This window comes from Empedobacter sedimenti (assembly GCF_030005555.1).
Lineage (GTDB): Bacteria > Bacteroidota > Bacteroidia > Flavobacteriales > Weeksellaceae > Empedobacter > Empedobacter sedimenti.
The window spans coordinates 1-230,686 of record NZ_JASCQG010000001.1 but is presented as its reverse complement, the minus strand read 5'-3'; the positions used below and the strand labels follow the sequence as shown (position 1 = coordinate 230,686).

Below are 230,686 nucleotides of genomic sequence, written 5' to 3'. Positions count from 1 at the left end.
ATTCTATTAAAGAAAGTTTACTTATTTATACCGCAATTCCACTTTCATCGATTGGTGGTGTTTTATTATTAGCTGCAAGAGGTTTACCTTTTAGCATTAGTGCTGGTGTTGGTTTTATTGCACTTTTCGGAATTGCAGTTTTAAACGGAATCGTATTAATTTCTGAATATAATCGTCTGAAAAAAGCTGGTATTACAAGTCCAGTTCATACGGTTCTTATAGGAACACGAACTCGTTTACGACCAGTATTAATGACTGCTGCAGTTGCATCTTTAGGCTTTTTACCAATGGCTTTGAGTAATGGATCTGGAGCCGAAGTTCAACGTCCGTTAGCTACCGTTGTAATTGGTGGTTTAATTGGCGCAACATTTTTAACCCTTTTTGTTTTACCAATTTTATACGTTATGTTCGAAAAAACTCATTTCTCGAAGCGCAAATCAAAGTCGCTTCCAACTCTAATTTGTATTGCACTATTTTTATCAGCTTCTGTTGTAAATGCGCAAGAACGCTTGACATTTGATGAAATGATACAAATGGCTGAAACAGCAAATTTGGAAATTAAGCAAGCTGAATTAAATACATTATATCATCAAAAAAATATCAATTCGAATCGATCATTAACGCCGATAGAAATTTCTTCAGAATTTGGGCAAGTTAATTCAGGCGAATTTGATAGTAAATTTTCGATTAATCAAACGTTTCAGTTTCCTATTGTTTTTAAACGTCAAAAGATGTTGAACGAACAATTAATAAATTCGTCTAAAGTTGCAGAAAGTTTGACAAAAACTGAGGTTAATCAACGCATTGCGTTGTTATATGTCGGTATGCAAAATATTGAGAATTCGCAAGATATTCTAAATGAAAGTTATTCTATTTATCAGCAATTTTTAGATAAAGCTAATCTGAGATTAAAGAAAGGCGAGTCAAATAAAAGTGAAGTCTCTACTGCGATTCTGCAATTAAAATCAATTGAAAATCAATTGCGATTAAGCAAAGTTGAGTTAGATAATTACGCAAGACAAATTCAGTATTTTACCAATTCTACAAGACTAATTTATCCAACAAAAAATGCTATTAATTGGCATTCTTTAGTCTTTTCAGACACTCATCCTTTGTTGAAATTAGCCAACGAAAATGTTCACACAGCGAATTTGGAAGTTGACTTAGAAAAATCAAAGAAAATTCCTTCGGTATCAGTAGGATATTCTAATCAAAGTTTTTCAGATTTAGATAAAAATCGTTACAACTCGTTTCAAGTTGGTTTACAATTACCATTGTTTAATCGTGGAATTAATTCTTCAATAGAAGCTTCAAAAGTAAAAGTTGATCTTGCTAAGCAAACTTTAGTTATACAATCTGCAAAAATGAAGCAAGAGTTTGATCTTATAAAAAATCAGATTATTGCTTATGATGAAATTACTAAAGATTTTGAAAAAAATCAATTGCCAGCTGCAAATGATTTACAAAAAACAATTAACAGACAGCTACTTGAAGGAGAAATTAATTTCTTGGATTGGGTTATTTTGAACAATCAAGTTATAGAAGTTAAAACGAAATACCTAGAAGCTAAAAATCAACGAGAACTAGCTTTTGCAACAATTTCTTATTACACAACAGAATAAAATGAAACATATAATCATATTAATATACGCAACATTATTCTTAATAAGTTGTAGTAAAAATGAACCAAATATTGAAGAAGTTAAAACAGAAACAACATCTACTTCAATTGTAAAATTGAGCGATATACAAACAAAAAATAGTGGAATTGATACGATTTCTTTTCAGAATAAATCGATGCCTACAATTATTCGTTTAAATGCCAAAGCTGAAGTTACACCACAAAATACGGTTTCTATTACTAATCCTTTTGGAGGTTATGTAAAACGAATTGCACTAATACCTGGAAATTATGTTAAGAAAGGTCAAGTTGTTGTGGTTTTGGAAGATCCGCAATATATACAAATGCAAGAGGATTATTTAACGACAAAAGCTTTGTTAGAACAAGCAAATTCAGATTTTGTGCGTCAAAGAGATTTGAATGCTGAAAAAGCTGCAAGTGATAAAGTAATGCAACAAGCAAAAGCTTCAAAACAAACTTTATTAGTAAGAAAGCGTTCTTTAGAAGAAAAATTACGCTTAATGAATATTAATCCATCAATGGTTTCATTAAATAATATTAGCAAAACAATTAATGTTTATGCGCCAATGAGTGGTATGGTTAGCGAGGTTTTTACAAATACAGGTCAATATGTTTCGCCAGCAAATGCAATGTTAGAAATTATTAATCCAAATAGTTCTTTACTAAATGTAAAAGTTTACGAGAAAGATTTAAGTAACATTCAGGTTGGACAATATTTGAAAGCTTTTACAAATGCAAAACCAGATCAAAAATTAGAGGCTCAAATTTCATCTATTTCAAATCAAGTAAATGAAGATGGAACAGTTGATGTTTATGCAAAAGTTACCAACGCAAATGGTTTGAAAATGACTGCAAATATGTATTTTAATGTAGAATTGGAAATCAATCAACTAAGAACAAATGTTTTACCACAAGAAGCTGTGGTTCATTACGAAGGTAAAGATTATGTTTTTGAAGTTTTGGGTAAAAATCAATTCAAAATAACACCTGTAATTCTAGGTATTTCTTCTAACAATTTCGTTGAGATTAAATCTCCAGTAAATTCAGGCAAAATTTATGTCAAAAAAGGAGCTTACAATCTTCTCAATGCACTAAAAAATAGTGGAGAAGAGGAATAAATAACACAAAAAGCGACTTGATTTCAAGTCGCTTTTTTATGTAAATAATTCAATTATTAAAATTACTTAATATATGTTTTATTTCCATTACTATTAATGTAATATTTACCACCTTGTGGACCTACATATACTTTATGACCATTGTAAGTGCCAGCAGTTGTCGTTTTAGCTACAGTCGTTTTAGTTTCTTTTTTCGTAGGAGTTGTTTTCTCCACTTTTTTTGCTGTAACCACCTTTTTTTCAGTAACAGCTTTAGGAGTAGTTTCAGTTTTTTTAGTTGTAGTCGTTTTTACTTCCTTTTTAGCATCTGTCCCTTTTTTATCAGTTGATGCTTTTGTTGTTTTTTTACAGTTTCTGTTTTTGTTGCTTTTGCTGGTGTTTTTGTTTGTGCAATTGCAGCACCTCCAGAAATTGCAAATAAGCTAAGCGCGATAGCTGTTTTTTTAATTAGATTCATTGTGTTTTGTTTTAATTATAATTTTTATTCAGTTAAAATTGATATTTAAAATTAACCAAATCTTTTACCAAATAATCAAATTAAAACTAAAGATTAGCTTAAGAAAATTATCTTAAATGATCTAATAACATTTCTGCTGTAGCAGGGTTTGTAGCTAACGGAATATTATGTACATCACATAATCTTAGCAACATATTTACATCAGGTTCGTGCGGATGTTTTCCCATTGGATCGCGGAAAAAGAAGACCATATTTGTTTTTCCTTCTACAACACGAGCAGCAATTTGTGCATCGCCTCCAAGTGGTCCAGATAAGTATTTAGTAACTGTTAATCCTGTTTGTTCAGCGTATTTACCCGTTGTTCCTGTTGCTACAAACGTAATGTTGTTTTTGTTCAAAGCGTCTTTGTGTTTCATTAAGAAATTCACCATTTCAGCTTTTTTTCCGTCATGTGCGATTAATGCTATTTCCATATATTTTTTCTATTAAACCGAAAATCTTACTTTTGTACAAATTTAATAGAACAATCTTACATTTTAAGAATTGTTTTTTCAAATTATAAACAGTCAAATACGATGAAATTTAATTTATTAACGGTAAAAGAGATTGTAAAGTTAACTGATGATGCAGTTCAGATTTCGTTTGAAGTTCCTGAAAATTTACATGCTGATTACACTTTTTTACCTGGTCAATATATTACGCTAAATATAAATGGAGAGCGAAGAGATTATTCTTTGTGTGTTTCTCCTAATGATAAAAAATGGAGTATAGGAGTTAAATCTCAACCAAATGGAAAAGTATCTTCTTATTTAGCAAATGAACTAAAAGTTGGAGATCAGTTAGAGGTATCAACACCAGCTGGACGTTTTTCTATTCCAACGAAACCAAATGAAAAACGAACTTTGTTGGCTTTTACTGCAGGAAGTGGAATTACGCCAATTATGAGTATGTTAGAATTTACGCTACAAACTGAGGAATGGGTTAATTTTCATATTTTCTATGTGAATAGAGATGAAAATTCAATTATGTTTAAAGAACGTTTGACAGAATTGAAACAACAATATCCAAACAATGTTTTTATTCATCATTTTTATACACGTCAAGATCAAGAAAACTTTATTTATAATGGACGAATTGATGAAAAGAAATTTGATTTAATATTGAACCAAATTATTGATATCAACGAAGTTGACGAAGCAATGATTTGTGGTCCAGAAGAAATGATTTTGACTTTAGCGAAAAAAATTAACGAAGCTGGAATCATTGAAAAACATATTCATTTCGAAATGTTCAATCCTTCAATTAAAACAGAAGATATTTTTACCAAACATGATGAAGGTCCACAAACAGTTCAGGTTACTGTAACGCTTGATGGCGAAACTTCTGAAGTGACTTGGGATAGAGGAAAAAATTTGATTGATACAATGCTTGATGCTGGTATTGATGCGCCTTATTCGTGTAAGGGAGGTGTTTGTTCGTCTTGTATGTGTAAAATTACAGAAGGAGAAGTGCATGTGGGCGACAACTATGTGTTAACAGATTCTGATTACGAAGAAGGAATGACATTAGCTTGTATTTCTCGTCCAAAAACAGCTACTTTAGCAATTGATTTTGACGATGTTTAATTTCAGTTTAGCTTGAAAATATAAAGAAATGCGAACCTTTTTAAGTTCGCATTTTTTTATGTTTATGATTATATTTATTCTTCGTCAAACATATCCTTAAAAGACACAAATTCTCGACCAGGAAGAACTAAATTTAATAATACTCCAATAATAGATGCTAAAGCCATCCCTTCTAAAGAAAATAAATCATCAACATGTATTGCCATTCCACCAATACCAATAATCAATATGACAGACGAAATAATTAGATTACGTTTGATCTTAAAATCTACTTTATTTTCTATTAACATTCTCAATCCACTTGAAGCTATAATTCCGAACAATAGGATTGAAACTCCACCCATAACAGGTGTTGGAATTGTGCTTAGTAAAACCGAAATTTTGCCACAAAAACCAAATAAAATTGCAAAGCAAGCTGCACCAATAAATACATAAATACTAAATGCTCTTGTTATAGCCAATACTCCAATATTTTCGCCATAAGTTGTACTTGGTGGTCCTCCTAAACAAGCCGCAATCATAGTTGCAATACCATCTCCAAACATAGAGCGGTCTAAACCTGGATCTTCAATCAAGTCTTTGTTTACAACTTTACTTAAAACTAACTGATGTCCAATATGTTCTGCGATCGGAACAATTGTTACCGGAATCATTAACACAATTACATACCAACTAAAAGTAGGAGTATAATGAACAAATGGAACTGTAAAATCCGGAATCATAAACCAATTAGCGTCTATAACTGGTTGTAAATCCACAACTCCCATTGCAATTGAAAATAAATATCCTCCAATAATCCCAACTAAAACGGGAATTACACTCAAAAAACCTTTACTAAAAATTGCTGTAATTATCGTTATAAATAAGGTAACAAAACCAATTGTAACATAGATTAAATCATAGTTTCCTGAAGGATTATTTGTTACCATTTTAACTGCTGTTGCCGCTAATCCTAAACCAATAACCATAATTACCGGACCTACAACAATAGGAGGTAAGAGTTTCATTAACCATTTAGTTCCTGCTTTTGCAATAAACAAGGCGACAAGTGAATAGGTAACACCAACTAAAAAACTTCCGACTAAGAAACTACCTACAGCAAGTCCGCTATCTGGTTTAGCTTCAAGAGCTTTCATAGCAATAATTGGATTGATAAATGCAAACGATGAACCTAAATAAGAAGGAACTTTACCTCGTGTAATTAAAATAAAGACTAATGTGCCGATTCCACTAGAAATTAATGCAATAGAAGGGCTCATCCCCGTAAGTGCTGGTACTAAAACTGTTGCACCAAACATCGCAAAAAGATGTTGAATACTTAACAATATACCTTGTCCTAACTTCGGTTTTTCGTTGATAGCTAAGACAATATTCTGGTCATTTTGAAGACTCATTGTATAAGAAATTGTAAAAATGTGTTTGTTGTGCAAAAGTAATCTAAAACATAGAGCGAATAAAAGATTTAATAAAATTTTGAAGGTTTAATTTATCAATCATATTATTTTAATAATTTCAGGTTTTTGTCATACAAACCAATTAGAATACTGTTTCCTTTGTTGTCTATTTTAATACCACCAGCAACAGCATTCTCAAAAACATTTGCTTTGCCTTCTTGGAAAAAGTAAGATTCAGCCCCAAGACTTATATTTCCAAATTCAGTCTGATAGTATTTGATTCGATATTCGCCTTTATTTAATGGTAATTCATTAGGTTGTAATCGAACAAATTCAGCAATATTTTTCGCGTCCAATTTCACAATACAATACCCACGTTTTTCATCTGTTGACGAATCAAAGTTAGAACTGATATCATAATTAAGTGTCATATAATCACCTTGCATCAATGATCTTGGGTCAACAGGAGCAAGTTTAAGATAGATTAATTTTCCATTTTCTAATGTTTTCTCTTTTGAGAATACGGAAAAATTAAAAAACAAGAGTAATGCTATTAAATTAAGTAAGATTATTGGCCATTTATATTTTTTCATTGCTTGATAATTTTTTGTGAATAAACAAATAGATTCCGATAAATAAAGTGCCAGAAACCATTAATATAATGGATTTGTTAAGTAAAGTCATCTCCAAACTATAATAATAATTGATGATAGATGCGACTAATGATAAAATACCAATGACTAAACCAGTTTTGTAGTTGGTGTAAAAACATAGTAATATGATGAGTAAAGAGCATGATATTTCTGGAGAAAATATAGTTGGTAGTAAAATTATTACAGCAAACGAACTGTACAGTAATTTGTGGTTTGGCAAAGTAACATCTAATACCTCGAATATAGAATTTAGACTATATACTATTAGTGCAATAATGACCAAACTTAACATCCAATTGTAAACATTCGCACCTTCTCCTGTATAAATACACAAGCCAGCAACAATAGATAATATTAAGACAATTTTGATGACATTGTATAGCTTATTCAGAATAGGTAAGTAGCTGATCACTTTACCTTCATTTAGTGATAAATAGGCAAGTATAGCCACTTGTAGACTAAGAAAAATGAGTATAAAAATACCATCTCCGCTTATCATAACTAATGTATATAAACTTGCGCTAATACAAAAAAGAGAGACAAAGGAATATATATAGTTTTGTGTTATGAATAGGACTAAAATGGACAAAATGATAACAGTAAGACAGATTGTTTCAGTATCTAAGTGTTGTTCTATCAAACCAAATACTAGAAGAGCTAATCCACTAATATAAATGGAGATGCTTGTTATAGTAAACACCAGCTTTTTTGTAAAATAACATCCGGCTATTGTCAAAATAATCAAAATTATTCCAGTTATAATAAGTGTGGTTTCTGATTGAATTAATTCAGAAACAAATAAAAAAGCAATAAGAGCTAAACTTGCAAAAAAGCCACCAATAATTGCTATGATTTTAATAGGCAAAAATAAGTTTTCACTTTTTGAAATCTCTTGTTCAATTGCTTGTTGATTGATTACTAAATCAGAATCGTTTTCTTCCGATATTATTTGTTCAATTGTTTTCTGAACTTCATTAATTCTTTTCATTTTTCCATTTTTTTTGAAGTTTTAACAAAATCATCGTGATAATTGTAATAGAAACAGTAATAAATAAACTTGCTATTAAAAACATTCCTCCTTCATTTGTATCCATCACCAACATACTTGAAATAATAATGACTATTGCAAATGGAATAATAGCAAGATAAAAGATGTTTTTAGTTCTATATCCATATAAAATCCCAGCTACAAAACTGAGTAAATACACCAAAAAAGTTATATTGTTAATTAAACTTACATAGAAATAAGAAAAATTAATCATGGTAATAATTGAAGCTGTTGCAAAAGTAACAGTTGCAATGGCTAAAATGTTGGTGTACCAATTTGGCGCTTTTATTTGTTTGAAATAATAATTTGATAAAATATTCATAATTAATACACTTCCATTTATGCAATATAGAATAAAAGGAGTGGTAATTTCATCCCAACCATTTGATACTTGGTCTGTGTACAAAATAAATGTTGTATTAATCAATAACATAAATATTAACCATAACGGATAAAAATTGGCTGCAATAACCCAAATACTGATACAAATAGTCCAGATTAGGAAAAAATCATAAGCATTTGCACCTGTCTGATAAATCTGTCCGAAAACTGCATAAAGAACACCAACTAAAAGTGCTGCACCAGTTAAGACAATATTTTTTAGGTTTTCTTTGATTTTCAGAAAATAAGCTAGACCTATTGTAAGTATAATCAGAAACTGAATTAAACCTAGTTTAACAAACTTGTTTAATTCGTCCCAATTGTAAGCAAAAAAGAAGATTAAACCTGCAACTAGAAAACTTACACCGAGTGAGATAAAGAGAATTTGCAAAAATTTGTACCATGAAACTTTATCATTGTACACATTTTTTATGAGTAAATTTTGAACGCTTTGCTTAGATAAATTACTGTGGCGACTTATAATATGAATTTCTTCTTGTTCTATTTTATTCATAGAAATTAAGTTATAGGGTAAAAGTACTTTAAATTATATAGTTTGATCTCACTAATAATAATGAAATTTTGTAAAAGTAAGTACTAATTGTATAAGATAATATTAGTCTTTTCAGACGAAATTTGTCTTATAAATATTAACAATATGGAAACAAGAGAAATAAAATTTAAAACAAATATAAATTGTAGTGGTTGTGTGAGTAAAGTAAAACCATTTTTAGACAATTTAGATGGAGTAGAGTCGTGGGAAGTTGATACAACTGTTGATGATAAAGTATTGACTGTAAAAACGACAAACGAAACGAATGAAGAAATAGTAGATGCAGTTGAAGAAGTTGGATTTATTGCAGATGAAATAGAGGAATAAATAGTTTTTTAGGTAAAGTTAGTAATCAATTTTTTGTGATAATTGATGAAGATTCCCTTCATAAACTCAGGTTTATGAGGGGTTTCAAATTTTATTTGATATTTTTTCGTAATCGATTTTTGTATTGAATAAAATAGATAACTACCAACAAAAATTGCGTGATAAATAATAAAATAATCCAAGTATTAATTCGAGCAGAGAATTCAGAAATTTGAACCATCAAATTACTTTCTTTTTCAATTAAATCCTCTGTAAATGATTTTAAATAATTAATATCGTTTGTTTTTTCTACAATCATGATCTGTTTTTCCTTTTGACTATTTTTAAAAGGAACTAAATCAATTTGTTTGGCACTTAAATAAAAGAGAAACCCACAAATTAGAATAGAAACTGAAAGTAGAAAGTATTGAATATAACGCATATTGTCTAAATAAATATTCGTCAAATATACTATTGAAATTGCTCTTGCAACAAATCTAATTTTGTTTAGCTTGTATCACATGAGCCAAATGATGTTGACAATGCCACGCATAAATGGCTAAATTTGTTTTAAGATCTACTAATTTATCCATTTCTGGATGTCTAAACTGCTTATTCCACTGCGTTTCTGTAAACGATTCAAGTAAAATAGTCCATCGATTATGTAAAGCGTCTAACAATTGTAAAGAAACCTCTATCGGAACATTTTTAGAATCATATAATTCTGCCCAAAGACTCTCATCATAAGGTTTTATTGCAGGTGTATCTTCAGTTAATGCTAACTTGAAACGACAATAACTGTTAAGATGACTATCCGCACAATGATGAACAACTTGTCTTATTGTCCAACCTTCTGGACGATAACGTTTCTCTAATTCTTCATCAGAAAGTAGTAATGTTTCTTGTCTTAATTTAGTAGGAAAATTTCTCAAAATTTCAATCCATTCTGCTTTTTTTTCTTCAGAAAAAGAAATTGGAGTTTGAAATCTTCCAACAGGATATTTTAGTTTTTCAATATTCTCCATAATCCGTTTATTTTAATGACGCCATTTTAAGCAAAGCGTTTGTTGTATTTGCATTTCTTGTTGTAGAAACTACATTTAGTATACTTTCTATTTTATTGTTATTTAATTTAGTTTTAGAATATCCATCAGGACAATAAAGGTAAACCATTCGATCTGTGAAATGAAATTCTTCATTTTCAGATAACAAACTTTCTAATTTAACACTATCAGCATTTTCAGGTGTTTTTGAAAGAAAAGTATAGTATAAATGTTCAGAACTTTTTGTCTCATCTTTCAAAAAAGGGTTTTCATCAATTAATTCCTGAAATTCATCTGTTGTAAATACAAGTGTTGGAACATCAAACTCAAAACTAGATTTTATTTTATCATAGATTTTACTTTCAATTTTCTTTGAGTTTTTTTGAGAAGTACAAAAGACAACATTTCCACTTTGTACGTAAGTTGTGACATTTTCATAACCCAATTCTTCGTACAAATTTACAAGTGCATCCATTTTGATTAGCTTTTTACCACTAACATTAATCCCTCTTAAAAGTGAAATAAATACTGACATATTATTATTTAGCAAGTTCTTTAATATCACTTATTTCTATGATATTCTTGTTGTAATCTATTTCAACACTATTTATCATAGCCTTTCCAACTTCACTTAATTTTAGAACAGATTTTGGACTAAAAAAATTAATCATTTTTGCAAGAAATATAAAAAATTTATTAACATTTTTCTGGTTTGGATAAGGTAACATTGCACCAGGGCGAAAGTTATATACTTTTTTGAATCCAATTTTAACCAAATCATTCTCAGTTTTACCTTTTACGCGCGCCCACATAACTTTACCTTTTTCGGAAGAATCTGTTCCTGCTCCGCTCACATATATAAAAGAAATATTAGGGGATACCTCATACAATGTCTTAGCAAAGGCTAAAGTTGTGTCATAAGTAATTTTGGTAAATTCGTCTTCTTTTTTACCAACAGAACTAATTCCAGCACAAAAAAAGCAAGCGTCATAGCCATTAATTTGTTCTTTATATTGATTTAGTTGTGTGAAATCTTTGACAATTAACTGTTTCAATTTTGGATGCTCATTATAGATTGGTTTTCTAGAAATACTTATAACTTCAGATACTTTAGCATTATTTAAACATTCTAATAATACAGCTTCGCCAACCATACCTGTTGTTCCTGTTATGATAATTTTCATAATTCGTCTTTTAAAATATCTACTTCTTGCGCTTTAATTCCTATAAAATAATTTAGTATACTACCTAAAAATAAAATAATAGAAACCATAGAAATAGCACCTATTATACCATATACTAGTGCGATATTTTTAAATTCCATATCAAAATTTTGAGAGAATATCATCGTGTATCTAGAAAGTAAAGCGATAATGTTTACAATAGCAGCAATAAGTAGTATGGGAGCTATTTTGAGATTTTTTCGGTAGGCAAATAAGACAATTGAAAAAATAATACCCATGTAAATTAAATCTAAAATGCCGAAAATAAAGCCTTGTATTATATTTAGTCCATCACTCATGGCTGATTTGTTTAGTTGAAATAAATATAATGCAGTTTTTAGATATATATTAATAATAAGATGAAATTATTATCAATTTTAAGCGAGTTTTTTTTATAAATTTGAAGATTAATAATCTATATTTTTAAACACTTATATGACAACCAGTCGATTAGAAGCTTTTAGTGATGGTGTATTAGCAATTATTATCACCATTATGGTTTTGGACTTAAAAGTACCAATTGGTGATGGATTGATGAGCCTAAAACCTTATATCCCAAAGTTTTTGAATTATTTAATCAGTTTTATTTACGTTGGTATTTATTGGAATAATCATCATCATCTATTTCAGGCAATTAATAAAGTTAATGGTGCAGTATTGTGGAGTAATTTACATTTATTATTTTGGCTGTCTTTATTACCAGTTTCAACAGGTTGGATGGGAGAAAACCATGATTCTTCTTGGCCAGTTGCATTGTACGGTTTTGTACTTTTTATGAGTAGTATTGCTTTTATGATTATAGAGAAAGTAGCAGTAAAAGGTGAAGGAAAAGAATCTGTAATTGGACAATCTGTTAAAAAGAATGCAAAAGAATTTATTTCGAGTATTGGTTATATAGTAGGTATTGTAGCCTCATTCTTTTATCCGCTTGTCGGAATTGTAATCTACTTTATAATTGCTATAATTTGGTTAATTCCAGATAGAAGGATTGAACGAGAAATGAATTAAAACCAAATAAAAAAGCAAACTAATCAGTTTGCTTTTTTATTATTTAGAAGTATCAACACCTTGATTCATTTCTTTGTATTTATCATTCAAAGCTTTTACTTCAGCCATAAACTCTTTGTCTGAAACAATTTTACCTTTTGTAGGCAAAGTAATCACAACATCTTTATCCAAAATTTCAATTTCCTTCATCGTGAAAATCGTTTTAAATTCATCTGTAATCATTTCCGCTTTCACTATCAAACCTGGGAGATTTGCATAACGATATGGTCCATCTTTGTACGGTAACGCAGTAGCATACCAAGCAATTACTTCCTTGCCTTCTTCATCAGTTCCAATAGCTTTTGTCGCTTTATAACCCGCAATATCAGCTTTCTCTTTGGTTATTTTCCATTTATAATCATAGATTTTATCTTTAATTAAAAATGATTTTGCTCCAAAATCTTTCTGATTATAAAACTCATTATTTTGATAATCTTTGAACTGAGGATTTGCCTCAGCAGCTATAATCATTTGTGCGATCGAATTATCATTGGATTGGTTATTATTGACTTTAATTTCAGGTTTGAAAGAAGACATTTTTCCATTACTAACCAATTCAAATTTAACTGAGATACCACGTTCTATCTCACTCTTAAAACTCGCTTGATAAGCCGCAGGAATATCATTCTTGATTTTTTCGTAATCAATGATAAAATCTGTATTATAGATGACTTTAATGTTTTCTTTTTTATCCTGAGCATTTGTTAAAGTAGCAAGCGCAGTAATACAAAATGTAAAAATAATTTTCTTCATATAGAATTTGTGGTTTTTTAATTAATCAAATATAAAAAACTGAATCATATGTTGTTGTTAAACTTTTGTTGCAGAAATACAAAAGTTATTTAACTTTTTGATAATATATTATAAGCGCAAAAAATAGAGAAAAAATCGATTTTTGTATCAACAAACACAATTCAATTAACCTTATATTATGAAATTACAAAAAGGAATTACAGGTTTTGATGCCAATCCGTCTTTTAATCAAGAAGAATTAATCACTATTCTAAAAAATGTAAAACAACCATTTTTAAAAGAAGGAGATTTAATAAAGCCAAATGAATCATCTAATTTTTATCAACAAAAAATAAAACATGAAAAAAGTAAAAAGGAGTTTTATTTATTAATCAATTCTACATATTTGATTTTTTCTTGTGTAGAAAATAGCCGTTGTTACGATTTACGTTTTATTGATTTTCCGATCGAATTAATCTCACAATTAAAGCAAGAAGTTAATTCATCAATTATTGTTTTAGACAGAAAAGAGTTGTTACAAAATGTAAGCAAAGAAGATTTAACAGAGTTAGGAGAATCTGAAGTAAAGCAAATTAAATACTGGAACACTAAATCGTTGGGAGAGATAGTATTTAATTGTTTTGATTAAACTTTACGTTTAAGTATCTTACGTCTTTTTCTTTTCTTAAAAATAATGCGAAGTAACCGATAACCATAGGTTACTTTTTTATTTTTTGTAATAATTGGGAAAGCCATTGTGCACATCAAAGCGATACAAGCTGTTGTTCCTAATGCTCCACCAAAACCATTGAAAACTTTGCTTGTATAATGTAGTAAAACGGCAAATAAAATTTGAGATAAAATAAGCGATATATAACTAATATTGACAGCTGAAGAAACCATACCGATGAAGGTTCCACCAATCACATACAGCGGAATGTTTTTCGTATAAAACTCGGGTAATAAGTTTGGGAAAAAGTAGAAAAAACCACCAACAAAAAGTGCTATTAAAGCTGATGCTCTGACAGGACCTTGTTTAAATCTGATATTGATTTCATAAGTAAGTAAGGTTGCTGTAACCGAACAAAGTAATAAAATGAAGAATTGTAACATTATCCAAAAATTAGTTTAAACAACAACATACTTAACAAAACACCTATAAAAGCTAACGTACCTAATTTTCCACCAACACCTACAAACAACGATTTTGTTGCAAAAAATAATAAAGCTGTAAAAACACCAGCTGTAAGAATCATATAATAAACATATTCAAACTTTAGTGATGTCATTCCAATAAAGGCACCGCAATAAATTGGTCCAGCAATTTGTTTGAGATACTCAGAGCGACGATTTAATAGTGTCAGAAATGATCCTATTGTTCCGATTATTCCAGCAGAAAAAACTCCTCCTAAACCAAATTGATTATTGATGATATACGTAATTATTGCTGCAATCGGAATCCAAAGCACTAATGTTTTTCGATCAAATGAATATTCGTGATGATGAAGTGGAAATTTACGGTAAACAACAATTAACATTACACATATAGCAACAATAATATATGGAACAGCATAATGTTTTATTCGCTCATTCAAGATCGCAAATAAAAAAAGAAACTGAATCACAAAAATGATTAGAATCGTAAAAAATTTAATTAGTCGTTTACTTTTCACTAAAATTATAATTGATGCAAATTTATAAAGTCTGAAAAAAATAAAAGGTAATCTTCTTTAGAAAATTACCTTTTTTGTATTTTGAAAATATTAATTTATTCTGCTATTAGTTTATCCAACAAAGTATTAATCTCTTTGTCGTTCCAATCTCTTGTTTTAGTTTCTTTCAACACAATTTCACCTTTTTTATTTAAGATATATGTTGTAGGAAAAACCTTTGGTAACATATTATTTGAAATTGGGCTATTTGGTTCAAAAACAGGCATTGTATAGTTGTTTTTTTTCAAAAAAGCATTAAAAACAGTTGGTTTATCCTGAATTGCAATTAATACAAACTTCACTTTTTGTCCTTTAGCTTCGTATAATTTCTGAATTGATGGCATTTCAGCTACACATGGAGGACACCAACTTCCCCAAAAGTTTAGAAAAACAACTTCACCACTTTTCTTGAAATCAATCAAATTTGTATTCTGAGCACCATTATGACCAACTAAGTCAATATCAAAATCACTTTCTGTAAGTTCGATATCACTTCCTGCCAAATGACTATTATCTTCCATTTTACTTTTAAAAAATGTACCAATTGGTGTAAACATAATCGCTACTAAAGCGATAACAACTACAATTGCGAAAATGATTTGTTTGTTTGCTTTCATCTCGTTTTTATATATTATTACAAAGATGCGAACAAAAAGCTATTTCTACAAATGATATAAAATAGTAAACAAGAAAAAAGCTTCAGAATTTCTGAAGCTTTTATACTATTTTTTATGCTAAATTTTCGTCAACTAAATCCAAGATTTCATCTACAATATCAGCACCTTTATTTGTGTTGTAATATTTTTGTAAATCTTCGTGAAAATCATCTGCCGAGTAAATATCAGGACTAGATTTGAATTTTGCCAACAATTCCATACCATAAGCAGGACGAGGACCAAAACGGAATAATTCGCTACCATCTTCAGCAACTCCAATAACAATCGGAATTGACAATGCATTATTTGTTCTGTAGTTTTCCATCAATTCTAAATTTTCATCACGTAAAATATATTTAGATTCAATGTTTAATGCATTCGCTAATTTTTCTATCACAGGTAAAATTTGTGAAGCATCTCCACACCAACCTTCTGTTATAGATAAAATTTTGAAGTTATTTGGTGTTTCTTTAACTCTATTTTCTTGTACAGAAGTTAACTGAAATGTTTTCGTAACACGATTCATACGTTGCAATCCCAAAGCATAATATTGTACATACTCTTTTGGATCATCATTTTCAACCTCGTTTTCTAAATCATCTTCAACTCGTGTAATATATTCGTCGTAAGTTAGACCTTTGTTGATGTATTCTGTTAAATTCATTTTTCTTAATTTTAGTACAAATATAATGTAATTCTACGAGCTTATTTTGTAACAACGATGACATTGTTTGTCGTTAAAAATTGGTAAATTGCGCCTTCCGAAAGTAGAAAAATGTATCAAAATCCATTAAAAAAAACAATAGAATATTTAAAAGGAGCTGGACCTGAGCGTGCTAAAACATTGCAAAGCGAGTTCAGAATTTTTAGATACGAAGATTTGATACAACATTTTCCTTTTCGTTATGTGGACAAATCAAAATTCTACAAAATTTCTGAAATTTCTTCAACAGCTGCCGAAATTCAATTAAAAGGTAAAATTGTTAGTTTAGAAGAAATTAACCAAGGAAAAGTAAAGCGTTTGGTTGGTAAATTTCAAGATGGAACGGGAACTTTGGAATTGGTTTGGTTTAAAGTTTCTTCTTGGCAAAAGGAGAAATTAAGAAATGATCTTTTCAAAGAAGTTGTCATTTACGGGAAACCTAATATGTTCAATAATAATTTCAGTATAACACATCCTGAAATTGAATTAGTTGAAGATGCTAAAAATATTCCGCTTGGCTTATTTCCCGTTTATCCGAGTACCGAAAAGTTAACGAAAAAAGGAATTACGAATCGTTTTCTTCAAAAAATGATGATGAATCTTTTTGCTGAAAATATCGATATTCCTGAAAATTTACCCTTAAATGTTCTGGATCATTATAAATTAATTGGAAGAAATGAAGCGTTAAAAGCAATTCACTTCCCGAAAGATGTAACTGAACTTAATGCAGCAATTCGTCGTCTAAAATTCGAAGAATTTTTCTTTCTTAATCTTGCTAATCTCTCTCAAAAAGCAGTCAATAAACAAAAGAATAGAAGTAACCCTTTTCCAGAAATTGGTCATTATTTCAATACTTTTTACAATGAATATTTACCTTTTGAACTGACAAATGCACAAAAAAGAGTAATTAAAGAAATTCGTTTTGATCTTCGTCAACCAGCTCAAATGAATCGTTTGTTGCAAGGTGATGTTGGTTCTGGAAAAACGATGGTTGCGTTATTAACGATGTTGATTGCGGTAGATAATGGTTTTCAAGCAGCTTTAATTGCACCAACCGAAATTCTTGCACAACAACATTATGAAAGCATTACAGAATTATTGAATGGTTTGGATGTTTCGGTTGAATTATTAACTGGTTCGGTGACAAAGAAAAAACGTCAGCCAATTTTAGAAAATCTTGAAAATGGAAACCTTAAAATCATCATCGGAACACACGCTTTGTTAGAAGATAATGTGATTTTTCAGAATTTAGGATTAGCTATTATTGACGAACAACATCGTTTTGGAGTTGCTCAACGTGCTAAATTTTGGAGAAAAGCTAAACTTCCACCACATATTTTAGTAATGACGGCAACACCTATTCCGCGTACACTTTCGATGACAATGTATGGAGATTTGGATGTTTCGGTGATTGATGAATTGCCAAAAGGAAGAAAACCAATTAAAACGCTTCATAAAATGGATGCACATCGTTTGAGTGTGTTCAAATTTATGAAAGATGAAATTGCGAAAGGTCGTCAAATTTATGTGGTTTATCCGTTAATTGAAGAATCAGCAAAGTTAGAATTGAAAGATTTGATGGACGGCTACGAGAGTATTTCTCGTGCTTTTCCGTTACCAGAATATGGAATAAGTATTGTACACGGTCGTCAAAAACCTGTGGATAAAGAATTTGAAATGAATCGTTTTAAGAATAATGAAACACAAATTTTAGTAGCAACAACTGTGATAGAAGTTGGAGTAAATGTACCAAATGCCTCGGTGATGATCATTGAAAATTCTGAACGTTTTGGACTTTCTCAATTGCATCAACTTCGTGGTCGTGTTGGTCGTGGCGCGGAACAATCGTATTGTATTTTGATGACAGGAGGAAAATTAAATGATGTTTCGAAACGTCGTATACAAACGATGTGTCAAACAAATGATGGTTTTCAGGTAGCTGAAGTAGATTTGGAATTACGCGGACCTGGAGATATGATGGGAACGCAACAAAGTGGAGTTTTAAATCTTAAAATCGCTGACTTAGCCAAAGACAAAGAAGTTTTGTATGCTGCAAGAAAATGTGTGGAAGCTATTCTTTTACAAGATCCGACACTTTCTTCACCAATTTATGAATCAACTAAAAAGTATTTCATTGATAATCATAAAGATAAAGTAGGTTGGAGTCAAATTTCTTAATATTTAACATTCACTAAATGTTCTGACTATTATTTGGTATAATTTATGATGTTTTTATTTTAATATTTCAAACATTGATTATTATTAGAAACTTTTAATTTTATTAGGTGTGTTAAATTATTTTAACGTAAATTATATTTTTTAACACAATATTAGCTCAACCATAAAAATATCGATTATGATGTACACAAATTTAGAACTTATCAGAACTCCGCAAGGAGTAGAGGTTGAAGGAAATTCACTTTGGATGTTCAACCAACATTTAAATGTGATGGTCTTAATTGCTAATGAATCTATAAAAATGAAACCGTCTATGTCCTTTCAGCGATTTAGAAAGAACTAAACAATATAAAACATAAAAACCGCTTATTAGCGGTTTTTTTATTCTATAGTAATTACTTAGCGATAAAAACAGGAATATTAACTTGATGTCGTAGTTTATTGATCGTTTCTCCAAAAATAAAATCCATCAAACCACGATGTCCATGTGAACCAACAATAATCAAATCAGCCTGATTTTTTTTGCAAATTTCTGCAATTGTTTTCACACGATTATTGTAACCTAATTCGATTTTAGTTTCATGAAAAAGTGGACGTAGAATTTCAGCATATTGTTCGAGTCGTTTCAGATCGGATTGTGATTCCTCATCATTTGTACGCTCTCCAGTATATTTTACAGAAGCACTTTCTACCACATGCACTAAAATTAAGGTAGACTCTGGTGTTGCTAATTGTGTCGCGTAATTGATGACTTTTTTATCAGTCTTAGAAAAATCTAATGCAACTACAATTTTTTTGAAATGTTGTTTTGAGATTTCTTCTAAAGTAAACTTTTCAAACGGTTCGTGAATTTCTTTCAGACTTTCTTGATTTTTCTTGATAAATAGTGGAATGAAAAAAGTCAAAAGTAATAACACTAAAAGTCCGATTTCTAATCCAACAAGAAAGATATTTAGTGTATAAGAATCACTATTTGTCATCCATTTATTGAACTCTTCATAAACCAATTTTGCATTAAGAAATGAAATGATGAAAGCTATTGTCCAAGCAAAAAACTTTGTTGTTGTATTAATTGCAAAGTTTCCCATTTTTTCTTTATCACTCACAAAATGAATCAACGGAATAACTGCAAATGCCAATTGCATACTTAGAATAACTTGACTAAAAATCAACAAAGATCCTACTTCTTTTTCTCCAAAAACGAGAATAACGACCACAGCAGGAACTACAGCTAAAAGTCGGGTAAGAATTCTTCTCAATACTGGATTTATACGCAAATGCAGATAACCTTCCATTACAATTTGTCCTGCCAGAGTTCCTGTTACAGTGGAACTTTGTCCTGCTAAAATTAATGCTACAGCAAATAGTTTTGGAGCTAAATCTGTTCCTAATGTTGTTCCCAATAATCTATAAGCATCACTTAATTCTGCAACATCATGATAGCCATTTTTATGGAAAACAGATGAAGCTAGAATTAAAATAGCTGCATTTACAAAAAATGCTAAATTAAGTGCGATTGCACTATCCCAAAAGTTATATTTTAATGCTTTTTTTATCGAAAAATCATCTCGTTTTATTTGCCGTGTTTGTACGAGGGCCGAATGTAAATAGAGATTATGAGGCATTACTGTTGCACCAATAATACCGATACTAATATACAAAGCTGCACTATTAGGAATAGAAGGAATAAAACCTTTTGCAACTTCTCCAAAATCTGGTTTAGCTAAAAACATTTCAGTCAAAAAACATAAACCAATCATTGTGATTAAACCAACAATGAAAAGTTCCATTTTTCGCATTCCAAGTTTTTGAAGATATAATAAGAGAAATGTATCTAAAAAACTAATTAAAACACCATACATCAAATCTATACCAAAAAGTAAATTAAGCCCAATAGCCATTCCTAATATTTCGGCTAAATCGCAAGCAGCAATCGCTATCTCAGCCAAAATATAAAGCACTAAATTCATTCCTTTTGGGTAAGTTTCTCTGTTACATTGCGCCAAATCTTTTCGTCGAACAATTCCTAATCTGGTACATAAACTTTGTAACAATAGTGCCATAATGTTACTCATCAATAATACCCAAATTAATGTATACCCAAATTGGCTACCTCCAGCCAAATCGGTTGCCCAGTTTCCAGGATCCATATATCCTACACTAATTAGATAAGCTGGTCCAAAAAAGCTTAGTATTTTACGGAATTTTCCTTTTTTTATTTGAACACTTTCGTGAACATCTTCCAGAGATTTTGAGTGCGATTGATTTGACATGAATGAATTTCTATATCAAATTTAACGTAAAAATGATTAAAAATATCAGGATTTTGAGAAAATATTATTCTATAATAGTGATCGATAATTCTTGATTTAAAGCATTGTTTAATAAGAAAATTATTTGATTAAAATTATTTAATCATACATATTGTGATTGAATTTTAATGAATTAGAATTTATACCAATTCTCAATTATAGAGTTGATGAATTATTTCAAATTTTTTCATGAAAACAAAAAAGAAAAACTCGTATATTTAGTTTTTGATTATGTTGTTTTAGCTGATTAATTCAACTTAACTATTACCCAAAACTTATAAAGATGGAAACTCCGCACGTTATTACAGAAGAACAATTAGAGCGAGAGAACGTTGAGATTACGCGACGTTATAAAGAGATGCTACAAAATACCTATATCACTTTGTCTGACGATGATAAAAAATTGATTCGTAAGGCTTTTGATTTAGCTGTAGATGCGCATAAAGATCAACGCAGAAAAACTGGCGAACCTTATATTTATCATCCGATTGCTGTAGCTAAAATAGTTGCAGATGAAATTGGACTTGGTGCTACATCAATCGCTGCAGCGTTAATGCATGATGTTGTAGAAGATACAGATTACACTGTAGAAGATATAGAAAAGCTATTTGGGAAAAAAATTGCTAAAATTATTGATGGGTTAACGAAGATTTCGGTTCTGAATCGTCAAGATTTATCCATACAATCAGAGAATTATAAAAAGCTATTATTAACGCTTTCTGAAGATGTTCGTGTTATTTTAATTAAAATTGCAGATCGTCTACACAATATGCGAACGCTTGATAGTATGCGAGAAGATAAACAAGTAAAAATTGCTTCCGAAACAATTTTTATTTATGCTCCTTTAGCGCATAGAATGGGGTTGTATAATATAAAATCTGAATTAGAAGATTTAAGTTTAAAATATACTCAACCAGAAGCTTATCACAATATTGAGCAAAAGTTAACAGAAACTAAAGCGGATAGAGAAAAGTATATCAATGACTTTTGCAAGTTAATCAATGAAAAATTAGAAGCTGAAGGATTAGAATTCGAAATTAAAGGTCGTTCTAAATCTATCAATTCTATTTATCGTAAAACTGTAACGCAAGGCATTCCATTCGAAGAAGTTTTCGATTTATTTGCTATTCGAGTGATTTATCGCTCAGATCGTAAAAACGAAAAGTTTATTGCTTGGAAAATTTACTCATTAATAACAGATTTATTTATACCAAACCCAAAACGAATGCGCGATTGGATTTCGCAACCGAAGACAACAGGTTACGAATCGCTACACGTTACAGTAATGGGACCGCAAGCGCGTTGGGTAGAAGTGCAAATCCGTTCCGAAAGAATGGATGAAGTTGCAGAAATGGGTATTGCAGCGCATTATAAATACAAAGAGAATGTCTCTGAAGATGACACGAAAGTTGATGAATGGATACATCAAGTTCGTGAGATGCTTGAGCAAGAAGATACCAAAGATGCAGTTGAATTTATGGATAATTTTAAATTCAATTTGTATTCAAAAGAGATTTATGTTTTTACGCCAAAAGGAGATTTACATTCGTTGCCAAAAGGTGCAAGTTCTTTAGATTTTGCGTACTCTATTCATAGTAATGTTGGAGACCATTGTTTGGGTGCAAAAGTAAACGGAAAATTATTCCCTTTATCACATCAGTTACAGAGTGGAGATCAAGTAGAAATTATTACTTCAACGCAACAAAAACCTAAATTAGAATGGTTAGATTATGTTGTTACAAGTAAAGCAAGAAGTAAAATTAAAGCTTCTTTAAACTCTGATAAACGTAAAGTTGCAGACGAAGGTAAAGAAATTATTCAACGAAAATTAAGACACTTAAAGGTTGATTTTAACGAGAGTACGGTAAATCAATTACAGCAATACTTTAAGTTAAGTTCAAGTATGGATGTATTTTATAATGTTGCAATGGGAATTATTGACAACAATGATTTACGCAAATTTGCCGAACGAAATACAGGTTTTACTGGATTAATTAATCGTTTCCGAAAATCAACTTTTAACACATCTAAAAAAGAAGATTTTGTACAACATAAAACGAAGTTAGATTCGCTTGTTTTTGGAAATGATGAAGAGCGTTTAGATTATGAATTAGCGAGTTGTTGTAACCCGATTGCAGGTGATAAAGTATTTGGATTTATAACAGTTTCGAAAGGAATAAAAGTACATAAAGTTGATTGTCCAAACTCTATTTCATTACAAGCTAATTATGCATATCGTATTATAAAAGCGAAATGGATTGATTCTTCTCAACGTGAATTTAAAGCGCTTATCGAGCTGCAAGGTTTGGATAGAGCAGGAATGGTAAGTGATATTACGTTGGTTATTTCAAAAAATAATTCTTTGAACATGCATAGTATTAATTTATCTGAAGATGCAGGTATTTTTGATGGAAAAATTACTGTTTCCGTTAAAAATAAGACCGAATTAGAAAAAATTATGATGGAGTTAAAAAATATTGAAGGAATACAATCTGTAAAACGAACTTATAAAAATTAATTGTGAAATTAAAAAGTAAACATTTTCTTATATCTAGTATTGTTATATTCATCATAAGTTTGATACTACCAGTACATTTGATTTTAGATAATTTTGCTGATTATTATACGAGTGATAATGAAACTGAATATTTAGGTTTTGCTTATCTGATTTTAGGGTATATGACGATTTTAGAATTACCAGTTGACTTTATTTGCTGGTTAGGAAATTTTACACTTTTATTAGGTTGGATTTTTTATAGAAAAAAAATAGGTATTATCCTTGGTATGTTTACTTTTTTTCAGATGTCATTATATAGTATTAATCATATATTTGAGCTTGATTTTATGGAAATCAAAGAATATAATACTCTTTTATTTGGTTATTGGTTTTGGTTGCTATCAGCCATATTATTAGTAATAACAACACTATCTCATTATAATACCAAAAAGTCCAACACGTAAGTTGGACTTTTTTATTCGCTGATGTTACTAACAAAGGCACAAAGTTACATAAATCTTTTTGATAATATCGCTTCATTTCTCTTGAATAATCTTGTTAATTTTACATCCCGAAAACAAACAAACTCACGATGAACAAACAAAACTATAATCCAATCGAGGAAGTACTTGAAAAAATCAAAGAAAAAGGAGGTTGGGTTAATACGCATTCACACTTAGACAGAGCTTATTCATTGACTTCGGACACTTTTGCATTATCTAATTCTTACTTAAAAGAGAAATGGCATTTAGTTGATGATATGAAGCGCAATTCATCAGTTGATGATATTTATTTCCGTATGGAAAAAGCGATTAACTATATGTTAGAGCAAGGTTGTCAAGCGATTGGTTCTTTTATTGATGCAGACGAAGTAATCGAAGATCGTAGTATACAAGCGGCTCAACGCCTAAAAGATAACTACGGAAAAGATATCGAAATGCGTTTTGCAAACCAAGTGTTGAAAGGAGTTATTGATCCTAAAGCGCGCGAATGGTTTGATATGTCTTCGGATTTTGTGGACATTATTGGAGGTTTACCTGCAAAAGATTTTGGTAGAGAAGAAGAGCATTTAGATATTTTATTATCTACTGCAAAAGCAAAAAATAAATTGGTTCACGTTCATGTTGATCAATTTAATACAGACGAAGAAAAAGAAACTGAACAGTTAGCATTGAAAACGATCGAACACGGAATGCAAGGAAAAGTTTCTGCGGTTCACTCAATTTCGGTTGCAGCACATCCAAGAAAATATCGTTACGAATTATACGATTTGATCAAAAAAGCAGATATGCACATTGTTTCTTGTCCAACTGCATGGATCGATCACAATCGTACAGAGCGTTTAGCGCCTTCTCACAATTCAGTAACACCAGTTGACGAAATGATCCCAAAAGGAATTAATGTAGCCTTCGGAACAGACAATATTAATGATATTTATAAACCTTTTTCTGATGGACATTTATTAACAGAATTACGTGTAATGCTAGAGTCTTGCCACTTTTATGATGTGGAACAACTTTCGAATATTGCCACAGTAAATGGCTTGAAAGCTTTAGGAATTCAAAAATAAAATGTATATTTATACAAAATTAAAATCTCGCTTCAGCGGGATTTTTTTTGGAACACAAAATTAAAACCACAATAAATTATGCGATTAAATGTACAGAACGAAACGGCTCAACTACAAACTGTAGTATTGGGACGAGCAGAATCGAACGGAGCAAATCCTACACTTGATCAAACTTTCGATGCAAAATCTTATGAAACCGTACAAAATAATGACTATCCAAAAGAAGAAGACTTAATTGAGGAAATGTCAGAATTTGAACAAGTTTTAAAGAAATATAATGTAGAAGTTTTACGTCCAACGATGATTGAAGATTGTAATCAAGTTTTTTCTCGTGATGTCGGTTTTGTAATTGAAGATCAATTTTTTATTTCTAATATTATACCAGATCGTTTAGAAGAATTACAAGCTTACAGAGAAATAAAGAAACAATTTAAAGGTAATAAAATCAATTCTTTACCAGAAGAAGTTTATGTAGAAGGTGGCGATGTGATTTTGTACAATGATTATATTTTTGTTGGAACATATAAACAAGCAGATTTCAAAAATTATAAAACTGGACGTACTAATGTTGAGTTTGTAGAATATATTAAAACTAAATTTCCAAACAAAAAAGTTTTGGATTTTGAACTGAAAAAGAATGATGAAAATCCTTACGAAGGAATTTTGCATTTAGATTGTACGTTCAATCCAGTTGGGAAAGACAAAGCGATTATCTACAAAGATGGCTTTTTATTTGAGCATGAGTATCAGCAAATTGTCGATATTTTTGGGAAAGAAAATCTATTCGAAGTGACAAAAGAAGAAATGTATTGGATGAATCCTAATGTGTTTTCAATTTCTCCTGAAGTTGTTGTTTCTGAGAAAAATTTTATGCGTTTAAATGATCATTTAGAAAATGTATGGAATATAAAAGTGGAGCGAATTAATTACCGCGAAGTCTCTAAAATGGGAGGTTTATTAAGATGTTCTACAATGCCTTTAATTAGAAAATAACATGAAACAAAAACAATATACATCAACTATTTTAATGGTTGAGCCAACAGCTTTTTATTACAATCCAGAAACGGCTGTTAATAATTATTTTCAAACAGAAACCACAGATTCTCAAGAAGATATTCAGCAAGAAGCTTTGGCAGAATTTCAAGGAATGGTTACTGCTTTGCGCTCAAAAGGAGTAAATGTTATCACGATCAAAGATACGGCTTCGCCACATACGCCAGATTCTATTTTTCCAAATAACTGGATTTCATTTCACGATAACGGAAACGTTGTTTTGTACCCAATGTTTGCTAAAAATAGAAGAGAAGAACGTCGCGAAGAAGATGTTTTGGGCTTGTTAGAAGAAAAAGGATTTCATGTTGAAGATGTAATTGATTTTACATCGGCAGAAGAGGACGAAATTTTCTTAGAAGGGACAGGAAGTATTATTCTTGATCGCGAAAATGAGTTAGCTTATGCATGTGTTTCTCAACGAACGGACGAAGATTTATTGATTGAATTTTGTGAAGAATTAGAGTATACACCTGTTATTTTTCATGCCAATCAAACGGTAAATGGTGAGCGAAAACCAATTTATCATACCAATGTAATGATGTGTGTTGCAGATAAATATGCGATTATCTGCTTAGATTCTATCGATGATAAAAAAGAAAAGAAAGCAGTTTGTGAGTATTTGTTAGAAGCAGAAAAAGAGATTATCGCTATTACAGAGGAGCAAATGCATCAATTTGCAGGAAATATGTTACAAGTTGGTGGTTTAGGACAATCGTATTTGGTAATGTCTCAAACCGCTTATAATTCTTTGACAGAAGAACAAATTTCTAAAATTGAAGTTTATAATCCAATCTTACCTGTTAAGATAGATTTGATTGAAAAATTAGGAGGAGGAAGCGCTCGCTGCATGATGGCAGAAGTTTTCTTACCAAAGAAATAAAAAAATAAAAAACGCTGAGCATTTTGTTCAGCGTTTTTTTATTAATCATATTCTAAATTTATTAGTAATTCGGTTTTAAGACGACTGATAAAATTGCAATCTAACTCAGCGAGAAGAATATCAATTAATTGTGATAAAAAATTTCGGTGAATATAATTGAAGATAAACGTATCGTTTTCAGTCATAAAGTAAAAATCGTGCAATTTAAAATAACCTGATGTCGATTCTAACTGAATTGTGCTCAAATTTTCAGTTGAAAAAAAATCAGCGAATTTAGCATGATAATTTGTTATTTTCTTATTTATTCTAGCATCTAAATCAAAATATTCTAAATGTAAATCTTCAACTTCATCATTAAAAAATCGTTGCATAAACTCATCTTTCGGAAAATCGTGTATATACAAATTGTATCGATCATCTTTTTGATAAAGCTGAAATAATTGATTGAATTTTTGTACATCCGTAATCATAAAAACAAAAGTTAAACGATTGATATCCTTAAATTTAATAACTTTTATTTAAATCATCAAAAAAAGAGTCATTTTTTTTGACTCTTTTAATTATTTAATAACGGATTGTTCTCGTTGTATTTGATATTGGCTGATCAAAATCCTTCACATATTGTGTTCGTTTTGTCCAATTCTTTTTGTTATCATATTGATACTTAATTGTAGAAACATTTCTTACTTTACCAGTTTCATCATACGTTGTTTCTTCTACAATATTATTAGTAGAATCAAATTTTCGTAAATATTTATTAATCAATTTATTATATTTATCGTAATAAAGTTCCTCTTGAGGATTTCCATTCGCATCATTTTTATATTCTAAACGATATGTTCCTTGGTTATATTTTACATCAACTTTAGTTAAAAATCCATTTTGAAAATGATAATTTTTTTCCGTAAAAATCTCTGTATCTTCTAATAAACTTACTTCTTTCTCATAAATTATATTCTGTTTATCGTCTAATTTATAGTCAGTTTTTGTTACATTAACGTCGTTTTCACTCTTCGTAACAGAATAACCATCAGCTGTATATTCATAATCAAAGTTGAAAATTAAACTCTCATCTTTACTTTTCATTTCTCGAGAAACAACTTTTCCATTCTCATTGTAAGTAAAAGTTTCAGAAAAAGTCAAATCACCTGCTTCATTAAAATAATCTCTTTTAGATGGATTTCCTTCTTTATTATAAGTAGATTTTGTGTAATATTCTAGTTCATAACCTTCTATTTGCTTTATTCTAATTCGTGCTTTTTGCATCGATTCTTCAATAAAAGTTGGATTTCCTACCACATCATTTTGTTGTAATTCTGACTTTTGCGCGAACACACAACTAGAAAATAGAAATGTAATTAGGGCTATATTTTTTAACATGTTGATATTTTTAGTTTAACTTTTCAATAATTTGACCAAAAATAAAAGAGATTTCATTTTTCTTGATCTATTTAAATGCGAACGTAAAAAGTTGCACTTATATTTGAAACAAATTAAAATAAATGAGTACAAAATTTAATCTTTTAGGAAATCAACCTGCTTTTATTGATGCTTCATTATTATTGGTACGTCTTGCAGCCGGTGGATTTATGTTTTCGCATGGTTTTGGTAAATTACAAAAATTAGTCAATGGTAATTTTGAGTTTGGTGATCCAATTGGACTTGGTCCTGAAATTTCATTAGGATTAACTGTTTTTGCAGAAATACTTTGTGCTTTTTTAGTTTTTGTTGGATTATTTACACGTTTAGCCTCAATTCCATTAATAATTACCATGTTAGTTGCAGTATTCATCGTACATGCAGATCATGATTTTGGCAAAAAAGAATTAGGATTATTCTTCTTAATTAATTATTTAGTTATATTTTTATCAGGTGCAGGAAAATATTCTTTAGATAAATTGATTCTTAAAAAGTGATAAAATTATTCGCATTCGGTTTATTAATTTGTTCTTCAGCATTAGTTGCTCAATCAAGAAATATGAAAAACACCACTTATAAACCGCTTTCAAAGTCAGAAATAGCTTTAGTAAAAGAAAAAAAATCGCACGATATATTTCGTGTTTTATTAACAACTTCTGAAGCTGATACAAAAATATTGAAAGCTCAGTCAATTGATATTGATCCAAAAGATCCATTGATTAAATTATTAGCTGATCGTATGTACGCAACTGTACAAGACGAAGCAAGTAAAGGAGTTGGAATAGCAGCTCCACAAATCGGGATCAATCGTAATGCAGTTTGGGTACAACGTTTTGACAAAGAGGATGAACCTTTTGAGTTTATTATTAATCCTAAAATTACATGGTATTCTGACATTGTACGTCATGGACGCGAAGGTTGTTTATCAATTCCTGATATTTTCGGAAAAGTTTATAGAAGTTTAATTCTTAGGTTAGAATATTACGATTTGGATGGTAAATTTCATGATGAAACCGTAGAAGGTTTTACAGCAGTTATTTTTCAGCACGAATATGATCATTTAATCGGAACCTTGTTTACTGATCGTATGAAAGAACAAGAAAAATTAAATTTTGTTAAAGCTGAAGTAATGAATGATGTTTTTTATTTGAAAAAAACAAATTCTATTTTGGATGAAGACGAAGATGATGAAGATTAAAAATTTCTTAAATTAATTAAAATGTTATGCTTTGCATAGTTTTTAGTTTAATTTTGCACAAACTTATTTAGAAAATTGTTAGCATACACCACATATACTCATCCAACAAGTACAGAATGGGTTACTTTTGTTCATGGAGCAGGAGGAAGTTCTACGATTTGGTTTAAACAAATTCGTGAGTTTCGTAAACATTTTAATGTTCTTTTATTAGATTTAAGAGGACATGGTCGATCTAAAACAAATTTGAAATCACTTTTTGAGAAAAGATATACTTTTAAATCTGTTGCCAAAGATGTTATAGATGTTTTAGATCATGTAAAGATAGAGAAAACACATTTTGTTGGGATGTCTTTAGGAACAATAGTGATTCGTCAATTGGCCGAAGATTATTCAGATCGTTTTAAATCAATGATAATGGGAGGAGCAATTATGAAGATGAATTATCAAAGTCGTTTCTTGATGACGGTTGGAAATATGTTTAAACACATGATTCCTTATCTGTTATTGTACCGCATTTTTGCTTTTGCGATTATGCCAAGAAGTGCCCACAAAGAATCTCGTAATTTGTTTATTAATGAAGCAAAGAAATTGTATCAAAAAGAATTTTTGAAATGGTTTAAATTAACAGCTGATATCAACCCATTACTAAAATGGTTTAGAGAGGTTGAACTAAATATACCAACACTTTATGTAATGGGATCAGAAGATCACATGTTTTTACCATCGATTCAGAAATTGATTAAAACGCATACCAATCATTCAGAATTAATTGTAATCGAAGATTGTGGACACGTTGTCAACGTAGATCAACCACAGATTTTTAATGATAAAGTAATTGAATATATTCAACGAATAAAATAAAAAATACTAAAAAAGCTTCAGAATTTCTGAAGCTTTTCTAATTATTTTAATCTTTTTTCTAATAAATCTGGACGACGTTCTTTTGTACGTTCAATAGCTTTTTCATGTAACCATTCTTCAATCTTAGGAAAGTTACCCGAAAGCAAAACATCAGGAACTTTTAGACCTTTATATTCGGCTGGACGTGTATAAATTGGAGGTGCCAACAAATCATCTTGAAACGAATCTGAAAGGGCAGAAGTCTCATCTCCAATTACGCCAGGCAACAATCGAATAATAGAATCAGCCAAAATAATTGCACCAAATTCTCCACCCGAAAGTACATAATCTCCAATCGAAATTTCACGCGTTACATACATATCACGAATACGTTGATCGATTCCCTTATAATGTCCACAAATCATCATAAGATTTCCTTTCAACGACAAATCATTCGCAATTGTTTGATTCAATGTTTCACCATCTGGCGTCAAATAAATAATTTCATCATATGTGCGTTCATCTTTCAATTTCGAAATCATTTTGTCCAAGGGCTCGCACATAATCACCATTCCAGAAGTTCCTCCATACGGATAATCATCTACATGACGATAACGTCCTTTTCCAAAATCTCTCAAATCGTGAACATGAATTTCAGCTAAACCTTTGTCTTGCGCACGTTTCATAATCGAGGCAGAGAATGGACTAACTAATAATTCGGGTAAAACAGTGATAATATCTATTCGCATGCTGCAAAGATATTTGTTTAGCTACGTTTGCGCAAGTTTAACAATCAAATTGATTATAAAATATAGCAGAATATTGTTGTATAATTTTATTCCAGTTGTAATCTTTTGATAAATAAATGAGATATTATTAGTATGAAAGATAATTATTTCAGTATAATATTTATATCATCAATATATCTTTAAAATTAATAAATATAATTGATATTATTCATTAGCCTTATTCAAATGAAATCGAGTAAATTTGCCTAAAATTTTAATCAAATGTTTTTATATAACAGACATAGACGACTACGCAAAAATGAATCAATTCGTAGTATGATTCGCGAAAATCATTTGTCACCAAACGATTTTATTTTACCAATTTTTGTGGCTGAAGGAGAAAGCGTGAAGGAAGAAATTGCTGCAATGCCAGGTATTTACCGTCAATCCATAGATAATACAGTAAAAGAAGTAAAAGAAATCTGGGATTTAGGTATAAAATCAGTTAACATATATTGTAAAGTTAGTGATAACTTAAAAGATAACACAGGTAAAGAGGCATGGAATCCGAATGGATTGATGCAAAATACAATCAAAGCAATTAAAGATGCTGTTCCAGAAATGATTGTGATGCCTGACGTTGCATTAGATCCGTTTTCTATCTATGGTCATGATGGTATTATCAAGAATGGAGAAGTTGTAAATGACGAAACAGTAGAAGCTTTAGTTAAAATGACGTTATCTCACGCAGAAGCTGGTGCCGATTTTGTTGCACCTTCTGATATGATGGATGGTCGAATAGGAGCGATGCGTGCTGCGTTAGAGGAAAATGGTTTTCATAATGTAGGAATCATGACGTATGCAGCAAAATATGCTTCATCTTTTTATGGACCTTTCCGCACAGCTTTAGATTCTGCGCCAGTAGACACACAAGATATTCCGAAAGATAAAAAAACCTATCAAATGGATTACCATAATTCGCAAGAAGCGTTGCGCGAAGCAATTGCTGATGTAGAAGAAGGTGCTGATATTTTGATGGTAAAGCCAGGTATGGCTTATTTGGATATTGTGAAATTAGTGAAAGATAATTTACAAGTTCCGGTTTCAGTTTATCAAGTTTCGGGAGAATATGCAATGATAAAAGCTGCTGTAGAAAAAGGATGGTTAGATAATGATAAAGTTATTTTAGAATCTTTAACTTGTTTTAAAAGAGCGGGAGCAGACCTTATTTCAACTTATTTTGCAAAAGAAGCTGCAAGATTATTAAACGATCAATAAGCAGACTATTTATAAATTAAAAAAGCCACTCATTTTGAGTGGCTTATCTGTTTTACTTTATTTGATAATCAACAACTTTAGGAATAAATTGTTGCTTTTCTAATGTTGACAACAAATGTTGTTGCTCTGTTAAAGCTTGTTCTTTGTTGTAATAATTCTTCTCGTATCCAGTCTGAATATCTTTCTTAGAAGAAACTTTTCCTTGTTTCACTAAATAATCTTGAAACTTTACATATCGTTCAGCCAATTTGCTGTAGATATCTTTGTTATCAATGTTTATTTCATAAACATCTGTTACATAAACTTCATTATTTTGTCCATAAGCTATGGAAAAAAAATAATGTGTTTTTTCGTTCTTTGTTTGACTGAAAACCACCCCAGTAACAAAGAATAAAAATAGTACTAAACCTTTTTTCATCCAACCAATAATTAATGCTGCAATTATACTATAATTTGCTTAAATATAAGGTCTGTTGTGTAATTTTATTTTAATCGATATAAATTTTTTATATTTGTGACCTAAAATTGACTCAAAATGTTTCAAAATCTTCAGGATAAATTAGATAAAGCATTACATACCTTAAAAGGAAAAGGACAAATTACAGAAATTAACGTTGCAGAAACAGTAAAAGAGGTTCGTAGAGCCTTAGTTGATGCCGATGTTAGTTATAAAGTTGCAAAAGATTTTACAAATACTGTAAAAGATAAAGCAATGGGTGAAAATGTAATTACATCATTGAATCCAGGACAATTAATGGTAAAAATTGTTCATGACGAATTAGCAAAATTAATGGGAGGTGAGGTTACCGAATTAAAAATCGATGCCAATCCAACAATTATTTTAATTGCTGGTTTACAAGGATCTGGTAAGACAACTTTTTCTGGAAAATTAGCTAACTATCTTAAAACTAAAAAGAACAAAAAAGTATTATTAGTTGCTGGTGACGTTTATCGTCCGGCTGCCATCAATCAGTTACAAGTTTTAGGAGAGCAAATTGGTGTTGATGTTTATGCTGATTTAGAAAATAAAAATCCTGTAGAAATTGCGCAAGCTGCAATTGCACAAGCAAAACAAAACGGAAATAATGTTATTATTGTCGATACAGCTGGTCGTTTAGCAATTGACACACAAATGATGGACGAGATTCGTCGTGTACATCAAACTGTAAATCCTACCGAAACGTTATTTGTTGTAGATTCTATGACAGGTCAAGATGCGGTGAATACAGCAAAAGCTTTTAACGATGTATTAGATTATAATGGTGTTGTTTTAACAAAATTAGATGGTGATACTCGTGGTGGTGCAGCTTTAACTATCAAAACGGTTGTAGATAAACCAATTAAATTTATTTCGACTGGAGAAAAAATGGAAGCGTTAGACGTTTTCTATCCAGAACGTATGGCCGATCGTATTTTGGGAATGGGTGACGTTGTGTCTTTAGTAGAGCGCGCTCAAGAACAATTTGACGAAGAAGAAGCGAAACGTTTACAGAAAAAAATTGCCAAAAATAGTTTCGATTTTGATGATTTCTTGAAACAAATTCAACAAATCAAGAAAATGGGTAACATGAAAGATTTAGTTGGAATGATACCTGGTGCTGGAAAAGCAATGAAAGATGTTGAAATTGACGATAACGCTTTCAAAGGTGTTGAAGCAATTATACATTCGATGACGAAAAAAGAACGTCAAAATCCAAATATTATCGATAATTCTCGTAAGAAAAGAATTGCAGCTGGTTCTGGAACAACATTACAAGAAGTGAATCAGTTATTGAAACAATTCTCTGAAATGGGTAAAATGATGAAATTTATGAATTCTGCTAACGGTAAAAAGATGATGGAAACAATGTCTAAAAATATGCCAGCAGGTGGATTCCCAGGAATGCCAAAAATGTAATTATTACAATAATTTATAGTATATTAAAACCTCCAACGTATTGGAGGTTTTTTTAGTCTTAAATTTTTACATTATGTTAAGTAGAAAAAGTAAATACATATTATATATAGCTATTTTAGGTCTTTTCACTAATTGTAATAAAGAAAAGGAAGAGATAAATGTGTATTACAATACTACAAAAGGTGATGGCTTATCTTGGAGCTTAAATGATGGAACATATACTTATTCAATTGGTTTTACTAGTAACAGCAAGATAAAAGAGAATAAAATTAGTGAATATAATATCGTTGTAGATTCTTTAGCCGCAGGAGATTTGGTAAATAAAGAGAAAAAAACGTATTACATCAAAAATAATTTAAAATCTTATGATTTGATTAAGAATAAAAATCAGATGAAATTAAACGATTTAGTTATAAGTGCTGTTTATCATTATTATTGCGTGAGTGAAGATTGTTTTAAAGCACCTTATGAATTAGAGATAGATAATCATAATAATGTTAAAATTAATATAGAAGTAACCCAATTTCAGAGATATACTGAAACTGAGTATGGTGGATCTTATAAATTTAAATTAGAACCAAAGGACATTGATTTGTATAATACAATACAAAATAAGTTATCAAAAAATATTTTTGTAACAGATACAACAAAAAATGGAATCAATGGACATATTATTGTTTTGAATAAAAAATTTATAAATAATAATTATGATATAATTTATGATGATATGCAATATTCGTCCTTATTGATGTTTGCAGATTATATTGTACTAAAGTATATCCCAAGTAAAAAACCTTCAAAGGCCATTCATAATATTGTTTCGTTTAGAAAACCATTATTTCCCGAATCAATAGTAGAATAATGGTTTTTATAAACTTATTTAACATAATATATATTATAATAGTATTATTTCTATTGAAATAATACTATTAATAATCTTTATTATGTTAAATTGAATATTTTGAAACCTCTATTTAATTGAAATAACATAAATATAACCTACAATAAAGAAAATATAAGTAACTTAGATAGTAATTTAAAATCAAGTTGATATGAATAAAATAATTTACTATATAATTATTTCTTTTCTAATTATTAGTTGTAATGATGACGATTCTACAAATAAATCTCCGATCGTTGGTAATTGGAAATTGTCGCAAGCTAAAATTTATGTTACAACCAAAACTGGTGAAATAAAATTGGAAACAGTTGATTATAGTTCCAAAAATATCAAATACGAGTTTAAACAAAATAATAATTTAATTGTTACAGGTGTCGATTCAGAAAGTCTAAGCTATTCTAACGGAAACTATAAATATGAATTTAAAACAGATTATGTCGAAATTGAGCAGTTAAAATGGAATTCTACTTATTCTCAGTCTACTCTAATTTTAGACCAAACCTATGTTGATGGTCCTCAACTTATTTTGACTAAACAGAATTAATTTCTTTTTTGTAGGACATTTTAATAGTTTAGTTTTTATAAAGTATATTTAAATTTAATTCTAAAATTATGAAAAATAGTCTATTCAAAGAATTTCACCTTATTATATGGGCAATTTTATTGACTGTAATAATATTTAGTTTTTTCTTTCAATTAGGGTTTGATTTTGCTGCTTTGTAAATAGAACACTAAAAATTATCCTTTCTACTTAACATAATATTATTCATTATAGATGAAGCGTATTCTAATTAAAACTTAACCTTTTATTAAAATATGATTTTTATTCTATTGCTATTTAGATTAATTTAAAATAAATTTGTAGTCCAATTTCTTATTCATGAAAAAAGGATTACTTGCGCTCTCTTTATTAGGTACTTTCAGTTTTGTTAACGCTCAACGAATTATTACAGGAAATGTTTTAGATGAAAATGGACATAAATTATCTAATGTTCAAATTCAAGATACACAAACCAAACGTTGGACAGAAACAAATGCAGATGGCTTTTTTACGATAGAATTATCTAATGAGTCAAATAATTTATCCTTTTCTCAGAAAGGAAAAGCTACACAAGATATAACAATCGAACTTGATGAATCTAATATCTCAGTTGTATTGTATAACCAGACTTTGAGATTAGAGCAAGTAAATATCTTTCCGAAAAAGAAAAAAGAATATTCTGAAATTACACTTGGTAAAGATGCAATAGAAAATGTACAAGCATTTTCCTTAAACGAAGTTTTACAGCAATTGCCTGGGCAAGTTACTTTGGATTTTAATAACAACGAGTTTAAAAATATCGTTTTCAGAACGGCTATTTCATCAACTAATCTAGGATTATCAGGAAGTTTATCAAGTAATACAAAGAATGATCGCAAAGATTATTTCCAGAACAAAGCTTTCGGAACTTCTATTGTTGTCAATGATATACCTATCTCTAACAACGAGAATATGCAAGCCTTTACCTCTTTAGATGGTGGCGGCTTCAATGACTTTAACAATCCGAGTTATGGTGTCGATTTACGTCAGATTACAACTGCAAATATCGATGAAGTCAATATTATACAAGGTATTGCACCTGCAAAATACGGTGATTTAACTTCGGGATTAATTTTAATTAAATCTAAAGTTGGCGCAACTCCCCTACGAGCTTCTGTTTCGATGTTAGACGCGACAACAGAATATAATCTATCAAAAGGTTTTAAACTTAATGATCAAAATTTTCTGAGTTTATCGGGAAATTATCTGGATTCAAACGCTGATGTTCGCGATAATCTGAAATCCTATAATCGTATTACGACAAATGCAGCGTGGAAATCATCTAACAAAATTAATACGCTTGTCAATACGTTAGAAGGAAGTTTTGCAATCAATACCGATAAAATAAAATATGATCCAGATGATATTTCGGATCCAAAAATAAAAAACGATAAGTTCTCTGTTCGATTATCAAATAATCTGAAATGGAACTTAAAAAAAGAGTGGATTGATGCTTTAAATGTTGATGCAAATATCAACTACGAAAAACAAAATTCGAAAGAAGAACGTTGGGTAAATCTTGCTTCGGCAGCGGTTACAACTTCTACTGTTAACGGAATTTCGGAAGCTTTATTTTTACCAAATCAATATACATTAGTCAAAAATGTAGAAGGTATTCCGATGTCTACTTTCTTGAATGTTGAGGGTGTTAAAAATTACGAATCTAAAAATAAATGGAACCATACTTTTTCTGTTGGTTTATCTTCTCGTTCAAGCTCAAACAAAGGTCGTGGAACTTATACAGACGAAGATTCTACACCTAATTTCTATACGTTAAGCGGTGCTAAAGGTGGTTTAGGTTACCGTGATTATAATTTTAAGAATACTAAAACACAATGGCAAGTGTCTGCTTATGCAGAAGATCGTATTGTAAAATATGGCGAAAATGATAATGTTTTCAAATTAGATTTAGGTTTTAGATACGACAATCAATATGGTTACAATTCATTTCAGCCTCGTGCAAATACATCTTATGCGTTCAATAAAGTGTTTAGAATTCGTGGTGGTTACGGAATTTCGTCTAAAGCACCTTCATTAAATCAACTATTTACAGGAGAACGAATTTACGATCGTTTGTTAGGTGACGGAATTTATTATGTCAACAATAAACAATATGGTTGGATTGAAACCTTTCTTTTGGAAGGAAATAATTTGAATTTAAAGCCAAGTAAATCTTACAATTCAGAAATTGGTTTTGATGTTAATTTACCTTTCGGTTCGCTAAACGTAACTGGATATTATAATCAATTAAAAGATGGAATATCTTCATTTTCTCATATCACAACTTTAGCAGGTTCTAAGATTTCTGTTGATACATCTACTTCCACTCCAACCTACTCTGTAATAGGAAAAGAAGCGTATCAAGTTAAATATTCAACATTAGAAAATAATTTAGAATCTACGGATAAAGGAATCGAAATGTTTATGAATTTTAACCGAATCAAACCTCTAAATTTAGATATTTCGGTGAACGGTTCGTACACAAAAACTACAAATTATACGTCAGTTTATGAATATTCGGCTTCTACAAATGTTTTAGCAAAAGAGAAATATGCTGTCTATTATAATCCAAAATCGAATGATGAAGCTTTAATGTTTGGAACAAATTTTAATTATCATTTGAAAAAAGTTGGATTGATTTTATCTCTTCGTACAGAACATATTTTTATTCAAAACCACGATAAATACAACAATAGAAATCCAATCGGATATTTGGATGAAAATTCTGTTTATCATGCAATTCCTGTCGAAAATCAAGGAAATACAGAATTGTACGGACATTTGATTAAAGCGCCACAAAAAACATTAGCAGAATTACAAAATTCATTGCATAATTTCCATTTACGTATTTCGAAAGATTTCTTGAATGGATTTAAAGTATCCGTTTACACAACAAATGTTTTAGGCTTAAAACCTACTTATATCAACGATTCTGGTGAAAGAATTGTTTCAAAAATCGCAAAATTTTCATTGGGAGGTAAAATTGAATATACTTTCTAATTCTAAACAATTTTAAAAAAGATTATTATGTTAAAAAAATATATACTTCTCACTCCTATTTTAGCAAGTTTATTATTCAATTCTTGTTCTGATGATGATTTTGGAAATTCAGCGGTTCAACCCGTTACATTTACAACAAAAGTTACTTTTGATAGTGATTTTGATGCTTCAAAATTACCTGTAAATGCGAAAACAATTCTTAAAAATACGCAAACAGGAATGACGTATGAAGAGGTTACGAACAGTAATGGTGAAGCGATTTTTCCTCAATTATTACCAGGAACATATTCAGCGAATGTTAGTTTTTCATTGACTCCAGCTGAGTTTGAAACTTTATTTGGATATGATGCAGGAACGGAAGATAATATTGAGTTTAATGGATCTGCGCAAAATGTGAGTGTAAATTCTTCAAATATTTCAATTGCTATCGAGCTAAACTCTGCTAAAACTATTGGAGGATTAATCTTGAAACAAATCTATTACGGAGGTTCTGATATCAAAGAAGGTGCTTTGTTTAGAGATCAATTTATCGAGATTTACAACAATTCGAATGAAGTAATTTATGCAGATGGTTTAATTTTTGGGCAATTATTTGGTGCAAATACAGTCGAATCTCAATCATATTCTCAAGCAAATGGGCAATTAGATTGGTCCAAAGGTGAAGGAAACACAAAAGGTGCTGAAGCGAATACAGGTTATGTGTATGTTGCGAATGCGGTTCGTATTCCTGGAAATGGAACAACTTATCCAGTTCAACCAGGGCAAAGTATAACAATTGCGCAAACGGCGATAAATCATAAAGGAAATTATACAGATGCAAATGGTAAAGTCATCGAAATTCTGAAACCAGAGTTAACGGTCGACTTATCAAATGTCGATTTTGAGGTAAATATGACGAGTTATTTAGGTTCTCAATATTCGTATGATATTCAAAATCCTGCTGTTCCCGATTTAGATATTGTATGGTGGGCAAATGGAAATAAAGATTTATTGTTAGACAATTTAGGTCGTCAAGCTTATATTCTTTTTAGAGCTGATGAAAATGATATAAATGGTTTTGGTAAGGTGAAAAATCCATCAAATAAAACAACATATCAATATTTACAATTGCCGAATGATTTTATTTTAGATGCTGTAGAAACAACGCAAGATATGGGAACTAAATTGGTTCCGAAAAAATTACAGAACAAACAAGATGCTGGTTACGCCTATTTAACAGCTGGTTCTTATACATCAACATCTATTATTCGTATAACTCAAAAAACAATTAATGGTCGTATAATTTTGAAGGACACAAACAATTCGACAAACGATTTTGTAAACATCAAAGCTGAACCAAAGATTTTTGCGCAATAGAAATTAAAAAACATGAAATCAATTGATTTAACAACATACGATAACAAATTATTGAAAATTATTTCTTTTGCGTGTTTACTTTTCGGAAGTACATCATTTGCACAAGAAAATGATTCGATAAAAGTAACTTCTAACGAAGCAGAACAAGTTATAAAAGATTTGAATTGGCAATTACCTGTTGCAACACATTCTTTACCGATTAAAGATTATACACATACTGGGATTTATTTCAGTCATAAAAACAATCAATTTGCGCGTAAACAAACAGCCGAAGAAACAAATCGTTATGGTTTTTTGAGCGAAGGTTTGTACACAACTGAAAATGGTTTTAGAATTTTCGGAATGATAGATTTGCAGAAATTCAATGAAAAAAATCTATCATGGAATCTTTCTGACGAACGTACTGATGAGCAACAAGTGCTTTCTCCGCAATATTTCTACGTTCCGCGCGCAGCAAATTGGGATAATCAACAATATTTGATTCGTGGTGGAGTTTCAAAAAACTTTGGAAATTTAACTTTAGCTGCTAAAGCTGAATTGAATGTCAATAAAATGGCACGTAAATTAGATCCTCGTCCAGAGATTAAAAACAATCAATTGGTTGGAGAAATTCAAGTTGGCTATCAAATTTTTGATGGACATCAGATTTTTGTTTTGGGTGCATATGGTCGAAAAGATAAAGATTATAGTCTAAAGTATAAAGGTAGAAATCAAGATGTAGAAGAAAATTCGAGTACCTATTTGCGTTACATGGCAGGTTATGGTCGCGAAATTAATAACCCATTGAGAAATAAAATAGATAACGAAAAAACAATTTACGAATATTTTACACGAAATATCATTTCTAAAATCGGTGGTGGATATCAATTTAGTTCAGATAACACAAGGTTGATTTTAGGTTACAATTACCAAGAAAATCAACAACGAATGTATGATAGCAAAACGAAAGAAGATAAGTTCTTTATCTACGTTTGGGATATCAATGAGCATTTTGCTTATGCAAATTACATGACAAAATTTGATAACAATACAATCAATGCACGTTTAGATTTTTCGAGAAAAGATGGTGAAAATTACGATGTTTCTATCGGTGGAATGAATTATCAAAATCGTTTACAAAATCTAAATTTTGATGTTAATTTAGCTAATCGTGATCTTACAAAAATGAATTATTTTCTTGGATTCAAAACATCCTATAATCAGAACAAGTATTACGATGCTTTAGCAATTTATACCATGAAAATTAAATCGTTGGATGTTGGTATTTATGGAAATAAAGATTTGATATTGAACAATAATTCGAAAGTAAATGTTGGTTTAGCTTTTAATTATTATGCTTTATTAGATTCTTATTTTGATTATAGAAAAATGACTGGAATCAACGAAGACACTTTCTACAATAATGTTGCGGCTTATGATTATGCGTATAATACAACTAATCATTTAGATGCAAGCACAACAATTCGTTACATTTTACCATTTAAAAAGAACAAAACAATCGAAATTTATACACAGCTAAAAGGTATATTTGCAACCAATAAAAGCAATTTTGCGATAATCAATACAGATAATACGTATTTAGCTAATTTCGGAATTCAATTAAATTACTAAGAAGGTTATGAAAAAAACGCTTCCTTTATTAGCCATAGGCGCTACTACTCTATTTTATGCATTCAAGTCTAATACAATTATCGACAAAGGATATACAATTACTGATTTACGTGCATTGTATAGCAGTGGAGATCAGTCAAAATGGCCAACTCCAACCGTTGATGCAAGTGTTTTGAATGATGGTTTTGAAGATATAGGTTCGTTAGGAGAAGTTCCTTTTCCTAAAGATAATCCATATACAAAAGAGAAAGCAGAATTAGGAAAAGCACTATTTTTTGATCCTCGTTTATCAAATTCTAATCAAATTTCTTGTGCAAATTGTCACGATCCTGAGTTAAATTGGGGAGATGGTCGTCGTGTTCCCTATGGCGAAGATCGTCAATTAGGTTCTCGTAATTCGCCAAGTTTGCTTAATGTTGCTTACTCAAAAGTGATGTTTTGGGATGGACGTGCAAAAACATTAGAAGAACAAGCAGAGTTCCCGTTTCGTGATAAAAAAGAAATGAATCATCACATCGATTTTGCAACAAAAAGAATCGCAGGAATTGTTGGTTATAAAGAGCTTTTTAAAGAAGCTTTTGGTGATGATAAAGTAACAAATGATCGTATAACTAAAGCAATCGCAACTTTTGAACGTACTATTTTAGGTCCAAAAAATCGTTTTGATAAATTTATTGCAGGAAAATCAGATGAATTAACTGATCAAGAAATTGAAGGTTTACATCTTTTCCGTACCAAAGCGCGTTGCATCAATTGTCACAATACAGCTTACTTTTCGGACAATAAATTTCATAATATTGGTTTGACTTATTATGGGCGAGAATACGAAGATTTAGGTTTATACAATACAACTAAATTAGCTAAAAATGTGGGTGAATTTAAAACGCCTTCATTACGAGAAGTTCCTCAAAATGCACCTTATATGCACAACGGACTTTTTCCTACAATTCGTGGCGTAATCAATATGTACAATGCTGGAATGTTTCATTTTCAACCAAATGAAAAACAGAAAAATGATTCATTGTTTCCGAAAACATCAGATTTAGTTCAGAAATTGAATTTAACTTCTTCAGAAATGGATGCTCTTGAATCTTTTTTAATGAGTTTAAAACAAAATCAATACAAAATGCGTCCGCCGCAGTTACCAAAATAAATATTAAATTTATATACTAAAACGATTCATATTTTTGAATCGTTTTTTGTTTATTATCAACAAGATAATTAGTTTTAAGTAACTTTGTATTAAAGTAAAATCATATAACTTAAATCCAAAATTATGTAAGGCAAAACAGTTCAGATTTCCTCAACTTTGCTTTATAAAATTACAAATATGAATACACAAGCACTTAACATCCCTATAATAAATCTAAATTCACAAAAAGACGTAGATAGTATCAAAAGTTTATTTTCTAATATTGAAAATATTGATGATTTTACGATTGATTTAAATACTAAAACTATTTCAGTTTTTGCAAAAAAATTATGGAAGGTTTCACCTAAAATTTTTGAAGCATTAAAACAAAATAACTATAAAATTGATTCTGTAGAAAAATCATATCCTGTTCTTAATATGACGTGTGCCTCGTGTGCAAGTAGTTCTCAAGCCAATCTTAATCGACAAATTGGTGTTGTAAATGCTGAAGTGAATTACGGAAATGGAATGGGAAAAATTGAATATATTCCTCAATTAACTTCTCCAGAAAATCTTAAAAAAGCGTTGGTTGATGTTGGTTATGATTTGGTTATTGATGAAACAAAAAATCAAGCCGAAGAATTAGAGCATTTACAAGAAGAAAAATATAAATCTTTAAAAAATAAAGTCATTTACTCTTTGATTTTAGGTGTGCCATTATTTATCATCGGAATGTTTTTCATGGAAATGCCTTATGCAAACTATATTATGTGGGCGTTGTCTACTCCTATTCTGTTTATTTTTGGTCAACAATTTTTTGTTGGCGCTTGGAAACAATTGAAAAATAAATCGGCTAATATGGATACTTTAGTAGCGCTAAGTACTGGAGTTGCTTATATTTTCAGTGTTTTTAATACATTATTTCCCGAATATTGGCACAGTAAAGGTTTACACGCTCACCCTTATTTTGAAGCCGCAGGTTTGATCATTGTTTTTATCTTAATTGGTAAATTAATGGAAGAACGCGCTAAAGGAAATACTTCGGAAGCAATTAAAAAATTAATTGGTTTACAACCAAATTCAGTCATCGTTTTGAAAGATGGAAATCAAATTGAGACAAAAATTGAAGACGTTCAGTTAAATGATTTAATCTTGGCTAAACCAGGAGATAAAATCGCCGTAGACGGAATTATCGTGAATGGTAATTCATTTATTGACGAAAGTACACTTACAGGAGAACCTATTCCTGTAGAAAAAGGAATTGATGCTAAAGTATTTTCTGGTACATTAAATCAGAATTCTCCAATCCAATATAAAGCGATCAAAGTCGGAAACGAAACATTGTTAGCTCAAATTATACAATCTGTAAAAAATGCACAAGGAAGTAAAGCTCCAGTTCAGAAATTAGTAGATAAAATTGCTGGTATTTTTGTTCCAATAGTTATCATTATCGCGCTTATTACTTTTATCACTTGGTTAATTCTTGGGCAAGAAAACGCTTTTACAATGGCACTTTTATCTTTAATCACAGTTTTGGTTATTGCTTGTCCTTGTGCTTTAGGTTTAGCAACACCAACCGCAATTATGGTCGGAATGGGTAAAGGAGCTGAACAAGGAATCTTAATCAAGAATGCTGAAAGTTTAGAATTAGCCAAAAAAATTGATACAATTATTTTAGATAAAACAGGTACAATTACAGAAGGAAAACCAAAAGTACAAGAATTAATTTGGTTTGATGATTCTGCTAAAAATGTACTTTATACAATCGAGAATAATTCGCAACATCCTTTAGCAAAAGCAATTACTGAACATATTGGTAAACAAGATATTTTATCTGATCTAAAAGTGGAAGATGTTTCAGGAAAAGGATTGAAAGCTACTATTTTAGATAAAACATATTACGTTGGTAAAACAAATTGGATCAACGAATTAAATATTCAAACGGATGATGATGTAAAACAAACGATTCAAGATTTTTCTAACAAAAATTATACAATTTCATTCTTTGGAGATGAAGAAAAAGTTTTAGGTTTAATCGGAATTTCGGATGGTATTAAAGCAACTTCTGTAGAAGCCATTAAAGCATTTCACGAAAAAGGAATTGAGGTTTGGATGGTTACTGGAGATAACGAATTTTCTGCAAACGCAATTGCAAAACAAGTCGGAATTGATCAAGTTGTAGCAAATGCTTTACCAAATGATAAAATGAATATTATTAAAGATTTACAACAAAAAGGTAAAACCGTTGCAATGGTTGGTGATGGTATAAATGATAGTGCAGCTTTGGCACAAGCTGATGTTTCTATCGCGATGGGAGATGGTTCTGATATCGCAATAGATGTTGCAGAGATAACTTTGATTGGAGGAGATTTAACAAAAATTGATCATGCAATAAATCTTTCTACACAAACGGTAAAAACGATTCATCAAAATTTATTCTGGGCATTTATTTACAACATTATTGGTATTCCGATTGCAGCCGGAGTGCTTTATCCAATCAACGGATTTTTGTTAGATCCTATGGTTGCAGGTGCTGCAATGGCGCTAAGCAGCGTAAGTGTGGTGACAAATAGTTTGTTATTAAAGTATAAAAAAATATAATTTACATTCTTTTAAATATTATTCGACGATATCATCGATATTTTGAGTAATTTAGTTTAAGATACTTCTATTTATGAAAGCTGTAATTAAAGGAATTATTTTAAACACTGAAGAAACTGATTCTGAAATCTGGTTAAAAAATCTTACCAATTTGTTTAAAACAATTGGTAAAGAGAATAAAGATTGGACATTTAGTCATCAAAATCAGTTTCTTTTAATTATTGATGCAATTCAAGCATTTGAATTTGGTCTTTTAATTAAATCAACTCTTCTATCTACAAAAGGGTTAAATGTAAAGATAGCGATAGGAATTGGTGAGCTTGATGTTACAAATGATCAAATTCTGGATTATACAGGTGAAGCTCTGAAAAATTGTACATCGCAATTTAACGAATTAAAGAAAAGTAGTTTTGCAATTAGAACAAGTAACGAAAAGATAAATCAACAAGTAAAAACGGTTGTAGATTTAGTTATGTTTATCACAAATCATTGGACAGATAAAATGGCAGAATATTATAAAATTGCTTTTAGTAATCAACAACTTAATCAAAAAGAACTTGCTAAATTACTGCATCTAAAAAGTCAAAGCACCATAAGTAGTATTCTGAAACGTGCTGCATACGAAGAAATATTACAAGCAATTGTATTTATTCGTATTAGAATAGAAAAACTACACAATGAAGAAAATTGATTACAATAATCGATTATCCCATTCGTAGTTTTCTAATTCCTTGATTTTTATTTTTTTCTTAAAATCCGGATGTCTTGTATTAAGCAGATAATTATACTCTTTCGGAATAATTGCAGAAGGTACTTTCATCACTAAATATTCAAAATTTTGATACCAATCCGAGCCAATTTCCTGTAATTTAGTATAGGCTTCTACAGATTGCCAATTTTTAGGCAAAAGACTTTCATTAATTTCTAATATATCCGATTCTTTACAATTTAATTCAATAACCAATAATTTGTATGAATTATCAATACTGATAGAACTTCTATGAACCACCAATTCTAAAGTTGATAAGGCTCTTGAACCTCCAGTATAGATAACAAATTCATCATTCTTATTCCATCTATTCGCTACACCAGAAGCACGTAAAGAATCTGTATATTTAGCCTTTCTAATATTATAAACAAACATATCTATACGTTTTCTCCGTACTCTATCGCTGTTAAACGATTGTCAATAAATTTTAGACCAGATACAGTGTCCAAAAAATCTGCTGGAGCTTTATTGTCCAATAAAAGATTTGTCGTAGTTAACCATTTCTCGAAATCATCTTTCGTATTAAAAACCTCTAAACCATGCTTGTATAAAGAAATCAATAAAACAATGTGCTCTTTTGTATTATCTTTTAAAGAGACATCTTTGGTTTTGTAATTTCTATAGGTACGTGTAGTGATATTAAGCCAACTTGAGATTATTTCATCTTTTAATGTTGATAATTCATCAAGATATTGAATGTATTTTTGATCAATATTATATCGATTAACATAAAAATACACATTCGTAAAATCTCTTACTTCTGGTATTTCATCTATAATTTGTTTATAGCTTTTTAGTTTTACTGTTGCCATAATTTTAAACTTTTACTAAAGTTACAATTTTTCCACTTACAAAAGGAATTTTTTCTTATTATTTTATAAATTTAACAATAAGTACAAAAAAAGAGGTTACAATTGCAACCTCTTTTACTATAATAATTTGAACTTTTTATTTTAAAGAACCTACCATATCTTCTGGCTTCACCCATTCGTCAAATTCTTCAGCAGTTACATATCCTAATGCAATTGCAGTTTCTTTTAACGTTGAGTTATTTTTGTGAGCTGTTTGAGCAATTTCTGCAGCTTTGTAGTAACCAATTTTCGTGTTAAGAGCTGTAACTAACATCAATGAGTTGTCTACTAATTCTTTGATACGAGAGTAATTTGGCTCAATACCTTGTGCACAATGCTCATCAAAAGACACACAAGCATCTCCTAATAAACGTGCTGACTGTAAGAAGTTAGCAGCCATAACTGGTTTGAAAACATTCAATTCATAATGACCTTGAGTTCCTCCAATTGTAATGGCAACATCGTTACCCATAACTTGAGCAGCAACCATTGTTAATGCCTCACATTGAGTAGGATTCACTTTACCTGGCATGATAGAAGATCCTGGTTCATTTTCTGGAATGATAATTTCTCCAATACCAGAACGAGGTCCAGAAGCTAACATACGAACGTCATTCGCAATTTTGTTTAAAGAAACAGCTAATTGTTTCAAAGCTCCATGAGTTTCTACGATTGCATCGTGAGCAGCTAAAGCTTCGAATTTATTTTCTGCTGTTACAAATGGATGACCTGTAAACTCAGCAATATATTTAGCAACAACTACATCGTATCCTTCTGGCGTGTTAAGACCTGTACCTACGGCTGTTCCACCTAAAGCAACTTCAGATAGATGCTCTAATGTATTTCTTAATGCTTTTAAACCGTGGTTTAATTGAGCTACATATCCAGAAATCTCTTGACCTAATGTTAATGGCGTTGCATCCATTAAGTGTGTACGACCAATTTTAACAACAGATTTAAACTCTTCTGCTTTTTTAGCTAAAGTATCACGTAATTGCTCTACACCTGGAATAGTTACTTCTACAACAGCTTTATACGCAGCAATGTGCATACCTGTTGGAAAAGTATCATTTGAAGATTGAGATTTGTTTACATCATCGTTTGCTTTAAGAACTGGCTCTCCTTCTCCGATTTTTCCTCCAGCTAAAACTTGAGCACGATTTGCAACAACCTCATTAACATTCATGTTAGATTGTGTTCCCGAACCTGTTTGCCAAATTACTAATGGAAACTGATCGTCTAACTTACCTGCTAAGATTTCATCACAAACGGCAGCAATTGCGTCACGTTTTTCTACTGGTAAAACACCTAATTCAGCATTTGCATAAGCAGCAGCTTTCTTAAGATAAGCAAAACCTTCTACAATTTCATGAGGCATAGAAGCCGCAGGGCCAATTTTAAAGTTGTTACGAGAACGTTCTGTTTGAGCACCCCAATATTTATCAGCAGGAACTTTTACTTCCCCCATGGTGTCTTTCTCAATTCTGTATTCCATTTTTGGTATATTTTTATTATTTATTATAAGTAATTCCTACAAATTTAAGAAATCGTTTCATGAAAGAAAAGTGATTAATGTTAGTATTTCTATAAATTTTATTTACTAAGTTTGTATCACATAAAAATAAAATCATGATTCAATTTTTAGGTTTCTTATTATTCTTAACAATCGCTTTATGCGGATTCTGGGGTATCATCTTTTTTTCAACGATGGCTATCTCTTGGATTCCATTTTGGGTTGCGAATTTAAGAAAAGAAAAAGCTGGAATAGTAACAGCAGAAGATCCTCGTCCGATTTTACCAAATCAAGAAGGAATCACAGTATTATTCAAAAAATAATAAACTGTTACCGAAAAAATAAAAGAGACTTGACGAAGTCTCTTTTTTATTTATTCAACTTTAGAATCTTCTTCAGAATTTCCTTCCAGATAATTTTTCAAACTAATTCGGATAATTTCTGTCCAACCAGCTTCAAAACTGTCTCTTGAGAAATTATGATCCTCTGGCGGAAATGTTTCAATTCCATCATGTGTCAACGTTAATTTTGTTTGCGGAACAATTTCATCTGTTAATTCTTCCAAAATAAACGTAACCACAGAATCACCTTCATAAAGGGGATATTTCCATGTATAAACTAATTTGTGATTAGGCTCTACTTCTACTATTTTACATTGATGCAAATATGATCCTCCATAAAATTTAAACTCAAAATCAACCTTTGGTTCAAAATTTTCTATATCAAAATACCATTTATCAAACGCTTTCTTGGTTGTCAAAGCATTCCAAACTTTATCGATTGAAACATCAAAGATTTCAATTATTTCTACTGGTGTTGCACTCATTTTATTGTTTTTTATGATTTTGATTAATTTACTAATTATTTTAATTATTATTTAAAATTGTGCCAATAATTTATCGTTACATTTGTTGTTGTAAAATTTTAAACATGAGATTTAATAAGACTTTTTTAAGTGTTTTAGGCTTATTTGCTAGTTTGTCAATCTATGCACAACAAGAGGTTAGCCGTCCAAAATTGGTGGTTGGTATTGTTGTCGATCAAATGCGTTGGGATTATCTATATCGTTATCAAGATCGTTATTCTACAGGAGGTTTCAATCGTATGTTAAACGAAGGATTTAGTAACGAAAATACCTATATTCCATACATTCCTACTTATACAGCGATTGGTCATAGTACTATTTATACGGGTTCTGTACCTGCTATTCATGGCATTGCGGGGAACGATTTTATCATTCAAGCAACAGGACAAGAAATGTATTGTACGCAAGATGATGCAGTAAATGGTGTTGGAACTACAACGAAAGCTGGAAAAATGTCGCCGAAAAACTTGTTGACTTCTACAGTTACAGATCAATTAAAATTAGCAACTAATTTTCGTTCAAAAGTATTTGGAGTTTCATTAAAAGACCGTGGAGGAATCTTACCTGCAGGACATTTTGCTGATGCTGCTTTTTGGTTTGACGGAGAATCTGGAAATTGGATATCGAGTACATTTTATATGAATGAGTTACCAAAATGGTTACAAAAATTCAATGATAAAAAGTTAACAGAAAAATATTTAGATAAATGGAATACACTTTATCCTATTGAAACTTATGTACAAAGTGAAAAAGATGGGAATCCATACCGCGAAAATTATAAAGGCTTAGACAAAATGCAATTTCCTTATGATTTGAAAGCGTTAAAAAAAGCAAATGGTTTAGGATTAATTCGCTCTACTCCTTTCGGAAATTCGCTAACAAAAGATATTGCAATCGAAATTATTGACAACGAAAAGTTAGGTCAAAACGAAAAAGGAATTACGGATTTCTTAGCGGTTAGTTTTTCTTCTACAGATTATGTTGGACATCAATTTTCTCCAAATACAATTGAAGCTGAAGACACTTATTTACGCTTAGATAAAGATTTGGAACAATTATTTAATCACTTAGATCAAAAAGTTGGTAAAGGCGAATATCTAGTTTTCTTAACTGCAGATCATGGTGGAGCGCATAATCCAAAATATTTCCAAGATAAGAAGGGAAATGCAGGATATTTCCCAACAGGTGATGTAAAAAAAGCATTGAACGCTAAATTACAAGAGGAATTTAAAGCTACTGATATTGTTCGTTCATTGTCAAATTATCAAGTACATCTAAATTATCAAACCATCGAGCAAAATAAACTAGACGAAGAAGATATCAAAGAAGAAATTGTCAAATTTATGCAAAAAGTAGACGGAGTTTCTTTTGCAGCAGACATGGATAAAATTGGTAATGCATCTGTACCAGCTATTATTAAAGAACGTATGATCAATGGTTTCAATCGTAAACGCAGTGGTGCTATTACATATATTTTAGATCCACAATGGTATGGTGGTAAGCAAAATTCAGGCGGTACAACTCACGGTACTTGGGGTTCTTATGATGCTCATATTCCTTTTGTATTAATGGGCTGGGGAATAAAACATGGAAAAAATAATAATCCAGTTTATATGACTGATATTGCACCTACTTTAGCTGCTATGTTACATATTGAAGAACCTAATGGAAATATAGGAAAACCAGTAACAGAAGTAATTAATCAAAAATAACTCTTCAATTATAATCTAAACGCTGCCAAATTGGTAGCGTTTTTTGTTTTAAATAAATATCAAATTAAACAATAATAGTAAATATAAAATTGCACTAAAAAATTTTAATCCTTAATTTTATACTGAATTACAAATATTATAATAATGAAAAAGAATTTTTTAAGTAAACTTACTTTGACATTATTCTCTACCAACCTACTTTTTATTCTTTCCCCAAAACTTGATGCATGTACAAGAGTTGTCTACAAAGGGCCTGAAAACACTGTTATTACAGCTCGCTCCATGGATTGGAAAGATGAAATTGATGCTAATATCTGGGCATTTCCAAGAGGTCTTGAACGTTCAGGAAATGTCGGAAATGCTTCTGAAAAATGGACTTCTAAATATGGAAGTGTAATTACAAGTGCTTGGGATATAGCAACAACAGATGGTATGAACGAAAAAGGACTTGTTGCGAATGTTTTGTGGTTAGTTGAAAGTCAGTACCCGCAATTTAACCCAAAAGGAACAAAGCCAGGTATTACAATAGCTGCTTGGGCACAATATGTTTTAGATAATTATGCTACAGTAAAAGAAGCTGTTGAAGATTTGAGAAAAGAAAAATTTGTAATTGTTTCAGATTATATTCCAGGAACTCAAAAATTTACTACTCTACATCTTTCCATTTCCGATGCAGTTGGTGACAATGCAATTTTTGAGTATGTAAATGGTAAATTAATTATTCATCATGATCCTTCTTACACTGTGATGACAAACTCACCTTTATTTGATCAACAATTAGCAATTAACCAATATTGGAAAGGTATTCCAGGAACAATTATGTTACCAGGAACTAACAGAGCTGCTGATCGTTATGTAAGAGCTTCATATTATATCAACGCAATTCCACAAACCACTGATACTCGAACTTCTATTGCAAGTGTTTTTAGTGTAATCAGAAATGTATCAGTACCATTAGGTATTTCATCAGAAACAGAACCTAACATTTCGTCTACAAGATGGCGATCAGTTTCAGATCATAAAAATCTTGTTTATTACTTTGAAACTACAAAAACACCAAATACATTTTGGGTTGATTTAAAGAAAATTGATTTTAGTAAAAATGCTAAAACAAAGCGATTGAGTGTTAGTAAAAATGAAGCATACGCTGGCGAAACTTCACAGCTTTTTAGTGATACAAAACCATTTACATTTGTTGGAATATAAAGAATAAAAAAAAAATCTACTACAATTTAAGAATCAATATAACAAAACTCTATGTTTAACTTTTTACAGAAAAGCACATTTTTAATTTTATTAGCAGCAAGTACTCATACATTTGCTCAAGATACAATTCAGTCAGATAATTCTTGGAATTTCAAAGTCGAGCCCAATATGATGTTACCACACATGAAAGGGAAAGCGAGTGTATCTCGACTACCAAACGTTCATGTCAGTCAATCTCCATCTGATTTTTTTAGCCATTTAAAATTTGCTGGAATGTTAACTTTCGAAGCTGAGAACAAAGATTGGGTGATTACATCTGATATTATTTATGCATCTTTAGCTGCAAATGTTAAAAAAGATCCTTTAGTTTTGGATGGTAGATTAACAGCAAAACAATTTTCTTTTGAAGCCGGTTTACTAAGAAAAATAACACCTTGGCTAGAAGCTGGTATTAGTATGAATCTTGTAAGCATCAAATCTGGATTTGATGTAAATCTAATCAATCCTATTTCTTTAAAACCAATGCATTTAGATCGTAGCGTCTCTAAAACTTGGGTAGATCCTATGCTGGTTGCCCGAACAAGAAATTTACCAAACAAAAAGTTTTTGTATAATGTTTCTGGTGAAATTGGCGGATTTGGAATTGGATCAAAATTGGCTTGGCAATTAGAAGGATTAGCTGGCTACAAATTCTCAGATTTATTTTATGCGATGGGCGGCTATCAAATCATAAGTATGGATTATGAAAAAGGAAGTTATAATTCTAACTTTGTTTATGATATGGATATGTTTGGACCAATGATAAAAGTTGGATTTAATTTTTAATAAATTCAGATCAAAAAATATATCATGAAACGCTATCATTTATTGGTAGCGTTTTTTTATTTTTATAGATAAATAAAACAGAAATGACTTTCAATTCACCAATTATATCAGTACAAGAATTACATAATAATTTACATCTTAATAATTTAATTATTTTAGATTGCACGATTGATAAAGTTGGACAATCAATAAAAGATCAAGAATTAAAATTAATTCCGAATTCTCTTTTCTTTGATTTGGAAGGAAAATTTTCTGATCATTTTTCGCAATTTCCTCATACACTTGTTGATGAAGAAACTTTTACAAAAGAAGCTCAAAATTTAGGTATTAATCAAGATTCTATCATTGTTTGTTATGATCGTTGGGGCGTTTATTCGAGTCCGAGAGTTTGGTGGATGTTCAAAGCAATGGGACACAAAGAAGTATATGTTTTAGATGGCGGATTACCTCTTTGGCAAGAAAATAATTTTGATACCACTTCTACTTATTTTCAACCTACTGTAAAAGGCAACTTTATTGCTGATTTTCAATCGAATTGGTTTGCTGATATACCAATTATGTTAAATGCAATAAATGATGATTCGAAAACGATTATAGATGCACGATCAGAAGGGCGTTTCAAGGGTACTTCTCCGGAGCCAAGACAGGGTTTACGAAGCGGTCATATTCCAACTTCTAAGAATTTATTCTTTGAAAATGTTTTGGCTGATACAAAATATAAAAGTAAAGAAGAACTAAAATCTATTTTCGAAAAATTGGCAGATTCATCTAAAGAAAATATTTTTTCGTGTGGATCAGGAATTACAGCTTCTATCCTAGCCTTAGCTTCGACAATTGCAGGTTTTGATAAGGTAAAAGTTTACGATGGTTCTTGGTCTGAATGGGGTGCTGACGAAAATTTACCTATTGAAAGATAATTTTCGACCTCTTTTTTTAACGAATTATAATCATTTAATTTTACAACTTTTACATTTTCACTTTCTTGTAAACCACAAGCGGTTGTTGTGATAATTGGAATTCCATATGAAACAGCTTTTATAAGTTGTCGTGGCTGATTTTCGATAATTGTTGGATAAATAATTAAGCCAATTTCATCATAATTTCCATTAAATTTTTCAATTTTGACATCATTCCAAAAATTATCCATTTCGAGATTTCGTCCGAGAATTACCAATTTTAAATTAAGTTCTTTTGCTAATTTTCGCATTTCATACGCTCCTTTTCTACCAACTGCAGAAGCAGGAAAAAGAATTTTATTTCCCGTTTTTTGATTCAAATTTTGTTCAATATCCCAATCAAGTTTCACAATTTTATGTTGAAACATTTTCTGAATATCTGTATGTGGACTAATAATTTTATCAGCTTTATTAAGTGCTAAATTTTCTAAATTTATTAATTCAACACTTGCTCTAAAATCTTTCAAAGTCTTACTTTCAGGATAAATAAAATGAGAATAATCTAATCTTTCGTGCAAAGTTTCAATAGGTAATCTTGTCATTAAAACATCAAAAGTTCTTCCGCCTAACATTCCGTTTTTAGATAGAAATGGTAATAAATTTTGACAAATAACCAAATGAGTACTTTCTATTGGAATTAATTTTGATGCAGAATTTGCTATTTTTTCATCTAGTTGTAATGATAGTTCGAATGGATTTTTGTTTTTAGAAAATCGTAATTTCAAAGCACGATAAATTCCAGATAATAAAGTTGTCCGACTATTTCTATGAGAAGAAAAACTCCAATTATATCTGTCGGTTTTAACGAAAAAATTCTTTTCCATCGAAAATAAAAAACGATCATTCGCCTTTATATTTTTCGAAATATATGTATCATATTCTGACCATTTTTCATCCAAAATATAAGTCGTCGTTTTGATTTGCTGATTTTTATGTGATTGATCTTCATGTTGATGACAACTATCGTTTCCACACGAATAACAATCGTTTAAAAAATTGAAAGCCAATTTACTATCAATATTTTCTGATAATTTTAAATCTTTATTTTGACTTTTATAACGAACAATTAAATGCGTAGAAGTTAATTCAGTTTCTATTCTAAAATCATAAGCCGAACGAAAACGTAAATCAATATAATTCCATTTTACAGTCGCATCACGATCTTTTTCTGCCAATGAACCTTGTATGATTTTGGTATGTTTATGACGCTCAATAATTTCAAAATTTGCATTCAAAGCCGCATCATACAACGCATTAGATAATTGACACAAACCTCCAGCAATAGTAGGTACAATACAACCTTCCTTTATTTCTCGACCAACCACATACCCTTGTCCATAATTAGGATTACCAATATGTTTCCAAAAACTAAACGTTTCGTTCGCTTTAATTTCTAAACCATTAATTTTTTGACAAGCAATTCGTAAATTCTGAATTTTACCAGCCGTTAAAATCCAATTTTCCTTTGTATCATTTGGATTCCAAAGTTCACTTTCAGAAAATGCAATAATTGGTTGATCAATTAATTTTGAGTCAAACTGAAATTTTGTTGGATTATGTTGAAGATTTTTAAGTCCACGAAGACCAATTAAAACTGAAGATTTTAATTTAAAAATAAGACTTTTTGTAAAACTATGTTGTTCTATAAGTTCTGTTTGATTCAAAATAGTAGATTTAGGTTATGCATTAAAAATAATAAAAAATAACCAAATCTATTTCACTAATTTTAGTGAATTATCTCCACTTATCCATCTCGAAACGAACAGAGAAAATATTAGAATATAATCCCAAACCGCTGTTACCAAAGTTAGTTAAGGCATAATCGATAGAAATTCCTTTGTATTTGAAACCTACACCAACATTTGGCTGAATTTGCGTTTTATCTTTTCCATCAAATTGCGAAATTTTCTGTAAATTATTCAATCCTCCACGTACAAAAACCATGTCATCATAACCTAATTCAAGACCAACTTGTGGCGAAATCGAAAATCCTTTTCCAGAAATTGCGGCATTCGTTTGTTGAAATTCGATATTCATATCAACCTCTCCTAATAACGAAACTCTTTCATTAAAATCAAATCGTTTTCCAACACCAAATTGCAATTTTGGCATTGTTAATTCGATATTTTCTTTTGGTAACTCATTCAATAAGGTTGGCTCTTCTGTATTATTAGGATCATCAACAGAAATCTCCTTCACTTTTTGCTTATTGATACTCCATGCATTGAAAGTTGTTGTAATATCGCGAGCCATCACTCCAAAATACATTTTATTATCGGTGCGATATTGCAAACCAAGATCAATTCCGAAACCAAATCCTTGCGCAAATTTCCCTATATGGCGATAAACCAATTTTGCATTTGCTCCAAACTGAATATCTTTATTGTTGAATACATTCCCTGCATAAGACATCGTCAAAGCATAATCTGCTGTAGAAAATTTAGAGATTTTATCGTAATTAATATTTCCTTGATTATCAATTAATTCTGTCGTATTCAAAATATCATCAACACCAAAACGCGTAAACGAAAATGCAATCGTAGAATTACTTTCTCTCAGTGGAATTGCAACCGCCGCATAATCAAATTTTGCAATTGACTGAAAATATTCAGCATGCATTGCAGAAGCTTCCCAATCGTATGCAATTTCAGTTAATCCTGCAGGATTCCAATAAGCCGCATTTGCATTACCAATATTCGCCACGACCGCATTACCCATTGCAAACGAGCGCGCATCTGCACCGATATTTAAAAACTCGTTCGAATATTTGCGTGTGGTTTGAGAAAAAGCAAATTGACTTGCCAGAACAGATAATATAAGGAATGTCTTTTTCAAAATTGATGAATTACAAATATAAAAACTCAAAAATAGTGGTTTTATTGTGTTTAAAAAGGATTCAGATTAATTTTTGTTTGTATTTTTGTGATGAAAAATTCATTTATGAAATTATTTACAATTCCAAATTTTCTAACACTACTTAATCTTTCGTGTGGTGTATTATCAGCCATTTTCATGATTTCGAGCAATGCTCAAATCACAACTACCACAGTTACAATTGTGATGGTTTTGATGTTGATTTCGTTGGTTGCCGATTTTTTGGACGGAATGGTTGCACGACTAATGAATATTGGTAGCCCGATTGGAAAAGAATTGGATTCTTTGGCAGATTGTATTTCGTTTGGTGTTGTACCAGGATTGATGTTATTTTCGATGTTTAATCATTTTTCAACTGATTTTATTTATGAAAATGAGAATTTAAAAATTGCTGCAATTTCTTTATTTGCCTTTTTAGTTCCCGCTTTTTCGGCGTTACGTTTGGCAAAATTTAATTTAGATGAAGATCAAGCAACGTATTTCAAAGGTTTGGCAACACCGTCAAATACCTTATTTATTTTCTCATTATTTTCTATCTACTACAATAATGGACAAATTATAAATCCTTCTGTTGATCCGTATTTATTAATTGCCGTTTCTATTGTATTTAGTATTTTATTAATTGCCGATTTACCATTATTTGCCTTAAAATTTAAAGGATTGAGCTGGGCAGAAAATTATTATAAATACATTTTCTTAATCATCACATTAGGTTTAGTGGCTTGGTTGCAAGTTGCAGCAATTCCGCTAATCATCTTATTGTACATCATCATCTCAATCATTTTCAGAAAAGAAATTACAAAATGAAATTAACTAAAAATATCTGTTTCTTTGATTTAGAAACAACAGGAACTAATGTTTCAAAAGACCGTATTGTCGAAATCGCAATTGTTAAAGCTTTTACAGATGGTACAAAAGAAGTAAAATCGTGGAAAGTTAATCCAGGTATTCCAATTCCACCAGAAACAACTTTAATTCACGGAATTTCTGATGAAGATGTTGCTGACGCACCTTCTTTTAAAGAATTAGCACCAACAATTATGGAGATGATTAAAGATTCAGATTTAGCTGGCTTTAACTCAAATCGTTTTGATATTCCACTTTTAGCAGAAGAATTATTGCGAAATGGTTTTGATTTTGATTTATCAAAACATCGCCCAATAGATGCGCAAGTCATTTATCATAAAATGGAACCTCGTAATTTAAGTGCTGCGTATAAATATTATTGTGGAAAAGATTTGATTGACGCGCATTCTGCTGAAGCTGATACTTTGGCTACTTATGAAGTTTTGATGGCGCAAATTGAGAAATATGATGAATTAGAAAATGACAACAAATTTTTGAGTGAATTTTCTTCTCAACGTAAAACAATTGATTTAGCAGGTTTTATTCAACAAGATGAAAAAGGAAATGCTGTCATTTCTTTTGGTAAATACAAGGGAGAAGTCGTTTCGGATGTTTTTGCAAAAGATCCAGGTTATTATACTTGGTTACAAAATGCAGATTTCCCTTTATATACAAAGAAAGTCTTTACAAAAATTAAATTATCTAACGGATTCTAAGCCATGAAAATTATTTGTGTCGGACGTAATTACGTCGAACATGCCATAGAATTAAACAATCCAATTCCAGAATCTCCGATGTTTTTCATGAAACCTGATTCTGCTATTTTGAGAAAAGGTTTTCCCTTTGTGATTCCAAGTTTTACAAAAGAAGTTCATTTTGAAACTGAAATTGTGATTAAAATTGATCGAGTTGGAAAAATGATTCAACCACAATTTGCAGATCGTTATTTCTCAGAAATCGGTTTAGGAATTGATTTTACTGCACGTGATGTACAACAAGAATTGAAAGAAAAACGTTTTCCTTGGGAAATTGCAAAAGCTTTTGATGGTTCTGCTTTTGCCTCAGATTTTTTTCCAAAAGAAAATTTTGATTTAGAGAATTTAGCGTTCAAATTAGATCGAAATGGAGAAAACGTACAAACAGGAAATTCTAAAGATATGATTTTTCATATCAACACGTTAATTGCTGAATGTTCTAAATATTTCACCTTGAAAAAAGGCGATTTAATTTTTACAGGAACGCCAGCAGGAGTTTCAAAAATCAATTCAAAAGACACTTTAGAAGGTTATTTCAATGATGAAAAAGTATTCGAAATAAAAGTATTATAAACAAAAAGCGTTACAAAAAGTAACGCTTTTATTATTTCAATTCCTTAATAAACGCTGTATCAATCGCATTAAAATCATCAACAATACAATTTGCTTTTGAAATATCTTGTTGTTTCGAATTTACACTTTTATATCCCAAACAATACAAATTAGCACGAACAGCCGCTTCTACTCCGTTTGTAGAGTCCTCAATCACGATGCATTCTTCATGGTTAGATTTTGCTAAATCAGCCGCATGTATAAAAATTGCTGGATCTGGTTTAGATTTCGGGAAGTTTTCTCCTGAAACTTTATGTGTAAAATATTGATTCAAATCAAAACGATTAAAAACACGATCAATTGTTGATTTCGAAGCTGATGATGCTAAAATCAATTCCATTCCATTTTCGTGCAAATTTTTGATTAATTTCTCTACTCCATCTATCAAATACAAATCTGGTTTTGTATCAAAAGCTTCATTAAAAATGGTACGTTTTCTCAGAACCAAATCATTTACATCAGCTTTCAAATCAAACTTATCTTTCAAAATTTGGTATACATTTTTAGTAGATTGTCCTGTAAATGTGGCAAATAATTCTTCCGTAACTGGAATATTAAGTTCTTTATAATGTTCAAAATAAGCGTATTTGTGTACTGGTTCTGTATCCACAATTACGCCGTCCATGTCAAAGATAACGGTCTTAATCATTGTTTTATTTGTTTGCGCAAATGTACTCTTTTTAAAAAAATATCTAACTCAAACAATCTTTAGAATTAATATAAATAACTTTTAAAAACACCTGTTTATCAGTGATTAATAAAATTATTAAATACTTTAAAATGTTAAAAATTAACAATCATCTAACGTTTTGCATGCTTTTTGTATTTCTTAACGAAAATATAATATAAACGAAAAAAGATTGATAATGAAAAAAGTATTATTAGTAGCTGTTATGGCTTTAGGAATTTCTCAGGTTAATGCTCAAAATTATAAAAACGCTTTAGGTGTTGTAGTTGATTTGGGAGATGGTGAAACTTTGGTAGGACCTCAGTTTAAACATTCTTTTGACGGAAAAAACGCTGGTAATGTACAAGTTATGTTCGGTGATAATGCTACAGTTTTAGGTGCTGATTATACTTACAACCAACCAATTGGTGGTACAAATGGATTAGGTTGGTATGTTGGTGTTGGACCTCAATTGACTTTCTTAGATAAACCATATAATAGTGATGGAGATAAAACAATGGTAGCTATTCGTCCACAAGCTGGTTTAGAATATAAAATTCCAGGGGCTCCTTTGGCAGCTCATTTTGATTGGAAACCTTGGTGGAATTTAACAAATGACTCAAATTTTGAGGCAGGAAGATTCTCATTAGGATTTAAATTTACATTTAACTAATTCAATTTATTATAAGAAAGCCACTCAATTGAGTGGCTTTTTTTATAAGTAAAATCATATAATATCGTTGCAATTAAATTTTATTCCTCTAAATTATTCGTTATTTTTGAAGTAGAATGTATTTTGAATTTATTTAAGACCAATTACAGATTAATCTTGTAATTTGATTATTCAAGATATAATTCCGAATTTTAACTTATTATTAGATTTAATAACATTTATAGAAGATGAAACAATTAATTGGGACAGGAGTTGCTTTGGTTACGCCTTTTCAACAAGATGGTGCAGTAGATTATGTTGCTTTAGAAAAATTAGTGAACTACAGTATCGATGGTGGTGTTGAGTATTTAGTTATTTTAGGAACTACTGCAGAAGCAGCTACACTTACAAAAGATGAAAAGAAACAGGTAATTGAAACAATAAAGAAGGCGAATGCTAACCGTGTTCCGATGGTTTTGGGTATTGGTGGTAACAATACTGCAGAAGTTATTAATGAATATAATGAAACTGATTTGAGTGATTATATGGCAATTCTTACTGTTTCTCCATATTATAACAAACCAAATCAAGAAGGAATTTACCAACATTATAAAGCGATTGCTGAAAATACAGATGCAAATATTATTTTGTACAATGTTCCTGGTAGAACAGGTTCTAATATTGCTCCGGAAACGACAATTCGTTTAGCAAACGAATTCAAAAATATTGTTGCGATTAAAGAAGCTTCTCCAAATTTCTTACAATCTACAGATATTATCAGAATGAATACGCGCGAAGATTTCAATATTATTTCGGGCGATGATGAATTTGCATTACCGATGACTTTAGCTGGTGGTTCTGGTGTTATTTCTGTTATAGGACAAGGTGTTCCTACTATTTTTACAAATATGATTCGTAAAGCAATTAACAAAGATGTTGATGCAGCATACGAAGCACATTATAAAGTTGTAGAAATTACTCGTGCAATTTTTGAGGAAGGAAATCCTTGTGGAATAAAAGCTGTTTTAAATAATAAAGGTGTTTGCGAACCATTTACAAGATTACCTTTAGTTCCTGCTTCTGAGAATTTAACATCTAAAATTAATCAATTATTAACCAAAATATAAAATAATCAACCATGATAAAAGATAACGTTTTAAACGCACTTAACAAGCAAGTAAAATTAGAAGGAGATTCTTCTCAATTATATTTAGCAATGGCATCTTGGGCTGAAGTAAAAGGATTAGAAGGTACAGCCGAATTTTTATATGCTCATGCAGACGAAGAAAGAATGCACATGTTAAAACTGATTAAGTTTATTAACGAAAGAGGTGGTAAAGCATTTGTTCCTCAAATCGAAGAACCAAAACAAGATTTTTCTACATTAAAAGATATTTTTACAGCGATATTAAATCATGAAATGTTTGTTTCAGAATCAATCAATGATATTGTAGGATTAACTTTAGAGGAAAGAGATTACTCAACACACAACTTTTTACAATGGTATGTGTCTGAACAAATTGAAGAAGAAAAACTTGCTCGCAATATTTTAGATAAATTAGAGATGATCGGATCTGATAAAGGAGGATTATATCTGTTTGATCGTGATATAGTTACGTTAAATGTTAGCGCAACGGGCGAATAAAAACAAAATTTGAGATTTTATTAAGAGGATTAGAAGAATATTTTTTATACTTTAGTCCTCAATTTTTATTAAATTTGCAGAATGTTTAAAAAACTAAGTTTAGTAGTTTTAATTGGCGCTTCGGTTATGTCTTGTAACAAGACGTATAACAAAGCGATGAAAAGTACAGATAAAGACGAGATTTTTACCTTAGCAACACAGTTGTACGAAAGTGGTAAATATGATTTAGCAAACGAGTTATACGAAAAAATATCAACTTCTTTCGTTGGAACAGAAAAAGCTGCTGATATTGCTTACAATATGGCGCAAGCTAACTTCAATGAAAAGAATTTTAGATTAGCAGGACACTTATTCAAAAGTTTTGCAGGATCGTATCCAATGGACACTCGTGCTGAAGATGCATTGTTTAAATCTGCTTTTTCTTATTACAAAGATTCACCAAAGTATGATTTAGATCAAACAAGTACTTATACAGCGATAAGTGAATTGCAAGGATTTATCAATGCTTATCCAGAATCTGCTAATGTAAATGATGCAAACAATTATATTACAGAACTTAGACAGAAATTAGAATTGAAATCATTCGAAATCTCAAAAGTTTATTACAAAACAATGAAATACAAAGCCGCAGGCGTTTCATTTGATAATATGATTGATGAGTATCCAGATTCTAAATTTCGTGAAGAAGCATTAATGTATTCGTTACGCTCTAAAGCCGAGTTAGCTATCAACTTTTCTCGTTTAGAATTTAAAGAATTACGTTTACAAGAAGCTAAAACTCAGTACTTATTGTTAACAAGATATTATCCAGAAACTAAATTTAAATCAGAAGCTGATAAAATTTTGGAGAAAATCGATAAGAATATAACTGAGACAAAGAAAGCTATGGCTGACTTTGAAGAAGAACGTAAAAAAGTAGAAGCTGAGAATGCGACTGCTGAAAAAGAGCAAAATAAAAATAATAATAAATAATAATTCTTTCATTATGAATTTCAAGGATATCGGTGCAGCACCAACAACACAGACTTATGATCGTAATAAAATCGATGAAAAAACAGGAAACTTGTACGAATCGATTGTTATTATGGGAAAAAGAGCAGAACAAATCAACCAAGAAATGAAAACTGAATTAATTCAGAAATTGGACGAGTTTGCTGCACATACAGATTCTTTAGAAGAAGTTTTTGAAAACAGAGAGCAAATCGAAGTTTCTAAATTTTACGAAAGATTACCAAAACCGACTTCTATTGCGGTTAAAGAATGGTTAGACAACGACGTTTATTACAGAAATCCAAATGAGGATAAATAATGTCTGTTTTACATAGTAAAAAAATTCTTTTGGCAGTTTCTGCCGGAATAGCGGCCTATAAAGCCGCTTTTCTTGTTAGAGGACTTATCAAAACAGGTGCAGAAGTTAAAGTTATTATGACTCCAGAAGCGCTTAATTTTGTTACTCCTCTTACACTTTCTACTCTTTCCAAAAATCCTGTTGAATGGGAATTTTTTGGAGACAAAGGAGATTGGAACAATCATGTAGAATATGCGCTTTGGGCAGACTATATGATTATTGCACCATGTACTGCAAATACTCTTTCGCATATGGCGGACGGAACGTGTGATAACTTGGTTTTAGCAACTTATCTTTCTGCAAAATATCCTGTTTATTTTGCTCCTGCAATGGATTTGGACATGTATAAACATCCTTCAACTATTGAGAATATTACTAAACTTGAATCTTTCGGAAATATTTGTATTCCTGCTGAATCAGGAGAGTTAGCAAGTGGCTTAGTTGGTGAAGGTAGAATGGCTGAGCCTGAAAACATTATCGCTTTTATAGAGAAATCTATTCAAGCCACTCTTCCACTCCACGGAAAAAATGTTGTAGTTTCTGCTGGTCCAACATACGAAAACTTAGATCCTGTTCGTTTTATAGGTAATTATTCTTCTGGAAAGATGGGATTTGAGATTGCGAAAGCTGCTGTTAATTTGGGTGCAAAAGTTACCTTGGTTAGTGGTCCAAGTCACGAATCAGTTTCTGGTTATCCAATTGAACGAATAAATGTTGTTTCAGCTCGTGATATGTACGATGCTATGCATGCAAATTTTGATAAAGCCGATATAGTTGTAATGTCTGCTGCAGTTGCGGATTATCGACCAAAAGATATGGCTACGCAAAAAATTAAAAAAGAAAACGATGATAATCTAATCATAGAATTGGTTAAAAATCCAGACATTCTGAAATCGTTAGGAGAAATCAAAACTCATCAATTATTGGTAGGTTTTGCATTAGAAACAAACAACGAAGAAGAATATGCTAAGAAAAAATTAGCCAAAAAGAATTTAGATTTTATTGTACTTAATTCGATGCAAGATAAAGAAGCAGGTTTCCAAAAGAATACAAATAAAATTACGATAATTGACAAAGATTTATCGATGCAACAATTTGATGCAAAATCAAAAGCTGATGTTGCGAAAGATATTTTGAATGTCATTTTAAATAAGATTTAATATTGATTATGAAGAAATTAGCTTCAGTTTTATTTTCAGTTTGTTTAGCAGCTTCAGTTTTTTCACAGAACTTAATTGCTGATGTAAAAGTAGATTATTCTCAAGTCCAGGGTTCTAACACTCAAATTTTTCAAACACTACAAAAGTCTTTGACAACGTTTGTTAATTCGACTAAATGGACAAATGATCGACTAAAAACTTATGAAAGAATTGAAGCTAGTTTTGTCATCAATATTAAAGAGAAAGATGGAAACAAGTTCAAAGCATCGATTTTAGTACAATCTCGCCGTCCTGTTTTCAACTCTACTTACTACACGCCTGTTCTTAATATGGCAGATGAAAATTTTACTTTTCAATACCAAGAATTTGAAGAATTAGTCTTTAATGATCGTAAGTTTAGTGGTAAAAATCTAACGGATGTTATTACATTCTACGTTTATTTAGTTTTAGGATATGATGCTGACACCTTTGCTAGAGAAGGCGGAACAGATTATTTCAAAACAGCTAAGAAAATTGCAGATTTCGGTCAAACCAATAATAATTTCTCTGGTTGGAGTGAATTAGATGGTTTAAAATCTCGTACTTCTTTAATTAATAATATTTTAAAAGCAGATAATTCAACATTGCGTAATATCAATTATCAATACCATAGAAATGGTTTGGATACTATGTTTGATGATCAAACACGTGCTAAAAACGCAATTGGAAACACATTATTGCAATTAGAATTTTATCAAGGTGGAAGTTTTTCACAATTTTATCCTCTAGAACTTTTCTTAACAGCAAAAAATGCTGAAATTAGTCAAATATTTTCTGGTGGACTGGCTTCAACAGCAAATATTGAAAAACTAAAAGAAATTTTAAATTCTATTGCTCCTAAATACAGCGATAGTTATTGGAATAAATTGAAAAAGTAAAATGCTAAAAACTCTTCGTGTTAATAATTTTGCAATTATAGATCAATTAGAAATTGATTTTCAGCAAGGAATGACAACTATTACTGGGGAAACTGGTGCTGGAAAATCAATCCTTTTGGGTGCATTAAAGCTAGTTTTAGGTGAACGCGCTGATCTTAAATCATTAAAAAATGTAGATGAAAAATGTATTATTGAGGCTGTTTTTAATATCAAAGATTTAGAATTAATCTCTTTCTTCGAAGAATATGATTTGGATTACGAAGACGATTCTATTTTAAGAAGAGAACTTTTACCTTCAGGTAAGTCAAGAGCTTTTATCAATGATACACCTGTTAAAGTCTCTATTTTACAAGAATTATCTGAATTATTGATTGATATTCACTCTCAATTTAATACTCCAAAAATATTTGAAGCCGATTTTCAGCTCTCAATGTTAGATGTTTATGGAGACAATAAAGAATTAATTAAAGTCTATAAAAACGATTTTGCTCAATATACTTCAATAAAAAAACAAATCAAGGATGCTCAAAATTCTTTAGAAAATCAATCACAAGATTTAGAGTATAAATTACATTTGTGGGAAGAATTGAATAACGCATCATTAAAAAATGATGAATTAGAAGAGTTGGAAGTCGAAATAAAATCTTTGTCAAACGTTGAAGAAATTATTTCTACTTTGAATGAAACTTATCAATTTTTGGAGCATTCGGAAATGGGAATCATTTCTCAATTAAATGAAGCAAGTAATAAGTTAAATAAAATTACAGATTTTAGTTCGCAATATAATTCGATTTACGATCGTTTAAATTCGTCTAAAATTGAGTTACAAGATATTTCTGGAGAAATGAGTAGCTTGATAGATTCTACAGAAGTGAATCCTGAACGCTTACTTGAAACAACTGAGCGTTATGATTTGATACATAAATTATTACGAAAACATAATGTAATTTCTGTAGAAGAATTAATTACAAAAAGAGATGAATTGGAGAGTCAAACTTCTGGTTTTGATAACTTAAGCGATTTAATTATTCATTTAAATAAAGAATTAAATACAGTTTCTGAAAAACTTGAAAAACAAGCACTTAAAATTAGAAAAAATAGAATTGCTTCTATTGAGATTATTCGTGCTAATATTCTAAATACTTTATCTCAGTTAGGTATGGAAAATTCTCAGTTAGTGATACAGTTAAATGAAACCTCTGATTTTACAGCAACAGGTAAAGACGAAGTTTTATTCTTGTTTTCTGCTAATAAAGGAATGGAACCTCGTATTTTTGAGAAATCTGTTTCTGGTGGAGAACGTTCTCGATTAATGTTAGCCATCAAAAAATTATTAGCAACGCACCAACATTTACCAACGCTGATTTTAGATGAAATTGATACTGGAATTTCTGGAAAAGTAGCAAATGAAACTGGAAAAGTCATGCAATCTATGGCTGATAATATGCAACTTTTAGTGATTACACACTTACCTCAAGTTGCTTCAAAAGGTAATCATCAACTTAAAGTGTATAAGGAAGTTGTGGATGAAACAACCCAAACTAATGTGAAAGAATTATCAAAAGAAGAACGATTAAACGAAATCGCTCAGATGATTTCTGGCTCAGATATTTCTGATGCAGCTCTTAATCAAGCAAAAGAGTTATTGAATTTAAACTAAATTTGATCAAATAATATAAAAAAAAGCTCGAGAATCTTCTCGAGCTTTTTTGATTATAACTTTCTGAAATTATTTCGTTAATCTTTCTAACGAATATTCAATCATTGCATCAACAGTTTTGTAAGAATCTGCACTAAACTCACCTAAAATACGATTTGCAACAATTGCATTAACCGAAAGCGCTTCGTGTCCCATCATAGCTGACAAACCATAAATTGCAGACGTTTCCATCTCAAAATTAGAAATTCTCAATCCATTGTGATTAAATGAAGTTAATCGTTCATTAATATCAGCTGGATTTGGCTCTAATCTCAAGTAACGTCCTTGAGGTCCGTAAAACCCACAAGCTGTTGCTGTTATTCCTTGATATGTTTCGTCAGAAGCTAATTTATTGATTAAAGATTCAGAACCTTTAACTAAATAAGGACGAGATTTATTTGGAGACCAATCGACATGTTTAATAAAAGCTTCTTCAGTTTCTGGCATCATTACACTCTCACTACCAACATAATAATGTAACAAACCATCTAATCCAAGACCATGTGAACTTAAAACAACACTATCAACTGGAATATCGGCTTGTAAAGCTCCTGAAGTTCCTAAACGTATAAAAGACAATTTTCTGAAATCTTTCTTAATCTCACCTGTTGTCAAATCAATATTTGCTAAAGCATCTAATTCAGAAAAAACAATATCAATATTATCTGTTCCCATACCTGTAGAAATAACTGTCAAGCGCTGACCATTCAATGTACCTGTATGTGTAACAATTTCTCTTTTTGAAGCTTTATGTTCGATTGTGTCAAAATGTCTTGAAACCTTTTCAACACGATTTGGATCACCAACAGTGATAATTGTATCTGCTAAATGTTCTGGTCTTATATTACAATGGTAAACACTTCCGTCTGCATTTAAAACTAATTCTGATGCTGCTTTACTCATGATTTTATAATTTAAAATAAACACACAATATACAACGATTATACAAAAAGTGTGTAAAGTTTTTATTAACCACCTACTCTTTTCATTTTAAATCCTTTATCTTTCAAGAAAACCATAATCTTATCGCGATAATCTCCTTGAATGATGATTTGTTCGTCCTTAAAACTACCTCCAACACCCAAAAATTGCTTAATCTCTTTCGCTAAAAGTTTAAAATCTTCCGTTTCTCCTTCGTAACCTTCTATAATTGTATTTACTTTTCCTTTACGTTTCTCAAACTTACAAATTAATGGTTCTTTCTGAATCCATAATTCATGTTGTTTTTCGTTTGATACTTCTTCTGGCTCAGGTATATGATCAGGAAAAAGATTTTTTAATTGATCTTGTAAATCCATAGTATTTGTTGTAATTCTTATAATAAATGGCGTTGAAAAATTAGAATTTGTCCATTTGTGCCATTATACTTACAAAGATAAAATTTTTATTGCAGTTGTTTTATAAACCAATTTGGAACTTTATCCGAAACTATTTCAAGTTCATTTTTCTTAACTTGAGCAAATAATCTCATTTCTTGTGTAGAGTTATCAAAAATATAGGCTTTATCGACAATTTTTAAAGCTGGAAATAAATTCATTAAAGTAGAATGGTATCTTTTAATCACCTTTTCATCAGGTACAGCGTGTCCACCTTTTTCTACTCTATTCTCAATTCGAGAAATATTAATCAAAGGGTCTTCAATACAAACAAAATACATATATGTTTTGAATCCACGCTTTTTAGCATCCACAATTTCATCGATTTTGGAAGGATGACTCATCACTGTTTCAAATGAATAAGATTTACCTTTAATTAATAAATGCTTTCGAATAAATGAAGTTATGAAAGACGCTTCATAACTATGTGTTGATTTAGATTTATCAACTAAAACATTATTACGAAACTGTACATCAATTGCCTTTCCTTCATTATTTGCTTTCTCGAATAATGAAATTGAAGCAGGTTCAGCTTTGAAAGCTTCAAAATCTTTATCAGTAAGTTTTAGTTCATATCGATCCAAATCAATAAAACCTTTTGAAGAAATTTCTTTCTCAATCAAATCTGAATTAATGAAATATCCTGCATTAAATTTTGATGAGATTGAATCAAATAAAGTAGACTTTCCAGATCCATTTGGACCAGCAAAAACGCGTAAACGTTTTATTTTAGACATAATTTAGCTCCTTTTTTCAATTCAGCTGGAACTTTTATTCGGTCTATTGTTTTAATCACCTTAATTTCTCCATTAGGTTTTCTCTCAATGATTCGATTTCCTTGAACATATTGAACTGATAAATCTAATGCTTCTGAAACTCTAATTGCAGCTTGCGATGCAGATTTAGCTAAACGATTTAACGCTCCTGCTTCTTCTAATTTTAGTATATCTGATTCTTTGTTCATAATGATAGAAATTAACAATAATTATTTACCAATAAATATACGCAAATTTAGTGAAACCATTGTAATAATAAAAGCTTGACTTCATTCAAAAACCTAATCTTTTGAATCTAAATCATATAATTTTTATTAAAAAACGATAAAATAATTATTTGATAATTTATTCCTAACAGATTAACAATAATCGATATTCACCATTATTTTCTTTGGGAGCGCGATGTACGCATGGCAAAACTTTTTGTTTTGGATGATCAACTGCCAATCGCCAAAGATTACCAAGACCTAAATTGATTGGTTCTACTTCTGAATTAACTTGATAATGCAAATCAAAGAAATATCCTTTCAGAAAATCATCAAAACCATCAATATCTCCATCATATAATTGAAATAATTTCTCTCTAATTTCAGGAATCAAGATTTTTTGCTCCGCATCTTCATTCGCTACAATATCGCTTGCGGCGCCAAAATAAGTGCACAAAAAAGTAGCTGTTGGAATTGGAGATCGATCTACATGAAATGAATAAACATCTGTCGAGATAAAATCTAATTCAGTGTCTCGTTCATAACATTTTAATAAATTTAGTACTGGTGAAGCGCCAAAATCTGTTAACTGTTGCAAATCATTGATCAAAATATTTCTTGCTTTAATTCCTTCATTAGATAAAACTAAATTATTCAAATCGTCTTCAGAAACAACTGTAATATCTTCTTTTAAAATCAATTGATTCACAATTTCTTCAAAATCTCCTACCAAATTTCGTTGCCAATTTATCGCATTGTTTTTCCCAGAAAAAGCTGTATTTACAAGTTCTTCAAACGAAAAAACAACTAGAACTTGTTGTTGATTAGAATTATTTTTAGCAATCATATAACCGCAAAATTAATCTTTTTCGAAAATTATTTTCATCAAATAAATTAAATTATTCCGAATGCAACTTCTCCTTTACAAAATTTGTATTTTTACCAAAGAATAGAAGACAATGGAAAAAGAAATTATTACCAAAACATTTACATATAAAGGACACACCAAAACTTTTAGCGCAGAGGTGCAACCTTTGCCACCTTTCAATCCTGATACAATGGATCGTGTAAAGTACGAACAAACAAAAGAAGCGCATTATATGCTTGCCGAAGCAGAGGTTTATAATCAGAAAACGGAATGGTTTTTTAAAATTGAAGAAGAATTACAAAAATAATGGAACGACACTTAGTTTAAGTGTCGTTTTTTTGTTTAAGTTTATTTCACAAAACAAATACATGAAACAAATAACTCTAACATTATTAACAGTTTTTACGCTTTCAGCTTGTACAACGAATAAAACAGGTTTTAATAAAAAATGGATAACGAAACAAGCTCCTGAAAATTTTGTTGCCCGATTTGAGACTACAAAGGGAAATATCGACATCGAAATTGAACGTAAATTATCGCCAAAAGCAGTAGATCGTTTTTATCAATTAGTGAAATATAATTTTTTCGAGGATGGTACTTTTTATCGCGTTGTTCCCAATTTTGTTGCGCAATTTGGAAATACAGATACAATAGTTTCTAATCAATGGAAAAAGTTTGTTATCGAAGATGAACCAGTTATTGCCGGGAATAGTAAAGGTGCTTTGAGTTTTGCTCGCGCCGGAAAAAACACAAGAGATTTAGATTTATTTATCAATCTGAAAGATAATCGCAGACTAGACACAATCAACTCTAATGGTGTCGTTGGTTTCCCAAGTTTTGGAAAAGTCGTAAATGGGATGAACGTTGTAGAGAGTTTATACGATGGCTATTCGGGCGAGACAATGAAAGATGACGAAATTTTTAATAGTACAAAATTAATGCGTGAAAGATATCCAAAACTAGATCTAATATTGAAAGCGAAAATTATAAAACAAAAAAAAACGAAGCCATAAAAAGGTCACGCTAAAATATTTAACATGACATAAAAGTAATTTAATGGTTTTGGCATGTACTTTGTAATACATAATACGTTAAAAAACATATTTTTTGAAATGAAAAAATCTAAGTTATTTAAAGTAGCAGGAGCAGCTGCAATGGAAGCTCAAAAAGACAAATCTTTTTTTGATAAAGTCAAAGCATTTTTCAGAATGTTAGATGATTATAAAAAAGGACTTTATAAACCTGATAATAAAAATTTATTTATTGGTTTAGCTGCAACTTTATACATTATTTCACCAATCGATATTATTCCAGAAGCTCTTTTTGGACCATTCGGATTGATGGATGATTTCGGAATTTTGCTTTTTGGAATGAAATATTTCAATAAAGAGATTGCCAAATATTTGGCTTGGGAAACTTCTCAAAATGTTTATCAAAATGTAGAAGATGCTAAAATAATTGACTAAAAACAATTTAATTTAAATACATAATCCGGTTTCAGCTCGAAACCGGATTTTTTTATTTGATTAAATATAAAACACTTAACCTATTATTTTAGAGAAAATTGAAATACTTACCATATTCTGTTTAATATTTATTAGATTTGGTAAACTATTAAAAACTAAAAATACCAGAATGGTTATCATTAACAACTTTGAAGAATATCAGGCATTTGAAGGAAAAGAAATTGGAGCTTCTGAATGGCATAAAATTGATCAAGAACAAATTAACCGCTTTGCAGACGCAACAATTGACCATCAATGGATACATACAGATCCCGAAAAAGCTGCAGCACAAGGACCATTCAAAAAAACTATTGCTCATGGTTATTTAACACTTTCATTAATTCCTTATTTATGGGATCAGATTGCAGAAGTTCGCAATATCAAAATGTTAATTAATTATGGAATTGAGAATTTTAAATTTGGACAAGCTGTTTTAGTTGATGACGAAATAAAGCTAAGAGCCAAATTAAAAAAGATTTCTAATTTAAGAGGAATTGTAAAAGTTGTAATTGAGGCAACTTTAGAAATTAAAGACTCTAAAAAACCTGGTTATGTAGGTGATGTAGTTTTTCTATATCATTTCAACGATTAAAACAACTACAATATATAATACAAAGCTTCTGTTTTCTACAGAAGCTTTTTCTTTTCCAAAATATCGGAGTAACTTGCAAAACCTTTTTTTAGGAAAGTATGCAAATCGAAAATCATAAAACTTTAATCAGTATTGTTGGTCCTACAGCAATAGGAAAAACGAATTTGGCAATTCAAATTGCTCAGCATTATAATACTGAAATTATATCGTGCGATAGTCGTCAATTTTACAAAGAAATGAAAATTGGAACTGCTGTTCCTTCTGATGACGAATTAGCTCAAGTGAAACATCATTTTATTCAAAATATTTCTATTCACGAAAAATATTCGGTTGGAGATTTTGAACGTGATGGACTAAAGTTTTTAGAAAATTATTTCAAATCAAATGATTTATGTGTGATGGTTGGTGGATCGGGTTTATACGAAAAAGCAATCACAACAGGATTTGATGAATTTCCTGAAATTAAGCCAGAAATTAGAGAACAACTAAACCAAGAGTTAGAAGAATTTGGAATAGAGAGGTTACAAGATGAATTAAAGAAAGTTGATCCTAAGTATTTTGAAGAAGTTGATATTTACAATAAGCAACGTGTAACAAGAGCTCTAGAGATATTTCGTGGATCGGGACAACCATTCTCTAATTTCAGGAATCAAGATTTGAATAAACGTCCATTTAACATAATTAAAATTGGTTTAGAACTACCTCGTGACGAAATGTATGATCGAATTAATCGTCGTGTTGATATTATGCTGAACGAAGGATTATTAGACGAAGCAAGATCACTTTTTCCTTTAAAAGAATTGAATGCATTACAAACCGTTGGATACAGAGAATTATTTGATTTTTTTGATGATAAAATTACTTTAGATTTTGCTACAGAAGAAATTAAAAAAAATACACGTCGTTTTGCTAAAAGACAAATGACGTGGTTCAAAAAAGATCAAGAAGTAAATTGGTTTTCACCATTTAATCAAGAAGAAATTATCAACTACATCAATACTAAATTACTTTATAATGGCTAATTTTGTTGCAATAGATTTTGAAACGGCAAATAATTACCGTAATTCAGCGTGTGCTGTAGGTATTGTAACGGTTACAGATAACATTATTACAGATGAGTATTACACATTGATTCAACCGCCGAATAATCAATACAATTATCATAATATCCAAGTCCATGGCATTCGTCCAGAAGATACTTTGTATTCTCCTACTTTTGATGATGTTTATTTTGAAATCAAACAACGTCTACAAAATCAAATTGTAGTTGCTCATAACGAATCCTTCGATCGTTCTGTATTGCGCAATACTATGGAGCTTTATGATTTAAATTATAATATACTAAACCTTGCTGAAAAGTGGGAATGTACCTACAGAATCTTCAAACAAAAAGGAGTGGTGCCTACAAAACTATCAGATTGTGCACGTCGATTTGATCTTCAACTTAATCATCACGAAGCTTTATCTGATGCACGCGTTTGTGCACAATTATATATGCGAAAATAATCAAAAATTGTATGTAAGAATATAAATCAATTCAGGTATTCTTGAATTGAATGGATACTTTATTTACTTAAAGTAAAAGATCAATTACATATATTAATACTAATTCTTTATATAGTTCATTCTTAAGTTATCATTTTTTGAATATCAATTACCTAATTAGAATAATAATTTATTAAATATAAATATATGTTATTTAGTAATATAAACGATTTTAAACATTTGTAATTATTTACAAATGTTTAAAATTAATTAATATTCAAAAGTTGAATGATTATTGATGATGTTTAATCAATCACAAAAAAATATTAAATGTCAGTAGAAAATTTTAAAAAACTACATTTTGTAAACAAGCCATTGTTACTAGCTAATGTATGGGATGTAATAAGTGCAAAAGCTGCTGAAAAGGCAGGTTTTTTAGCAATCGGAACTTCTAGTCATGCAATTGCGAACATGTTAGGTTACGAAGATGGACAAAACATACCATTTGATGAGATGTTATTTGTTATAGAAAGAATTAAGAAATCTGTAAATATTGAAGTTTCCGCTGATATAGAGAGCGGTTTTACAGAAGACTTAGCAACTCTAAATCAATATATAGAAAAATTAGTTGATGTAGGTATTGTAGGAATTAATTTGGAAGACGGAAATACGGATGAGGAGAAAAGAAAATTAGCAGATTCATCAATCTTATCAAACAAAATTAAATCTGTAAAAGATTATTTGAAATCAAAAGGGAAAGATATCTTTATCAATGCAAGAATTGATACTTATACAACAAAAGTAAATCATCCTTTAGATGAAACGTTGAAGCGAGCTAAACTTTACAAAGAAGCTGGCGCTGATGGAATTTTTGTTCCGTTGATTGAAGATAAAAACGAAATTGAAACTGTAATAAATGAAATAGGATTACCACTGAATATTTTCGTTACTCCAAATCTTAATTCATATCGATTAATTAGTCAACTTGGAGTTCATCGTATTTCTAGTGGAAATAAAGTTTTTGCTAAAGTTACTGATTTTACAAATGATTTTTTTAAGGATTTAAATGAGTCAAAAGATCTATCAACTTTACTTTAATCCCCTACCCTTACAAAACAAAAAGGTTGCAATACAATATTGCAACCCTTTTTTATAGCATAATAACGCCTTCTATTTTCGAAACTTCTTTGTAATAGTTAATTACTGTATCAGCATCAATTATATATAATTTAATAGAAATTGATGTGTATTTTCTGTTTGCAGAAGCTTTGTATTCATACTCTGCATTTGTACCTGCAAAAATCTCTTTGATTTTATTCATCGTTTCTTCACTTGTTGGGTAAATAAACTTAAAAATATAATCTGCTGGAAACTTTTGTACATCATCTAATCTTTCTTTAAATTTTGCATAAAAATCCTGCTCATTATGAGAGCTATCTGGAATTTCTTCGAATGTATAATCTCTGTTGTTGTTCATAATATTAATTTAAGTATAGATTACAAAAACAATACCACTCCAAAATACATCAATATACTATAGAATAGAGGACATTTTGTCATAAATTAAGTATAAAAATGGCAACTTAATGCGACACAAATTTTAATCCTACAATAGAGCTAATTAGTGTAAAAATAAAAAAGATTCTCCAAAAATTAGCAGGTTCCTTAAATACAAAAATTCCGATTAATACTGTACCTACAGCGCCAATTCCAGTCCAAACAGCATATGCTGTTCCCAAAGGTAAAGTTTGAGTTGCTTTGATTAACAATGCCATACTTGCAACTAAACTTACTGCAAATGCACCATACCACATGTACATTTCTGATCCTGTTGTTTCCTTTGCTTTTCCCAATGATGAGGTAAATCCTATCTCGAATAACCCACCTAAAATCAATAAAATCCAATTCATTTCGTTAATATTTTAATGCAAAGATGAATCAGAAAAAAAAACTATTTTTTTACAAATGTTAAAAAATTATTCACTTAAATTTCAGCGCGTATTCTACTTAACGTTACTTGTGATATTCCTAAATATGAAGCAATATATCCTAATTGCACTCTGTTAATCAAGCTCGGATTTTCAATTAATAGTTTCTTGTAACGATCTATCGCAGTTCCTAATTGTCTCGAAATAAATCGTTCTTCTGTTTTGATTAATTCTATTTCAGCTAATTTACGTCCCCAATTAGCAATCTCAAGATTAGTTGCATAAAACTCTTGTAAATCAGCCATTTTTATCTCATACAATTCACAATCTTCCATAGATTCTATCGTTTCATAACCAACTTTATTCTCTATATAACTACGCATTGATAAAATTATATCTCCTTCTTTGCCAAACCAAAAAGTAATTTCTTTTCCATCATCAATGGTATACGCTCTAAGAATTCCTTTTTTAACAAAGTAAACTTTTTTTTCAACTATGTTTGTGTCTATGATAATTGAACTTTTAGCTAATGTAACAATCTCAGTTCTATCGACAATTGCCTGCAAAGAGGTTGCAGAAAGGGATGAAATTTGATTTAATATTTGCTCTATTTTCATATATAAACTTGAAGCATAAAATTAAACAAAATAAAACTCAACCTAAAAATAAGTTGAGTTTTCAAAATTAACACATGAAACCTATTTAGTGTGTAGTCCACATTCTTTCTTACTCTGGTCTTCCCACCACCAGCGACCAGCTCTAAAATCTTCACCTTCGCCAATAGCTCGCGTACAAGGTGCACAACCAATACTTATAAAACCTTTGTCGTGCAAAGGATTATAAGGAACTCTATTCGCTTTTAAATACTCAAAACAATCCTCAGTTGTGAAATCTATCAATGGATTGAATTTAAATAATTGTCTTTCTTCATCATATTCAATTTCTTGCATATCATGACGATTATTTGATTGCTCGGCTCTTAATCCCGTAATCCAAACAGACGCGCCTTTTAATGCACGATTTAGAGGAATTACTTTTCTAATAAAACAACATTGTTTTCTCAACTCAACCGAATCATAAAAAGGATTAATTCCATTTTCTTCAACAAATTTTTCTAACTCCTCTGTTGGTGGATAGAATGGTTTAATCTTCTCTTGATACTTCAGTTCAGTTTTGTTCCACGTATTGTACGTTTCCTGAAAAACACGTCCTGTATCTAAAGTAAAAATCTCAATATTGTCTAGTTTTTGATTCAAAATAGCATGAGAAATAACTTGATCTTCGAAGCCGAAACTTGTCGAAAAAACTATTTTTTCTTCTATATGATTATTTAAAAACACTAGTTTTTCTTCTAAACTAGTTTGTTCTGTAACTTTTTTTAATATTTCTTTCAGTTGATCCATATTAACATATAATCTCTATGGTTTTTATAGAGTAATTGTTTTAGCAAATGTATTAATTTCAATTTTCTAAAACAAAACTAATCTTGAGTTATTTTAAGAGAAATTTTTCTTGTAAATTCAATAAATAATTAGCGTAAATATTATTTATTATCTAATACATACACTAACCAAATTACGAAATTCATAAAACGCATAAAATTAGCCCAAATCAACGATAAATAGAACATTTATATTGAATAGAATTATCATTAAATCAAAAATCAATACCATTATTACGATAAAAACATTTTATGAGTTCTTAAAATAAATTTTGTCTAATCGGCTTCGTGAACGAATTATGAATATCATAAAATCGAAAAGTCAAACTTCACAAAGTCTGACTTTTTAATTTATACTGTTTGTAATGATATATTAACATAAAGATGGACGAAAGTAACCAAATCCAATAGCCAAATAAAGGATAATGATATTGTTGAGCATCTAAAATATCCAATTCAAATAAAAAATTAATTGCATAAATAATCATTAAAATTGGTGTGATAAAACTTAAAACTAATCCTATTCTAAATTGATAAAAAATCCAACTAAATATTAAAGCAAAATTCCCTAACCAACAAAAAAAGTCAAGATGAGGAAATGTAACCCATCCTAAGCCAAGATAAACAAGTCCTATTACAGAAATATATTTATCAAACTCAAAATGAATAGGTATACCTAAACTAATTAAATATGATATAATACTTGCAATTAATAAATAATTATTTTTCCAATTTAGCTTCAATTTTCTCAATTTGCTTCTCTAATTTTCTATTTTCTTTCTTCAATTTATTTTGAGGACTAAACATTGCATAAACCAACAACCCTACTCCAACACCAGCAATAGCACCTAATTTTTGGTTCTTATTAATTGCTTTAGAAATCGCAATTCCTGCTGCTGCTCCAGTTGTGACGATTGAAACTGTATTTTCAAAACCTTTTGATTTTGTATCCAAAACTTCTAACAAATTATTCATGGTAAGTGTTTTTATAAATTTCTGCAATAAATATTCCTAAATATAGTTCAATTCAAATTATTTTAAAAATTGTTCCATTTAATACAAGTTTTTATCTTTGTTCAGTAACATTTTTAGAATGGAAATACAAGACAAAATTTTAGCGCTTCGCGAGGAGCTTACTCAACATAATTATAGTTATTACGTTTTAGACAATCCGACAATTTCTGATTTCGAATTTGATTTGAAACTGAAAGAATTGAAACGATTAGAAGACGAAAACCCTATCTTTTTTGACGTCAATTCCCCTACACAACGCGTTGGTGGAATGGTTACAAAGAATTTCCCGACGATTACACACGAATTTAGAATGTATTCGTTAGACAATTCATATTCAGTTGAAGATTTACAAGATTGGGAAAAACGAATTGAAAAAACGTTAGGTGAAAAAGTAGAATTTGTTTGCGAATTGAAATATGACGGCGCTTCGATTTCTATTTTGTACGAAAACGGTGAATTAACACAGGCTGTAACACGTGGCGATGGAACACAAGGTGATGAAATAACGAATAATATTAGAACGATACAATCTGTTCCATTAAAATTGAAAGGAAATTATCCTGAACGTTTTTATATGCGTGGTGAAATTACAATTCCGCTTAATAAATTTGCTTCGATTAATGAAGAACGTGCTAATAATGGTTTAGAATTGTATGCAAATCCTCGAAATACCGCTTCTGGATCATTAAAATTACAAGATAATACAGAAGTTGCGAAACGCGGTTTACAATGTTTCCCATATTATTTTATTGGAAATAATTTGCCTTATTCTACACAATGGGAAATGCTACAAGCCGCTGACGAATTAGGATTTAAGATTCCGCATACATCAAAATTATGTACTTCTTTGGAAGAAGTTTTAGCTTTTGTAGATCATTGGGATATCGAACGTAAAAATTTACCTTACGAAACGGACGGAATTGTTATTAAAGTAAATTCTTTTTCGCAACAAGATGAATTAGGTTTTACTGCAAAATCTCCTCGTTGGGCGATGGCGTATAAATTCAAAGCTGAAGCTGCCGAAACCGAATTATTGAGCATCGATTATCAAGTAGGTAGAACTGGAGCGATTACGCCTGTTGCGAATCTTACACCTGTTTCTTTGGCTGGAACGATCGTAAAACGTGCTTCTGTCCACAACGAAGATATTATTAAAAAGTTGGATATCCGCATTGGTGACATGGTTTATGTGGAAAAAGGTGGCGAAATTATTCCGAAAATTGTTGGTGTTAATACAGATGTTCGTCAACCTGGAACCGAAGAAATCGAATTCATTAAAAATTGTCCTTCTTGCGGAACAGAATTAATTCGTAACGAAGGCGAAGCGCAACATTATTGTCCAAATGAGAATGGTTGCGAACCGCAAATTATTGGAAAATTAGAGCATTTTGTTTCTCGAAAAGCAATGGATATTGAGAGTATTGGTGGCGAAACAGCGGTTTTGTTACACAAAGCAAATTTGCTAAATAACATTGCTGATTTTTATACTTTACAAAAAGAAGATATTTTGCCTTTGGAAAGAATGGCTGAAAAATCTGCTCAAAATATTATTAATTCTGTCGAAAAATCTAAAGAACAACCTTTCGAAAAGGTGTTGTATGCGATTGGAATTCGTCATGTAGGTGAAACAGTTGCAAAAAAATTGGTCAAACATTTTCAAACGATTGATCGTTTAATGAATGCTACAATGGAAGAATTGGTTTCTGTAACGGATGTTGGAGAAAAAATTGCCATTTCGATTAAGGACTATTTCAAAGTAGAACAACATCAAGTTTTAATTCAACGTTTACGCGATTATGGATTGAATTTCGAGATTGGTGAAGAAGCAAAACCTTTATCAGATTCTTTGGAAGGTAAAACGTTTTTGTTTACAGGAACTTTGACAAAATTCAATCGTACTGATGCACAAAAAATGGTGGAAGATCATGGCGGGAAAAATATTTCTGCAGTTTCTAAAAACCTAAATTTCTTGGTTGCTGGCGACAAAGCTGGAAGTAAATTGAAAAAAGCCGAAGAAATTGGAACTGTTGTCGTGTTAACGGAAGACGAATTTTTAAATATGATTAACGGCTAATGGAATCAGGATTAATTGCTGTCATTATATTCGGAATTGTATTATTGATTTTGATTCCATTTATCTATTATGGATTGCGAATGGCTGGTTACAACAAAGCTGCAATGATTGTTTCACTTGCGATTTTTTTTATTGTGATGATTCCGATGGTAAAATATGGTTACAGAAGTCAAATGTATTCTAATAATGATTTGAAAACCGATTTACACCAAGCTGGAATTGGGTTTAAAGGAAATTTAAGAATTGTTTCGACTGATATTTCCGGAATAAAAAACATGAAACAAGAAACAGTTTTGATAATGGATTCTGCCGATGTCAATACAATAATTAACCGAATAGAAACTGATAATCGCTTTGAAATTTCTCCGAAAGTATTGAACTTGAAAGAAGAATTAGGCGCAAATGCAAAACATAAAACCAATAGAAATTATCGTTTCAAAGATAATTTTATTTTAGAAACTTACGGAATGTCTGATGATTACACGATTCGATATTCGGAACTGAAATTTAGAAAAGGAAACGACACGGTTTTTTTCAAAAAAGAAGAAGTTTATTAAAAGATAAAATCCGTCAATTGACGGATTTTTTAATTAGTCTAAAACTTCAAGGTTTGCAATATTGATTGGATTTCCTTCTACAAAGTTCACTACATTTTCAAAAGCTTTTGAGAAATATAATTCGTAACTATTTTCTTCAACGTAACCCAAATGCGGCGTACAAATTATATTCGGATTCGTTATAAATTCATTGTTTGTATCATAAATCGGTTCAGAATTATAAACATCTAAAGCAGCATAAGTTGGGGTGTTCTGACTTAAAGCTTTACTTAAAGCATCTTCCTCAATTAATTCAGCACGAGAAGTATTTACAATAATTGCTTCTTGTTTCATTAATTTTAAATCATCAAATTTTACAATTCCTTTTGTTTGTTCATTTAATCGAATATGAAGAGTAATTAAATCACTTGTTGAGAAAAATTCTTCTTTAGAATTACTTGCCTGAAAACCATCTTCTAATGCTTTTTGACGAGAATTTTCACTTCCCCAAACTTGCACTTTCGCTCCAAAAACTTTTGCATATTGCGCAATCATCTGTCCTATTTTTCCATATCCCCAAATTCCGATCGTTTTTCCATGGATTGTAGAACCAATATTGGTTTGCCACTCACCTTTTTTCATCGCATCGATAGCTTGAGGTATTTTCGAGCTGCATTCATTATCAACGTCCAAGTTAACTCGGCTGGAGCAATAGGAGAACCAATTCCTTCTGATACAGCAACTCCATATTTTGTACAAGCAGCTAAATCTAAATGATTAGAAATTTTACCTGTTTGACTAATTAATTTCAAATTAGGTAAAAGAGATAATAACTCTTCATCAATTTTTGTACGTTCTCGTATTAAAACTAATACTTGTACATCTTCTATTTCTGTTGCTAAATCCTTTGCAGTTGTAAATGATTTATTTAAAATCTTAACATCATAATCTTTTATTAAATCAAAACATTTTAGCTGTGAAACTGCATTTTGATAATCATCTAATATGGCAATTCTCATTGTTTATATTTTTAATAAATGTAAAACTATTTTGTAGTTTTTTTTGCCAAACTACTATTTTTTAATAATTGGTTAAACTCTTTTAATACACGCTTTTCTTCATTCTTGATAAAAATATCTGAAAAAGGTGCTCCATCATCTTGATTACTTTTATAGTTAATTAATTTATTATTTGAATAATAGTAACGATCCTCAATTATTTCCGAGTCGTCGTAATTAAATTCTTTTAAATAATAAGGCATATTGTATTTCAAATCTTTTTCAAAAACAAAAGACAATTTATGATTCAACAAATAATACTCAGCTAAATATTGTCCAGATTCACCAAACTTTCTAACCACAATTTTCTCTAATTTATCATGATTATAATAATAATTAATGTAACCACCATCAGTAGAATCATCAGTTTCATACTGTGTTATTTTAGACCATTTTCCGATAGTATTAATACGTTTAAAATTGGCTTGAATTAATTTAATATCAGCATTTTGATCGTTTTCAATCAAAGTTTCTGACGGCTGCGATTCTTTCAGCATTATTTTTTGTTTTTGAGAAAATGAAATGGTACAACCAAATAATATAATTAGAACAGTTTTTTTCATAATTTTAAGTATTAGTTAGATCATTAAATTTATTGAAAATAATAACAATTATTAATCCATAATTTTAGTGAAATTCGTTTTTCAAAAAACATAATATGATACTAAGAATAGCTCGTCATACTAATAAAATAGTGGAAATTAAGACTTTCTATACCACTATTTTAAATTTAGAAATCCTCGGAGAGTTTCAGAGTCATAATGGATATGATCGTGTTTTTATTGGAAAACCAGATTTAGATTGGCATTTAGAATTTACAACAACCCACGAAAATGTCGATCATCACATCGATGAAGACGATTGTTTGGTATTTTATCCAACAATGCAGCAAGAATATGACGAAATCATTGAGCGTTTAGAAATTCATCATATCAAACAAATAAAATCTAAAAATCCGTATTGGAATGATAACGGAGTTTCTTTCTTAGATCCTGATGGATTTGTTGTCATTGTTTCATCTTTTAGAATTAAATAAATTGAAAAAATATATCTGCTTCATATTGCCATTTTTCATTTTCAATTGTAAAGATGAAAATTCTACGAATTCTAAAAATCAACAAGATTCAATTCCAAAAATTGTAGAGAAAGAAAGTTTTATCAACGAAAAAGAGAATAACATAATTGATCGATATTCCGTTCCGAAAGGTTTTCAAAGAGAAAATTATAATCAAAATGAATTCGGCTATTTTCTACAACATTTGCAATTGAAAAATTTTGGAACACTTGTGAAATATTATAATGGAAAAGAGAAACCTGTAAATAATGTGTACAATGCGGTGATTGATTTACCGATTGGAAACAAAGATTTACATCAGTGTGCTGATGCAACTATGCGTTTGAGAGCTGATTATCTCTACCAACAAAAGCGTTATGATGAAATTTCTTTCAACTTTTTATCGGACGGAAAACCACGCAAATTTACTGATTTTGCAGATGAGAATTATTCTCCAGAAAATTATTGGAAGTATTTGGAATATGTGTTCAGTTATGCGAATACAGCATCTTTGAAAAATCAATTGAAATCTGAGAATTTTGAACAGGTAAAAATTGGAGATATTCTTTTGCAACAAGGAAATCCTTATGGACACGCGGTTATGGTAGTCGATTTAGCAAAGAATAAACAAGGTGAAAAAATTGTTCTACTTGCTCAAAGTTATATGCCAGCACAAGAAATTCAAATTCTTAATAATCCGACGGATAAAAAATTAAATCCTTGGTATAAAGTACAACAAGGTAAAATTAAAACTCCAGAATGGTTGTTTACAAGTGATGATTGGAAAACGTGGGATTAAACGTCTTTTTAATACAATATTTAGTCTTAATTTTACACCAAATTAATCGCCGTGAATCGAGAAGAAATAGGAAATCAACTGCTAAATGAAGTTTTAAACATTCAACTTGCCAATAAACCAATCAATTCTAAATATTTAGATTTAAAACGTTTGGTGGAAAATATTGCTTTTGAGTTGACAAAAAACGAAGCTTTACAGTTTTCTAACTTTTTCTCGAAACTATCTTTTATCTGTAATCAATACCAAGTTTCAACTAAAATTCATTCGTTTCGTAAAACGGCTCAACGAATTCTGAGCGAGAAATACGAACCGACAGAACACGAATATTTTACACATTATAAATATGTTGCGGATTTTATTTCTTCGATTTATGAAGTAATGATTCCAGCAGAAATTATCTATTATTTTCCTGAAAAAGAATTTTATACCAACAAAATTCTTACTCGAAATCGGGTTAAAAAATTGCGTGTTCAAGTGATTGAAATCAAACGAGATTGTTTGATCTGCGATCATGAAGATAATGAAACTGATGAAAATATTACAGTTCAAATTGATGAAGATGGTGTAAATGAAAACTTTACTTCTGTTGAGGATTTTTGGATTGGTGCGCAATTAAATTTAGTCAATTCGACGATTGATGAAGAAGGAATTTATCATCCGCGTTTCATCATTCTCGAACCAGATTATTTGGTTGATATTTCAGCAATTGCTGAATGTTTTCAGGATTATGGAACTTCCGAATTGCATTATATTCAGAAAAAATTTGAAGAAGCACCAAACAGCAAACATATTCGATTAGGAAATTTTGCCAATTCAGTTGTCGATCATTTTTCAACGAAAAACAATGAAAACACTGATTTTAACGAGATTTTCAAGAGTGATTTCAAAAATTTTCCATTAGAGTATACAGCTTGCAATGATTTGACGAATCCACAAGATTTGAAAGATTATTATTTGGAAGCAAAAGGTCATTTTGATCGTATTCAAAAAGTATTGACCGAGGATTTTCCGCAATATGATATTTCGTTGGATCGCGCATTAATAGAGCCTTCGTTTTTATGCGAACAATACGGAATTCAAGGTCGTTTGGACTTATTAGATATTAATCCCGAAGGAAAAAATAAAATTATCGAGCTGAAATCTGGTGGCGCACCTTTTCCTGATGATGGAAAAAGTGTCAAACCAAATCATGCCACGCAGCTCTTTTTATATTACCAAATTATTGGTGTTTTGTATGATTTAGAGTTTAAAGATGTCACAAAAAACACCGAAGGTTATATCTTTTATTCGAAAGTATATCAAGGAAATTTACGTTATGATGTGCCAACTTTAGCGCGAGTTCAACGCATTTTTGATTTACGAAATCGAATAATTATCAATGAAAATCGTTTAGCAAATCATACATTAACCGATATTGAATCAACTATTTATTCGATTAAACCTGCGAATTTTATTAAACGAAAAATTAATCCTCGTTTCAAAGAAATTCTAGAAGAACAATTGGATAAATTTATCTATCCAATTAAAAATAGTTCGCCATTAGAAAAAGCCTATTTTTATTCGTTTACGAATTTCATTGCGAAAGAGCAATATATGGCGAAACTTGGTTTGGGACAATCGACTTCCAACAATGGTTTGGCTAGTTTGTGGCTGAATACTTTCGAAGAAAAAAACAATAATTTCGAGATTATTTATGATTTAGAAATTGTAGAAAATCATATTTCTGATCCAAAACGTGAAATTAAATTAAAAAGAACCAATCCTGCGAATGATTTTATTTCGATTCGCGAAGGTGATATTTGTATTTTGTACCCAAGAAATGAATCAAAAGATTCTGTTTTAACAAATCAGGTTTTTAAGTGTACAATCAAAAGTATTTCGAGAGAATTTATTGTGTTGCGTTTTCGTTATCAACAACCTAATACACGCTTTTTTGATTCGTTTGATTCAACAGGAAAATGGGCGTTGGAGAGAGATTTTATGGATTCTTCTTTTGTTTCGATGTACCGAAATTTGTATGGATTAATTCATTCTTCTAAAGCGAAAAAAGATTTGATTTTAACGCAATCTATTCCAAGAAACAATATGGATTATGAGTACTATAATTCAATGCTTTCGGAAGAACAAAATCGAATTTTGAAAAAATCACTTTCTGCAAAAGATTACTTTTTGTTGAATGGACCTCCAGGAACAGGAAAAACATCAATCATCATCAAAGAATTGGTGAAAGAAATCTATGAAAAACAGGATTGTAATATTTTGCTTTTGGCATATACCAATCGTGCAGTTGATGAATTATGTGAATCAATCAATTCGGCTATTTCTGATCAAATTGAACAAAAATTCATCAGAATTGGGAATGAATTATCTACTTCTTCCGAATTTCATTCAAATTTATTAAATAAAATTATCGAGCAAAAAGATGCTGATTTAGAACAAAAAGGAGAAAAATTTTCTCGAAAAACAATTCAAGATATTATTCGTAAACAACGCATTTTTGTTTCGACTGTAGCTTCTATTTCGAGTAAAAATGACATTCTGAAATTAAAGAAATTTGATACAATTATTATTGATGAAGCTTCTCAAATTTTAGAGCCACAAATTGTTGGAATTCTACCAAAAGCGGAACGTTTTATCATGATTGGTGACCACAAACAGTTACCTGCAATCGTTTTACAAAATCCTGAATTAGCAAAAACGAATAACGAATTATTAGAAAATATTGGTTTAATTAATCGTAAAAATTCCATTTTTGAGCGTTTATATGAATTTTGTGAACGAAATAATTACGAAAATGCATTTGATCAATTGACTTATCAAGGAAGAATGCACGCCGAAATTGCCGATTTTCCAAATAATTATTTTTATGATGGAAAACTAAATGTGGCTTTTGATATTCCAAATTTGAATGAGGAAATAAAACAAAGTTTAAATCGTCAACGTGCTGATTTATATTTCGAAAATTATAATCAAGAAAATGATTTACAAAACTTTATCACAAATCATCGTTTTGCATTTATCAATGTTGACGAAAATCCTTATTTGCCTTCAACGAATGTACAAGAAGCTGATTTGATTGTAAAATTTGTGCAAGAAATTATTCATTTATACGAAATCAATCAAAAACCATTTGATCCAAAGAAAACAATTGGAATTATTGCGCCTTTTCGAAATCAAATTGCGTTAATTAAACAGAAATTAGAATTAGCAAATATTCCAAATCACGAACAAATTACAGTTGATACTGTAGAGCGTTATCAAGGAAGTCAGCGCGATATTATTCTGTATAGTTTTGCTGTGACCTATCATTCGCAATTGAATGCCTTGGTAAATATGAACGATCAAGGAAATGTAGATAGAAAGCTGAATGTTGCCTTAACGCGCGCAAAAGAACAATTATTTTTGATGGGAAATCAAGCCATTTTGAAAGAAAATCAATTAATTAAAACCTTAATTGATTATTTGGATCAAAAATCAACTCAAAAAATTACAATCTAATTAAAATCACTTCTTAATTCGTTTAAGATTCAGTAAATTTGTGCAACTATTTGTAGAAAATTATGTTGTATCAAAGAAGTAGCGCATTATTCAAAGACGCGCAAGAATATATTCCGGGAGGTGTAAATTCTCCTGTTCGTGCATTCAAATCTGTTGGAGGAACGCCAATTTTTATCAAAAAAGCCGAAGGTGCTTATATTTATGATGAAGATGGACGTGCTTATGTGGATTACATCAATTCTTGGGGACCAATGATTATTGGACACACAGATCCACGTGTTTTAAATGCGACTGTTGAACAAATGAAAAATGGTTTTTCTTTTGGTACACCAACTGAATTGGAAACTGAAATTGCGAAATTAATTACTTCCGTTGTTCCAAATATCGACATGGTTCGTATGGTGAACTCTGGTACAGAAGCGTGTATGTCTGCAATTCGTTTGGCAAGAGGTTATACAAATCGTGATAAAATTGTAAAATTTGAAGGTTGTTACCACGGACATTCAGATTCTTTTTTGATTAAAGCTGGTTCTGGTGCTGCAACTTTTGGAAATCCAAATTCTCCAGGTGTAACGCAAGGAACAGCGAAAGATACATTGTTGGCAGAATACAATAATTTGGAAGATGTAAAAGCTTTATTCGAACAAAATAAAGACGAAATTGCAGCTATTATTGTTGAGCCAATCGCAGGAAACATGGGATGTATTGTTCCAGAAAAAGGTTTCTTAGAAGGTTTGAGACAAATTTGTGATGCGAATGGAGCTTTATTAATTTTTGATGAGGTAATGACAGGTTTCCGTCAAGCGATGGGAGGTTCGCAAGAGCGTTTAAACATCAATGCAGATATCGTAACATTTGGTAAAGTAATTGGTGGTGGTTTCCCTGTTGGAGCTTTTGCTGCTCGTCGCGAAATTATGAATCACCTTGCTCCTCTTGGTCCTGTTTATCAAGCTGGAACTTTATCTGGAAATCCAATTGCGATGCGTGCTGGTATCACAACGTTGAATATTATCAATAATGATAGAGAATTATTCAATCGTATTGATAACGCAACAGAAACTTTGGACAATGAAATTTCTAAAATCTTTGCAGAGAAAGGAATTCCAAATCATATTAATCGTTTAGGATCGATGATGTCTGTGTTCTTTACGGAACAAACAGAAATCAAAAACTTTACAGATGTAACAAAATGTAACCACGAAAGATTCAATAAATTTTTCCATCATTTGTTAACAAACGAAGTTTACATCGCTCCTTCTGGATACGAAACTTGGTTTATTTCTGATGCGATTAAAGATGCAGAAATCAATAAAACATTAGATGCAGTAAGAAGCTTCGAAGGTTAATCATAAACAAAAAATGCAGTAGTTTTTCTACTGCATTTTTTTATTCTATTTTGGGACTACATTTTTGCATCCATCAACTTTTCTGTTTTATCAGCAGATTTACCCATTTTCATTTTTAGGACAAACGCTTTGTTCGAATTATACTCTTTCGGAAGTAAAATATCGTAATAGGTATTTTTATCTAAATCGAAACCAATATCAGAATGTTTCACTTCTAACGCTTTTTGATAACCTAAAATAGAAGCCGAAACAGGAATTTCAGTCGCTTTTTTATCAATTGCAATTCGAATAATATTATTTACAGGACGATTGAAAACGGTTAAATATAAATTATCTTCTTTTTGCGTAAAATAGCCATATTTTGATTCATCTAAATTTACATGACGAACGTCATAAACCGCTTCTGAATTTACCTTCATCCACTCGCCTATTTCTTTTGCAATTTTATCTTCTCCAGGATGCATTTTTCCTAAACCATCAGGACCAAAATTCAACACAAAATTACCATTCATCGAAACAGATTTCATCAATAATTCAATAATATCATCACTTGTTTTGGTATAAATCCCGCTCCAATCCTTCATATATCCCCAACCATTTGGTGGAATCGTCATCACAGCGTCCCAATCATTTCCATCAAGCCATTCGTATTTCGCAGGTAATTTTCTTTCCCAACCTTGTTCGTAATCGCCTAACAAATTACCATTCGAATCAAAATGTCTCGAACCAAATTCATCATTTCTAAAACGCGAACCAATGATTAATCCAGGATGTTTTTCTCTTAATTCTTTCTCAAGATTATAGGTGAAATCATACGATTTTATCCACGCTTGATCCCACGTACCATCAAACCATAAACCTTTTATTTGAGGATAATTATCTAACAATTCTAACAATTGATTTCGAGTATACTGCAAAAATTTATCATACTTTTTCTTTTCTTCTTCGGTTTGTGGCGCTTTGTACATATAATTAGGATTGTTCCATTCTAACACAGAAAAATACAAATACACATCAATGCCTTCCTTGGTATAAGCATCTACAACTTCTTTGACGATATCTTTTTTATATGGCGTCTTCGTAATATTGTAATCAGAGTATTTTGTTGGCCAAAGTGCAAATCCATCGTGATGTTTAGTCGTGAAAATAACATATTTTGCGCCCATTTCTTTTGCCTGTTTTGCCCAAGCTTTTGCATTAAGAGATTTAGGATTGAATTGTTTATATAAATTATCATAAGTATTAATCCAATCTTTTGGTGCAGTTTTACCACTCCAAGCCCTAATCCATTCCGAAGCCGCTGCACCACCCTTTGCACTAACGCCATTCCACTCATTACCCGGAATTGCATAAATCCCCCAATGAATAAACTGCCCTAAGCCATAATTTCGAAAATTTTCCATTGTGACATCTGTACGATGATTAGGCGTTATTGGACCATATTTTATTTCTTTTGTTTCGGTAGGCTTCTTTTTAGGTCCATTCCATTGCGCATTAGATGAAACGGAAGCTAAAATGATAAAGGGTAAGAGATTTAATTTAAAAATCATACTAAATAATTATATAAGTATAAATTTAAAAAAATATTGCTTTTAAAATAGATTATCATCAATCATTATAGCTCCTTTTAAAATTGCCATATGACGAAGAGCTTTAATGTATTTTTCTAATAATTCGGGATTATCTATTTTAAAAAAAATACACGTATTCAATCCGTTGTACATTGTATTTGAAATAATAACAATTTGGCTTTTAACATCTGTTTTAGAAACATCCTTTATTCCTTTCCAATTTATTTTTGTAAAAGCACCATTATCAGAATATGCATGAAGTATATCATCAGTAATTTCTATTCTCCTTGTTCCTTCCTGAACAGTTATAGAACTAACATCATAAACTTCTGCTTTCTTAGTTAAAAGCCATTCCAGAGTTTGTTCTTCAGTTTGAGCATATGTAAAGTTAAATCCAATGATTAATATAAATATTAAGTATAATTTTCTCATTTTTTATTTTTAAAATTATTAATTTGTTTCTCAATATCTTCTCTGTTAAAATCATTATTAGGGGAATTTTTTAATTCTGTAAGTAAATCTATCACTTTATCAATATAAACTGATCTGCCAGTAGTTAATTTATCCTGGTTAACCACTGGTATATCTGTTCTATTAACTAAGGAAACTAAATTATAAATGTCTCTAGAATTATTTATTTTCTTTATTTCTTCAAGAGATAATTTATTATTGGTATTCTTTTTAAAAAGATTATCTAGTGCTATATATTTATCAGTATTTGTAGATTTAAGTATTTCATTAATTCTTGAATTATAACGATTTATACTATTTTCATTCATTTGAATATCCACATTACAATCCATCAATAATTTATCTAGAAAAGCATTATTACTGTCTAAGCCTGAATAAAAATTTATATAAGGAATTAAACTATTTTTAAAATTGGAAATTGACTCAGAAGGTATTTTATTGTTATTAAAACTGACAGAATAAGTTAGAATATCTTTAATTATAGAAGAAACGGGGTTACTATTAACTACAGATTCTACAATAGGTAATTTTACAATTCTGTCTACAGTAGTTAAAAAACTACTTTTTGAACTATTTGATAAATTGTTCGTTAAATATCGATCACTGTTTTTTAAAATAATAGATGTAAAACTATTTCCGAATGATGTTGAAGTTGGCGTGCTTATTTTAGAAACGTCTAATAGAATTCCAAAATCTTTTATTCTAGTTTTATAGTTAGTTATCTGATTATAAACATTATCAGATTCATTAAAACTTGTTTTTATCAATTCATAATTATTTTGTAATAATGACAATTGAGTATTTAAGTTTTCTTGTTTTTGATTTTCAATTAGTTCCAATAACCTTTTATTATCTTTCGATAATTCGATGTTCTGATTTTTAAGATTAATCTGTTGATCTTGTAAAATTTTTAAAGAAATAGTATCATTTTTATTAATTCCTTGTGCTGATAATTCTGAAAATGATAGCAATAGACAAAATAAAGATAAATAATATAATTTTTTTTCCATAATCATGATTTTAAGTTAATATTCTATTTATCAATAAATTTCACTATTAAATTCGAAGAATAAAATACCTCCTTCGTAGTATTTTTCAACAAAAAGTCCTTAAATTTATATAACCTAACATTTTGACTATGAAAGTAAAACGACATTCTTTACACGATATTTGGGAACAATATCCTGAAGCAATTCTAAATCAATATACAAAGTCAATAAAGTCTAACGTAGAACATATTGTAGCAGAAATATTTGCATTAGGACCATTTTATTATTATATGTTAAACATAACAAATAGTACTATAGTAAATTATAATGAGGATATCTTAAAAATTCATGGATTAAAAATATATCCAAAACACTTAAAAGAAATCATAGATTTAATACATCCTGAAGATATTCCATTTGTAAGAGAAGCAGAAAATTGGACTTTAGAGAAAATGAAAGAAATTGGTTTTGAACATCAATTGAATTTAAAATCAGGTTATTGTTTTCGCATGAAAACCGAAAATGGATATTATGAATTATTTCAACATCAAGCCATTCACTCTTTAAAAGACGAAAATGGCTATTTGATACAAGCAATAAATATTCATACCAATATTCAACATCTAACTCAAAAGAATAATTATGTTGTAACTCTTATGGGTATTGGAAATAGAACTGATTTTCATCAATTTCATTATAAACCACATAATATAGACGAACCAATTGAACGACTAACAAAAAGAGAGCTTGAAATACTTATACTTTTATCTAGAGGATATTCTGATAAAATGATAGCAGATAATATGAATATTTCGTTTCATACAGTACGTACACATCATAAAAATATTATGAATAAAATGAATTCAAAAAATGGGTCAGAATTAATTAAAAAAAGTATTGAGAGCGGATATTTATAAAAATTATTCTTTTAAGCTTTTTTATCAAATCTATAATTGATAACTATACAAATCAATGAAATTATTATATTTACTAAAATTCATAATAATATGATTATAACTAACTTTAAACTACTCCTTGCAGCTGGTGTAATTCTTATTAGTTTTGGATGTAAAGATGATGATGATTTTGCGAAAGAAAATATAGTTGATACTTATAATATTGTATCTTATAAAGCTAATACATCAGTTGATTTAAACAACGATAAAAAAACATCAACTAATTTGATGGATGAAATTGACATTCTTGGTAAACAAGATAATTTTTTAGAAGTTAGACCGAAAGTAAATACTATATACTTTAATTTTCCATTAACTATAATAAACCTAGATTATCCAAGTTCACCTGAAGGTTATGCAGATTTTGTAAAATATGGTTTTGGAACTTCAACTGCAATTTCAAATAAAGCAATCGTTATAAAAGATAATAGTTATACAGAAAACAACTATACTGGTAATAAGGAAAATAAAAAAAATGTTTTTATTGAAAATTTAAAAATTCTAGATAATAACCGTCTATCTACTAATATTACAAAATCTTATTATGATTTTAGCACCAAACAATGGATTGAATTAAATATTGAAGTTATTTTTCAAAAAAACTAAATAAAAAAAGCTCGAGAATTTTCTCGAGCTTTTATTTAATTATAATCTCCTATGTGTTGCATCTCACTTTCGAAGCTTAGCACTTTTGTCGCATATTTTTGCAAACTTTTTTGTTTAATTTCTGATAAAAAATTATTCTTGAATTGATTTAAAGTCAGCTCATCATTCACAAATAATTGCAAAGAATAAGAAACCGCTCCAGGCTCTAAATGAGAAGTAATTTTTCCTAAACGAGCGCCAATAAAACAATTTGACTTCAGATAATCATTAATATGTTCTGCTTTCAACCATTCAAACCAATCGTCATGCACCTCTTGTTCAACAATAAAAGTTGTATTATATAATATCATTCTCTAATTTTTTGCAAAGATACAAAGGTTTTCGCATTATATTTTTCAAGAAAAAGAAAGTCTAATCAAGATTTTATGTCTAAATTTACCTATTATTCATAACAAACAAAGATGAACAATACGCAACAATTTATACAAGAGAATAAACAACGTTTTCTTGATGAATTAATCGAATTACTTAAAATTCCTTCAGTTAGTGCTGATCCAGCCTACACACAAGACGTAAATGATGCTGCCGAAATGGTTGCAAAATATTTAAAAGAAGCAGGTGCTGATAATGTTGAAGTATGCGAAACAGAAGGTTTTCCTGTTGTTTACGGAGAAAAAATAGTTGATGCTTCAAAACCTACTGTTTTAGTTTACGGACATTACGATGTACAACCAGCTGATCCTTTAGAATTATGGGAATCTGGTCCATACGAGCCAGTAATCAAAAAGACAGAAATTCATCCAGAAGGAGCAATTTTTGCTCGTGGTTCTGCTGATGATAAAGGTCAAATGTTTATGCACGTTAAAGCTTTTGAGGCTTTAAACAAATCAAACGAATTACCTTGTAACGTTAAATTTATGATCGAAGGTGAAGAAGAAGTTGGTTCTCCTTCATTAGTAAATTTCGTTAAAAACAATAAAGAGAAATTAAAAAATGATGTGATTTTGATTTCTGATACTTCTATGATTTCAAACGAACAACCTTCTATTTCAGTTGGTTTACGTGGTTTATCTTATGTAGAAGTTGAGGTAAAAGGAGCTAATCGCGATATGCACTCTGGTGTTTATGGTGGAGCTGTTCCAAATCCGATTAATGTTTTAGCTACAATGATTGGAAAATTAATCAACGAAAAAGGTCACATTACAATTCCAGGTTTTTACGAGCCAATTCTTGAATTAACAGAAGATGAAAGAGCTGATTTAGCGAAAATTCCATTTGATGTTGAAGAATACAAAAAATCTATCGGTATTGCTGATATTCAAGGAGAAGAAGGTTTTTCTACAATCGAGAGAGCGTCTATTCGTCCTACTCTAGATGTAAACGGAATTTGGGGAGGATACATTGGTGAAGGTGCTAAAACAGTTATTCCTTCTCATGCGTATGCTAAAATTTCAATGCGTTTGGTTCCAGGACAAGATCCTGAGGTTGTAACAAAACAATTTGCAGATTATTTCCCAACTTTAGCGCCATCTTCAGTAGAAGTTAAAGTAAAGCCACATCACGGAGGTAAACCTTATATTTTACCAACTAATCACCCAGGTTTTATCGCTGCTAAAAAAGCATTAGCTGAAACTTTTGAGAAAGAAGCTTTAGCTGAAAGAGCTGGAGGATCTATTCCAATCGTAGCTTTATTCGAAGAAGAATTAGGAACAAAATCTGTTTTAATGGGATTCGGATTAAACTCTGACGTTATCCACTCTCCTAACGAACATTATGGTTTATTCAATTTCTACAAAGGAATCGAAACTATTCCATATTTCTACAAATATTTTAACGAACAATAATTTTCGACAAAATAACTTCTGAAAAGCGAATCAATTTGATTCGCTTTTCTTTTTGGTTTATAGTAGAATGATTAATTTTGAACTTTATTTTTATCAATGAGTAAAAAATTCTTAATCGCCGGTGCAGGAATTGCAGGTTTAACTTTAGCAAAAGCTTTGCAAGATTTAAATTATGACTTCGAAATTTTCGAGGCTTCGCCAAAAGTTCGTGGAATTGGTGCTGGTTTTGGCTTGGCTTCTAATGCGATGAAAGCCTTTGAAATTCTTGGTTTAGCAGAAGAAGTTGCGCCTTTGGGACATATGTTAGAAGATTTTGAAATTCAAGATTGGAAAGAGAAAACAATTCTGAAAGCGGATACCGAACGATTAAGAAAAAACTACAACAACGAAAATTTTGCTATTCATCGTGCAGATTTACATCATTATTTGGTTTCAAAAATTGATTCGAATAAAATTAAAACTTCAAAAAAAGTGAAGTTTTTTGAACAATCTTTTGAAAAAGTTGTCCTTCATTTTGAAGATGGAACTACTACCGAAGGCGATTATTTAATTGGTGCTGATGGAATAAATTCTACAATTCGTCAACAATTATTGAAACAGTCAACGCCTCGTTATGCGGGTTATATTTGTTGGCGTGCTATTGTAGAAGATAAATCTTACAATTCAAAAAAGAGCATCGAAACATGGGGACCGAATGGTCGTTTTGGTTTGACGCCATTAATTAATCATCAAATTTATTGGTATGCTTGTGTCAATACAAAACTAAATTCTGAAGTTTACAACTATACGTTGAGTGATATTAAAAATCAATTCAAAGATTATTCGGGACAAATCAGAAATACTTTACAAAAAACAAATCCAGAAAGTATCATAGCAACGCCAATTATGGATATTAAACCGATTAATAATTATGCATTTAATCGTGTATTGTTAATTGGAGATGCAGCACATGCAACCACACCAAACATGGGACAAGGCGCATGCATGGCGGTGGAAGATGTTTGTGTTTTGTATGATGAATTAATCAAAAAAGATACTGATGTTTTATTAGCTTTTGAACATTACAATCTACGCCGTTTGAAACGAACACATTATATTATTGACACTTCTCGTTTGGCTGGAAAAGTTGCTCAAGTTGACAATAAATTTTTAATGAATATCCGAAATTTTGCTTTCCGAAATTTACCTCAATCTTTGATGCAAAGTCCTTTAGAAGACTTGTTAGAAGAAGATTTTATGAGAGTTTAGGTTATTAATATTAAAATAAATTCTATTTCATTCTCAAAAAATATCGTGTACAATTCTATGTTTGTATAATTAATACAACTATATTTAATCGTTATTAAATATTAATTTAATTTTTATAGAATTATGGCATTTTTAGAAGGAACATTAGATGAAATTTATACTTATCTAGGACCAAGAACTTCAGATATTGTAACTCAATTGGCTTTTCCTTACCGCAAAAATAAATATGGAAATAGAGTTTCATGTGGTGAATTAAATGAAGATGGAGGGAAATGTAAAAAATACATAGGTTTACATGCTGCACATCTTAAAGGAAGAGAACGTAAAATATTAATTCAGGAAATATTAAATGATTTTGCAGAAAAAACTTCAAAGACAACTTATAAAATTGATTTAGATATTTTTGAAAAAAAATTCAAAGAAAAACATGAAAACTTTTTTGAAGTAATAAAATTTATGTGCCCAAAACATCATAAACAATATGATTTAAATAATAAAGTGAACGATTTAGATAATGTTGTATTATTAACTGATGATGAAATCTCTCTAAACCATATTATAAATACATATGAAACAAAATCAAAGTCAATCAAGCCTTACATAATTGCTTCAAATCCTTATCTGAATGACGAGAATTGTTCAATAGCTCGAATTTCAAAAGATAATTGGAATTTTAATCCTAAAATGAAAAATTTAAAAACAGATTATTTTTTACTATGTTATAATCAATATGATTTTAATGTTACCATCGTTAAAATAAAAGGAAATCAAATTAACATAGCTCCTAAGAAAAAAGATAAAAGTATAGTTAGTTTAAATATTCCTTATACTGATTCAGAGTTTACAGAAAAAAAATCGAAAGAAATATTAGAAATAATTAATATTTATAGCTTGAAACAATAAAAATAAACCCCAGCTAAGCTGGGGTTTTCTATTTATCATAAACAATTTTTTAACCACTATCATTATTTGATAGTACCAAGGTTATAAGTTTGCTTCATAATAATAAATAAACATATTATGAAGTTAAAATTTCATTATGAAGTCGAAACAATTTTCGATCAAAGCAAAGAAGAAGTAACGATCAATTCGTTTGAGAACGAAGATCCTTTAGTTGCTCGAAAAGATGCATTTTCTTTTTTAAGAAATTATATCAATATTCTAAAACAAGAAGGACAAGTTATTGTTAATACAAAAGAATCAAGCGTAAGAAATCATGCTCAATTTCGATATGATTCTCGAACACCAAACTTTGAGCATAATCTACAAGCTTATTTTGTTAGCCATTTGATTTTTAAAGATCCGAGATTAAACAATGGACTTAAAGTTTATCTTGTTATTGATAAATCTAATCATGAAAATATCAAAAATGATGAACGATTGTTAATTTATCAATTGGGTAATTATTCGAAACAATCTTTAGATGATATGTTGAACGGTTTGGCAAAAGAAGTTTATATTCATTCGATAGTTGATACTTGTATTCATCGAAATACTAAAGAAATTGATATTTCTGCCTTTTGGTATTTCATCAACAAAGAATCATTAGAATCTCGAATTATTTCTATTCTAAAAACTCCTATACATCTTGATTCTTCTTATTGGGGTAAATTATTTTCTGTTTTTAATTCTAAAAAAATATATCCTTTCAAACTAATTAAAGAACATTATTCTGGATATTATGAAGATGATTTTATCAAGTTAGAGAATTTTGATTTTAAGGAGGTTTTTAAAGATGCTTCTTCACTGTTCTATACTTCGGGTGGCTTGCTTGCTTTAAAAATTGATTCGTTAAATGATGAGAAAGAAACAACACAACTTCTAACTGAATTTAATACGTTTTTTACAAATATGTATTTTCATAAATCTTTAAAAAACATTGAGTATAAATTGATTAATTGTAAAAATAAAAAAGGTGAATTGTTCTTGTGTTTGTTGGTAGATCGTTATAAATCAAAAGATCATTTTATGTCCAAAATTCCGACCAAATTATATTATCGCGAAAACGGTTACAGAGAATGTATAACTGACGTAAACGAAATATTAATTTATTTAAATCAAAACTTCTAAAAAAAAATAAAACGATGTTATTAGATAAGACTGAACAAGAAATAAAAAAAATAAAGAGAAGAGTTCCAAAATGGTTTCGAGAAGGAGAAACTCAAATCAATAGTCTAATCCTTTTAAAATATTTAGAATTACACAAGGAAGGAAAACCAATTTCGAGAAATCGACTGAAATATGAATGTGAAAAACTTGTAAATTTTGATAGCAATTTTAATCAAATGGTAAATTTCGGTGAAAAAAATCACGCGAAAGTATTCCATATCATCAATGGAAAAGTTGTTTTATGGAAACCTGTTTCAGAATTCATTTTGTTTGAATATGAAAAGATTAAATAATTCTATTGATTTCTCAAAAGAGCATCTTTCAAAATTTCAGCAACTTCTAAACGTAAACTAACTGGCCTAATTACTTTTAAACTCCATGCTCGTGATATAATTTCCATTACAAAATCGGGCGTGGTTTTTAATTTTAAAGTTACACGAACACCATTTTCTATATTTTCAATAACTTGAGAATGATGAATAGGAAAACTATTGATATAATTTCCATCTCGTTGATCAAACTCCAATACAATTTCCTCTACTTCTTTATCTTCAGCGTCAAACATCGCAAATAAAGAATCATATTTAGCCTTAATTTCATCAATAGTATATTTTGGTGAGAAATTGATTCCAAAATAAGTAACAGCAGAAATTCGGTCAAAACCAAAAGCTCGCAAACCTTTATTCGACTGATGATCATTTCCAATAATATACCAGCGTTCTTTACTTTCTTTTATTACCAAAGGCTCAATAACACGTACTTCTGTCTCATTTGTGTCATATTTTGAATAACTAAATTGAATAACATGTTTGTTATTGATATGAGAAACAACATCGTTAATTTGATTTAAACCTAATGGTTTTCTGTCTGAAATTAAAAAAATATCAGGCAATGCATTCGCTTGCGTCAAAATAGAAAACATCTCATAATAATCTAAAGAAGACTCGAGCAAACCAACTTGATCCGAATCATCAACATAATATTGATATTTTTTATTACATTTTAAATCAATTCCTAATTCTTCTCTAATTTTTATTTTATCTCGATTAAACAGCTGTATATTATAAATTTCATCAGGAAACTGATTTTGTATATGAGATATAATATCCTTTTTAAGAGGAAATATTTCCTTAATATTACATTCATTAATGTATTGTACCAATCGAATTATACGAATTATAGGTATTGTTTTTCTCACAATCTAACCAATGAAGATATTAAAATAAATTACTTCAACAGCACATTATCTTCTAATTCTTGCTTCGAAATTTGAAAATGTTTATCAAATTCTTGCTCAAAAGATTCTAAATCCATTGTAATTTCCCAATCACCAAATTCATTTTCGAACAAATCAGTCATATGTTCTTTCAAATCTTCTAATTTTTGTTGAATAAATTCATTTTGCTGAATATCTTCTGCATTTTTCTTATCTAATACAACTTGTTGATTGATTTTTTTCAGAATCAAAGCATTGATAAACTCTTCGTGTGTATTCATAAAATCCTCAATCGTACCTGTAAATTGTGTCATTTTTCTAACTTTTTACCTAACATTTTTCGAGAATAAATATAGAACTATTTTATTAACAAACAATTAAATTTAAGATTTCTATAAATGAGTTTTAACATAAGAATTAACGTCTACTAATTATTGAAATTGGTTGTTTTGAGATAAATTTGAATCTATAAATATTGAATAAAATGGAAAACTTTAAACTATCAAACGGAATCGAAATTCCTGCAATCGGATTTGGAACATGGTTATTAGAAGGTGAAAAAGTTACAGAACCTCTAAAAATAGCACTAGCAAAAGGATATACACATATTGACACGGCAACAATTTACAAAAATGAAAAAGAAATTGGTGCTGTACTAAAAGCTGAAAATGTAGATCGTAGCAAATTATTTATTACGTCTAAATGTTGGAATACTGAGCGTGGATACGAAAAAGCAATGGCTGCATTTGAGCAAACTTTAGCTGATTTACAGACAGATTACTTGGATTTATATTTAATTCATTGGCCTGCAAATGAATCACAATTTCCTGATAATTGGGCAGAATTGAATGCCGGAACTTGGCGTGCTTTTGAGGAAATTTACAAATCTGGAAAAGCAAAAGCTATTGGTGTAAGTAATTTCAATATCAATCATTTGGAAGCTTTATTTGAAACGGCTGAAATCAAACCTATGGTTAATCAAATTGAGATTCATCCAGGTCATTCGCAACCAGAATTAGTGGATTTTTGTAAACAACACAATTTACTAGTACAAGCCTGGAGTCCATTGGGTTCTGGACGAATTTTGGAGAACGAATTAATTGTTTCTTTGGCAGATAAATACAATGTTTCGGTTGGTCAAATTTGTATTAATTATTGCTTGGCGAAAGAAATTTTACCACTTCCTCGCTCCTCTTCAGAAAAAAATATTGAAGCTAATTTGACTTCAAATAATTTTAAATTGAGTGCAGAAGATGTAAAAGCGATTGACGAAATGCCTGCTGACGGTTTTTCTGGATTGAATCCTTCAATGGTTGAATTTTAACAAGTTAAACGAATTCACTAAAATAAATTTTAAAAACCTCTGTTTTGCAGAGGTTTTTTCGTTTCAAATCTTTAAAAAATCAATACTTTTACTTTTTAAATGATAAAATAAAATTATTCGATATGAGCCAAAATCCTGAAAATCCATTCAAAACTTATTTTGATCAAACCCTTGAAAGATGTGGTTTTGATGAAGATTTGAAAGCTGGTATTTTATTTTTTTTAGGTGAAAGTATTATTGCTGCGAACACCAATCAATTGATGAATATGTTTGCGGAAGAAGGAAAGATTCAGCAAGAATTTCGTCGTTTGTTTACGTTGTATGCTACGCCAAATGCTGACATCAATCCTTTTGAAGCTTTAGACACAGCACCAATCAAGCAAATTATTTATACATACAACGAAATTTATGTCAATGTAATTAGAAAGAAATCATTTGATTTTGATAAAGTTATCAATGATAATTTAAAGTCTGAGTTTAAGTTAGATTTTATTAAAAAATTTGAAAATAAACAATATAAATTAGTTACAAATCATAATTTAAATACATCATTTTTCAAACAAATTGGAGCGTATCTTAATCAATTTGAATTGAGTTATGAGGATATTTATTTGGCTGGAATTAATTATTATCAAACAAATCAGAAAGTAGATTTTGAAGCAATAAATGTGTTGAATTTAAATATTATTGATAGTTTTTCACCGTTGTACACAACATTGTTTCATTATCCATTATTGTACACATATTATCCAGCAAATCTGAACGCAAACCATTTGTTTAGTTCAATTTTGCAGTTCCTTTATTTACATACCAACACAGATATTGCGAAACATGTACACGCTTTTCACAACCATATTTTTTATGAAAATAATCCGAGAAGAGTTCGTAAAGGTTGGGAATTCGAAGAGTTGGAACGTGGTGTTTTGATTTCGCAAACTTTCCACAATGCCTTGAACATTCGTAAATCTCCTATTTTCGGAACTCGTGCAGACTTTTTAGCTTCGGATAATTATTTATTAAATGAATTGAAAGATCAAAATATTCCGTTGGATAATTTTAAAGCCCTGATAACTAAAACGATTGAAGAATATTATGAAGCGGATATTGAAAAAGTAGTTGCAGGAAAACTAAATCATGCTGAATTTTTACAATTATTAGCGATAATTTTCTACGAAACTTCTGCTAATGCAATGATTATTAAATCATGGAAAAACTAACTATTAGTCAAGAAAATCGAATCAAATTAGAAGAACATTTTGGCGAACTTTTGCCAAGATTGCCTTTTGAAATGGTTTCATTTTATGAATCGAGTAATTCTTGGGAAGGACAAATTGAATATAATTTGAATTTGAAAACGGGAGAATTGACGTATAATACCATCGAAAATGTACAACATCAAATTGAAATTTCGCCTGAAATGATGCAACGCATCGAAAGTGAAATTATCTTGATGTTGGAAAATTTATAAATAAAAAATCTCCCTTTTGAGGAGATTTTTTATGATTATGGTCTTCTTCCTGTTATGATCCAATAGAGTATCGCAATAATTGCTAAAACGAGTAATATGTGGATAAAACTTCCTACTGCTTCTCCAAATCCAAAGTAACCTACAGCCCAAAGAATAATCAGAACGACTGCAGCAATTGAAATTAAGTTTCTCATAATCGTGTATTTTATTGGTTATGATACGCTTAAATCAATAATAATGCCTAAATAGAGATTCGAACTAAAACTATTTAGACTTTTCTTTGACTGAAAACAAATGTGAAATAATTTCTAAACGATCATGATCAAAAAGAGATAAATCGTCCAAATAGAATGGTGTAAAATGATAGGTTTCTTGATCTATAATACCAAATTCCTTCGAATTTTGCTCATAAACTACAAAACCTGTACGAATGAATGGTCTATTAGAAACACGATACATTACAATATCATTTGTGTATAATCGTCTATTTCTTCTATCTAAAATATCTACACCAATATCTATTGTGTCAAAAAGTAATGGATTTTGATGCCATTTAAATTCGTTGTACCCCTTAAAATAAGTTACACCACTCACTTCTTTTGCATATCCTTCAACTTTATTGTTGTTTCGTAAACGATAATGTTTCGACAAATTCATTTGGCAAATGTGCAATAAAATATTTTAAAATAGAAACAGACAATATTAAAAATAGATGTTTAAATTTAGCATTCGAAAACGACGACAAAAATGTATAAAGTATACCCGCAAAAAAGATATAACGAAACGTTGGCTTTATTAAAAAAATTTGCTACACCAACAGACAAGATTTTAGATTTAGGTGTAAAAAATCCTTTTACTGAAGTGATGATAGAGAACGGATTTGATGTAAAAAATACAAATGGTGACGATTTAGACTATTATTACAAGGATTTACAAAATTATGATGCTAACTTTGTAACAGCTTTAGAAATCTTAGAACATTTGGTTAATCCGATGGAAGTTTTGAGAAATTTACCAGGTAATAAATTATTAGCTTCTATTCCGATGCGTTTGTGGTTTTCGCCAGCTTACAGAAATCAGAATGATCCTCGCGATGTACATTATCACGAATTTGAAGATTGGCAATTTGATATGTTGATGGAAAAAGCTGGATGGGAAGTTATTCATCGTCACAAATGGACACATCCTGCCAAAAAATTAGGAATTAGACCTTTATTAAGAAGTATTACACCAAGATATTATGCCGTTTACGCAGAACGAAAAAAAGACTTTACTTACTAAATATACCATTGTTATACCCGCTCATAACGAAGAAGATTTTATAGCGGTAACACTAAATGCAATTGTAAATCAGACTATTTTACCTTATGAAGTTGTAGTCGTTAACGACCATTCAACTGATAAAACACAAGAAATTGTAGAAGAATTTTGTGCTAAATATTCGTTCATTAAGCTTCGTAATATTTTGTCTAAAAGCGAACATCAACCAGGAAGTAAAGTAATACAAGCTTTCCTAAAAGGTTATGAAATAATTGATCCTAATTATGATGTTATCGTAAAATTGGATGCAGATTTGGATATTCCTTCAAACTATTTTGAAACTATTTTGAAGCATTTTAATCAAGATGAATCAATTGCAATGGCTGGAGGTTTTGCTTATATTGAGAAGAATGGCGAATGGATTATTGAAAGTTTAACGGATAAAGATCATATTCGTGGAGCTTTCAAAGCTTACAGAAAATCTTGTTACGATAAAATCGGTGGTTTGCGTCCGCATATGGGCTGGGATACGGTAGACGAATTATTGTGTAAATATTATGGCTGGAAAGTTGTAACGGACGAATCTCTGCATCTAAAACATCTAAAACCTACAGGTGCTAGTTACAATAAATCTGCGTTATACAAGCAAGGTTCAGCTTATTATGCATTGGGTTATGGTTTTTGGATTACACTTATTGCAGGAACAAAATTAGCTTTACGTAAAAAGAAACCATCTTATGTTTTGTATTATTTGAAAGGTTTTTTTGAAGCTTCATCTAATCATACACCAAAAATGGTCAACAAAGAACAAGAGAAATTTATACGAAATTATCGTTGGTCAAAAATGAAACAAAAAATTACAGGATAAATGAAAAAACAGTTGTTGATCTATCTTTTTCTTTTCGCTTCGGTTATTGGTTTTGCTCAAAGTAAACTGATAACAGGATCTGTTTTGATTGATGAAGGAGCAGATATGACATCAACAAGTGCAGGAATTAGAGTCGAAAATTTACGCTCAGATTCGCGTACATACACCAATTATTCTGGATTTTACTCTATTCAAGCTAATATTGGAGATACAATTTTATTTGAAGCTGATTTCTTAGTTCCGCGCAAAATTGTCATCAATCAAGCTATTTACACCAAAGGATTTTTACAAGCTCATCTTAACATAGAAACCATAGAATTAGGAACAGCTGTTGTTGGAGATAAATTTGGGAAAAATGGACAACGAGATAGTAAAACGGATTTGTATGATCGAATTGGTTTAGATCAACGTTTGCGAGATTTAGAGCCAAAAAGAGATATAGCGAAGTTCAAACCAATGGATTTATTAAATCCTGTTCGATTAATTGGACACATGAATGGTTTTTATCGTGATCAGCGTCGCGTTCGAAATTATGAGACAAAAGCTTCTTTAATTCAAGAAGTTAAACATTACTATCCGCTTACATTTTATACAGAAGAATTGCATATACCTGAATATAAAATTGAAGAATTTCTTTATTACACAAGCGATCGCTATCCATTAAGAGAAAAAGTGATTGGTCGTCAATTTGAAACGATTATGATTGATTTAGAACCGTTTGCAAAACAATATTTGACAGAACTAAATCAAAATCTAAAACAATAAATCTTAAGAGAATTTTAAACTTTAGCCAACAAACGTTAACATATTCAACATTATTTTTTTAAGACTTATCTTCGTATCAGAAATAAATAAAAAAACAATTGAAATCATTCTTTACATTCGCGCTTATATTACTCTCACAATTTATTTTTGCACAAGAAAAATGGATTCAAGGAAATATTATTATTGATAATTCTGAAGATAATGCGGAAGGAATTTATGTAACCAATTTAAGAACAAAACATACTACAATCTCTAACTTTGCTGGTACATTTTTTATTCAAGCACAAGCAAACGACACACTAAAATTTCAGTCAGATTGGTATGAAAATAGAAATATCATTTTACGACAAAATCTATTTCAAAAACCAACAATTGTAGTTCATCTTGCGCCACAAGTTATTCAGTTAGGAACTGCAGTAATTGGACAAAAATTAACTGGAATTCTTGAAAAAGATGTAAAAAATGGTAAAAAGCAAGACGCAATTACCAAATTATATGCAAGTTTAGGAGTTAATCCTGATTTGAAACCAATCAAAGATACATCAGCTTTAAAGGCTGGTTTATTAGGAGGCGATATTTCGTTAACACGTTTAGATGTCGGAAGAATATTTGATGTTCTTTCTGGTAAAGCAAAACAGCGAAAAACTCTGATTGATTACGAAACGAGATATGATAAAATTACTAAAATCAAAAACTATTTTGGAGATGATTATTTTACAAATGATCTCAAAATTCCGAAGTTTAAGATTAGAGATTTTATCGATAGTGCTTTAAATAACACAGAAAATAATATACAATTGAATGATGTAAATTATTTTAAATTATTACAAATTTTTAACTCATATAGTAAAATTTATCTCGATTTTTTATATGGAAACAAACCCAACAACACCAAAGTAATAACAAAAGACATTATTAATAATTAAACAAAAAGAGAATATGTAAATTACTTATTCTCTTTTTATTATATAGCTTATATAAAGCTTTACTTTAATTAAATATATCGTATTCTTTCTTCTTCTAAATCAATTTGATGGATTTGTTGGCGAATGATTTCTTCGTTAATTTCGGAGTCTTTATTCAACTCATTCAGATAAGCTCTTTGTAACTCAAACATTTCTAACAACACCTTCTTTACATCATCATCCATCCAACGAATGTCTTGATTTTCGGCTTGTGTTTCCCAATGTTTTAACACACGTTCCATTCCAACATGTCCTACCCAATCCTTTTCATATTTATCTCTAATAAACTCGTACGAATATTGTTTTAGCCCTTTCTTTATCATCAAACGAGTTGCTTCTTCATCTTCTCCTTCTGGATTCAGATTATGAAAAGGTTTGAAACGCTTGATAATATAAGGTAAAGTCAATCCTTGGATCAAAAGCGTTAATAATATGACAATAAATGTAATAAAGAGAATTAAATTTCTGTGAGGAAAAGGTTCTCCACTTTCTAATTTAAGTGGTATTGCTAAAGCAGCAGCAAGTGACACAACTCCTCTCATGCCTGTCCATCCAAGTACAATTGGCGTCCATAATGTTCTTCTACTCAAATTCATTCGGTGAGCAACATTTCTTCTGAAAATTATGGTAGAGATCATTGCTACATACGAACTAATTATACGAGCCAATATTAAGATAAATGTAATCAAAACACCATATCCTATAGCTGTTTTTAATGATATACCAGAAGTACGAATACCATCAACAATTTCTGGTAATCCTAAACCAATTATCATGAAAACTATTCCGTTCAATAAAAACGAAAAACATTCCCAAAAACTTAGTCCTTTTAATCGACTTGTACTTGAGAGGAAACTCAAATTACGAGATGACATTAAAAGACCGCCGCTTACAACAGCTAAAACACCAGAACAATGCAATTCTTCTGCTATATAATACATCAAATAAGGTTCTATCAACGTTAAAACGATATCCGAAGACGCATCAGTTGCTAATCTTTTATGAAGTTGGATAAAAATCCATCCAATTAATAAACCAACACCAACTCCTCCTATTAACATCCAAAAAAAATCTCTCGTAGCATCATACCAAATAAATTGACCTGTACCAACTGCAACTAAAGCGAATCTAAAAATGATTAATGAAGAAGCGTCATTCAATAAACTTTCTCCTTCAAGAATAGCGGATGTAGATTTAGGAATATCAACAAATTTTGTAATTGCACCAGTACTAACAGCATCTGGGGGTGAAACAATTCCTCCTAAAACAAAACCAAGTGCAATACTAAATCCTGGAATAAAATGATTAGAAACGATGGCAACCAAAAAAGCAGTAAAGAAAACGACTAAAAAAGCGAAACTACCTATAATTCTCCACCATTTTTTCATTTCTTTAAGAGAAACACTCCATGAAGCTTCAAATAATAATGGTGGTAAAAAAATAAAAAAGATAAGATTTGGATCAATGTGTATGACAGGTAATCCAGGAATAAAACTTATTGCTAACCCTACTAAAACTAACAATATTGGATAAGCTATTCTAAGCTTTGTCGCCCAAATATTCAGCAATACAATTAAAACAATAATTGCAAGAAAAAAAGGTAAGTATTCGATCATAAAGAGTTGGTTCTGGTATAACAAAAATACATTATTTATGAAAAAAAATAATAGAAATAATTTAAATGAACATTTCTTATCTTTGAGTTAATAAAAAAATAAACTATGCCTTGGAATCCTGAAATATATAATCAATTCAAAACAATTCGTTATCAACCTTTTTATGATTTATCTGATTTAATTTCGGTTGATAATTTGAAAAATTGCATTGATGTTGGTTGTGGAACTGGTGAACAAACTGCTATTCTTGCCAATAAATTTGATCAAGCTAACTTTTTAGGAATTGACTCTTCCAAAGAAATGCTAGAAAAATCAAAAGAATTTGATTTTGCTAATCTTTCATTTCAGCAACAAACAATTGAAGAATTTTCAAATTCTGATACAAAATGGGATTTAATTTTTAGTAATGCAGCTTTACAATGGTCGGATAATCATAAGGAATTGTTTCCTAAATTAATCTCAAAACTGAGTGATAATGGACAATTTGCTGTACAAATGCCTTGTCAAAAAGAGAATGTGTTGAATGTTATTTTGAGTGATTTGGCACGAGAAAAACCTTTTGCGGATTATTTGAATGATTTTCATCTAGATTCTTCATTATTAACAATAGATGATTATGCAAAAATTATGTTTGATAATGGATTAAAAAATTTGAATATCAGTATGAAAGTTTATCCAATTTATGGAAATAATGAAATAGAGTTTTTTAATTTCATTTCTGGTTCTGCTTTGATTCCTTATATGGAGCGCTTAACGACAGAACAACAAGAATTATTTACTACAGAATTCAAAACGAGAATTAAGAAATATTATAAAACCTTTCCTGCACTTTATTCGTTTAAACGAATATTGTTATATGGGAGAAAAAGTTAAACAAAAAAGAGAATCATAATTGATTCTCCTTTTTATTTATTAAAACTTAATCTAAATCGTCTAATACCGATTTTAAGATATCGCAACCTTTGATAATATCTTCATCCGAAATATTAATAGGTGGTGTAATTCTTAAATTCTCGATGCTATACATCAAAAAGAAAAGAATCAAACCTCTGTTCATACATTCTTGCTGAACGCGCAACGTATATTCTGGCGATGACAACTCAGGAGCTAACATCAAACCTTTTCCGTGAATTTTCTTAATTTTTGGATGCTGAAGATTTTCTCTGAATAATTGTTCTTTACGATCAATATCATCCATCAATTTTTCATCTTCAATAACATTTAGTAGTTCCAAAGCCGCTGCTGCAATCACAGGATTTCCTCCGAAAGTTGTGATATGTCCCAATTGAGGATTTTGTTTCAACGAACTCATAATTTTATCAGAAGTCATAAACGCACCAACAGGCAAACCGCTCGCCATGCCTTTTCCCATTGCCACAATATCTGGCACAACTCCAAAATGCTCAAAACCAAACAATTTCCCTGTACGTCCAAAACCTGGCTGAATTTCATCCATAATCAATAATGCACCAACTTCTTCGCAACGTTTTTTCAACTTGATAAAGAAATCATTCTCAGGCAATCTAAAACCAGAAGCACCACGAATACTTTCTACAATAACACCAGCTGTTTCTTTGGTAATTTTTTGTAAATCTTCTTCATTATTAAAATCGATAAAATAAACTTCTGGTAGCAATGGTCGGAAAGCAGCTTTCTTACGTTCATCACCCGAGACACTCAACGAACCGTGTGTATTCCCATGATAGGCATTACGAAAAGAAATTAATTGACGACGACCTGTAAAACGTTTTGCTAATTTAAGCGAAGCTTCAATCGCTTCTGTTCCAGAATTCACCAAATAAACTTGATCCAATCCTTCTGGTGTTAAATCAACCAATCGCTTGCATAATTCAACTGGTTTTTCTTGCGCATATTCACCATAAACAGCGACATGCATATATTTGTTTACCTGATCTATAATTGCTTGATTGATACGCGGATGGCTATGTCCAAGCGTATTCACCGAAACGCCAGCTACAAAATCAAGATAGGCTCTTCCATCCTTTCCGTAGATATAAGAGCCTTTTGCGTAATCAACTTCAAAACCAGACGCAAAGTTTGTCGTTTGCGCTTGGTATTTAAAAAATCCTTCTTTTAATGTTTCCATTTTTATTTTAATAGTAAAAATACACCAACGCCACCTAAAGCATAAGCTGCAACAGTTAAAGCGTCTGATCTACCTTTTGAAAATTTTCTTATTTTTAAATCTGAAATGTCTTTCTGATGAAATTTCAATTCTTTTTCGGTTCCTTTTAATACAGCATACAATGTATCAGCTTTCCATTGTTTAGCCTCTATTGTATATTGTCTTCCTTCGAAATCAACTTTGTATAATTGATCGGGTTTAATAATATCAGTAATTTTAATAGTAGCAGGATCAATAGTCGATGTTGTCATTGTATTAACATTGTTACTTTGTTCTTTGCTTACATTTTGATTAGAAGAACCTCTTTGTCTCATTGCCTCAATCTCTGATCTAGTCAATCTTTTATTTTGAGTAATAGCAGTTTGTGTTTCATTTGATTTAGATAGTTCTGCAGCATATTCTTCTGCATCAAATGTTTTGTAAGTATAACAACTTGATAAAATTAAAGCAAATGCAAGTATGATAGAATGTGTTTTCATTAGTCATTTTAAAGGTTAACGATTAAATTTAAAAAAGATTACTTTGTTTCTCCAAAAATATCTCTCCATTTATTTAAACGTTCGCTAATTCGCCATTTAAAATCGGGCAAATAACGCATTTCTTCAGGAAATTTAGATAAAGGATACATTTTTCCGTCCGATTTTATGCGACAAGCAACCAATTCTACATCTTTTCCTACAACATCAACTTGTATAATTCCACAATACGATATATTAACACCATAACGCTCTTTCACCTTCGTTTTTTGATCGGTATCATCCATATAAGTCAATGCAACAGCATTCTCTTCTACATTAACAAAATCAATTTTATCATCTTGAAATAAAACCGTTAAATATTTTCCTTTGATTTGATGAAATTCTGTATCAACTAACGAATCAACTTTTGCAATAACAAATGCATTATTGAACACTTTCATCGAATCCATTTTTTCTGTTTTCGAATTTGTGTACGCTTCAATAAAATCTCCTGTAATTTGATTATCACCTGAAAATAAGATTGGGTCTTTGTAAAACTGCATTAATCCTTTGGTTTGATTATACACCAAAGAATCCGCTTTGCCATTAACATTCGATTTGTAAAAACGTGCTTTGTGAAAAGCTTTTACCAACGAAGTTGAATCTACATCATGACGTTTTACAGCTAATAAAGTATCAGCACTTATGTACAACGAATCTTTATCAAATGCTTTTACAGCATAAGCATTTTTGGTAACGTAAGCAGAATCTAAATAACGAAAAGCCTCTCCGTAATCTCCTTTTAAGAATCTTTTCTCTTTCGGATCATCTAAAACAACATCACCTTCTCCTTTTCCAAATCCAGTTTTGTCATTAAAGTATAATTTCTTTGCTGTAAGCGTTTTATCTTGATAGTAAACTTTTGAATTTCCTCTTAGCCACGCTTCTCCAGTCTTTTTATTAAAATCACCATCCGAAGTTATAATATATTGCGAAGGATCGTTTCGACGAGTAATTTTAGAATAATCACGGAAAGTTGTTAAACCAGTCGTATCATTCGTTGTCATTTTTCTCGAATAAATTGTATAATCTTTATTCGTAATAAATACTTCTGAACCAAAATCTGCAGATTTAGTTTTCGTATTATAAACAACATTACGCCCTTCTACCAAAGTTCCATCAGATCCAATTGTTTTGTACGAATCATTTACAATAATATTTCCCGTTAAACGCTCATAAATCATTTTCTCTGAACTGATTTGTTGCGTAGGAGTCTTTACTTCTACTTTACCAATTCCGGTTGCTATTTCAGTAGTACGATTATAATCCATATAATCTGCAGTAATACGAGAGCTAGCGTCTGTTAAGGTTACATTTTTGAATGCTTTTGCAATAGTTGTATTACCATCATACTCCATTTTATCTGCAGTAATCGTTTTGTCTTTGCTCACCAAACGAGCATTTGACCACACAACAGCCAAATTTTTGTCTTGATACAAAACAGCACTATCCGCATAAACCAAATCACCTTTATACTCAACAATTACGTTTCCAGATAAAAACTGATTTCCCTCAAAACGTTTTGCATCTCTTTCTACTGTATCTGCATGTTTTAAAATAACTTTAGCTTTTGGTGTTTTATTTTGAGCAAAAACATTTGCGAAACCCAAACTAACAAAGAGAAAAGCAAAAACTAATCTTAACGTGTTTTTATTTAAAATATTGATAGACAATGATGTAATTTTAAGAATTATATTTTTTCTTCGATTTTATAAAATCAAATCAAAATTAGTACTATTTTCTTCTACTTAAAAATATTTTTCAGATTTATGATTTCCTTTAAAATTGGATAAAACCTGTTAAAAAATCACAATTATATCACTTCTTCAAATACTAAAAAAACTGAAATAAATAGTAAATTGCATTACAAACAAATACTAAAAACCATGTCTAAAGCACAAAATGTAATTGATTCGCCAAATGCTAACACAACTTTTATGGTTTGGAACCTAAAAGATGATGTAGAATACGAAAAAACTTTCAAGGATTTATGTACATTAATTACCAATCTTAATCATTCGATAACAACACGTTTTCCTAAAACAAATTCAAGTATTGTAATGGGAATTGGTCATGACGCTTGGTTAAAACTTAATTTGCCTAATCCGTTACCAAAAGAGTTACGAAATTTCGATGAAATTAAAGGAATTAAACATACTGCAGTTTCTACAAAAGCAGATTTTCACTTTCATATCCGCTCTACAGAAAAAAGTCTTTGCTATGACATTTCTTCAAATTTGACAACTATTTTAGATAAAATTGCAACTTGTACCGAAGAAATTCATGGTTTCAGATATTGGGACGGTCGTAGTATTTTAGGTTTTGTGGATGGAACTGAAAATCCTGAAGGAACAAAAGATCGTTCGCATTTCGCTTTAGTTGGTCATGAAGATGAAAATTATAAAAACGGAAGCTACCTTTTTGTCCAAAAATATATCCACAACATGGATGCTTGGAAAAAATTACCTATTGAAGAACAAGAAAAAGTAATTGGTCGTAGCAAAGCTGATGATATAGAAATGAGTGATGATGTAAAACCGTCTAACTCGCATTCGGCACTTGCTAACGTCGGAGATGACAAAAAAATTGTACGCGACAATATGCCTTTTGGTAACATTTCGACAAACGAAATGGGAACCTATTTTATTTCATATGCAAGTACTTTTTCTACAGTAAATGAAATGTTGACCAGAATGTTTGTAGGAGAACCTAAAGGTAATTACGATCGTATTTTAGATTTTAGTACAGCTAAAACAGGAAGTTTATTCTTTGTGCCAAGTTTAGATTTGTTAGATTCATTTTCAGAATAAAATCCAAAAAAAATCCTTTTAAAGCAATTTAAAAGGATTTTTAATCTTATTATTTTTCTTTACGCGTTCCGTAAAAATACAATGAATGATTATCAATTTTAATATCAAAAACTTCTTCAATCGTTTGTTTAATCGTCTGAATTCGAGGATCACAAAACTCTAACACTTCACCAGTATCAGATAAAATAATATGATCGTGATTTTTGTCAAAATACGATTTCTCATAATGCGCTTGTTGATCACCAAACTGATGTTTACGTACCAATTTAGCTTCCATCAACAATTCTATTGTATTATATAAAGTAGCACGGCTAACGCGGTATTTCTTATTTTTCATTTTGATATACAACATATCGATATCAAAATGATCATCTGTAAAATAAATTTCCTCTAAAATAGCATAACGCTCAGGTGTTTTACGATGTCCATTCTCTTCTAAGAAATTCGTAAACACTTGTTTTACCACTTCATAATTACTTGATTTTACTGATTCCTCTGTCATATAAAAAGTTTGTGTAAATATACGGATTAATTCTTATCCAAATTAACGATAAAATCTTTTAATAGTACTAAAATTCTATTCTATAATAACATATTTTATAATTAGTATAAATAATCAATAAAGAATAAATGTAAACATTCATGAAACTTCAAAAATATTTCATCCTTTACAACACAAAGGTTAACTTTGCATCACGATGGAAGAAAATTATTTAGATAAACTCAACGAACCACAGCGTTTAGCTGTAGAAGCTACCGAAGGTCCTGTTATGGTAATTGCTGGTGCTGGTTCTGGAAAAACGAGAGTTTTAACATATCGAATCGCACATTTACTTCATAAAGGTGTAGATGCTTACAATATTTTATCTTTAACCTTTACCAACAAGGCCGCTCGCGAAATGAAAGAGCGTATTGGAACTGTGGTAGGTGATGCTAATGCAAAAGCACTTTGGATGGGTACCTTCCACTCTGTTTTTGCACGTATTTTACGTGTAGAAGCACCACTTTTGGGTTATCCTTCAGATTTTACAATATACGATCAACAAGATGCTGTTTCGGTGATGACAAAAATTATCAACGAAATGAATTTGGATAAGGATATTTACAAAGCCAAACAAGTTTTAGGTCGTATTTCTCAATACAAAAATAACTTAATCACTGTTAGAGCTTATCATAATAATCAAGCTTTGATTGAGGCTGATTCTGAAGCAATGCGACCACGGATGGGCGATATTTACAGAGCTTATGTAGATCGTTGTTTCAAATCTGGTGCAATGGATTTTGATGATTTATTGTTACGTACCAACGAAATTTTGACACGTTTTCCTGAGGTTTTAGCAAAATATCAAGAACGTTTCAAATACATTATGGTAGATGAGTACCAAGATACCAATCATTCTCAATATTTGATTGTAAAAGCCTTGGCTTCTCGTTACGAAAACCTTTGTGTAGTTGGTGATGATGCGCAATCTATCTATGCTTTCCGTGGTGCAAATATTCGAAATATTTTATCATTCAAATCAGATTATCCTGATGCGAAATTGTATCCATTAGAGCAAAATTACCGCTCTACACAAATGATTGTGGAAGCTGCAAATCAAATCATTAAACATAATCAAGATCAATTAGAGAAAAACGTTTGGACATCTAACGAAACTGGTGAAAAAATAGCCGTTTATCGCGGTCTTTCTGATGCTGATGAAGCACGTTATATTGCAACTCAAATCTGGGAAAGACAGATGAATGAACATCTTCAGCCAAAAGACTTTGCTATTTTGTATCGTACCAATGCGCAATCTCGTGCGTTAGAAGAAGCCTTGAGAAAAAGAGGGATTCAGTACCGTGTTTTTGGCGGAACGTCTTTCTATCAGCGTAAAGAGATTAAGGATATGGTTGGTTATATGCGTTTATTGATTAATCAAAATGATGAAGAAGCATTATTGCGAACGATTAATTATCCAGCGCGTGGAATTGGTCAAACAACAATTTCTAAACTTTTGGTTGCAGCCGATCAGCATCAAGTTTCTCTATTTACTTTGTTAGAAAATATTGCGATGTATGCTCCAAATATTGGAATTAATGCAGGAACGGCAAACAAACTGAATGATTTTGTGTTGATGATTAAGCGTTTCCAAGTCATGTTAAAATCGCATGATGTGTATGAAGTTACTATGGAAATGGCGAAAACAACACAATTATTGAATGCATTGAAAGAAGATTCTACACCAGAAGGTGTTTCGCGTTTAGAAAACGTTCAAGAATTGTTAAACTCAATTCAAGGTTATGTTGAAGAACAACGACAATTAGACGAAGGAGATGCTTCTTTAGGTGGTTTCCTTGAAAATATTGCCTTAGCAACTGATGCAGATAACGAAGAAGATGACGATAACAAAGTCAATTTGATGACCGTTCACTTAGCAAAAGGTTTAGAATTCCCTGTTGTATTTATTGCAGGTTTAGAAGAAAATCTTTTCCCTTCTATGATGAGTGTAAATACACGCGCTGAGTTAGAAGAAGAACGTCGTTTATTTTATGTTGCTTTAACTCGTGCAGAGAAAGTGGCTTACATGACGTATTCTGTTTCGCGTTTTCGTTGGGGAAAAATTATCGATTGCGAACCTTCTCGTTTCTTAGAAGAAATTGATGATAGTTTCTTGGAATGGAAAAACCTGAATGTTTCTGCAAGAGCTTCTAACAATAGTGGTTTATCAGCTGATTTATTTGGAGACGAACCTACTCCTCAAAAATATCAACAAAGAGAAAAATCGGTTGCTCGTCAAAATCCTAGAGCTCGTGTTGAGCCAGCTCAACCAAAAGCGAATTTCAAACCTGTAACTCAAACTAAAAATTCAGGAGCAAGCCCTGCAAATTCTCAAGGATTACAAATTGGACAAGTTGTCGTTCACGATCGATTTGGACGTGGTGTTGTAAAAGACTTACAAGGAGAACCAAGCGATATGAAAGCTGTCATTCACTTTGATAATGCAGGAGAAAAGAAATTATTATTAAACTTTGCAAAACTTAAAATCATAAGATAATTCACGAAAAAAAGACACTTATTTAGAGTGTCTTTTTTATTTTAAATCAATTAATTAAATATATTATACTCAACTATTACTTTAATAAAATTTAATTATATTCTAATCCATTCTACTCTACACAAATTATGAATTAGATTATTTTTAATGACAATGAATTAATTTTTTTTTAGCATTTTAGCACAAATTAAACACAAACAATTTTTTTACATGGACGAAATTATTAACTCCGTCAACGGTTATGTCTGGTCTTATGCCTTAATAGGACTATGCGCTATAACTGGAATTTACTTCTCTATTCGCACAGGTTTTCTACAAGTCGTATACATTAAAGATATGGTTCGCCTACTTTTTAGTGGTGAAAAATCTGATAAAGGAATCACACCTTTTCAAGCTTTTTCTTTGGCTATTTCTGGTCGTGTTGGTACCGGAAACATTGTAGGTGTAGCAACCGCAATTGCAATGGGAGGTCCTGGAGCAGTGTTCTGGATGTGGTTTATTGCATTTCTTGGAAGCGCCTCTGCATTTATCGAATCTACTTTAGGTCAGGTTTACAAACAAGAAATTAACGGAGAATACCGTGGAGGACCATCTTACTACATCGAGAAAGGTTTAGGAATTAAATGGTACGCTATTTTGTTCGCAATTATAACTATTATGAGCTGTGGTTTTCTTTTACCTGGTGTACAGTCAAATAGTATTTCTTCTGCTTTAAATAACGCTTTTGATATTCCAATTTATGATTTAGCTGGTATTCCAATTAACATTGTTGGTTTTGTTATCATAGCATTATTAGCATTAATTATATTTGGAGGCGTAAAACGATTAGGACAAGCTTCAGAATTCATTGTTCCATTTATGGCAGGTGCTTATATATTGATGGCTTTAATTATTATTGGAATGAATTTCCATCAAATTCCTTCTGTTCTAAAACTGATTTTTTCTTCTGCTTTCAATCAAGAAGCTCTATATAGTGGTGTTTTTGGTTCTGCAATTGCTTGGGGAATTAAAAGAGGAATTTACTCTAACGAAGCTGGTCAAGGTACGGCACCACACGCAGCAGCAGCAGCAGAAGTTGCTCATCCAGCACAACAAGGACTAGTACAAGCTTTTTCAGTATACATTGACACTTTATTTGTTTGTACAGCTACAGCTTTTATGATCTTATTTACAGGAAAATATAACGTTAATAATCCATCAGAAACAGGTAAATTTATTACAGAAAATATTCCTGGAGTAGATTACACAGGATTTACACAAGCTGCTGTATCAAATCATTTCCCTGCATTTGGAGACAGTTTTGTTGCAATTGCTTTATTCTTTTTCGCTTTTACAACAATTATGGCGTATTATTATTATGCAGAAACAAATATTACGTACATCTTTAAAAACGGAAACACAAAATTGTATGTTTGGATTTTACGAATAGGCTTTTTAGGGGCTACCTATTACGGAACAATTAAAACAGCAGAAACTGCTTGGGCTATTGGAGACATTGGTGTTGGATTAATGGCTTGGGTAAATGTTATTGCAATTTTGTTGTTAAGTAATGTAGGACTTAAAGTTTGGAAAGACTACAAACAAAAACGCAACAGAGGAATTTTAAATCCAGATTTTAAACCTACCGAAATCGGAATTAAAAATGCTGAATTTTGGGACAAAAAATACTCAAAATAAAAAAAGGCAACTCGTTTGAGTTGCCTTTTTAATTGCTATTAAAAACTTATATATATTATTGGGCTTGAGTAAACTCTAAATTAACCAATAATTTTACTTTATCAGAAACGACTAATCCACCAGCTTCTGTTACTTGACTCCATCCTAAACCATAATCTTTACGGTTGATTTCTCCTGAAAACTCAAATCCAGCACGAGTTAATCCGTAAGGATCTTTAATTACACCACCAAAATCAGCATTTAAAGTAATTGGTTGTTTTTCTCCACGGATTTCTAATGTTCCTTCAATTTTACCATTCTGAATACCTGAAGTACTCTCAAATTTCATTTCAGGAAATTGTTCTGCTGCAAAAAAGTCAGCTGATTTTAAATGTCCGTCACGATCTGAGTTTTTTGTATTGATTGATTCTACTTTTGCGTCAAATTCAAATTTCGCATCAGAAAAATTATCATCATTACTTTCTACACCAGCATTGAAATGATCAAAATTTCCTGTTACTGTAGAAATTACCATATGTTTTACTTTAAATTGTACTTCTGAATGAGAAGGATCTAAATTCCATTTTGTTGCCATAATTTTTGTTTTTTGTTTGTTATTTAAATTGATTTATTTTTTATCCTATTTTGAATGATAACATTCCTAATGACCCGTATATTAATTTGTCATTGAAAATTGTTATCTCTTCTTCTTTTCCTTGCAATGCTAATGCATAAATAGATGGCAAATAGTGTTCCATAGAAGGTATTGCTAAATTATATGCACTTCCTTTTTGTCCGAAATTGAAAAGTTCATCATGATTCCCTGATTGCAAAATATTTTTGAATGAATCATTTACTTCATAAGCCCAATCATAACCTGCATCAGGTTCATTCCAATTAAGCGCTCGTAAATTATGAACTACATTTCCACTTCCTACTATTAATACACCTTTACTACGTAAAGCATCTAATTCTCTCGCTAACTCATAATGTTGCTTTGGAGTTCTATTAACATCCAAACTCAGCTCTATCATCGGAACATCCGCTTCTGGATACAAAAATTTAATTACACTCCAAGAACCATGGTCAAATCCCCAAATGTTGTCTAAATCGACCTCTGTTGTTTTAATTAAATTTTTGACTTCAGTTGCTAATTCTGGACTTCCTGGCGCTGGATATTGAACATCAAATAAAGCTTGAGGAAAACCATAAAAATCGTGAATTGTTTTCGGCTGCTGTAATGCTGTAACCTTAGTCCCGTTCGTTTCCCAATGCGCCGAGATACAAATTATCGCATTAGGTTTTGGAATCGATTTACCAATACTTCTCCACCCTTCTACAAAACTATTTTCTTCGATTGCATTCATCGGAGAGCCATGTCCTAAAAATAAAACAGGCATTTTTTTAGTTGAAGAAAAACTTGATGTAATTGATTTTAAACTATTGAAATCCACGATTTTTATAATTATAATATTTTATTTATTATTTAGTTTTTGGTGTAGCAAATTCTAAATTTGAAGTTAATGTCACAATATCACCAACAACTGCTTCTGGAATATTACCTCCAATATTAAAATCACTTCTTTTTACATCACCTTTTACAGTAAATCCGTAAGTTTTAGTTCCTCTATTATCTATACTTCCATTATAAATTAACTTTAAAACTACTGGTTTAGTTACTCCGTTCATTGTTAAATCTCCTGTCATTTTAAATTGATTTCCTTTAACACGAGAAATTCCTTTTGAAGAAAACTCTAATTTTGAGTTTTTAGCTGTATTGAAAAAATCTGCTGATTTTAAATGATTATCACGTGCTTCGACTCCTGTATTAATTGAGTTAATATCTGCAACAACATGAAATTTTGCATCGCTAAAATCTTCTTTTGTAAAGTTTAAATGAACATCAAAATTTTGGAATTGTCCTTCAACATCAGAAATTGTCATGTGAGAAACTGAAAAACCTAATTTTGAATGCGCTTTATCGTTTGTATAGTTTTGAGCAAATGCAGACATTGAAGCTGCTGATAACATTAACGTGAATAATAATTTTTTCATAACGAATAATTACTTTGATTGTTTTAATTAATTATTTTGATAGGACAAATTTAGTTCAGACATCAACTAGATTTCATTGACATAAGATAAGAAATCGTTTTATTCTATAAAATACATTAAAAATCAACTAAAACTATCAATTAATATTCCAAATGAAGAGGATTTAGAAAATGTTAACAATAAAAAAGCACCTCAATTGAAGTGCCTTATACTATTTGATTGGACTAAAATACCAATACGTTGAAGTTTTTTTATTTTCTACTTCCAAAAATTCTGGAAATGCTTGTGGTAATAAATGTAATTCTTCTGATTTTCTTAAATCAGTTAAAATTTGACGCAACGGATATCCTTTTTTACGATCGTGAGGAAAATATCCTTTCTCTATCAAAAAAGGCATCATATCTTTTGTTTTCACACGTTCTAGGTTATTCTCTGTTAAATAAGCCTGAATATCTTCGCTCATTTTTTTGACCACTTCTCGATCAACTTGTATATAATCGTTTTTCTTCATATAATATTTTACCAATTTCCATTCATTAAAGTCAAAATCATAGGCCCTTCCGATGTAACCAAAACAGTATGTTCATGTTGAGCAAAAACACCAGGAGCATTTCCTATCATCGTCCAACCATCAGCTTGTTCAATTGCTTCGTAAGAATTTTCTGAAATAAAAGTTTCTAAAGCAATGACCGAATTTTTACGAAAACGACGTTTATCATCAGGATCGCGGAAATTCATCAAATCTAACGGTTCTTCGTGCAACGAGCGTCCTACTCCATGACCAGTTAAATTCTCGATCACATGATAATGATGTTTTTTTGCTTCTTTCTCAATAATTCCACCAATATCGGCAATTTTAACGCCAGATTTCACTGCTCCAACAGCTTTTTGAAGTGCAGAAATCGAAGCATTTACAATTTTTTGATAACCATTTACATCATCTCCAACAACAATAGATCCTCCATTATCAGCCCAAAAACCACCTAATTCTCCAGAAACATCAATATTAATCACATCTCCTTCTTTTAAAATTTTATCAGCTCTTGGAATTCCGTGACAAATTTCTTCATTCACACTTAAGCAAGTATAACCAGGAAATTTATAAGTTTCGAATGGAGCAGATTTGCATCCAAACTTAGCCATTATTGTCGCGCCAAATTGATCTAATTCTAACGTAGACATTCCAGGTTTTACATAATCTTTCATCTCTTTAAGAGTAACGGCTACAGCTTCGCTGACTTTTTTCATTCCGATTAACTCTTCTTCTGTCTCTATAATCATTGCTTAAATTCTATTGATTTCCTTTTCAGAAATCATTTGCAAATTTACGGGTATTTGTAACGATTATTCGCTTATTTTGATAGAAATTCGTGATTATTACATCATAGATTATATAGTTGAGTTATAAAGAAGTATATCAATCATAATGAAAACGACATTTCACAATTTGAATCTCGTCTTCTACAACACGATAAATTAACCGATGTTCATGATCAATTCTTCTTGACCAAAATCCTGCATATTTATGTTTGAAACTATTATTTGAATCTTTAATTCAAAATAAGAATAATTAATTAATTTTACACAATATTAGAAATCAGAAAAAATTAAATGAGTATAATTTCAGCAAAAGATATTATTGAATTAATAAATCTTAAATTAAATAAATTAATACCTATATTAACTATTTGTTTAACAATAATTCTAATTCCAGAAAATATCCTAAACAATTACAAATTGTCCATACTTGTAGAATATAAATGGATATTTATAACCGGATTCTTACTTTCATTTATATCAACACTTTCTATTTTATTTTCTAAACTACATTCAAAAATTGATTTATTTTTTAAGAAAAATAAAGAATTAAAATCAATCAAAAATACTTTAGAACAATTAGACAATTATGAAAAAGGGTTTATTAAAACATTTTACTCTGAAAATAAGAACACTTTAAGATTTGATTTTCAAGACTCAACAATTATTGGTCTGATTAATAAAGGAATTCTGCTACGCAATAATGAATTAATATTTAAGTTTGAAGTAGATTGTTCTATTTCACCAAATTTTAAAAAGGTTCTTGATTCAAACCTTGAATTATTAGAATAAAAAAATCCGTCAATTTGACGGATTTAAGTTTATATTTTTTGTAATGATTAATCTGCATCATAGATTAATACTCGTTTTGCTAATTTATTTGGTCCATTCAAAAACTCAATGTGTTGTGGATGTTTTTGATAGGCTTCAAATTGTTCCATCGTTTCAAAAGCTGCAAACAAAGAAAACGAATACGAAGCGTCGATAACATCTCTTTCGATATTTGCTGGTGTACCAACATGAAAAAATGCTGAAGGAGCAATTGGTTCTAAATCTTTCAAAGCTTGGTGAAATGTATTCACTTCAGCTTCTGTAGCGTCATCTTTTAACCAAAATAATACGTGGTGTGCTAACATAAAATTCTATTTTTAGTATGCAATTTGCATTTTTACTTTCTTATTTTTTACTTTTTGACCGTTCAATTTTTTCAATAAGTCTGGAACTTTTTTACGGTTAATCGCAACATACGAAGTGGTATCTTTTACTTCAATAATTCCGACATCGTTTTTCTCCAATTCACCTTTTTTGAATAAAAATCCAACAATATCAACTTTATTGACTTTGTCTTTTTTTCCTGCAGAAATATAAATCGTTTGGTAAGGAGTACGTTCAGGAATTTTATATGTTCCACCTAAATTTTCGACAGGTAAATCATTGTTTACAAACGGAAAATTTTCTTCATTACTGATAATTAAATACACAAAACCTTTTGCATTCATACGTGCTGTACGTCCATTTCTATGTATAAAAGCAGCTTCTTTTGTAGGTAATTGATAATGAATAATCGAATCAACCTCTGGAATATCCAAACCACGCGCAGCCAAATCTGTAGTGATTAAAACTCGAACCGAATCATTACGGAATTTTAACAACGCACGTTCGCGTTCGTCTTGCTCCATTCCTCCATGAAAACTTTCGCGCGCAATTCCTTTTTCATGCAACAAATTACTAATACGATCTACAGCATCACGGTGATTACAGAAAATCAACATACGTTTGCTTCCAATTTTACAAATCAAATTGAATAATGTATCTAATTTATCTTCAGAAATCGTGTTTACGACTTTCATGTGCAAATCTGGTTTTACCTCGATTTGTTTTAGATAGCTCACGATTTTTTCGTCATTCAAGCCAACAAATTCTGGAATGTTTTCCATTTCTGTAGCAGAAGTCAAAATTCGTTGTTTCAAGCCAGAAAGTTGCTCAACAATAAAGCTCATATCTTCTTGAAAACCTAATTCTAACGCTTTATCAAACTCATCTAAAACTAAAGTTTGAACAGTTGTAGGATCAAAATTTTCGTTACGCAAATGATACGCAATACGTCCTGGAGTCCCGATTAATACAGCCGGAGCTTCTAACAAAGTATTTTGCTCAACTTTTGTATTGTGTCCACCATAACAACACGTTACTTTATAATCAGATTTCATCGATTTGAAAACTGTTTCGATTTGTAAAGCTAACTCACGCGCAGGAACTAAAATTAAGGTTTGAACACCTTTTGCTTCTGGATTTAAATCTCTTAAAGTCGGAAATAAAAACGCCAAAGTTTTACCAGAACCTGTTGGTGATAATAGAATTAAATCTCGTTGATTTTCGGACATTTTGAATGCTGAACGTTGCATTGCATTCATATCTTTGATGCCCAAATTTTTATAAAGTAAATCGATTTGCATGCTGCAAAAATAGTCTATTCTTTCGAATTAATCATTTTTTGACGCTGTAGAAATCTTATAATCTTCCATAAATTCATCAAAAAGATTCATGATTTCGAAGTGATTTTTATCTAATGTATTGGCGTCAAACGAAACAACAGCACCGTACATTTTATTCCAAAATCTCATGCGCGCTTGTAAGAATTTTTGAGATTCATTATTGATAAAATCATCAGCATCAATAACTTTTATATTAATTACACGTTGGCGAGGTAATTTCAGTTCTTCAATTTCCAGAATTTTTCCCCATTCAATATAATTCAAATGATCCGTAGGTTTGTAAACGATTCCTTTTTTATCTATCAATAAAATCAATTGTTTTTTCATCAATTTTTTGATTGAAACGATGATGAATAGTAAACTTGGAACAAATAAAATTCCACTTAAAACTTTTGCAGTTTGCGGAGAATTAACTTGATTGGCGTTTAGAAATAAATAAATTGAACAAGCAAAAAATAAAAGACTACCAAATAATAATCCCCAATTGCTTGTCTGTTTTGCGTAAACTTTAACTGAATTCAACTGATTTTGTTTTTACAAAAATATAGATTTTAATCTTAATCAAAGGTTATAAAAAAAGAGCCTCAAAAACTGAGACTCTTTTTAATTATCCAAAAATTTCTTGATATTGTTTTTTATATTTTTCTAAAATAATTTTTCGTTTAAACTTTAGTGTTGGTGTCAATTCACCACCTTCTACAGTCATTTCATTTGGAATAATTGCAATCTTTTTGATTTGCTCCCAATGTCCAAAATTAGTATTCAGTTGATTGATTTCGTCTTCTAATTTCTTTTTGACAACATCATTTTTCTGAAAATCATCATGAGAAAGATTTACAATTTCTGAAGCATTTGACTGCGCCCATTTTTTTAAATTTATATAACTCGGAACTACAAAAGCACCAGGAAACTTCTCGCCTTCTCCAACAACCATCAATTGCTCGATGAATGGCGATTCTATCATTTTCATTTCAATTTGTTGCGGAACAATATATTTCCCTCCTGACGTTTTGTACATTTCTTTTTTACGGTCAACAATTTTAAGGAATTTATTGTCTACCCATTCGCCAATATCCCCCGTATATAGCCAACCATTTTTGATTTCTTCGGCAGTTTTTTCTGGCAAATTATGATAACCCATCATCACAATATCACCTTTCACTAAAATTTCACCATCATCGGCTAATTTTACTTCAACACCTTTCAGCGGAGGTCCAACAGTTCCAATCTTTTTCCCTCGACGGAAACAATTCACCGCAATTACTGGTGAAGCTTCTGTCAATCCATAACCTTCGTAAATTGGAATTTCGGCAGCTAAAAACACGCGAACAATTCGTTGCTGAATCGCTGCACTTCCCGTTACAATGGCTTTTAATTCGCCTCCAAGACCATCGTACCATTTGTGTAAAACTAATTTTCGGGCAATTGCTAATTTCAAATTATAAATTGCCGAACGCTGATCATCTTCTAAAACAAACTCATCGCCAACTTTTACAGCCCAATCAAAAATAGATTTCTTAAAACCTGATAATTGCGCTCCTGTTTGCATGATTTTTTCGTAGACTTTTTCAATCACACGAGGAACAGCCGTAATCATATGTGGCTTTATTTCCTTTAAATTATCGCCAATCTTGTCAATTGATTCTGCAAAATAGATCGAAATTCCCATGTACACATATAAATATTGAATCGTACGCTCATATGCATGACATGCAGGAAGAAAGGTCAAAGCACGATCATAAGGATCAAGCGGTGTTGAATATTCACAAGCAATAACATCTGCTATAATGTTTTTGTGCGACAACATTACACCTTTCGGATTTCCTGTTGTTCCAGAAGTATAAATCAAAAAAGCTAAATCTTCATGTTTCACATTTATAGCTCGTTTGTCTATTTCTTCTTGTTGAATTGTTTTTCCTTTTTCGATTAAAACATTCCAACTTTCTGTATTTTCAAACTCATCAATCGAGTACAATTGCTCTAATGAGGGCAATTTTGTTTTGAGTTGATTGATTCGCGTATACAAATCGAGGTTACTTGTAAAACATACTTTTATATCCGAATCCTTAAAAATATATTCGTAATCGTTATCAGAAATATTTGGATAAATTGCTACTACAACAGCTCCGATTTGTTGTATTGCATAATCTATCATATTCCATTCGACACGATTTTCTGAGATTAATCCCACTTTTTCACCTGGCTGAACTCCACAAGCGATCAATCCTTTTGAGATTATATCAACATGTTCTAAAAAAGTTGTGGTTTTCATTGGTTTCCATTCTCCATTTTGTTTGGAAACAAACATGGATAAATCAGGAAACTTTTCCAGCTGACGTTTTGGTAAATCAAAAATTCTGATTGCTTCCATAGCGCACTTATAGTTTTGTAATTTTGAAAAGAATTCGTCGAAAGTAACGTAAAATGATGAATTTTTCAAAAATATTATTTGAACTGCAAATAAAATAAATAATATGAAACCTACTTTTTGAAAAAAAACTTCCTAAAAAGCACTTCTTGAACTAGTTCAACGGTTAAGAATTCTACTCTACCTAGATTTGTAATATAAAAATAAGAACAATGAAAACTTTATTACATAAACTGTTCAATACAGAAATTAACCCAAAGATTCAAAATCTAACCTTATTAGCTTTCAGAGTTTTATTGTCTGCGGAGTTGATTTACGCACATGGACTAAAAAAACTTGGAGTTGGCGTTAGCGAAGCAGAAGTAGTTCCTAATCCTTTGAATTTACCTGAAGCTTTTAACTCATTATTTGCAGATGCAGCCAATTTGTTTTTTCCAGTGTTTGTCATATTAGGTTTAGCAACAAGAATTGCTATACTACCAATTTTGGCAGTGACATTAACTGGCTATTTCGTGTTACATTTTCACGATGCTCCTTTAGTAAAAGATACACCATTTATGTATAGTTTATCATTTTTAATGCTATTATTTTTAGGACCTGGGAAATACTCGTTAGATTATTTCATTCAGAGAAAAAAATAAGAAGAAGGAAAAGAGATTTATATTACAACAATATTGATTTTTTACTAGAGGTTAAAATCAAAATTACTTAAAACTACACAATATTAAATTTTATTAAAAAGAAGAAAAAAACACAAAAATTATCATTATTTAGCGATAAAAGCAAGATTTGTTACAAATCTTGCTTTTTTATATTTCTAAATACTTGTCATCTATTGATAAATTCCGTCAATTTCTTTTTTATATTTTTCTGCAATAATTTTACGTTTCATTTTGAGTGTTGGAGTTAATTCGCCAGTTTCTATTGTAAACTCATTTGGTAGAATTTCAAACTTTTTAATTTTTTCCCAATTTCCAAAATTAACATTAAGACGACTCACCTCATCTTCAATTAATTGCTTTATTTTAGCGTGCGTCAAAAATTCTTCTCGAGGTAAATTAATCAACGACGAATCATTTGTTTTTGCCCAATCTATACAGTTATCGTACGAAGGAATAATCAAAGCGGCTGGGAATTTTCGTCCTTCTCCCACCACCATAATTTGTTCGATAAAATTAGATTCAGAAAGAATTTTCTCAATTTGTTGCGGCACAACATATTTTCCTCCAGAAGTCTTAAACATTTCTTTTTTGCGATCAATAATTTTTAAGAATTTCTCCTCAACCCATTCTCCAATATCTCCCGTATAAAGCCAACCATCTTTCAAAACCTCATCCGTCGCTTCAGAATTTTTGTAATAACCTTGCATGATATTTTTTCCTTTAGCTAAGATTTCTCCATCTTCGGCTAATTTAATTTCGATATCAATCAACGGAATTCCTACTGTACCTATTTTCATTCCACGTTTGATACAGTTGACAGACAAACAAGGACCGGCTTCTGTTAAACCATAACCTTCATAAATTGGTATTCCGGCAGCTAAATACAACTTCAGTAAACGAGTTTGTAAAGTTGCACTTCCCGAAGCAATTCCTTTCACATTTCCTCCAAGCGCTGCTTTCCATTTAGAAAAGATTAATTTTCGAGCAATATTTAATTGAAATTTATACCAAGAAGATAGCTTTGATTCGTCTAAATCATATTTTTCTCCTAACGAAATTGCCCAAAAGAATAAAGCTCTTTTTATACCAGTCAATTGTTCGCCAGTCGCCATAATTTTATCGTAAACTTTCTCCAAAACGCGCGGAACAGCAGAAAAAATTTGTGGTTGAACTTCTTTCATATCTTGTCCAATCGTATCCATTGACTGTGCAAAATAAATTGGTAATCCCATTTTGATGTATACATATTGAAAAACTCTTTCATAAGCATGACAAGCAGGTAAAAAGGACAACGCTTTATCATACGCTTTTACAGGAAAAGAATACTCTGAACTATTGACATCTGCCAATAAATTTTCATGAGAAAGCATCACGCCTTTCGGATTACCTGTTGTTCCAGAAGTATAAATAAGAGTTGCTAAATCAGTTGATTTAACATCATCCATTCGTTTCTTTAATATATCATCCGTAATATTAATTCCTTTCGAAACTAATGAAATCCAATTGGGAGTATGCGGATAAGTATTGAATGTATAAACCTCATTAACACTCGGAATTTTATCTTTAATTCCTAATAAGCGCTGATACAACGAATCATTACTCACAAAACATAGTTTGATTTCGGCATTATTCAGAATAAATTCGTAATCATTATCTGAAATATTAGGATAAATTGCAACAACGACAGCACCAATTTGCTGAATTGCAAAATCGACTAAATTCCATTCCAAACGATTTTCGCTAATCAACGCAATTTTATCATTTGGTTGAACGCCATTTGCAATTAAACCTTTCGAAATATTATCTACTCTATTAATAAAATCTGCAGTTGAAATACCTTTCCAATTATCATCTTCTTTAAAATTAAAAATTGAGATATTGGGTGTACTTTTCTCCTGAAAACGTGGTAGATCGAATACTCTTTGTGGTTGTATCATACTTTTACAATAAGATTACAAATTTCGACTATTTCTTGATTTTATAAAATAATTACGCGTTTCTTTTGCGATAAAAAATAGAATTTAAAATGAATTGAAGTAGGCAGAATTCAATAAATAACTATTTATTAATTTTTTTAACATTAAAGATAAGTTTTGTTAAAAAACTCGTAATTTTCAATTAACACGTTATTCTAAGTGATGAAATAATTTTGACATCAAATTTAAAACATGAAACTCAATTTATTTCAATTATCAACAGTCGCACTTCTTATGGGAGCATCTACTGTTGCCTACGCGCAAGGAGACTTAGCTGGAATTTCAGGAAAAATTTCAGATTCAAATGGTAAAGAAATCTCAAATGCAACCATTGTTGTAAAAAATGAATCTACCGGATTTACAACCTCAACTAAGACAAATGAAAAAGGTGAATACCATTTAAAACAATTACCACTTGGTTCGCCCTATACGGTAACGATAATTTCTGAACAGCATGGAGAAGAAATACTATCTGGTTATAGTTTAAATCAAGGGGATTTAATTTGGGTTCCTTTTAAGTTTGCTAGTTTAGAAACAACAGGTTTAAACGAAGTAGTGGTAAGTGGACAAACTTTAAAAAGCTCAATCAAACAAGTTGGAGCTTCTACTTCTGTTACTGCAAAGGATTTACAAAATTTACCTGTAAATGGACGTAATTTTACTTCACTAATTGATCTATCTCCGTTAAGTAATGGACAAAGTATTGGTGGGCAATTAGCTTCTTCTGTAGATTATACAATAGATGGAATGTCAAACAGAGGAACAATTGCTGGTGGTTCTACCTCATCATCATACTCTATTTCTATGGAAGCTATTCGAGAGTTTAAAGTTGTAACAAACGAATATGATGTAACAAATGGACGTGCTGGTGGCGGAACAATTAGTACGGTAACAAAATCTGGAACAAATAAATTACAAGGAAGTGCTTTTTTATATGGACGTACAGATTGGTTATCTAGTCCTTATGACATTAGAGGTAACAAACGTAATAATGAATTCTCTACTTACCAATATGGTTTTTCTTTAGGAGGGCCAATTAAAAAGGATAAAGCACACTTTTTTGTTGCATGGGACAGACAAGTAGATAAACGTCCGTTACAAATTGCTGCTATTAATAATCCTAGTGATGAAGCTTTGTATAATGTAACACAATCTACATTAGATCAGTTTTTAGCAATCTCACGCGAGAAGTATGGTGTTTCTAATAACGCTCAATTTGGTTCTTTTGATAAAAATAAGGATACAAATGCAGGTTTTTTACGTATAGATTGGCAGCTTAATCCACGAAATTTGTTAACTATTCGTAACAATTTTGTGCATGAAAAAGATAAGTTATCTGAAGGAGATAACACATCAATCAACATGTACGAATCATATATTGATCGTAAAAAAACGGATAACAGTTTGATGTTATCGTTACGAACTGATTTTAATTCGCAAATTACAAACGAATTGAAAGTTCAATATTTCTTAGAGAATCAGTTTATTTTACCTTCTTCAGAGTTACCAAGTCAATCTATTCCAAGAGCAATTGTTGAAAGCATTGGATCTAAAATTGGAGAGAAAACACAATATACTAATATCCAATTAGGTGGACAACGTTTTTCACCAGAATGGTTTAAGGGAGATGTTATTCAATTAGTTGATAACGTTTACATTAATCGTGAAAATATAAAATATACCTTAGGTGGAGATTTCTCATATTACAGAATGCAAAATGTATACGGAAGTGAGATGAATGGACGTTTCTATTTTACAGGAATGGATAATTTCAATAATCTAAAACCTTATCGTTATGCAAGAGAAATCAGATTAACAGATGATCCATCAACAATAATTAATCAATTAAGCTCTGCTGTATACGGACAATTAGAAACTGAATTATCGCCAGGTTTAGACTTTATGGCTGGTGTTCGTTTTGAGAATATGAGTTATCTTAATGCAGCAAATTATAATGAAGTAGCTGACAAACAATTAGGTGTACGAACAGATAACAAAATCAGTACTTGGCAAGTACAACCTCGTTTTCAGTTTATGTGGGATATTAACCAAAACCGAAAAGATTTCGTGAAGTTTGGTGGAGGAATTTTTGGATCTTCTCTTAATCCATATTCTATGATTAACAATATGTTATTTGACGGAACAAAAGTAGCTGCTGTAGATATTGTAGGCTCTTTAGTACCTACTCCAGATTTTATCGGTTATAGACAAAATCCAGATTCGGCTCCAGGAAGAGATTTGTTCAATAATCCTAAAATAGAAAAATTAATTACAATTAATGCTAATAGTAAAGATGCAAAAGTACCAACGGTTTATAAATTGAATGCTTCTTATAATCATTTCTTTAGTGATCGTTTACGTGTTGGTATCAATGCTTACGCAAACTGGGCGCGAAACAATTATATGTACATCGATCGTAATATGGTAGACGATCCGTATTTCCGTATCAAAGACGAAGCAAATCGCGGAGTTTACGTTCCAGCCAATACGATTAATACAACAAATGGTAGTGCAAACTGGGTAAACGGACGTAAAACGAAAGATTTAGGACGTGTATTAGAATTAGTAAGTGAAGGTAAAAAGAATCAATATGCAATTGTCTTAGATGGTACATATCGTTATTACAGAGACGGTCAATTTTCTGTTTCTTATACATGGAATGATTCTAAAGATAATACTTCTTACAACGGAAATGTTGCCAATACAGCTACGCTAAGTTTGATGGTTCCTGAAGATCCAAGAAATTTAAGTAAAATGAATTATTCTGATACACATTTCAGACACAAATTAGTTGTTTATGGACAGTCACCAACATTCTGGGGAATGACAGCTGGTATTCGTTTTAGTGGAATTGGGGGTACACGCTATTCACTAGCTGTAAACGGAAATATGAACGGAGATTTTGTTAATTCAAATGATTTAGCCTATATCTATGATCCAAACAATCCAAATACACCTGAATATCTAAAAACTGGAATCAATGCTATTTTAAATAACCCTGATGTAGAGGATCATACAAAAGAGTATATCCGCAAAAGTTTTGGTAAAATAGCTGAACGTAATGGTGGTATCAATGGTTTCGCAGGGACTTTTGATTTACGATTAGCGAAAAAATTCAAAATCGTTGATAAACATAAATTTGAAGTAGCAATGGATATTTTCAATGTTGCTAATTTATTAAGTAAAGATTGGGGAGTTGGTCCACGTATTGGTAAACAAAACATTTATTCTATCAAAAGCTTTGATGCCGCGAATGAAAAATTTGTGTACAATGTCAATACAAATACAGGAAAAACGAGTTATGCATTTAGTCCATATCAAATTCAAATCGGATTTAGATACAGTTTTTAAGCATGAAAAAAATACTTTTTACAATGAGTTTATTGGCTACTTTTTCGGTAGCCAAAGCTCAGAACAACTTACATACGGTTAATATCACAAATTTTGAAGAATTGAAAAATTATTTCAAACAAGATCAATCTAAACAAGTGATAATTTCTGGTCATCGTGGCGGAATGATGACTGGTTATCCCGAAAATAGTATTGAAGCTTTTGAGAAAACATTATCAATTATGCCTTCTTTTTTTGAGATAGATCCGCAACTAACCAAAGACTCAGTCTTGATTTTGATGCATGATGATACATTTGATCGTACGACAACCTTAAAAGGTAAAGTAAAAGATTATACCTATGCTGAACTAAAAAATGTAAAATTAAAAGATCGTGATGGAAATGTAACAAACTTCAAAATTCCGACACTTAAAGAAGCTTTGGAATGGAGCCAAGGAAAAACCATTTTTCAATTAGACAATAAGGGAGTTCCTTACTCTACATATGTCAAATTCTTAAAAAAGAATCCATTTCCTAACGTTGTTTTAGGATTACGTAAAGACGACGAAGTTGCGTATTATGCCAAACATTTAGATCATGTAATGTTCATGAAACCTTTTCATACAATGAATGATGTGAGAAGTTTTGAAAAACTGAATGTTCCGTTTGATCGAATGATTGCTTGGATTGGTGGCGAGGTAAAACCAGAGCAACAAGAAATGATTGCTTATTTACGCAATAAAGGTGTAATGGTAATGATTGCTATTGCGCCAACTACGGACAAGTTGCCAACAGATTTGGAACGAACAAGAGGTTATATCAAACATCTAATAACTCGTCCAGATATCATCGAAACCGATTATCCATCACAATTTGTTAACTGGAAATAAGTTAAAGAGAAGCTAAATTGCTTCTCTTTTTTATTGTACAAAATTGAAAACATTGTAAATTGTGACTTAAATAAATAAGTATGGAACTTGAACATTACAGAGAAGATGAAGATGATTTCAAGATCTTTTGTTTAGAAGGTGTTTCGGATATTGAGGAAGAAAATGATTCGCAATTGTTTCCTTTTCTTGAACATTTGGCGCGTGAATTTCAAATAACAAACGTCTACAAAACCTGCGATAGTATTGAAACTTTTGAAGAAAGTATTAGTAATCTCTTATACCATGATCGAGATTTTAGAGATTATAAAATCATTTATTTAATATTTGAAGGCGAATCAAATCAAGTTCAAATCGATGATTATTATTACAGTTTAGAGGAAATAGCTGAATTCTTTCAAGGAAAATTTACCGATAAAATTATTCATTTTGCTAACACAAAAATGCTTGATTTAGAGGAAGAAAGTTTTCAATATTTTCTCGATGTTACAGGGGCAAAAGCTGTTTCGGGCTATGTTAACCACTCACCTATTTTAAGTACAATTTTAGATCAACATTACTTTTGCTTAGCCAAAAAAATTGATGATGAAGTAGAACTTGTACACGCTCTTTTTGATAGATTTTCAAATCTATGTCTCAAAATGGGTTTTAGGTTATACTATTAATCAGATTTAACAATAAGCTAAAATACTTTCAGTAAATAATCTATTCTTTTACAATAAAAATAAAATGGATAGACGTAAATTTCTTAGAGGATCAGCTTTTATTTCAACTGGTTTAATTCTAAATCCTCTCGATTTATTTGCTCAAAATAAAATCAAACCAAACCTTTCGACAAGCTCTGCAAAAAATATTATTTTCATGATTAGCGATGGTATGAGTTCCGGAACTCTTGCTATGGCTAATTTGTACAACAATCAATTGCACGGGAAAAATGGTAACTGGATAAATCTTTATGAAGAAAATAAAGTAAAAAGAGCTCTGATGGATACGGCTTCTGCAAGTTCTATTATCACAGATTCAGCCGCTGGAAGTTCTGCTTTTGGTGGTGGAATTCGAGTAAAAAACGGTGTATTGAATATTGGTGCGAACGGAGAACATCATGTTCCGATTTGGCAAAAATTCAAAAAAGCTGGTAAAAGAACAGGTTGCGTTACAACGGTTACAATTACACACGCAACTCCTGCAGGGTTCTGTGTTAATTCTGCAAGTAGAAATGCCGAACCAAAGATTGCAGAAAAATATGCCGAGATTGGAATAGATGTTTTATTAGGTGGTGGTGACGAATTTTTTAATTCATCAAAAAGAGAAGATAAGAAAGATTTGTATACGTTATACAAAAAGAAAGGCTATCAAATTGCGAAAACAAAAGAGGAATTAGTAAAAACTCAGAACAATCAATCTTTGTTAGGCGTTTTTAATACTGGTGCTATTCCTTATGCAATTGATCATAAAAATCTCGAAAAAAATAAATCAATTCCTACTCTCGCCGAAATGACAAAAGTTGCGATTGACAATTTAAAAGGACATCAAAATGGTTTTGTATTACAAGTTGAAGCTGGAAAAGTAGATTGGGCTGCGCATGCAAATGATGTTGCTGGATTAATTAATGATCAGGTTGCGTTTGATGAAACAATCAAAACGGTGATGGATTTTGCAGAAAAAGATGGAAATACGTTAGTCATCATTACCACTGATCATGGAAATGCAAATCCTGGAACCATTTATGGTGCTGATGCAAACAAAAATTTTGAAAGTATCCTCAATTATAAATATACCAACGAACATATTTTGAATGAAATTCATGATGAATTTAATCTGCAAGAAATAAAAGATTGGATTGTAGAAACCAATGGTTTTAGCCTAACTGACGAAGAAGCAAAACATATGTTAGATTTTTATAAAGGTTTAGAGAAAGAAGAAGGTCTTTACAATTTTAAGAAACTTCCGTTCAAATTTTTCTCCGAAATTCAGAAAAAACATAATAGTGTTGGATGGATTAGTATGGATCATTCGGGCGATTATGTAGAATTAGCAATGTATGGACCAGGAAGTGATTTGTTAAAGCCTTTTGTTAAAAACACAGATCTTCATCAACTTATGTTACAAGCAACAAACGTAAATGCTTAAATAAAAAAACCTCTCCAGTTGGAGAGGTTTTTTTATTTTTTTTGCAGATATTTCACCCAATTTCCAAAGTAAATAGTTTTTACTTCTTCATCATCGGAGTAAAACTTAGAAAGTTCTTCATCTAACCATAACTCAATTGTAGAATAATCTTCCTTCTTACTTTCTACAACATTTGTAATATTACTTTGTGTTGTAAAATATAAAACTAGATCCTTTCTTGTAAAAGATATTGGATTTTTAAAATTTTGCTCATAATAATTTGCAAATCCTTTATTCATCATATTCTGTCTACTCCAATCATATGTATTATTCCTTTTTGGAGCAGGGAATTTTTGTTGATAAACATCTTGATACCAATTATTGAAAAGTAGAGTATTTTCCATTTCAGAAATAAAGAAATTATCATACACAACTAGCCAATAATTAGACTTTAATAATCTATAAGCTTCATTAAGAAATTTATCTATATCAAACCAATGGATACCAGAACAAACAGTAATTATTTCAAAAAATTCATTCAAAAACGGTTGACTTTCTGCAATTGCTTTCTGATATATTATTTTCTCATCTTTGATCGCATTTTTTAGCATTTCATCAGACAAATCGGTTCCATGAACAATTGAAACAATTTCTGTAAGTGCTTTTGTAGACAAACCTGTACCGCAAGCAACATCCAAACCTTTATCTAATAATTGATCAATTTGTAATTGTTCTTTTACCTTGCGTATTGTATTTTGATGAAAATAAGGTCTACCAATAGAGTATCTTTTAGCAGCATCTTCTGGATCAAAATAGTTCATCAATTACATCGATTGAGCTTTATTTCCTTCGAAATGAATCATCCATGGTGTACCAAATTGATCAATAAAAGAAGCAAATAATTCAGCAAAAAACTGCTCTCCCAAAGGCATTTCTAAAACCTTTGCATTAACTGATAATCGATCATATAACTTATGCGCTTCTTCTGTATTTTCTACATCTAACATTACATAATTATTGTTTCCTCCTTGGTATTTTTGACCAAACTCTTCCACAATATCAGAACCCATTAGCATAGTTGTTTCATTAATAAACAAAGCAGTGTGCATTACTTTGTTTTTAGCACTTTCTGGGACTTGAAAATCTGGGCTTGGCGGCATATCCCCCATTTTATGCATCCCAATATTTTGCGTATCAAAAACAGTTTCATAAAATTTGAAAGCTTGTTCGCAATCTCCATTAAAATTTAAATAAGCGTGTACTTTAGCCATAATTTTGTGTTTTTTTTGTTATTTAATTGTTTATTTTATCAAAGATTCTCCATTTTCATCCGTTGTTAAAACATCGGTCATATAATCTAAAAATGGTTGAAGTACCAAAATAGATTTTGTAACCTTTTGCGGAAAATCTTTCGCTAAAACTTCTTCTTCTGTATAATTCTTGATAAATAAATACTGTTTTTTTCGTAACAACTCTATTCGTTCATGTTCTTTCGAAAAACCTTTCGGCGCTGATTTTACTTCCTCTCCTTGCATTTCTCCAAACTCTTTCTGAATAGTTTTAGATTGAATAATTTTTTGTAATTCGTCAGATGCTTCAATTTCTCTTCGAATTCTTAGTAAATCATCTCTTTCTGGTTCCCAAAAGCCGATACCAATAAAACATCTATTGGGTTGAATATGAAAATAAAAACCACCTCTTTTATAAGGCTTCTTACTTCCTGTTTGCGCTGAAAAATGCGTTTTGTAAGGTGTTTTATCATGCGAAAAACGAACATCTCTGTAAACTCTAAAAATTTTCAAAGGTTCTAATTCCATTTTTTTACTTAACTCTTGATAAATCGCATTAAAAATTAAATCAGCTTCACTTTTCGCTACATCAAATTCATCTTTATGTTCGGTAAACCATTCTCGGTTATTATTTTTCTCTAATTTTTTTAGATATGTATAGATTTCTGACATTTTTTTATTTTTTACGATTGATAAAAGCACTTTCGTATCGATCAATCCATTGTTGTGGTGTTATTTTTTGTGCTAATTCTCCAATTAATTCGAACGGAATATCATCCACTTTTTTGAATCGAATACAACTTTTTCCCATATCTAATTTTCGTTTCGAATGTTTAGGATATTCTCCTACAAACCAATTTAATAACTTTTCGTCTGCATAAATTCCCATGTGATACAAGGCTATAAAATTCTTCTGCGAAGCCACCCCAACAAAAGGCAAAGGCGACTTAGGATCGCAATGATAACCGTTTGGATATAATGAATGAGGAACGACAAAACCAATATGTCCGTAGCTTAATTGTTCTTCAAAACCAGTTGGTAAATTGGTTTTCAAAATTTCAATTATCTGCTGAACGGCGTCCTTTCTTTCTGCTGGAATTGAATCTAAATATTCTTCAAAACTTACTACATTATATTGCATTATTTTCTGTATTTATCATTTAAACCTTTACCTTCCAAAATCATCGGTTTTATTTTTTCGATTCTAGTCAATTTTGTTTTCTCTTGTTTCGCTTCTTCTATATATTCTATGTATTCCTTTTGTTTACCCATAGTTAAAGTTTTAAATGAGGTAAACAATGTATCATCTTGATTTAAAATATCTTTTAATAAACCATTCACTTCTTTTGGTTGAGGTTTTTCAGGTTTAATTTCTTTACCATCTTTAACTAATTGAATCGCTTCTAACACATATTCTCTTACTTTTACAACATCAATTTCATCAGCAGAATTAAATCGCCATTGACGCAAAACTTTTGTTTTTTCTTCGTTTGCATTAACTAAAACACGATAAGAATCTTTCAGTAAAACACCATTGTAAAACCATAAAGCAAAATGATTTTTGAAACCGCTAAAAGCCAAGACATTCTTTTTATTGTAAGTGTAAACATCACCGCCCCATTTGAATTCCTTAACTAATTCTGTTTCATTTACAACTTGTTGAATCTTCTCATTCGCTTCAGCCCAATTACCATTGTATTTTGTCCATTCACCAGATTTCTGATCTTTCATCAAATCAGCTTTGTACAAGATAATTTCTTGCAATAATTTATATGGTAAAACTTTATCCAAAGGAAACTGTATTGCACCTTTTGAAGTTTTAAAATCAATTAAATCAGTTTTAAAATGTTCAATTGCCTCAGCTCCAGGATATACTCCTAAATGATTTTTAAACATCGCAAAATGTATCAAATTACCATTTAATCGAAAAGTGGGCATCTTGTAATTAATCGTTTCGGTTGCTTCTGGTACAATCTTCTGAATAAATAGTCTAAATTCTTCTAAAATTTCACGCTTTTCACTAACAAAACCGTCAATATATTCATCAATTGTTGTAAAATTTTCTCTCATTACTTAAGCTTCAGCTAAACCGAAAACTGCACCAGCAGGATCTTGTATAATAGCAAATTGTAGTTTTCCTTCTTTGTTTTTAATTTCATGCATAGAAGTACCACCAAGCTCTAAAGCTTTTGCTAAACTTTTGGCAACATTCTCTACACTAATGTACATAATCCATTGTGACGGAATCCCTTTGTTTACGCCACGTTTTGTACAAACACCACCCGAAGCTCTATCAGGAGCTGACATCATTGCATAGTCATTGTATTCTTCTTCACCATCTTTCATGGCTACGTTTTTAACTTCCCAACCAATGACTTCTTTATAAAAATCTTTCAATTCATCCGCGTTTTCTACAGTCAAATCTGTCCAAACAACTTGTCCTATTGTTGATTTATTTTCTTCCATTATTTTGTTTCGATATAGTGTTTAAAATTATTCAGAATAGCCTGCCAACCTGCTTGTTGCATTTCTTCTGAGTTTTGATTTTCTGGATCAAATTGAATCATTATTTTAGTTAAATTATCTTCTTCGTGAAAGTTAATTTCTACTTTTCGTCCATCAGCTATGTAATAACGAATAAATTTATTTGGAATAATTTCATCATATTTTGCTTCAAATTCAAACTGAAAACTGCCATCTTTTGCAGCCATTGTACTTTTTAGATTTCCACCAACTTGCAAATTATTTTCAGCTTTTGGACAATGCCAATCTTCCGTTGCAAAATTCCATTTCACAATATCTTCAGGATTGTTATAGGCGTTCCAAACTATGTCTATTGGTTGATTAATAATCGTTTCTATTGTTATCATTTCTTTATTGTTTAGGTTTCATAAAATCAAAAGCTCCTTTGCGTAAATTAACTCCATATTCTAAAGAAGCTTTCAAACATGCTAAAAAATTTGCCCAACCTTCTGTTTGTCCAATCACTTGTTTTATTCCATCTTCGTCATCATTCATTTCATGTTCAATTACTTTAACAATTGTAGAATCATTATCTCCTTTTTCGAGAAAAATTTCGACCAACATACCATCAACACCGCCACTCCAATCAAACGAGATGTAATTATTTTCCGTAATTTTTGCTCCTGTTACAGGGAAAATATCGTCAAACTCAGGAAACTTCCACTCTACAATTTTACCCGTTTCTAAATCTCCTGTAGAAGACGAAATAAAATATTGATTCATTTTATCTCCTTTAATAATTGCATGAAAAACTTCATTTTGAGGTTTTTGAATCTGAATAGATGCTTTTGCGGTTAATTTCATGTTCTAAAATATCTTGAAACTAATTTAATCAAATTTTAAATTAATTATTAATTCTATAAAAAAAATAAACAAATCTTTATCAAACCAATAATTTAATCTCACAAAACCATGATAATATTAATTAAGAAACTAAAAACTTTCCTACATTTATCCTATTGTAAAATTAGATCTCACGTGAAAAAAACGACGCAAAAATTAACTCTACTTAGTTGTATATTTCTTAGTACACTAAATTATGCGCAAGATGCAAAGGCAGATTCGGCCTATGTACGCGATAACTACGAAAAAATAGAACAAATGATACCAATGCGCGATGGTACAAAGCTATTTACAGCTATCTATCGTCCGAAAGATCAATCCAAAAAGTATCCTGTTTTACTTAACAGAACGCCATATACAGTGGCTCCTTATGGTGCAAATGAGTATAAAAAATCACTTGGAAACTTCCCTGCTGAAATGCGCGAAGGTTTTATTTTTGTATACCAAGATGTACGTGGAAAATGGATGAGCGAAGGTGTTTTTGAAGATGTTAGACCGATTAACACAACCAAAAATAAAAAAGCAATTGACGAAAGTACTGATACATATGATACGTTAGATTGGTTGTCCAAAAACCTGAAAAACTACAATCAAAAAGCTGGAATGTACGGAATTTCGTACCCTGGTTTTTACTCGACTATGAGTTTGGTTAATTCTCATCCAACCCTAAAAGCCGTTTCGCCACAAGCGCCTGTTACCAATTGGTATTTGGGTGACGATTTTCATCACAATGGTGTATTATTCTTGAATGATTCGTTCAACTTTATGTCTGTTTTTGGTGTTCCTCGACCTGAACCTATTACGCCAGATAAAGGACCGAAACGTCCTGAATTTGAAATAAAGGATAATTATCGTTTCTATTTGGAAGCAGGTTCTGTAAAAGAATTAGAAGCTAAATATTTCAAGAAAAATATCAAATTTTATAATGATTTATTTGCTCATCCAGATTATGATCAATTTTGGCAAGATCGAAATCCTTTACCACATCTTACAAGTGTAAAACCTGCTGTAATGACAGTTGGTGGTTTTTTTGATGCCGAAGATGCTTACGGAGCTTTTGAAACCTATAAAGCTATTGAAAAGCAGAATCCAAATGTAACGAATATATTAGTTGCTGGTCCTTGGTTTCATGGTGGTTGGGTACGATCTAAAGCTGATACATTTGGTGATATGCAATTTGGTTCGCCAACAGGAGAGTATTACCAACAAAATATTGAATTACCTTTTTTTAACTATTATTTGAAAGAGAAAGGAAATTTTAAACCAACAGAAGCGCAAATTTTCATCACTGGATCTAATGAATGGAAACAATTTGAAACTTGGCCTCCAAAAAATGTATCTACTCAAAAACTATATTTACAAGCAAACGGAAAAATAGCTTTTAATTCGTCTACTACATCAACAACATTTGACGAATATATTTCAGATCCTAACAATCCTGTTCCTTATCAAGGAGGCGTTTTGGAAAGTAGATCAAGAGAATATATGGTGGATGATCAACGATTTGCTTCTACTCGTCCAGATGTAATGGTTTATCAAACAGCTGTTTTGACAGAAGATATTACAATTACAGGTCCGGTAATTAATCATTTATTTGTTTCGACTACTGGAACAGATGCAGATTATGTAGTAAAACTGATTGATGTTTTTCCTGAGAATTCACCTAAGTATAATGGAAAATTAATGGGAGGATATCAAAATTTGATCAGAGCTGAAATAATGCGAGGTAAATACCGTAATAGTTTTGAAAAACCAGAAGCGATTGTACCAAATCAGAAAACGAATGTAACGTATGCAATGCCAGATGTTGGACATACCTTCAAAAAAGGACATCGCATTATGATTCAGGTTCAGAACACTTGGTTTCCGTTAGCTGATCGCAATCCACAACAATTCATGAATGTATATGAAGCTACTGCAAAAGACTTTTTGAAACAAACACAACGAATTTATCATGATTCTTACATTGAAGTTCCAGTTTTAAAATAATTTTATAAAATCCAGCTTATGAGCTGGATTTTTTTTACAAATTATCTAACGGTGATCGAATATTTTGAATCGTTTTTCTTGATACATGCGTATAAGCTAGTGTCGTTTTGATATTATTGTGACCCAAAAGTTGTTGAATAAGTGAAATATCTGTACCAGCTTCTAGCAAATGTGTCGCGTAGGAATGTCGTAAACTATGAATACCTACATTTTTATGAGAAGGAGTTTTTTTCAATCCATTTTTGAAAATCATTTGTATTGTTCGCACGTTATATTGTTGATGAAATCTATTCTCGAACAAATAAATTTGAGGACAATGCTCTTTGTAATAAGTCCGTAATTCATCCAAAATTGAATCTGGTAGAACAACTACTCTATCTTTTTTACCTTTCGCATTTTTGAGATGAACTAACATGGAATCGCTATCAATATCTGAAATTTTAAGAGAAACAATTTCGCTTACACGTAAACCCATCCCGTAAATGCATTTCAGAATTAACAGATGTTTTTTATTATCTATTACTTCAAATAAATTCTTAATTTCTTTTACTGACAATACTTTTGGTAATAAATAAGGTTTTTTGGGACGAGGGATATTATAAACCACTTTTGGTTGATACAAAACTTTTTCATAGTAAAACTTAATCGCATTCATTTTAGAATTTATAAAATGTTCTGTCAATTTTAAATCTTCTGCACAATATACCAAATACCTTCTTATTAAATCGGTCGAAATATCGTGGGGATCATAGTTTTTAAACACAATCAAAAAATTATGAAACTCAGAACTATAAGTTCTAATTGTGTTTGGACTATACGACTTAAGCTTAAGAGTCTGAATATAATCGTCATAAGCTTTTTGTTGAGAGTTTGATAAACTAGCATTTTTCATAGAATAGACGAAATTAAATAGACGAATAATAATAATTTCCTTAAATTACAAAATCAAAATATAACTAATTGATTTTAAGTAATTAATATCAAATAAATATATTTTGATAGTTTAATATTATTCGTATATTTACGTGTTAGCAGAAATAGTAAAATGAAAGACCGCTATAAGAACAATTTATTTTTCAATGATGAAAATGAATATTCAAATTCCTATCAAATTCAATCTTTTGTGGAAGAAGTGTTCGAAAAAGAAAATATAACCATCAATCTTTTTCCTATTGATTTTGATAATCATTTTACAACGAAAGAGAAGAAGAAAATAATTTCAGAATGGTTGGATATTTTACCAAACTTAAATAAATTAAAATCATTATCTATAAGACATAAAGTTGATATTGAATTTTTTCAAAAAATTTGTCAAATAGATTCTTTAGAAAGTTTGGAAATTTGGAGTTCTAATATAGCTGACATTTCTGAAATTACTAAACTTAAAAATTTAAAAAGATTAGACTTAGAAGGTTTTAACAAACTCATTAACATTAAACCAATTACTAAACTCAAGAAATTACAAAAATTATCAATTGAAAAAAGTTTTATAATTGAGAATTACAGGTGCATTTCAGAATTAGATAATTTAATCGGTTTACAATTAAATGGAGATCTTTTCACACCCAAAAATCTCAAATTAGAAAATATTTCTTTCATTAACGAACTTGAAAATTTAGAACATTTAGATTTATTGAATTGCAATATTTTAAGTAAAGACTTGTCACCAATCAACGAATTGAAAAATCTAAAAAGATTAGACATTAATGAAAAAGTTAGTAGTGATATGAAAAAATCTATTTTAGAAAGTAATAAAAAACTTAATTCTGGATTTTTTGTAGATTGGGATTTTCAGCTAAACAAATTTTACCCAGGAAAAGATTGGTGAATACTACTTCTGCTAACATTGGTAATCGTTGCACAACTCAAAACTCAACAAAATAAAATCATATATGACCTCGTTTAAGCCTTTTTAAGCGAGGTTTATTTTGGGTTAAAATGCAAATGAGTTAAAAAATAAAGTGGTTCTACAAAGCGGATTTTAAAGTCTAATTCACCTATTTTAAAAATAGCATGCTGTACCTTTGGTAAGGCACAGATTTGGGCAAGTAATTTGGACTTTTTAGGCGTAAATTTCAGGTATTTCTTCAGGTTATAGCAAAGAGCAGCTAAGAGAACATGTTTGTTCGCTTGGGCCATTCCTCGGCTATTGATACGTTTCATATTGTGATGGTTGATTAAAGTACCTAAAACTGGTTCTACCGTTGCACTTCGTCTCTTGACCATCTGTTTAAAATACCGTTTATTCTTGGTAATTTTCTCGTGCATCCGATCGTACAAGGGCTTGTGAATGCTGTCATCTAACTTCTTAAACTTGCTCACTTTACCACAGCATTGGGCTCGAAGGGGGCAATCTTTACAATCCCTTTCACTGCTTCGGTAACTTTTCTTTTGGTAACCTTTACTATCGGTTAAAATACGTTTAAATGGTAAAATCGCTCCATTTCCTCCTTCTTGAATGCATTGATATTGGTCTTTTTCTGCTAGGTAAATAAAGCCTTCACGTTCGGGTTTGTATTGACCAAAATTGGGTATCCAAGCGTCAATATTGTTGTCCTCGCAATACTGCAAACTATCGCCACTACTGTAACCTGCATCGGCTAATACTTGATCGATTTGCATCTCATTACCCTTTAAATTTGCCAAGGTTTGATTCATGATTTCTGAAAAAATCGCACTGTCCTTGCTCCCTGCTGTACTGGCACAGGCGCCCGTTATGACATGGTGTTTATCATCTACGGCTAATTGACCTGCATAATTTAATTGCCTCGGTTTTCCTGGTTTGGTAGAGATTTTTGCATCGGGATCGGTAGGCGAATAATGCGTGTGATTACTTAAGAATTTTGGCCGAATTTCTTCGCCATATTCATTGATTTGGACACTTTTTCGGGCGGCAGGCATCGCTTTAAATTCTTCTTTTTTCCAATTATGATGTTGTTCAACTAACTTTTTACGTGTTGAAGTGACTTTATATTCACTATTTTCTTCTAATTCGTTGACATATGCAGAAGCATCTTCTAAAACTTCTTTTTCAACCAAACTATCCATGCTGGCATTGGCCTTGATAAATGCACTATCAACCGCTTGACGACGACCTTGCACCATCCCTTTTTTAACGCAAAGACTTAACACTTGACGAAACAATTCTAAAAAAACTTCTTCTCCTAATAATTGACGTGTTCGGCTAATGGTTGAGTGCCAAGGTAAATCTTCATTTAAATCATATCCTAAAAAAAAACGTACATCTAAACAATTGCTACAGTAGCGAATCAATGCCCGATCGCTGTTGATGTTGTTGAGATAACCCACCAATAATATCTTGAAAAAGACCACAGGATCAATACTTTTTTGACCTTCTTTTCCATAATATTTTGAGGTCACTTGATAAAGAAAATCAAATGATAATTCTCGCTGTATTATTCGATAGTAATTATCCAAAGGTACCAATCGATCCAAACTTAAATCGTAAAATAATTGGGGTGTAAATTCTTTTTTGCCTTGCATAATAACAAGTTAAGAAATTTTACGTTATTCTAGTTGTGCAACAGGCACATTGTATTGGCAAAATGCGGGGTTAAATGTATAATAGAAAGATTTGTAATATTTACACGCCAATACTTTTTCTGTTAGCTGCAATTGTACTCGAGAATTATAACAAAAATGATAAATTTTAGAAATAGTTAACTCCAAATAAAATACAAGTTTATGAATCAAATAATGAGAAAATATTCTTACTCTTTAATATCTTTATTTCTATTGAATAGCTATGTATTTGGACAAACTAAACAAGATTCCATTGAGATTAAAAAAATTGCCCTCGATTATATAGAATCTCAACATAATCCAGATCCCAATCGAATGGCTAATGCTCTACATCCAAGAATGGTAAAACGTACTTTTTGGAAAGATAAAGGTACGGGAAAGGATTACATTCGTGAAACAACAACTGAGTCAATGATTTTGCTTGCTGAAAGTTATAACAAAAATCATGATAAATTTCCTTCTAATCCTAAAAAGGAGGTTATTATGCTTGATATCTCAGAGCGGACAGCATCTGTTAAATTGATTGCAGATGAATGGATTGATTATATGCATATTGTAAAAATTAATAATTATTGGAAAATTGTTAATATACTTTGGCAATATAAAGACACAAAACAACACTAATTTCGACACAACTACAGATAACATTGTATTGGAAAAATATGGAGATTTGTTATAATCGAAAGATTTGAAATATTTATCCGCTACTGCTTTTCGTATAATCTTTTTTCTTTAACTTAGTTTATCTGAAAAAGTATCAGCTCAGTTTGTTCGTTCTTTAACGTTTAGTTTTTCGTAAACCCAAACTTCGTTTATACTTTTCCCCTTAGCAGAATTTTTAAAACCATATATACTATGATGAGAAAGTTATTATACAATTTGACACTATTTTTTTTTAGTATATCTATTTTAGGACAAGATAAAATTGATGATAAATTAAGGGATAAGGAATTTTATAACGCTACAAATAATTGGTTTTATGCCTGGAAACTAGTAAGTAAAGACATCTACAAAATTAATAACGTAAGACCAGTCGATTTTATTTTTTTTGATGATAAATATGTTTATTCTACTTCGATGCAAACTGTAATCAATGGTACTCACGTTAAAGGGCATAATCTAATGAATCTAAAATTTCAATGGAAAAAAAAATTACATAATAATTCATTAATTTTACCTGATAAATCTGTTATTACTATAGGTATAATGTCTTTTGCTGCAAACAATGCCATTGATAATAAACCTTTTTTTGTGATGCCATTACCTAATTTTTGGAAACAAAAAAAAAATTCTAGCAAAGAACTTGGATTAGAAAATCTGATTACTGGTATTTTTATTCACGAATTTTCTCATTCTCAACAAATGCAAAATTTTGGTAAAAAAATATCAGAATTTGAAAAGCAAAACGACTTCCCTTTTGAATTTAATGATAACATTATTCAGAATCTCTTTTCTAAAGATACAACGTATGTAAAATTATATAGAGAAGAAACAGAAATGTTGTATAATGCTGTAAATAAAAAAGATTTGGATAAGAACTTAGTAAAGCAAGCTTTATCTAATTTAACGCAACGACAAAAAGAATATTTCAAAGAGAATTATATAAATTTAGTCCAAATAGATGACTTTTTTCTTACTATGGAAGGATTTGGACAATACTCAATGTTTTTGTGGTTAAAACATCCTAAAGGAGGTAATATAAAAAAAGAAACTGCAATTAGAGGAGTAAGACGTGGAGGGAAATGGTGGTCTCAAGATGAGGGCTTTGCTTTATTTCTAATTTTAGACGAGTTAACTTCAGCAAAAAATTGGGCTAAAGACATGTTTGGTAATTCAACCGAAAGTTCAACTAATCTCATATATAGGTACATGAACTAAACGGCAGAAAATTTATGCTGTCAAGGCAATATTAAAATACTAAGGTAACAAAAGTATTTCGAAAGCTTTTGAAGCTAAAATCGTTAACAAAAAATAAAATTAGATAATGGGACAAATTAAAATATATGGAATAAAAGAGCATTTACATCCAATTAGAGAGAAGGTTTCAGAAATTTTCCATGAATGTATGATGGATGCATTTCAATATCCAAAAGAAAAAAAGCACATAGATTCATTTATATTGAGAAAGATAGTTTTTTTTATTTTTAAGGACGAACTGATAAACATACAATAATTGAAATCAACGTCTTTGAAGGACGAAGTGTTGAAGCCAAAAAAAAACTTTATTCTCTCTTATTTGACCGATTTGAAAATGAATTAGACATATCAGCAATGGATTTAGAAATTACAATTTTTGAAACACCAGTGCACAATTGGGGAATACGTGGAAAAAGTGCAGACGATCTTATACTAAACTATAAAGTGAACATTTAGTTCATTTAAACACACTATATTAGCAAAACACGAATTAAATATATAATAGAAAGATTTTCTTTTATAAAAACGTAATATAAAATTGAATATAGAACAAGAACAATTATATAAATACTTAAAAAAATTTAAATTCATAAAAGAACAGGATATTGAGTATTTTATAAATCATGGTCAATCACTTAAACTTTCAAAAGGAGATTATTTAGTACAAGAAAATCAGATTTGCAAAAATTTATATTTTATACATGAAGGTGCAGTAAGTATTTTTATTTTAAAGGATGGTAATGAATACGTTAAAGATTTTTCCCTAAACAATAAATTTATAACTTCTTATACAAGTTTTCAAACAGAAAGTCCTTCATATTTATATTTACGTGCTGAAAAAGATTGTTATTTAACTACTTGGAATAAGACTTTCTTGGACAATTTAATAAACAACAACAAATCATGGATGATGTTTGCTAAAAATATTGCTGATTATTTATTCATCCGTAAAGAAAAAAGAGAAATAAGTTTGTTATTGGACAATGCTGAAACTCGTTATCTAAATTTTTTGAAAGAATTTCCTCAAGCTTTTCAAGAATTTCCTCAATATTTTATAGCTAGTTATTTAGGTATCAAACCTCAATCATTGAGTAGAATTAGAAAAGAATTGCGTTAGAATATTTATTAACATATGTGAATGGATTAACAATCACTAGTTCATTGTTTTGTAATACAAAAAAAGACAATGGGAAAATTAATTAATATTATTGCGAGGTTTACATTTGGTACAATTCTAATCGTCTTTGGATTAAATCAATTCTTTCATTTTATAAGACTCGATAATTATTCAACAGAAGCACTTTATCTAATTCAAGCATTCCAACAATCAAACTATATTCTATATTCAGTTGGGATAATACAAATTATTCTAGGAATAGCACTTTTTATAAATAAAAGAATTCTCCTAGGATTAATACTATTCGCTCCTATTCTACTAAATATACTACTATTTCATTTCTTTAATGATTTGTTTGGATTAATCAAAATATTACCAACATTTTTATTGTATAGCTACTTTGTATTTTATTATAGAAAAGTCATTAAAAACATATTTAAGCAACTAGATACATGAAAAATTTCACCACAAGATTTAAGATTACATTCACCATTATTCCATTATTTACTATAATTATTACTTCTGTAATGGATTTGAATAACTCACACATGACTAACCCACTTTGGCCACCGCATGCTAAGTTTCATTGGGCAGCACAATATTTTGCTACCATTAGTATTAGTTTTATAAGTTTATGTTGTCTTTATAGTAAATATGAAGAAAAAGGAAGTAGATTTTCAAAATTATTTATCGGATTAAGCCCTCTTTATTTTTGGGGAATGTTTATACCCGCAATTTTAATGCCTGGTACAAGTACAGCGCCGGATGGAATAATTATACCATCTAATTTCCCTAAGTTGTTAACTATTGTACATCCAAATTTTATATTAGCTGGTGTTATTACAATTACTTCCATTATTTTCACATTGAAGGAATTAAAAAAGTTATAAAATCTGAATACGAAATCTAAGGGAGAAACTTTCAGTTTCTCCTTTTTTTGACACAACAACCTTTTATATATCCTTTTTTCATAAATTTAGAAATTAATAAAAAACTGTTACTTAGATTAGTGTAAGATTGAAAATTTAGACTTTCTACCCCATCCTATCGCTAATATACAGTCCGTTTCAACGATCGTCATCAAAACATCGAACAAGTACTATTATGAGTGTTTTTACCTATCATCTAATTAAACTTTCAATTTTTGAATCGCTAAAATTGATGATTTCCCCACTGAAATCGAGAAATATTGAAGGTCTAATTTATGCTGAAACCATGTCTGCTATGATTTTAGGTTCTCCTATTTATTCAACATCAAGATTTTTGTCAAATGAAATTGTTGTTTTTGCCCAATGGGAAAATGAAAATGCACTTGACAAATTTTTATTGATCAATCCAATAGGAAAAAAATTAAGCAAAAGCTGGTATCTAAAGCTTGAATTTATTCGACGATGGGGAAATATTTCTGGTTTTCAGATTCCGAAAAATAGTAACCAAGATAATATTGAAATAAATCCAGCCGTTGCTGTTACTCTTGCAAGAATGAAGTTCATGCAGATTCCAAGATTTATTCGCTGGGGAAGACCTGTAGAAAAAATGGTTAGAGATCATTCTGGAACTACTCTATCCTTGGCTTCAATTCGTTATCCAAATCTTATTTCTACATTTTCTATTTGGAAAACTCAAAAAGAAATGACCGATATGGTTCATGGACACAGTAAAATGCCACAACCAAAAAGGCATTTCAATGCAATGAAAGAACGAAATAGGAAAGATTTTCATTTTGAATTTACAACTTTAAGATTTAAAGTTCTTGCCGAATTTGGAGAGTGGAAAGGAAAGTCTAATTTTACGCTTATTAAGAATAATTAAGTATGAATTTCGCACATTCTATGCAAAAATTCCAAGATTGGTTTACGCAACAATGGATTATCATTTTTGGAAAGAAAATTAATCCAAAGGACGAATCTTGGCTTTTTGGTCCGTTCGGTGAAATTGATGGAATTGGAGAAAAATTCATTAACGAACTTGCAGTAAAAGAAAATTTAACCATTTCAAGAAATAAAAACTCTGTCGGATTATTAAAGTCTTTTAATTCATTAAACTTACCTGAATCAGAGCTGAACAGACTATCTAAAAACGTAATTGACTTTTACGAAAATACTTCTGATTACAAATTATATTTCAAAGTAAGATGGAATCCTTTCTTCAAAAATTTTGGTTTTGTTGTCAACAGACTATTTAGTCAGCGTATCAATCAACTAAATATTCCGACAGAACAAATTAATGAAAATGAAGTATTAACAAGCGAAATAATTCAACTAATCGACAAGCAATCTGAAGAAGTAAAATATACTATTTGGTTAAGAAAAATAAAATCATCTAGTTTAGTAATTTATTCAGGAATATATGGAACCTGCATTTTACCGTCAGGAACAGCCTGCATTAAAGCTATTTTTCCTCTCCCAAAAGGAAATGCTACTGTAATTTTACAGCCAAAAATTGGTGATAACCGCGAATTAATATTACAATCAATTGGAAAGAAATTTGGAGATCCTGGTTTCTATTTTCTTCTAAACGATGCTAAAAATAACTATTGGTCGCAATTTCATTCATCATTTACAGACGAATTAATTGTAGGTGAAGAAAATCAAAAACTTCATGCAAAACAGACATTAAAACTTTGGAGTTTGAGAGTTGCTATTTTTGAATATGTGATGGATAAATAAACTAGATACAACATTGTATTAGCAAAATGAGCGAGTTACATTTCTGCTTCGCTCAGTGTACGAATTTAAAGTACAAAAAGTAGAAGAATATATTCTCCCCTACTATTTATATTGTTTTTTTCTTTAATTTTAATACTACTGAAGAAGCATCTCAAATTTAGAACAAAAAGTATGAGAAAAAAAGAATCCACAAATTTTGAGAATGAACAGACACTTAATAATTATTGCAATGCAAACAAAAATCTTTCTCTAATTTCTGGAAGATGGAAACTGTCAATACTGTTTTCATTATTTGAAAAAGATATGCTATATCATGAATTCAAACAAGTTATCCCAAATATTAGCGATCAAATTCTTTCGAAACAATTAAATGAGCTTCAAAAAGACAAAATTATTACAAAATACAAAACAAAAACTAGCTCAACATACCAGTTAACTTCAGAAGGACGAAATATTCAAAAGTTACTGATAGCACTTGCAAATTTTAAACTATAAAGTATCAACAGATTTTGCTTTATCGCTCCAACACTCTACTAATTTTTTGTAACACTCTGATTTTAATCGCAAAGCATCTATAGTAACAGTTGTAATTGGTAGTCTAAAAGGAATTTGTTTTTGATTTACTTGCTCATAAATTATTTCAGCTATTTTTGTGGGATCTCCTTTTTGTTTTCCATCCTTGTCTTTGAAATTAGAACGAAGATTCTTAAAAAAATTTTGATATTCAATGATTTCTTTATTCGCAAAATTAATTGAGCTTCCGAAAAAAGATGTTCGCATAGGACCTGGTTCTACAAGCATAACCTGTATACCAAAAGCCTTCACTTCTTCTGCGAGTGATTCACTCATTCCTTCAATTGCAAATTCCGCAGATGAATATGCTGAGTTACCTATACCAGCGAGAATACCTAAACGAGATGAAATTTGAACGATAACTCCTGATTGTTGCTTTCTCATTTGAGGCAACACTGCATTAATCAAACTCCATTTCGAAAAAACATTAATCTCAAATTGTTTTCTGAGTTCTTGAACCGAAATTTCTTCGAATAATCCAAACATACCATATCCAGCATTATTAACCAAAACATCAATTCTGCCTTCGTTTTTTATAACATCTACAATTACGGATTCAAACCTTTCGGATTGTTCTAAATCTAAAATATAAATAGTGATTCCTAAAACTTCTTCTTCCAATCTTTTTTTATCTTCTTCCTTTCGAACAAACCCAATTACCTTATCTCCATTTTTATGAACAATATTAGCTATTTCTCTTCCTAAACCTTTAGAAACTCCAGTTATAAGCCATTGTTTTTGATTTTTCATTTCAATATTTAATTTATCTGTCAAAATTATTGTTGATCTATTGAAATTACAAGAACTAACAAAATTGTGAGTATGATAAAAAAGTTCAGCTAACATTGTAGCGCCAAAAAGCGAGATTGTACAAAATCGAAGATTTCCCTTTCTTTATATTCCAAAAAATGTTTGTTTTTGTTAAATTTACCAAAAGCATAATAGCTAGGACTACGTTTCTATAACTACATAAAATCATCATAATTTACATGCAAAAAACTTTTCAACTGATCTTCATTTTTATTTTAGGTTCGTTTTCATATACAAAAGCTCAAAATACTGATTTTGATTACAATAAAATCACTAAAATTTCTGATAGTATAAAAGTTCAAAATATAACCATTCATAATTTATTCAAATCTCAAATTATTGCGCATAAGAATAAAAAATTTGATTCTGCAATCATTGTAAAAAATGTTTATTTACCGCACAAAAAACTATGGGACAGTTGTTATGCGCAAATTTTTGGTGATGAAAATGCGAGTCGTTTTAATACTAAAGAAGGAATGATTAAATGGAACAAAACTCTATTTGACAAAAATAAAAACGAAAATATTGATCGCACTAATACTATTACGAAAATAAATATCAATAAATTATTCAAAAAGAATCTTAAAAAATTCAATCGTTTAGTTCCTTATCAACCAAATGCCAAAATAAGTATTTTGTTTACACCGATTACAGGAATTGGTTTCGGCGGATGCGATGCCCAACAATTTGCGCTAGAATTAAATAACAAATCAATAGACATTGTTTACACGCTTGAAAAAGGATTGCCACATGAACTAAATCATCTGGTTTACGAAAAATTTAGAAATAATGATATTGATAGAAATTCAGCTTTAAGTCAAACCATTGATGAAGGATTTGCGTGCTATTTTACTTACATTTTCTTTGACAAAAAAATTCCAGAATATGAAGCTGTTGAGAACATGACAAAAGAAAATTGGGATTGGTACGTGAAAAATGAAAAAGCAATATTCTTAAAAACAAAATCGTATTTTCAAGATACTTCGGGGAATAATCCTTTGTTGAGAAATGATAAACATAAAATTTTCCCAGATGCTCCAAAATCTCTGAATTACTGGTTAGGATATCGAATTATATCGGAATATGTGAAAAAACATGGTCCTGATTCGTGGAAAGACATTTACAAATTAACAGCAAAAGAAGTCTTAGAAAAAAGTGGCTACGAAGAATATCTTGAAAAATTATAGTTATAGCCAACTTTGTATTTTATCAAATTGATAAATATTTACTTTACTCAACGTCTTTATAATCTTTTTATTAAATTAGTTTACGTAAGCATTCCCCATGTTTTTACAATATCTATAATTTTATGAAAAATAGTAATACTAAATATATTCATGACAACTTCATTGAGAAAGAAATAATCTTAAGTCATTTTGGTATAGATGAAAAGAATTTTGATGAGTTAATTGAAGCTAAGATTATTCCTGGTCCGTCTTATACATTTGAAATATCTCGAAAAATAACTTCTACTTTAAATGATTCTATTACAGAAAATTATACAGAAGAATATTTTTCTAAAAATACTGTGGTATTGATTGATAAGTATTTAAAATCAAATTTCAGTTTCGAATACGGAAAATCAAACTTTAGAGAAAAATTCAAAAAAATCTTAACTAATCATGAAAATAAAGAGTTTGCTTACAACAATATTTTTAAGACAACAGGAATTGATGAAGCAAAATTTGATGAAAACTTTGAGGACGAGTGGGATTTCTATATAAATGGTGGCTACGGAATTTGCACTTTGAATGCAACTGAACAAGAGATTGTAGAGAAAGAAATAGTTGTAAAAAAAATTATGAAATTATATAATGATAGTTTAAATAGAGATTTGAATGATGAGGAAATTAAAGAGTTAATTTCACTAGATATACAGTTTAACAAAGTAGCTGCACTTTTTGCTCCATATCAAAGAATTAATAGTAGTAGAGGAAAGTATTTGGATCAATTATTAAAGAAGAATAACCTCGAAGAAAGAATAAAAAACTACGAGTAATAGTATCAGAACGGAGTAATAATTTAGTAACTAATGGTATAAAAACTTCAAATGGATATAGAAAAATTCAGAGAATATTGTATTACAAAGAAGTGGGCAACAGAGGGTTTTCCTTTCAAAAACTTACCAGATACATTGGTATTTAAGGTGGCTGGTAAAATGTTTGCCGCAGTAAGCATTAACACATTCAAAAGCATTGGTGTAAGATGTAATTCTGATGAAATTGATGAATTAAGAGCAACGTATCCCGCACTACAAAAACCATCATACTTTAGCGATAGACATTGGACAAAAATTGTTTTAGATAACTCATTATCAGATGAATTTATTTTTCAATGGATTGACAACTCCTATGATTTAGCACTAAAAAAACTAACAAAAAAGGAGAGAAATAGTTTAGAATAAATACTTCTTCTAAAAAAAAATAAACTTTATTTACTCAAAATTTTACTTCTCAGAATAATCTTTTTCATTAAATTAGTTAATATAACACATTGTATGAAAAAATTTGCAACATTATTATCTATCATTGTTTCATCACAACTCTATTGTCAAAAAACACCAATTCAAATTTTACCATCAGGACATATAATTACAAAAGCCAAAATTGATGGTAAAGAAGGAAACTTTATTTTTGATACTGGCGGAGGAATAAATTTATTTTTTGATAGCTTCGCAAAAGATCTAAATCAGAAATCAACTTATAATTTTATCACAGCATATCGCGCAACAGGTGAAAAAATTATTGCACCCATTTACGAGAACCAAGAAGTCAACTTTGCTGGTAAAAAATTTAGTCACATTCCCTATTCTACTTTTGATATGAAAATAGACGGAATTGATGGTTTGATTTCACTACAAATGTTTAGTGAAACAGATTTTATTCTTGATTTTGTAAAAAAAGAAATCGAATTAACTGATTTTTCTACCATTAAAAATACTAAATCTTTCGATATACAATTAACTACAAATACGGATAAAACAATAGATATTTCCACTTATATCCTATTAAATAATCAATATAAAATTCAAGTAATATTAGATTCGGGAGCCGGAAGTAACTCATTTTGGTTAAGTGATAAACTAATCTCAACATTAGGTATAGATCAAACTAAATTAGAGGCTAGCGAACGAAAAAGCGAGTTTGATGAAAAAATTATTACAAAGTTTTATAGAGGAACGGTTAATACAATTTCAAACCAGTTTGTGACTTTAAATAATCCGAAAGTTGTTTTTGTAGATGGTTTAATATATGAAGGAAAAACAAGTATAAATTGGTTTGGAAATAGAATCGGAATCAGTTTAAAGAATAAAAAAATGTATATACTTGATTAACTAATAACTATTTTTTTTTAACTTTTTTAATCCATTTAAATGACTGAATTTCCAATGAAATTATATCAATTTAAAAAAACCAATAGAATAAGTCTTTTTACGACTAAACTTTGAAACATTTCATGAAAATAACGCCTATTTTTTACATTGGTTTATCTTTCCTTCTCTACCTTTTTAATTGTACACATATTGAAGAAGAAAATCATTATGAAAAAATTGGTCAGCTTAAACTTAATTATACCATTCGTGGAAAAGGTCCTATTATGATAGTAGGTCATATAAATTCAGGTAAAATTGGTTATCAATTAACACTAAAAGCATTAGAGCGAAAATTTACAATGATTTATTATGAACCAAGAGGAACTGGACAATCAGAATCTCCACTAACATTGAATGAATATAACCCTAATTATATTATTGAAGAAATTAACGATTTAAGAAAGCATTTAAACGCTGATAAAATATGGATTTTTGGGCATTCTGATCAAAGTGCAATTGCATTAGATTATGCTCTGAAATATCCTAACCACTTAGATGGATTAATTTTGACAGGAACAAGTTTAATTGGTAATCAAGAAGAAAGTATTCGTAAAAGAAAAGAAACTGAAAATCAACGAAGCTTAGAGTCAGAATGGTTTAAGAATGTTCTACAAGAAATCAATCAAAATAATAAAAATGCTACAATAAAATGGTGGTGTTACAATGAACAAACATCTGATAAAGTTATACCAATAGTAAATAAAATATCAGAAGAAGGAAGGAGAAAACCAATCAACGGTATTTATTGGACAGAGAGTAATGAAATTAGAAATAACTACTTAGAATCCCAAACTCAATTTGAGGCTATCAAAACTAAAACCTTGATTATAAATGGAAAATATGACACAAACAATCCTCCTAAATTTGTAGAACTTTTGCACAAAAAATTACCAAACTCTACATTAGTGATTATTGATCATTCTGGACATTTCCCTTGGATTGAAAACTCTAAAACTACTTTTACAGAAATCAATAATTGGCTTAAAATTAATCTTTAAAAAGAAATTGTATAAATTATTAAACTATATTTAATTAAAATATTTATAAAGTGGTTAAACTAATAGTGCTAATAATTGCTTCAATAATTCTTTTTGTAGTTTTTGTAATTATTTTTATTTCAGGTTTTTTCTATAAAACAAAAAGACTCTTTATCCTTTCAATTCTTTCATTCTTACTGTGTTTTTGTACAGGAATGTATACAATTTATTTTGGTCTTAAGAAAGGAAAAGAAAAAACAGAATCTATAGCCCAAAAATCCATTGAAAAGATTTTCCCCACATTTAATAGCGATATACCTGATACTGAAGCTAACAAGAAGAATTTTAGAAATTTTCTAAAAGTCGATATTACTACAGATGTAAAAGATATTTATTGTTATGATGATGCGATTGGACAAGATTACGATTATATGTTCTCATTTAGCTGCGATACTATCACGAAAAACAAAATAATAGAGCAACATCAACTTGTAAAAGATAGTATTATTGGAAACAATTCTGATGGATTACAAGATGATTTTTTTTGGTGGAATAAAGACATAATCAAAAAATTGGAAAGTTATTCATGGAATTCAAATTCAGATCGTAAAAATATTTATAAGACACTATGGTATGACAAAAAAAATAGCAAAGCCTACTATTTTGAATATAGTCTATAAAATGTATCACTAAATCATAATCAACAAAAAAATATTACAATAATGATTAAAATTACATTGTTGTTTAAGATAAAAAAATTGTGCTATTACTCTACAAAATAACTTTTCCTATTTTTCCTTTATTCCCAACCAGAATCACATACTTTTTATCCGGAGAAACGGTGCAAGCATTGTAACTATCTTTCGTAATATTTGTCCAGTTATGTCCACCATCTGTCGAATAATCTACGCCAGAATAACCACAAACTAATACTTTTTCTTTACTAATAATCGTTACACCAGATTTATAACCAACAGGATAACTCCACGAATCTTGAAAAACAAGTTGATCATTCGCAATTTTAAACTTATAGAAATTATATTTAGAATCTTCTGGTTTTGTAAAATCTCCTCCTACCAAATAACCGACATTATTTACAGGATCGTAAGCCAGACCATTAATACCTGATGTTGAACTTTTCGTTTTCTCTAATGTATACAATTGCCCTGTCTTTGACTTATAACGATACAAATTAGATAGTTCTCCTCCAGAAACAATAAGCGTTTGTTTTCCATCTACGTACAAATTACTCCCACTCGATGCAAAAAAAGCTTCTTTCGGATTCTTCAACCGCAAAGCTTCTCCATTCAAAGATTTTACAACCTCCCATTTATCAGGATTTGTAGTCGTAGATTTCAATACAAAAGGTTGTCCCTCTACAATAGGATCGCCTAAAGCAGTAATTGTTTTCGACTTGTAATCAATATACAAAGCATCTAAAAAGATTCCTTTCTGCGAATTTTCATAAACTTTGCTCCAAGACTTTCCTCCATCATTTGTTTTCAAAATATAAGCTGGCGAATCTATTCCAAGAGCTAAATAGTTATTTTTAGAAATTACTTCAATATCTCTGAAATCTCTATTTTCTACAACTTTCGGGTTAATCCAAGTAAACGTTTTACCACCATCAACAGATTTACCAATAGTATTTTTTGAGCCAGAAACAACAAATGTTTTAGCATCTTCAAAGGCTAATCCTCTATAACTTACAGTCGAATTTTCATTGTTTACAACTTGATACGTCTGCGCAAATGATAAACTCGCTATTAGAATTAAACTATACTTCATTTTTTTGGATATTTGGAGTTAATAATTGTGAGTAATTAAGTACTTCCATAATAAACTCTATATTGTTATCATTCTGAAAATCAATCGATCCACATGCTTCTGGATGAAATTCCCATGTAGAACGATCAGAATTTAGATAATTACTATTAAAACGATACACCATACTATTTTTTTTGTTTACTTTATCGGCAACTATTTTGTGACAATTTTTAATTAAAATAAAAGCTTCATTATCAGGTGTTTTTACACTAAAATCATATAAATCATCTTTCAAATAATCGTTAATAAACCAATCTGTCGGAATAGAATAAACTTTATTCTCAAATTCCACCTCTTTAAACCGAAGGTCTTGACCAAATGCTGCCATAAAAAAAAATAAGAGTATATACTTCATATAAACACAATGATAATTTAAAAATAAGTTATTTTAGTCGATTCTATAACAAAAAGCTTCAATAAAATTCAGTAATTTTAGACAAACCTATTTTATGAAAAAAATCGCTTTAAAAGTATTTATATTTTCCTTTTTATTAGCAAGTTATAGCACAAGTGCACAATCTAAGATTATTACAATTAATGATTTTGGTGATAAAGAAATGCTTCAATTAGAAAAAAATGCGCCAAAAGATGGTTGGGTACTTGTAAAATACAATCAAGATCAAGTATTAATCAATTTGTCAAATAAAGATTATGTACTTTTTTGGGCAGCAAATTGTACAAATCCAAAATATTTAATCGAGTATTCTAATCATTATCGTGATGGAGATTTTGGAGGTTTAGATTTTGCTAGCTCATCAAACAACAACCATTCTAAAACAGTTTTTCTAATCGATGGAAAAGAATTTAAAGATCCTTTTACAACAAATAATAATCTACCAATTTTTCAAGAAGCATTAAAAAAAGGTAAAAAAATGACAATATCTTTCTTTGATAATGAGTTTGATCCTAACAAAGGGGAAGATGTTTTGAAACTAAATCGTTCGATAGATTTTAAACTAAATAACTCAGAATTACTTGACGAAAAATCGGGTTGCAAAACAGATTAATTACACACTAAATTTCATTTAATTATAACAAAAAGTTAGCTTATTTATATGTTCGATTTTAGATTAAAAGTTTTTGATACGGTTGCTAAACGCTTGAATTTCACAAAAGCAGCAAACGAATTAAACATAACTCAACCAGCTGTTACAAAACATATTAAAGAAATCGAATTAAATCTAAACATTAAGTTATTCGAGCGAAATGGAACGAAAATAAAATTGACAAAAGCTGGCGAAATTCTATTAAAATATACTGAAGAAATTTTTTCTGTTTATCAAAAAATGGAATTTGAAATCGGACAATTACAAGAGAAACAGAAAGGAACTTTACGTTTGGGTGCAAGTACCACGATTGCACAATATGTGTTACCTCCTATCTTGGCAGAATTTCGCAAAAGATTTCCTGAAATTCAGTTGAGTTTAGTGATTCAAAATTCTGAAAAAATTGAAGATTTATTAGCAAATCATAAAATTGATGTCGGTCTAATTGAAGCTCAAATCAAAAACCGAACGTTTCATTATTTTCCGTTTATGAAAGATGAAATTGTGTTAGTTTCTCGTCAAAATCATTCTATTTCGATCAAAAATAGCATTAAAATTGATGATTTAAATAATATTCCATTGGTTTTTCGAGAACCTGGTTCTGGAACTTTAGAAACCATTGATTTAGCTTTAAAATCGAAAAATATAAAGCTAAATGAGCTCAATATCGAAATTCAATTGGGAAGTACTGAAAGTATAAAATCTTATGTACTACATTCTGATGCATTGGCTTTTTTACCGATTCAATCTATTTTACAAGAGCTTAAAAATCAAACTTTAACTATTATTGACGTTAAAAACCTAGTGATAGAGCGTAACTTCAATTTTATCGTTCCAGAAGGAGAACAATCTAAATTGGTGAATTTATTTATTGATTTCTGCAATCGTTATAACTTAAAGTAATAATAGATTACTTTTTATCATTTCTTTTTGAATAATAAGTACAAGAAATTTGTACCATAAAATTATTCAAATCATGAAAATTATACATTCAGAAAAAGGCTTATTTCAACAATTCACAACACAAAAAGTTATCTTTTTAATTTGTGCATTTCTAAGTTTAATGTCTTTTATAAGCTCTCCTATCGCATTAGTTTTAGGATTTGTTGTCGCACAACTATTTGGAAATCCATACGAAGCCCAATCACGAAAAGTATCAAGTACTTTACTGAAAGTTGCTGTAGTAGGTTTAGGATTCGGAATGAATATCTTCTCGGCTATACAAGCAGGAAAAGAAGGAATTGTATTCACCATTGTGAGCATTTCTACGTTGATGATTTTAGGATTATTATTTACAAAGTTCTTCAAAATTGAAAAAGCTACAGGCTACCTAATTTCTGCAGGAACAGCAATTTGCGGAGGAAGTGCAATCGCAGCAATCGCGCCAATTACAAAAGCAAAACCCAATCAAATTTCGGTTGCTTTAGCAGTGGTTTTTACTTTAAATTCTATTGCCTTATTGATTTTTCCGCCACTTGGACATTTATTCAACTTATCTCAACATGAATTCGGTTTGTGGTGCGCCATCGCCATTCACGATACAAGTTCAGTCGTTGGAGCAGCAAGCAAATACGGTGAAGAAGCTTTACAAATAGCTACAACAGTGAAATTAGCACGTGCTCTTTGGATCATTCCATTGTCGTTTTTAACCTTATTGTTTTTCAAAAACAACACATCAAAAATTAATATTCCGTGGTTTATTGGTCTATTTTTAATTGCTATTTGTGTGAATACCTATGTACCATTTGTTCATCAATTTAGCCCGATGATTATCGATTTATCAAAAGCTGCACTTACGCTTACATTATTCTTAATCGGAACAAGTTTATCATTCAAAATGATGAAAAATATTGGCTACAAACCATTATTAATGGCTATTATTTTGTGGATAATTATTGGTGTTGGAAGTTTAATTATGATTATGAATTTAGCTTAAAATCGTTCAGATTTCTATATTTGTTGTTATCTTTAGAACAAGAAAATTTACAATGAATCATAGATTATTAAAAAATATTGCACTCGGAATTGGATTTTCAATTTCGAGTTTTGTTTCTGCACAAACTTATACTTTAAAATTCAAAACGAATTACGGAAAATTTGATGTGATGTTATATGATTTCACACCGAAACATCGCGATTTGATTTTGAGTGAAATTAATAAAGGAACTTATACAAATGCACAGTTTAATCGTATTGTAAAGGATTTCGTGATTCAAGGAGGCGAATTAGATGATCCTATTTTGGCAAGAGAAGCCGAACATCCAGAGCAAAAACCGATTCGTTTAGCGCCAGAATTTAGTCCGAAAGCTTTTCATAAAATGGGAGCTTTAGGCGCTGGTCGAGATGGAAATAAAGAGAAAGCATCGTATTACAATCAAATTTATTTTGTTGTTGGAAAGAAAATTATAGCAGAAGAATTAGATAATTTAGAAGCTAAAAAAGGAATCAAATTTACAGCAGAACAACGAGCTGAGTATTTGAAGAATGGTGGACAACCACGTTTAGATAATGATTTTACTGTTTTTGGAGAAATTACAAAAGGTTTTGATAAAGTGATGAATATGAGTAAAGTTGAAACGAAGAATGAATTACCATTAAAACCTGTTGTATTTTCTATCAAAGTGAAAAAGAAAAAAACGCCTACAAAATATAACAAGACAAGTGTTTCTTTAGGCGCAACAGCAATTGGTTTTTAAGCTGTCATACATAATAATTGTGTATTTTTGCACATCAATATCAAATTATGCAACCATCAATTTTATTAACGACTTTAAACGCAAAATATATTCACCTCAATTTGGCGATTCGTATTCTTTACGATTTGAATCATCACCGCGGAAATATTTTTTGGAAAGAATTTACGATTAAATCTGACTTTGATGAAGTTGCTGAAAAATGCGCTAAATACGATATTGTTTGTTTTAGCTGTTACATCTGGAATATTACGCAGACATTAGAAGTATGTAAACGTATCAAAGAGGTTTCCCCTACAACCAAAATTATGTTAGGCGGACCAGAAGTTAGTTACGAATATGATGATGTTATTGCAAATGATTATATCGACTATATTATTGTAGGTGAAGGAGAAATACCATTCGAGGAATTTGTTGAAAATTATCCAGCGATCGAAAATGTATCGAATTTAGTCTACAAAAAAGAGGAAAAAATTGTTTTCAATATACAAAATATTCAATTTGATATCAATCGTTTAGAAGGTCGAAATCCATATCAATATGATAATCCTGCGGATTTAGAAAAGAAGGTTTGTTATATCGAAACTTCTCGTGGATGTCCCTATAAATGCGAGTTTTGCTTGGCTAGTTTAGACAACAAAATGCGTTATCTACCAATGGAAACCATCAAAGAGAATTTATTGTATTTGATGAAACATGGGAAAACGATTAAGTTTTTGGATCGTACATTTAACATAAAACGAGATTTTACGATAGAATTGTTTCAATTTATTTTAGATAATTATCGCGAAGGAAACGTTTTTCAGTTCGAGATTACAGCCGATATTGTTCATCCAGATATCATAAAATTCATCAACGAAAAGGTTCCAAAAAATCTTTTCCGTTTCGAGATTGGAATTCAAACCGTTAATCAACAAAGTAACCGAGAAGTTTCGCGCAAGCAGAATTTTGAAAAAACATCTAATGTGATCAATCAATTAAAAGATCGAATTGAAATGCATTTGGATTTGATTGTTGGTTTACCTTTGGAATATGTGGATGATTTGAAATTTAGTTTTGAAGAAACTTTCAAGCTTTATCCGCCGGAATTGCAATTAGGTTTTTTGAAGTTTCTGAAAGGAACACCAGTTCGTCAAAAATATGAGAACTACGGCTATCATTTTGATCCAATGCCACCATATCAAATTATCAAAAGTGATTTTTTAAGTGAACAAGATTTAGAAAATATTACAGCTTTAGAAAATGCGTTGGAGATTTATTGGAACAAACCAAGAACGCCAGAAACGCTGAAATATATTGCACAAAAGTATTCGATTTTTGACTTTTTAATGGGATTAGGACAATATTTTGAGCAACATCATTTGTTCCATAAACATACATTGAACGATGTTTTTCAGACGATTTTTGATTTTGCGAAAACATTTACAAATGATCAAATTGTGTTAGAATTAATCGCGATTGATTATTATAGTTTTCATAAATCAAAGCCAAAAGATTTGTTTAAAATGGAACAAAAAATAGAAGAAGATTTAAGTGAGCTTGCTTCGCATCCGAAAAGTAAATTTGTTTCTATCCCAATTTCATTTGATTATCCAACTTGGAAAGATGAAAACCAAATCGTAAAATCTTACGAAAATTGGTTAATCGAATTTGTCGGAACTTCACATAATATTATTCACTGCGAAGTGTTTGAATAAAAAAATGATGTCTACAAAGACATCATTTTTTTTATAGAATCCCCATCAATTCTACTTCGAAAATCATGGTAGAATAAGGTCCTAATTCTTTTGAAATTTCGCGATCTTTGTAACCTATTTCTGGTTTTACAACAAATTTAAATTTACTTCCAACTGGCATTAATTGTACACCTTCTGCCCAACCTTTTATGACATTTTCCAAAGGAAAAGCAGCAGGTTTCTTACGTTGAACTGAGCTATCAAATACTTCTCCGTTTACATTTGTTCCATGATAATGACACAAAACTGTATCTGATAAAGTTGGTTTTACTCCTTCTCCCATCGTCAAAACTTCATACAATAATCCGCTTTCGGTTTCGGTTACACCTTCTTTCAATTTATATTCTTCTCGAAAAGCTAAACCTTCAGTTTTGTTCTTTTCAATCAATTCTTGCTTGCGTTTTAATAATAATTCAGCTACTCCCATTTCGCAAATTTATAAGGAATATTTTTAATAAAAGAATATTAGTCATTTATACATTTTGGTTATTTTTATCCAAACAATTAACTACATGAATAAAAAACTGTTATCATTTCTACTTACTCTTTTTACTATCTTTAGTTTTGGGCAACATACTGTGAAAGAAATCCCTTTCCGATTAACTAAATACAACAATATTTTAGTACCAGTTGTTATCAATCAAAAAGATACAGTACAATTGATGTTGCATACAGGTTCTGACTATGTCACGATTATCGAAGATTCCTACAAAAAAATGAAATCTATTGCGATTTCTGATACCTTAAATAATGTGACATCGTGGGCTGGATATTCGGATATGAAAATGAGTCAAAACAATGTGATTAAATTTGGTGATGAAGAGTTTAATAAAATACCAATTTTTATCGATAAACAGTCTGGACATGAGAGTGATGGAAAAATTGGTTTGAAGTTTTTTAAAGGAAAATATTTAGAAATCAATTTTGATGAGAATAAATTAGTTGTCTATGATAAAGCACCTTCTAAATTAAAAAAATATACAAAATTAAATTCGAGATATTCTCAAGAAACGCTGTATATAAAAGCTTTTCCATTTATTGACAAAAAACCAATTGAAGCCGAATTTATGATTCACACCGGTTTTTCTGGCGCTTTGATGATTTCGGATGATTTTGCAAAAGACTATAAATTATTAGAAAAATTTGAAATTACTGGAGAGTCTAAACTAAGTGACGCTGCCGGAAATGTAATTCTTTCCAAAAAATCTATTTTACCTGATTTTGAATTAGCAAATAAAACATTCAGAAATGTACCAATGTCATTTTTTGATAGTACAATAAAAATTCAACACAAAAATATTATGGGTGGAGATTTGATTAAACGCTTCAATCTAATTCTGAATCCTGAAAAAGATATTTTATATGTAAAGAAAAGCAACTATTATAAAGACGAGTATTTTAAGTTGTAAATTCAGTATAATACTTTGTATATTAATAACATATTAAAAAACATGAAAAGAAGTTATCTATTTATTATAGTTATTTGTATTATATATAGTTGTCAACAAAATAATGGAGGTAAAAAAATTGATAAAAATGAAATTGTATCACTAAAACAAGATTCATTGATTTTTGAAAATGACACTATTTCTATTTACAAAATTGATTCAATTGATTTTTTTAAAACAAAAAACCAAGTAAAAATTAATAATGATACTCTATTTTATATTGATAATTTTGAGGAAGCAAAAGAAATATTAAAAGGTCGTGTTGTATTTGGCGGTTATAATTCAGATACTAATTTGATTGATTCTACTATAAATGATCAAATGATTTTTATGATTAATTTTGCTAACAAGAATAAAATATTTGCAAACGAAGAAGAATATTTTTGGGATATGGCGTTTTCTCGCTACTATCCATCAGAGGAGATTCTTCTTTGCGAGGGTGGACATTCTTCAGATTTTTCGTTTGATCTAAAAAATGGAATAATAGGACCAGAGCTTGTTGGTAATCCAAAATATATACGTTATTCTCCTTCTAAAAAATACAGATTAAATGGTTGGTTTCCTGGGCAAGAATGTTCAATTTATTTTATTCAAAAACAAACAAAATCTGCTTACAAGCCTTATACTTTTATACCAATAGATTTAACAAAAGAACAATTCGATTTATGTACAATTATTGATATTTTTTGGAAAACAGATACTGAATTATTTTTTAGAAATACATACTTTTATGATGGTAAAGATAAACGGTTAGGATTTTTTAAGTTAAAAATTAAAAGAGAATTTTAACGTTAAGCTGAATTTTCTACAATTATTTTAATAGAAAATCCACTTCAAATGAAGTGGATTTCTTATATAAATTATACTTATATTTTATTTTGATTTGAATTTGTTAATCGCGTTAATCGTAAATTCTGATAAAACTAATTCACCCGAGATTTTGGCACGCTCAATTAGTAATTCGTCCCAATTTTCTGTTCCTTCCCAAGAAACACGTTTTAAATGTTTCATTGCTTCTGGATTTGAATTAGCTAACTTTTTAGCTAAAATATCGATTCCTTCGTCCATTTCAACTGCATTTGCATAAACTTCTGCATACAAACCTTTTTCTTTCGCCCATTCAGCCGACTGAAATTCAGTTGCATTGATTGCCATTTGTGTAAAAGCAGAATTTCCAACTTTACGTTCTACAGCAGGTCCAACTACAAATGGTCCGATACCTACAGCTAATTCTGATAATTTTACAGATGCAAATTCTGTTGCAAAAGTATAATCTGCTGCGGAAGCAATACCAACTCCACCACCAACTGCTTTACCTTGAATACGAGCTAAAACAAATTTTGGTGCTTTACGAATCGCATTAATAACATGAGCAAATCCAGAGAAAAACTCTAAACCTGTCTCGCGATCTTTAATTGAGATTAACTCATCAAATGAAGCTCCTGCACAAAATGTACGGTCTCCAGCACTTCTCAAAACAATAACTTTTACTTCGTCATTGTTTCCTAATTTTTCAATTTCTGTTGCTAAGTTTCTTAATTGAGAACCTGGCATCGAATTACTTTGTGGATGAAAGAATTCAATTGTACCAATTCCGTTTTGTATATCTGATTTTACGTAAGCTTCCATAGTAATTTGAATATATGTTAATGTGATAATCAGCAAATTTAATTAATAATTTGAGATGCTATTAGTTGATGATTATTAATCTAAAACTTATTTAAGAGATGCTTCGACAAGCTCAGCATGACAAAAACCGTCATTTCGAGTAAATGTTTAATTCTTAAATTAAACATTTGTATCGAGAAATAAGATGGTTTTTATAAGTTCTTTCGTCTAATTTCTCGATATAATTCTCTCTTTCTACCGAAACGAAAATCACTCGAACTGACGAAATTTAATCTCATTAACGAATTCTCACATTCTCACATTATAATATTAATCTTGATTTAATTTTTTAACCATTGTTAAGATTGTTGCAATACCAACTGTTTCTCCTGTTTCATCGTAAATATCAACCAACCAACGAACAATTCCTTTTGCCACATCGTTTTCGTCTTTTTTCTCTTGATCGATTTTTTCTTTACATGTAAAACGAACTCCAATTGTAGAACCTGGATAAACAGGCTTCACAAAACGACATTCATCTAAACCATAGTTCAATAAAACTGGTCCTTTTTTCGCTAAAACAAATAAACCAGCCGCTTTTGACAATAAATAGTATCCGTGAGCAACATTACGCTCGAAAATAGTCCCTTCTAAAGAAGTTGCATCAACGTGTGCATAGAAATTATCGCCAGATAAAGCCGCAAATGCATTAATATCTGATTGTTGAATCGTATGTTTTGCTGTAATTAACGTATCTCCAACTTTTACTTCTTCAAAATGTTTTGCAAATGGATGTTTATCTTTTTCAATATAATCTGCTCCGTATTGATATTGTTGCGTAACTGCCGTTAATTTATTTGGAGAACCTTGGATTGCTGTACGTTGCATATAGTGTAACACACCACGTTTACCACCCATTTCTTCTCCTCCACCTGCACGACCTGGACCTCCGTGAACCAACAATGGAAGTGGTGATCCGTGACCTGTAGATTCTTTGATACATTCAGCATCTAAAATAACGATACGTCCATGTAATGAACCTGCATTCAATACGAATTCTGTAGCGATATCATTATCAGCCGTAACAATCGAACACACTAAAGATCCTTTCCCCATACGCACTAACTCAATTGCTTCGGCAGTTCCGTTGTAAGGAATAATCGTAGAAACTGGTCCAAACGCTTCGATATTATGAACGTCTGTTTTATTGAATGGATCGTTGTTTAAAAATAAAATTGGAGAAATGAAAGAACCTTTGTTTTTATCAGCACCTTTCACTTCGAAATTATCTAAATTTCCAAAAATAATTTCTTGCGATTTAGCTAATTCTTCTACTTTCTCACGAACTTCTTTCACTTGCGCTGCTCCTGCCAAAGCTCCCATACGAACACCTTCCACATTTGGATCTCCAATTGTAGTCGTTGCCAAACGTTGACCTAAAGCAATTTGTACGTCTTCAACTAAGTTCGCTGGAACCAATGCACGACGAACCGCAGTACATTTTTGTCCTGCTTTAGTTGTCATTTCACGTGTTACCTCTTTGATGAAAATATCAAATTCTGGTGATCCAACTTGTACATCTTCCCCTAAAACACAAGCGTTTAAAGAATCCGCTTCTAAGTTGAATGGAACACCTTCTGACGTAATTCTCGGATGAGCTTTTAACATTTGTCCTGTCCAAGCTGAACCTGTAAAAGTTACAACATCTTCTGACTCTACATTATCTAAAATTCCGTTTGCAGAACCTGTGATTAATTGTAAAGCACCGTCTGGTAAAATATTTGAATCAATAATTGCACGAACAACAGTTTCCGTTAAGAATGATGTAATTGTAGCAGGTTTTACGATAGCTGGAACTCCAGCCAATAAGTTAACCGCAACTTTTTCTAACATTCCCCAAACTGGGAAATTGAATGCATTGATATGAATTGCAACACCGCGTTTTGGTGTTAAAATATGTGTACCTAAGAATGTTCCGTTTTTAGAGATTTTATGAGTTTCTCCTTCCACATAAAAAGGTTGATCGCCGAATTGACGACGTAAAGATGCATTGGCAAATAAGTTCCCAATCCCTCCTTCAATATCAACCCAAGAATCTGAACGTGTTGCTCCAGTTGCCCAAGAAACAGTGTAGAATTCTTCTTTACGATCCATTAAGTATAGGGCTAATTTTTTCAACATTAAACCTCTTTCTTGAAACGTCATTTTACGTAAAGCTGGTCCACCAACTGTACGTGCATAATCCATCATCGCACCGAAATCTAATCCAGCTGATGATGCAGTTCCTATTTCTTCGCCATTGATGGCGTTATATAACATTTGCCCTTCAGACGAACCTTTTGTCCATTGTCCTAAAGCATAATTTTCTAATTGTTTAGCCATTTTTATGTTGTTTGTGTTTATTTATTAGTATTGAGATGATAGATTTTAGTAATTAGATTTCTAATCGTCATTTCGAATGAATGTTTAATTTTTAAAATTGAACATTCGTATCGAGAAATAAGATGGTTTTACAAATTCTTTCGTCTAAGTTCTCGATACAATTTTTAGATGAACTAAAAATCACTCGAACTGACGAAACTTATTACTCAAAACTCACAACTTTTTACTTTGTTTCATTCCACGTTTTATAATTACTCGCCATTGACTCGTAATAATAATCTGGAACTTCTGTTAATGGTTCACAAGGTTTTAAACTCTCATGACAATCACTTGGCAATTGCATATATTGTTGAGTACCTTGATCTTTCCATTCTATCATTTGATCCGAAACTTGTTTTACGATTTTGGCAGGATTTCCAACAACTACACTTCTTGTCGGAATATGCGTATCAGCTTTTATAAATGTTAAAGCACCAACGATACATTCATCCTCCACAATAACATTATCCATTACAACTGCATTCATCCCAACCATACAATTGCGACCAATTGTTGCTCCGTGAATAATTGCTCCGTGACCAATATGCGCTTTTTCTTTCAAATGAACTGTAGTTCCCGGAAACATATGAATCGTACAATTTTCTTGTACGTTACAATTATCTTCGATAATAATTTGTCCCCAATCACCACGCAATGCACAACCCGGACCGATGTAAACATCTTTTCCGATAATCACATTTCCTGTCACTACCGCTTGTGGATGAATAAAAGCTGTTGGATGAACAACTGGTTTATATCCTTTGAATTCGTAAATCATAATTTATAGATTTGAGATAGTAGTATTAAGTAATGAGATTTTATTTAATTGTCATTCTGAGTTTATCTCAGAATCTGATTAAGTTGATGTGATGTTGAAACAAGTTCAACATGACTAATATCTAACTTCTCAATACTAAAATCTATTTTATGCTCTTTCAATAATTACAGCGTAACCTTGTCCTAAACCGATACACATTGTAACTAATGCATAACGTTTTCCTGTTGCTTGTAATTCATAAGCCGCAGAGTTTAAGATACGTGCTCCAGACATTCCAAGTGGATGTCCTAAAGCAATTGCTCCACCATTTGGATTGATACGAGAATCGTTATCCGCTAAACCTAATGCACGCGTACATGCTAAAGATTGCGCTGCAAATGCTTCGTTTAATTCGATAATGTCAATATCATTCATTGTTAAACCAGCTTTTTCTAATGCAATTTTCGTTGCATTTACTGGTCCAATTCCCATGATACGAGGCTCAACACCTGCAACACCAGAAGAAACAATACGAGCCATTGGTGTTAAACCAAAATCTTTAATCGCTTGTTCAGAAGCTAAGATATTAGCAGCCGCACCATCATTAAGACCAGAAGCATTACCAGCAGTTACTGTACCATCTGCTTTGAAAGCTGGACGTAACTTCGATAAAATCTCCATCGTAGTATTATTCTTTGGAAATTCATCTGTATCAAAAATGATTGCATCTCCTTTACGTTGAGGAATAATTACAGGAACAATCTCTTTCGCTAAACGACCATTCGCTTGCGCAGCAGCCGTTTTTTGTTGAGACCAAACGGCAAATAAATCTTGATCTTCACGCGAAATATTATCACGTTCCGCTAAATTCTCTGCTGTATTTCCCATTCCATCAACACCCCACATTTCTTTCATTTTTGGGTTGATAAAACGCCAACCAAAAGTTGAATCATAAATTTGCGCATCACCACCAAATGGAGAAGACGATTTAGAAACTACTAAAGGTGCACGTGTCATCGATTCTGCTCCACCTGAAATCATTAATTGCGCATCACCAACTTGAATCGCTCTTGATGCAGCAATTGCAGCTGATAATCCAGAAGCACATAAACGGTTCACCGTTTCTCCCGGAACTGTATAAGGTAAACCAGATAATAAAGCCGACATACGTGCAATATTACGGTTATCCTCTCCTGCTTGATTTGCATTTCCTAAAATTACATCGTAAAATGCAGCAGGATCAATTGACGGATTTCTTTTTAATAATTCGGCGATTACCATTGCGCCCATATCGTCTGGACGAACAGCAGATAATCCACCTTTTAATTTACCAATTGGAGTTCTAACTCCATCTATAATATATGTTTGGTTCATTGTTTCTTTAGTTTTGAGTAATGAGTTCTAAGTTTTGAATTGGAAATACCCAATACTTATAACCCATAACTTATTACTTAATTCTCTTCAATCAAAGGTTTACCTGTTCTAAAACAAGTTCCTTTAAATAAAGCTATTAACTCATTGTTTTGATTCGTAACTTTGATATCGTAAATACCTGTTCTTTTTGTTGAAGAAATCTCTTGCGATTCGATTGTAAAAACATCTCCATTGCGCCCAGCTTTCGTAAATGAAATATGAACATCTAAAGCAACTGAAATATTATTATACATATTACACGAAAAAGCAAACGCAGAATCTGCCATCGCAAAAGTAACGCCTCCGTGAACAGAACCTACTCCGTTCATCATTTCTGGACGAATTGCTGCTTGTAATTTTGCATATCCTTCTCTTACTTCAATCACTTCTAAACCTAACCATTCACTAAATTTATCGTGGTCAAGCATTCTATTCAATAACTTTTGTGGTTCCATTTATTGATAATTTTTAGTAGAATGTTTTGTTTTCTTTGACGAAATTTCTAATAATTGGACTTAAACGGTAACGATCTTCGTGATAATAATTGTACAATTCATCTAAATCGTTTTGTACATTTTCAAGACCATATTCATCTGCCCATTTCAATAATCCTTTAGGGTAATTCACCCCTTTTGTCATCGCCGTATCCAAATCTTCACGATTTGCAATGTTTAAAAATAAAGCATCAGCTGCTTCGTTGATTAACATCACTAAAACGCGTTTGTAGATTTTTTCTAATAAAGCTTGATCTTGAGATGGTGCTTTTTTCTCCACTCCTTCTGCATAATTGTAAAATCCGCGACCAGATTTACGTCCGTAATATCCAGCTTCGAATAAGCGTTTTTGAGAGAAAGATGGTTTAAATCTTGGATCATAAAAGAATGATTCGAAAACCGATTCTGTTACACGATAATTGACATCATGTCCAATAAAATCCATCAATTCGAAAGGTCCCATACGGAAACCACCAACAGAAGTCATCGCAAAATCGATTGTTTCTGCATCAGCAACGCCTTCTTCTAATAAACGAATAGATTCGCTGTAGAATGGACGAGCAACACGATTTACAATAAATCCTGGTGTATCTTTTGTGATTACAGGTAATTTACCAACAGATTGAATTAATGCTTTTACTTCTTTTGCTAAATCTTCGCGTGTTTGTACGGCTGGAATAATTTCTACCAATGCCATTAATGGTGCTGGATTGAAAAAATGAATTCCTATTACACGTTCTGGTTTAGTACAAGCAGATGCGATTGATGCGATTGATAACGAAGAAGTGTTTGACGCTAAAATACATTCGTCAGAAACGATTTCTTCCACTTGTTTGAAAACTGATTTTTTTATATCTAAGTTTTCAATAATTGCTTCAATCATCAAATCGATAGATGCAAAAGCTGATAAGCTATCTGCATATTCGATATTATTTTGAATTTCTTGTGATTTTTCAGCAGTATATTTTTCTTTCACCACTAACTTCTCGAAAGTCTTCGCTAAGTTTTGTTTTGAACGATCTAAAGCTTCTTTATTTGTGTCATATAAAACAACAGAATGACCAGATTGAGCAAATACTTGCGCAATTCCAGAACCCATTGCTCCACCACCAATAATTCCTATTTTTTTCATTTCTTACTCGCCTTTAAAAACTGGATTTCTTTTCTCGATAAACGCGTCTACACCTTCTTGATAATCTGATGTATTCCCTGATTTAGCTTGAAATAATCCTTCTTGAATTAATTGTTCTTCGATTGAATTATTAAATGTTTGATTCAATAATTTCTTTGTATAAGCCAAACCTTTTGTTGGAAGATTGGCTAATTTATCAGCAATCTTTGCAACTTCAGCATCGAAAATATCATCAGCAAAAAACTCATAAATCATTCCGATTTCTTTTGCTTGAGCAGCCGAAACTTTATCAGCAAGCATCATCAAAGCAGTTGCTTTTTGCAGTCCAATTAAACGAGGTAAGAAATAAGTTCCTCCACAATCTGGGATTAAACCAATTTTAGAAAAAGCTTGAATAAAATTTGTCGATTCTTTCGCGACAACAATGTCACAAGCCAAAGCTAAATTTGCTCCCGCACCGGCAGCAACACCGTTTACAGCAGCAACAACTGGTTTGTCCATGTTTCTAATTTTAAGAACCAATGGATTGTAATTTTCTTGAACGATTTTATTAAAGTCGATTTCTTTTTCTTCTAAAACTTCGCCTAAATCTTGACCAGCGCAGAATGCTTTTCCCGTTCCAGTTAAAACTACTGCACGAACAGAAACATCTTGAGCTGCAACATCCAACTGATGTTGAAGAGATTTAATCATTTCCTGATTAAAACTATTAAAAACAGAAGGACGATTCAACGTAATCGTAGCAATTCCTCCCTCTTGTGTGTATAGGATTGATGTTGAATTTTCCATAATTTTTTAGTGATGACATTTGAAATAATCAAATGGTTCGTGGCAACTATTGCATTGATACATAGCTTTGCAGGCCGTAGAACCAAATTGACTGATAAGTCTGGTATCCGTAGAGCCACATTGTGGACATTCTACATTTTGTTCATCCGAAAAAAGCGCATCAGACGAAGGATTTTTGGTTGGCGGTGCAATTCCATAAGCCTTCATTTTTTGCTTTCCTTCTTCTGTCATCCAATCAGTTGACCACGAAGGACTCAACTGATTAATGACATTGATATTTTTGAATCCTTTTTCGATTAATTTTAAACGAACAGAAATTGAAATTGCACTCATAGCAGGACATCCCGAATACGTTGGCGTAATTGTAACGTTGACACTTTCTTGATCAATTAATTCAATTTTACGCACAACACCAAGATCGATTACACTAATCACAGGAATTTCTGGATCAGCGACTTCCTCCATGTATTGCCAAATTTCTTTTTCGGTTACCATTGCGAATTTGGATAAGTTCTTTGTAAATATTGTAAATCTGTTAAGATAAATCCTAAATGCTCAGTATGAACACCTTCTTTACCTCCTTTTTGTACAAAAGCATTTTCTACATCAGCTTCGATTGTCGCTTCGTCTAAAATTGCTTTTACATTTGCTAACCACGTTGCTTGAAATTCTTCTGGACTTGAAATTAATCCTTCTTCAACTAAAGCTTTTTGGTAAGGCGCTAATAAAAACGCTTCTTTTACATAAGGTAAAATATTGTTTACAGCTTCCTGAATTTTATCGTGAGATTCTTGTGTTCCGTCTCCTAAACGAATCATCCATTCTGATGACCATTTTAAGTGATATTTCACCTCTTTCAATGACTTTTCAGCGATAGCTTGTAATTTAAGATCTTTCACTTTCAAGAATTGCTCTAACAATAACGCGTGGTAAGAATCGTAAAAGAACTGACGTGCAACCGTATCTCCGAAATGTCCGTTTGGTAATTCAACTAACAATAAGTTTTTGTATTCACGCTCTTCACGTAACATTGCTAACGTATCTTCAGTTGCTCCATTCCCGATCATTTCAGCCGCATAGTCATAATAATTAGAAGTTTGACCTAATAAATCCAACGCCATATTAGACATTGCAATGTCTTGTTCTAAAATTGGACCATGACCACACCATTCGCATAAACGTTGTGCCAAAATCAGATTTGTATCCGCTAAATGCAAGATAAAATCGATGTAATTTTGATTGTTTTGATAAACTGTACTTGTCATAAATTACATGTTTTTAATTTCTTCTGGTACATCATAAAAAGTTGGATGACGATAAACTTTGTCTTCTGCAGGATCAAAAAATTGTTCTGCTTCATCAGGATTAGAAGCATGAATATTAGCAGATTCTACCACCCAAATACTTACACCTTCTAAACGACGTGTATAAACATCACGTGCATTTTCTAGCGCCATTGTAGCATCAGCAGCATGTAAGCTCCCAACGTGTTTGTGGTCTAACCCTTGTTTACTTCTAATGAATACTTCCCATAAAGGCCAATCTCTATTTTCCATCTTTTTATGCGTTTTTGCGTTGTTCTTTTTCTAATTCTCTTTGTTTTCTTTTTTCGTGGTAAGCTGTTGCAGCGTCACGAACCCAAGCTCCTTCGTTGTGTGCGTTACGGCGAGCATCCAAACGTTGTTTGTTACATTTACCGTTTCCTTTCACAACATTCCAGAATTCTTCCCAATCAATTTCTCCGAATTCGTAATGACCTGTTTCTTCGTTGAATTTTAGATCTGGATCTGGAATAGTTAATCCTAAATATTCAGCTTGAGGAATAGAAATATCCACGAAACGTTGACGTAATTCGTCATTTGAGAAACGTTTGATTCTCCATTTCATTGATAATTCTGAGTTTGATGATTCTTCATCCTTTGGCCCAAACATCATTAATGTAGGCCACCACCAACGATTCATTGCATCTTGCAACATCGCTTTTTGTTCTGGTGTTCCTTTTGATAATACCACTAATGCTTCGTAACCTTGTCTTTGGTGGAAAGATTCTTCTTTACAAACACGTACCATTGCGCGAGCATAAGGTCCGTAAGAAGTTCTACATAACGGAACTTGATTCAAAATCGCAGCTCCATCTACCAACCAACCAATCATTCCGATATCTGCCCAAGTAAGGGTTGGATAATTGAAGATTGATGAATATTTTGCTTTACCTGAATGTAAATCATTTAAAGTTTGGATACGGCTTGTTCCTAACGTTTCAGCAGCACAATATAAGTATAATCCGTGCCCAGCTTCGTCTTGAACTTTCGCTAACAAAATTTTCTTTCTATTTAACGAAGGCGCTCTTGTAATCCAGTTTGCTTCTGGTAACATCCCAACAATTTCTGAGTGAGCGTGTTGAGAGATTTGTCTGATTAATGTTTTGCGGTATGCGTCTGGCATCCAATCTTTTGGTTCGATACGAACTTCATTTTCAATCTTATTATCAAAGATTTCTTGAAAATCAATTTCTTTTGCACTCATTTCTAAAAGTTTTTAAAGTTGATTATTTGGCATCAAAATCTACCACGACTTCAGCAGAACGAGGATGCGCTTGACAAGCTAATACAAATCCTCTTTCTAATTCATCTGGCTCAAGTGAGTAGTTGATGTCCATTTCTACCTCACCCTTCTCTACTTTACACTTACAAGTTGCACAAACACCACCTTTACAAGCATAAGGTAAATCAGCTCCGTTTTGTAAAGCCGCATCTAAGATTGTGTCGCCATTGTAACCCAAATCGATTTGTAAAGCTGTTGCATCTAATTTGATGGTTACTTTACTCATTGTGTCATCTGATTGTTTTACAGCTTTTTGACGCTCTACCTTTTTCGCTTCTGCAGATGCACTATAGAATAATTCGAAATGCAAATGTTTTGCATCAACTCCTGCTTCTACAAAAGCGTCACGACCGCTTAAAATCATATCTTCTGGTCCACAAAGGAAAACTTCGCTTACTTCTTTTGGATCGATGATATTTTGCAAGAAATATTCAATTTTTGCTTTATCAATACGACCACTCAAAATCTCAGCATCAGCCGTTTCGCGACTCAAAATATTGTAAACGCTGATGCGTTCCATATATTTATTTTTTAATGCTTCAATTTCTTCTTTAAAAATAATCGATCCTTTGTTTCTGTTTCCATAAATCAGCACAAATTGGCTGTTAGGCTCTGTTTGTAGGACTGTTTTGATGATAGAAAGTACAGGTGTAATTCCTGATCCCGCTACAATTCCTACATATAATTTTTTGTTGTCTTCATGTACTTCTGTAAAGAAATTACCTTGTGGAGTCATTACATCAAGAACATCGCCAACTTTGATTGTATCGTTAACAAATGTCGAGAAAATTCCATCCTCAATTTTCTTTACAGCAACTCTTAATTCATTATCCAAAGGACTTGAACAAATTGAGTAAGAACGTCTAATTTCTTCATTATTGTGAAGATTCTTAAACGTTAAATATTGACCATGTTTGAATTTGAATTCTTGGTTTAATTCTTCTGGCACTTCAAATGTAACGGATACACAATCTGGTGTTTCCTTTTTTACATTTTTAACGCGTAATTGGTGAAAATTTATAGCCATATTATTTTTGAAATCCGTTAATTAATAGTGTCATTAAGTCATTTTCTAATTGTTCTGGTGAGATATCTCTCCCTGGTTTGTACCACAATTCTATCCAACGTAATGATGATAATAAAGTAAATAAAGCAACCGAAACATTCAAGTCTTTAAATTCGCCTGCCGCAATTCCTGCTTTGATAAGATTGGCGATTCTTTTTTCGTATCCTTTTCGAATTGTTTTGTACAACTCTTTTTTCGTATCCGAAAGATTTTTCCAGTCGTTATTTGCTACAGAAACTTCGTTTGGCTCAGCAATGATCATTCTGACGTGCAATTGAATTAAATCTCTCAATTTCTGAACATTTGACTCATTTGTATCTTCAATAGAACTAATGTGCGAAACATATTGATTGGCAACTTTAAAACAAATCTCTTCTAAAATTTCGTCCTTCGAACGAATGTGATTGTATAAACTTGCGGCTTCCATTCCGACCTTTTCTGCTAGCTCACGCATTGATGTTGCCGAATAACCTTTTTGTTTAAAGATTAATGCAGCTTCTTGAATAATCAGTTCTTTTTTACTTTGTTTAGGCATATATTTTATAAATGTCTGTTATCGATGATTCGGTTTAATTTACCTCCTTCACTTTTCGGAAGTTCATCTACTTGATACAATTTGACATTCATTCCTAATCCGATATTGTCTCTAATTTTTTTATGAATGTTAGAAAGTAATTTACAACATGCAAGATTAGATTCGTCGTTCAAATTATCACAAGATAAACCTTGGCTTGCAAAATAGTCAGGATTAATTTCAAATCCAACTTCTACAGCATCCATATTTTTAGGTTTTGTTAAAACTACTTGATAATTTGGCGATAACTCTGGAAATTCTGGAATAAAATCAGCGATTTGCGTGTGGAAGAAATTTACACCTCTAATAATCATCATATCATCAGCACGACCAATGATTGGTCCCATTTTGATATGTGTTCTTTTCTTAGAATGTTCGTATGTAAGGGTTGTAATATCTCCCGTCCAATAACGTACCAACGGTAAAGCTTCTTTTGTTAACGTTGTAATCACTAATACACCAGGTTGTCCATATGGTACAGGTTCACCTGTTTTTTCGTCTACAATTTCTGGAAAGAAATGATCTTCCCAAATGTAAGATCCTGTTCCTTGCTCTTCGTAATCTTCGTTAGATACACCAGGGCCGATAATTTCGCTCAATCCATAAATATTGGAAGCTTTGATATTTAAACTTCCTTCTACTTCTTGACGTAACGCTTCTGACCAAGGTTCTGATCCTAAAATCGCAAACTTTAAATTAAAATTATCTAACGATTCTCCTCTTTTCTTGATTTCCTCTGCTACTGTTAATGCATACGAAGGCGTTGCACAAATCGCATCAGCTTGAAAATCCTTCAACAACATGATTTGTTTCTCCGTATTTCCGCCTGAAATAGGAACAACTGTCATTCCTAATTTCTCTGCTCCATAGTGTAATCCCAAACCACCTGTAAATAAACCATAACCATAGGCATTTTGTAATGTCATTCCTGGTTCGCATCCAGAAGCTGCTAAAGAACGCGCTACTACTTCTGAAAATAATTCGATGTCATTTTTGGTATAGCCTACAACAGTTGGTTTTCCTGTTGTACCGCTTGAACAATGTAAACGGATTACATTACTCTTTGGTTCTGCAAATAATCCGAATGGATAGTTCTCTCTTAAATGTGTTTTTTTGGTGAAAGGTAGCTTGTGTAAATCTTCAACTCCATTGATATCTTCTGGTTTGATTCCAGCTGTATCAAATGCTTCTTTGTAAAAAGGTACATTTTTGTACACTTTTTGTAACATATTTTGAAGTCTTTCGTTTTGAAGAACGCGCAATTTTTCAATTGGCATTTGTTCTATCTCGGGATTAAATATCATAATTTTTGCAGATTTTGATTTTTGATAATAACAAATTTAATCAAAAAATTAACATAAACTAACAAACGTTAGTTTTTTTAGTGTAAAATTTACAATCATAATTAACTATCTCACTAATTAATAAGATAAAACATTATTAATCAACAACTTTAACTTCTCTGCATTTGGTAACATTTCTGCTTCCAAAACCGAATTTAATGGAATTGCCGGCATATCTTGCGCTCCTAACACACGAATTGGTGCATCTAAATACTCAAAACATTCTTCATTAATTAAACCTGCAATGCTCTGTGCAAAAGAGTTTTGCTTCGCTTCCTCTGTTAAGACAATACAACGATTGTGTTTTTTTACACTATTAAAGATTGCTTCCTCATCTAACGGAACTAACGTTCGTAAATCTATAATTTCGACTTGATTAGGAAAATCCTTAGCCGCTTGCTTCGCCCAATACACACCCATTCCATAAGTAATAATCGTTACAGAATTATGATTTTGAGAAGATTCAACCATTAAAACTTCACGTGCTTTACCGAAAGGTAACACATAATCTTCGTCTGGTTCAACTGTCGCTGCATCTTCTGTTCCTTTTATTTTACTCCAATACAACCCTTTATGCTCTAGCACCACCACAGGATTTGGATCGTAATACGCTGCTTTCATCAAACCTTTCAAATCCGCTCCAGTAGATGGATAAGCAATCTTGATTCCTTTAATATTCGTCAAAACACTCTCAACCGAACTTGAATGATAAGGTCCTCCGCTTCCGTACGCACCAATTGGCACACGTAAAATCATCGAAACTGGCCATTTACCGTTTGATAAATAATTAGAACGTGCCACTTCTGTAAACAACTGATTAAGACCTGGCCAAATATAATCGGCAAATTGCACCTCAACTATTGGTTTTAAACCTACTGCAGACATTCCAACTGTAGATCCGATTATAAATGCTTCTTGAATCGGTGTATTAAATACACGATTTTTACCATATTGTTTTGCTAAAGTTGCCGCTTCACGAAAAACTCCACCCAAACGCAACCCAACATCTTGTCCATATAATAAAGCTTCTGGATGTTCTGCCATCAATTCGCGAATCGCAAACAATGCCGAATCCACCATCACTGTTTTATCTTTTCCTTCTGGCGAACGATTCCCTTTTTCTTCCGTTATAGGTGTTAGCGCAAAAACATGCGTATATAAATCTTCAGGACGAGGATCTTCTGCTTTTAATGCTTCTTGATATTCAGCCTGAACTTGTTCTTTTATCTTATTCTCAATTTCGATTAAATCATTTTCATCGAAACCATCATTTAATAATGTATTCTTTAATTTATCGTAAGGATCACGAGATTGCGCTTCCTCCAAATCATCTCTATACCATTCTTTGCGAACACCAGATGTATGATGATTCAATAAAGGAACTTTTGCATGAACCAAAATCGGACGACGTTCTGTACGAATAATCTCAATTGCACGTTGAATCGTTTCATAAGAAGCCAAGAAGTCTGTTCCATCAACCACAAAAACTTCCAAACCATTGAAACCTTTCGCATAATGAGCGATATCCTGCGCACGAATTTCATCTGCCGAAGCCGAAATATCCCATTCATTATCTTGAACCAAATATAAAATTGGTAATTGTTTCAAAGCTGCCATTTGGAAAGCTTCAGCCACCTCACCTTCTGTACAAGACGCATCTCCTAACGAACAAACCGCAATTGGTTTTATTTCTTCGTCACAAAGACCTTCTAATTCTTTGTATTGCATTCCCATTGCAATTCCAGTTGTTGGAATCGCTTGCATTCCTGTTGCACTACTTTGATGCGGAATTTTCGGCATATTATCACGACGCAAACTTGGATGAGAATAATAGGTTCTTCCTCCAGAAAAAATATCTTCGCGCTTTGCTAATAATTGCAACATCAATTCGTAAGGCGTAATTCCGATTGATAATAACATGGCATCATCACGGTAATATGCGCTTAAGTAATCTTGTGGTAATAATTGTAATCCTGTTGCAATTTGAATTGCCTCGTGTCCACGCGAAGTTGCGTGTACATATTTGCTTGCAACGGCTTTATTTTCTTCGTATAATTCGGTTAAAGCTTTTGCTGTACCCAATAATTCGTATGCTTGTTTAAGTAATGTTGTTGTTGATTGTGTGATTTCCATTCTGATTAAATTTGTGTGTTAACATCCCAATTCTCCATGTAATCTGAAATTCTTTTCAAGAAAACTCCTCCCAAAGATCCGTCTATCACACGATGATCAAACGAAAGTGACAAATACATAAATTGTCTTGCTACGATAATATCTCCAAATTCAGTCTCTAAAACCGCAGGTTTCTTCTTAATTACACCAGTCGCTAAAATTGCCACTTCAGGTTGATTGATAATTGGCGTTCCCATCAAATTACCAAAAGTCCCCACATTACTAATTGTGAACGTTCCTCCACGGACATCATCTGGAGAAAGTTTATTGTTTCTCGCTTTATCTACAATAGAATTTACGCCTTTTGCCAAACCTTCTAAATTTAATTCATTGGCTTGATGAATGACTGGAACAATCAAATTATTGTTTGGTAAAGCCGTTGCAATACCAATATTTATCTCATTGTGTTTGATTATTTTAGTCTCAGTCTCATCAACTGATACATTAATCATTGGGAAATCTTTAATTGCACGAACAACACAATCTACAATTAACGGCGTAAACGTTAATTTTTGTTTGTATTTTGCTTCAAAAGCAGCTTTATTTTCTTCGCGCCATTTCACAAAATTCGTCACATCAGGTTCTACATAAGCCGTCACATGAGGTGAAGTTTGTTTACTCTTTTTCATGTGTTTCGAAATCAATTGACGCATTTTATCCATCTCAATGATTTCATCTTTCGCTCCAAAAGAAGAACTTGAAACTACATTATTTTCACTTAAAGTATTACTTGAATTATTAGATGTAAATGATTTATTTTGAATATAATTTAATACATCATTTTTAGAAATTCTTCCATCACGACCAGAACCTTTTATTTGTGAAACATCTGTTGATTGAAGATTTTCTTTCTGAATAATACTTTTTACCAAAGGTGATAAAAATTGATTTGTATCGATTGAATTTATAGTTTGTGAAGTTGTAACAGTTTCAATCTTTTTCTCTTCAACATTTTCAGTTTTTTGAGCTGATTGTTGTTGATTTCCTGAAGGCTCGATTATAGCAAAAACTTCTCCGATTTTGATTTCATCTCCTTCATTAAATCTAAACTCAATAATTTTTCCAGCAATTGTAGAAGGCACATCAGAATCTACTTTATCGGTCGAAACTTCGGCAATTACTTCATCTTCATTAATGAAATCACCAACGTTTTTTGTAAAACGAACCAATTGTACAGACTCAACACTTTCTCCCAACTTAGGAATCGTTAGTTCTATATTCTTCATTTCTTTGTTTTGCAGTTTTAATGCGTTGAAGATAGTGAATTTTTGTAAAAACTAATGAATGTTAGTTAAAAGTATTTTATTAAAATGTTCTTTTAATGAAAAATAATCATTTTAAAATCTCATCACTAAACCAACTCCCGCTTGATTATTCTGATACACAGGAAAAACCATAGTCGCCACTTTTGATTCTTTACTTTTTGGAGAAAACCAATTGTTAATCGTAGGAAATAGCCAATACGCCAACTCTGTAGATAAAATTCCAATTCCCGCTCCAGCAACTACATCTCCAACCCAATGACGATTATTGATAACTCGATAAACACCCGTAAATGCAGCAATTGGATACCCAGCTAAACTCAACCAAAAATTAGAATCTTGGTACTCTCGAAACATAAATTGAGCCGTAGAAAACGCATTTGCCGTATGTCCAGAAGGAAAAGAAAGATTGTTTGTTCCATCGGGTCTTTCTTCTTGTACAGTGTGCTTCAGCCCCATCACCAAACTTGTATTGATGATTTGAGAAGTTGCAAAAATTATTGTTCGATCTCTTAAATTATGTTTTCCTTTTACACCTGCTAAATTTAATCCATAGACCGCTGCAGCAGGCAAATATTGTGTATAATTATCAAAACGATTTCCTTTGGTTTTATCTTCCAAAATTTCGTTTTGAGTAGATTTATTTAAATCATCCAAAGCAGGGATGACCAAACTCAAACTTCCGTATGTAATTAAAGCAGCTGGTACAATTAGTTTTTTTGCTTTAAAATGATAGACTTTATCTTCTGGATTGAAGCTTTGTTTTGAAATTGAATCTATCTGCACAGAATCACTTGCTATTCTTTGAATTGAATCTTGAGCTTTTACATGTATTGAAATACATGAAACAAGTATGCAGGTAGAGATAATGGTTTTAGTTTTTAAGAGATTCATTTGTCATATAATTTATAGAACAAATGTATTTGAAACCTCCATAAACAAAACTTAAGATTTGATTAAGAAAAAAGCCATTAGAAATAATCCAATGGCTTTTAAAATATATCGATTTATAAGTTTCCTCGACGTTCTTGTTCTCTTTCTAAAGCTTCGAACAATGCTTTGAAATTACCAGCTCCAAACGATTGTGCTCCATGACGCTCAATAATTTCGTAGAATAATGTTGGACGATCTTCAACTGGTTTTGTAAAAATTTGTAACAAATAACCTTCTTCATCACAATCAACCAAAATTCCTAAATCTTGTAATTTCTTGATATCCTCATCAATTTCACCAACACGTTCTGGAATCATATCGTAATAAGCCTCTGGTGGCGCAGATAAAAACTCAACTCCGCGAGATTTAAGTTCTGTTACAGTTTTCACAATATCCTTTGTTGCAACTGCTATATGCTGTACACCTTCTCCTTCATAAAAATCTAAATATTCTTCAACTTGAGATTTTCTTTGACCTTCTGCTGGCTCATTAATTGGAAATTTTGAATAACCATTTCCGTTACTCATCACTTTCGACATTAATGCCGAATATTCTGTATTGATTTGTTTGTCATCAAACGATAAAATATTTACAAATCCCATAACATCTTGATACCAAGCAACTGCCTCGTTCATTCGATTCCAACCTACATTACCAACACAATGATCTACATACAATAAACCACAATCTGTTGGTTGATATGTTGATTCAGACTTCACATAACCTGGCATAAAAGGACCTTTATAATTCTTACGCTCAATAAACATATGTACCGTTTCACCATATGTGTAAATTCCAGACATTTTTACTTCACCAAACTCATCTGTAATCGTAGTTGGCTCCATATATGGTTTTCCTCCACGTTTTGTTGTTTGCTCAAAAGCATCGTACGCATCATCCACCCAAAGTGCTAAAATTTTAACTCCATCACCATGTTTCATTGCATGTTGACAAATTGGAGAATCTGATTTCAAACCAGAAGTTAATACCAAACGAATTTTCCCTTGTTGCAAAACATAAGAAGCTCTATCTCTCACCCCTGTTTCTGGGCCTGCATATGCAACTTCCTGAAATCCGAAAGCTGTTTTGTAGAAATGTGCAGATTGTTTTGCATTACCAACATAAAACTCGATATAATCTGTTCCATTAATTGGAAGAAAATCTTGTGCTAATGCTATTTTTTCTGCAAATGTTTGTGTACTCATTTTTATTGTGTTTTTTATTTTTATGTATGATGTATAAAGTTTTGTGAGATTCCTCCTAACGTCGGAATGACAATTATTTTAACTTTTCATTTTCTTAGATTCTTCGACAAGCTCAGAATGACAACGAACTTAGAACAAAATTAAAATCTCTTAATAAAGCCAAGATTTATAATAATCTGGATCTTCTATTTCTAACGCTTGTTCCGTTAACATTAATGGTCTGAAAGGATCAATCATCACAGCTAATTCATGTGTTTCTTTTGCTCCAATCGATTTTTCAACTGTTCCTGGATGCGGTCCATGCGGAATTCCTGCTGGATGCAGCGTAATTTGTCCTTTCTCAACCGATTTTCTTGACATAAAATCTCCATCCACATAATATAAAATCTCATCAGAATCTACATTACTATGGTTATAAGGCGCTGGAATAGCATTTGGATGATAATCAAAAAGACGTGGGACAAAACTACAAATCACAAATCCTGCACCTTCAAAAGTTTGATGAACAGGTGGTGGCTGATGAATACGCCCTGTAATTGGCTCGAAATTATGAATAGAAAAAGCCCAAGGATAATGATAACCATCCCAACCAACAAAATCAAAAGGATGAGTTCCATAAACATATGGATAAATCAATCCTTCTTTTTTAATCATAATCTTGAAATCTCCGTGTTCATCATTGGTTTCAAGATTTTGAGGGCGTTTAATATCACGTTCGCAAAAAGGCGAATGTTCCATTAGTTGTCCAAAATGATTGCGATAACGACGAGGCGTTTCAACTGGGCTAAAAGATTCTGTAATAAATAAACGGTTATTTGAATCATTGAAATGTAGTTGATAAATAATTCCACGAGGAATCACTAAATAGTCTCCATATTTAAATTCAATTTGTCCATAACCTGTTTTCAGAACTCCAGAACCTTCGTGTATGAAAATTACTTCATCCGCCATCGAATTTTTGTAGAAATAATCCGTCATTGATTCTTGTGGTGCAGCCAATGAAATATGCAAATCATTGTTAACCAAAACTGGTACACGAGATTCTAAATAATCTTTGGTTGGTTTTACTTTGAAACCTTTTAAAGATGTATGTTTTAAATGTTTTGCGCGAGCAATTTTTGGCTCTACCGAATAAGGTTCGCTAATCGCTTTTACTAAAGTTGGCGGATAACAGTGATAAACATTGGAATACGTACTCGAAAATCCATGCGTAGAAACTAATTCTTCTGCATATAATTCTCCATTTGGTTTTCGGAATACCGTATGTCGCTTTTGTGGGAATTCTCCCAAATGATGATAAAGTGGCATATCGTATTTTGTTTGTTATTTTGATGAAAAGGTAGATAGATGACGAGAGTCGTCAACAAATAATCTGCAATATTCTAGTGAGAATATTGAGCAAATACAATTTTGGAAAGTAAAGCAGAAGTTTGCTTATTCATTCCAACAAATAAAGGTTTAATATTTTCTTTAATTGCTTGCATTTCTTTTCTGTGGCTATTTCAAATATAGAAACATTTTTTGGAATGTACCTAATACAAAATAAATTCTTTCGTTAAATCAATAAAAAAACAATCTAATCTCAACTCAAAAACATATGTATTTCTAACTAAAAAATCATTATTAACTAGAAAGAAAAATAAATTTAAAATTCCGAAATACAAAAGAGTAAATTACTGAAAAACAATAATATATTCGATAATATTAATTTATGATTCACTACCAAATCATTACTAGTTTATTTTATTATGTTAAAAATGAAATCTACTTTCGTCTAAACTTAATCGAGATACATTTTTATGGGAATCGATTCTAACCAACCTAAACTTATGAAAAAAATTGTACTTCTTATGATTGTTACAACACCAATTGTATTTGCGCAAGTTGGTGTTGAAACATCATATCCAAAGGGAAGTTTCCATGTTGATGGAAAAAAAGACAATCCTAAAGATGCAACGACAGCAATTAATGTAAACCAACAGTTGAATGATGTTATTATTAACTCTAATAATTTTGGAACTGGAACTATAAATCCAACCAATAGATTGGATATTAATAACGGAACAACTAACGGTGCTATTAAAATTGTAGACGGAACTGAAGGTGATGGAAAAGTTTTGATGAGCGATGCAGATGGCTTAGCAACATGGCAAATGCCAAATTCATTCAAAAAAATATCATTAGGTATTTTCCCAAATCCTAAAATTGATGTCGTATCAGATGGGATTGGAAATTATAAATACTCTCAAGTAAGTATTGAATTAACTAAAGGTAGATGGATTATTAATTCAGGTTTAACCTTGAGAACAAATATGCCAAATGGTGATAGATATTGGCTACATGCCTATTTATCTACATCAAAAACAGCAATTCAACAAAGTGGGTTTACTCATTTAGGACTAGCTGGCGTGAACACAAGTTACGCAAATACAATTTTTGGTAACCCAACTTCGCCTACAAATCCTTATGCACATCAAGGTTCTAATTTTTTGAGTGGATCATCTTTAATAGATGTTACCAATGATAAAATTACGTTGTACATCATTTTTGATAATTCAAACTCACTGCCAGAAGATAATGGGAATCGTGTTGTTCATTACACATTTGGTACAGATGCATTAGAAAATTATTTTTATGCTTTTCCTGTTGAATAACCTCAAATTAAATCTTATGAAAAAATATATAGCTTTTACTTTACTAATAATTACTTATTCTTTATCAGCGCAACTCGGTATTAACACAAATAATCCACAACAATTAGTGCATATTGACGGTCAGAAGAATAATCCTGCTACAGGTAAACCTACTTCAGCACAACAATTAGATGATCTTGTAATTACAAAAGATGGCAGACTTGGAATTGGAATTACTGAACCAACTACCCGAGTAGAAATTAATAATACAACAACTGGAGCAATTAAAATTGTAGATGGAACACAAGGAGATGGAAAAATATTGATTAGTGATAGTCAAGGTATCGGAACATGGCAAACTCCAGCAACTTTTAAGAATGTTGCTAAAGGAGTTTTCTTAAGAGATAGTAATAACAACCCTATTTGGACCTCTTCAGATAATAATGGAGGATACAAATTTACAAATGCTGAAATAAAATTGTCGAAAGGAAAATGGATTATCAATACAGGTATGACTTTAAAATCTAAAATTGCAATTGGTTCTATTGTTTGGGTACATATGTATTTATCATCAAACAAAACATCTATCACCCAAACTGGTTTTACTCATTTAGGACCTGCAGGTACAAGTACTGCTTTTGCTGGACAACTACACGGATTTAGAGATGCCTATAGTGATGGAACTTATCCAGACAATGATAATTTTGTTACAGGATCAAGTGTAATTGAAGTAACTGATCCTGAGACGACCATTTATTTATTAATCGAAAATTTAGCTACAGGTACTACTGGGCAAAAATTTTATACAGCATCAGATTATTGGGAAAACTTCTTCTACGCAATACCTATCAACTAATACCTAAAACTATGAAAAAACATATAACATTTTTTTTATCTATTATTTCTATAACAACTTTTGCTCAGGTTGGAGTGAACACAACAAATCCACAAGCAAAGTTTCATGTTGATGGAATTAAAAATAACCCAACAACATCATCTCCTTCGGTTTCACAGCAAACTGATGATTTTGTAATCACTGATAACGGATTTGTAGGCATAGGTACAACTAATCCTACAACTCGATTCGAGATTAATAATGGAACAACAAATGGTGCAATAAAAATTGTAGATGGTAACGAGGCTACTGGAAAGATATTAGTTAGTGATGCTGAAGGAAGAGGAAGCTGGCAACTACCAAATTCAATTAAAAAAGTACAAACTGGCATATTTAATAAAACAAGTTCTGGAGCAGGAATCGCTTTAGAATCTGATAATTCTGGAGGTTTCAAATATAGTAATGTCCAAATTACTTTAACAAAAGGGGTCTGGATGGTAAATATGGGATTAACATTTCGTTCAACAATCTCTTATCAACACGGAGATTGGGTACATATGAAAATATCTACTTCAAATACAGGGCTTCAAAACAATGGATTTGATAATCTTGGAACAGCACAAAATAATACTTCTTATGCAGGACTTATTCATGGAAGTGCTAAATATAGAACAGTCAACTCAAATAATGAAGTCTATTATGTTGGTGGATCTAACAATTTCATAAGTGGATCTAATATAATTCAGGTAAATGTAGATACTCTTACACTTTACTTAATGATAGAAAATAAAAATGACGAAAATTACACTTATAACGGAACAAATTTTGTGGGGAAAAAATGGATATTCAATACATCTAATTGGGAAAATTATTTTTATGCAAATCCATTATAAAATAAAACGAGAAAATCATTCTCTTTCACTATCTATACCTAACTAAAATAAACAATTTCAGACTATTGATTTAATTTCAGAATTATTTCAATAGTCTTATTTGTTAAAGAATTAATAAACTTGACAATAACTCTAAATAATTAACTCATTCATTAAATTTAAACTAATTTAGCAATAAACTTATAATGCTTTTTAAAACAAAAAATATGCTTAAGAAATCTAACCTTTTATATTTATTATTTTTCTCTTCTATTTCATATGCACAAGTAGGTATTAACATAACAACACCTACTGAAACATTAGATGTAAATGGAACAGCAAGAGTAAGAAGTTTACCAGATGATGGCACAATAGGCATCCGCACTACTCCATCAGGAACAGCATCTGCTACTGCTGATCAGTTATTTGTTGCTAAATCTCCATTAGTTGTAGATGCAAATGGAGTTTTAGGAAAAGCGGTAAATGAAACTTTTGTTCCGAATAGTGCTACAGGATCTACATTCAACACAACAAATACTTCTGAAGCGTTTTTTGTTGTAAAACGTTTTCTATTATATGATAATATTGGTGGATTAGTAGGACGCTACCATCCAAACTATGTAGGTGGAACAACACCAGGTATTTTCAATGGAGATACAGGTATGGATGTAAGTAAATGGCAGGCTATGATTTCTAATATCAGTTTTAAGTTCTTAACTTCTTCTGATCAAACACATCAACAATTTGCTCAAAACGATTATTTTAATTACCGTTTAAAAGGTGATACTGCTGGAACTTGGAAAATTATTGGTGATATTATTAATTTACAGGAACAGGCTTATGTAGATGTTCTGTTTATTAAATCTGATTATGTTGCAGCTGAAAATAGATCTCAATAGTATGAAAAAAACACTTACAATTTGCATAATATTTTCTGGTCTTTTTAGCTTTGCATTTGGACAAGCTGGTATTAACACAAGTTCACCGACAGAATCTATTGATGATAATGGTACTATGAGAATTAGGATTTTATCTGCCAAAAGTACTTTAGATTCTTATCCTGTTGCAAGTTCAACTCAGAATGTCATAGGAAAAACTACCAAAGCTAATTTAGTTCCAAATAATGCTACCGCAAATTTTACAGCTGATGATAATTCAACTGCCATGTTTGTTATAAAAAGATACAAAATAAGCGATTATCCAAGTAATGGTAATGGTTTTGATACTCAAATGTCTTCAGATAAATGGGAAGCATTTCTTTCAAACGTTGGGTTTTCATTTTCAGAAATTAACGCCATACAAAATGTTTTTAATCAATTACATTTACATTCTTGGCAATTAAGAGTTAATCCAAGTATAAAAAAGTGGGTTATTTGGGGAGATATTAATGGTGTAAAAGAAAAATCTGATTTTGTTGACGTATTATTCATTCGAAAAAATATTGTAGCATCAGAAGATAGAACAAGCCTATTTCCTTTCTAAAATATAAATCAGCGAAAAACTTCGCTGATTTTTTTTCAATCTATTATGCTTTACTATTAATATGGATTTTGAATAATCATCACACCTCATAAACTCCCTATTTTCAGTGATTGTTTGATGCAATTTGGCAAACTAAATTTGTAAGTATAAAAACACAAACATTATGAAAAAGAATTTATTTGCAATTTTAGCAATCTCTGCCTTAGTTTTTACTTCTTGTAAAGATGACAAAAAAGCTACAGAAACTGATACGGAAAATGTTGAAGCAAAAAGTGACAACGAAACGACAGAAGATGTTGACTCTGGAGAAGCTACAACAAGCGGAAATTTATTAAATGACGTTGCTTTATTAAATAAAGCTGAGAAGGAATTGAAAGAATTACCAAAATTCAAAGGAAAAGATATCAAAGTATTTCAACAAGTTTATTTTTATGGCGATGGTAGAATTAAATTAGCAATTCAAGATCCTACGAAACCAGAAAACGTAGATGATTATTTGTTCCAAAACGGAAAATGGCAAGAGCCACAACCAGTTCAAATTTCTGGTGGAGGAAGTATGGATGACAATGTTTTCCCGCTAAAAGATATCAAATTTGAAACGGTTGCAAACATCAACAAACAAGTTGAAGCAAAATCAAAAGATATTGAAGGAGCGCAACCTTTGGGAGCACTTTATTATGCGATGAATCCAGCTACAGGCGAACTAAGATGGATGGCAAACGTACAAGGTACAAGAGGAAATTATACAGGAATGTTTAATGCTGATGGTTCTTTAAAATCATTTGACAAAAATTAATCATAAAGAATTTTCAATTTGAATTAAAATTCGTCAGTTCGAGTGATTTTTAGAAATGAAATGAATAAAAATTGTATCGAGAACTAAGATAAATTTTAACTTCTAAAACCTTATTCTCGATACGAAATTCTATAAGAATTTCACTCGAATTGACGGTTTTATTGATAAAAAACCTTGAATTATCAAGGTTTTTATGTTTTATACAATCAGCAAAGCTGTTTCTTTTAATTTTTCGGCTTGTTTTGAATAGATAAAAATCTCAAAATCAATTTGTATTTTTTCTTCAAAACTTTGTTTCATTTGTTGATATGAAATTGCTTTTGGACTTTCTTTCAAGTATTGAACAAAATCAATCAACCATTCGCCAATCTCTTTGTCCACAACAATTTCAAGATAATCTTGTTTGGTATGAAACTGTAAAACAGCATTCTCAAAAGTCTTCCCTTTTTTGGTTTTCGTAACAAATTCTATTTGAGGCTTCCCTCCTAACCAAACTACTTTTTGCGTTGGTTTATGCGTTACAAAAGTTTCGTTATTCAGTACTGTTTCGATATAATTTGACTGAATTGATGTTCTCGGAACTTTAAAATCAAACCATTCATTCAGCGATAATTCAAAACCAACGCCGTGCATATAATTAAACAATGATTTCTTTAATCCATACGAAAATTGATCATGAATTAAGCCTGATTTTTCTTCGTGAATCATATCATTATTCGCAAAAGTACCTAATTCAGTACTATGATTAATCACTTGAAATTTCTCTGGATTCAACCCAACTGGACTATGTGCTGTCATTGCAAATTGATGCCAAAATCCTGATTGAAGAATTCCAAGTTCAAACATTTGACGAACCATTTCCAAACTATCAATCGTTTCTTGCTTCGTTTGTGTCGGAAAACCATACATCAAATATGCATGCACCATAATTCTAGCTTCGGTAAAATTTCGATTTACAACGGCAACTTGCTCCACTGTTACACCTTTATCAATCAATTTTAATAATCGATCCGAAGCTACTTCCAATCCTCCAGAGACCGCAATACAGCCCGAAGCTTTTAATAATCGGCACAAATCGTAGGTAAAACTTTTCTCGAATCTGATATTTGTCCACCATGTTACGGTCAATTTTCTTCGAAGAATTTCTAACGCAACTTCTCTCATTAATGCTGGTGGAGCAGCTTCATCAACAAAATGGAAACCTGTATTTTGAGTTGTTTCAATCAACTCTTCCATTCTGTCTACAATTTGTTTTGCCGCAATTGGTTCATAAATCTTAATATAATCTAACGAAATATCACAAAACGTACATTTTCCCCAATAACAACCATGCGCCATAGTCAGCTTGTTCCAACGTCCATCACTCCACAAACGATGCATTGGATTAACCACTTCGATGACAGAAATATATTGATCTAATTTGATGTCCGTATAATCTGGCGTTCCAACTTCGCTAAATTTATAATCGCGAACAGTTTGATTGTTGATATAAGAAACTTGTTGATTTTGAAGTGCAAACGTTCTTTTCAATTCTGAAATTTCAACTTCTTGATTGATGTATTTTAGCAACTGTTCTGTCGGTGCTTCGCCATCATCCAATGTAATAAAATCAAAAAACTCAAATACTCGTGGATCGCTTAAAGATCGTAATTCTGTATTTGGAAAACCTCCACCCATATCCACAACAATTTCAGGATAATTTGCTTTAATATATTGCGCACAACGAAAAGCCGAATATAAATTTCCTGGAAAAGGAACCGAAAAACCAATCATTTTTGGATTCGTTTTCTGAATTAATTTCTCTAATTCCGAAAGTGTAATTTTATCAATATAAGTTGACTCTTTTTGTAATTCTTGATACAATTCATCAAAAGAATTCGCCGATCTTCCCAAACGTTCTGCATAACGAGAAAAACCAAAATTTTCGTCAACCGCTTCAATAATTAAATCCGATAAATCTTCTAAATATAAAGTTGCTAAATGTTTCGCTTTATCTTGAAAAGACATCGAGCCAAAAGCCCATTCCAAATCTTCAACCTCTGCAAAACGAGAAGCTTCTGGTAAATATCCATCTTGAATAATAGAATCTGCTAAGGTAGAATTTTTACCTTGTAGAAATCGAATAACTGGATCAATAGTCGCGATATATTCATCGCTTAACAACACCATTCTTTTACTATTATCACCTAATTCAATTTCTTGATTTTGAATAAATTCAAATAAATTAACTAAACCTTTTCTTGAAAACAATTGTAAGATAACATCTAAACCTAAATCAGCTTGAAAAGTTGAATATGAAAGTGTGTTTAGAAATCCTTTTAAGTAAACTGTTCCAGGATATGGTGTATTTAATTGCGTAAAAGGTGGTGTGATTAATAAAAGATCCGTTTTCAATCGTTGAAATTTGTTGCAAAAATACGGATTGAAAAAAAATAATTTTAGATTTTTATCAATTATTTTTCAGTTTTATCTGTGCTTCTAAACGGCATTGTTTCAATTTTGAAACTTCCCTCAATCACAGCTTTTTCGAGATTAAGAATTCCTTTCAATGATTCATAATTTACTTTATCTGCATCATCTGTTGGTTTGTGATAATCGTCGTGGCCGCCTGTATGGAAAAATAAAACTGGAATATCTTTCTCATAAAATGAAGTTTGATCCGAGCCGCCTCTACCTTCGTAACCTGTATAAAATTTGACAAAATCAGTCGGATTAATTTCATTAAAAATCGTTTCAAAAGTTGGAGAAGTTCCATAACCTATAATTGAAACACCAGATTCTTTGTTCAAACGACCAATCATATCCATGTTCAACATCCAATGTATTTTCGATAAATCATACGTTGAATGTTTCACAAAATAACGTGAACCAACCAAACCTAACTCCTCTGCACCAAAAGCAATAAATAAAAAATTAACAGGTTCTGTTACTTTATTTTTACTGTAAAATCTCGCCAATTCTAACAAACCAGCAACGCCAGAAGCATTATCATCAGCGCCATTGTGAATCATTCCGTAACTATCTTTCGCCAAAGAACTCCCTTGCTTTCCCTCTCCCAAATGATCGTAATGTGCACCAATCACAATCGTTTTTTGCGCTTTGTTATCTAAAAAAGCAATCACATTTTTCGCAGAACGAATACTATCTACAACTTTTACTTTATTTACTTTCGCCTCAAATCCTTGAAAATATCCATCTTCTCCTAAAGGTTGAAGTTTATATTTTTTAAATTCTTTCGCAATATATTTTGCAGCTTTCAAATTTTCTTCGCTTCCAGTTCCTCTTCCTTTCATTTTGTCATCAGCTAAAAAATAAACGTGTTTTTTAAGATTTTTGACTTCAATTTCTTGCGCAAAAGACTTTACACAAGATGAAATTATAAGAATCGCAATAAGATATTTCATTGAAAAAAATTTATACAAACAAAAATAGGAAAGACTTAATATAAAAACTAATTATATCATTTAGATTGAATGAACTATTTTTGAATATTCTCCTTCATTAAGAATTATAAATATATGAATACACATCAATTTAAAGTAGAGTTAGACTGGAAGTCACCAATTAAAACAGAAAATTCAGGTCAACGAACATATATAAAATCTCATTTAATTTATATAAAAGACAAACCTACTTTGGAGGTTTCTGCTGCAAAAGCATTTAAAGGCGATCCGAAACTATATAATCCTGAAGATCTTTTGCTGAGTAGTTTAACCTCTTGTCATATGATGTCTTATTTGTATTGTTGCGCTCAGAATAATATTGAAGTTGTATCATATTCAGACGAGTCAGAGGCTTTTTTAGAAGTAAATAGTGATGGAAGTGGTAGAATAACGAAAGTAATTTTGAATCCAATCGTTTATATCACAGATTCTAATCAAATTGATTTAGCCAACTCATTGCATAAAGAAGCCAATAGATTGTGTTTTATTGCTAACTCATGCAATTTTGGTATTGAACATAATGGAGTTTGTTTTGTGATATAGTAAGGGCTATTGGTATATTTATCAAAGTAATTACAACTTTCTTTTCTTGATTAGTTGTATCTTCAATGTTGTGAGTTCCTTTCAAATTTTGGTATATTTATCAAAGTAATTACAACTTGTAGCGGAATCGGAATCGCAATTCAATTGTTGTGAGTTCCTTTCAAATTTTGGTATATTTATCAAAGTAATTACAACATTATTGACCACAAAGATTAGCGGTTTACGGTTGTGAGTTCCTTTCAAATTTTGGTATATTTATCAAAGTAATTACAACAGCTTTGGCAGACGATATCCGTTACGATGTGTTGTGAGTTCCTTTCAAATTTTGGTATATTTATCAAAGTAATTACAACCCATTTATGATTGCATTGAGGCTTTTCGGTGTTGTGAGTTCCTTTCAAATTTTGGTATATTTATCAAAGTAATTACAACTCAAGAACATTAACTAAGTTGGGATCATCAGTTGTGAGTTCCTTTCAAATTTTGGTATATTTATCAAAGTAATTACAACCGACCACCTGTAACAATGTTATAACGTGTAGTTGTGAGTTCCTTTCAAATTTTGGTATATTTATCAAAGTAATTACAACACAAGACATTAAAAGTGTATTATTCTCATAGTTGTGAGTTCCTTTCAAATTTTGGTATATTTATCAAAGTAATTACAACCATATTAAGAGGCAAGACGTTATTTACACCGTTGTGAGTTCCTTTCAAATTTTGGTATATTTATCAAAGTAATTACAACGCAGACGAATGGACTCGAACCACTGACTTTGTTGTGAGTTCCTTTCAAATTTTGGTATATTTATCAAAGTAATTACAACTTATTGGGTTGGCTATTGATATTTTTGAAGGTTGTGAGTTCCTTTCAAATTTTGGTATATTTATCAAAGTAATTACAACCAAAGACGCGGGATAAAAAGAAATCGGTTTGTTGTGAGTTCCTTTCAAATTTTGGTATATTTATCAAAGTAATTACAACTTTTGGTCGTAAATCCTCCATTGAATGCGAGTTGTGAGTTCCTTTCAAATTTTGGTATATTTATCAAAGTAATTACAACTTATTCAGAAGAATGTACAAATAGAACATTGTTGTGAGTTCCTTTCAAATTTTGGTATATTTATCAAAGTAATTACAACACAAGCTGTAAAAAATGATTTGAAACCGATGTTGTGAGTTCCTTTCAAATTTTGGTATATTTATCAAAGTAATTACAACTAAATTTCGACCCCCAATTTGAATGTCGTAGTTGTGAGTTCCTTTCAAATTTTGGTATATTTATCAAAGTAATTACAACCAAAATACATTCAACGATACTTTAAATACTGTTGTGAGTTCCTTTCAAATTTTGGTATATTTATCAAAGTAATTACAACCACAACTAACTCAAAAAGTGTTTTACTTGAGTTGTGAGTTCCTTTCAAATTTTGGTATATTTATCAAAGTAATTACAACAATTGAAAAAGATAAAAATGATTACAATAAGTTGTGAGTTCCTTTCAAATTTTGGTATATTTATCAAAGTAATTACAACGGTTCTGAATTTTTAGACGTTTCTTTGTCTGTTGTGAGTTCCTTTCAAATTTTGGTATATTTATCAAAGTAATTACAACTGACTATTTATATAATGATTTAACATCATTGTTGTGAGTTCCTTTCAAATTTTGGTATATTTATCAAAGTAATTACAACAACAGATTTCAACACGACAATCGTAGTCTCGTTGTGAGTTCCTTTCAAATTTTGGTATATTTATCAAAGTAATTACAACCGATTACTATGTTTTCATAATCAACTCTGTGTTGTGAGTTCCTTTCAAATTTTGGTATATTTATCAAAGTAATTACAACAATTGAAATCTAACTACATCTTCATTCATTGTTGTGAGTTCCTTTCAAATTTTGGTATATTTATCAAAGTAATTACAACGCACCCTTTACCATGTTCAATTATCGGTCTGTTGTGAGTTCCTTTCAAATTTTGGTATATTTATCAAAGTAATTACAACCATTTCTCATAACTTCTCTCTAATTTGTTTGTTGTGAGTTCCTTTCAAATTTTGGTATATTTATCAAAGTAATTACAACGTTTATGGAAAAACTAACTGAAGGAGCTAAGTTGTGAGTTCCTTTCAAATTTTGGTATATTTATCAAAGTAATTACAACTTGTCGTATCTCTATTACTTGTCTCTCTGTGTTGTGAGTTCCTTTCAAATTTTGGTATATTTATCAAAGTAATTACAACTTACCTTGAAAATAAGCATAAAAGCCAATAGTTGTGAGTTCCTTTCAAATTTTGGTATATTTATCAAAGTAATTACAACCAGCTGTAGTAATTGTATCATCTAATTGTAGTTGTGAGTTCCTTTCAAATTTTGGTATATTTATCAAAGTAATTACAACATTGCAACAAACTTATAAACCTGTTTAATAGTTGTGAGTTCCTTTCAAATTTTGGTATATTTATCAAAGTAATTACAACAAAATTCACAAAGCCACCAGTAACACTATAGTTGTGAGTTCCTTTCAAATTTTGGTATATTTATCAAAGTAATTACAACTATGGATAGCGTCTTTAATGATAACAGGATGTTGTGAGTTCCTTTCAAATTTTGGTATATTTATCAAAGTAATTACAACAACCTCTTTTTTTTAAAGGTATAAGGGGTAGTTGTGAGTTCCTTTCAAATTTTGGTATATTTATCAAAGTAATTACAACCTCATTTTGAAATCCTTTATCAGAAAGGTTTTGAGAAGAAATTTAGAAATGAGAAAAAATGTAAAATCCGATTGAAAATAAATTTTCAATCGGATTTTTTAATTTCTAAAACAGTTCTAATTGTTGTGGTCCAGTTGGCAAATCGGTTTCTTTTTTGGAGAAAAATATTTCCATTTGCCCAAATTGTTTATCTGTAATACAAATAATTCCAACTTTTCCAAATTCGGGTAATTTAGATTTTACACGTTTTATATGAACTTCGGCATTTTCTTTACTCGGACAATGTCTCAAATAAATAGAAAACTGAAACATCGTAAATCCGTCATCTATCAATTCTTTTCTAAAACGAGAAGCTTGACTTCTTTGCTTTTTTGTTTCCGTTGGTAAATCAAACAAAACTAAAACCCACATAATACGATAAGCATTATACCGACTAAAACTCATATCATTTCAGGAAAACGAATCACACGCTGCTCCCCTATCATGCACTTATACAAAGAACTTGTTGTAGAGCTAATTGCTACTAACAAAGGTCTTTTCAAACCATCAATCACTACATCTTTTGTTGCAATTTGCAATAAATGAACTTTTGCTTCTTTACTCATTTCGGTTGGTCGAAAAGGTTTATTCATCCATTCCAAAACCAATTCATCCACATATGGTCTGTATGGCTCCATTATATCATCAGCCAAACAATATGGATTATATTTATTGCGATGAAAAATTCCGATAGTTGGATTCAAACCAGAACTCACTAATGCTCTTGCAACCATACTTCTAAGAATTGCATAACCAAAATTCAAAAAATTATTAGGAGCATCACCATCTCTTTCGCGGGTAAAATTCTCAAATAATTGTTTCCAATAATATTGAGCCGCAATTCCTTCCATATTCGTAGAATCTCCAGATTTTACATTTGTCAAATAATTTTGCATGGGCTCTTCTACAAATCCAAACTTACTCAACAATGTTTTCTGTTGATAAATCTTAGCTTCTATCGTTTGTTTCCATAACTGTTTGCGCAAAGGTTCCGAAACATTAATTTGATGCTTTAATCGCTCGCTATGCTCCACGTGTCCATTCATTGGCAACATTAATCCCAAAGGCATATGACTTTCGTCGCAACTAATAATCGCTACATTATTTTGCTGCAACATCACAATCAATTGATGACTAATGGTGATTTGATAATGATCTAATACCAAAAAACCTAAATCTTCAATCGGTACAGAGCCTTTGATTTCTTTGGTTGTAGCATCTTCTATTTTCAATTGATTGTCTTTCAATTTCAAATAAGATGGATTGCCAATGTAAATGGTACGTTTTAGCATATGTTTACATTTTAATATTCGCCTATATGAATAATTTCTCCCAAATGATTCGTTCGAACTTTAATTAAACCTTTAAATTCTCCTAAGCTTTTAAAAACTTTGTACGTTTTATCACGCAACTCTTTTACATCTGAAATAGCACTTTCTAAGTGATGTCTAAAAACATAATCTCTCACAGCAGAGTTGCCATATTCCACTTTTGAAAACTTTTGTACTCGAAACAAATGTTTACTTATTAAAGCTTGATTTTTTCTATCTAACAAATCAAGCTCATTAGGGTCGAAAGCTTCAGATGAAAAGACGAACATTTCATTTTGTTTCATCGTAAATAGAAATTTCCAACCTAAATGAGCGTTGTGAATTTTATCCACGATAGATAAACCAGCATTTACTCGAGCTACGGCTTCATAAAAAGAAACCACTTTATCTTGTAAGTTCCCTTTCTCATCTTCGTAAATTGCTACGTGATGATTATTTCCGGTGCTTACAAAGTCAACTGGAATTTTATTTCCATTGTCATCTAAAACATCGTTTCCCAAATGATCTTTTTTTGTATGTAAAGGTTCTGCATTTTTAACTCCAGAAATAGTAACTCGTTTTATCGCAATTCCTTTATCTTCGTTTAACCAAATTGGATTTTGTTCCAAATCTGAAAACGCCTTTTTTGCATCTCCATTAAATTTATCTAAACGAGTTTGTAAAATTCGTTTTACACCTTCGTCAATAACTTTATCAATTTTTAAATCTGGTCCAACATCTTTACGAATTGTATAATCATCATCTAACCACATCAATTTTACTTTTTCAGGTAATTCACTTCCATCTTTTAATAAAATTGGATTTTTAGCTAAAGTATTTTTACCCGTAAAAGCTTTTTTAGGATCATTGTTATTTTCAATTAAGCGTTGCAATAAAAGTGCTCGGTATTGAGGATTCGAAACCATAGCGATAGTCGATTCATCAAATTTTGCCGAAACTTTCTCTTCTTTAAATGCATATTGTTTAATTTTTCCGTAAACGGTTTCTTTATGCATTTGCCCACGAGGTGTTAAAGCAATCTGAACTTTATCGCTTCCTTTTATTTTATTAATATTTCTAGTGACAACTTTATTCTTCGCTTTATGAGAAACCAAAACACCTTCCAAATGTTGCTTTGCAATTTCTCTGAAATTTGGAATTGGCTCATTAAATACACGTTTATAATTTCCTTTTTTGTCGTGCACTTTATGCGTTTCTTTTTCTTCAATTCCTAAAGCATCTTTACTCGAAATTTTTAGGTTATTCGTATCGATTGATTTTCTTTCTTTAGCATTAGAAATACTGTCATATTCATCATTTCGACGCGCATTAAGATTGTTTAAATATTGAATAAAACTACGCTTTGTAAACGCAACTGTTAAAGCATCCATCGCATGATGACGATGGTCGTTACGTTTTGTCCAATCTTTGATTACTTCTTTCGGGTTTCCATCTTTGGTTGTTTGCATTTCTGTCAATCCTGCCAAACGATATTTCTCTAAATTTAGCTCTTTCATTACATTTACCAAATCCCAATCTTCTCGCAAACGATCCGTTACCGAGCCCGAAGTAGAAAGTACTGATTTGGTAATTTGAAACAAGATTTCCTTGGCTTTCTTAGCAATGTATTGAGAGTCTCGCAAATCACGCTCAATAAAACCTTCGCCAATTTCAGCTCCCTTCATTGTTAGTTTTTTGTATTTGGCTTTAGAAATTCCTTCTTCTTTTTGGTTAAACAAAGCTTCTACACGTTGCAAAAATTCATTTAATTTATCTTGTCCAAATGCATCAAAAATGTAATCAGCGGCAGTTTTGTTACCTTTATCTAAATTGATTTGACGAGGAACTAATGTTTTATTCGAAAAACTATCATCAAACAAACGAGATTGAGGAATAATATGCTCAATATCGTATTTCTTAGTGAAAATATCCTTACGCTCTATATATTGATTGGTGTACAAATCTTTGTAACCATTATTTTTTAGTTCTTGGTATAATTTATAACGGATAATATCATTACGAGTAGGAAACTTGATTCCATCTTCTGATTGAAGAATTTTAACGATTTTCTCGTGTTCTAATTTACCTTGATTAACAGCTTTTGTTAGCTCTCCACGTTCTTTAGCATTCTTTTTTAGTTCACGAGCTAACTCAATACGGATTTCGTCAAATTGAAAATTTCTTTCTTTTCCTGCTTTCTCTAATTTATCATTTTCTGTATCAATTAAGGTATTTACCACGTTTACCATCTGATTTAGAATTTTTTCAACCACAGGATTACGTAAGCTATTTTTAGGTAAGCTATCTAAACGTGATTTTAATTCTCGGTTTTCTAATTCTTCTTTGGTTAATGAGTTTTTGGAATGTCGATACCCAGCCAAATCACAAGCAGTAGAATATTCATTCTCTTTTATAAATGGATATATTATACGAATCGCTTTACTACTCAAGCTTCCATAATTATCTTGAAAAGCAACTGCACCAATTACTTTTGCTTGCTCTTTATTAAAACCAAATTTTTCTTCTAACAATCGATACAAAGTATCCATTCCAGTTGGCGAATTATCCTCTTCATACGCGTACAACAGATGCCACAACTGAAAAGATAATTGTTCTTCAAAAGCTTTTCCTTCTAACTCTGCATTGAAATCCAAAATTTCAGTCTTAATTTCCAAATGATTGAAAATTGCACGAACCATTTCTTTGATTTCAGCAGCCGATTTATCAATATCGGCTAACGTAATTTCGTCTTTATTTAATTTTAGTTTTAACTCTTCGCGAACATCGTAACCTTCGTTATCAAGAATAGTTAAATAAGCATTATAAAGTGCTTGACTAGTGCTATTTCCTTCTAAACTCGTATAATTAATTTCCCAATCTTTAGGTTTATCAACTATTAATTTTAAAACTTCTGTAGCCGTTAAGTTTCCTTTAAGATTTAATTCATCGAATAAAAACTGCTTGTCTTCTTGATTTAAAGCTAAAACTTCTTTTGTCGCTTTATTTTTCAGCTTGACATTATGAAGAATTTGCCAAATTTTGAATTCTTGAAATAAAGGTGAAGATTTTGGAACAACACGTAAACCAACGGTTTTCTTTTTACCATCTTTTACAATTTCTCTTTGTTCAAACTCACAGATTGAAATCAAACCTTTTTGAGATTTTAGTTTTCGTTGGTAAAAAATAATAACATAACGAAGTTCTTCTTTTAAAGCATCTGTAAAAACAGCTTCACGACCCTTGGCTTGAACTTCCCAAATCTTTTCAAACTCATCCATATAATCTTGACGATAAAACACTTGATTTTTTAATCGTGCATGTGGATTACTTTGTAATTGAGTATATTGATATTGTCCAACCGTTTGGTTATTGAAATACAATTCTTTACTTCGATCAGAAATTGCGCCCAAATAACCAGAAGAATTATAAGTTTGACCATTAATATCAGCTAAAATATAAGCAACTTCTTCTTTCTCTAATTGTTTAGATAACGCTTCATTACGCCATTTATAATTTTGCAACTTTTTTTCATCTCTCGTTCCTTTATTTTCTGCAGTATTGAATTTATAAGTTGTATAAAAAATTTGAGAAGTAACTTTTTGACCTTTATTTTTTATAGTTTCTCTAAATTCATCAGTCAAAATTTCGGGATAAAACTGCTTTTGAAAACTCCATATTTTATCAAATTCTGCTTGTAAATCCGATCGATAAAAATCAGGAACTTTCTTTTTTCCAAATTTTAATAAATCCAAAACAAATTGACCAGGAGTCAAGTTTTCATGATATAGCTTTTTCGCAATATCCATTCCGTCAATCAAAGATCCTTCTTCAGAATTATTCACTTTACGTGAACTTTTATAACCTCGCTTTTTATTAATCATTAATAACACTCGTGCTAAATCATGTAATTCTAACTGTTGTTCTGCGGCTAAAGCTCGTAATCTAAAAGTTTCAAAAGTCGTTTTATTACCATTTTCAGCTAAAATAGTTTCATCCGAAATCCAATTTTGAGCTTTCAGAATTTGAATTAAATTTTCACGACGTAATTTAAAACGTTGTAAATTTCGTCGAGCCGAACGAGATAAAGTACGACCAGCATTAGTTGTAATAGGCTTACCTTTTTCAAAATTAGTTTGTTCATCGGTTGTAAGAGGATTTACTCGAACACCAATTTTTTCAATAGAAGTTTGCTCTGTATTATCTTGACCTTCTTTAACAAAAGCCCAACCAATCGAGTTGGTTCCCAAATCCAATCCAAGTATATTTTTAGTCATATGATTTTCTTTTGTGCATTAAATTACATCAAAAATAATTTGCGCAATTACGGTTTCACGTAATCATATATAAATATTTTATCTCTATATTTGTATTGAAAGGAACTCACAATAAGGATCATTCCGTTGTGTGAACATTCAAGGTGGGGCAACTCGCCTTTTTTTGTATTCTAACGTTTTGTTGAATGATTTTTGAATACAAAAAAATAAACTATATAATTAATACTTTTTAGCGCCTCGACTATCTTCGGGGCTTTTTTGTGTCTATATGTCATTTATCCCTCAATAAAACAATACTTCAAAACACTGACAATCAATAGATTTACTAAATAATTTAAAATTTAGTAAAATATTTGTGCAACATCGCATAACTTAATGCGTCTATTCTATAGAAACAACAGAAACATTGAGAATCTTGAAAACAGAAATTAACTCTCTTAGTGATAAAGAATTGGTCAGCCTTTGTGCAAAAGGTGCTGAGACGGGTTATGCTCAATTTTATCATCGATATTCTAAATTGGTTTTTAATTCGGTCTATCGTTTGGTTGTAGATCTTTCTGAAGCAGAAGATTTAACACAAGATATTTTTGTTTCTATTTTTTCTGATATTCAAAAATTACAAGATATTGAGCAACTTGGTGCTTGGTTGAAGCGTGTAGCAATCAATAAATCAATTTCTCATTTAAGGAAAAAGAAAGTTTATTTTACCGATATAGAAAATGCATCAATAATAGATGATGGAGAAGAATTATTAATTGAGAAGTACGAATTAGAAGATAAAATAATCGAAATACAAAAGGCTATTGAAAATTTACCAGCTGATGCAAGAACAATTGTCAATTTATTTCTTTTCGAAAATATTCCGCAAGAAGAGATAGCTAATATGCTTGGAATAAGTAACACAACGGTGAGGAGCAAATATCATCGTGCAAAACAAAAAATTGCTCAAATTTTACAACAAACCATGTATTATGAATGATCCATTAAAAAAATATATTGATAACAACCGAGAAGCTTTTGAAAATAAAGAGCCTTCGGCAGAATTGTGGAAAAAAATACAAGCTAATATTCCGCAACAAACCAAAGTACTTGAAACTCCGAAAAGATCAATCACAACTTATTGGTCTATTGCAGCGAGTGCCTTGGTTGTTGTAAGTGCTGGTTTATATTTTGTCCTTAATCAACATTCAGATCAAAATCTAAATGTGAATCAACAAGAAATTGTAAAAAAATCAGTTCAAGTAAAACCAGAAGCTATTAAGGAGAATCCTGTTATTTTTGAAAAATCTAGCGAAGAATTTAAAAATAATGAAACAATTGTTGCTTCGAGAATTAAAGAATCTAAAAACTCTAAACAAAACGATTTAAATACTAATCAAATAATTACAGACAATGTAAAAGAGGATGTTTTATTAGCGCTGAATGATGAACAATCTACAAGTAATCGTATTGATGCTATTGCAAAACTTGGTGAATACGAAGCTTTGAACAGAAATGACTTAGATGCATTAAAACAAAAAGCTTTGAATGACAATAATACCATTGTACGATTAAATGCGATTGAAGTTTTAGCTAAAAAGACACCAAAATCAACAGTTTCGGAAGAATTAACAAACGTTTTTCTTCAGCAAGATGATCCTATGGTTCAAATGGAATTGATCGGAATTATAGGCAAAATGGATAATAACAAGACTGTTCCACAACTAACAAAGAAATTACAAGAAATGGTTTTAGACCCACAAACAATGCCGTTTGTAAAAGATGAAGCCTACGCAGTTTTATTAAAAAATAATGTTTCACAATAAATACTTTTTATGATGATAAAGAAAACAATGTTTATCGCAACAATGTTATTAGCAATGTCGTTGCAAGCACAAGAAAAGTCTGTTAAGTCTACAGAAACAACAACTGTTGATGATAACGGAACATACAAATTAGCTGTTAACAAAGGTAAATTGCACATTGATTTGGGTAGAGTAACTATAGAAGGTTACGATGGTAAAGAAATTGTATTCTCTGCTAAGAAAACTAAAGAAAATACAGACGAACGCGCAAAGGGATTACGTGCAATAAATGCAATGGGATTAGCTGACAATACTGGTTTAGGAATTAATGTTGAAGAACAAAATGGTGTTATTGACGTTAAGCAATTAAGCCGTATCAATCCTCCAAATATTAAAATTTTAGTTCCTCGTGGAGTGAAAATTGTTTACGAACATCAATCTCAGTTTGGAGGTTCAGTCAATTTCAAAAATATCGAAAATGAGTTGGAAGCTTCTGCAACTTACAATAATTTGGTATTAGAAAACATTTCTGGTCCTGCGACAATCAACAGTATTTACGGAAGTATTGATGCACGTTTCAACCAAAATGTAAAAGGTCCTCTTTCTGTAGTTTCTATTTATGGAGCAGTTGATGTTACAATTCCTAAAAAAGCAAATGCGAATATAAAAGTAACAACTTCGTATGGAGATATCTTAGTTGCACCAGAATTACCAATTAAGATGCAAACCAACTCGGATATGATAAAATATAACGATCAATTAACTGCGACAATGAATGGTGGTGGAAGCAATTTTAATTTTAGATCAGATTATGGTAAAATATATTTAAGAGCTTTATGAGAACAACATTAACTTTAGTAATAGGAATGTTTGCTGCGAGTCTATTCGCTCAAACATCAATACAGAAAAAATTTCAAGCACAAAAAGGACAAGAATTAACCTTAAAGTTTGATTATCCGCAACTTGTAAAAATTACAACTTGGGATAAAAATGAAATTGAAATTTCTGGAAAAGTAGATATTAATAATAATCAAAATAATGGAGATTTCGTTATCAGCGAACAAACTTTAGCTGGTAATACAAAACTGATTGAAGGAAAAGTTAACAATTACAAAGATTTACCTCAGCATGTTGTTGCTTACAAGGGTGATGATAAAATAACTTTCAAATCTAAAAAAGAATTTCAAGAATATGAGAAGGTAAACAAAACAAAGTTTGATATAACAAGCATTGGAGTTCAGATCGATATTGTTTTAGAAATCAAAGTTCCACGTAACACAAAAACACAAATTGAATCTACTTACGGAACTGTTGAAGTAAATACATTTGATGGTCCATTAATCGCTAAATCTACTTACGGAAGCGTTGACGCTACTGTAGATCAGAAAAAAATTGGCGAACTAAATGCTGAATGTTTTTATGGAAAGATTTTTACAAATTTAGATTTACCTGTAAAACCTACTAAATCAGAGGATTTCCACACTGCTATTACAGCTTATATTGGAAAAGAACCTCGCCAAGAATTTTCTTCTAAATACGGAAACGTTTACTTGAGAAAATAATACTCCTCGCGAACGAGTTTCTCGTTCATTCAACTTTAATTTTTACATAAAGCACACCTTATTTACATATCATTTTACATGTAGATTAGCCAATGTTTTACATTTTTTATAACATTTTTAAAAGCTTTTCTTTTTCAGAAAAGCTTTTTTGGTTTTAATATTCACAAAAAAAGTCGCTCCGAAGAACGACTTTCATTTTATAATTTTTCTTTCAAGAATTTTCCTGTGTAAGATTCTTTTACTTTTACAATATCTTCTGGAGTTCCTTCTGCAACCAAATAACCTCCTTTCTTTCCTCCTTCCGGACCAAGATCAATTACCCAGTCTGCAACTTTTATGATATCCATATTGTGCTCAATCACAAAAACCGAATGTCCCAAATCAATCAAAGCGCGTAAAGCTTTTATCAGCTTCTGAATATCGTGAAAATGCAATCCAGTGGAAGGTTCATCAAAAATAAACAGAGTTTTGTTCTTCGTTTCTCCTTTTGTCAAGAAAAACGCTAATTTGATACGTTGAGCTTCTCCTCCAGAAAGTGTATTTGATGATTGTCCTAATTTAACATAACCTAAACCTACGTCTTGCAAAGGCTTTAATTTCTCTACAATTTTAGTTTGATTATGTGTTGCAAAAAAGTCAATTGCATTGTCAATCGTAAGATTTAAAATATCTGAAATCGATTTTCCTTCGAACTTAACTTCTAAGATTTCTTTCTTAAAACGCTCTCCATGACAATCTTCACAAACCAAATCTACATCAGCCATAAATTGCATTTCGATTGTAATTGTTCCTTCTCCTTTACATGTATCACAACGTCCGCCATCAACATTAAACGAAAAATGTTTGGGCTGAAATCCCATCACTTTACTTGCTTTTTGATTGGCAAATAAATTTCGGATATCATCGTAAGCTTTTACATACGTCACAGGATTAGAACGAGAAGATTTACCAATCGGATTTTGATCGATAAGCTCAATTCCTTCCAATTGTCGAATATCACCAACCAAATCATCAAAATCTCCAATTTTATTACCAAAAATTTCAAAATTTCGTTGAATAGCTGGCGTTAAAATATCTTTCATCAAAGTAGATTTCCCAGATCCTGAAACTCCTGTAATTACAGTTAGTTGATTCAAAGGAAACTTAACATCTATATTTTTTAGATTATTTTCGCGTGCTCCAATAATTTTTAAATAATTAGGCGATTTTAAACGTTTCTTCGGAACCTCAATTTCCATTTCTCCATTCAGATATTTTGCGGTCAACGTTTCGGCTTTCATCAATTCGTCATACGTTCCTTCAAAAACCACTTCACCTCCATTTGTTCCAGCCTCTGGCCCAATATCAATGATATAATCTGCAGCTTTCATAATATCTTCATCATGTTCTACCACAATTACCGTATTGCCTAAATCGCGTAAACGATGTAAAATAGTAATAAATTTCTCTGTATCTCGTGAATGTAAACCTATCGAAGGCTCATCTAACACATACATAGAACCAACCAAACTACTTCCTAACGAAGTTGCTAAATTGATACGTTGCGATTCTCCACCAGAAAGTGTATTTGAAGCACGATTTAGAGTCAAATACTCCAAACCTACATCTAATAAAAAGGTTAATCGAGAATTAATTTCGTAAATAATTCGACCTGCAATTTGCTGATCATATTCGTTAAATTTTATATTCGAAAAGAAATCGTTTAACTCATTTAAAGGTAAATCCACCAACTCATTAATCGATTTATCTGCAATTTTCACGTAATTTGTTTCTTTACGCAAACGCTTTCCTTTACAAGTCGGACAAGTTGTTTTACCACGATAACGTGACAACATTACACGATATTGAATTTTATAGGTATTTTCTTCTACCATCTTGAAAAAACCATCCAATCCTTCCCAATCACCTTCACCTCGCCACAAATAATCCTTTTGTTCTTCAGTTAATTCAAAATAAGGTTTATGAATTGGAAAATTTACATTTTGAGAAAGCTTGATAAAATAATCCTTCCACTCACCCATTTTCTCTCCTTTCCAAGCTACAACCGCATCTTCATAAACTGAAAGTGATTTATTTGGGACAACAAGATTTTCTTCAACTCCGATTACTTTTCCATAACCTTCACAAGTTGGGCATGCTCCATAAGGATTATTGAAACTAAAAAAATGAATATTTGGTTCATTAAAAATTAAACCATCTGCTTCAAATTTATTAGAGAAATATTTGATTGAATTATCTTCGGTATTAACAAGTGAAATATCACCTTTTCCTTCGAAAAAAGCCGTCTCGATAGAATCAGCCAAACGATGATAAAAAGATTCTACTTCTTCGGATGGAATTGCAATTCGATCAATGATTAAATGGACATCATTCTCTGGTTGAGGTTCAAAATTAAATGAAATAAGATCTTCAATTTTTACTTGATTTCCATCAACACTTAAACGGGTAAACCCCTGTTGCTGAAGTATATTTAAATGTTCAGAAAAAACACGTTCTTCCGGAACAATCAATTTAATTTGTAAAATAAATTTAGAATCTGCCGCAAAAGTTTGTAAATAATCTATCGCATCTGTCACCGAGTCTTTCTGAACTAGTTCACCAGTTATTGGCGAGTAAGTTTTCCCGATACGCGCATATAACAACTTTAGATAATCATAAACTTCGGTCGTTGTCCCAACTGTAGAGCGTGGATTGGTCGAATTTACTTTTTGCTGAATCGCAATTGCAGGTGCAATTCCTTTGATATAATCAACTTGCGGCTTATCTAATTTCCCTAAAAACTGACGTGCATACGACGACAAACTTTCGACATAACGTCGCTGCCCTTCTGCATACAACGTATCAAAAGCCAAAGTCGATTTCCCAGAACCAGACATTCCGGTAATTACAACTAATTTATTTTTCGGAATAGCTAAATCAATGTTTTTTAAGTTGTGCAATTTTGCACCTTTAATCAGAATAAATTCTTTCGGATCAAGTTGATTAATATCTTTTTTCATCGGAGAACAAAGGTAAGTTTTTTTAAGATATAGACATTTCTAGAATTTTAAATAATTCATAAAAAACACATCCAAAATTTATTACTTTTGAATAAATCATATCACACTAATATTCAATCTATTTTATGACAATTCAAATCCGTATCATCACTTTACTTACATTGTTTCTCTCTATTCAATCTACAGCGCAATCAAAACAAACGTATCAATCAAAAATTGATTCGATGATTTTACAAACTCAACCAAGACCTTTTAATGGAGTCATTTTGATTACGAAAAAAGATAAAATTATCTACAAAAAGGCGCATGGTTTTTCTTATTTAGAGACTAAAACTCCTCTAAAATTTGATGATCGTTTCGAAATTATGTCAAATACAAAACAAATGACTAGTGTACTGGTTTTGAAAGAAGTGGAAAAAGGTAAAATTGACTTACACTCTTCAATAAAAAAATATTTACCAAATCTTTCGCAAGCTTGGGCGGATTCTGTTACTGTTCATCAATTACTGAATCATACACATGGAATTATAGACGTAGAAAATCCTTTACTTTTCCGACCTGGAACAGATTTTAAATATGGTAATTTATCTAACATTCTATTAGGAAAAATCATCGAGAAAGTTACTCATAAAACTTATAGAGAAGTCGCAACTGCTTTATTTAAATCTCTTGGAATGAAAAATACAAGTTTGTATGTAGAAAACAATAATCCAAAATTAGTAAAAGGTTATATGAACGATAATAATCAGTTTTCTACACCGAAACAACCTATGATTACGGAAGAAAATGCACCTGCAGATGGTGTTGTAACGACTATTGCAGATTTAGCTATTTGGAATAATAAGCTACACAAAGGCAAAATATTATCAAAAAAAATGTATGATTTGATGACTAAAAATACGGTACTTTCTCAGCATAACGTTTTTGGGAGTGAAAAACAAGGTTATGGATACAATATTAGAGTTGCATCAGAATACAATGTAAATTATTTTGGTCATACTGGTTTGGGTGACGGTTTTGCATCAATGAATATTTACATACCAAAAAGTGATATCAGCATCATTGTTCTTGAAAATCAAATGAACGAAAATCCTGATTTGTATTATTACTACGAAACTATTATCAAAAATATTATCATAAAAAGTGAATTAGTTAGATAAAAAAATCCCTTCTAGACAGAAGGGATTTTTTAGTTTTATAAATGTTTTTCTGGTTATTGTCTGATAACCTTTTGTGTATATTTATCTACATCATTGTTGATTGTAACGACATACACTCCTTTTGTAGCAGATTTTAATTTAGAATTGATTGCTGTGTTTAAATCATTTAAATTACCTTTTAAGCTCAAAATTTTTTTACCAGTAATGTCATACACATTAAGCTCATAAATTCCTTTAGAATCTTTCAGTGTAATTTTAATCTCAGATTGATCCTTTATTGGATTTGGAACAATGCTAAAGTTATTATTTAAATTAACATCACTCGTACTTAAATCAGATGGATACACCAGTATTTTAGTACCATCAAAACCTATTGCATATACTTTAACTGCACCTGTAGGATAATCTACTAAGGTATTTTTTAGTGTAACATCTCCAGTCCCTAAAACTGACACAGAAATTAACTCATTTTTATCATTATACACTTCATAAGCAACTGCATTTGGCCATTTTGCTGTTTCTACAGACAAAAATGATCCAATAGCATTAGTTACTAAAGTAGCACCTATCCCTGTTGTTCCAGAAACTTTCAACTTCTCTTTGTAACTATTTACATTAAATGAATTTAAATAATGCATAACTGGAGAAACTGGCTTTGGATAATTTTTTGATTTAATATAAGCTTTAGCTTCATCAATCATTTCTTGCGTTACAATAATAGTTGATTTTCCGTAATCATCAATTTCTACATTAACTGGTGTAAAAAATCCAATATTTGTAAAGAAATCTGTTAAATCTTCTTGAACAGCATCTGCCAAATCTTTTGCAAAATTTAAATTATTTTGACCTGCTGTTGTTTTAGATGAATCTCTGTTACGGGCTTTTTCGGCTGTATATGCAAACCAATGTGCATAATCTACACCAGTAACTTGTGTCGGCGCTTGTGTTTTTGTTTCGTCAGACATATCATTATCAAAAACTAATGTTGCAGCTCCTTTTGATGCTCCTGCAACTTGATAATATAAACTTAATTGCCAAAAAGGAACTAATTTTCTGAAGTTTGGATCTTTCTCAATATCATTAAAACTCTTCTTATTAATTAAAGTGTGTTTAATAAATTCACCATAGCGATTTCCTGATACTTTAGGGAAATTAGTCGCATCACCAGTTTCAGACTCAACTCTTAAATAATTTACATTACCGCTTTGTTTTATTAAATTGTAGGTAGCCCAAACTGAATAAATATTATTCGTAACCTCTGTTGTGCCCAACCATTTAATATCAGGACGAATTTGGTTAATGTGCCCAAGTTCGTGCGCTACTCCCCAAACATCTAAATTAGTAGGAGATGTCGAATTTGCTGCTCCCCAAGTAATATCAAGATGAGCACCAATACCACCTGCAAACCAATTTCCTTTATTCTCTGTATAAACTAAATGTTTTGTATTAATATCCTTATTGTATTTATAGAATCCCATTAACTCTCTCTCAGATTTAGAGATTGCATCATATTTATCAATAAGAGCTTGTGGAGAAACTGGATTGTAAAGTTTCACTGGAATTTTATCAATAATAAGTTGTGTATAGTATCCTACAATATCTACTTTAGAATATACATTGTTCTCTATAATCTCTTTCCATTTTTCAGGTGTAGTAGCATAAGTATTATACACTCCGTTCACAGTTCCGGAAATAACATTTAATTTAATATTTGGTAAGTTTTTTACATCCGAATAATATGTCACATAACCTAATCCATTATTTTTCATTTCAATAGAATTGATTCCATTTACTAAAGGATATGTTACATCTGATACATCTGCCTCATTCGCATAATCTCTTACACGCAAGTAAACATTTTGACCAGTAGGTATTCCACTTACTGCAACTACAGCTGTTTTATTTGCTGCGAATACAATACCAGTTGGATTTTCGTATGCATTTAAGTTACCTATTTTATACTCCTTATTTATTGAAGAAATTGTCTTATATGGCTTATGTTCATTTACACGATCTGCCTTTTTATATTTATTATTTAATAAACACTGAGCCAATGATTTTACAAAAGGTGAAGTTGTAATTCCGTCTATTGTTTGTTGTGTAACACCTGTATTAAGTTCACTAAATAAATCATCTTTAAAGATTGTAGCGTATTTCTTTGCATCAAATTTATTGGTATTATTAGTATAAAACTCCATTTCTGCAACACTAGCAAAATTTCCTCTTCCATCTAAAATCTCGAGTTTTATGCTGGCAGGTTTTATTTGAGAACCGAATGTAACTTTTCTTACATCCATACTCTGTGCAAAATCTTGGCTTGATAATTCAACATAAGTAGGATTTGCAGCAGTATTGTAACTAATTTTCACCTTTCCTAATAAACCATTAACTCCTCCATCATTTCTAGGATAGTAAACCAAATAATCTAAAGGTGTGTTACCATCAAAAGCATATACTAAAGAGATAGGAAATGTAGCCGCTGTAGAACCGTAATTTGAGTGATATAGCGTTTTAAAATCTCCATCAAAGGATTTTTCTATATTTTCTCCTGCTTGGAAATTTGAAGCGGATGATCCAGTAACCAAAGGAGTAGCTTTAATATCTTTGAAATTAGAGAACTCATCGGTTGGTATAACACACTCTGCAGCTACAGGCTCTAATTGATTAGATGAATAAAATTCAACTTCCGCTGCATTAGAAAAATTTCCAACGGCTGCATTTACTTTTATACTAATAACAGCCGGATTAACAATCTCTTTATCAAACACAAACTTTTTTGATGTTGCATCTGCAGCCCAAGTTAACGCTGTTGCAGTAGCTGTTTTAAAATTAGTTGGATCATCTTTGGTTGAGTATAAAATTTCAACACTCGTCCAATTTCCATTTGTTCCAGTTTGTCTAGGATAATAAACGAGCGATTTAATACTTTTAACTTGGTTAGAGAAGCTAAAATCTAATTGATCTGGTATTCCTGATTGATTCCATTTAGAATGGTACATTGTAGTTAAGATACCATCAGTACTAAAAACTGGTTCATTTCCAGGTTGAGAAGGTTGCTTAGATGTTACATTCTGTACAGGCATTTTATATTCCTGAGCAATAGAATTTATACCAAGCAAAACCATACTTAGTAGAAAGTAATTTTTCTTCATAAATAATTTAGTGTTAATTTATATTAATGTTAAGATTACAATTTAATCATATTCAACTAATTACAAAACACCAAAACTATATTTGAAAAACGTTTAATCATTTAATCCAAAAAAAAGAATCTCTTTCACTAAAATTAAAAAATGAAAGAGATTCTTACTATCAAAGAAATAATAAATGAAAAGATTATTTTACTTTAATTATTCTATTTGCATTTCCGGCAATCTCTTGCGGTAATTTTCCGTTCTTTGTTAATGCTTTCGAATAATAAAGCTTGTTATTGTTACCTCCTAAATCTGCATAAGTTAATCCATTTACTGTAACAATATTGTTGGATCCCATTAATTCAATTTTCCCACAATTTCCTTTTAAAGTAACATTGTTATCGTTTCCTCCAACTTCTACATTTTGTCCTCTACAATCTATTGTTTGTTTCTTATTATTACCATCAACCTCAATTTGTGCAAATGAAATCTGTGCTAATCCTAAAAAAACAAAACTTGCTACTATTTTTTTCATACTATAGATTTTTTATGGTTTGATGATTTAAAGTACAACTATCGTGCAGGTTCTTCTAATAAATTCTAACTTTACAAAAATTTAACAAAATGACTTTAGCCGAACTAAAGCAAATTTTCATTGAACAATTGAGTTCTATTTATGAATTGGACGAAATTGAATCTATCTATTTAATTTATTTAGAAGATAAACTTGATCTGAAGTATAAACCAGATCTTCCAATTCAAAATACAGAAGCTATTTTAAATGATATTTCTGAATTACAAAAAGGAAAACCAATTCAACATATTACTCAAAAAGCATTTTTCTACAATCATTTCTTCTTTGTTAACGAAAACACCTTAATTCCTCGTCCCGAAACGGAAGAATTAATCGAACTGATAAAAAATGATCACACAAAAGAACAACAACTTTCAATTATAGATTTAGGAACAGGAACGGGTTGCATACCTATTACATTATCCAAATTATTTCCTAATGCACAAGTTTCTGCATTAGACGTATCATCAAAAGCGTTAGAAATTGCCCAGCTCAATGCAAAAAACTTAGCAGCTTCAGTTCATTTTATTCAACAAGATTTATTACAAGATTTTGAATTGAACGAAAAATTTGACATTATTATTTCTAATCCTCCCTATATCAGAAATCTCGAAAAAAGTGAAATGCATCAAAATGTACTTGATTTTGAGCCACATTTAGCACTTTTTGTAGAAGATCATGATCCATTGATTTTTTATAAAAAAGTATTTGATTTTGCTGAAAAACATCTCAAAGAAAATGGAACAATTTATTGCGAAATAAATCAATACTTAGGTGAAGAAACTAAACAGATTTTTGAGAAAAAATATCCTAACACTCAAATTATTAAAGATATATCTGGAAATGATAGGATGTTAAAATCTACTCATTCATAATAATTTCAATAATAATTCGTTAATAAATACACTTTTGCATAAAAACTAGATTATTTAACAATATTTTGGTACCAAAATTGTATATTAACTAAACGTATTAAAACATTAAAAAAAACGGACTATGAAAAAATTATTTGTATTAGTAGCAGTTGCTTCATTATCATTTGCAACTTCTTGTAAACAAGAAACATCAAAAACAACTGAAACTAATGTAACAGTAGATTCTTTAGCAAACGATTCTACAGCTGTTGTAACAGAGACTACAACTACAACAACTACATTATCTGAAACTGAAGCGAAAGCTAAATTAGATGAAGCTAAAAAAGCATTAGACGAAGCGAAAGCTAAAGGTGATAAAGTTGCGACAGAAGCTGCACAAAAAGCTTATGATGACGCAAATACAGCTTGGACAAGCGCTAAAGCTGCTGTAAACAATGCTGCACAAGATGTAAAAGAAGGTGTAAACAATGCTGCTGAAAAAGTAGACGAAAAAGCTGCAAAAGCTAAAGAAGACATCAAAGATGCATCTAAAGATGTAAAAGAAGGTGTTAACAAAGCTGCTGCAGATACAAAAGCTGCTGCGCAAGACGCTGCAAAAGATGCAAAAGAAGGATACAACAACACGTTAGATAAATTAAAAGCAAAATAATTTTAGAAATAAAATTGCTAACTTAGCCTTGAGAAATCTCAAGGCTATTTTTTTATGTTAAATTTTAGACAAGCAACTAAAGAAGATGCCGCATCTGTAGCAAGATTAATGATGTTGGCAATGGATAAAATCGTGTACGATTTTATTGGAGAAAATAATTACGAAAAAGGCGTTTCGTTATTAGAGAATTTATTTAGAGAAACAAATAATCAATACAGTTTTCAAAATACTTACGTTGTTGAATTTGAAGGACAAGTTGCTGGAGCAACAACTTTTTATGATGGAGGAAAATTGGACGAATTGAGAAAACCTGTTTTAGAGGTTTTGAGAAATGAGTATAATAAAACGATTAATCCTCAGGACGAAACACAAGCGGGTGAAATATATATTGATACCATCGCTGTTTCGCCAGATTTTCAAGGTAAAGGAATTGGTTCTAAAATTCTAGATTTTTTAATTGAAGAAATTGCAATCAAACAGAATCATACTTTAGGTTTATTAGTTGATTTTGATAATCCAAGTGCAAAAAAATTATACGAAAAGAAAGGTTTTGTTGTTGTTGGAGAAAAAACTTTGATGAGTGAACATCACGAACACATGCAATACAAGTTATAATTAAAAAACAAAAAAGAGCTTTCTTAAAAGCTCTTTTTTTTATTTCATAACACCAATTTGTTTCAATATTTTTTCTTCGTAAGGATCAATTGTAAACTGCTCGAATTTTATAAACTCTTTTCCATCTTTTAAATAACCTAATTGATAATTTTGTCTGATTACTGGTTGATTCTCGAAACTTTCAAGAATCGGTAATTCTGAAATTGGATCTAAAACACGCTCGTTTTGGGTAGAAATCAAACCAAAGTGCATCAAATTGTTCTCTTTTGATAAAAAGTATGGAAAATACGCTAAAATATCTGGACGTTCTATTTTTAGAGAAGTAGCCTCTCCAAAAGTAGCAAAATTATGATCTACTGGAGTTAAGTATTCGTATTGATAATCAATCACTAGTTGGTTATTTTTATCAATCATTCCCCATTTTCCACCCTTCTCTACTCCTGCTAAACCAGCTTTAAAGTCTGTACAACCATCATATTCAAATGGTATCATAGTTTGATTTAATAAATCGATAAATCCCCATTTTCCAGCTTTTTTAACAGCACAAATATTCTCTATGAAATCGCTTGTTAATTCATATTCAAAAGGTATCAAAATTTGATTAGACTTAGTTATAAATCCCCATTTATCATTTTTTTGTGCACTATATGCATTAACTGTTGTAAGCACAAGTTTTTCATAATCAAATGGAATAATTACATTTCCATCCTTATCTATTAAACCAAATTTATTTTTAATAGAAATTGGTGCCAAATTATTACGATCAAAGACTGTCAATTCTTCAAACGTGGTTGTATCTTTATGTACAAAATCATCAAATTGATCTGTTTCTTTTGGTGTAATTTTCATTATTTTCAATTCTAAATGCAAAGCTACTTAAACGAAAAGAATAAAAAAGTATACTTTTTTGGAAAATATCCGATTTTAAGCGATTTATGTAATAATAATTCATATTTTTGTTAATGAACAACCTTTTAAAATAGAACCTATGAATATTTTTACAAAACTGTTTTTTACCACAAGTATCTTTACAAGTAGTTTTGTTGTTGCTCAGCAAGATAGTATTAACATTGTTGACTTACCTAACACAATCAATAAAGATTATGCTTTTGATGGTTTATGGAGAATCTCGAACAAACCTTCGAGTAATATTTACCAAATTAACGGAAGCAAATTAACAAATTACACTTCTAAAACGAGCGATCTTTTATATTTAGACTTATATTTTGTACCAAGTAATTCTACAGTTAATTTGTACGAACTACCTAACAAAATTAATACTAGAGCAGATTTAGGAGCACTTGAAGGTAACGGAACTAGTTTTAGTAATGTAGCTGTCAACTTCAAAGATTCGGATATAAAAACATTAAACCAAGGGAATTATACACCCGTTTTACTCTTAAAAGAAAAAAGTACAGGTAATATTGTTAATTATAAAATATTAAGTAATAAAATTTCATTAGAAACAAATGAAATTATTATTGATAAAAAAGTTGAAGTTCCTGTACCAATCACTATTACAGAACCAGAAAAAGTTGTAGTTTCTAAAGAAAGTTTAGACGCATCTTTAGCTAATACATACACAACTGTTGGTAGTGAATTGGATATTTCTAACGCAAATGCTAAATTAAAATTAGTTGGTATTTGGCAAATGGAAATAGATTATGAGAAATTAACTGCCAAAATTGAAGGAATTAACAATGCAATTCAAAACTTAGATTCTAAGCCAACAAATAAATTAAAGCTTTTGATTTATTTTTCTAATCAAGATATTAAGGATTTGAAAGAAGTAAGTGGTTATGAATTGTTAAACGTTGATGTACTTCCGATAACTGGTAATACTAAAATTGAAAAACCAGTTTTTACAACTAATTTGACAAAATTAATTCCAAGCGGAGAATATTATCCGATTTTGGTATTAACAGAGCAAAATTCTGAAGGAAATTACATCATCAAATCAACTCTTAATATGGGTGACAAATATGTTATTCAATAACAATTGTACATTATAAAAATCAAAACGGAACTATTTGCTAGTTCCGTTTTTTTGTTGATATAAATAATAAATATACTCTACATACTTATTATAACTGATTGTTCCTTCTTGATCATTCGCTTTCAGAAATTGATTGTTTACTTCACTAAAAGCCTCACTTGTTTTACCTTCATATTTTTTATAATACTCAATTTCAGCCTTTCTATCTACTTTTATTTTAGTATCAAGATTATCTAATTCCATCTTCACAAAATAAGAATCTGTTTTTGAAATTGCACCTAACAAAGAAAAAATACTTTTGTAATAAACCGAATAATTTACTTCAGGATTCTTAGATTGAGTTCCTAAATAATAGGACAAAAAATTAGCTTCACTTTCTGATGCAAATCCCATTTGATGTCCATACTCATGAAACATTGTAGATGATTGCTTAAGAGGTGAGTTATATTTATTTAGATTAGACTCTACAGTAAATGGATTATAATAACCTAAAATACCAATATAATTTTGAATCATAGAAATTGTCGATAATTTATATTGAGGTTTCTCTAGAAAACGATAATTTTTCAGCCAAGCTATCTCTTTCAAATCATACTGCAATTCTTTAAAATCTTTGTTATAATCAACTAAGCTAGTTTTAAATTGAACAGGCCGAGCTTCAGATGGACTAATTTTATTTCGATAAAAAATTGCTTTATCCATTTCGTTGCAATAAATACTTTTTAGAATCATTGGATCAATATTTATTTCTTTTTTATCAAATGTTAAGGATTCTTTTTTATACATAATGCCCCAAGCAAACGTGTAAACAAAATAACAACAGTTGATAACAATGAGAAGTTTTACAATATAATTATTGACTTTAGTGCGATTTTTTAGAAAACTCTTTAATAAATTAAAAATCAACCAAATAAAAAGGAATAATAATCCCAAATAAAACAATTCGCCAATTGGAAATTGTACCGAACCTGATATTTTGGAAATAAAATTAGAGAGAGGAAAAGTTAAATGATTTATTACAAAATCTATAACCTTATCATTCGAAAATAAAAAAGCATATAAAAACCCTTGAAACAATACAAATAAGCTCAAAAAAACTATTTTACTCCACTTCTTTTGCATATTGGTTGGCAATGTAACTAACATAAATTAACTGAAAAGTGTGATACAGCATAATTGGAATTAAATAAACGCCCATATTATCACTAAACAAAACAGCTGCAATAACCGAGCCGTGTACAAGCGATTTTTTTGTTGCACAAAACTGAATCGTGATATCATCTTCTCTATTAAAATTCATCTTAACAGCAATCCATTTAGATAAATTAAATACTATAAAGAATAATAAAACAACAATTATGAAAACTACAATCAAAGGAATTACACCTATTTTAGTGAATAATCCATCTAAAAAAGTATGACTAAAACTATTGTAAACAATCAATATAATGGTTAGCTTATCTAAATTACCAAATTGCTTTTTGTACTTATTATAAAAATGACCTAAATAAGGCTGCAAAATAGCTCCTACAATTACTGGAAGAATAATTTTCAGTATCAAATCTAAAAAAGTTGAGAGTAAATCAAAATCTTCCCCTCCTTTAGATAAAAAAATACTCATCCACAAAGGTGTTACAACGATACCTATCAAACCAGAAATACTTGCATTAAAAATAGCACTTGGTATATTACCTTTTGCTATAGAAACCATAACAACCGAAGATGAAACTGTACTTGGTAGACTTGCCAGATAAAAAATTGCAATAAATAAAGTATAATAAATTGGATAAAATTTAACTATTGGATAACTAATTAATACAATGATTGGAAAAACAATGAATGTAATCGACTGAATAAGAAGATGCATTTTCCAATTGGATAAGTCTTTAAAAACTTCTTTCCAATTTAGCTTTAATCCGTAAAAAAAGAAGACTAAAATAACACCAAAATCAATTATTGTATTAAGTGACAACAATTTATAATTCCACAAACTTATCATAGGAAACAAGTATGCAATTACAATTGCTAAAAATAAACAAAGAATAAAAGGATCTGGTAATTTAATTTTTTTAAACAAAGTCAATAAATTTTAAACAAAAATAATCATATTTGTTTTAGTAAAAATTTTAGAATGATAATTAACTGTAATACAAAGCACAACACGGGGTTAAATAATTGTTATTAATTTTTTGTAATAAAATATTATTTATTATTATATTTGCGTCAATACCTAAATCTAATCTTATGAATACATGCCTACAATGTAACCAAACGCTATTTGGGCGTAAGGACAAGAAATTTTGTAATGATTTCTGTCGTAATTCTTATAACAATAATCTAAACCGTGATAAGGTAGAGATTGTTAGAAACATCAACAACAGACTTAGAAGAAATAATCGAATTCTAAAAACTTTATTAGAAGAAGGTTCGCGTTCAGTTAGTAAATTAGAACTGAATTTGAGAAATTTCGATTTTAACTACATTACAAATGTAAATGATTCCAAAAATGGTACAATTTTTTATGTGTACGATGCTGGATATCAAAAACTAGACGAAGAAAATTATTTATTATTTCAGGAATAAATTTTTATTTTTTTATTGAACAAAGCGTGTTAACTCTGTTAGCACGCTTTTATATTTTAAATGAAAGATGAAAACAAAAAAAACCTCTCAAATTGAGAGGTTTTAATTTATATATTAATTGTTTATTTCGCTTTATACTTTGCTATTCCTTCTTGTAACCATTTTAAGTAAACTTCTACATCTAGCTCAGCTTCTAAAGGTTTTGAGAAACGATTCAAATCTTTATCAACTAAAATATAATAAGGTTGAGCATTGGCATTAAAATGTTCAATCTCAAAAGAAGTCCATTTGTTTCCGACAGTTTTTAAATTACGACCTAGCGCTTTCGAAAATACTTTTTGATCTTCTGGTAATTCTTTTGCTTCGTCAACATATAACGAAACTAAAACAACATCTTCTGCCAAAATTTTCTTTACACGCTCGTCGCTCCAAACACGTTCTTCTACTTTACGACAGTTTGCACACGCATGTCCTGTGAAATCTAACAACATTGGTTTTCCAACTTTCGTTGCATAAGCCGCTGCCTGATCAAAATCTTTGAAAGATGGAATTCCGTGAGGTCCTGCAACCATATTTGGATCATCAAATTTAGCTGTAGCTTGCCCTCCTCCCATTCCTTCGTGGAAACCACGTGGAGATTCAGAATACGTCATTGGAGGTGTTAAGCCACTTAATAATTTTAAAGGACCTCCCCATAAACCTGGAATCATGTATATAGCAAATGATATCGAAACCAATGCAAATAACATTCTCGAAACGCCAATTGTTTGCACAGGTGAATCTAATTCTAATCTAAATTTACCTAAAAGATACAATCCTAAGAAGATAAAAATTGCAATCCAAAATGCTAAGAAAATCTCTCTTGGTAACCAATTCATTTGCCAAACTAAATCTGCATTTGATAAGAACTTCAAGGCAAAAGCTAATTCAATAAATCCTAAAGAAACTTTGATTGTATTTAACCATCCTCCAGATTTAGGCATCGAATTTAACCATCCTGGGAACATCGCAAATAATGTAAATGGAATAGCTAAAGCTAAAGAGAAACCGAACATTCCTACCATTAACGAATAATAGTTCCCTCCTTGTGTTGCTTGCACTAATAACGAACCAATAATTGGTCCTGTACAAGAGAATGACACTAACGCTAACGTAAATGCCATAAAGAAAATTCCGATTAATCCACCTTTATCTGCTCCTTTATCTGCTGCATTTACCCATTTACTTGGCAATGTTAATTCGAAAGCTCCGAAGAATGAAATCGCAAAAATGATAAACACAATAAAGAATGCTAAATTCACCCATGGATTTGTTGACATTTCATTCAAGACAGATGGTCCGAAAATAACTGTCGCCAATAAACCTAATGCAACATAAATAACAATGATTGATAAACCATAAATAAATGCTTTTCCTACTCCTTCTCCTTTCGATTTACTTTGTTTCGTAAACATACTTACAGTCAAAGGAATCATTGGGAAAATACAAGGCATTAATAATGCTGCTAATCCTCCTAAAAATCCTAAAGAAAATATTTTCAATAAACCATTATCTTTCTTTTCATTGTCCGCTAATAACGAATCATCTACTTTCTTGATTGTATCTTGAGTAGCAGAAACATACGAACTAATAGTATCATGCGAAATAGAATCATGAGAAATTGTAGTTACTGTAGCAGAATCTACAGCAATTTTGGAGTCTTCCTCTGCTTTATCATCTGATTTTTCTTCTTCTTTATCTGTTGCAGTTGGTGTCAATTTTACACTTCCACTTGTTTCATCTGGCGGCAAACAACGTTCAGCATCACACATCTGAAATTCGATAGTATATGCAACATTTACTGATTTATCACCCGAAACTTTTACTTTTTGAACAAATTTTACTTGATTTACGTAATATTTTTCATCTTGTTCAAAAATTTGGCTGTATTTATCTATACGTTTTCCAACTTCACGCACACCTCCAACCAATTTTGTATTTGCTGCTGGTTTAAATGATGCACTTGCCGGAATTCCAATTCCTCCATCAGGATGTTTCATCGAATAAAGGTGCCAACCTTTATCAATTTTTCCTGTTACCTCGATTTCAAACTCATTTTGTCCAACCTCCTTCACCGAACTTGACCATTTTGCAGGACTAAATAATTGTGCGTTGACTAAAATTGGAAACAAAAAAAGTATCCAAAGTTTCTTTAACATACTGTAATGTTTAAAAAGTTTTTACTTGTTTCTGTCGTTTTGAAACGTTCATCCAAACGATGATTTACTACCCAAATAATCTGATCTTTTTGGTCACAAAGCAACCAAACCTTCTCTTTTTCTAACTTAGAAAGTTTCAAATCTTTCATAAACTTACTCAACAATTTCTTTTGACCTTTCATTCCAATTGGATAAAAGAAATCTCCCTCTTTCACTTTTCTAAGTTTAAGCGGAAACAAAATTGATGTAAAGTCTACTATTTCAGTAGCGTTTTCGTGTGGATTTATCGATTTCACGAACTTCAAATTTAACGAATTGATTTCAATTAACTCATCAAAAATCGTTAATTCATCTTCATTTTCTTCTTCTATTTTTTGCAACAACAAATTTTCTCGATTTTTAATTAATCGATAAGTTGCTGATTTTATTTCACTTCCCGTATCTGCATCCAAAAATTTCAAAATTTCTTTGCTCGACGAAAATCCATATTTTTCGAACAAATAATGTAAAAATGTTTCTAATGGTAGAAGTTTTTTTAATGCTGAAATTTCAATTTCAATTGGATTATCTCCTGAAAATAAGTTACTTCTAATTTCTTCAACTTTATTTTGTACAATTTGATAATTATCGTTGATATGATTTAAACTTGACAAAAAATTCTCGTCAAATTGCGGATGAAGCTCTTTTAGGATTGGCGTAATGTGATGACGAATCTTATTTCTGGTATAATCATCCGTCGCATTCGTATAATCTTCTCGCCAATTAATTTCATTTGATTTTGCATATTCCAACAAATCATTTTTCGTGAAATTCAAAAGTGGACGAAAGATTTTTCCATTATCAATTTGCATTCCGACCAAACCTTTCAAACCTGTTCCACGAGAAAGATTAATCAAAAATGTTTCGATATTATCATCCAAATGATGTGCTGTCACCAAAATATCCAAAAGATTTTGTTGTTGAACTTGTTCAAACCATTCATAACGCAAATTTCGGCAAGCCATTTCGACCGAATAATTTCCTGTTTTCTGATAAGCCGCAACATCAAAACGAACCGAATGAAACGGAATATTATATTTTCCACAATATTCTCGCACAAACATTTCATCACCATTTGCATCTTCTCCACGCAACTGAAAATTACAATGCGCCACTTGAAAATTTGCAGCAGTTTGACGAAATAAATCTAACAGAATCATGCTATCAACTCCTCCACTAATCGCTAATAAATAACGATGTTTAGAAAAAGAATGCTGTTCTAAAAGTTCTTTTAACTCTTGTTGTATTGATTTATTTTTCATCCTAATACAAATATCCGAAATTAGATAGATTTTATTTGATAGCGTTATACTTTTTCTCTAAGTCTTTATAAAATTTACCAATAAAAAAGCCTGAAAAAATTCAGGCTAAAGATTTATTTTAAACTTTCTAAAGATTTATTTTCAAGAATCTCTAAGGTCGAATCTCTCAATTCAACCATCACTTTATTTAATGTGCAAACACCTTCGTTAGGACAATCATCACATTTCTCGTAGTAGTTTTTACTTACACATGGCAAAAGCGCTATCGGACCTTCTAAAACACGAATTAAAGAAGCTAAACTAATATCTTTCGCTTCGCGCGCCAAATAATATCCACCACCTTTACCTTGTTTCGAATTAACGAAACCTAATTTTTTTAAATCCAATAAAATAGCCTCCAAAAATTTTTTCGGAATAACCTCTGTTTCAGAAATTTGACCGATTAAAACTGGCTTATTACTTTCTTGTCTGGCTAAATGAGCCATCGCTTTTAGTCCGTATTTTGTCTTTTTTGATAACAATTCTATAAGATTTAATTACAAAAATAACGTTGATTGTTGTATAAAACAAATATAAAATTAAAACGTTAAACTGATATTTAAAAATATTTCATCAAAAAATCAATTACCTTTTGAGTTGTAGAATTATAGGGATAATTGAGAAACTTGGATGGTGATAAAAAACGATTGACTTTTAAAATCGGTTTCATATGTGAAAAATCTACAAAACCTGCATAACCTGTTGAAGCTCCAATTCCAGAATTATTAATTCCTCCAAAAGGCAAATTTGGATGTAAAATTTGCACCAATATTTCGTTAATTACCACAGATCCAGATGAAGTTCGTTTTTTAATTTCATCAATAAAAATAGAATTATTAGAAAAAATATATAATGCTAAAGGATTTTCTCTCTGATTTATAAAGCTAACTACTTCATGTTTTTCTTTAAATGTATAAATTGGAAAAATTGGTCCAAATATTTCTTCCTCATTGATTTTTACATCTATTGGAACATCTGTTAATAAAGTTGGTTTAATGTACAATTCAGCTTCATCATATTCATTTCCAAAAGGACAATTTGCTCCATTTTTAATTGCATCTTCAATCAAACTTTTTAATCGATGATAATTTTGAAGATTTACAATTCTAGTCAAATCATCCGATTGAGCTGGATTTTTTCCAAAGACTTTTTCTATATGTTCAATAAACATATTTATAAATTGCTCTTGAAATTCTTCTTTAATCAAAATATAATCTGGCACAATACATGTTTGACCAAAATTTATCAATTTTCCCCAAACTGCTTTTTCAACCACTTCTTGCATCGGAATTGTTCCGTCAATAATCAAAGGCGACTTTCCTCCTAACTCCAACGTCACCGATGAAAGATGCTTTGCTCCTGCTTTCATCACAATTTTACCCACTTTTGGTGAACCTGTAAAATGAATATGATCAAACTTTTTAGTTAACAAATAAGTCGTTTCCTCAACTTCTCCTTCGATAAGTGCGACATGATTTTGTTCAAAAACTTCTGAAATAATTTTGTCAAGAATTTTCGAAACATTTGGACAGAATTCTGAAGGTTTAAGAATTGCTGTATTCCCTGCCGAAATACAAGCAATCAAATGCACTAAACACAATTGAAAAGGATAATTCCAGGGCGAAATAATCAAACAATTTCCTAAAGCTTCCGGTTGAATTTTAGCTTTTGAACCGAAAAAAAGTAAGTTGTTACGAACAGCTTTTGTTTTTACCCAACGATTCAAATTCTTTTTAAATAATCGAATTTCAGTCAAAACAGGAAATATTTCGGTAGAATCTGCTTCAACTTTAGACTTTCGCAAGTCCAAAAATAATGCTTCTTCAATTTCATAACGATGTTGTAGAATTGCATTTTCTAAGTTTCTTAAATATTCTTTTCGCTGATTAACTGTTAGCTTACGCGTATTTATTTTATTCTCAACTTGTAAATGGTAAACCTGATCTATTGCTGTTTTAAAATCTGACACTTCAAATATGTTTTGAGTTGTTAATGTAGTCATTTTTTAAGTATTTTTGGTCAATCAAAATAATCGAAATGAAAAATAATCTTACATTAATTGATAAATTAAATCATATCAAAAATTTGTTTATTATTGGTAAAAGTGATGGTAATTTGAGTGAAGAAGAAATTCAAGTTATTTCAGATATTGCAAAACATCATCAACTTTCTGCAAAAGATGTAAGTTATATTCTGAACGACAAATCAAAGATAGAGTTTTCTTTACCTACTACATTTACAGATCGTTTGACATTATTGTATGATACTGTATTGTTAATGGTTGTTGATTTAAAAATTCATCAAAATGAAAAAAAGATTTGTTTTGATTTGGCTAAAAAATTTGAGTTTAACCCTCAAATTATTGATGAATTAACAGAAGATGTACTAAGTTACGTTTTAGAAGGAAAAGAATGTGATGAAGTGATGGAATATTTGGTTAAATATTCTCATCCAAAACCAAATTTGAATTAATTTTCTATTGAAAAAGTTGATAAATAGTTAGTACAGAAATCGCACTTGTTACTCCTCCAATTACATAATTAATATTCTTTAAAATAAAAGACTCTTCTTCTGATTTTGAGTTAAAAAATTTCAGATATAGACCAAAAATAATCATCGAACCTATAACAACTCCTAAAGCAAAAACAGAACTATTAGGTTGACCAAAAACGGTAACATTATACGAAACTAAAGTTGCGCTTAAAAACACATAAAATGGCAACGGAAAAACATTTAATGCAGATAACAATAATCCATAAACAAATTTATTTTTCTGCTTATCTTTACCTATTTCCAACTCTTTTCTTTTCTTTTTTTTCTGATCTTGATTCGATGCAAAAAACAGAAAATAAATTGTTATCATTACAAAAACTGCTAAACCAACTTCTCTGAAAATTTTGGTAACATCTTCATTAAAATCAATGAATTTCGCTAAAAAAATAGCTAAATACACCTGAATTGCAATCGTAACCGCTGTTCCAGACATAAAAGTGTATGCACTTTTTATTCCTTCTTGTTTCCCGATTTTAACCACCGTCATATTCAATAATCCAGGAATGGACGATCCAATAAAAGCTGTGAAAATTCCGATTAAAAGTAGTTCTAAATACTGCATTAATTCTTTTTAAAAAGATTTGCAAATTTAGACAAAGTTGTTGTAGAAACCTATTGAAGTAAGATGAATCATTCAAAAAAATATTACTCAAACGTCCATATTAAGGCTGATTCTATTGATGAATTAAAAATTGTGAAATGATTTTGAGAAGAATCATGTAAATAATTCCAATTGAATTTCAAGTTATCTTTTCCTTGTAATTTCTCTACAAATTGATCTGTAAACTTTGAAATTGAGACTGTTTTGGAACTTGTAATCCAAATCTTTTTATTTTCTAACAAATTAAAATCAAATTTTTCAAAATAAGAATCAAATAATTCGTGATTATTCCACCAAAGCGAAGGATCAATTGCGATATAAGAATCAAAATAATGAGGAAAATAAAACAATATATCCATTACCAATAATCCACCTAAAGACTCACCAACAATAGTTTTCGAGTTATTTGTCTTGTAATTTTTCGAAATATGAGGAAGTAAATCTAACACAATAAATTTCTCAAAATTCTCTGCATTTCCATATTCTGGAACCCATTTTTTATCTTTCGAAACATTTGTATTTCTTGTAAAATCAAAATTTCGATTGATATTTTCAATTCCTACAATCATCAATGGTTGAATACGATTTGATTTAATTAACTCATCAATTAGTTTTGCTATTGGTTTAAATTTCTCATCAATTCCGCCATCCAATAGATACAAAACAGGTAAACTTTCATTTTTAAAACGTTCTGGAATCCAAACAGAAATATTTCTCTCTTGATTTAAAAATTCAGAATCAACTTTTAGGTAATTTAACATATTAGTTAATTATTTTACATTTTTTTATGTATAAATCAAAAATATTGAATTAAAATAAAAAATAATTAACTATAGTTCTTAAATTTTTAATAAATATATAAGAATAATCATTAGAGATAATTAATAGTTTAGTCAAAATTCTAAAACATAAAAATGAAGAAAATTATTTACTCTTTAGGAGTTACAACAATTAGTTTGATCTTTATAGCTTGTAACAATGATGATGATTCTACAAATTCATCAGACAAAAAAAAATCTAAATTATTAAAAGAAATTATTAGTAGTTATAATAATTCACCTAACAATATTTATAAAGAATTATACACTTACACTATAATTGATTCTTTAGTAAACAAAGTTGAGTACTATAAAAATGATACTCTATTTTATACAAAAGAGTATAATTATTTAGATAAAAATAATATTATTGAAACAAATTATTCCATCAATAATTTTACTAAGAAGATTGAATCTACTATTACTCATCAATTGAAAGACAATTTTGTAAAATCTACTTATGAATATGCAAACTTTGATAGTATTATAAAAGAAAATTCATATGAATATATGATTGTTTCTATACCAATCGAAGTAACATCATATTTTGATAAATGTGGAGTTAACAGAATAGTAAATAAGGATTATAATTTTAGAGAGCCTTCTAATCCCAAAATTAATGATTTTAGCTATTGTAATCTTCCCCTTGTTAGGAACATTTAAAAGTATAGTTTTTATTTAATATTATTGTATTATTATTTTGATTAATTTGAAATGTAGGAAAATCATTAGGATTTTTGACCTTACCATATTT

The 230,686-nt window shown here is 30.7% G+C and carries 237 protein-coding genes, 1 pseudogene and 1 CRISPR repeat array (1 of these 239 cut by a window edge); of the genes and pseudogenes, 121 read left to right on the top strand and 117 right to left on the bottom strand.

Going from position 1 to position 230,686, the window contains the following annotated elements; all coding sequences use genetic code 11:
• Together QHG34_RS01185 and QHG34_RS01180 are read left to right on the top strand one after the other, a co-directional pair.
• A protein-coding gene (locus tag QHG34_RS01185; protein WP_282628264.1) for a CusA/CzcA family heavy metal efflux RND transporter crosses the window boundary here: on the top strand, positions 1–1,622 show its end. It extends 2,692 nt beyond the left edge of the window; only the last 1,622 of its 4,314 coding nucleotides appear in the window; the start codon falls outside the window, past its left edge; its stop codon occupies positions 1,620–1,622.
• Between the two features lies 1 nt (position 1,623).
• Positions 1,624–2,760: an efflux RND transporter periplasmic adaptor subunit gene (locus QHG34_RS01180; RefSeq protein WP_282628263.1), complete on the top strand. Its 1,137-nt coding sequence runs from the start codon at positions 1,624–1,626 to the stop codon at positions 2,758–2,760.
• Between the two features lie 62 nt (positions 2,761–2,822).
• Here QHG34_RS01180 and QHG34_RS01175 read toward each other — a convergent pair whose 3' ends face one another.
• The 3 genes from QHG34_RS01175 to QHG34_RS01165 all read right to left on the bottom strand — a co-directional run bounded on the left by QHG34_RS01175 (position 2,823) and on the right by QHG34_RS01165 (position 3,690).
• On the bottom strand, positions 2,823–2,993 hold the full coding sequence (locus QHG34_RS01175; protein ID WP_282628262.1) for a hypothetical protein: 171 nt from the start codon (positions 2,991–2,993) through the stop codon (positions 2,823–2,825).
• Between the two features lie 56 nt (positions 2,994–3,049).
• Positions 3,050–3,217: a hypothetical protein gene (locus tag QHG34_RS01170; RefSeq protein ID WP_282628261.1), complete on the bottom strand. Its 168-nt coding sequence runs from the start codon at positions 3,215–3,217 to the stop codon at positions 3,050–3,052.
• A gap of 107 nt (positions 3,218–3,324) precedes the next feature.
• Positions 3,325–3,690, bottom strand: coding sequence for a methylglyoxal synthase (locus tag QHG34_RS01165; RefSeq protein ID WP_282628260.1), 366 nt, complete (start codon positions 3,688–3,690; stop codon positions 3,325–3,327).
• A gap of 102 nt (positions 3,691–3,792) precedes the next feature.
• On the opposite strand from QHG34_RS01165, the gene QHG34_RS01160 reads away from it, so the two are divergent.
• On the top strand, positions 3,793–4,842 hold the full coding sequence (locus QHG34_RS01160) for a 2Fe-2S iron-sulfur cluster-binding protein (RefSeq protein ID WP_282628258.1): 1,050 nt from the start codon (positions 3,793–3,795) through the stop codon (positions 4,840–4,842).
• Between the two features lie 74 nt (positions 4,843–4,916).
• Here the strand turns inward: QHG34_RS01160 and QHG34_RS01155 are convergent, their stop codons facing one another.
• The 4 genes from QHG34_RS01155 to QHG34_RS01140 all read right to left on the bottom strand — a co-directional run bounded on the left by QHG34_RS01155 (position 4,917) and on the right by QHG34_RS01140 (position 8,832).
• Entirely contained in the window at positions 4,917–6,236 is a 1,320-nt protein-coding gene (locus QHG34_RS01155; protein ID WP_282628256.1) for a solute carrier family 23 protein, read from the bottom strand.
• Positions 6,237–6,340: 104 nt separating this feature from the next.
• On the bottom strand, positions 6,341–6,829 hold the full coding sequence (locus tag QHG34_RS01150) for a GDYXXLXY domain-containing protein (RefSeq protein ID WP_282628254.1): 489 nt from the start codon (positions 6,827–6,829) through the stop codon (positions 6,341–6,343).
• Complete coding sequence (locus QHG34_RS01145; protein WP_282628253.1) at positions 6,816–7,877, bottom strand: DUF4401 domain-containing protein; 1,062 nt, start codon at positions 7,875–7,877, stop codon at positions 6,816–6,818. The genes QHG34_RS01150 and QHG34_RS01145 overlap by 14 nt, the downstream gene beginning before the upstream one ends.
• On the bottom strand, positions 7,864–8,832 hold the full coding sequence (locus tag QHG34_RS01140) for a DUF2157 domain-containing protein (RefSeq protein ID WP_282628252.1): 969 nt from the start codon (positions 8,830–8,832) through the stop codon (positions 7,864–7,866). Before QHG34_RS01140 ends, QHG34_RS01145 begins: the two co-directional genes overlap by 14 nt.
• A 144-nt stretch (positions 8,833–8,976) precedes the next feature.
• Here QHG34_RS01140 and QHG34_RS01135 point away from each other — a divergent pair, with 144 nt between their 5' ends.
• The gene (locus QHG34_RS01135) at positions 8,977–9,198 is read left to right on the top strand and encodes a heavy-metal-associated domain-containing protein (protein ID WP_282628251.1); all 222 of its coding nucleotides are present in this window, start codon (positions 8,977–8,979) and stop codon (positions 9,196–9,198) included.
• A 91-nt stretch (positions 9,199–9,289) separates the two neighbouring features.
• Here the strand turns inward: QHG34_RS01135 and QHG34_RS01130 are convergent, their stop codons facing one another.
• The 5 genes from QHG34_RS01130 to QHG34_RS01110 form a co-directional block, all read right to left on the bottom strand.
• A complete protein-coding gene (locus QHG34_RS01130; RefSeq protein WP_282628250.1) occupies positions 9,290–9,496 on the bottom strand; it encodes a hypothetical protein in 207 nt (68 codons plus the stop codon).
• A gap of 178 nt (positions 9,497–9,674) precedes the next feature.
• Positions 9,675–10,202, bottom strand: a complete 528-nt coding sequence (locus tag QHG34_RS01125; protein ID WP_282628249.1) for a YfiT family bacillithiol transferase — start codon at positions 10,200–10,202, stop codon at positions 9,675–9,677.
• A 7-nt stretch (positions 10,203–10,209) separates the two neighbouring features.
• Positions 10,210–10,755 carry a DUF1697 domain-containing protein gene (locus QHG34_RS01120; protein ID WP_282628248.1) on the bottom strand — a complete coding sequence of 182 codons (546 nt, stop codon included), beginning with the start codon at positions 10,753–10,755 and terminating at the stop codon, positions 10,210–10,212.
• Positions 10,756–10,759: 4 nt separating this feature from the next.
• Positions 10,760–11,404, bottom strand: coding sequence for an NAD-dependent epimerase/dehydratase family protein (locus QHG34_RS01115; RefSeq protein WP_282628246.1), 645 nt, complete (start codon positions 11,402–11,404; stop codon positions 10,760–10,762).
• Positions 11,401–11,742: a hypothetical protein gene (locus QHG34_RS01110; protein ID WP_282628245.1), complete on the bottom strand. Its 342-nt coding sequence runs from the start codon at positions 11,740–11,742 to the stop codon at positions 11,401–11,403. Before QHG34_RS01110 ends, QHG34_RS01115 begins: the two co-directional genes overlap by 4 nt.
• Before the next feature lie 136 nt (positions 11,743–11,878).
• Here QHG34_RS01110 and QHG34_RS01105 point away from each other — a divergent pair, with 136 nt between their 5' ends.
• Positions 11,879–12,451, top strand: coding sequence for a TMEM175 family protein (locus tag QHG34_RS01105; RefSeq protein ID WP_282628244.1), 573 nt, complete (start codon positions 11,879–11,881; stop codon positions 12,449–12,451).
• 39 nt (positions 12,452–12,490) lie between these two features.
• On the opposite strand, the gene QHG34_RS01100 is transcribed toward QHG34_RS01105, so the two are convergent.
• Positions 12,491–13,243, bottom strand: coding sequence for a GLPGLI family protein (locus tag QHG34_RS01100; RefSeq protein WP_282628243.1), 753 nt, complete (start codon positions 13,241–13,243; stop codon positions 12,491–12,493).
• A gap of 178 nt (positions 13,244–13,421) precedes the next feature.
• Between QHG34_RS01100 and QHG34_RS01095 the strand changes: the two genes are divergently transcribed.
• Positions 13,422–13,871, top strand: a complete 450-nt coding sequence (locus QHG34_RS01095) for a hypothetical protein (RefSeq protein ID WP_282628242.1) — start codon at positions 13,422–13,424, stop codon at positions 13,869–13,871.
• Here the strand turns inward: QHG34_RS01095 and QHG34_RS01090 are convergent.
• The 4 genes from QHG34_RS01090 to QHG34_RS01075 all read right to left on the bottom strand — a co-directional run bounded on the left by QHG34_RS01090 (position 13,868) and on the right by QHG34_RS01075 (position 16,254).
• Positions 13,868–14,335: a hypothetical protein gene (locus QHG34_RS01090; protein ID WP_282628241.1), complete on the bottom strand. Its 468-nt coding sequence runs from the start codon at positions 14,333–14,335 to the stop codon at positions 13,868–13,870. The two genes, QHG34_RS01095 and QHG34_RS01090, sit on opposite strands and share 4 nt — an antisense overlap.
• Complete coding sequence (locus QHG34_RS01085) at positions 14,335–14,847, bottom strand: hypothetical protein (RefSeq protein ID WP_282628240.1); 513 nt, start codon at positions 14,845–14,847, stop codon at positions 14,335–14,337. The genes QHG34_RS01090 and QHG34_RS01085 overlap by 1 nt, the downstream gene beginning before the upstream one ends.
• A 143-nt stretch (positions 14,848–14,990) precedes the next feature.
• Entirely contained in the window at positions 14,991–15,551 is a 561-nt protein-coding gene (locus QHG34_RS01080; RefSeq protein ID WP_282628239.1) for a TlpA family protein disulfide reductase, read from the bottom strand.
• Positions 15,552–15,663: 112 nt separating this feature from the next.
• Positions 15,664–16,254 (bottom strand): thioredoxin family protein, encoded by a 591-nt coding sequence (locus tag QHG34_RS01075; protein ID WP_282628238.1) that lies wholly within the window; start codon positions 16,252–16,254, stop codon positions 15,664–15,666.
• A 111-nt stretch (positions 16,255–16,365) separates the two neighbouring features.
• On the opposite strand from QHG34_RS01075, the gene recG reads away from it, so the two are divergent.
• Both recG and QHG34_RS01065 read left to right on the top strand, forming a co-directional pair.
• On the top strand, positions 16,366–18,471 hold the full coding sequence (gene recG, locus QHG34_RS01070) for an ATP-dependent DNA helicase RecG (RefSeq protein ID WP_282628237.1): 2,106 nt from the start codon (positions 16,366–16,368) through the stop codon (positions 18,469–18,471).
• 178 nt (positions 18,472–18,649) lie between these two features.
• Positions 18,650–18,814, top strand: coding sequence for a hypothetical protein (locus QHG34_RS01065; RefSeq protein ID WP_282628236.1), 165 nt, complete (start codon positions 18,650–18,652; stop codon positions 18,812–18,814).
• A 52-nt stretch (positions 18,815–18,866) separates the two neighbouring features.
• Here QHG34_RS01065 and QHG34_RS01060 read toward each other — a convergent pair whose 3' ends face one another.
• Positions 18,867–20,744 carry an Nramp family divalent metal transporter gene (locus QHG34_RS01060; protein WP_282628235.1) on the bottom strand — a complete coding sequence of 626 codons (1,878 nt, stop codon included), beginning with the start codon at positions 20,742–20,744 and terminating at the stop codon, positions 18,867–18,869.
• A 322-nt stretch (positions 20,745–21,066) separates the two neighbouring features.
• Between QHG34_RS01060 and QHG34_RS01055 the strand changes: the two genes are divergently transcribed.
• The 5 genes from QHG34_RS01055 (at position 21,067) to ctlX (ending at position 26,783) form a co-directional block, all read left to right on the top strand.
• Complete coding sequence (locus QHG34_RS01055) at positions 21,067–23,301, top strand: RelA/SpoT family protein (RefSeq protein WP_282628234.1); 2,235 nt, start codon at positions 21,067–21,069, stop codon at positions 23,299–23,301.
• A 2-nt stretch (positions 23,302–23,303) separates the two neighbouring features.
• Positions 23,304–23,744, top strand: a complete 441-nt coding sequence (locus QHG34_RS01050) for a hypothetical protein (RefSeq protein ID WP_282628231.1) — start codon at positions 23,304–23,306, stop codon at positions 23,742–23,744.
• Positions 23,745–23,872: 128 nt separating this feature from the next.
• Positions 23,873–24,850 (top strand): amidohydrolase family protein, encoded by a 978-nt coding sequence (locus tag QHG34_RS01045; protein ID WP_282628229.1) that lies wholly within the window; start codon positions 23,873–23,875, stop codon positions 24,848–24,850.
• Positions 24,851–24,928: 78 nt separating this feature from the next.
• Positions 24,929–25,843 carry a dimethylarginine dimethylaminohydrolase family protein gene (locus QHG34_RS01040; RefSeq protein WP_282628228.1) on the top strand — a complete coding sequence of 305 codons (915 nt, stop codon included), beginning with the start codon at positions 24,929–24,931 and terminating at the stop codon, positions 25,841–25,843.
• A 1-nt stretch (position 25,844) separates the two neighbouring features.
• Positions 25,845–26,783: a citrulline utilization hydrolase CtlX gene (gene ctlX / locus QHG34_RS01035; protein ID WP_282628227.1), complete on the top strand. Its 939-nt coding sequence runs from the start codon at positions 25,845–25,847 to the stop codon at positions 26,781–26,783.
• A 41-nt stretch (positions 26,784–26,824) separates the two neighbouring features.
• Here ctlX and QHG34_RS01030 read toward each other — a convergent pair whose 3' ends face one another.
• Together QHG34_RS01030 and QHG34_RS01025 are read right to left on the bottom strand one after the other, a co-directional pair.
• Complete coding sequence (locus QHG34_RS01030) at positions 26,825–27,253, bottom strand: hypothetical protein (RefSeq protein WP_282628226.1); 429 nt, start codon at positions 27,251–27,253, stop codon at positions 26,825–26,827.
• A 94-nt stretch (positions 27,254–27,347) separates the two neighbouring features.
• Positions 27,348–28,163, bottom strand: coding sequence for a hypothetical protein (locus tag QHG34_RS01025; protein WP_282628225.1), 816 nt, complete (start codon positions 28,161–28,163; stop codon positions 27,348–27,350).
• A 122-nt stretch (positions 28,164–28,285) separates the two neighbouring features.
• Between QHG34_RS01025 and QHG34_RS01020 the strand changes: the two genes are divergently transcribed.
• From QHG34_RS01020 to QHG34_RS01010, 3 genes are all read left to right on the top strand, one after another.
• Complete coding sequence (locus QHG34_RS01020) at positions 28,286–28,699, top strand: DoxX family protein (protein ID WP_282628223.1); 414 nt, start codon at positions 28,286–28,288, stop codon at positions 28,697–28,699.
• The gene (def, locus tag QHG34_RS01015; protein WP_282628222.1) at positions 28,696–29,400 is read left to right on the top strand and encodes a peptide deformylase; all 705 of its coding nucleotides are present in this window, start codon (positions 28,696–28,698) and stop codon (positions 29,398–29,400) included. Before QHG34_RS01020 ends, def begins: the two co-directional genes overlap by 4 nt.
• Positions 29,401–29,475: 75 nt before the next feature.
• The gene (locus QHG34_RS01010) at positions 29,476–30,261 is read left to right on the top strand and encodes an alpha/beta fold hydrolase (protein ID WP_282628221.1); all 786 of its coding nucleotides are present in this window, start codon (positions 29,476–29,478) and stop codon (positions 30,259–30,261) included.
• Positions 30,262–30,302: 41 nt separating this feature from the next.
• Here QHG34_RS01010 and trmD read toward each other — a convergent pair whose 3' ends face one another.
• Positions 30,303–30,989, bottom strand: coding sequence for a tRNA (guanosine(37)-N1)-methyltransferase TrmD (gene trmD, locus QHG34_RS01005; protein ID WP_282628220.1), 687 nt, complete (start codon positions 30,987–30,989; stop codon positions 30,303–30,305).
• Between the two features lie 261 nt (positions 30,990–31,250).
• Between trmD and hemB the strand changes: the two genes are divergently transcribed.
• Positions 31,251–32,246, top strand: coding sequence for a porphobilinogen synthase (gene hemB / locus QHG34_RS01000; protein ID WP_282628219.1), 996 nt, complete (start codon positions 31,251–31,253; stop codon positions 32,244–32,246).
• 52 nt (positions 32,247–32,298) lie between these two features.
• Here hemB and QHG34_RS00995 read toward each other — a convergent pair whose 3' ends face one another.
• Positions 32,299–32,664 carry a hypothetical protein gene (locus QHG34_RS00995; RefSeq protein WP_282628218.1) on the bottom strand — a complete coding sequence of 122 codons (366 nt, stop codon included), beginning with the start codon at positions 32,662–32,664 and terminating at the stop codon, positions 32,299–32,301.
• 117 nt (positions 32,665–32,781) lie between these two features.
• Between QHG34_RS00995 and ffh the strand changes: the two genes are divergently transcribed.
• The 9 genes from ffh to QHG34_RS00950 all read left to right on the top strand — a co-directional run bounded on the left by ffh (position 32,782) and on the right by QHG34_RS00950 (position 46,015).
• The gene (gene ffh, locus QHG34_RS00990; RefSeq protein WP_282628217.1) at positions 32,782–34,143 is read left to right on the top strand and encodes a signal recognition particle protein; all 1,362 of its coding nucleotides are present in this window, start codon (positions 32,782–32,784) and stop codon (positions 34,141–34,143) included.
• A 73-nt stretch (positions 34,144–34,216) separates the two neighbouring features.
• Positions 34,217–35,005 carry a hypothetical protein gene (locus tag QHG34_RS00985; protein ID WP_282628216.1) on the top strand — a complete coding sequence of 263 codons (789 nt, stop codon included), beginning with the start codon at positions 34,217–34,219 and terminating at the stop codon, positions 35,003–35,005.
• A 190-nt stretch (positions 35,006–35,195) separates the two neighbouring features.
• Complete coding sequence (locus QHG34_RS00980) at positions 35,196–35,588, top strand: hypothetical protein (RefSeq protein ID WP_282628215.1); 393 nt, start codon at positions 35,196–35,198, stop codon at positions 35,586–35,588.
• Between the two features lie 336 nt (positions 35,589–35,924).
• Positions 35,925–38,624, top strand: a complete 2,700-nt coding sequence (locus tag QHG34_RS00975; RefSeq protein ID WP_282628214.1) for a TonB-dependent receptor — start codon at positions 35,925–35,927, stop codon at positions 38,622–38,624.
• Positions 38,625–38,651: 27 nt separating this feature from the next.
• On the top strand, positions 38,652–39,980 hold the full coding sequence (locus tag QHG34_RS00970) for a DUF4876 domain-containing protein (protein WP_282628213.1): 1,329 nt from the start codon (positions 38,652–38,654) through the stop codon (positions 39,978–39,980).
• Between the two features lie 12 nt (positions 39,981–39,992).
• Positions 39,993–41,591: a DUF6850 family outer membrane beta-barrel protein gene (locus QHG34_RS00965; RefSeq protein ID WP_282628212.1), complete on the top strand. Its 1,599-nt coding sequence runs from the start codon at positions 39,993–39,995 to the stop codon at positions 41,589–41,591.
• Between the two features lie 7 nt (positions 41,592–41,598).
• Positions 41,599–42,744 carry a cytochrome-c peroxidase gene (locus QHG34_RS00960; protein WP_282628211.1) on the top strand — a complete coding sequence of 382 codons (1,146 nt, stop codon included), beginning with the start codon at positions 41,599–41,601 and terminating at the stop codon, positions 42,742–42,744.
• Positions 42,745–42,921: 177 nt separating this feature from the next.
• Entirely contained in the window at positions 42,922–45,324 is a 2,403-nt protein-coding gene (locus QHG34_RS00955) for a heavy metal translocating P-type ATPase (protein WP_282628210.1), read from the top strand.
• 73 nt (positions 45,325–45,397) lie between these two features.
• Positions 45,398–46,015, top strand: a complete 618-nt coding sequence (locus QHG34_RS00950) for a hypothetical protein (RefSeq protein WP_282628209.1) — start codon at positions 45,398–45,400, stop codon at positions 46,013–46,015.
• Here the strand turns inward: QHG34_RS00950 and QHG34_RS00945 are convergent, their stop codons facing one another.
• The 3 genes from QHG34_RS00945 to fumC all read right to left on the bottom strand — a co-directional run bounded on the left by QHG34_RS00945 (position 46,016) and on the right by fumC (position 48,439).
• On the bottom strand, positions 46,016–46,468 hold the full coding sequence (locus QHG34_RS00945) for an RES family NAD+ phosphorylase (RefSeq protein WP_282628208.1): 453 nt from the start codon (positions 46,466–46,468) through the stop codon (positions 46,016–46,018). It lies immediately after the preceding gene.
• Positions 46,469–46,470: 2 nt separating this feature from the next.
• Entirely contained in the window at positions 46,471–46,905 is a 435-nt protein-coding gene (locus QHG34_RS00940) for an MbcA/ParS/Xre antitoxin family protein (protein WP_282628207.1), read from the bottom strand.
• A gap of 136 nt (positions 46,906–47,041) precedes the next feature.
• Entirely contained in the window at positions 47,042–48,439 is a 1,398-nt protein-coding gene (fumC, locus tag QHG34_RS00935) for a class II fumarate hydratase (protein WP_282628206.1), read from the bottom strand.
• Positions 48,440–48,573: 134 nt separating this feature from the next.
• Here fumC and QHG34_RS00930 point away from each other — a divergent pair, with 134 nt between their 5' ends.
• Entirely contained in the window at positions 48,574–48,780 is a 207-nt protein-coding gene (locus QHG34_RS00930) for a hypothetical protein (protein WP_282628205.1), read from the top strand.
• A gap of 50 nt (positions 48,781–48,830) precedes the next feature.
• Here the strand turns inward: QHG34_RS00930 and QHG34_RS00925 are convergent, their stop codons facing one another.
• Complete coding sequence (locus QHG34_RS00925) at positions 48,831–49,283, bottom strand: SRPBCC family protein (RefSeq protein WP_282628204.1); 453 nt, start codon at positions 49,281–49,283, stop codon at positions 48,831–48,833.
• A 104-nt stretch (positions 49,284–49,387) separates the two neighbouring features.
• On the opposite strand from QHG34_RS00925, the gene pafA reads away from it, so the two are divergent.
• The 4 genes from pafA to QHG34_RS00905 all read left to right on the top strand — a co-directional run bounded on the left by pafA (position 49,388) and on the right by QHG34_RS00905 (position 53,982).
• Positions 49,388–51,034: an alkaline phosphatase PafA gene (pafA, locus tag QHG34_RS00920; protein ID WP_282628203.1), complete on the top strand. Its 1,647-nt coding sequence runs from the start codon at positions 49,388–49,390 to the stop codon at positions 51,032–51,034.
• 144 nt (positions 51,035–51,178) lie between these two features.
• Positions 51,179–52,240, top strand: coding sequence for a linear amide C-N hydrolase (locus tag QHG34_RS00915; protein WP_282628202.1), 1,062 nt, complete (start codon positions 51,179–51,181; stop codon positions 52,238–52,240).
• Positions 52,241–52,291: 51 nt separating this feature from the next.
• Complete coding sequence (locus QHG34_RS00910) at positions 52,292–53,065, top strand: hypothetical protein (RefSeq protein WP_282628201.1); 774 nt, start codon at positions 52,292–52,294, stop codon at positions 53,063–53,065.
• Between the two features lie 83 nt (positions 53,066–53,148).
• Entirely contained in the window at positions 53,149–53,982 is an 834-nt protein-coding gene (locus tag QHG34_RS00905) for a sulfurtransferase (RefSeq protein WP_282628200.1), read from the top strand.
• On the opposite strand, the gene QHG34_RS00900 is transcribed toward QHG34_RS00905, so the two are convergent.
• Together QHG34_RS00900 and QHG34_RS00895 are read right to left on the bottom strand one after the other, a co-directional pair.
• Complete coding sequence (locus tag QHG34_RS00900; RefSeq protein ID WP_282628199.1) at positions 53,925–55,685, bottom strand: VanW family protein; 1,761 nt, start codon at positions 55,683–55,685, stop codon at positions 53,925–53,927. The genes QHG34_RS00905 and QHG34_RS00900 overlap by 58 nt on opposite strands.
• 70 nt (positions 55,686–55,755) lie before the next feature.
• Positions 55,756–56,856 (bottom strand): putative type IX sorting system protein PorV2, encoded by a 1,101-nt coding sequence (locus tag QHG34_RS00895; RefSeq protein ID WP_282628198.1) that lies wholly within the window; start codon positions 56,854–56,856, stop codon positions 55,756–55,758.
• A gap of 105 nt (positions 56,857–56,961) precedes the next feature.
• Between QHG34_RS00895 and QHG34_RS00890 the strand changes: the two genes are divergently transcribed.
• The 3 genes from QHG34_RS00890 to QHG34_RS00880 are packed head-to-tail and all read left to right on the top strand — an operon-like array spanning position 56,962 to position 59,069.
• Positions 56,962–57,702, top strand: coding sequence for a CDP-alcohol phosphatidyltransferase family protein (locus QHG34_RS00890; RefSeq protein ID WP_282628197.1), 741 nt, complete (start codon positions 56,962–56,964; stop codon positions 57,700–57,702).
• Entirely contained in the window at positions 57,699–58,457 is a 759-nt protein-coding gene (locus QHG34_RS00885; protein ID WP_282628196.1) for a 3'-5' exonuclease, read from the top strand. Before QHG34_RS00890 ends, QHG34_RS00885 begins: the two co-directional genes overlap by 4 nt.
• A gap of 3 nt (positions 58,458–58,460) precedes the next feature.
• On the top strand, positions 58,461–59,069 hold the full coding sequence (locus QHG34_RS00880) for a fumarylacetoacetate hydrolase family protein (RefSeq protein WP_282628195.1): 609 nt from the start codon (positions 58,461–58,463) through the stop codon (positions 59,067–59,069).
• Between the two features lie 31 nt (positions 59,070–59,100).
• On the opposite strand, the gene QHG34_RS00875 is transcribed toward QHG34_RS00880, so the two are convergent.
• On the bottom strand, positions 59,101–59,757 hold the full coding sequence (locus QHG34_RS00875; RefSeq protein ID WP_282628194.1) for an HAD family hydrolase: 657 nt from the start codon (positions 59,755–59,757) through the stop codon (positions 59,101–59,103).
• 217 nt (positions 59,758–59,974) lie between these two features.
• Between QHG34_RS00875 and QHG34_RS00870 the strand changes: the two genes are divergently transcribed.
• From QHG34_RS00870 to recN, 8 genes are all read left to right on the top strand, one after another.
• A complete protein-coding gene (locus QHG34_RS00870; protein WP_282628193.1) occupies positions 59,975–60,448 on the top strand; it encodes a hypothetical protein in 474 nt (157 codons plus the stop codon).
• Positions 60,449–60,675: 227 nt separating this feature from the next.
• Positions 60,676–61,554, top strand: a complete 879-nt coding sequence (gene dapA, locus QHG34_RS00865; RefSeq protein ID WP_282628192.1) for a 4-hydroxy-tetrahydrodipicolinate synthase — start codon at positions 60,676–60,678, stop codon at positions 61,552–61,554.
• Between the two features lie 11 nt (positions 61,555–61,565).
• A complete protein-coding gene (locus QHG34_RS00860; RefSeq protein WP_282628190.1) occupies positions 61,566–62,072 on the top strand; it encodes a ferritin in 507 nt (168 codons plus the stop codon).
• Between the two features lie 81 nt (positions 62,073–62,153).
• Entirely contained in the window at positions 62,154–63,044 is an 891-nt protein-coding gene (locus QHG34_RS00855) for an outer membrane protein assembly factor BamD (RefSeq protein ID WP_282628189.1), read from the top strand.
• A gap of 13 nt (positions 63,045–63,057) precedes the next feature.
• Positions 63,058–63,381: a DNA-directed RNA polymerase subunit omega gene (locus tag QHG34_RS00850; RefSeq protein ID WP_019973784.1), complete on the top strand. Its 324-nt coding sequence runs from the start codon at positions 63,058–63,060 to the stop codon at positions 63,379–63,381.
• Positions 63,381–64,580: a bifunctional phosphopantothenoylcysteine decarboxylase/phosphopantothenate--cysteine ligase CoaBC gene (gene coaBC / locus QHG34_RS00845; protein WP_282628188.1), complete on the top strand. Its 1,200-nt coding sequence runs from the start codon at positions 63,381–63,383 to the stop codon at positions 64,578–64,580. The genes QHG34_RS00850 and coaBC overlap by 1 nt, the downstream gene beginning before the upstream one ends.
• An 8-nt stretch (positions 64,581–64,588) precedes the next feature.
• Positions 64,589–65,497, top strand: coding sequence for a type IX secretion system protein PorD (porD, locus tag QHG34_RS00840; protein ID WP_282628187.1), 909 nt, complete (start codon positions 64,589–64,591; stop codon positions 65,495–65,497).
• A 1-nt stretch (position 65,498) separates the two neighbouring features.
• A complete protein-coding gene (recN, locus tag QHG34_RS00835) occupies positions 65,499–67,157 on the top strand; it encodes a DNA repair protein RecN (protein ID WP_282628186.1) in 1,659 nt (552 codons plus the stop codon).
• Between the two features lie 69 nt (positions 67,158–67,226).
• Here the strand turns inward: recN and QHG34_RS00830 are convergent, their stop codons facing one another.
• The 5 genes from QHG34_RS00830 to QHG34_RS00810 all read right to left on the bottom strand — a co-directional run bounded on the left by QHG34_RS00830 (position 67,227) and on the right by QHG34_RS00810 (position 70,401).
• Positions 67,227–68,099 (bottom strand): nucleoside phosphorylase, encoded by an 873-nt coding sequence (locus tag QHG34_RS00830; RefSeq protein WP_282628185.1) that lies wholly within the window; start codon positions 68,097–68,099, stop codon positions 67,227–67,229.
• Between the two features lie 65 nt (positions 68,100–68,164).
• The gene (locus QHG34_RS00825) at positions 68,165–68,494 is read right to left on the bottom strand and encodes a translation initiation factor (protein ID WP_282628183.1); all 330 of its coding nucleotides are present in this window, start codon (positions 68,492–68,494) and stop codon (positions 68,165–68,167) included.
• Positions 68,495–68,580: 86 nt separating this feature from the next.
• The gene (locus tag QHG34_RS00820) at positions 68,581–69,309 is read right to left on the bottom strand and encodes a hypothetical protein (RefSeq protein WP_282628182.1); all 729 of its coding nucleotides are present in this window, start codon (positions 69,307–69,309) and stop codon (positions 68,581–68,583) included.
• Complete coding sequence (locus QHG34_RS00815; protein ID WP_038334320.1) at positions 69,297–69,536, bottom strand: hypothetical protein; 240 nt, start codon at positions 69,534–69,536, stop codon at positions 69,297–69,299. Before QHG34_RS00815 ends, QHG34_RS00820 begins: the two co-directional genes overlap by 13 nt.
• Positions 69,537–69,699: 163 nt before the next feature.
• Positions 69,700–70,401: a DUF1826 domain-containing protein gene (locus tag QHG34_RS00810; protein WP_282628181.1), complete on the bottom strand. Its 702-nt coding sequence runs from the start codon at positions 70,399–70,401 to the stop codon at positions 69,700–69,702.
• Positions 70,402–70,513: 112 nt separating this feature from the next.
• Here QHG34_RS00810 and QHG34_RS00805 point away from each other — a divergent pair, with 112 nt between their 5' ends.
• The 7 genes from QHG34_RS00805 (at position 70,514) to QHG34_RS00775 (ending at position 75,102) form a co-directional block, all read left to right on the top strand.
• The gene (locus QHG34_RS00805; protein ID WP_282628180.1) at positions 70,514–70,729 is read left to right on the top strand and encodes a hypothetical protein; all 216 of its coding nucleotides are present in this window, start codon (positions 70,514–70,516) and stop codon (positions 70,727–70,729) included.
• A 61-nt stretch (positions 70,730–70,790) separates the two neighbouring features.
• Entirely contained in the window at positions 70,791–71,435 is a 645-nt protein-coding gene (locus QHG34_RS00800; RefSeq protein WP_282628179.1) for a peptidylprolyl isomerase, read from the top strand.
• Positions 71,436–71,534: 99 nt separating this feature from the next.
• Positions 71,535–71,888 (top strand): YkvA family protein, encoded by a 354-nt coding sequence (locus QHG34_RS00795; protein WP_282628178.1) that lies wholly within the window; start codon positions 71,535–71,537, stop codon positions 71,886–71,888.
• Between the two features lie 169 nt (positions 71,889–72,057).
• Complete coding sequence (locus QHG34_RS00790; RefSeq protein WP_282628177.1) at positions 72,058–72,519, top strand: MaoC family dehydratase; 462 nt, start codon at positions 72,058–72,060, stop codon at positions 72,517–72,519.
• A gap of 98 nt (positions 72,520–72,617) precedes the next feature.
• Positions 72,618–73,541: a tRNA (adenosine(37)-N6)-dimethylallyltransferase MiaA gene (miaA, locus tag QHG34_RS00785; protein ID WP_282628176.1), complete on the top strand. Its 924-nt coding sequence runs from the start codon at positions 72,618–72,620 to the stop codon at positions 73,539–73,541.
• Entirely contained in the window at positions 73,534–74,025 is a 492-nt protein-coding gene (locus QHG34_RS00780; RefSeq protein ID WP_282628175.1) for a 3'-5' exonuclease, read from the top strand. The genes miaA and QHG34_RS00780 overlap by 8 nt, the downstream gene beginning before the upstream one ends.
• 309 nt (positions 74,026–74,334) lie before the next feature.
• Complete coding sequence (locus QHG34_RS00775) at positions 74,335–75,102, top strand: isocitrate lyase/PEP mutase family protein (protein ID WP_282628174.1); 768 nt, start codon at positions 74,335–74,337, stop codon at positions 75,100–75,102.
• A 52-nt stretch (positions 75,103–75,154) separates the two neighbouring features.
• Here QHG34_RS00775 and QHG34_RS00770 read toward each other — a convergent pair whose 3' ends face one another.
• The 6 genes from QHG34_RS00770 to QHG34_RS00745 form a co-directional block, all read right to left on the bottom strand.
• A complete protein-coding gene (locus tag QHG34_RS00770) occupies positions 75,155–75,481 on the bottom strand; it encodes a DUF493 family protein (protein ID WP_282628173.1) in 327 nt (108 codons plus the stop codon).
• Between the two features lie 106 nt (positions 75,482–75,587).
• Positions 75,588–75,914 carry a DMT family transporter gene (locus QHG34_RS00765; RefSeq protein WP_282628172.1) on the bottom strand — a complete coding sequence of 109 codons (327 nt, stop codon included), beginning with the start codon at positions 75,912–75,914 and terminating at the stop codon, positions 75,588–75,590.
• A 74-nt stretch (positions 75,915–75,988) separates the two neighbouring features.
• A complete protein-coding gene (locus tag QHG34_RS00760) occupies positions 75,989–76,549 on the bottom strand; it encodes a Crp/Fnr family transcriptional regulator (protein WP_282628171.1) in 561 nt (186 codons plus the stop codon).
• Between the two features lie 81 nt (positions 76,550–76,630).
• Positions 76,631–77,335, bottom strand: a complete 705-nt coding sequence (locus QHG34_RS00755; protein WP_282628169.1) for a phosphoadenylyl-sulfate reductase — start codon at positions 77,333–77,335, stop codon at positions 76,631–76,633.
• 367 nt (positions 77,336–77,702) lie between these two features.
• Positions 77,703–78,116: a hypothetical protein gene (locus QHG34_RS00750; RefSeq protein WP_282628168.1), complete on the bottom strand. Its 414-nt coding sequence runs from the start codon at positions 78,114–78,116 to the stop codon at positions 77,703–77,705.
• Entirely contained in the window at positions 78,094–78,348 is a 255-nt protein-coding gene (locus tag QHG34_RS00745) for a hypothetical protein (RefSeq protein ID WP_282628166.1), read from the bottom strand. Before QHG34_RS00745 ends, QHG34_RS00750 begins: the two co-directional genes overlap by 23 nt.
• 118 nt (positions 78,349–78,466) lie before the next feature.
• Here QHG34_RS00745 and ligA point away from each other — a divergent pair, with 118 nt between their 5' ends.
• Positions 78,467–80,461, top strand: coding sequence for an NAD-dependent DNA ligase LigA (gene ligA, locus QHG34_RS00740; RefSeq protein ID WP_282628165.1), 1,995 nt, complete (start codon positions 78,467–78,469; stop codon positions 80,459–80,461).
• A complete protein-coding gene (locus QHG34_RS00735; RefSeq protein ID WP_282628164.1) occupies positions 80,461–81,018 on the top strand; it encodes a hypothetical protein in 558 nt (185 codons plus the stop codon). The genes ligA and QHG34_RS00735 overlap by 1 nt, the downstream gene beginning before the upstream one ends.
• A gap of 33 nt (positions 81,019–81,051) precedes the next feature.
• Here QHG34_RS00735 and QHG34_RS00730 read toward each other — a convergent pair whose 3' ends face one another.
• Genes QHG34_RS00730 through QHG34_RS00720 form a run of 3 tightly spaced genes read right to left on the bottom strand, consistent with a single transcriptional unit; the run spans position 81,052 to position 82,618 of the window.
• Positions 81,052–81,639 (bottom strand): NAD(P)-dependent oxidoreductase, encoded by a 588-nt coding sequence (locus QHG34_RS00730; protein WP_282628163.1) that lies wholly within the window; start codon positions 81,637–81,639, stop codon positions 81,052–81,054.
• Positions 81,636–82,016, bottom strand: coding sequence for a Rossmann-fold NAD(P)-binding domain-containing protein (locus QHG34_RS00725; protein ID WP_282628162.1), 381 nt, complete (start codon positions 82,014–82,016; stop codon positions 81,636–81,638). The genes QHG34_RS00730 and QHG34_RS00725 overlap by 4 nt, the downstream gene beginning before the upstream one ends.
• 26 nt (positions 82,017–82,042) lie before the next feature.
• On the bottom strand, positions 82,043–82,618 hold the full coding sequence (locus QHG34_RS00720; protein WP_282628161.1) for a hypothetical protein: 576 nt from the start codon (positions 82,616–82,618) through the stop codon (positions 82,043–82,045).
• Between the two features lie 95 nt (positions 82,619–82,713).
• Here QHG34_RS00720 and QHG34_RS00715 point away from each other — a divergent pair, with 95 nt between their 5' ends.
• From QHG34_RS00715 to hemL, 4 genes are all read left to right on the top strand, one after another.
• Positions 82,714–83,091 carry a VOC family protein gene (locus QHG34_RS00715; RefSeq protein ID WP_282628160.1) on the top strand — a complete coding sequence of 126 codons (378 nt, stop codon included), beginning with the start codon at positions 82,714–82,716 and terminating at the stop codon, positions 83,089–83,091.
• Position 83,092: 1 nt separating this feature from the next.
• Positions 83,093–83,908 (top strand): DUF4846 domain-containing protein, encoded by an 816-nt coding sequence (locus QHG34_RS00710; protein WP_282628159.1) that lies wholly within the window; start codon positions 83,093–83,095, stop codon positions 83,906–83,908.
• Between the two features lie 51 nt (positions 83,909–83,959).
• The gene (locus QHG34_RS00705) at positions 83,960–87,406 is read left to right on the top strand and encodes an ATP-dependent helicase (RefSeq protein ID WP_282628158.1); all 3,447 of its coding nucleotides are present in this window, start codon (positions 83,960–83,962) and stop codon (positions 87,404–87,406) included.
• 62 nt (positions 87,407–87,468) lie between these two features.
• Positions 87,469–88,752, top strand: a complete 1,284-nt coding sequence (gene hemL / locus QHG34_RS00700) for a glutamate-1-semialdehyde 2,1-aminomutase (protein WP_282628157.1) — start codon at positions 87,469–87,471, stop codon at positions 88,750–88,752.
• 56 nt (positions 88,753–88,808) lie between these two features.
• Here the strand turns inward: hemL and QHG34_RS00695 are convergent, their stop codons facing one another.
• The 3 genes from QHG34_RS00695 to QHG34_RS00685 are packed head-to-tail and all read right to left on the bottom strand — an operon-like array spanning position 88,809 to position 91,804.
• Positions 88,809–90,302, bottom strand: coding sequence for an alpha-L-fucosidase (locus QHG34_RS00695; protein ID WP_282628156.1), 1,494 nt, complete (start codon positions 90,300–90,302; stop codon positions 88,809–88,811).
• 42 nt (positions 90,303–90,344) lie between these two features.
• Positions 90,345–90,755 (bottom strand): hypothetical protein, encoded by a 411-nt coding sequence (locus QHG34_RS00690; RefSeq protein WP_282628155.1) that lies wholly within the window; start codon positions 90,753–90,755, stop codon positions 90,345–90,347.
• Positions 90,752–91,804 (bottom strand): hypothetical protein, encoded by a 1,053-nt coding sequence (locus tag QHG34_RS00685; RefSeq protein ID WP_282628154.1) that lies wholly within the window; start codon positions 91,802–91,804, stop codon positions 90,752–90,754. The genes QHG34_RS00690 and QHG34_RS00685 overlap by 4 nt, the downstream gene beginning before the upstream one ends.
• 128 nt (positions 91,805–91,932) lie before the next feature.
• Between QHG34_RS00685 and QHG34_RS00680 the strand changes: the two genes are divergently transcribed.
• Both QHG34_RS00680 and QHG34_RS00675 read left to right on the top strand, forming a co-directional pair.
• Entirely contained in the window at positions 91,933–92,700 is a 768-nt protein-coding gene (locus tag QHG34_RS00680; RefSeq protein ID WP_282628153.1) for a response regulator transcription factor, read from the top strand.
• Between the two features lie 90 nt (positions 92,701–92,790).
• Positions 92,791–93,345, top strand: a complete 555-nt coding sequence (locus tag QHG34_RS00675; RefSeq protein WP_282628152.1) for a hypothetical protein — start codon at positions 92,791–92,793, stop codon at positions 93,343–93,345.
• A 35-nt stretch (positions 93,346–93,380) separates the two neighbouring features.
• Here the strand turns inward: QHG34_RS00675 and QHG34_RS00670 are convergent, their stop codons facing one another.
• The gene (locus tag QHG34_RS00670; protein ID WP_282628151.1) at positions 93,381–93,695 is read right to left on the bottom strand and encodes a DUF4286 family protein; all 315 of its coding nucleotides are present in this window, start codon (positions 93,693–93,695) and stop codon (positions 93,381–93,383) included.
• A 111-nt stretch (positions 93,696–93,806) separates the two neighbouring features.
• On the opposite strand from QHG34_RS00670, the gene QHG34_RS00665 reads away from it, so the two are divergent.
• The 5 genes from QHG34_RS00665 to QHG34_RS00645 all read left to right on the top strand — a co-directional run bounded on the left by QHG34_RS00665 (position 93,807) and on the right by QHG34_RS00645 (position 98,839).
• Entirely contained in the window at positions 93,807–95,189 is a 1,383-nt protein-coding gene (locus tag QHG34_RS00665; RefSeq protein ID WP_282628149.1) for a dipeptidase, read from the top strand.
• A 96-nt stretch (positions 95,190–95,285) separates the two neighbouring features.
• Complete coding sequence (locus tag QHG34_RS00660; protein WP_282628148.1) at positions 95,286–96,437, top strand: FAD-dependent monooxygenase; 1,152 nt, start codon at positions 95,286–95,288, stop codon at positions 96,435–96,437.
• A gap of 123 nt (positions 96,438–96,560) precedes the next feature.
• Positions 96,561–97,340: a hypothetical protein gene (locus tag QHG34_RS00655; RefSeq protein ID WP_282628146.1), complete on the top strand. Its 780-nt coding sequence runs from the start codon at positions 96,561–96,563 to the stop codon at positions 97,338–97,340.
• 117 nt (positions 97,341–97,457) lie between these two features.
• The gene (locus QHG34_RS00650) at positions 97,458–98,507 is read left to right on the top strand and encodes a hypothetical protein (protein WP_282628145.1); all 1,050 of its coding nucleotides are present in this window, start codon (positions 97,458–97,460) and stop codon (positions 98,505–98,507) included.
• Positions 98,508–98,521: 14 nt separating this feature from the next.
• Positions 98,522–98,839 carry a hypothetical protein gene (locus QHG34_RS00645; protein ID WP_282628144.1) on the top strand — a complete coding sequence of 106 codons (318 nt, stop codon included), beginning with the start codon at positions 98,522–98,524 and terminating at the stop codon, positions 98,837–98,839.
• A 2-nt stretch (positions 98,840–98,841) separates the two neighbouring features.
• Here the strand turns inward: QHG34_RS00645 and QHG34_RS00640 are convergent, their stop codons facing one another.
• Positions 98,842–99,744 (bottom strand): WYL domain-containing protein, encoded by a 903-nt coding sequence (locus QHG34_RS00640; protein WP_282628143.1) that lies wholly within the window; start codon positions 99,742–99,744, stop codon positions 98,842–98,844.
• A 29-nt stretch (positions 99,745–99,773) separates the two neighbouring features.
• A complete protein-coding gene (locus QHG34_RS00635) occupies positions 99,774–100,076 on the bottom strand; it encodes a hypothetical protein (protein WP_282628142.1) in 303 nt (100 codons plus the stop codon).
• Between the two features lie 170 nt (positions 100,077–100,246).
• Here QHG34_RS00635 and QHG34_RS00630 point away from each other — a divergent pair, with 170 nt between their 5' ends.
• From QHG34_RS00630 to QHG34_RS00620, 3 genes are all read left to right on the top strand, one after another.
• Positions 100,247–101,086, top strand: coding sequence for an aldo/keto reductase (locus QHG34_RS00630; RefSeq protein WP_282628141.1), 840 nt, complete (start codon positions 100,247–100,249; stop codon positions 101,084–101,086).
• 122 nt (positions 101,087–101,208) lie between these two features.
• The gene (locus tag QHG34_RS00625) at positions 101,209–102,303 is read left to right on the top strand and encodes a hypothetical protein (protein ID WP_282628140.1); all 1,095 of its coding nucleotides are present in this window, start codon (positions 101,209–101,211) and stop codon (positions 102,301–102,303) included.
• Positions 102,291–102,554, top strand: coding sequence for a hypothetical protein (locus QHG34_RS00620; protein ID WP_282628139.1), 264 nt, complete (start codon positions 102,291–102,293; stop codon positions 102,552–102,554). Before QHG34_RS00625 ends, QHG34_RS00620 begins: the two co-directional genes overlap by 13 nt.
• Positions 102,555–102,589: 35 nt before the next feature.
• Here the strand turns inward: QHG34_RS00620 and QHG34_RS00615 are convergent, their stop codons facing one another.
• Positions 102,590–102,748, bottom strand: a complete 159-nt coding sequence (locus QHG34_RS00615) for a lmo0937 family membrane protein (RefSeq protein ID WP_282628138.1) — start codon at positions 102,746–102,748, stop codon at positions 102,590–102,592.
• A 70-nt stretch (positions 102,749–102,818) separates the two neighbouring features.
• Positions 102,819–103,211, bottom strand: coding sequence for a hypothetical protein (locus QHG34_RS00610; protein ID WP_282628137.1), 393 nt, complete (start codon positions 103,209–103,211; stop codon positions 102,819–102,821).
• Positions 103,212–103,301: 90 nt separating this feature from the next.
• Between QHG34_RS00610 and QHG34_RS00605 the strand changes: the two genes are divergently transcribed.
• The 4 genes from QHG34_RS00605 (at position 103,302) to QHG34_RS00590 (ending at position 106,373) form a co-directional block, all read left to right on the top strand.
• A complete protein-coding gene (locus QHG34_RS00605) occupies positions 103,302–103,835 on the top strand; it encodes a class I SAM-dependent methyltransferase (RefSeq protein WP_282628136.1) in 534 nt (177 codons plus the stop codon).
• Positions 103,795–104,682: a glycosyltransferase gene (locus QHG34_RS00600; RefSeq protein ID WP_282628135.1), complete on the top strand. Its 888-nt coding sequence runs from the start codon at positions 103,795–103,797 to the stop codon at positions 104,680–104,682. Before QHG34_RS00605 ends, QHG34_RS00600 begins: the two co-directional genes overlap by 41 nt.
• The gene (locus QHG34_RS00595) at positions 104,683–105,447 is read left to right on the top strand and encodes a hypothetical protein (RefSeq protein WP_282628134.1); all 765 of its coding nucleotides are present in this window, start codon (positions 104,683–104,685) and stop codon (positions 105,445–105,447) included.
• A 98-nt stretch (positions 105,448–105,545) separates the two neighbouring features.
• Positions 105,546–106,373 carry a hypothetical protein gene (locus QHG34_RS00590; RefSeq protein WP_282628133.1) on the top strand — a complete coding sequence of 276 codons (828 nt, stop codon included), beginning with the start codon at positions 105,546–105,548 and terminating at the stop codon, positions 106,371–106,373.
• A 68-nt stretch (positions 106,374–106,441) separates the two neighbouring features.
• On the opposite strand, the gene QHG34_RS00585 is transcribed toward QHG34_RS00590, so the two are convergent.
• Positions 106,442–108,028: a Na+/H+ antiporter gene (locus tag QHG34_RS00585; protein ID WP_282628132.1), complete on the bottom strand. Its 1,587-nt coding sequence runs from the start codon at positions 108,026–108,028 to the stop codon at positions 106,442–106,444.
• A 105-nt stretch (positions 108,029–108,133) separates the two neighbouring features.
• On the opposite strand from QHG34_RS00585, the gene QHG34_RS00580 reads away from it, so the two are divergent.
• Positions 108,134–108,901: a methyltransferase domain-containing protein gene (locus tag QHG34_RS00580; protein ID WP_282628131.1), complete on the top strand. Its 768-nt coding sequence runs from the start codon at positions 108,134–108,136 to the stop codon at positions 108,899–108,901.
• 46 nt (positions 108,902–108,947) lie between these two features.
• Here the strand turns inward: QHG34_RS00580 and QHG34_RS00575 are convergent, their stop codons facing one another.
• Genes QHG34_RS00575 through QHG34_RS00565 form a run of 3 tightly spaced genes read right to left on the bottom strand, consistent with a single transcriptional unit; the run spans position 108,948 to position 112,365 of the window.
• Positions 108,948–110,135, bottom strand: a complete 1,188-nt coding sequence (locus tag QHG34_RS00575) for an aspartate aminotransferase family protein (RefSeq protein WP_282628130.1) — start codon at positions 110,133–110,135, stop codon at positions 108,948–108,950.
• A gap of 2 nt (positions 110,136–110,137) precedes the next feature.
• On the bottom strand, positions 110,138–110,653 hold the full coding sequence (locus QHG34_RS00570) for a hypothetical protein (RefSeq protein ID WP_282628129.1): 516 nt from the start codon (positions 110,651–110,653) through the stop codon (positions 110,138–110,140).
• A gap of 38 nt (positions 110,654–110,691) precedes the next feature.
• Positions 110,692–112,365 (bottom strand): OstA-like protein, encoded by a 1,674-nt coding sequence (locus QHG34_RS00565; protein WP_282628128.1) that lies wholly within the window; start codon positions 112,363–112,365, stop codon positions 110,692–110,694.
• A 213-nt stretch (positions 112,366–112,578) separates the two neighbouring features.
• Here QHG34_RS00565 and QHG34_RS00560 point away from each other — a divergent pair, with 213 nt between their 5' ends.
• On the top strand, positions 112,579–113,502 hold the full coding sequence (locus QHG34_RS00560) for a Dyp-type peroxidase (RefSeq protein WP_282628127.1): 924 nt from the start codon (positions 112,579–112,581) through the stop codon (positions 113,500–113,502).
• Between the two features lie 49 nt (positions 113,503–113,551).
• Here the strand turns inward: QHG34_RS00560 and QHG34_RS00555 are convergent, their stop codons facing one another.
• Positions 113,552–114,004: a Fur family transcriptional regulator gene (locus tag QHG34_RS00555; RefSeq protein WP_282628126.1), complete on the bottom strand. Its 453-nt coding sequence runs from the start codon at positions 114,002–114,004 to the stop codon at positions 113,552–113,554.
• A gap of 196 nt (positions 114,005–114,200) precedes the next feature.
• On the opposite strand from QHG34_RS00555, the gene QHG34_RS00550 reads away from it, so the two are divergent.
• The gene (locus QHG34_RS00550; RefSeq protein WP_282628125.1) at positions 114,201–116,540 is read left to right on the top strand and encodes an ATP-dependent helicase; all 2,340 of its coding nucleotides are present in this window, start codon (positions 114,201–114,203) and stop codon (positions 116,538–116,540) included.
• Positions 116,541–116,750: 210 nt separating this feature from the next.
• Positions 116,751–118,217, top strand: a complete 1,467-nt coding sequence (locus QHG34_RS00545; protein ID WP_282628124.1) for an alanine/glycine:cation symporter family protein — start codon at positions 116,751–116,753, stop codon at positions 118,215–118,217.
• A gap of 55 nt (positions 118,218–118,272) precedes the next feature.
• Here QHG34_RS00545 and QHG34_RS00540 read toward each other — a convergent pair whose 3' ends face one another.
• The 6 genes from QHG34_RS00540 to QHG34_RS00515 form a co-directional block, all read right to left on the bottom strand.
• A complete protein-coding gene (locus QHG34_RS00540; RefSeq protein WP_282628123.1) occupies positions 118,273–118,791 on the bottom strand; it encodes a YceI family protein in 519 nt (172 codons plus the stop codon).
• A gap of 40 nt (positions 118,792–118,831) precedes the next feature.
• Complete coding sequence (gene ygiD, locus QHG34_RS00535) at positions 118,832–119,650, bottom strand: 4,5-DOPA-extradiol-dioxygenase (RefSeq protein ID WP_455424182.1); 819 nt, start codon at positions 119,648–119,650, stop codon at positions 118,832–118,834.
• A 28-nt stretch (positions 119,651–119,678) separates the two neighbouring features.
• On the bottom strand, positions 119,679–120,251 hold the full coding sequence (locus tag QHG34_RS00530) for a YceI family protein (RefSeq protein WP_282628121.1): 573 nt from the start codon (positions 120,249–120,251) through the stop codon (positions 119,679–119,681).
• 211 nt (positions 120,252–120,462) lie between these two features.
• The gene (locus tag QHG34_RS00525; protein WP_282628120.1) at positions 120,463–120,762 is read right to left on the bottom strand and encodes a hypothetical protein; all 300 of its coding nucleotides are present in this window, start codon (positions 120,760–120,762) and stop codon (positions 120,463–120,465) included.
• 8 nt (positions 120,763–120,770) lie between these two features.
• Complete coding sequence (gene map / locus QHG34_RS00520; RefSeq protein ID WP_282628119.1) at positions 120,771–121,532, bottom strand: type I methionyl aminopeptidase; 762 nt, start codon at positions 121,530–121,532, stop codon at positions 120,771–120,773.
• Between the two features lie 136 nt (positions 121,533–121,668).
• A complete protein-coding gene (locus QHG34_RS00515; RefSeq protein WP_320416879.1) occupies positions 121,669–121,806 on the bottom strand; it encodes a Txe/YoeB family addiction module toxin in 138 nt (45 codons plus the stop codon).
• A gap of 56 nt (positions 121,807–121,862) precedes the next feature.
• On the opposite strand from QHG34_RS00515, the gene QHG34_RS00510 reads away from it, so the two are divergent.
• Positions 121,863–122,360 carry a super-infection exclusion protein B gene (locus QHG34_RS00510; protein ID WP_282628118.1) on the top strand — a complete coding sequence of 166 codons (498 nt, stop codon included), beginning with the start codon at positions 121,863–121,865 and terminating at the stop codon, positions 122,358–122,360.
• Positions 122,361–122,407: 47 nt separating this feature from the next.
• Here QHG34_RS00510 and QHG34_RS00505 read toward each other — a convergent pair whose 3' ends face one another.
• From QHG34_RS00505 to QHG34_RS00490, 4 genes are all read right to left on the bottom strand, one after another.
• Positions 122,408–122,704, bottom strand: coding sequence for a Dabb family protein (locus QHG34_RS00505; protein ID WP_282628117.1), 297 nt, complete (start codon positions 122,702–122,704; stop codon positions 122,408–122,410).
• Positions 122,705–122,716: 12 nt separating this feature from the next.
• Entirely contained in the window at positions 122,717–124,024 is a 1,308-nt protein-coding gene (locus tag QHG34_RS00500) for a DEAD/DEAH box helicase (protein ID WP_282628116.1), read from the bottom strand.
• A 27-nt stretch (positions 124,025–124,051) separates the two neighbouring features.
• Positions 124,052–124,585: an STM3941 family protein gene (locus QHG34_RS00495; protein ID WP_282628115.1), complete on the bottom strand. Its 534-nt coding sequence runs from the start codon at positions 124,583–124,585 to the stop codon at positions 124,052–124,054.
• An 85-nt stretch (positions 124,586–124,670) separates the two neighbouring features.
• Positions 124,671–126,434, bottom strand: coding sequence for an AMP-dependent synthetase/ligase (locus tag QHG34_RS00490; RefSeq protein WP_282628114.1), 1,764 nt, complete (start codon positions 126,432–126,434; stop codon positions 124,671–124,673).
• A 209-nt stretch (positions 126,435–126,643) separates the two neighbouring features.
• Between QHG34_RS00490 and QHG34_RS00485 the strand changes: the two genes are divergently transcribed.
• A complete protein-coding gene (locus QHG34_RS00485) occupies positions 126,644–127,072 on the top strand; it encodes a DoxX family protein (RefSeq protein WP_282628113.1) in 429 nt (142 codons plus the stop codon).
• Between the two features lie 191 nt (positions 127,073–127,263).
• Here the strand turns inward: QHG34_RS00485 and QHG34_RS00480 are convergent, their stop codons facing one another.
• A complete protein-coding gene (locus tag QHG34_RS00480) occupies positions 127,264–129,030 on the bottom strand; it encodes an AMP-dependent synthetase/ligase (RefSeq protein ID WP_282628112.1) in 1,767 nt (588 codons plus the stop codon).
• 231 nt (positions 129,031–129,261) lie between these two features.
• Here QHG34_RS00480 and QHG34_RS00475 point away from each other — a divergent pair, with 231 nt between their 5' ends.
• The 4 genes from QHG34_RS00475 (at position 129,262) to QHG34_RS00460 (ending at position 135,416) form a co-directional block, all read left to right on the top strand.
• Entirely contained in the window at positions 129,262–132,420 is a 3,159-nt protein-coding gene (locus QHG34_RS00475; RefSeq protein WP_282628111.1) for a TonB-dependent receptor, read from the top strand.
• A 2-nt stretch (positions 132,421–132,422) separates the two neighbouring features.
• The gene (locus QHG34_RS00470) at positions 132,423–133,289 is read left to right on the top strand and encodes a glycerophosphodiester phosphodiesterase family protein (protein WP_282628110.1); all 867 of its coding nucleotides are present in this window, start codon (positions 132,423–132,425) and stop codon (positions 133,287–133,289) included.
• A gap of 80 nt (positions 133,290–133,369) precedes the next feature.
• Positions 133,370–133,951, top strand: a complete 582-nt coding sequence (locus QHG34_RS00465; RefSeq protein WP_282628109.1) for a DUF6642 family protein — start codon at positions 133,370–133,372, stop codon at positions 133,949–133,951.
• Between the two features lie 64 nt (positions 133,952–134,015).
• Positions 134,016–135,416: an alkaline phosphatase gene (locus tag QHG34_RS00460; protein ID WP_282628108.1), complete on the top strand. Its 1,401-nt coding sequence runs from the start codon at positions 134,016–134,018 to the stop codon at positions 135,414–135,416.
• A 32-nt stretch (positions 135,417–135,448) separates the two neighbouring features.
• Here the strand turns inward: QHG34_RS00460 and QHG34_RS00455 are convergent, their stop codons facing one another.
• Genes QHG34_RS00455 through QHG34_RS00420 form a run of 8 tightly spaced genes read right to left on the bottom strand, consistent with a single transcriptional unit; the run spans position 135,449 to position 140,011 of the window.
• Complete coding sequence (locus QHG34_RS00455) at positions 135,449–136,216, bottom strand: class I SAM-dependent methyltransferase (protein WP_282628107.1); 768 nt, start codon at positions 136,214–136,216, stop codon at positions 135,449–135,451.
• 3 nt (positions 136,217–136,219) lie between these two features.
• Positions 136,220–136,666: a VOC family protein gene (locus tag QHG34_RS00450; RefSeq protein WP_282628106.1), complete on the bottom strand. Its 447-nt coding sequence runs from the start codon at positions 136,664–136,666 to the stop codon at positions 136,220–136,222.
• A gap of 30 nt (positions 136,667–136,696) precedes the next feature.
• Positions 136,697–137,356, bottom strand: a complete 660-nt coding sequence (locus QHG34_RS00445) for a DUF2461 domain-containing protein (RefSeq protein ID WP_282628105.1) — start codon at positions 137,354–137,356, stop codon at positions 136,697–136,699.
• 4 nt (positions 137,357–137,360) lie between these two features.
• Entirely contained in the window at positions 137,361–137,825 is a 465-nt protein-coding gene (locus QHG34_RS00440; protein WP_282628104.1) for a DUF1801 domain-containing protein, read from the bottom strand.
• The gene (locus QHG34_RS00435) at positions 137,825–138,754 is read right to left on the bottom strand and encodes a DUF1801 domain-containing protein (RefSeq protein WP_282628103.1); all 930 of its coding nucleotides are present in this window, start codon (positions 138,752–138,754) and stop codon (positions 137,825–137,827) included. The genes QHG34_RS00440 and QHG34_RS00435 overlap by 1 nt, the downstream gene beginning before the upstream one ends.
• Positions 138,755–138,757: 3 nt before the next feature.
• Entirely contained in the window at positions 138,758–139,150 is a 393-nt protein-coding gene (locus tag QHG34_RS00430) for a VOC family protein (protein WP_282628102.1), read from the bottom strand.
• The gene (locus tag QHG34_RS00425; protein WP_282628101.1) at positions 139,150–139,554 is read right to left on the bottom strand and encodes an SRPBCC family protein; all 405 of its coding nucleotides are present in this window, start codon (positions 139,552–139,554) and stop codon (positions 139,150–139,152) included. Before QHG34_RS00425 ends, QHG34_RS00430 begins: the two co-directional genes overlap by 1 nt.
• A gap of 4 nt (positions 139,555–139,558) precedes the next feature.
• Positions 139,559–140,011 carry an SRPBCC domain-containing protein gene (locus QHG34_RS00420; protein ID WP_282628100.1) on the bottom strand — a complete coding sequence of 151 codons (453 nt, stop codon included), beginning with the start codon at positions 140,009–140,011 and terminating at the stop codon, positions 139,559–139,561.
• Between the two features lie 174 nt (positions 140,012–140,185).
• On the opposite strand from QHG34_RS00420, the gene QHG34_RS00415 reads away from it, so the two are divergent.
• Positions 140,186–142,039 carry a CocE/NonD family hydrolase gene (locus QHG34_RS00415; RefSeq protein WP_282628099.1) on the top strand — a complete coding sequence of 618 codons (1,854 nt, stop codon included), beginning with the start codon at positions 140,186–140,188 and terminating at the stop codon, positions 142,037–142,039.
• Between the two features lie 34 nt (positions 142,040–142,073).
• On the opposite strand, the gene QHG34_RS00410 is transcribed toward QHG34_RS00415, so the two are convergent.
• Positions 142,074–142,931: a tyrosine-type recombinase/integrase gene (locus QHG34_RS00410; RefSeq protein WP_282628098.1), complete on the bottom strand. Its 858-nt coding sequence runs from the start codon at positions 142,929–142,931 to the stop codon at positions 142,074–142,076.
• 153 nt (positions 142,932–143,084) lie between these two features.
• Here QHG34_RS00410 and QHG34_RS00405 point away from each other — a divergent pair, with 153 nt between their 5' ends.
• Complete coding sequence (locus tag QHG34_RS00405) at positions 143,085–143,867, top strand: leucine-rich repeat domain-containing protein (protein ID WP_282628097.1); 783 nt, start codon at positions 143,085–143,087, stop codon at positions 143,865–143,867.
• Between the two features lie 95 nt (positions 143,868–143,962).
• Here QHG34_RS00405 and QHG34_RS00400 read toward each other — a convergent pair whose 3' ends face one another.
• Positions 143,963–145,543 (bottom strand): IS1182 family transposase, encoded by a 1,581-nt coding sequence (locus QHG34_RS00400; protein ID WP_282628096.1) that lies wholly within the window; start codon positions 145,541–145,543, stop codon positions 143,963–143,965.
• Positions 145,544–145,744: 201 nt separating this feature from the next.
• On the opposite strand from QHG34_RS00400, the gene QHG34_RS00395 reads away from it, so the two are divergent.
• The 8 genes and pseudogenes from QHG34_RS00395 to QHG34_RS00365 all read left to right on the top strand — a co-directional run bounded on the left by QHG34_RS00395 (position 145,745) and on the right by QHG34_RS00365 (position 151,780).
• Positions 145,745–146,206 (top strand): nuclear transport factor 2 family protein, encoded by a 462-nt coding sequence (locus QHG34_RS00395; protein ID WP_282628095.1) that lies wholly within the window; start codon positions 145,745–145,747, stop codon positions 146,204–146,206.
• A gap of 231 nt (positions 146,207–146,437) precedes the next feature.
• Positions 146,438–147,460, top strand: a complete 1,023-nt coding sequence (locus QHG34_RS00390) for a hypothetical protein (protein ID WP_282628094.1) — start codon at positions 146,438–146,440, stop codon at positions 147,458–147,460.
• Positions 147,461–147,745: 285 nt separating this feature from the next.
• A pseudogene (locus QHG34_RS15840) lies at positions 147,746–147,955 on the top strand (tautomerase family protein); the annotation flags it as partial.
• Between the two features lie 82 nt (positions 147,956–148,037).
• Positions 148,038–148,616, top strand: a complete 579-nt coding sequence (locus QHG34_RS00385) for a Crp/Fnr family transcriptional regulator (RefSeq protein WP_282628093.1) — start codon at positions 148,038–148,040, stop codon at positions 148,614–148,616.
• Positions 148,617–149,164: 548 nt separating this feature from the next.
• The gene (locus tag QHG34_RS00380) at positions 149,165–149,506 is read left to right on the top strand and encodes a hypothetical protein (RefSeq protein WP_282628092.1); all 342 of its coding nucleotides are present in this window, start codon (positions 149,165–149,167) and stop codon (positions 149,504–149,506) included.
• A 271-nt stretch (positions 149,507–149,777) separates the two neighbouring features.
• The gene (locus QHG34_RS00375) at positions 149,778–150,428 is read left to right on the top strand and encodes a hypothetical protein (protein WP_320416877.1); all 651 of its coding nucleotides are present in this window, start codon (positions 149,778–149,780) and stop codon (positions 150,426–150,428) included.
• 2 nt (positions 150,429–150,430) lie between these two features.
• The gene (locus QHG34_RS00370; RefSeq protein WP_282628090.1) at positions 150,431–151,285 is read left to right on the top strand and encodes a hypothetical protein; all 855 of its coding nucleotides are present in this window, start codon (positions 150,431–150,433) and stop codon (positions 151,283–151,285) included.
• Positions 151,286–151,456: 171 nt separating this feature from the next.
• Positions 151,457–151,780, top strand: a complete 324-nt coding sequence (locus tag QHG34_RS00365; protein ID WP_282628089.1) for a winged helix-turn-helix transcriptional regulator — start codon at positions 151,457–151,459, stop codon at positions 151,778–151,780.
• Here QHG34_RS00365 and QHG34_RS00360 read toward each other — a convergent pair.
• Complete coding sequence (locus tag QHG34_RS00360; protein ID WP_282628088.1) at positions 151,775–152,608, bottom strand: SDR family oxidoreductase; 834 nt, start codon at positions 152,606–152,608, stop codon at positions 151,775–151,777. The two genes, QHG34_RS00365 and QHG34_RS00360, sit on opposite strands and share 6 nt — an antisense overlap.
• Before the next feature lie 239 nt (positions 152,609–152,847).
• Here QHG34_RS00360 and QHG34_RS00355 point away from each other — a divergent pair, with 239 nt between their 5' ends.
• The 6 genes from QHG34_RS00355 (at position 152,848) to QHG34_RS00330 (ending at position 157,698) form a co-directional block, all read left to right on the top strand.
• Complete coding sequence (locus QHG34_RS00355) at positions 152,848–153,855, top strand: DUF2268 domain-containing putative Zn-dependent protease (RefSeq protein ID WP_282628087.1); 1,008 nt, start codon at positions 152,848–152,850, stop codon at positions 153,853–153,855.
• A 122-nt stretch (positions 153,856–153,977) separates the two neighbouring features.
• Positions 153,978–154,667, top strand: a complete 690-nt coding sequence (locus tag QHG34_RS00350) for a DUF6058 family natural product biosynthesis protein (RefSeq protein ID WP_282628086.1) — start codon at positions 153,978–153,980, stop codon at positions 154,665–154,667.
• Between the two features lie 51 nt (positions 154,668–154,718).
• Positions 154,719–155,072 (top strand): MmcQ/YjbR family DNA-binding protein, encoded by a 354-nt coding sequence (locus QHG34_RS00345; RefSeq protein ID WP_282628085.1) that lies wholly within the window; start codon positions 154,719–154,721, stop codon positions 155,070–155,072.
• A gap of 93 nt (positions 155,073–155,165) precedes the next feature.
• Positions 155,166–156,002 carry a retropepsin-like aspartic protease gene (locus QHG34_RS00340; RefSeq protein WP_282628084.1) on the top strand — a complete coding sequence of 279 codons (837 nt, stop codon included), beginning with the start codon at positions 155,166–155,168 and terminating at the stop codon, positions 156,000–156,002.
• Between the two features lie 122 nt (positions 156,003–156,124).
• Entirely contained in the window at positions 156,125–157,039 is a 915-nt protein-coding gene (locus QHG34_RS00335) for an alpha/beta fold hydrolase (RefSeq protein ID WP_282628083.1), read from the top strand.
• 50 nt (positions 157,040–157,089) lie between these two features.
• A complete protein-coding gene (locus QHG34_RS00330; RefSeq protein WP_282628082.1) occupies positions 157,090–157,698 on the top strand; it encodes a hypothetical protein in 609 nt (202 codons plus the stop codon).
• Positions 157,699–157,789: 91 nt separating this feature from the next.
• Here the strand turns inward: QHG34_RS00330 and QHG34_RS00325 are convergent, their stop codons facing one another.
• Both QHG34_RS00325 and QHG34_RS00320 read right to left on the bottom strand, forming a co-directional pair.
• Positions 157,790–158,806 carry a YCF48-related protein gene (locus QHG34_RS00325; RefSeq protein WP_282628081.1) on the bottom strand — a complete coding sequence of 339 codons (1,017 nt, stop codon included), beginning with the start codon at positions 158,804–158,806 and terminating at the stop codon, positions 157,790–157,792.
• Positions 158,796–159,200: a hypothetical protein gene (locus tag QHG34_RS00320; RefSeq protein ID WP_282628080.1), complete on the bottom strand. Its 405-nt coding sequence runs from the start codon at positions 159,198–159,200 to the stop codon at positions 158,796–158,798. The genes QHG34_RS00325 and QHG34_RS00320 overlap by 11 nt, the downstream gene beginning before the upstream one ends.
• Positions 159,201–159,294: 94 nt before the next feature.
• Between QHG34_RS00320 and QHG34_RS00315 the strand changes: the two genes are divergently transcribed.
• From QHG34_RS00315 to QHG34_RS00295, 5 genes are all read left to right on the top strand, one after another.
• On the top strand, positions 159,295–159,852 hold the full coding sequence (locus QHG34_RS00315; RefSeq protein WP_282628079.1) for a hypothetical protein: 558 nt from the start codon (positions 159,295–159,297) through the stop codon (positions 159,850–159,852).
• A 48-nt stretch (positions 159,853–159,900) separates the two neighbouring features.
• The gene (locus tag QHG34_RS00310; protein WP_282628078.1) at positions 159,901–160,794 is read left to right on the top strand and encodes a LysR family transcriptional regulator; all 894 of its coding nucleotides are present in this window, start codon (positions 159,901–159,903) and stop codon (positions 160,792–160,794) included.
• Positions 160,795–160,867: 73 nt separating this feature from the next.
• Positions 160,868–161,827 (top strand): YeiH family protein, encoded by a 960-nt coding sequence (locus tag QHG34_RS00305; RefSeq protein ID WP_282628077.1) that lies wholly within the window; start codon positions 160,868–160,870, stop codon positions 161,825–161,827.
• Positions 161,828–161,879: 52 nt separating this feature from the next.
• Positions 161,880–162,587, top strand: coding sequence for a peptidylprolyl isomerase (locus QHG34_RS00300; RefSeq protein WP_282628076.1), 708 nt, complete (start codon positions 161,880–161,882; stop codon positions 162,585–162,587).
• Positions 162,588–162,634: 47 nt separating this feature from the next.
• Positions 162,635–164,281 carry a B12-binding domain-containing radical SAM protein gene (locus tag QHG34_RS00295; RefSeq protein WP_282628075.1) on the top strand — a complete coding sequence of 549 codons (1,647 nt, stop codon included), beginning with the start codon at positions 162,635–162,637 and terminating at the stop codon, positions 164,279–164,281.
• 31 nt (positions 164,282–164,312) lie between these two features.
• Here QHG34_RS00295 and QHG34_RS00290 read toward each other — a convergent pair whose 3' ends face one another.
• A complete protein-coding gene (locus QHG34_RS00290; protein WP_282628074.1) occupies positions 164,313–164,747 on the bottom strand; it encodes an FKBP-type peptidyl-prolyl cis-trans isomerase in 435 nt (144 codons plus the stop codon).
• 85 nt (positions 164,748–164,832) lie between these two features.
• On the opposite strand from QHG34_RS00290, the gene QHG34_RS00285 reads away from it, so the two are divergent.
• Both QHG34_RS00285 and QHG34_RS00280 read left to right on the top strand, forming a co-directional pair.
• On the top strand, positions 164,833–165,729 hold the full coding sequence (locus QHG34_RS00285; protein ID WP_282628073.1) for a pepsin/retropepsin-like aspartic protease family protein: 897 nt from the start codon (positions 164,833–164,835) through the stop codon (positions 165,727–165,729).
• A gap of 42 nt (positions 165,730–165,771) precedes the next feature.
• The gene (locus tag QHG34_RS00280; RefSeq protein WP_282628072.1) at positions 165,772–166,557 is read left to right on the top strand and encodes a hypothetical protein; all 786 of its coding nucleotides are present in this window, start codon (positions 165,772–165,774) and stop codon (positions 166,555–166,557) included.
• Positions 166,558–166,641: 84 nt separating this feature from the next.
• On the opposite strand, the gene QHG34_RS00275 is transcribed toward QHG34_RS00280, so the two are convergent.
• From QHG34_RS00275 to QHG34_RS00185, 19 genes are all read right to left on the bottom strand, one after another.
• Positions 166,642–167,397 (bottom strand): enoyl-CoA hydratase/isomerase family protein, encoded by a 756-nt coding sequence (locus tag QHG34_RS00275; protein ID WP_282628071.1) that lies wholly within the window; start codon positions 167,395–167,397, stop codon positions 166,642–166,644.
• Between the two features lie 309 nt (positions 167,398–167,706).
• Positions 167,707–169,758: a phenylacetic acid degradation bifunctional protein PaaZ gene (gene paaZ, locus QHG34_RS00270; protein WP_282628070.1), complete on the bottom strand. Its 2,052-nt coding sequence runs from the start codon at positions 169,756–169,758 to the stop codon at positions 167,707–167,709.
• A 223-nt stretch (positions 169,759–169,981) separates the two neighbouring features.
• Positions 169,982–170,575 (bottom strand): acyltransferase, encoded by a 594-nt coding sequence (locus QHG34_RS00265; protein WP_282628069.1) that lies wholly within the window; start codon positions 170,573–170,575, stop codon positions 169,982–169,984.
• A 147-nt stretch (positions 170,576–170,722) separates the two neighbouring features.
• Positions 170,723–171,928: a 3-oxoadipyl-CoA thiolase gene (gene pcaF, locus QHG34_RS00260; protein ID WP_282628068.1), complete on the bottom strand. Its 1,206-nt coding sequence runs from the start codon at positions 171,926–171,928 to the stop codon at positions 170,723–170,725.
• A 77-nt stretch (positions 171,929–172,005) separates the two neighbouring features.
• On the bottom strand, positions 172,006–172,422 hold the full coding sequence (gene paaI, locus QHG34_RS00255) for a hydroxyphenylacetyl-CoA thioesterase PaaI (protein ID WP_282628067.1): 417 nt from the start codon (positions 172,420–172,422) through the stop codon (positions 172,006–172,008).
• Positions 172,423–172,435: 13 nt separating this feature from the next.
• Positions 172,436–173,593: a 3-hydroxyacyl-CoA dehydrogenase NAD-binding domain-containing protein gene (locus QHG34_RS00250; RefSeq protein WP_282628066.1), complete on the bottom strand. Its 1,158-nt coding sequence runs from the start codon at positions 173,591–173,593 to the stop codon at positions 172,436–172,438.
• 3 nt (positions 173,594–173,596) lie between these two features.
• Positions 173,597–174,382 carry an enoyl-CoA hydratase-related protein gene (locus tag QHG34_RS00245; protein WP_282628065.1) on the bottom strand — a complete coding sequence of 262 codons (786 nt, stop codon included), beginning with the start codon at positions 174,380–174,382 and terminating at the stop codon, positions 173,597–173,599.
• A 6-nt stretch (positions 174,383–174,388) separates the two neighbouring features.
• A complete protein-coding gene (gene paaD, locus QHG34_RS00240; RefSeq protein WP_125350273.1) occupies positions 174,389–174,877 on the bottom strand; it encodes a 1,2-phenylacetyl-CoA epoxidase subunit PaaD in 489 nt (162 codons plus the stop codon).
• Positions 174,871–175,647 carry a 1,2-phenylacetyl-CoA epoxidase subunit PaaC gene (gene paaC / locus QHG34_RS00235; protein ID WP_282628064.1) on the bottom strand — a complete coding sequence of 259 codons (777 nt, stop codon included), beginning with the start codon at positions 175,645–175,647 and terminating at the stop codon, positions 174,871–174,873. Before paaC ends, paaD begins: the two co-directional genes overlap by 7 nt.
• Before the next feature lie 3 nt (positions 175,648–175,650).
• Positions 175,651–175,938 (bottom strand): 1,2-phenylacetyl-CoA epoxidase subunit PaaB, encoded by a 288-nt coding sequence (gene paaB, locus QHG34_RS00230; protein ID WP_038335709.1) that lies wholly within the window; start codon positions 175,936–175,938, stop codon positions 175,651–175,653.
• A 4-nt stretch (positions 175,939–175,942) separates the two neighbouring features.
• Positions 175,943–176,908 (bottom strand): 1,2-phenylacetyl-CoA epoxidase subunit PaaA, encoded by a 966-nt coding sequence (gene paaA, locus QHG34_RS00225; protein WP_282628063.1) that lies wholly within the window; start codon positions 176,906–176,908, stop codon positions 175,943–175,945.
• Between the two features lie 22 nt (positions 176,909–176,930).
• Positions 176,931–178,013: a 1,2-phenylacetyl-CoA epoxidase subunit PaaE gene (gene paaE / locus QHG34_RS00220; protein ID WP_282628062.1), complete on the bottom strand. Its 1,083-nt coding sequence runs from the start codon at positions 178,011–178,013 to the stop codon at positions 176,931–176,933.
• A gap of 1 nt (position 178,014) precedes the next feature.
• Positions 178,015–178,587, bottom strand: a complete 573-nt coding sequence (locus tag QHG34_RS00215; protein WP_282628061.1) for a TetR/AcrR family transcriptional regulator — start codon at positions 178,585–178,587, stop codon at positions 178,015–178,017.
• 5 nt (positions 178,588–178,592) lie between these two features.
• Positions 178,593–179,930 carry a phenylacetate--CoA ligase family protein gene (locus QHG34_RS00210; RefSeq protein ID WP_282628060.1) on the bottom strand — a complete coding sequence of 446 codons (1,338 nt, stop codon included), beginning with the start codon at positions 179,928–179,930 and terminating at the stop codon, positions 178,593–178,595.
• Positions 179,931–180,047: 117 nt separating this feature from the next.
• Positions 180,048–182,102 carry an alpha-ketoacid dehydrogenase subunit alpha/beta gene (locus QHG34_RS00205; RefSeq protein ID WP_282628059.1) on the bottom strand — a complete coding sequence of 685 codons (2,055 nt, stop codon included), beginning with the start codon at positions 182,100–182,102 and terminating at the stop codon, positions 180,048–180,050.
• 5 nt (positions 182,103–182,107) lie between these two features.
• Positions 182,108–183,367: a dihydrolipoamide acetyltransferase family protein gene (locus tag QHG34_RS00200; protein WP_282628058.1), complete on the bottom strand. Its 1,260-nt coding sequence runs from the start codon at positions 183,365–183,367 to the stop codon at positions 182,108–182,110.
• A 111-nt stretch (positions 183,368–183,478) separates the two neighbouring features.
• Positions 183,479–184,297, bottom strand: a complete 819-nt coding sequence (locus QHG34_RS00195) for a phosphatase PAP2 family protein (protein ID WP_282628057.1) — start codon at positions 184,295–184,297, stop codon at positions 183,479–183,481.
• Positions 184,298–184,410: 113 nt separating this feature from the next.
• Positions 184,411–185,541, bottom strand: a complete 1,131-nt coding sequence (gene hppD / locus QHG34_RS00190) for a 4-hydroxyphenylpyruvate dioxygenase (RefSeq protein ID WP_282628056.1) — start codon at positions 185,539–185,541, stop codon at positions 184,411–184,413.
• 150 nt (positions 185,542–185,691) lie between these two features.
• Positions 185,692–186,849 carry a homogentisate 1,2-dioxygenase gene (locus tag QHG34_RS00185; protein WP_282628055.1) on the bottom strand — a complete coding sequence of 386 codons (1,158 nt, stop codon included), beginning with the start codon at positions 186,847–186,849 and terminating at the stop codon, positions 185,692–185,694.
• A 521-nt stretch (positions 186,850–187,370) separates the two neighbouring features.
• Between QHG34_RS00185 and QHG34_RS00180 the strand changes: the two genes are divergently transcribed.
• The 6 genes from QHG34_RS00180 (at position 187,371) to QHG34_RS00155 (ending at position 192,159) form a co-directional block, all read left to right on the top strand.
• Positions 187,371–188,195 carry a hypothetical protein gene (locus tag QHG34_RS00180; protein WP_282628054.1) on the top strand — a complete coding sequence of 275 codons (825 nt, stop codon included), beginning with the start codon at positions 187,371–187,373 and terminating at the stop codon, positions 188,193–188,195.
• Between the two features lie 16 nt (positions 188,196–188,211).
• Positions 188,212–189,030, top strand: coding sequence for a hypothetical protein (locus QHG34_RS00175; protein ID WP_282628053.1), 819 nt, complete (start codon positions 188,212–188,214; stop codon positions 189,028–189,030).
• A gap of 11 nt (positions 189,031–189,041) precedes the next feature.
• Positions 189,042–189,902 (top strand): hypothetical protein, encoded by an 861-nt coding sequence (locus QHG34_RS00170; RefSeq protein WP_282628052.1) that lies wholly within the window; start codon positions 189,042–189,044, stop codon positions 189,900–189,902.
• Positions 189,903–190,108: 206 nt separating this feature from the next.
• Positions 190,109–190,780, top strand: a complete 672-nt coding sequence (locus QHG34_RS00165) for a hypothetical protein (protein WP_282628051.1) — start codon at positions 190,109–190,111, stop codon at positions 190,778–190,780.
• Position 190,781: 1 nt separating this feature from the next.
• Positions 190,782–191,363 carry a hypothetical protein gene (locus tag QHG34_RS00160; RefSeq protein WP_282628050.1) on the top strand — a complete coding sequence of 194 codons (582 nt, stop codon included), beginning with the start codon at positions 190,782–190,784 and terminating at the stop codon, positions 191,361–191,363.
• Positions 191,364–191,526: 163 nt separating this feature from the next.
• A complete protein-coding gene (locus QHG34_RS00155) occupies positions 191,527–192,159 on the top strand; it encodes a hypothetical protein (RefSeq protein ID WP_282628049.1) in 633 nt (210 codons plus the stop codon).
• Positions 192,160–192,357: 198 nt separating this feature from the next.
• Here QHG34_RS00155 and QHG34_RS00150 read toward each other — a convergent pair whose 3' ends face one another.
• A complete protein-coding gene (locus tag QHG34_RS00150) occupies positions 192,358–194,553 on the bottom strand; it encodes a B12-binding domain-containing radical SAM protein (protein ID WP_282628048.1) in 2,196 nt (731 codons plus the stop codon).
• Positions 194,554–194,612: 59 nt separating this feature from the next.
• Positions 194,613–195,563, bottom strand: a complete 951-nt coding sequence (locus QHG34_RS00145; protein WP_282628047.1) for a M20/M25/M40 family metallo-hydrolase — start codon at positions 195,561–195,563, stop codon at positions 194,613–194,615.
• A gap of 114 nt (positions 195,564–195,677) precedes the next feature.
• Between QHG34_RS00145 and QHG34_RS00140 the strand changes: the two genes are divergently transcribed.
• Positions 195,678–196,145, top strand: a complete 468-nt coding sequence (locus tag QHG34_RS00140; RefSeq protein ID WP_282628046.1) for an OsmC family protein — start codon at positions 195,678–195,680, stop codon at positions 196,143–196,145.
• A gap of 67 nt (positions 196,146–196,212) precedes the next feature.
• Positions 196,213–198,868: a CRISPR direct-repeat array (repeat unit 49 nt; unit sequence GTTGTGAGTTCCTTTCAAATTTTGGTATATTTATCAAAGTAATTACAAC).
• A 105-nt stretch (positions 198,869–198,973) separates the two neighbouring features.
• On the opposite strand, the gene cas2 is transcribed toward QHG34_RS00140, so the two are convergent.
• The 3 genes from cas2 to cas9 are packed head-to-tail and all read right to left on the bottom strand — an operon-like array spanning position 198,974 to position 204,491.
• Complete coding sequence (cas2, locus tag QHG34_RS00135; protein ID WP_282628045.1) at positions 198,974–199,312, bottom strand: CRISPR-associated endonuclease Cas2; 339 nt, start codon at positions 199,310–199,312, stop codon at positions 198,974–198,976.
• On the bottom strand, positions 199,309–200,199 hold the full coding sequence (cas1, locus tag QHG34_RS00130) for a type II CRISPR-associated endonuclease Cas1 (protein ID WP_282628044.1): 891 nt from the start codon (positions 200,197–200,199) through the stop codon (positions 199,309–199,311). Before cas1 ends, cas2 begins: the two co-directional genes overlap by 4 nt.
• An 11-nt stretch (positions 200,200–200,210) precedes the next feature.
• A complete protein-coding gene (gene cas9 / locus QHG34_RS00125) occupies positions 200,211–204,491 on the bottom strand; it encodes a type II CRISPR RNA-guided endonuclease Cas9 (RefSeq protein WP_282628043.1) in 4,281 nt (1,426 codons plus the stop codon).
• Positions 204,492–204,906: 415 nt separating this feature from the next.
• Between cas9 and QHG34_RS00120 the strand changes: the two genes are divergently transcribed.
• The 4 genes from QHG34_RS00120 to QHG34_RS00105 are packed head-to-tail and all read left to right on the top strand — an operon-like array spanning position 204,907 to position 207,837.
• On the top strand, positions 204,907–205,470 hold the full coding sequence (locus tag QHG34_RS00120) for an RNA polymerase sigma factor (protein ID WP_282628042.1): 564 nt from the start codon (positions 204,907–204,909) through the stop codon (positions 205,468–205,470).
• Complete coding sequence (locus QHG34_RS00115; RefSeq protein ID WP_282628041.1) at positions 205,463–206,296, top strand: HEAT repeat domain-containing protein; 834 nt, start codon at positions 205,463–205,465, stop codon at positions 206,294–206,296. The genes QHG34_RS00120 and QHG34_RS00115 overlap by 8 nt, the downstream gene beginning before the upstream one ends.
• 9 nt (positions 206,297–206,305) lie before the next feature.
• On the top strand, positions 206,306–207,115 hold the full coding sequence (locus tag QHG34_RS00110; RefSeq protein WP_282628040.1) for a DUF4097 family beta strand repeat-containing protein: 810 nt from the start codon (positions 206,306–206,308) through the stop codon (positions 207,113–207,115).
• A complete protein-coding gene (locus QHG34_RS00105; protein WP_282628039.1) occupies positions 207,112–207,837 on the top strand; it encodes a hypothetical protein in 726 nt (241 codons plus the stop codon). Before QHG34_RS00110 ends, QHG34_RS00105 begins: the two co-directional genes overlap by 4 nt.
• A gap of 197 nt (positions 207,838–208,034) precedes the next feature.
• On the opposite strand, the gene uvrA is transcribed toward QHG34_RS00105, so the two are convergent.
• Entirely contained in the window at positions 208,035–210,836 is a 2,802-nt protein-coding gene (gene uvrA, locus QHG34_RS00100) for an excinuclease ABC subunit UvrA (RefSeq protein ID WP_282628038.1), read from the bottom strand.
• 125 nt (positions 210,837–210,961) lie between these two features.
• On the opposite strand from uvrA, the gene QHG34_RS00095 reads away from it, so the two are divergent.
• A complete protein-coding gene (locus QHG34_RS00095; RefSeq protein ID WP_282628037.1) occupies positions 210,962–211,996 on the top strand; it encodes a serine hydrolase domain-containing protein in 1,035 nt (344 codons plus the stop codon).
• A 53-nt stretch (positions 211,997–212,049) separates the two neighbouring features.
• Here the strand turns inward: QHG34_RS00095 and QHG34_RS00090 are convergent, their stop codons facing one another.
• Complete coding sequence (locus QHG34_RS00090; protein WP_282628036.1) at positions 212,050–215,148, bottom strand: M60 family metallopeptidase; 3,099 nt, start codon at positions 215,146–215,148, stop codon at positions 212,050–212,052.
• Between the two features lie 184 nt (positions 215,149–215,332).
• Entirely contained in the window at positions 215,333–215,665 is a 333-nt protein-coding gene (locus QHG34_RS00085; RefSeq protein WP_282628035.1) for a DUF3060 domain-containing protein, read from the bottom strand.
• An 89-nt stretch (positions 215,666–215,754) separates the two neighbouring features.
• Here QHG34_RS00085 and prmC point away from each other — a divergent pair, with 89 nt between their 5' ends.
• The 3 genes from prmC to QHG34_RS00070 all read left to right on the top strand — a co-directional run bounded on the left by prmC (position 215,755) and on the right by QHG34_RS00070 (position 217,843).
• Positions 215,755–216,579: a peptide chain release factor N(5)-glutamine methyltransferase gene (prmC, locus tag QHG34_RS00080; protein ID WP_282628034.1), complete on the top strand. Its 825-nt coding sequence runs from the start codon at positions 215,755–215,757 to the stop codon at positions 216,577–216,579.
• 121 nt (positions 216,580–216,700) lie between these two features.
• A complete protein-coding gene (locus QHG34_RS00075; RefSeq protein WP_282628033.1) occupies positions 216,701–217,228 on the top strand; it encodes a hypothetical protein in 528 nt (175 codons plus the stop codon).
• Between the two features lie 54 nt (positions 217,229–217,282).
• A complete protein-coding gene (locus QHG34_RS00070) occupies positions 217,283–217,843 on the top strand; it encodes a GNAT family N-acetyltransferase (RefSeq protein WP_282628032.1) in 561 nt (186 codons plus the stop codon).
• 39 nt (positions 217,844–217,882) lie between these two features.
• Here the strand turns inward: QHG34_RS00070 and QHG34_RS00065 are convergent, their stop codons facing one another.
• The gene (locus tag QHG34_RS00065) at positions 217,883–218,692 is read right to left on the bottom strand and encodes a WG repeat-containing protein (protein ID WP_282628031.1); all 810 of its coding nucleotides are present in this window, start codon (positions 218,690–218,692) and stop codon (positions 217,883–217,885) included.
• Between the two features lie 139 nt (positions 218,693–218,831).
• On the opposite strand from QHG34_RS00065, the gene QHG34_RS00060 reads away from it, so the two are divergent.
• Entirely contained in the window at positions 218,832–219,839 is a 1,008-nt protein-coding gene (locus QHG34_RS00060) for a hypothetical protein (RefSeq protein ID WP_282628030.1), read from the top strand.
• Positions 219,840–219,869: 30 nt separating this feature from the next.
• Here the strand turns inward: QHG34_RS00060 and QHG34_RS00055 are convergent, their stop codons facing one another.
• Together QHG34_RS00055 and QHG34_RS00050 are read right to left on the bottom strand one after the other, a co-directional pair.
• Positions 219,870–220,961 carry a DUF3810 family protein gene (locus QHG34_RS00055; protein WP_282628511.1) on the bottom strand — a complete coding sequence of 364 codons (1,092 nt, stop codon included), beginning with the start codon at positions 220,959–220,961 and terminating at the stop codon, positions 219,870–219,872.
• Entirely contained in the window at positions 220,942–221,916 is a 975-nt protein-coding gene (locus QHG34_RS00050; RefSeq protein ID WP_282628029.1) for a bile acid:sodium symporter family protein, read from the bottom strand. The genes QHG34_RS00055 and QHG34_RS00050 overlap by 20 nt, the downstream gene beginning before the upstream one ends.
• Positions 221,917–222,083: 167 nt before the next feature.
• On the opposite strand from QHG34_RS00050, the gene QHG34_RS00045 reads away from it, so the two are divergent.
• Positions 222,084–222,422 carry a hypothetical protein gene (locus QHG34_RS00045; RefSeq protein ID WP_282628028.1) on the top strand — a complete coding sequence of 113 codons (339 nt, stop codon included), beginning with the start codon at positions 222,084–222,086 and terminating at the stop codon, positions 222,420–222,422.
• A gap of 122 nt (positions 222,423–222,544) precedes the next feature.
• On the opposite strand, the gene QHG34_RS00040 is transcribed toward QHG34_RS00045, so the two are convergent.
• The 4 genes from QHG34_RS00040 to QHG34_RS00025 all read right to left on the bottom strand — a co-directional run bounded on the left by QHG34_RS00040 (position 222,545) and on the right by QHG34_RS00025 (position 227,962).
• A complete protein-coding gene (locus tag QHG34_RS00040) occupies positions 222,545–224,620 on the bottom strand; it encodes a protein-disulfide reductase DsbD family protein (RefSeq protein ID WP_282628027.1) in 2,076 nt (691 codons plus the stop codon).
• Positions 224,614–225,921, bottom strand: coding sequence for a tRNA lysidine(34) synthetase TilS (tilS, locus tag QHG34_RS00035; protein WP_282628026.1), 1,308 nt, complete (start codon positions 225,919–225,921; stop codon positions 224,614–224,616). Before tilS ends, QHG34_RS00040 begins: the two co-directional genes overlap by 7 nt.
• Positions 225,922–226,034: 113 nt before the next feature.
• Entirely contained in the window at positions 226,035–226,442 is a 408-nt protein-coding gene (locus QHG34_RS00030) for an RrF2 family transcriptional regulator (RefSeq protein ID WP_282628025.1), read from the bottom strand.
• Between the two features lie 77 nt (positions 226,443–226,519).
• Positions 226,520–227,962 carry an aldehyde dehydrogenase family protein gene (locus tag QHG34_RS00025; RefSeq protein ID WP_282628024.1) on the bottom strand — a complete coding sequence of 481 codons (1,443 nt, stop codon included), beginning with the start codon at positions 227,960–227,962 and terminating at the stop codon, positions 226,520–226,522.
• A gap of 35 nt (positions 227,963–227,997) precedes the next feature.
• Between QHG34_RS00025 and QHG34_RS00020 the strand changes: the two genes are divergently transcribed.
• The gene (locus tag QHG34_RS00020) at positions 227,998–228,432 is read left to right on the top strand and encodes a tellurite resistance TerB family protein (RefSeq protein WP_282628023.1); all 435 of its coding nucleotides are present in this window, start codon (positions 227,998–228,000) and stop codon (positions 228,430–228,432) included.
• 4 nt (positions 228,433–228,436) lie between these two features.
• Here QHG34_RS00020 and QHG34_RS00015 read toward each other — a convergent pair whose 3' ends face one another.
• Complete coding sequence (locus QHG34_RS00015; protein WP_282628022.1) at positions 228,437–229,075, bottom strand: LysE family transporter; 639 nt, start codon at positions 229,073–229,075, stop codon at positions 228,437–228,439.
• Positions 229,076–229,158: 83 nt separating this feature from the next.
• Complete coding sequence (locus QHG34_RS00010) at positions 229,159–229,875, bottom strand: alpha/beta hydrolase (RefSeq protein WP_282628021.1); 717 nt, start codon at positions 229,873–229,875, stop codon at positions 229,159–229,161.
• Positions 229,876–230,028: 153 nt separating this feature from the next.
• On the opposite strand from QHG34_RS00010, the gene QHG34_RS00005 reads away from it, so the two are divergent.
• The gene (locus QHG34_RS00005; protein ID WP_282628020.1) at positions 230,029–230,595 is read left to right on the top strand and encodes a hypothetical protein; all 567 of its coding nucleotides are present in this window, start codon (positions 230,029–230,031) and stop codon (positions 230,593–230,595) included.
• Positions 230,596–230,686 lie beyond the last annotated feature (91 nt).

Bases quoted from the DNA above. Each gene is read 5' to 3' on its own strand.
- QHG34_RS01130 (WP_282628250.1), bottom strand. From the start codon at position 9,496: ATGATTGTAGAAAAAACAAACGATATTAATTATTTAAAATCATTTACA.
- QHG34_RS00950 (WP_282628209.1), top strand. From the start codon at position 45,398: ATGAAAGCTGTAATTAAAGGAATTATTTTAAACACTGAAGAAACTGAT.
- QHG34_RS00915 (WP_282628202.1), top strand. From the start codon at position 51,179: ATGAAAAAGAATTTTTTAAGTAAACTTACTTTGACATTATTCTCTACC.
- QHG34_RS01095 (WP_282628242.1), top strand. From the start codon at position 13,422: ATGAAATTACAAAAAGGAATTACAGGTTTTGATGCCAATCCGTCTTTT.
- QHG34_RS00295 (WP_282628075.1), top strand. From the start codon at position 162,635: ATGCAACCATCAATTTTATTAACGACTTTAAACGCAAAATATATTCAC.
- QHG34_RS00025 (WP_282628024.1), bottom strand. From the start codon at position 227,962: ATGACTACATTAACAACTCAAAACATATTTGAAGTGTCAGATTTTAAA.
- QHG34_RS00870 (WP_282628193.1), top strand. From the start codon at position 59,975: ATGAAAAAAGTATTATTAGTAGCTGTTATGGCTTTAGGAATTTCTCAG.
- QHG34_RS00245 (WP_282628065.1), bottom strand. From the start codon at position 174,382: ATGGAAAATTCAACATCAATCCTATACACACAAGAGGGAGGAATTGCT.
- QHG34_RS00855 (WP_282628189.1), top strand. From the start codon at position 62,154: ATGTTTAAAAAACTAAGTTTAGTAGTTTTAATTGGCGCTTCGGTTATG.
- QHG34_RS01170 (WP_282628261.1), bottom strand. From the start codon at position 3,217: ATGAATCTAATTAAAAAAACAGCTATCGCGCTTAGCTTATTTGCAATT.
- QHG34_RS00095 (WP_282628037.1), top strand. From the start codon at position 210,962: ATGACAATTCAAATCCGTATCATCACTTTACTTACATTGTTTCTCTCT.
- QHG34_RS00290 (WP_282628074.1), bottom strand. From the start codon at position 164,747: ATGGGAGTAGCTGAATTATTATTAAAACGCAAGCAAGAATTGATTGAA.
- QHG34_RS01065 (WP_282628236.1), top strand. From the start codon at position 18,650: ATGATGTACACAAATTTAGAACTTATCAGAACTCCGCAAGGAGTAGAG.
- QHG34_RS00600 (WP_282628135.1), top strand. From the start codon at position 103,795: ATGCCGTTTACGCAGAACGAAAAAAAGACTTTACTTACTAAATATACC.
- QHG34_RS01180 (WP_282628263.1), top strand. From the start codon at position 1,624: ATGAAACATATAATCATATTAATATACGCAACATTATTCTTAATAAGT.
- QHG34_RS00010 (WP_282628021.1), bottom strand. From the start codon at position 229,875: ATGTTAAATTACCTAAAAGTTGATTCTGAATTTTTAAATCAAGAGAGA.
- QHG34_RS00770 (WP_282628173.1), bottom strand. From the start codon at position 75,481: ATGAACAACAACAGAGATTATACATTCGAAGAAATTCCAGATAGCTCT.
- QHG34_RS00960 (WP_282628211.1), top strand. From the start codon at position 41,599: ATGAAAAAAACGCTTCCTTTATTAGCCATAGGCGCTACTACTCTATTT.
- QHG34_RS00305 (WP_282628077.1), top strand. From the start codon at position 160,868: ATGAAAATTATACATTCAGAAAAAGGCTTATTTCAACAATTCACAACA.
- QHG34_RS00180 (WP_282628054.1), top strand. From the start codon at position 187,371: ATGAAAAAAATTGTACTTCTTATGATTGTTACAACACCAATTGTATTT.
- QHG34_RS00070 (WP_282628032.1), top strand. From the start codon at position 217,283: ATGTTAAATTTTAGACAAGCAACTAAAGAAGATGCCGCATCTGTAGCA.
- QHG34_RS00715 (WP_282628160.1), top strand. From the start codon at position 82,714: ATGATACTAAGAATAGCTCGTCATACTAATAAAATAGTGGAAATTAAG.
- QHG34_RS00945 (WP_282628208.1), bottom strand. From the start codon at position 46,468: ATGTTTGTTTATAATATTAGAAAGGCTAAATATACAGATTCTTTACGT.
- QHG34_RS00075 (WP_282628033.1), top strand. From the start codon at position 216,701: ATGAAAAAATTATTTGTATTAGTAGCAGTTGCTTCATTATCATTTGCA.
- QHG34_RS00905 (WP_282628200.1), top strand. From the start codon at position 53,149: ATGACTTTCAATTCACCAATTATATCAGTACAAGAATTACATAATAAT.
- QHG34_RS00890 (WP_282628197.1), top strand. From the start codon at position 56,962: ATGAAATTATTTACAATTCCAAATTTTCTAACACTACTTAATCTTTCG.
- QHG34_RS00165 (WP_282628051.1), top strand. From the start codon at position 190,109: ATGCTTAAGAAATCTAACCTTTTATATTTATTATTTTTCTCTTCTATT.
- QHG34_RS00045 (WP_282628028.1), top strand. From the start codon at position 222,084: ATGAATACATGCCTACAATGTAACCAAACGCTATTTGGGCGTAAGGAC.
- fumC (WP_282628206.1), bottom strand. From the start codon at position 48,439: ATGGAATACAGAATTGAGAAAGACACCATGGGGGAAGTAAAAGTTCCT.
- QHG34_RS00555 (WP_282628126.1), bottom strand. From the start codon at position 114,004: ATGACAGAGGAATCAGTAAAATCAAGTAATTATGAAGTGGTAAAACAA.
- QHG34_RS01115 (WP_282628246.1), bottom strand. From the start codon at position 11,404: ATGAAAATTATCATAACAGGAACAACAGGTATGGTTGGCGAAGCTGTA.
- QHG34_RS01165 (WP_282628260.1), bottom strand. From the start codon at position 3,690: ATGGAAATAGCATTAATCGCACATGACGGAAAAAAAGCTGAAATGGTG.
- QHG34_RS00185 (WP_282628055.1), bottom strand. From the start codon at position 186,849: ATGCCACTTTATCATCATTTGGGAGAATTCCCACAAAAGCGACATACG.
- QHG34_RS00175 (WP_282628053.1), top strand. From the start codon at position 188,212: ATGAAAAAATATATAGCTTTTACTTTACTAATAATTACTTATTCTTTA.
- QHG34_RS00815 (WP_038334320.1), bottom strand. From the start codon at position 69,536: ATGAACAAAGAATCAGATATACTAAAATTAGAAGAAGCAGGAGCGTTA.
- QHG34_RS00410 (WP_282628098.1), bottom strand. From the start codon at position 142,931: ATGAAAAATGCTAGTTTATCAAACTCTCAACAAAAAGCTTATGACGAT.
- QHG34_RS00820 (WP_282628182.1), bottom strand. From the start codon at position 69,309: ATGTCTAAAATAAAACGTTTACGCGTTTTTGCTGGTCCAAATGGATCT.
- QHG34_RS00525 (WP_282628120.1), bottom strand. From the start codon at position 120,762: ATGAAGAAAAACGATTATATACAAGTTGATCGAGAAGTGGTCAAAAAA.
- QHG34_RS00760 (WP_282628171.1), bottom strand. From the start codon at position 76,549: ATGAAAATAGAGCAAATATTAAATCAAATTTCATCCCTTTCTGCAACC.
- QHG34_RS00315 (WP_282628079.1), top strand. From the start codon at position 159,295: ATGAAAAAAATCGCTTTAAAAGTATTTATATTTTCCTTTTTATTAGCA.
- QHG34_RS00635 (WP_282628142.1), bottom strand. From the start codon at position 100,076: ATGACACAATTTACAGGTACGATTGAGGATTTTATGAATACACACGAA.
- paaB (WP_038335709.1), bottom strand. From the start codon at position 175,938: ATGGAAAATAGAGATTGGCCTTTATGGGAAGTATTCATTAGAAGTAAA.
- QHG34_RS01150 (WP_282628254.1), bottom strand. From the start codon at position 6,829: ATGAAAAAATATAAATGGCCAATAATCTTACTTAATTTAATAGCATTA.
- QHG34_RS00730 (WP_282628163.1), bottom strand. From the start codon at position 81,639: ATGAAAAAAGGTGAGTGGCAAACCAATATTGGTTCTACAATCCATGGA.
- QHG34_RS00400 (WP_282628096.1), bottom strand. From the start codon at position 145,543: ATGCAAGGCAAAAAAGAATTTACACCCCAATTATTTTACGATTTAAGT.
- paaI (WP_282628067.1), bottom strand. From the start codon at position 172,422: ATGGAACCACAAAAGTTATTGAATAGAATGCTTGACCACGATAAATTT.
- QHG34_RS00610 (WP_282628137.1), bottom strand. From the start codon at position 103,211: ATGAATTTGTCGAAACATTATCGTTTACGAAACAACAATAAAGTTGAA.
- hemL (WP_282628157.1), top strand. From the start codon at position 87,469: ATGTTGTATCAAAGAAGTAGCGCATTATTCAAAGACGCGCAAGAATAT.
- QHG34_RS00300 (WP_282628076.1), top strand. From the start codon at position 161,880: ATGAATCATAGATTATTAAAAAATATTGCACTCGGAATTGGATTTTCA.
- QHG34_RS00810 (WP_282628181.1), bottom strand. From the start codon at position 70,401: ATGATTGCTAAAAATAATTCTAATCAACAACAAGTTCTAGTTGTTTTT.
- trmD (WP_282628220.1), bottom strand. From the start codon at position 30,989: ATGCGAATAGATATTATCACTGTTTTACCCGAATTATTAGTTAGTCCA.
- QHG34_RS00200 (WP_282628058.1), bottom strand. From the start codon at position 183,367: ATGAAGAATATAGAACTAACGATTCCTAAGTTGGGAGAAAGTGTTGAG.
- QHG34_RS00585 (WP_282628132.1), bottom strand. From the start codon at position 108,028: ATGATCGAATACTTACCTTTTTTTCTTGCAATTATTGTTTTAATTGTA.
- QHG34_RS01100 (WP_282628243.1), bottom strand. From the start codon at position 13,243: ATGAAGAAAATTATTTTTACATTTTGTATTACTGCGCTTGCTACTTTA.
- paaD (WP_125350273.1), bottom strand. From the start codon at position 174,877: ATGGTAACCGAAAAAGAAATTTGGCAATACATGGAGGAAGTCGCTGAT.
- QHG34_RS00215 (WP_282628061.1), bottom strand. From the start codon at position 178,587: ATGCCTAAACAAAGTAAAAAAGAACTGATTATTCAAGAAGCTGCATTA.
- QHG34_RS00880 (WP_282628195.1), top strand. From the start codon at position 58,461: ATGAAAATTATTTGTGTCGGACGTAATTACGTCGAACATGCCATAGAA.
- QHG34_RS01030 (WP_282628226.1), bottom strand. From the start codon at position 27,253: ATGATTACGGATGTACAAAAATTCAATCAATTATTTCAGCTTTATCAA.
- QHG34_RS00465 (WP_282628109.1), top strand. From the start codon at position 133,370: ATGGAACTTGAACATTACAGAGAAGATGAAGATGATTTCAAGATCTTT.
- QHG34_RS01110 (WP_282628245.1), bottom strand. From the start codon at position 11,742: ATGAGTGATGGACTAAATATAATACAAGGCTTTATTTTCGGCATTTTA.
- QHG34_RS00460 (WP_282628108.1), top strand. From the start codon at position 134,016: ATGGATAGACGTAAATTTCTTAGAGGATCAGCTTTTATTTCAACTGGT.
- QHG34_RS00320 (WP_282628080.1), bottom strand. From the start codon at position 159,200: ATGAAGTATATACTCTTATTTTTTTTTATGGCAGCATTTGGTCAAGAC.
- QHG34_RS00655 (WP_282628146.1), top strand. From the start codon at position 96,561: ATGGCATTTTTAGAAGGAACATTAGATGAAATTTATACTTATCTAGGA.
- QHG34_RS00830 (WP_282628185.1), bottom strand. From the start codon at position 68,099: ATGAGTAAAGCAGCATCAGAATTAGTTTTAAATGCAGACGGAAGTGTT.
- QHG34_RS00365 (WP_282628089.1), top strand. From the start codon at position 151,457: ATGAGAAAAAAAGAATCCACAAATTTTGAGAATGAACAGACACTTAAT.
- QHG34_RS00725 (WP_282628162.1), bottom strand. From the start codon at position 82,016: ATGAGAATTGCCATATTAGATGATTATCAAAATGCAGTTTCACAGCTA.
- QHG34_RS00605 (WP_282628136.1), top strand. From the start codon at position 103,302: ATGTATAAAGTATACCCGCAAAAAAGATATAACGAAACGTTGGCTTTA.
- QHG34_RS00685 (WP_282628154.1), bottom strand. From the start codon at position 91,804: ATGGAAAAAAAATTATATTATTTATCTTTATTTTGTCTATTGCTATCA.
- QHG34_RS01020 (WP_282628223.1), top strand. From the start codon at position 28,286: ATGAGTACAAAATTTAATCTTTTAGGAAATCAACCTGCTTTTATTGAT.
- QHG34_RS00925 (WP_282628204.1), bottom strand. From the start codon at position 49,283: ATGAGTGCAACACCAGTAGAAATAATTGAAATCTTTGATGTTTCAATC.
- QHG34_RS00505 (WP_282628117.1), bottom strand. From the start codon at position 122,704: ATGTTAGCACACCACGTATTATTTTGGTTAAAAGATGACGCTACAGAA.
- QHG34_RS00280 (WP_282628072.1), top strand. From the start codon at position 165,772: ATGAAAAGAAGTTATCTATTTATTATAGTTATTTGTATTATATATAGT.
- QHG34_RS00325 (WP_282628081.1), bottom strand. From the start codon at position 158,806: ATGAAGTATAGTTTAATTCTAATAGCGAGTTTATCATTTGCGCAGACG.
- paaE (WP_282628062.1), bottom strand. From the start codon at position 178,013: ATGGCTATAAATTTTCACCAATTACGCGTTAAAAATGTAAAAAAGGAA.
- recG (WP_282628237.1), top strand. From the start codon at position 16,366: ATGTATCAAAATCCATTAAAAAAAACAATAGAATATTTAAAAGGAGCT.
- QHG34_RS00060 (WP_282628030.1), top strand. From the start codon at position 218,832: ATGAATATTTTTACAAAACTGTTTTTTACCACAAGTATCTTTACAAGT.
- QHG34_RS00485 (WP_282628113.1), top strand. From the start codon at position 126,644: ATGAAAACTTTATTACATAAACTGTTCAATACAGAAATTAACCCAAAG.
- QHG34_RS00440 (WP_282628104.1), bottom strand. From the start codon at position 137,825: ATGCAATATAATGTAGTAAGTTTTGAAGAATATTTAGATTCAATTCCA.
- QHG34_RS00390 (WP_282628094.1), top strand. From the start codon at position 146,438: ATGATGAGAAAGTTATTATACAATTTGACACTATTTTTTTTTAGTATA.
- QHG34_RS00575 (WP_282628130.1), bottom strand. From the start codon at position 110,135: ATGGAAACATTAAAAGAAGGATTTTTTAAATACCAAGCGCAAACGACA.
- QHG34_RS00155 (WP_282628049.1), top strand. From the start codon at position 191,527: ATGAAAAAGAATTTATTTGCAATTTTAGCAATCTCTGCCTTAGTTTTT.
- QHG34_RS00355 (WP_282628087.1), top strand. From the start codon at position 152,848: ATGCAAAAAACTTTTCAACTGATCTTCATTTTTATTTTAGGTTCGTTT.
- QHG34_RS00620 (WP_282628139.1), top strand. From the start codon at position 102,291: ATGGAAAAACTAACTATTAGTCAAGAAAATCGAATCAAATTAGAAGAA.
- QHG34_RS00500 (WP_282628116.1), bottom strand. From the start codon at position 124,024: ATGCAAATCGATTTACTTTATAAAAATTTGGGCATCAAAGATATGAAT.
- QHG34_RS00250 (WP_282628066.1), bottom strand. From the start codon at position 173,593: ATGAAAAAAATAGGAATTATTGGTGGTGGAGCAATGGGTTCTGGAATT.
- QHG34_RS00745 (WP_282628166.1), bottom strand. From the start codon at position 78,348: ATGAATAATTTGTTAGAAGTTTTGGATACAAAATCAAAAGGTTTTGAA.
- QHG34_RS00850 (WP_019973784.1), top strand. From the start codon at position 63,058: ATGAATTTCAAGGATATCGGTGCAGCACCAACAACACAGACTTATGAT.
- QHG34_RS00765 (WP_282628172.1), bottom strand. From the start codon at position 75,914: ATGAATTGGATTTTATTGATTTTAGGTGGGTTATTCGAGATAGGATTT.
- QHG34_RS00090 (WP_282628036.1), bottom strand. From the start codon at position 215,148: ATGAAGAAAAATTACTTTCTACTAAGTATGGTTTTGCTTGGTATAAAT.
- QHG34_RS00405 (WP_282628097.1), top strand. From the start codon at position 143,085: ATGAAAGACCGCTATAAGAACAATTTATTTTTCAATGATGAAAATGAA.
- QHG34_RS00790 (WP_282628177.1), top strand. From the start codon at position 72,058: ATGGTTATCATTAACAACTTTGAAGAATATCAGGCATTTGAAGGAAAA.
- QHG34_RS00670 (WP_282628151.1), bottom strand. From the start codon at position 93,695: ATGATATTATATAATACAACTTTTATTGTTGAACAAGAGGTGCATGAC.
- paaZ (WP_282628070.1), bottom strand. From the start codon at position 169,758: ATGGCTAAACAATTAGAAAATTATGCTTTAGGACAATGGACAAAAGGT.
- QHG34_RS00680 (WP_282628153.1), top strand. From the start codon at position 91,933: ATGAAAGTAAAACGACATTCTTTACACGATATTTGGGAACAATATCCT.
- QHG34_RS00660 (WP_282628148.1), top strand. From the start codon at position 95,286: ATGAGTAAAAAATTCTTAATCGCCGGTGCAGGAATTGCAGGTTTAACT.
- QHG34_RS00805 (WP_282628180.1), top strand. From the start codon at position 70,514: ATGGAAAAAGAAATTATTACCAAAACATTTACATATAAAGGACACACC.
- QHG34_RS00360 (WP_282628088.1), bottom strand. From the start codon at position 152,608: ATGAAAAATCAAAAACAATGGCTTATAACTGGAGTTTCTAAAGGTTTA.
- QHG34_RS00310 (WP_282628078.1), top strand. From the start codon at position 159,901: ATGTTCGATTTTAGATTAAAAGTTTTTGATACGGTTGCTAAACGCTTG.
- QHG34_RS00825 (WP_282628183.1), bottom strand. From the start codon at position 68,494: ATGGATTTACAAGATCAATTAAAAAATCTTTTTCCTGATCATATACCT.
- QHG34_RS00560 (WP_282628127.1), top strand. From the start codon at position 112,579: ATGTCTAAAGCACAAAATGTAATTGATTCGCCAAATGCTAACACAACT.
- QHG34_RS00210 (WP_282628060.1), bottom strand. From the start codon at position 179,930: ATGATATTTAATCCCGAGATAGAACAAATGCCAATTGAAAAATTGCGC.
- cas1 (WP_282628044.1), bottom strand. From the start codon at position 200,199: ATGCTAAAACGTACCATTTACATTGGCAATCCATCTTATTTGAAATTG.
- QHG34_RS00875 (WP_282628194.1), bottom strand. From the start codon at position 59,757: ATGATTAAGACCGTTATCTTTGACATGGACGGCGTAATTGTGGATACA.
- QHG34_RS01090 (WP_282628241.1), bottom strand. From the start codon at position 14,335: ATGTTACAATTCTTCATTTTATTACTTTGTTCGGTTACAGCAACCTTA.
- QHG34_RS00545 (WP_282628124.1), top strand. From the start codon at position 116,751: ATGGACGAAATTATTAACTCCGTCAACGGTTATGTCTGGTCTTATGCC.
- QHG34_RS01140 (WP_282628252.1), bottom strand. From the start codon at position 8,832: ATGAATAAAATAGAACAAGAAGAAATTCATATTATAAGTCGCCACAGT.
- QHG34_RS00955 (WP_282628210.1), top strand. From the start codon at position 42,922: ATGAATACACAAGCACTTAACATCCCTATAATAAATCTAAATTCACAA.
- QHG34_RS00755 (WP_282628169.1), bottom strand. From the start codon at position 77,335: ATGGATCAACTGAAAGAAATATTAAAAAAAGTTACAGAACAAACTAGT.
- QHG34_RS00140 (WP_282628046.1), top strand. From the start codon at position 195,678: ATGAATACACATCAATTTAAAGTAGAGTTAGACTGGAAGTCACCAATT.
- QHG34_RS00105 (WP_282628039.1), top strand. From the start codon at position 207,112: ATGAGAACAACATTAACTTTAGTAATAGGAATGTTTGCTGCGAGTCTA.
- ctlX (WP_282628227.1), top strand. From the start codon at position 25,845: ATGAAACAAAAACAATATACATCAACTATTTTAATGGTTGAGCCAACA.
- porD (WP_282628187.1), top strand. From the start codon at position 64,589: ATGAAGAAATTAGCTTCAGTTTTATTTTCAGTTTGTTTAGCAGCTTCA.
- QHG34_RS00735 (WP_282628164.1), top strand. From the start codon at position 80,461: ATGGAATCAGGATTAATTGCTGTCATTATATTCGGAATTGTATTATTG.
- QHG34_RS00595 (WP_282628134.1), top strand. From the start codon at position 104,683: ATGAAAAAACAGTTGTTGATCTATCTTTTTCTTTTCGCTTCGGTTATT.
- QHG34_RS00020 (WP_282628023.1), top strand. From the start codon at position 227,998: ATGAAAAATAATCTTACATTAATTGATAAATTAAATCATATCAAAAAT.
- QHG34_RS00650 (WP_282628145.1), top strand. From the start codon at position 97,458: ATGAAGTTAAAATTTCATTATGAAGTCGAAACAATTTTCGATCAAAGC.
- QHG34_RS00550 (WP_282628125.1), top strand. From the start codon at position 114,201: ATGGAAGAAAATTATTTAGATAAACTCAACGAACCACAGCGTTTAGCT.
- pafA (WP_282628203.1), top strand. From the start codon at position 49,388: ATGAGATTTAATAAGACTTTTTTAAGTGTTTTAGGCTTATTTGCTAGT.
- QHG34_RS00570 (WP_282628129.1), bottom strand. From the start codon at position 110,653: ATGAAAACACATTCTATCATACTTGCATTTGCTTTAATTTTATCAAGT.
- recN (WP_282628186.1), top strand. From the start codon at position 65,499: ATGCTAAAAACTCTTCGTGTTAATAATTTTGCAATTATAGATCAATTA.
- cas9 (WP_282628043.1), bottom strand. From the start codon at position 204,491: ATGACTAAAAATATACTTGGATTGGATTTGGGAACCAACTCGATTGGT.
- QHG34_RS01105 (WP_282628244.1), top strand. From the start codon at position 11,879: ATGACAACCAGTCGATTAGAAGCTTTTAGTGATGGTGTATTAGCAATT.
- QHG34_RS01075 (WP_282628238.1), bottom strand. From the start codon at position 16,254: ATGAATTTAACAGAATACATCAACAAAGGTCTAACTTACGACGAATAT.
- QHG34_RS00420 (WP_282628100.1), bottom strand. From the start codon at position 140,011: ATGAAATTAACCGCAAAAGCATCTATTCAGATTCAAAAACCTCAAAAT.
- QHG34_RS00345 (WP_282628085.1), top strand. From the start codon at position 154,719: ATGGATATAGAAAAATTCAGAGAATATTGTATTACAAAGAAGTGGGCA.
- QHG34_RS01025 (WP_282628225.1), bottom strand. From the start codon at position 28,163: ATGTTAAAAAATATAGCCCTAATTACATTTCTATTTTCTAGTTGTGTG.
- QHG34_RS00350 (WP_282628086.1), top strand. From the start codon at position 153,978: ATGAAAAATAGTAATACTAAATATATTCATGACAACTTCATTGAGAAA.
- QHG34_RS00195 (WP_282628057.1), bottom strand. From the start codon at position 184,297: ATGAATCTCTTAAAAACTAAAACCATTATCTCTACCTGCATACTTGTT.
- QHG34_RS00975 (WP_282628214.1), top strand. From the start codon at position 35,925: ATGAAAAAAGGATTACTTGCGCTCTCTTTATTAGGTACTTTCAGTTTT.
- QHG34_RS00380 (WP_282628092.1), top strand. From the start codon at position 149,165: ATGACTAACCCACTTTGGCCACCGCATGCTAAGTTTCATTGGGCAGCA.
- QHG34_RS01120 (WP_282628248.1), bottom strand. From the start codon at position 10,755: ATGTCAGTATTTATTTCACTTTTAAGAGGGATTAATGTTAGTGGTAAA.
- QHG34_RS00965 (WP_282628212.1), top strand. From the start codon at position 39,993: ATGAAATCAATTGATTTAACAACATACGATAACAAATTATTGAAAATT.
- QHG34_RS00115 (WP_282628041.1), top strand. From the start codon at position 205,463: ATGAATGATCCATTAAAAAAATATATTGATAACAACCGAGAAGCTTTT.
- QHG34_RS00430 (WP_282628102.1), bottom strand. From the start codon at position 139,150: ATGGAAGAAAATAAATCAACAATAGGACAAGTTGTTTGGACAGATTTG.
- QHG34_RS00205 (WP_282628059.1), bottom strand. From the start codon at position 182,102: ATGGAAATCACACAATCAACAACAACATTACTTAAACAAGCATACGAA.
- QHG34_RS00910 (WP_282628201.1), top strand. From the start codon at position 52,292: ATGTTTAACTTTTTACAGAAAAGCACATTTTTAATTTTATTAGCAGCA.
- QHG34_RS00335 (WP_282628083.1), top strand. From the start codon at position 156,125: ATGAAAATAACGCCTATTTTTTACATTGGTTTATCTTTCCTTCTCTAC.
- QHG34_RS00475 (WP_282628111.1), top strand. From the start codon at position 129,262: ATGAAACTCAATTTATTTCAATTATCAACAGTCGCACTTCTTATGGGA.
- QHG34_RS00860 (WP_282628190.1), top strand. From the start codon at position 61,566: ATGATAAAAGATAACGTTTTAAACGCACTTAACAAGCAAGTAAAATTA.
- tilS (WP_282628026.1), bottom strand. From the start codon at position 225,921: ATGAAAAATAAATCAATACAACAAGAGTTAAAAGAACTTTTAGAACAG.
- paaC (WP_282628064.1), bottom strand. From the start codon at position 175,647: ATGACAAGTACAGTTTATCAAAACAATCAAAATTACATCGATTTTATC.
- hppD (WP_282628056.1), bottom strand. From the start codon at position 185,541: ATGAGTACACAAACATTTGCAGAAAAAATAGCATTAGCACAAGATTTT.
- QHG34_RS00470 (WP_282628110.1), top strand. From the start codon at position 132,423: ATGAAAAAAATACTTTTTACAATGAGTTTATTGGCTACTTTTTCGGTA.
- QHG34_RS00145 (WP_282628047.1), bottom strand. From the start codon at position 195,563: ATGAAATATCTTATTGCGATTCTTATAATTTCATCTTGTGTAAAGTCT.
- QHG34_RS01125 (WP_282628249.1), bottom strand. From the start codon at position 10,202: ATGGAGAATATTGAAAAACTAAAATATCCTGTTGGAAGATTTCAAACT.
- QHG34_RS00015 (WP_282628022.1), bottom strand. From the start codon at position 229,075: ATGCAGTATTTAGAACTACTTTTAATCGGAATTTTCACAGCTTTTATT.
- QHG34_RS00580 (WP_282628131.1), top strand. From the start codon at position 108,134: ATGCCTTGGAATCCTGAAATATATAATCAATTCAAAACAATTCGTTAT.
- QHG34_RS00775 (WP_282628174.1), top strand. From the start codon at position 74,335: ATGTCAGTAGAAAATTTTAAAAAACTACATTTTGTAAACAAGCCATTG.
- QHG34_RS00800 (WP_282628179.1), top strand. From the start codon at position 70,791: ATGAAACAAATAACTCTAACATTATTAACAGTTTTTACGCTTTCAGCT.
- QHG34_RS00940 (WP_282628207.1), bottom strand. From the start codon at position 46,905: ATGGCAACAGTAAAACTAAAAAGCTATAAACAAATTATAGATGAAATA.
- QHG34_RS00055 (WP_282628511.1), bottom strand. From the start codon at position 220,961: ATGCAAAAGAAGTGGAGTAAAATAGTTTTTTTGAGCTTATTTGTATTG.
- QHG34_RS00930 (WP_282628205.1), top strand. From the start codon at position 48,574: ATGATTCAATTTTTAGGTTTCTTATTATTCTTAACAATCGCTTTATGC.
- QHG34_RS00630 (WP_282628141.1), top strand. From the start codon at position 100,247: ATGGAAAACTTTAAACTATCAAACGGAATCGAAATTCCTGCAATCGGA.
- QHG34_RS00980 (WP_282628215.1), top strand. From the start codon at position 35,196: ATGAATAAAATAATTTACTATATAATTATTTCTTTTCTAATTATTAGT.
- QHG34_RS00110 (WP_282628040.1), top strand. From the start codon at position 206,306: ATGATGATAAAGAAAACAATGTTTATCGCAACAATGTTATTAGCAATG.
- QHG34_RS00645 (WP_282628144.1), top strand. From the start codon at position 98,522: ATGTTATTAGATAAGACTGAACAAGAAATAAAAAAAATAAAGAGAAGA.
- QHG34_RS01040 (WP_282628228.1), top strand. From the start codon at position 24,929: ATGCGATTAAATGTACAGAACGAAACGGCTCAACTACAAACTGTAGTA.
- cas2 (WP_282628045.1), bottom strand. From the start codon at position 199,312: ATGAGTTTTAGTCGGTATAATGCTTATCGTATTATGTGGGTTTTAGTT.
- pcaF (WP_282628068.1), bottom strand. From the start codon at position 171,928: ATGAACCAAACATATATTATAGATGGAGTTAGAACTCCAATTGGTAAA.
- QHG34_RS00275 (WP_282628071.1), bottom strand. From the start codon at position 167,397: ATGGAAGCTTACGTAAAATCAGATATACAAAACGGAATTGGTACAATT.
- QHG34_RS01155 (WP_282628256.1), bottom strand. From the start codon at position 6,236: ATGAGTCTTCAAAATGACCAGAATATTGTCTTAGCTATCAACGAAAAA.
- QHG34_RS01080 (WP_282628239.1), bottom strand. From the start codon at position 15,551: ATGAAAGCAAACAAACAAATCATTTTCGCAATTGTAGTTGTTATCGCT.
- ffh (WP_282628217.1), top strand. From the start codon at position 32,782: ATGTTTCAAAATCTTCAGGATAAATTAGATAAAGCATTACATACCTTA.
- QHG34_RS00480 (WP_282628112.1), bottom strand. From the start codon at position 129,030: ATGATACAACCACAAAGAGTATTCGATCTACCACGTTTTCAGGAGAAA.
- dapA (WP_282628192.1), top strand. From the start codon at position 60,676: ATGAAACAATTAATTGGGACAGGAGTTGCTTTGGTTACGCCTTTTCAA.
- coaBC (WP_282628188.1), top strand. From the start codon at position 63,381: ATGTCTGTTTTACATAGTAAAAAAATTCTTTTGGCAGTTTCTGCCGGA.
- QHG34_RS00985 (WP_282628216.1), top strand. From the start codon at position 34,217: ATGTTAAGTAGAAAAAGTAAATACATATTATATATAGCTATTTTAGGT.
- QHG34_RS00450 (WP_282628106.1), bottom strand. From the start codon at position 136,666: ATGGCTAAAGTACACGCTTATTTAAATTTTAATGGAGATTGCGAACAA.
- QHG34_RS00490 (WP_282628114.1), bottom strand. From the start codon at position 126,434: ATGGAAGCAATCAGAATTTTTGATTTACCAAAACGTCAGCTGGAAAAG.
- QHG34_RS00885 (WP_282628196.1), top strand. From the start codon at position 57,699: ATGAAATTAACTAAAAATATCTGTTTCTTTGATTTAGAAACAACAGGA.
- map (WP_282628119.1), bottom strand. From the start codon at position 121,532: ATGATTATAGAGACAGAAGAAGAGTTAATCGGAATGAAAAAAGTCAGC.
- hemB (WP_282628219.1), top strand. From the start codon at position 31,251: ATGTTTTTATATAACAGACATAGACGACTACGCAAAAATGAATCAATT.
- QHG34_RS01135 (WP_282628251.1), top strand. From the start codon at position 8,977: ATGGAAACAAGAGAAATAAAATTTAAAACAAATATAAATTGTAGTGGT.
- QHG34_RS00510 (WP_282628118.1), top strand. From the start codon at position 121,863: ATGAGTATAATTTCAGCAAAAGATATTATTGAATTAATAAATCTTAAA.
- paaA (WP_282628063.1), bottom strand. From the start codon at position 176,908: ATGAGTGCAAAAGAAATTGATTTTCAAGAAATCTTTGATAATAAGATT.
- QHG34_RS00065 (WP_282628031.1), bottom strand. From the start codon at position 218,692: ATGAAAATTACACCAAAAGAAACAGATCAATTTGATGATTTTGTACAT.
- QHG34_RS00780 (WP_282628175.1), top strand. From the start codon at position 73,534: ATGGCTAATTTTGTTGCAATAGATTTTGAAACGGCAAATAATTACCGT.
- uvrA (WP_282628038.1), bottom strand. From the start codon at position 210,836: ATGAAAAAAGATATTAATCAACTTGATCCGAAAGAATTTATTCTGATT.
- QHG34_RS00970 (WP_282628213.1), top strand. From the start codon at position 38,652: ATGTTAAAAAAATATATACTTCTCACTCCTATTTTAGCAAGTTTATTA.
- QHG34_RS00085 (WP_282628035.1), bottom strand. From the start codon at position 215,665: ATGAAAAAAATAGTAGCAAGTTTTGTTTTTTTAGGATTAGCACAGATT.
- QHG34_RS00675 (WP_282628152.1), top strand. From the start codon at position 92,791: ATGATTATAACTAACTTTAAACTACTCCTTGCAGCTGGTGTAATTCTT.
- QHG34_RS00395 (WP_282628095.1), top strand. From the start codon at position 145,745: ATGAATCAAATAATGAGAAAATATTCTTACTCTTTAATATCTTTATTT.
- QHG34_RS00995 (WP_282628218.1), bottom strand. From the start codon at position 32,664: ATGAAAAAAGGTTTAGTACTATTTTTATTCTTTGTTACTGGGGTGGTT.
- QHG34_RS00435 (WP_282628103.1), bottom strand. From the start codon at position 138,754: ATGAGAGAAAATTTTACAACAATTGATGAATATATTGACGGTTTTGTT.
- QHG34_RS00040 (WP_282628027.1), bottom strand. From the start codon at position 224,620: ATGTTAAAGAAACTTTGGATACTTTTTTTGTTTCCAATTTTAGTCAAC.
- QHG34_RS00375 (WP_320416877.1), top strand. From the start codon at position 149,778: ATGATTTCCCCACTGAAATCGAGAAATATTGAAGGTCTAATTTATGCT.
- QHG34_RS00170 (WP_282628052.1), top strand. From the start codon at position 189,042: ATGAAAAAACATATAACATTTTTTTTATCTATTATTTCTATAACAACT.
- QHG34_RS00690 (WP_282628155.1), bottom strand. From the start codon at position 90,755: ATGAGAAAATTATACTTAATATTTATATTAATCATTGGATTTAACTTT.
- QHG34_RS00665 (WP_282628149.1), top strand. From the start codon at position 93,807: ATGAACAATACGCAACAATTTATACAAGAGAATAAACAACGTTTTCTT.
- QHG34_RS00265 (WP_282628069.1), bottom strand. From the start codon at position 170,575: ATGATTTACGAATTCAAAGGATATAAACCAGTTGTTCATCCAACAGCT.
- QHG34_RS01160 (WP_282628258.1), top strand. From the start codon at position 3,793: ATGAAATTTAATTTATTAACGGTAAAAGAGATTGTAAAGTTAACTGAT.
- ligA (WP_282628165.1), top strand. From the start codon at position 78,467: ATGGAAATACAAGACAAAATTTTAGCGCTTCGCGAGGAGCTTACTCAA.
- QHG34_RS01045 (WP_282628229.1), top strand. From the start codon at position 23,873: ATGAACAAACAAAACTATAATCCAATCGAGGAAGTACTTGAAAAAATC.
- QHG34_RS00720 (WP_282628161.1), bottom strand. From the start codon at position 82,618: ATGAAAAAAACTGTTCTAATTATATTATTTGGTTGTACCATTTCATTT.
- QHG34_RS00005 (WP_282628020.1), top strand. From the start codon at position 230,029: ATGAAGAAAATTATTTACTCTTTAGGAGTTACAACAATTAGTTTGATC.
- QHG34_RS00795 (WP_282628178.1), top strand. From the start codon at position 71,535: ATGAAAAAATCTAAGTTATTTAAAGTAGCAGGAGCAGCTGCAATGGAA.
- QHG34_RS00455 (WP_282628107.1), bottom strand. From the start codon at position 136,216: ATGAACTATTTTGATCCAGAAGATGCTGCTAAAAGATACTCTATTGGT.
- QHG34_RS01060 (WP_282628235.1), bottom strand. From the start codon at position 20,744: ATGTCAAATCAATCGCACTCAAAATCTCTGGAAGATGTTCACGAAAGT.
- QHG34_RS00540 (WP_282628123.1), bottom strand. From the start codon at position 118,791: ATGGCAACAAAATGGAATTTAGATCCTTCTCATTCAGAAGTACAATTT.
- QHG34_RS00625 (WP_282628140.1), top strand. From the start codon at position 101,209: ATGAGCCAAAATCCTGAAAATCCATTCAAAACTTATTTTGATCAAACC.
- QHG34_RS00370 (WP_282628090.1), top strand. From the start codon at position 150,431: ATGAATTTCGCACATTCTATGCAAAAATTCCAAGATTGGTTTACGCAA.
- miaA (WP_282628176.1), top strand. From the start codon at position 72,618: ATGCAAATCGAAAATCATAAAACTTTAATCAGTATTGTTGGTCCTACA.
- QHG34_RS00160 (WP_282628050.1), top strand. From the start codon at position 190,782: ATGAAAAAAACACTTACAATTTGCATAATATTTTCTGGTCTTTTTAGC.
- QHG34_RS00445 (WP_282628105.1), bottom strand. From the start codon at position 137,356: ATGTCAGAAATCTATACATATCTAAAAAAATTAGAGAAAAATAATAAC.
- prmC (WP_282628034.1), top strand. From the start codon at position 215,755: ATGACTTTAGCCGAACTAAAGCAAATTTTCATTGAACAATTGAGTTCT.
- QHG34_RS00615 (WP_282628138.1), bottom strand. From the start codon at position 102,748: ATGAGAAACTTAATTTCAATTGCTGCAGTCGTTCTGATTATTCTTTGG.
- QHG34_RS01145 (WP_282628253.1), bottom strand. From the start codon at position 7,877: ATGAAAAGAATTAATGAAGTTCAGAAAACAATTGAACAAATAATATCG.
- QHG34_RS00530 (WP_282628121.1), bottom strand. From the start codon at position 120,251: ATGAAAAAATTATTATTCACGTTAATGTTATCAGCAGCTTCAATGTCT.
- QHG34_RS01055 (WP_282628234.1), top strand. From the start codon at position 21,067: ATGGAAACTCCGCACGTTATTACAGAAGAACAATTAGAGCGAGAGAAC.
- QHG34_RS00425 (WP_282628101.1), bottom strand. From the start codon at position 139,554: ATGATAACAATAGAAACGATTATTAATCAACCAATAGACATAGTTTGG.
- QHG34_RS00695 (WP_282628156.1), bottom strand. From the start codon at position 90,302: ATGATTTTTAAATTAAATCTCTTACCCTTTATCATTTTAGCTTCCGTT.
- QHG34_RS00340 (WP_282628084.1), top strand. From the start codon at position 155,166: ATGAAAAAATTTGCAACATTATTATCTATCATTGTTTCATCACAACTC.
- QHG34_RS00285 (WP_282628073.1), top strand. From the start codon at position 164,833: ATGAATAAAAAACTGTTATCATTTCTACTTACTCTTTTTACTATCTTT.